The 220,157-nt window shown below is 71.8% G+C and carries 266 protein-coding genes (1 of these 266 running past the window's edge); 170 read left to right on the top strand and 96 right to left on the bottom strand.

Features of this window, described 5'->3' with window-relative positions; all coding sequences use genetic code 11:
* The 3 genes from ASF47_RS18860 to ASF47_RS18850 all read right to left on the bottom strand — a co-directional run.
* Positions 1 to 2,437, bottom strand: partial view of a type IV secretory system conjugative DNA transfer family protein gene (locus ASF47_RS18860; RefSeq protein WP_156698044.1) — the 5' portion only. The gene continues 341 nt to the left of window position 1, outside the view; 2,437 of the gene's 2,778 nt are visible here — the first part of the coding sequence; it begins with the start codon at positions 2,435 to 2,437; the stop codon falls past the left edge of the window.
* 881 nt (positions 2,438 to 3,318) lie between these two features.
* The gene (locus ASF47_RS18855) at positions 3,319 to 3,636 is read right to left on the bottom strand and encodes a hypothetical protein (RefSeq protein ID WP_156698043.1); all 318 of its coding nucleotides are present in this window, start codon (positions 3,634 to 3,636) and stop codon (positions 3,319 to 3,321) included.
* Positions 3,637 to 4,085: 449 nt separating this feature from the next.
* Complete coding sequence (locus ASF47_RS18850; protein WP_056865585.1) at positions 4,086 to 5,162, bottom strand: DUF2510 domain-containing protein; 1,077 nt, start codon at positions 5,160 to 5,162, stop codon at positions 4,086 to 4,088.
* A 388-nt stretch (positions 5,163 to 5,550) separates the two neighbouring features.
* Between ASF47_RS18850 and ASF47_RS18845 the strand changes: the two genes are divergently transcribed.
* The 8 genes from ASF47_RS18845 (at position 5,551) to ASF47_RS21330 (ending at position 10,251) form a co-directional block, all read left to right on the top strand.
* Complete coding sequence (locus ASF47_RS18845) at positions 5,551 to 6,195, top strand: C40 family peptidase (protein ID WP_056865584.1); 645 nt, start codon at positions 5,551 to 5,553, stop codon at positions 6,193 to 6,195.
* A gap of 240 nt (positions 6,196 to 6,435) precedes the next feature.
* A complete protein-coding gene (locus ASF47_RS18840) occupies positions 6,436 to 6,870 on the top strand; it encodes a hypothetical protein (RefSeq protein ID WP_056865583.1) in 435 nt (144 codons plus the stop codon).
* A gap of 51 nt (positions 6,871 to 6,921) precedes the next feature.
* Positions 6,922 to 7,314 (top strand): hypothetical protein, encoded by a 393-nt coding sequence (locus ASF47_RS18835; protein WP_056865582.1) that lies wholly within the window; start codon positions 6,922 to 6,924, stop codon positions 7,312 to 7,314.
* Positions 7,315 to 7,507: 193 nt separating this feature from the next.
* Positions 7,508 to 7,912, top strand: coding sequence for a hypothetical protein (locus ASF47_RS18830; RefSeq protein ID WP_156698042.1), 405 nt, complete (start codon positions 7,508 to 7,510; stop codon positions 7,910 to 7,912).
* Positions 7,913 to 8,023: 111 nt separating this feature from the next.
* Positions 8,024 to 8,410, top strand: a complete 387-nt coding sequence (locus ASF47_RS18825; RefSeq protein ID WP_056865580.1) for a hypothetical protein — start codon at positions 8,024 to 8,026, stop codon at positions 8,408 to 8,410.
* Positions 8,411 to 8,579: 169 nt separating this feature from the next.
* Complete coding sequence (locus ASF47_RS18820) at positions 8,580 to 9,410, top strand: hypothetical protein (RefSeq protein WP_056865579.1); 831 nt, start codon at positions 8,580 to 8,582, stop codon at positions 9,408 to 9,410.
* The gene (locus ASF47_RS18815) at positions 9,407 to 9,805 is read left to right on the top strand and encodes a hypothetical protein (protein ID WP_056865578.1); all 399 of its coding nucleotides are present in this window, start codon (positions 9,407 to 9,409) and stop codon (positions 9,803 to 9,805) included. The genes ASF47_RS18820 and ASF47_RS18815 overlap by 4 nt, the downstream gene beginning before the upstream one ends.
* Before the next feature lie 251 nt (positions 9,806 to 10,056).
* A complete protein-coding gene (locus ASF47_RS21330) occupies positions 10,057 to 10,251 on the top strand; it encodes a hypothetical protein (protein ID WP_156698041.1) in 195 nt (64 codons plus the stop codon).
* A gap of 19 nt (positions 10,252 to 10,270) precedes the next feature.
* Here the strand turns inward: ASF47_RS21330 and ASF47_RS18805 are convergent, their stop codons facing one another.
* The 3 genes from ASF47_RS18805 to ASF47_RS18795 form a co-directional block, all read right to left on the bottom strand.
* Positions 10,271 to 11,146, bottom strand: a complete 876-nt coding sequence (locus ASF47_RS18805) for a hypothetical protein (protein WP_056865701.1) — start codon at positions 11,144 to 11,146, stop codon at positions 10,271 to 10,273.
* A 4-nt stretch (positions 11,147 to 11,150) separates the two neighbouring features.
* A complete protein-coding gene (locus ASF47_RS18800) occupies positions 11,151 to 11,885 on the bottom strand; it encodes a type IV toxin-antitoxin system AbiEi family antitoxin domain-containing protein (RefSeq protein ID WP_056865576.1) in 735 nt (244 codons plus the stop codon).
* 311 nt (positions 11,886 to 12,196) lie between these two features.
* On the bottom strand, positions 12,197 to 15,511 hold the full coding sequence (locus ASF47_RS18795; RefSeq protein WP_056865575.1) for a hypothetical protein: 3,315 nt from the start codon (positions 15,509 to 15,511) through the stop codon (positions 12,197 to 12,199).
* A 1,566-nt stretch (positions 15,512 to 17,077) separates the two neighbouring features.
* On the opposite strand from ASF47_RS18795, the gene ASF47_RS21500 reads away from it, so the two are divergent.
* The 32 genes from ASF47_RS21500 to ASF47_RS18635 all read left to right on the top strand — a co-directional run bounded on the left by ASF47_RS21500 (position 17,078) and on the right by ASF47_RS18635 (position 35,349).
* Positions 17,078 to 17,884, top strand: a complete 807-nt coding sequence (locus tag ASF47_RS21500) for a hypothetical protein (protein WP_162242295.1) — start codon at positions 17,078 to 17,080, stop codon at positions 17,882 to 17,884.
* Positions 17,885 to 18,116: 232 nt separating this feature from the next.
* Complete coding sequence (locus ASF47_RS18785) at positions 18,117 to 18,881, top strand: hypothetical protein (RefSeq protein WP_156698039.1); 765 nt, start codon at positions 18,117 to 18,119, stop codon at positions 18,879 to 18,881.
* A gap of 54 nt (positions 18,882 to 18,935) precedes the next feature.
* Complete coding sequence (locus tag ASF47_RS18780) at positions 18,936 to 19,403, top strand: hypothetical protein (protein WP_056865572.1); 468 nt, start codon at positions 18,936 to 18,938, stop codon at positions 19,401 to 19,403.
* Positions 19,404 to 19,452: 49 nt separating this feature from the next.
* Entirely contained in the window at positions 19,453 to 22,782 is a 3,330-nt protein-coding gene (locus tag ASF47_RS18775; protein WP_156698038.1) for a hypothetical protein, read from the top strand.
* 115 nt (positions 22,783 to 22,897) lie between these two features.
* Positions 22,898 to 23,248: a hypothetical protein gene (locus ASF47_RS18770; protein WP_056865570.1), complete on the top strand. Its 351-nt coding sequence runs from the start codon at positions 22,898 to 22,900 to the stop codon at positions 23,246 to 23,248.
* Entirely contained in the window at positions 23,245 to 23,544 is a 300-nt protein-coding gene (locus ASF47_RS21320) for a hypothetical protein (RefSeq protein WP_056865569.1), read from the top strand. Before ASF47_RS18770 ends, ASF47_RS21320 begins: the two co-directional genes overlap by 4 nt.
* Before the next feature lie 41 nt (positions 23,545 to 23,585).
* The gene (locus tag ASF47_RS18760) at positions 23,586 to 23,870 is read left to right on the top strand and encodes a hypothetical protein (protein ID WP_156698037.1); all 285 of its coding nucleotides are present in this window, start codon (positions 23,586 to 23,588) and stop codon (positions 23,868 to 23,870) included.
* 58 nt (positions 23,871 to 23,928) lie between these two features.
* A complete protein-coding gene (locus ASF47_RS18755; protein WP_056865567.1) occupies positions 23,929 to 24,318 on the top strand; it encodes a hypothetical protein in 390 nt (129 codons plus the stop codon).
* A gap of 105 nt (positions 24,319 to 24,423) precedes the next feature.
* Positions 24,424 to 24,855: a DUF1653 domain-containing protein gene (locus ASF47_RS18750; protein WP_056865566.1), complete on the top strand. Its 432-nt coding sequence runs from the start codon at positions 24,424 to 24,426 to the stop codon at positions 24,853 to 24,855.
* Complete coding sequence (locus tag ASF47_RS18745) at positions 24,852 to 25,184, top strand: hypothetical protein (RefSeq protein WP_056865565.1); 333 nt, start codon at positions 24,852 to 24,854, stop codon at positions 25,182 to 25,184. The genes ASF47_RS18750 and ASF47_RS18745 overlap by 4 nt, the downstream gene beginning before the upstream one ends.
* A 30-nt stretch (positions 25,185 to 25,214) precedes the next feature.
* Entirely contained in the window at positions 25,215 to 25,865 is a 651-nt protein-coding gene (locus ASF47_RS18740; RefSeq protein ID WP_056865564.1) for an NUDIX domain-containing protein, read from the top strand.
* Positions 25,866 to 25,972: 107 nt separating this feature from the next.
* A complete protein-coding gene (locus ASF47_RS18735; protein ID WP_056865563.1) occupies positions 25,973 to 26,257 on the top strand; it encodes a hypothetical protein in 285 nt (94 codons plus the stop codon).
* A gap of 116 nt (positions 26,258 to 26,373) precedes the next feature.
* Positions 26,374 to 26,643 (top strand): hypothetical protein, encoded by a 270-nt coding sequence (locus ASF47_RS18730; protein ID WP_056865562.1) that lies wholly within the window; start codon positions 26,374 to 26,376, stop codon positions 26,641 to 26,643.
* Between the two features lie 217 nt (positions 26,644 to 26,860).
* A complete protein-coding gene (locus tag ASF47_RS18725; protein WP_056865561.1) occupies positions 26,861 to 27,235 on the top strand; it encodes a hypothetical protein in 375 nt (124 codons plus the stop codon).
* 31 nt (positions 27,236 to 27,266) lie between these two features.
* Complete coding sequence (locus tag ASF47_RS18720) at positions 27,267 to 27,671, top strand: hypothetical protein (RefSeq protein WP_156698036.1); 405 nt, start codon at positions 27,267 to 27,269, stop codon at positions 27,669 to 27,671.
* Complete coding sequence (locus ASF47_RS18715) at positions 27,668 to 27,943, top strand: hypothetical protein (RefSeq protein WP_056865559.1); 276 nt, start codon at positions 27,668 to 27,670, stop codon at positions 27,941 to 27,943. The genes ASF47_RS18720 and ASF47_RS18715 overlap by 4 nt, the downstream gene beginning before the upstream one ends.
* A gap of 320 nt (positions 27,944 to 28,263) precedes the next feature.
* A complete protein-coding gene (locus ASF47_RS18705; RefSeq protein ID WP_056865557.1) occupies positions 28,264 to 28,665 on the top strand; it encodes a hypothetical protein in 402 nt (133 codons plus the stop codon).
* 71 nt (positions 28,666 to 28,736) lie between these two features.
* Positions 28,737 to 29,051 carry a hypothetical protein gene (locus ASF47_RS18700; protein WP_156698035.1) on the top strand — a complete coding sequence of 105 codons (315 nt, stop codon included), beginning with the start codon at positions 28,737 to 28,739 and terminating at the stop codon, positions 29,049 to 29,051.
* Positions 29,044 to 29,181, top strand: coding sequence for a hypothetical protein (locus ASF47_RS21315; protein ID WP_156698034.1), 138 nt, complete (start codon positions 29,044 to 29,046; stop codon positions 29,179 to 29,181). The genes ASF47_RS18700 and ASF47_RS21315 overlap by 8 nt, the downstream gene beginning before the upstream one ends.
* A gap of 79 nt (positions 29,182 to 29,260) precedes the next feature.
* Complete coding sequence (locus tag ASF47_RS18695; RefSeq protein ID WP_156698033.1) at positions 29,261 to 29,605, top strand: hypothetical protein; 345 nt, start codon at positions 29,261 to 29,263, stop codon at positions 29,603 to 29,605.
* Between the two features lie 121 nt (positions 29,606 to 29,726).
* Positions 29,727 to 30,071, top strand: a complete 345-nt coding sequence (locus ASF47_RS18690) for a hypothetical protein (RefSeq protein WP_056865554.1) — start codon at positions 29,727 to 29,729, stop codon at positions 30,069 to 30,071.
* A gap of 34 nt (positions 30,072 to 30,105) precedes the next feature.
* Positions 30,106 to 30,387, top strand: a complete 282-nt coding sequence (locus ASF47_RS18685; protein ID WP_056865553.1) for a hypothetical protein — start codon at positions 30,106 to 30,108, stop codon at positions 30,385 to 30,387.
* Positions 30,384 to 30,614 carry a hypothetical protein gene (locus ASF47_RS18680; protein WP_056865552.1) on the top strand — a complete coding sequence of 77 codons (231 nt, stop codon included), beginning with the start codon at positions 30,384 to 30,386 and terminating at the stop codon, positions 30,612 to 30,614. The genes ASF47_RS18685 and ASF47_RS18680 overlap by 4 nt, the downstream gene beginning before the upstream one ends.
* Positions 30,607 to 30,987 carry a hypothetical protein gene (locus ASF47_RS21310; RefSeq protein WP_056865551.1) on the top strand — a complete coding sequence of 127 codons (381 nt, stop codon included), beginning with the start codon at positions 30,607 to 30,609 and terminating at the stop codon, positions 30,985 to 30,987. The genes ASF47_RS18680 and ASF47_RS21310 overlap by 8 nt, the downstream gene beginning before the upstream one ends.
* Positions 30,988 to 31,261: 274 nt before the next feature.
* Positions 31,262 to 31,543: a hypothetical protein gene (locus ASF47_RS21305; protein WP_056865550.1), complete on the top strand. Its 282-nt coding sequence runs from the start codon at positions 31,262 to 31,264 to the stop codon at positions 31,541 to 31,543.
* Positions 31,544 to 31,665: 122 nt separating this feature from the next.
* Complete coding sequence (locus ASF47_RS18665; RefSeq protein ID WP_056865549.1) at positions 31,666 to 32,043, top strand: hypothetical protein; 378 nt, start codon at positions 31,666 to 31,668, stop codon at positions 32,041 to 32,043.
* Between the two features lie 91 nt (positions 32,044 to 32,134).
* Positions 32,135 to 32,536, top strand: coding sequence for a hypothetical protein (locus tag ASF47_RS18660; protein WP_156698032.1), 402 nt, complete (start codon positions 32,135 to 32,137; stop codon positions 32,534 to 32,536).
* Positions 32,537 to 32,570: 34 nt separating this feature from the next.
* Positions 32,571 to 32,921 (top strand): hypothetical protein, encoded by a 351-nt coding sequence (locus tag ASF47_RS18655; RefSeq protein ID WP_056865547.1) that lies wholly within the window; start codon positions 32,571 to 32,573, stop codon positions 32,919 to 32,921.
* A gap of 106 nt (positions 32,922 to 33,027) precedes the next feature.
* Complete coding sequence (locus ASF47_RS18650; RefSeq protein ID WP_056865546.1) at positions 33,028 to 33,717, top strand: TetR/AcrR family transcriptional regulator; 690 nt, start codon at positions 33,028 to 33,030, stop codon at positions 33,715 to 33,717.
* A gap of 61 nt (positions 33,718 to 33,778) precedes the next feature.
* The gene (locus ASF47_RS18645; RefSeq protein ID WP_056865545.1) at positions 33,779 to 34,024 is read left to right on the top strand and encodes a hypothetical protein; all 246 of its coding nucleotides are present in this window, start codon (positions 33,779 to 33,781) and stop codon (positions 34,022 to 34,024) included.
* A 250-nt stretch (positions 34,025 to 34,274) separates the two neighbouring features.
* A complete protein-coding gene (locus tag ASF47_RS18640) occupies positions 34,275 to 34,625 on the top strand; it encodes a hypothetical protein (protein ID WP_056865544.1) in 351 nt (116 codons plus the stop codon).
* Positions 34,626 to 34,680: 55 nt separating this feature from the next.
* Positions 34,681 to 35,349 (top strand): restriction endonuclease, encoded by a 669-nt coding sequence (locus ASF47_RS18635; protein WP_056865543.1) that lies wholly within the window; start codon positions 34,681 to 34,683, stop codon positions 35,347 to 35,349.
* A 226-nt stretch (positions 35,350 to 35,575) separates the two neighbouring features.
* Here ASF47_RS18635 and ASF47_RS18630 read toward each other — a convergent pair whose 3' ends face one another.
* Positions 35,576 to 36,586, bottom strand: coding sequence for a ParB/RepB/Spo0J family partition protein (locus tag ASF47_RS18630; RefSeq protein WP_162242294.1), 1,011 nt, complete (start codon positions 36,584 to 36,586; stop codon positions 35,576 to 35,578).
* Positions 36,587 to 36,833: 247 nt separating this feature from the next.
* On the opposite strand from ASF47_RS18630, the gene ASF47_RS21740 reads away from it, so the two are divergent.
* The 43 genes from ASF47_RS21740 (at position 36,834) to ASF47_RS18420 (ending at position 69,175) form a co-directional block, all read left to right on the top strand.
* Entirely contained in the window at positions 36,834 to 37,751 is a 918-nt protein-coding gene (locus tag ASF47_RS21740) for a ribonuclease H family protein (RefSeq protein WP_235558810.1), read from the top strand.
* Positions 37,751 to 38,047, top strand: a complete 297-nt coding sequence (locus tag ASF47_RS18620) for a hypothetical protein (protein ID WP_056865541.1) — start codon at positions 37,751 to 37,753, stop codon at positions 38,045 to 38,047. Before ASF47_RS21740 ends, ASF47_RS18620 begins: the two co-directional genes overlap by 1 nt.
* On the top strand, positions 38,044 to 38,304 hold the full coding sequence (locus ASF47_RS18615; protein ID WP_156698031.1) for a hypothetical protein: 261 nt from the start codon (positions 38,044 to 38,046) through the stop codon (positions 38,302 to 38,304). Before ASF47_RS18620 ends, ASF47_RS18615 begins: the two co-directional genes overlap by 4 nt.
* Positions 38,301 to 38,726, top strand: a complete 426-nt coding sequence (locus tag ASF47_RS18610) for a hypothetical protein (RefSeq protein ID WP_056865539.1) — start codon at positions 38,301 to 38,303, stop codon at positions 38,724 to 38,726. Before ASF47_RS18615 ends, ASF47_RS18610 begins: the two co-directional genes overlap by 4 nt.
* Before the next feature lie 296 nt (positions 38,727 to 39,022).
* On the top strand, positions 39,023 to 39,610 hold the full coding sequence (locus ASF47_RS18605) for a hypothetical protein (RefSeq protein WP_056865538.1): 588 nt from the start codon (positions 39,023 to 39,025) through the stop codon (positions 39,608 to 39,610).
* A 105-nt stretch (positions 39,611 to 39,715) separates the two neighbouring features.
* Entirely contained in the window at positions 39,716 to 39,880 is a 165-nt protein-coding gene (locus tag ASF47_RS21295) for a hypothetical protein (protein WP_156698030.1), read from the top strand.
* Positions 39,881 to 39,996: 116 nt separating this feature from the next.
* The gene (locus tag ASF47_RS18600) at positions 39,997 to 40,803 is read left to right on the top strand and encodes a hypothetical protein (RefSeq protein WP_056865537.1); all 807 of its coding nucleotides are present in this window, start codon (positions 39,997 to 39,999) and stop codon (positions 40,801 to 40,803) included.
* A 43-nt stretch (positions 40,804 to 40,846) separates the two neighbouring features.
* Positions 40,847 to 41,356: a hypothetical protein gene (locus ASF47_RS18595; protein WP_056865536.1), complete on the top strand. Its 510-nt coding sequence runs from the start codon at positions 40,847 to 40,849 to the stop codon at positions 41,354 to 41,356.
* Positions 41,357 to 41,411: 55 nt separating this feature from the next.
* Positions 41,412 to 41,888: a hypothetical protein gene (locus ASF47_RS18590; protein ID WP_056865535.1), complete on the top strand. Its 477-nt coding sequence runs from the start codon at positions 41,412 to 41,414 to the stop codon at positions 41,886 to 41,888.
* 126 nt (positions 41,889 to 42,014) lie between these two features.
* Positions 42,015 to 43,424: a hypothetical protein gene (locus tag ASF47_RS18585; protein WP_156698029.1), complete on the top strand. Its 1,410-nt coding sequence runs from the start codon at positions 42,015 to 42,017 to the stop codon at positions 43,422 to 43,424.
* Positions 43,425 to 43,481: 57 nt separating this feature from the next.
* Positions 43,482 to 44,882 carry a hypothetical protein gene (locus ASF47_RS18580; protein ID WP_056865533.1) on the top strand — a complete coding sequence of 467 codons (1,401 nt, stop codon included), beginning with the start codon at positions 43,482 to 43,484 and terminating at the stop codon, positions 44,880 to 44,882.
* Between the two features lie 99 nt (positions 44,883 to 44,981).
* Positions 44,982 to 45,386 (top strand): hypothetical protein, encoded by a 405-nt coding sequence (locus ASF47_RS18575; RefSeq protein WP_056865532.1) that lies wholly within the window; start codon positions 44,982 to 44,984, stop codon positions 45,384 to 45,386.
* A gap of 145 nt (positions 45,387 to 45,531) precedes the next feature.
* Complete coding sequence (locus ASF47_RS18570; protein WP_056865531.1) at positions 45,532 to 45,945, top strand: hypothetical protein; 414 nt, start codon at positions 45,532 to 45,534, stop codon at positions 45,943 to 45,945.
* A 120-nt stretch (positions 45,946 to 46,065) separates the two neighbouring features.
* The gene (locus tag ASF47_RS18565; protein ID WP_156698028.1) at positions 46,066 to 48,303 is read left to right on the top strand and encodes an AAA family ATPase; all 2,238 of its coding nucleotides are present in this window, start codon (positions 46,066 to 46,068) and stop codon (positions 48,301 to 48,303) included.
* Positions 48,300 to 49,409, top strand: a complete 1,110-nt coding sequence (locus ASF47_RS18560; protein WP_056865529.1) for a hypothetical protein — start codon at positions 48,300 to 48,302, stop codon at positions 49,407 to 49,409. Before ASF47_RS18565 ends, ASF47_RS18560 begins: the two co-directional genes overlap by 4 nt.
* Positions 49,410 to 49,755: 346 nt before the next feature.
* Entirely contained in the window at positions 49,756 to 50,211 is a 456-nt protein-coding gene (locus ASF47_RS18555; protein WP_056865528.1) for a hypothetical protein, read from the top strand.
* A gap of 106 nt (positions 50,212 to 50,317) precedes the next feature.
* Positions 50,318 to 51,307: a hypothetical protein gene (locus ASF47_RS18550; RefSeq protein WP_056865527.1), complete on the top strand. Its 990-nt coding sequence runs from the start codon at positions 50,318 to 50,320 to the stop codon at positions 51,305 to 51,307.
* A 334-nt stretch (positions 51,308 to 51,641) separates the two neighbouring features.
* Entirely contained in the window at positions 51,642 to 53,369 is a 1,728-nt protein-coding gene (locus ASF47_RS22145) for a RecB family exonuclease (RefSeq protein ID WP_056865526.1), read from the top strand.
* Between the two features lie 96 nt (positions 53,370 to 53,465).
* Positions 53,466 to 54,053, top strand: a complete 588-nt coding sequence (locus ASF47_RS18540) for a hypothetical protein (protein ID WP_056865525.1) — start codon at positions 53,466 to 53,468, stop codon at positions 54,051 to 54,053.
* A gap of 110 nt (positions 54,054 to 54,163) precedes the next feature.
* Entirely contained in the window at positions 54,164 to 54,601 is a 438-nt protein-coding gene (locus ASF47_RS18535) for a hypothetical protein (RefSeq protein WP_056865524.1), read from the top strand.
* 177 nt (positions 54,602 to 54,778) lie between these two features.
* Positions 54,779 to 55,363 (top strand): hypothetical protein, encoded by a 585-nt coding sequence (locus tag ASF47_RS18530; RefSeq protein WP_056865523.1) that lies wholly within the window; start codon positions 54,779 to 54,781, stop codon positions 55,361 to 55,363.
* A 55-nt stretch (positions 55,364 to 55,418) separates the two neighbouring features.
* On the top strand, positions 55,419 to 56,555 hold the full coding sequence (locus ASF47_RS18525; RefSeq protein ID WP_056865522.1) for a hypothetical protein: 1,137 nt from the start codon (positions 55,419 to 55,421) through the stop codon (positions 56,553 to 56,555).
* The gene (locus tag ASF47_RS21290; RefSeq protein WP_156698027.1) at positions 56,552 to 56,728 is read left to right on the top strand and encodes a hypothetical protein; all 177 of its coding nucleotides are present in this window, start codon (positions 56,552 to 56,554) and stop codon (positions 56,726 to 56,728) included. Before ASF47_RS18525 ends, ASF47_RS21290 begins: the two co-directional genes overlap by 4 nt.
* Positions 56,725 to 59,229, top strand: coding sequence for an ATP-binding protein (locus ASF47_RS18520; protein WP_056865521.1), 2,505 nt, complete (start codon positions 56,725 to 56,727; stop codon positions 59,227 to 59,229). The genes ASF47_RS21290 and ASF47_RS18520 overlap by 4 nt, the downstream gene beginning before the upstream one ends.
* A gap of 123 nt (positions 59,230 to 59,352) precedes the next feature.
* Positions 59,353 to 60,579, top strand: a complete 1,227-nt coding sequence (locus ASF47_RS18515; protein ID WP_056865520.1) for a hypothetical protein — start codon at positions 59,353 to 59,355, stop codon at positions 60,577 to 60,579.
* A gap of 170 nt (positions 60,580 to 60,749) precedes the next feature.
* Positions 60,750 to 61,073, top strand: coding sequence for a hypothetical protein (locus tag ASF47_RS18510; protein ID WP_056865519.1), 324 nt, complete (start codon positions 60,750 to 60,752; stop codon positions 61,071 to 61,073).
* Between the two features lie 115 nt (positions 61,074 to 61,188).
* Positions 61,189 to 61,569 carry a hypothetical protein gene (locus tag ASF47_RS18505; RefSeq protein ID WP_156698026.1) on the top strand — a complete coding sequence of 127 codons (381 nt, stop codon included), beginning with the start codon at positions 61,189 to 61,191 and terminating at the stop codon, positions 61,567 to 61,569.
* Positions 61,566 to 62,051, top strand: a complete 486-nt coding sequence (locus ASF47_RS18500) for a hypothetical protein (RefSeq protein ID WP_056865517.1) — start codon at positions 61,566 to 61,568, stop codon at positions 62,049 to 62,051. The genes ASF47_RS18505 and ASF47_RS18500 overlap by 4 nt, the downstream gene beginning before the upstream one ends.
* On the top strand, positions 62,048 to 62,566 hold the full coding sequence (locus tag ASF47_RS18495; RefSeq protein WP_056865516.1) for a hypothetical protein: 519 nt from the start codon (positions 62,048 to 62,050) through the stop codon (positions 62,564 to 62,566). The genes ASF47_RS18500 and ASF47_RS18495 overlap by 4 nt, the downstream gene beginning before the upstream one ends.
* A gap of 60 nt (positions 62,567 to 62,626) precedes the next feature.
* Positions 62,627 to 63,118 carry a hypothetical protein gene (locus tag ASF47_RS18490; protein ID WP_156698025.1) on the top strand — a complete coding sequence of 164 codons (492 nt, stop codon included), beginning with the start codon at positions 62,627 to 62,629 and terminating at the stop codon, positions 63,116 to 63,118.
* A 199-nt stretch (positions 63,119 to 63,317) separates the two neighbouring features.
* Positions 63,318 to 63,929: a hypothetical protein gene (locus ASF47_RS18485; protein WP_056865514.1), complete on the top strand. Its 612-nt coding sequence runs from the start codon at positions 63,318 to 63,320 to the stop codon at positions 63,927 to 63,929.
* Positions 63,930 to 63,966: 37 nt separating this feature from the next.
* Entirely contained in the window at positions 63,967 to 64,266 is a 300-nt protein-coding gene (locus ASF47_RS18480; protein WP_056865513.1) for a hypothetical protein, read from the top strand.
* A gap of 48 nt (positions 64,267 to 64,314) precedes the next feature.
* Positions 64,315 to 64,644, top strand: coding sequence for a DUF7446 family protein (locus ASF47_RS18475; RefSeq protein WP_056865512.1), 330 nt, complete (start codon positions 64,315 to 64,317; stop codon positions 64,642 to 64,644).
* A gap of 8 nt (positions 64,645 to 64,652) precedes the next feature.
* On the top strand, positions 64,653 to 64,979 hold the full coding sequence (locus tag ASF47_RS18470; protein ID WP_156698024.1) for a hypothetical protein: 327 nt from the start codon (positions 64,653 to 64,655) through the stop codon (positions 64,977 to 64,979).
* Complete coding sequence (locus ASF47_RS18465; protein WP_056865510.1) at positions 64,972 to 65,223, top strand: hypothetical protein; 252 nt, start codon at positions 64,972 to 64,974, stop codon at positions 65,221 to 65,223. Before ASF47_RS18470 ends, ASF47_RS18465 begins: the two co-directional genes overlap by 8 nt.
* A 96-nt stretch (positions 65,224 to 65,319) precedes the next feature.
* The gene (locus tag ASF47_RS21285) at positions 65,320 to 65,499 is read left to right on the top strand and encodes a hypothetical protein (protein WP_056865509.1); all 180 of its coding nucleotides are present in this window, start codon (positions 65,320 to 65,322) and stop codon (positions 65,497 to 65,499) included.
* Positions 65,500 to 65,513: 14 nt separating this feature from the next.
* Complete coding sequence (locus ASF47_RS18455) at positions 65,514 to 65,822, top strand: hypothetical protein (RefSeq protein WP_056865508.1); 309 nt, start codon at positions 65,514 to 65,516, stop codon at positions 65,820 to 65,822.
* Between the two features lie 314 nt (positions 65,823 to 66,136).
* Positions 66,137 to 66,553, top strand: coding sequence for a hypothetical protein (locus tag ASF47_RS18445; protein ID WP_056865506.1), 417 nt, complete (start codon positions 66,137 to 66,139; stop codon positions 66,551 to 66,553).
* Positions 66,554 to 66,995: 442 nt separating this feature from the next.
* On the top strand, positions 66,996 to 67,325 hold the full coding sequence (locus ASF47_RS21280) for a hypothetical protein (protein ID WP_056865504.1): 330 nt from the start codon (positions 66,996 to 66,998) through the stop codon (positions 67,323 to 67,325).
* Positions 67,322 to 67,531 carry a hypothetical protein gene (locus ASF47_RS21275; RefSeq protein WP_056865503.1) on the top strand — a complete coding sequence of 70 codons (210 nt, stop codon included), beginning with the start codon at positions 67,322 to 67,324 and terminating at the stop codon, positions 67,529 to 67,531. The genes ASF47_RS21280 and ASF47_RS21275 overlap by 4 nt, the downstream gene beginning before the upstream one ends.
* Before the next feature lie 143 nt (positions 67,532 to 67,674).
* On the top strand, positions 67,675 to 67,983 hold the full coding sequence (locus tag ASF47_RS18425) for a hypothetical protein (RefSeq protein ID WP_056865502.1): 309 nt from the start codon (positions 67,675 to 67,677) through the stop codon (positions 67,981 to 67,983).
* Between the two features lie 59 nt (positions 67,984 to 68,042).
* Positions 68,043 to 68,207, top strand: a complete 165-nt coding sequence (locus ASF47_RS21270) for a hypothetical protein (protein WP_156698023.1) — start codon at positions 68,043 to 68,045, stop codon at positions 68,205 to 68,207.
* Between the two features lie 176 nt (positions 68,208 to 68,383).
* Positions 68,384 to 69,175, top strand: a complete 792-nt coding sequence (locus tag ASF47_RS18420; protein WP_056865501.1) for a hypothetical protein — start codon at positions 68,384 to 68,386, stop codon at positions 69,173 to 69,175.
* Between the two features lie 94 nt (positions 69,176 to 69,269).
* Here ASF47_RS18420 and ASF47_RS20815 read toward each other — a convergent pair whose 3' ends face one another.
* Complete coding sequence (locus ASF47_RS20815; protein ID WP_200919250.1) at positions 69,270 to 69,989, bottom strand: DUF4145 domain-containing protein; 720 nt, start codon at positions 69,987 to 69,989, stop codon at positions 69,270 to 69,272.
* Between the two features lie 143 nt (positions 69,990 to 70,132).
* Here ASF47_RS20815 and ASF47_RS18410 point away from each other — a divergent pair, with 143 nt between their 5' ends.
* From ASF47_RS18410 to ASF47_RS18365, 10 genes are all read left to right on the top strand, one after another.
* Positions 70,133 to 70,561 carry a hypothetical protein gene (locus ASF47_RS18410; RefSeq protein ID WP_056865500.1) on the top strand — a complete coding sequence of 143 codons (429 nt, stop codon included), beginning with the start codon at positions 70,133 to 70,135 and terminating at the stop codon, positions 70,559 to 70,561.
* A gap of 51 nt (positions 70,562 to 70,612) precedes the next feature.
* Entirely contained in the window at positions 70,613 to 71,299 is a 687-nt protein-coding gene (locus tag ASF47_RS18405; RefSeq protein ID WP_056865499.1) for a hypothetical protein, read from the top strand.
* The gene (locus tag ASF47_RS18400) at positions 71,296 to 71,703 is read left to right on the top strand and encodes a hypothetical protein (RefSeq protein ID WP_056865498.1); all 408 of its coding nucleotides are present in this window, start codon (positions 71,296 to 71,298) and stop codon (positions 71,701 to 71,703) included. Before ASF47_RS18405 ends, ASF47_RS18400 begins: the two co-directional genes overlap by 4 nt.
* The gene (locus tag ASF47_RS18395; RefSeq protein WP_056865497.1) at positions 71,700 to 72,017 is read left to right on the top strand and encodes a hypothetical protein; all 318 of its coding nucleotides are present in this window, start codon (positions 71,700 to 71,702) and stop codon (positions 72,015 to 72,017) included. Before ASF47_RS18400 ends, ASF47_RS18395 begins: the two co-directional genes overlap by 4 nt.
* A complete protein-coding gene (locus ASF47_RS18390; RefSeq protein ID WP_056865496.1) occupies positions 72,014 to 72,307 on the top strand; it encodes a hypothetical protein in 294 nt (97 codons plus the stop codon). The genes ASF47_RS18395 and ASF47_RS18390 overlap by 4 nt, the downstream gene beginning before the upstream one ends.
* Positions 72,308 to 72,311: 4 nt before the next feature.
* The gene (locus ASF47_RS18385) at positions 72,312 to 72,959 is read left to right on the top strand and encodes a hypothetical protein (RefSeq protein ID WP_056865495.1); all 648 of its coding nucleotides are present in this window, start codon (positions 72,312 to 72,314) and stop codon (positions 72,957 to 72,959) included.
* 689 nt (positions 72,960 to 73,648) lie between these two features.
* Positions 73,649 to 74,005, top strand: a complete 357-nt coding sequence (locus ASF47_RS18380; protein ID WP_056865494.1) for a hypothetical protein — start codon at positions 73,649 to 73,651, stop codon at positions 74,003 to 74,005.
* 62 nt (positions 74,006 to 74,067) lie between these two features.
* Positions 74,068 to 74,532: a hypothetical protein gene (locus tag ASF47_RS18375; RefSeq protein ID WP_056865493.1), complete on the top strand. Its 465-nt coding sequence runs from the start codon at positions 74,068 to 74,070 to the stop codon at positions 74,530 to 74,532.
* A gap of 42 nt (positions 74,533 to 74,574) precedes the next feature.
* Positions 74,575 to 75,234, top strand: a complete 660-nt coding sequence (locus tag ASF47_RS18370) for a hypothetical protein (protein ID WP_056865492.1) — start codon at positions 74,575 to 74,577, stop codon at positions 75,232 to 75,234.
* The gene (locus ASF47_RS18365) at positions 75,231 to 75,851 is read left to right on the top strand and encodes a hypothetical protein (protein WP_056865491.1); all 621 of its coding nucleotides are present in this window, start codon (positions 75,231 to 75,233) and stop codon (positions 75,849 to 75,851) included. Before ASF47_RS18370 ends, ASF47_RS18365 begins: the two co-directional genes overlap by 4 nt.
* 29 nt (positions 75,852 to 75,880) lie before the next feature.
* On the opposite strand, the gene ASF47_RS18360 is transcribed toward ASF47_RS18365, so the two are convergent.
* The gene (locus ASF47_RS18360) at positions 75,881 to 76,447 is read right to left on the bottom strand and encodes a hypothetical protein (RefSeq protein ID WP_056865490.1); all 567 of its coding nucleotides are present in this window, start codon (positions 76,445 to 76,447) and stop codon (positions 75,881 to 75,883) included.
* Positions 76,448 to 76,877: 430 nt separating this feature from the next.
* Here ASF47_RS18360 and ASF47_RS18355 point away from each other — a divergent pair, with 430 nt between their 5' ends.
* Positions 76,878 to 77,345 (top strand): hypothetical protein, encoded by a 468-nt coding sequence (locus tag ASF47_RS18355; RefSeq protein ID WP_056865489.1) that lies wholly within the window; start codon positions 76,878 to 76,880, stop codon positions 77,343 to 77,345.
* A gap of 67 nt (positions 77,346 to 77,412) precedes the next feature.
* On the opposite strand, the gene ASF47_RS18350 is transcribed toward ASF47_RS18355, so the two are convergent.
* The 6 genes from ASF47_RS18350 to ASF47_RS18325 all read right to left on the bottom strand — a co-directional run bounded on the left by ASF47_RS18350 (position 77,413) and on the right by ASF47_RS18325 (position 81,785).
* On the bottom strand, positions 77,413 to 77,676 hold the full coding sequence (locus ASF47_RS18350; protein ID WP_056865488.1) for a hypothetical protein: 264 nt from the start codon (positions 77,674 to 77,676) through the stop codon (positions 77,413 to 77,415).
* Positions 77,677 to 77,746: 70 nt separating this feature from the next.
* Entirely contained in the window at positions 77,747 to 78,808 is a 1,062-nt protein-coding gene (locus ASF47_RS18345) for a hypothetical protein (RefSeq protein WP_156698022.1), read from the bottom strand.
* Positions 78,809 to 79,065: 257 nt separating this feature from the next.
* Complete coding sequence (locus ASF47_RS18340) at positions 79,066 to 79,989, bottom strand: hypothetical protein (RefSeq protein WP_156698021.1); 924 nt, start codon at positions 79,987 to 79,989, stop codon at positions 79,066 to 79,068.
* Positions 79,986 to 80,270: a hypothetical protein gene (locus tag ASF47_RS18335; RefSeq protein WP_056865485.1), complete on the bottom strand. Its 285-nt coding sequence runs from the start codon at positions 80,268 to 80,270 to the stop codon at positions 79,986 to 79,988. The genes ASF47_RS18340 and ASF47_RS18335 overlap by 4 nt, the downstream gene beginning before the upstream one ends.
* Before the next feature lie 4 nt (positions 80,271 to 80,274).
* Positions 80,275 to 80,745 carry a hypothetical protein gene (locus ASF47_RS18330; RefSeq protein ID WP_156698020.1) on the bottom strand — a complete coding sequence of 157 codons (471 nt, stop codon included), beginning with the start codon at positions 80,743 to 80,745 and terminating at the stop codon, positions 80,275 to 80,277.
* Positions 80,742 to 81,785 carry a hypothetical protein gene (locus ASF47_RS18325; RefSeq protein ID WP_056865483.1) on the bottom strand — a complete coding sequence of 348 codons (1,044 nt, stop codon included), beginning with the start codon at positions 81,783 to 81,785 and terminating at the stop codon, positions 80,742 to 80,744. The genes ASF47_RS18330 and ASF47_RS18325 overlap by 4 nt, the downstream gene beginning before the upstream one ends.
* A 789-nt stretch (positions 81,786 to 82,574) precedes the next feature.
* On the opposite strand from ASF47_RS18325, the gene ASF47_RS18310 reads away from it, so the two are divergent.
* The gene (locus tag ASF47_RS18310; RefSeq protein ID WP_056865480.1) at positions 82,575 to 83,714 is read left to right on the top strand and encodes a tyrosine-type recombinase/integrase; all 1,140 of its coding nucleotides are present in this window, start codon (positions 82,575 to 82,577) and stop codon (positions 83,712 to 83,714) included.
* Positions 83,715 to 83,743: 29 nt separating this feature from the next.
* On the opposite strand, the gene ASF47_RS18305 is transcribed toward ASF47_RS18310, so the two are convergent.
* Complete coding sequence (locus tag ASF47_RS18305) at positions 83,744 to 84,211, bottom strand: hypothetical protein (protein WP_056865479.1); 468 nt, start codon at positions 84,209 to 84,211, stop codon at positions 83,744 to 83,746.
* A gap of 408 nt (positions 84,212 to 84,619) precedes the next feature.
* On the opposite strand from ASF47_RS18305, the gene ASF47_RS18300 reads away from it, so the two are divergent.
* The 15 genes from ASF47_RS18300 (at position 84,620) to ASF47_RS18235 (ending at position 99,704) form a co-directional block, all read left to right on the top strand.
* Positions 84,620 to 85,357, top strand: a complete 738-nt coding sequence (locus ASF47_RS18300; RefSeq protein WP_056865478.1) for a GNAT family N-acetyltransferase — start codon at positions 84,620 to 84,622, stop codon at positions 85,355 to 85,357.
* A gap of 385 nt (positions 85,358 to 85,742) precedes the next feature.
* A complete protein-coding gene (locus tag ASF47_RS21265; RefSeq protein ID WP_156698019.1) occupies positions 85,743 to 86,459 on the top strand; it encodes a hypothetical protein in 717 nt (238 codons plus the stop codon).
* Positions 86,460 to 86,658: 199 nt separating this feature from the next.
* A complete protein-coding gene (locus ASF47_RS18290; protein WP_056865476.1) occupies positions 86,659 to 86,883 on the top strand; it encodes a hypothetical protein in 225 nt (74 codons plus the stop codon).
* A complete protein-coding gene (locus tag ASF47_RS21260; RefSeq protein ID WP_156698018.1) occupies positions 86,880 to 87,041 on the top strand; it encodes a hypothetical protein in 162 nt (53 codons plus the stop codon). Before ASF47_RS18290 ends, ASF47_RS21260 begins: the two co-directional genes overlap by 4 nt.
* 181 nt (positions 87,042 to 87,222) lie before the next feature.
* Entirely contained in the window at positions 87,223 to 88,464 is a 1,242-nt protein-coding gene (locus ASF47_RS18285) for a hypothetical protein (RefSeq protein ID WP_056865475.1), read from the top strand.
* Between the two features lie 33 nt (positions 88,465 to 88,497).
* A complete protein-coding gene (locus ASF47_RS18280) occupies positions 88,498 to 89,595 on the top strand; it encodes an FAD-dependent thymidylate synthase (protein WP_056865474.1) in 1,098 nt (365 codons plus the stop codon).
* Positions 89,596 to 89,841: 246 nt separating this feature from the next.
* Positions 89,842 to 90,516 carry an HU family DNA-binding protein gene (locus ASF47_RS18275; RefSeq protein WP_056865473.1) on the top strand — a complete coding sequence of 225 codons (675 nt, stop codon included), beginning with the start codon at positions 89,842 to 89,844 and terminating at the stop codon, positions 90,514 to 90,516.
* A gap of 200 nt (positions 90,517 to 90,716) precedes the next feature.
* A complete protein-coding gene (locus ASF47_RS18270; protein WP_056865472.1) occupies positions 90,717 to 91,280 on the top strand; it encodes a hypothetical protein in 564 nt (187 codons plus the stop codon).
* A 97-nt stretch (positions 91,281 to 91,377) separates the two neighbouring features.
* Positions 91,378 to 91,647 (top strand): hypothetical protein, encoded by a 270-nt coding sequence (locus ASF47_RS18265; RefSeq protein WP_056865471.1) that lies wholly within the window; start codon positions 91,378 to 91,380, stop codon positions 91,645 to 91,647.
* On the top strand, positions 91,644 to 91,931 hold the full coding sequence (locus ASF47_RS18260; protein ID WP_056865470.1) for a hypothetical protein: 288 nt from the start codon (positions 91,644 to 91,646) through the stop codon (positions 91,929 to 91,931). The genes ASF47_RS18265 and ASF47_RS18260 overlap by 4 nt, the downstream gene beginning before the upstream one ends.
* An 84-nt stretch (positions 91,932 to 92,015) precedes the next feature.
* On the top strand, positions 92,016 to 93,713 hold the full coding sequence (locus tag ASF47_RS18255; RefSeq protein ID WP_082500518.1) for a CTP synthase: 1,698 nt from the start codon (positions 92,016 to 92,018) through the stop codon (positions 93,711 to 93,713).
* Positions 93,714 to 94,158: 445 nt separating this feature from the next.
* A complete protein-coding gene (locus tag ASF47_RS18250; RefSeq protein WP_156698017.1) occupies positions 94,159 to 94,521 on the top strand; it encodes a hypothetical protein in 363 nt (120 codons plus the stop codon).
* Entirely contained in the window at positions 94,518 to 96,368 is a 1,851-nt protein-coding gene (locus ASF47_RS18245) for a DUF853 family protein (protein ID WP_056865468.1), read from the top strand. Before ASF47_RS18250 ends, ASF47_RS18245 begins: the two co-directional genes overlap by 4 nt.
* Before the next feature lie 380 nt (positions 96,369 to 96,748).
* Positions 96,749 to 97,978: an AAA family ATPase gene (locus ASF47_RS18240; RefSeq protein ID WP_056865467.1), complete on the top strand. Its 1,230-nt coding sequence runs from the start codon at positions 96,749 to 96,751 to the stop codon at positions 97,976 to 97,978.
* A 139-nt stretch (positions 97,979 to 98,117) separates the two neighbouring features.
* On the top strand, positions 98,118 to 99,704 hold the full coding sequence (locus tag ASF47_RS18235) for an RNA-guided endonuclease InsQ/TnpB family protein (RefSeq protein ID WP_056865466.1): 1,587 nt from the start codon (positions 98,118 to 98,120) through the stop codon (positions 99,702 to 99,704).
* 113 nt (positions 99,705 to 99,817) lie between these two features.
* On the opposite strand, the gene ASF47_RS18230 is transcribed toward ASF47_RS18235, so the two are convergent.
* Positions 99,818 to 100,663 carry a zeta toxin family protein gene (locus tag ASF47_RS18230; RefSeq protein WP_268778337.1) on the bottom strand — a complete coding sequence of 282 codons (846 nt, stop codon included), beginning with the start codon at positions 100,661 to 100,663 and terminating at the stop codon, positions 99,818 to 99,820.
* Between the two features lie 91 nt (positions 100,664 to 100,754).
* Positions 100,755 to 101,717 (bottom strand): hypothetical protein, encoded by a 963-nt coding sequence (locus ASF47_RS18225; RefSeq protein ID WP_056865464.1) that lies wholly within the window; start codon positions 101,715 to 101,717, stop codon positions 100,755 to 100,757.
* 358 nt (positions 101,718 to 102,075) lie between these two features.
* Between ASF47_RS18225 and ASF47_RS18220 the strand changes: the two genes are divergently transcribed.
* The 13 genes from ASF47_RS18220 (at position 102,076) to ASF47_RS18165 (ending at position 109,509) form a co-directional block, all read left to right on the top strand.
* Positions 102,076 to 102,510, top strand: a complete 435-nt coding sequence (locus ASF47_RS18220) for a hypothetical protein (RefSeq protein WP_056865463.1) — start codon at positions 102,076 to 102,078, stop codon at positions 102,508 to 102,510.
* A complete protein-coding gene (locus tag ASF47_RS21255) occupies positions 102,507 to 103,118 on the top strand; it encodes a hypothetical protein (RefSeq protein ID WP_056865462.1) in 612 nt (203 codons plus the stop codon). Before ASF47_RS18220 ends, ASF47_RS21255 begins: the two co-directional genes overlap by 4 nt.
* Positions 103,115 to 103,675 (top strand): hypothetical protein, encoded by a 561-nt coding sequence (locus tag ASF47_RS21250; RefSeq protein ID WP_056865461.1) that lies wholly within the window; start codon positions 103,115 to 103,117, stop codon positions 103,673 to 103,675. The genes ASF47_RS21255 and ASF47_RS21250 overlap by 4 nt, the downstream gene beginning before the upstream one ends.
* Positions 103,672 to 104,142, top strand: coding sequence for a hypothetical protein (locus tag ASF47_RS18205; protein ID WP_056865460.1), 471 nt, complete (start codon positions 103,672 to 103,674; stop codon positions 104,140 to 104,142). The genes ASF47_RS21250 and ASF47_RS18205 overlap by 4 nt, the downstream gene beginning before the upstream one ends.
* Positions 104,143 to 104,313: 171 nt before the next feature.
* Positions 104,314 to 104,718, top strand: coding sequence for a hypothetical protein (locus ASF47_RS18200; protein ID WP_056865459.1), 405 nt, complete (start codon positions 104,314 to 104,316; stop codon positions 104,716 to 104,718).
* On the top strand, positions 104,715 to 105,719 hold the full coding sequence (locus ASF47_RS18195) for a dATP/dGTP diphosphohydrolase domain-containing protein (RefSeq protein WP_056865458.1): 1,005 nt from the start codon (positions 104,715 to 104,717) through the stop codon (positions 105,717 to 105,719). Before ASF47_RS18200 ends, ASF47_RS18195 begins: the two co-directional genes overlap by 4 nt.
* Positions 105,716 to 105,934, top strand: a complete 219-nt coding sequence (locus tag ASF47_RS18190) for a hypothetical protein (RefSeq protein ID WP_056865457.1) — start codon at positions 105,716 to 105,718, stop codon at positions 105,932 to 105,934. Before ASF47_RS18195 ends, ASF47_RS18190 begins: the two co-directional genes overlap by 4 nt.
* A gap of 104 nt (positions 105,935 to 106,038) precedes the next feature.
* Positions 106,039 to 106,422, top strand: a complete 384-nt coding sequence (locus ASF47_RS18185; protein WP_156698015.1) for a hypothetical protein — start codon at positions 106,039 to 106,041, stop codon at positions 106,420 to 106,422.
* 93 nt (positions 106,423 to 106,515) lie between these two features.
* Entirely contained in the window at positions 106,516 to 107,019 is a 504-nt protein-coding gene (locus ASF47_RS18180; RefSeq protein WP_056865455.1) for a hypothetical protein, read from the top strand.
* Positions 107,016 to 108,137: a BRCT domain-containing protein gene (locus ASF47_RS18175; RefSeq protein WP_056865454.1), complete on the top strand. Its 1,122-nt coding sequence runs from the start codon at positions 107,016 to 107,018 to the stop codon at positions 108,135 to 108,137. Before ASF47_RS18180 ends, ASF47_RS18175 begins: the two co-directional genes overlap by 4 nt.
* Before the next feature lie 40 nt (positions 108,138 to 108,177).
* A complete protein-coding gene (locus ASF47_RS21245) occupies positions 108,178 to 108,342 on the top strand; it encodes a hypothetical protein (RefSeq protein ID WP_156698013.1) in 165 nt (54 codons plus the stop codon).
* An 88-nt stretch (positions 108,343 to 108,430) separates the two neighbouring features.
* On the top strand, positions 108,431 to 109,117 hold the full coding sequence (locus ASF47_RS18170; protein WP_056865453.1) for a hypothetical protein: 687 nt from the start codon (positions 108,431 to 108,433) through the stop codon (positions 109,115 to 109,117).
* 47 nt (positions 109,118 to 109,164) lie between these two features.
* Positions 109,165 to 109,509 carry a hypothetical protein gene (locus ASF47_RS18165; protein WP_056865452.1) on the top strand — a complete coding sequence of 115 codons (345 nt, stop codon included), beginning with the start codon at positions 109,165 to 109,167 and terminating at the stop codon, positions 109,507 to 109,509.
* A gap of 15 nt (positions 109,510 to 109,524) precedes the next feature.
* Here ASF47_RS18165 and ASF47_RS18160 read toward each other — a convergent pair whose 3' ends face one another.
* The 26 genes from ASF47_RS18160 to ASF47_RS18035 form a co-directional block, all read right to left on the bottom strand.
* A complete protein-coding gene (locus tag ASF47_RS18160; protein ID WP_056865451.1) occupies positions 109,525 to 110,106 on the bottom strand; it encodes a hypothetical protein in 582 nt (193 codons plus the stop codon).
* Entirely contained in the window at positions 110,103 to 110,534 is a 432-nt protein-coding gene (locus ASF47_RS18155) for a hypothetical protein (RefSeq protein WP_056865450.1), read from the bottom strand. The genes ASF47_RS18160 and ASF47_RS18155 overlap by 4 nt, the downstream gene beginning before the upstream one ends.
* Complete coding sequence (locus ASF47_RS18150; RefSeq protein ID WP_056865449.1) at positions 110,524 to 110,865, bottom strand: hypothetical protein; 342 nt, start codon at positions 110,863 to 110,865, stop codon at positions 110,524 to 110,526. Before ASF47_RS18150 ends, ASF47_RS18155 begins: the two co-directional genes overlap by 11 nt.
* A 75-nt stretch (positions 110,866 to 110,940) precedes the next feature.
* A complete protein-coding gene (locus tag ASF47_RS18145; RefSeq protein WP_056865448.1) occupies positions 110,941 to 111,351 on the bottom strand; it encodes a hypothetical protein in 411 nt (136 codons plus the stop codon).
* A 58-nt stretch (positions 111,352 to 111,409) separates the two neighbouring features.
* Positions 111,410 to 112,504 carry a cellulase family glycosylhydrolase gene (locus ASF47_RS18140; RefSeq protein WP_156698012.1) on the bottom strand — a complete coding sequence of 365 codons (1,095 nt, stop codon included), beginning with the start codon at positions 112,502 to 112,504 and terminating at the stop codon, positions 111,410 to 111,412.
* Positions 112,505 to 112,711: 207 nt separating this feature from the next.
* Positions 112,712 to 114,067: a hypothetical protein gene (locus tag ASF47_RS18135; protein WP_156698011.1), complete on the bottom strand. Its 1,356-nt coding sequence runs from the start codon at positions 114,065 to 114,067 to the stop codon at positions 112,712 to 112,714.
* Positions 114,068 to 114,174: 107 nt separating this feature from the next.
* Entirely contained in the window at positions 114,175 to 114,489 is a 315-nt protein-coding gene (locus ASF47_RS18130) for a hypothetical protein (RefSeq protein ID WP_056865445.1), read from the bottom strand.
* A gap of 62 nt (positions 114,490 to 114,551) precedes the next feature.
* Positions 114,552 to 115,175 (bottom strand): hypothetical protein, encoded by a 624-nt coding sequence (locus ASF47_RS18125; RefSeq protein WP_056865444.1) that lies wholly within the window; start codon positions 115,173 to 115,175, stop codon positions 114,552 to 114,554.
* Between the two features lie 41 nt (positions 115,176 to 115,216).
* Positions 115,217 to 115,471 carry a hypothetical protein gene (locus ASF47_RS18120; protein WP_056865443.1) on the bottom strand — a complete coding sequence of 85 codons (255 nt, stop codon included), beginning with the start codon at positions 115,469 to 115,471 and terminating at the stop codon, positions 115,217 to 115,219.
* A 50-nt stretch (positions 115,472 to 115,521) separates the two neighbouring features.
* Positions 115,522 to 115,896, bottom strand: coding sequence for a hypothetical protein (locus ASF47_RS18115; RefSeq protein ID WP_056865442.1), 375 nt, complete (start codon positions 115,894 to 115,896; stop codon positions 115,522 to 115,524).
* Positions 115,897 to 116,101: 205 nt separating this feature from the next.
* Positions 116,102 to 116,611 carry a hypothetical protein gene (locus ASF47_RS18110; protein WP_056865441.1) on the bottom strand — a complete coding sequence of 170 codons (510 nt, stop codon included), beginning with the start codon at positions 116,609 to 116,611 and terminating at the stop codon, positions 116,102 to 116,104.
* Positions 116,608 to 116,979, bottom strand: a complete 372-nt coding sequence (locus tag ASF47_RS18105) for a hypothetical protein (protein ID WP_056865440.1) — start codon at positions 116,977 to 116,979, stop codon at positions 116,608 to 116,610. Before ASF47_RS18105 ends, ASF47_RS18110 begins: the two co-directional genes overlap by 4 nt.
* A 67-nt stretch (positions 116,980 to 117,046) precedes the next feature.
* On the bottom strand, positions 117,047 to 117,835 hold the full coding sequence (locus ASF47_RS18100; protein WP_056865439.1) for a hypothetical protein: 789 nt from the start codon (positions 117,833 to 117,835) through the stop codon (positions 117,047 to 117,049).
* An 80-nt stretch (positions 117,836 to 117,915) separates the two neighbouring features.
* The gene (locus ASF47_RS18095; protein WP_156698010.1) at positions 117,916 to 118,266 is read right to left on the bottom strand and encodes a hypothetical protein; all 351 of its coding nucleotides are present in this window, start codon (positions 118,264 to 118,266) and stop codon (positions 117,916 to 117,918) included.
* A gap of 71 nt (positions 118,267 to 118,337) precedes the next feature.
* Positions 118,338 to 119,237 carry a hypothetical protein gene (locus ASF47_RS18090; RefSeq protein WP_056865437.1) on the bottom strand — a complete coding sequence of 300 codons (900 nt, stop codon included), beginning with the start codon at positions 119,235 to 119,237 and terminating at the stop codon, positions 118,338 to 118,340.
* Positions 119,238 to 119,614: 377 nt separating this feature from the next.
* Positions 119,615 to 120,157, bottom strand: a complete 543-nt coding sequence (locus ASF47_RS18085) for a hypothetical protein (protein ID WP_056865436.1) — start codon at positions 120,155 to 120,157, stop codon at positions 119,615 to 119,617.
* Positions 120,158 to 120,276: 119 nt separating this feature from the next.
* The gene (locus ASF47_RS18080; RefSeq protein WP_162242293.1) at positions 120,277 to 121,323 is read right to left on the bottom strand and encodes a hypothetical protein; all 1,047 of its coding nucleotides are present in this window, start codon (positions 121,321 to 121,323) and stop codon (positions 120,277 to 120,279) included.
* On the bottom strand, positions 121,320 to 122,105 hold the full coding sequence (locus ASF47_RS18075; protein WP_056865434.1) for a hypothetical protein: 786 nt from the start codon (positions 122,103 to 122,105) through the stop codon (positions 121,320 to 121,322). Before ASF47_RS18075 ends, ASF47_RS18080 begins: the two co-directional genes overlap by 4 nt.
* Positions 122,102 to 122,989 carry a hypothetical protein gene (locus tag ASF47_RS18070; protein WP_056865433.1) on the bottom strand — a complete coding sequence of 296 codons (888 nt, stop codon included), beginning with the start codon at positions 122,987 to 122,989 and terminating at the stop codon, positions 122,102 to 122,104. Before ASF47_RS18070 ends, ASF47_RS18075 begins: the two co-directional genes overlap by 4 nt.
* Positions 122,986 to 123,426: a hypothetical protein gene (locus ASF47_RS18065; protein WP_056865432.1), complete on the bottom strand. Its 441-nt coding sequence runs from the start codon at positions 123,424 to 123,426 to the stop codon at positions 122,986 to 122,988. The genes ASF47_RS18070 and ASF47_RS18065 overlap by 4 nt, the downstream gene beginning before the upstream one ends.
* Positions 123,423 to 124,151, bottom strand: a complete 729-nt coding sequence (locus ASF47_RS18060) for a hypothetical protein (RefSeq protein WP_056865431.1) — start codon at positions 124,149 to 124,151, stop codon at positions 123,423 to 123,425. The genes ASF47_RS18065 and ASF47_RS18060 overlap by 4 nt, the downstream gene beginning before the upstream one ends.
* A gap of 521 nt (positions 124,152 to 124,672) precedes the next feature.
* Positions 124,673 to 125,158 (bottom strand): DUF6283 family protein, encoded by a 486-nt coding sequence (locus ASF47_RS18055; protein WP_200919248.1) that lies wholly within the window; start codon positions 125,156 to 125,158, stop codon positions 124,673 to 124,675.
* 16 nt (positions 125,159 to 125,174) lie between these two features.
* Positions 125,175 to 125,630 carry a hypothetical protein gene (locus tag ASF47_RS18050; protein WP_056865430.1) on the bottom strand — a complete coding sequence of 152 codons (456 nt, stop codon included), beginning with the start codon at positions 125,628 to 125,630 and terminating at the stop codon, positions 125,175 to 125,177.
* A 12-nt stretch (positions 125,631 to 125,642) separates the two neighbouring features.
* Positions 125,643 to 126,059: a hypothetical protein gene (locus ASF47_RS18045; protein ID WP_056865429.1), complete on the bottom strand. Its 417-nt coding sequence runs from the start codon at positions 126,057 to 126,059 to the stop codon at positions 125,643 to 125,645.
* Entirely contained in the window at positions 126,059 to 126,493 is a 435-nt protein-coding gene (locus ASF47_RS18040) for a hypothetical protein (protein WP_056865428.1), read from the bottom strand. Before ASF47_RS18040 ends, ASF47_RS18045 begins: the two co-directional genes overlap by 1 nt.
* 52 nt (positions 126,494 to 126,545) lie before the next feature.
* Positions 126,546 to 126,848, bottom strand: coding sequence for a hypothetical protein (locus ASF47_RS18035; protein ID WP_056865427.1), 303 nt, complete (start codon positions 126,846 to 126,848; stop codon positions 126,546 to 126,548).
* Positions 126,849 to 126,943: 95 nt separating this feature from the next.
* On the opposite strand from ASF47_RS18035, the gene ASF47_RS18030 reads away from it, so the two are divergent.
* The 3 genes from ASF47_RS18030 to ASF47_RS18020 are packed head-to-tail and all read left to right on the top strand — an operon-like array spanning position 126,944 to position 131,346.
* Entirely contained in the window at positions 126,944 to 129,178 is a 2,235-nt protein-coding gene (locus tag ASF47_RS18030; RefSeq protein WP_056865426.1) for an ATP-binding protein, read from the top strand.
* Between the two features lies 1 nt (position 129,179).
* Positions 129,180 to 130,592, top strand: coding sequence for a hypothetical protein (locus ASF47_RS18025; protein ID WP_056865425.1), 1,413 nt, complete (start codon positions 129,180 to 129,182; stop codon positions 130,590 to 130,592).
* 13 nt (positions 130,593 to 130,605) lie between these two features.
* Positions 130,606 to 131,346, top strand: coding sequence for a hypothetical protein (locus tag ASF47_RS18020; protein WP_056865424.1), 741 nt, complete (start codon positions 130,606 to 130,608; stop codon positions 131,344 to 131,346).
* Here the strand turns inward: ASF47_RS18020 and ASF47_RS18015 are convergent.
* Entirely contained in the window at positions 131,319 to 132,281 is a 963-nt protein-coding gene (locus ASF47_RS18015; protein ID WP_156698008.1) for a hypothetical protein, read from the bottom strand. The two genes, ASF47_RS18020 and ASF47_RS18015, sit on opposite strands and share 28 nt — an antisense overlap.
* Positions 132,282 to 132,363: 82 nt before the next feature.
* Here ASF47_RS18015 and ASF47_RS18010 point away from each other — a divergent pair, with 82 nt between their 5' ends.
* The 22 genes from ASF47_RS18010 to ASF47_RS21235 all read left to right on the top strand — a co-directional run bounded on the left by ASF47_RS18010 (position 132,364) and on the right by ASF47_RS21235 (position 153,154).
* Positions 132,364 to 134,805 carry an ATP-dependent DNA helicase gene (locus ASF47_RS18010; protein ID WP_156698007.1) on the top strand — a complete coding sequence of 814 codons (2,442 nt, stop codon included), beginning with the start codon at positions 132,364 to 132,366 and terminating at the stop codon, positions 134,803 to 134,805.
* A gap of 76 nt (positions 134,806 to 134,881) precedes the next feature.
* Positions 134,882 to 135,124 (top strand): hypothetical protein, encoded by a 243-nt coding sequence (locus tag ASF47_RS18005; protein ID WP_056865421.1) that lies wholly within the window; start codon positions 134,882 to 134,884, stop codon positions 135,122 to 135,124.
* Between the two features lie 174 nt (positions 135,125 to 135,298).
* Entirely contained in the window at positions 135,299 to 136,522 is a 1,224-nt protein-coding gene (locus ASF47_RS18000) for a hypothetical protein (protein ID WP_056865420.1), read from the top strand.
* Between the two features lie 57 nt (positions 136,523 to 136,579).
* Positions 136,580 to 139,090, top strand: a complete 2,511-nt coding sequence (locus tag ASF47_RS17995; RefSeq protein WP_056865419.1) for a helicase-related protein — start codon at positions 136,580 to 136,582, stop codon at positions 139,088 to 139,090.
* A 20-nt stretch (positions 139,091 to 139,110) separates the two neighbouring features.
* Entirely contained in the window at positions 139,111 to 139,776 is a 666-nt protein-coding gene (locus ASF47_RS17990) for an NUDIX hydrolase (protein ID WP_056865418.1), read from the top strand.
* A 352-nt stretch (positions 139,777 to 140,128) separates the two neighbouring features.
* Entirely contained in the window at positions 140,129 to 140,581 is a 453-nt protein-coding gene (locus tag ASF47_RS17985) for a protein-tyrosine phosphatase family protein (protein WP_162242292.1), read from the top strand.
* 52 nt (positions 140,582 to 140,633) lie between these two features.
* Positions 140,634 to 141,707: a DUF6573 family protein gene (locus ASF47_RS21735; protein WP_056865416.1), complete on the top strand. Its 1,074-nt coding sequence runs from the start codon at positions 140,634 to 140,636 to the stop codon at positions 141,705 to 141,707.
* A 61-nt stretch (positions 141,708 to 141,768) separates the two neighbouring features.
* On the top strand, positions 141,769 to 142,704 hold the full coding sequence (locus ASF47_RS17975; RefSeq protein ID WP_056865415.1) for a hypothetical protein: 936 nt from the start codon (positions 141,769 to 141,771) through the stop codon (positions 142,702 to 142,704).
* Positions 142,701 to 143,177 carry a hypothetical protein gene (locus ASF47_RS17970; protein ID WP_156698006.1) on the top strand — a complete coding sequence of 159 codons (477 nt, stop codon included), beginning with the start codon at positions 142,701 to 142,703 and terminating at the stop codon, positions 143,175 to 143,177. Before ASF47_RS17975 ends, ASF47_RS17970 begins: the two co-directional genes overlap by 4 nt.
* A 147-nt stretch (positions 143,178 to 143,324) precedes the next feature.
* On the top strand, positions 143,325 to 144,257 hold the full coding sequence (locus ASF47_RS17965; RefSeq protein WP_082500515.1) for a DUF262 domain-containing protein: 933 nt from the start codon (positions 143,325 to 143,327) through the stop codon (positions 144,255 to 144,257).
* A 77-nt stretch (positions 144,258 to 144,334) separates the two neighbouring features.
* Positions 144,335 to 145,132: a hypothetical protein gene (locus tag ASF47_RS17960; RefSeq protein ID WP_156698005.1), complete on the top strand. Its 798-nt coding sequence runs from the start codon at positions 144,335 to 144,337 to the stop codon at positions 145,130 to 145,132.
* Positions 145,133 to 145,203: 71 nt separating this feature from the next.
* Positions 145,204 to 145,674 carry a hypothetical protein gene (locus tag ASF47_RS21495; RefSeq protein WP_056865411.1) on the top strand — a complete coding sequence of 157 codons (471 nt, stop codon included), beginning with the start codon at positions 145,204 to 145,206 and terminating at the stop codon, positions 145,672 to 145,674.
* A gap of 62 nt (positions 145,675 to 145,736) precedes the next feature.
* Complete coding sequence (locus ASF47_RS17950; RefSeq protein ID WP_056865410.1) at positions 145,737 to 146,747, top strand: DUF262 domain-containing protein; 1,011 nt, start codon at positions 145,737 to 145,739, stop codon at positions 146,745 to 146,747.
* 45 nt (positions 146,748 to 146,792) lie between these two features.
* Positions 146,793 to 147,395, top strand: coding sequence for a hypothetical protein (locus ASF47_RS17945; protein WP_156698004.1), 603 nt, complete (start codon positions 146,793 to 146,795; stop codon positions 147,393 to 147,395).
* 55 nt (positions 147,396 to 147,450) lie between these two features.
* Positions 147,451 to 147,858, top strand: a complete 408-nt coding sequence (locus ASF47_RS17940; RefSeq protein WP_056865408.1) for a hypothetical protein — start codon at positions 147,451 to 147,453, stop codon at positions 147,856 to 147,858.
* 24 nt (positions 147,859 to 147,882) lie between these two features.
* Entirely contained in the window at positions 147,883 to 148,335 is a 453-nt protein-coding gene (locus ASF47_RS17935; protein ID WP_056865407.1) for a hypothetical protein, read from the top strand.
* Between the two features lie 59 nt (positions 148,336 to 148,394).
* Positions 148,395 to 149,183, top strand: coding sequence for a hypothetical protein (locus ASF47_RS17930; RefSeq protein WP_056865406.1), 789 nt, complete (start codon positions 148,395 to 148,397; stop codon positions 149,181 to 149,183).
* 121 nt (positions 149,184 to 149,304) lie between these two features.
* The gene (locus ASF47_RS17925) at positions 149,305 to 149,634 is read left to right on the top strand and encodes a hypothetical protein (protein ID WP_056865405.1); all 330 of its coding nucleotides are present in this window, start codon (positions 149,305 to 149,307) and stop codon (positions 149,632 to 149,634) included.
* A gap of 81 nt (positions 149,635 to 149,715) precedes the next feature.
* Positions 149,716 to 151,002 (top strand): hypothetical protein, encoded by a 1,287-nt coding sequence (locus ASF47_RS17920; RefSeq protein WP_156698003.1) that lies wholly within the window; start codon positions 149,716 to 149,718, stop codon positions 151,000 to 151,002.
* Positions 151,003 to 151,071: 69 nt separating this feature from the next.
* Complete coding sequence (locus tag ASF47_RS17915; RefSeq protein WP_056865403.1) at positions 151,072 to 151,446, top strand: hypothetical protein; 375 nt, start codon at positions 151,072 to 151,074, stop codon at positions 151,444 to 151,446.
* A 125-nt stretch (positions 151,447 to 151,571) separates the two neighbouring features.
* Positions 151,572 to 151,853, top strand: coding sequence for a hypothetical protein (locus tag ASF47_RS17910; RefSeq protein ID WP_056865402.1), 282 nt, complete (start codon positions 151,572 to 151,574; stop codon positions 151,851 to 151,853).
* Between the two features lie 227 nt (positions 151,854 to 152,080).
* Positions 152,081 to 153,154, top strand: coding sequence for a hypothetical protein (locus tag ASF47_RS21235; protein WP_056865401.1), 1,074 nt, complete (start codon positions 152,081 to 152,083; stop codon positions 153,152 to 153,154).
* A gap of 10 nt (positions 153,155 to 153,164) precedes the next feature.
* Here the strand turns inward: ASF47_RS21235 and ASF47_RS17900 are convergent, their stop codons facing one another.
* Entirely contained in the window at positions 153,165 to 153,347 is a 183-nt protein-coding gene (locus tag ASF47_RS17900; RefSeq protein WP_056865400.1) for a hypothetical protein, read from the bottom strand.
* A 70-nt stretch (positions 153,348 to 153,417) separates the two neighbouring features.
* On the opposite strand from ASF47_RS17900, the gene ASF47_RS17895 reads away from it, so the two are divergent.
* The 13 genes from ASF47_RS17895 to ASF47_RS17835 all read left to right on the top strand — a co-directional run bounded on the left by ASF47_RS17895 (position 153,418) and on the right by ASF47_RS17835 (position 167,536).
* The gene (locus ASF47_RS17895) at positions 153,418 to 154,284 is read left to right on the top strand and encodes a hypothetical protein (protein WP_156698002.1); all 867 of its coding nucleotides are present in this window, start codon (positions 153,418 to 153,420) and stop codon (positions 154,282 to 154,284) included.
* A gap of 58 nt (positions 154,285 to 154,342) precedes the next feature.
* Positions 154,343 to 154,594 (top strand): hypothetical protein, encoded by a 252-nt coding sequence (locus ASF47_RS17890; RefSeq protein WP_056865398.1) that lies wholly within the window; start codon positions 154,343 to 154,345, stop codon positions 154,592 to 154,594.
* 34 nt (positions 154,595 to 154,628) lie between these two features.
* Positions 154,629 to 155,849, top strand: a complete 1,221-nt coding sequence (locus ASF47_RS17885) for a hypothetical protein (protein ID WP_056865397.1) — start codon at positions 154,629 to 154,631, stop codon at positions 155,847 to 155,849.
* 79 nt (positions 155,850 to 155,928) lie between these two features.
* The gene (locus ASF47_RS17880) at positions 155,929 to 156,633 is read left to right on the top strand and encodes a hypothetical protein (RefSeq protein WP_056865396.1); all 705 of its coding nucleotides are present in this window, start codon (positions 155,929 to 155,931) and stop codon (positions 156,631 to 156,633) included.
* 55 nt (positions 156,634 to 156,688) lie between these two features.
* Positions 156,689 to 157,633: a hypothetical protein gene (locus ASF47_RS17875; RefSeq protein WP_156698001.1), complete on the top strand. Its 945-nt coding sequence runs from the start codon at positions 156,689 to 156,691 to the stop codon at positions 157,631 to 157,633.
* Between the two features lie 98 nt (positions 157,634 to 157,731).
* Entirely contained in the window at positions 157,732 to 159,195 is a 1,464-nt protein-coding gene (locus ASF47_RS17870; protein WP_056865394.1) for a DUF7007 domain-containing protein, read from the top strand.
* Positions 159,196 to 159,282: 87 nt separating this feature from the next.
* Positions 159,283 to 160,305 (top strand): HNH endonuclease family protein, encoded by a 1,023-nt coding sequence (locus tag ASF47_RS17865; RefSeq protein WP_156698000.1) that lies wholly within the window; start codon positions 159,283 to 159,285, stop codon positions 160,303 to 160,305.
* A 61-nt stretch (positions 160,306 to 160,366) separates the two neighbouring features.
* On the top strand, positions 160,367 to 161,236 hold the full coding sequence (locus ASF47_RS17860; protein ID WP_056865393.1) for a hypothetical protein: 870 nt from the start codon (positions 160,367 to 160,369) through the stop codon (positions 161,234 to 161,236).
* A 150-nt stretch (positions 161,237 to 161,386) separates the two neighbouring features.
* Entirely contained in the window at positions 161,387 to 162,379 is a 993-nt protein-coding gene (locus ASF47_RS17855; protein ID WP_056865392.1) for a sigma factor, read from the top strand.
* 232 nt (positions 162,380 to 162,611) lie between these two features.
* Positions 162,612 to 163,010 carry a hypothetical protein gene (locus ASF47_RS17850; RefSeq protein ID WP_056865391.1) on the top strand — a complete coding sequence of 133 codons (399 nt, stop codon included), beginning with the start codon at positions 162,612 to 162,614 and terminating at the stop codon, positions 163,008 to 163,010.
* Between the two features lie 147 nt (positions 163,011 to 163,157).
* Positions 163,158 to 163,739, top strand: a complete 582-nt coding sequence (locus tag ASF47_RS17845) for a hypothetical protein (RefSeq protein ID WP_056865390.1) — start codon at positions 163,158 to 163,160, stop codon at positions 163,737 to 163,739.
* An 8-nt stretch (positions 163,740 to 163,747) separates the two neighbouring features.
* The gene (locus tag ASF47_RS17840) at positions 163,748 to 166,528 is read left to right on the top strand and encodes a hypothetical protein (RefSeq protein WP_056865389.1); all 2,781 of its coding nucleotides are present in this window, start codon (positions 163,748 to 163,750) and stop codon (positions 166,526 to 166,528) included.
* 156 nt (positions 166,529 to 166,684) lie between these two features.
* On the top strand, positions 166,685 to 167,536 hold the full coding sequence (locus tag ASF47_RS17835) for a hypothetical protein (protein ID WP_056865388.1): 852 nt from the start codon (positions 166,685 to 166,687) through the stop codon (positions 167,534 to 167,536).
* Positions 167,537 to 167,571: 35 nt separating this feature from the next.
* Here the strand turns inward: ASF47_RS17835 and ASF47_RS17830 are convergent, their stop codons facing one another.
* The 10 genes from ASF47_RS17830 to ASF47_RS17785 all read right to left on the bottom strand — a co-directional run bounded on the left by ASF47_RS17830 (position 167,572) and on the right by ASF47_RS17785 (position 180,703).
* A complete protein-coding gene (locus ASF47_RS17830; protein ID WP_056865387.1) occupies positions 167,572 to 168,123 on the bottom strand; it encodes a hypothetical protein in 552 nt (183 codons plus the stop codon).
* 259 nt (positions 168,124 to 168,382) lie between these two features.
* A complete protein-coding gene (locus ASF47_RS17825; RefSeq protein WP_056865386.1) occupies positions 168,383 to 171,316 on the bottom strand; it encodes a peptidoglycan DD-metalloendopeptidase family protein in 2,934 nt (977 codons plus the stop codon).
* 111 nt (positions 171,317 to 171,427) lie between these two features.
* The gene (locus ASF47_RS17820) at positions 171,428 to 172,000 is read right to left on the bottom strand and encodes an HNH endonuclease (protein WP_056865385.1); all 573 of its coding nucleotides are present in this window, start codon (positions 171,998 to 172,000) and stop codon (positions 171,428 to 171,430) included.
* A 123-nt stretch (positions 172,001 to 172,123) separates the two neighbouring features.
* Positions 172,124 to 172,723, bottom strand: coding sequence for a single-stranded DNA-binding protein (locus ASF47_RS17815; protein WP_056865384.1), 600 nt, complete (start codon positions 172,721 to 172,723; stop codon positions 172,124 to 172,126).
* Between the two features lie 191 nt (positions 172,724 to 172,914).
* Positions 172,915 to 173,235, bottom strand: coding sequence for a hypothetical protein (locus ASF47_RS17810; RefSeq protein ID WP_056865383.1), 321 nt, complete (start codon positions 173,233 to 173,235; stop codon positions 172,915 to 172,917).
* 177 nt (positions 173,236 to 173,412) lie between these two features.
* Positions 173,413 to 173,676 carry a DUF7455 domain-containing protein gene (locus ASF47_RS17805; RefSeq protein WP_056865382.1) on the bottom strand — a complete coding sequence of 88 codons (264 nt, stop codon included), beginning with the start codon at positions 173,674 to 173,676 and terminating at the stop codon, positions 173,413 to 173,415.
* A 57-nt stretch (positions 173,677 to 173,733) separates the two neighbouring features.
* Positions 173,734 to 174,360, bottom strand: coding sequence for an exonuclease domain-containing protein (locus tag ASF47_RS17800; protein ID WP_162242291.1), 627 nt, complete (start codon positions 174,358 to 174,360; stop codon positions 173,734 to 173,736).
* A gap of 88 nt (positions 174,361 to 174,448) precedes the next feature.
* Positions 174,449 to 179,152: a DNA polymerase III subunit alpha gene (gene dnaE / locus ASF47_RS17795; protein ID WP_056865380.1), complete on the bottom strand. Its 4,704-nt coding sequence runs from the start codon at positions 179,150 to 179,152 to the stop codon at positions 174,449 to 174,451.
* Between the two features lie 166 nt (positions 179,153 to 179,318).
* Positions 179,319 to 179,738, bottom strand: a complete 420-nt coding sequence (locus tag ASF47_RS17790) for a hypothetical protein (protein WP_056865379.1) — start codon at positions 179,736 to 179,738, stop codon at positions 179,319 to 179,321.
* The gene (locus ASF47_RS17785; protein WP_056865378.1) at positions 179,738 to 180,703 is read right to left on the bottom strand and encodes a hypothetical protein; all 966 of its coding nucleotides are present in this window, start codon (positions 180,701 to 180,703) and stop codon (positions 179,738 to 179,740) included. Before ASF47_RS17785 ends, ASF47_RS17790 begins: the two co-directional genes overlap by 1 nt.
* Before the next feature lie 139 nt (positions 180,704 to 180,842).
* On the opposite strand from ASF47_RS17785, the gene ASF47_RS17780 reads away from it, so the two are divergent.
* Positions 180,843 to 181,514, top strand: coding sequence for a hypothetical protein (locus ASF47_RS17780; RefSeq protein WP_156697999.1), 672 nt, complete (start codon positions 180,843 to 180,845; stop codon positions 181,512 to 181,514).
* Between the two features lie 51 nt (positions 181,515 to 181,565).
* Here ASF47_RS17780 and ASF47_RS21230 read toward each other — a convergent pair whose 3' ends face one another.
* From ASF47_RS21230 to ASF47_RS21485, 3 genes are read right to left on the bottom strand one after another with little or no spacing between them, the layout of a single operon-like run.
* Complete coding sequence (locus tag ASF47_RS21230) at positions 181,566 to 181,712, bottom strand: hypothetical protein (protein WP_156697998.1); 147 nt, start codon at positions 181,710 to 181,712, stop codon at positions 181,566 to 181,568.
* Complete coding sequence (locus tag ASF47_RS17775) at positions 181,709 to 182,395, bottom strand: hypothetical protein (protein ID WP_156697997.1); 687 nt, start codon at positions 182,393 to 182,395, stop codon at positions 181,709 to 181,711. The genes ASF47_RS21230 and ASF47_RS17775 overlap by 4 nt, the downstream gene beginning before the upstream one ends.
* Positions 182,396 to 182,411: 16 nt before the next feature.
* On the bottom strand, positions 182,412 to 183,653 hold the full coding sequence (locus ASF47_RS21485) for a lamin tail domain-containing protein (RefSeq protein ID WP_162242290.1): 1,242 nt from the start codon (positions 183,651 to 183,653) through the stop codon (positions 182,412 to 182,414).
* 96 nt (positions 183,654 to 183,749) lie between these two features.
* Here ASF47_RS21485 and ASF47_RS17765 point away from each other — a divergent pair, with 96 nt between their 5' ends.
* The gene (locus tag ASF47_RS17765) at positions 183,750 to 184,307 is read left to right on the top strand and encodes a hypothetical protein (RefSeq protein ID WP_056865374.1); all 558 of its coding nucleotides are present in this window, start codon (positions 183,750 to 183,752) and stop codon (positions 184,305 to 184,307) included.
* 12 nt (positions 184,308 to 184,319) lie between these two features.
* On the opposite strand, the gene ASF47_RS17760 is transcribed toward ASF47_RS17765, so the two are convergent.
* Both ASF47_RS17760 and ASF47_RS17755 read right to left on the bottom strand, forming a co-directional pair.
* Positions 184,320 to 184,628 carry a hypothetical protein gene (locus ASF47_RS17760; RefSeq protein WP_056865373.1) on the bottom strand — a complete coding sequence of 103 codons (309 nt, stop codon included), beginning with the start codon at positions 184,626 to 184,628 and terminating at the stop codon, positions 184,320 to 184,322.
* Positions 184,629 to 184,672: 44 nt separating this feature from the next.
* Entirely contained in the window at positions 184,673 to 186,412 is a 1,740-nt protein-coding gene (locus tag ASF47_RS17755; RefSeq protein ID WP_156697996.1) for a hypothetical protein, read from the bottom strand.
* A gap of 487 nt (positions 186,413 to 186,899) precedes the next feature.
* Here ASF47_RS17755 and ASF47_RS17750 point away from each other — a divergent pair, with 487 nt between their 5' ends.
* On the top strand, positions 186,900 to 189,062 hold the full coding sequence (locus tag ASF47_RS17750) for a transglycosylase domain-containing protein (protein WP_162242289.1): 2,163 nt from the start codon (positions 186,900 to 186,902) through the stop codon (positions 189,060 to 189,062).
* On the opposite strand, the gene ASF47_RS22230 is transcribed toward ASF47_RS17750, so the two are convergent.
* From ASF47_RS22230 to ASF47_RS17610, 29 genes are all read right to left on the bottom strand, one after another.
* Positions 189,016 to 189,549, bottom strand: a complete 534-nt coding sequence (locus tag ASF47_RS22230; protein WP_442937586.1) for a DUF6884 domain-containing protein — start codon at positions 189,547 to 189,549, stop codon at positions 189,016 to 189,018. The two genes, ASF47_RS17750 and ASF47_RS22230, sit on opposite strands and share 47 nt — an antisense overlap.
* Positions 189,550 to 189,601: 52 nt before the next feature.
* Complete coding sequence (locus ASF47_RS17745; protein WP_056865370.1) at positions 189,602 to 190,255, bottom strand: hypothetical protein; 654 nt, start codon at positions 190,253 to 190,255, stop codon at positions 189,602 to 189,604.
* Positions 190,256 to 190,284: 29 nt separating this feature from the next.
* Positions 190,285 to 190,608 (bottom strand): hypothetical protein, encoded by a 324-nt coding sequence (locus tag ASF47_RS17740; protein ID WP_056865369.1) that lies wholly within the window; start codon positions 190,606 to 190,608, stop codon positions 190,285 to 190,287.
* A 64-nt stretch (positions 190,609 to 190,672) separates the two neighbouring features.
* Positions 190,673 to 191,020: a hypothetical protein gene (locus ASF47_RS17735; protein ID WP_056865368.1), complete on the bottom strand. Its 348-nt coding sequence runs from the start codon at positions 191,018 to 191,020 to the stop codon at positions 190,673 to 190,675.
* Between the two features lie 59 nt (positions 191,021 to 191,079).
* On the bottom strand, positions 191,080 to 191,568 hold the full coding sequence (locus ASF47_RS17730) for a hypothetical protein (protein WP_056865367.1): 489 nt from the start codon (positions 191,566 to 191,568) through the stop codon (positions 191,080 to 191,082).
* The gene (locus ASF47_RS17725) at positions 191,565 to 192,338 is read right to left on the bottom strand and encodes a hypothetical protein (RefSeq protein ID WP_056865366.1); all 774 of its coding nucleotides are present in this window, start codon (positions 192,336 to 192,338) and stop codon (positions 191,565 to 191,567) included. Before ASF47_RS17725 ends, ASF47_RS17730 begins: the two co-directional genes overlap by 4 nt.
* On the bottom strand, positions 192,335 to 192,634 hold the full coding sequence (locus ASF47_RS17720; RefSeq protein WP_056865365.1) for a hypothetical protein: 300 nt from the start codon (positions 192,632 to 192,634) through the stop codon (positions 192,335 to 192,337). Before ASF47_RS17720 ends, ASF47_RS17725 begins: the two co-directional genes overlap by 4 nt.
* A gap of 8 nt (positions 192,635 to 192,642) precedes the next feature.
* The gene (locus tag ASF47_RS17715; RefSeq protein WP_056865364.1) at positions 192,643 to 193,167 is read right to left on the bottom strand and encodes a hypothetical protein; all 525 of its coding nucleotides are present in this window, start codon (positions 193,165 to 193,167) and stop codon (positions 192,643 to 192,645) included.
* Between the two features lie 2 nt (positions 193,168 to 193,169).
* A complete protein-coding gene (locus ASF47_RS17710) occupies positions 193,170 to 193,604 on the bottom strand; it encodes a hypothetical protein (protein WP_056865363.1) in 435 nt (144 codons plus the stop codon).
* A complete protein-coding gene (locus ASF47_RS17705; protein WP_056865362.1) occupies positions 193,601 to 194,131 on the bottom strand; it encodes a hypothetical protein in 531 nt (176 codons plus the stop codon). Before ASF47_RS17705 ends, ASF47_RS17710 begins: the two co-directional genes overlap by 4 nt.
* Positions 194,132 to 194,169: 38 nt before the next feature.
* Positions 194,170 to 194,655: a hypothetical protein gene (locus tag ASF47_RS17700; RefSeq protein WP_156697995.1), complete on the bottom strand. Its 486-nt coding sequence runs from the start codon at positions 194,653 to 194,655 to the stop codon at positions 194,170 to 194,172.
* A 44-nt stretch (positions 194,656 to 194,699) separates the two neighbouring features.
* The gene (locus tag ASF47_RS17695) at positions 194,700 to 195,191 is read right to left on the bottom strand and encodes a hypothetical protein (protein ID WP_056865360.1); all 492 of its coding nucleotides are present in this window, start codon (positions 195,189 to 195,191) and stop codon (positions 194,700 to 194,702) included.
* Positions 195,188 to 196,039: a hypothetical protein gene (locus ASF47_RS17690; RefSeq protein WP_056865359.1), complete on the bottom strand. Its 852-nt coding sequence runs from the start codon at positions 196,037 to 196,039 to the stop codon at positions 195,188 to 195,190. Before ASF47_RS17690 ends, ASF47_RS17695 begins: the two co-directional genes overlap by 4 nt.
* Positions 196,036 to 196,539 carry a hypothetical protein gene (locus ASF47_RS17685; protein WP_056865358.1) on the bottom strand — a complete coding sequence of 168 codons (504 nt, stop codon included), beginning with the start codon at positions 196,537 to 196,539 and terminating at the stop codon, positions 196,036 to 196,038. Before ASF47_RS17685 ends, ASF47_RS17690 begins: the two co-directional genes overlap by 4 nt.
* The gene (locus ASF47_RS17680; RefSeq protein WP_156697994.1) at positions 196,536 to 196,895 is read right to left on the bottom strand and encodes a hypothetical protein; all 360 of its coding nucleotides are present in this window, start codon (positions 196,893 to 196,895) and stop codon (positions 196,536 to 196,538) included. The genes ASF47_RS17685 and ASF47_RS17680 overlap by 4 nt, the downstream gene beginning before the upstream one ends.
* A 188-nt stretch (positions 196,896 to 197,083) precedes the next feature.
* Positions 197,084 to 197,665, bottom strand: a complete 582-nt coding sequence (locus tag ASF47_RS17675; RefSeq protein WP_056865356.1) for a hypothetical protein — start codon at positions 197,663 to 197,665, stop codon at positions 197,084 to 197,086.
* Between the two features lie 361 nt (positions 197,666 to 198,026).
* Positions 198,027 to 198,551, bottom strand: a complete 525-nt coding sequence (locus ASF47_RS21220) for a hypothetical protein (RefSeq protein ID WP_056865355.1) — start codon at positions 198,549 to 198,551, stop codon at positions 198,027 to 198,029.
* Positions 198,548 to 199,210 (bottom strand): hypothetical protein, encoded by a 663-nt coding sequence (locus tag ASF47_RS17665; protein WP_156697993.1) that lies wholly within the window; start codon positions 199,208 to 199,210, stop codon positions 198,548 to 198,550. Before ASF47_RS17665 ends, ASF47_RS21220 begins: the two co-directional genes overlap by 4 nt.
* Before the next feature lie 76 nt (positions 199,211 to 199,286).
* The gene (locus ASF47_RS17660) at positions 199,287 to 199,907 is read right to left on the bottom strand and encodes a hypothetical protein (RefSeq protein ID WP_056865353.1); all 621 of its coding nucleotides are present in this window, start codon (positions 199,905 to 199,907) and stop codon (positions 199,287 to 199,289) included.
* A 73-nt stretch (positions 199,908 to 199,980) separates the two neighbouring features.
* A complete protein-coding gene (locus tag ASF47_RS17655) occupies positions 199,981 to 200,385 on the bottom strand; it encodes a hypothetical protein (protein ID WP_162242288.1) in 405 nt (134 codons plus the stop codon).
* 17 nt (positions 200,386 to 200,402) lie between these two features.
* Positions 200,403 to 200,741, bottom strand: coding sequence for a hypothetical protein (locus ASF47_RS17650; protein WP_056865351.1), 339 nt, complete (start codon positions 200,739 to 200,741; stop codon positions 200,403 to 200,405).
* Positions 200,738 to 201,319, bottom strand: a complete 582-nt coding sequence (locus tag ASF47_RS17645; RefSeq protein ID WP_056865350.1) for a hypothetical protein — start codon at positions 201,317 to 201,319, stop codon at positions 200,738 to 200,740. Before ASF47_RS17645 ends, ASF47_RS17650 begins: the two co-directional genes overlap by 4 nt.
* Before the next feature lie 81 nt (positions 201,320 to 201,400).
* Positions 201,401 to 201,796: a hypothetical protein gene (locus tag ASF47_RS17640; RefSeq protein ID WP_056865349.1), complete on the bottom strand. Its 396-nt coding sequence runs from the start codon at positions 201,794 to 201,796 to the stop codon at positions 201,401 to 201,403.
* 205 nt (positions 201,797 to 202,001) lie between these two features.
* Positions 202,002 to 202,556: a hypothetical protein gene (locus ASF47_RS17635; RefSeq protein WP_056865348.1), complete on the bottom strand. Its 555-nt coding sequence runs from the start codon at positions 202,554 to 202,556 to the stop codon at positions 202,002 to 202,004.
* Positions 202,557 to 202,558: 2 nt separating this feature from the next.
* Complete coding sequence (locus ASF47_RS17630; RefSeq protein WP_056865347.1) at positions 202,559 to 203,281, bottom strand: hypothetical protein; 723 nt, start codon at positions 203,279 to 203,281, stop codon at positions 202,559 to 202,561.
* A complete protein-coding gene (locus ASF47_RS17625) occupies positions 203,278 to 203,472 on the bottom strand; it encodes a hypothetical protein (RefSeq protein WP_056865346.1) in 195 nt (64 codons plus the stop codon). The genes ASF47_RS17630 and ASF47_RS17625 overlap by 4 nt, the downstream gene beginning before the upstream one ends.
* A gap of 31 nt (positions 203,473 to 203,503) precedes the next feature.
* Positions 203,504 to 203,722, bottom strand: coding sequence for a hypothetical protein (locus ASF47_RS17620; RefSeq protein ID WP_056865345.1), 219 nt, complete (start codon positions 203,720 to 203,722; stop codon positions 203,504 to 203,506).
* A 99-nt stretch (positions 203,723 to 203,821) separates the two neighbouring features.
* Positions 203,822 to 205,762 carry a putative Ig domain-containing protein gene (locus tag ASF47_RS17615; RefSeq protein WP_056865344.1) on the bottom strand — a complete coding sequence of 647 codons (1,941 nt, stop codon included), beginning with the start codon at positions 205,760 to 205,762 and terminating at the stop codon, positions 203,822 to 203,824.
* A 428-nt stretch (positions 205,763 to 206,190) separates the two neighbouring features.
* Complete coding sequence (locus ASF47_RS17610; RefSeq protein WP_056865343.1) at positions 206,191 to 206,805, bottom strand: hypothetical protein; 615 nt, start codon at positions 206,803 to 206,805, stop codon at positions 206,191 to 206,193.
* 526 nt (positions 206,806 to 207,331) lie between these two features.
* Here ASF47_RS17610 and ASF47_RS17605 point away from each other — a divergent pair.
* Together ASF47_RS17605 and ASF47_RS17600 are read left to right on the top strand one after the other, a co-directional pair.
* On the top strand, positions 207,332 to 208,087 hold the full coding sequence (locus tag ASF47_RS17605) for a hypothetical protein (protein WP_156697992.1): 756 nt from the start codon (positions 207,332 to 207,334) through the stop codon (positions 208,085 to 208,087).
* Positions 208,088 to 208,148: 61 nt separating this feature from the next.
* A complete protein-coding gene (locus ASF47_RS17600) occupies positions 208,149 to 208,430 on the top strand; it encodes a hypothetical protein (RefSeq protein ID WP_056865341.1) in 282 nt (93 codons plus the stop codon).
* Between the two features lie 21 nt (positions 208,431 to 208,451).
* On the opposite strand, the gene ASF47_RS17595 is transcribed toward ASF47_RS17600, so the two are convergent.
* The 6 genes from ASF47_RS17595 to ASF47_RS17570 all read right to left on the bottom strand — a co-directional run bounded on the left by ASF47_RS17595 (position 208,452) and on the right by ASF47_RS17570 (position 213,437).
* The gene (locus ASF47_RS17595; RefSeq protein ID WP_056865340.1) at positions 208,452 to 208,787 is read right to left on the bottom strand and encodes a hypothetical protein; all 336 of its coding nucleotides are present in this window, start codon (positions 208,785 to 208,787) and stop codon (positions 208,452 to 208,454) included.
* 67 nt (positions 208,788 to 208,854) lie between these two features.
* Positions 208,855 to 209,394: a hypothetical protein gene (locus ASF47_RS17590; RefSeq protein WP_056865339.1), complete on the bottom strand. Its 540-nt coding sequence runs from the start codon at positions 209,392 to 209,394 to the stop codon at positions 208,855 to 208,857.
* A 22-nt stretch (positions 209,395 to 209,416) separates the two neighbouring features.
* Complete coding sequence (locus ASF47_RS17585) at positions 209,417 to 209,773, bottom strand: hypothetical protein (RefSeq protein WP_056865338.1); 357 nt, start codon at positions 209,771 to 209,773, stop codon at positions 209,417 to 209,419.
* A 62-nt stretch (positions 209,774 to 209,835) separates the two neighbouring features.
* Positions 209,836 to 211,173 carry an AAA family ATPase gene (locus ASF47_RS17580; protein WP_056865337.1) on the bottom strand — a complete coding sequence of 446 codons (1,338 nt, stop codon included), beginning with the start codon at positions 211,171 to 211,173 and terminating at the stop codon, positions 209,836 to 209,838.
* A gap of 78 nt (positions 211,174 to 211,251) precedes the next feature.
* A complete protein-coding gene (locus tag ASF47_RS17575) occupies positions 211,252 to 211,887 on the bottom strand; it encodes a hypothetical protein (RefSeq protein ID WP_056865336.1) in 636 nt (211 codons plus the stop codon).
* 11 nt (positions 211,888 to 211,898) lie between these two features.
* Entirely contained in the window at positions 211,899 to 213,437 is a 1,539-nt protein-coding gene (locus ASF47_RS17570; protein ID WP_056865335.1) for a hypothetical protein, read from the bottom strand.
* Between the two features lie 561 nt (positions 213,438 to 213,998).
* On the opposite strand from ASF47_RS17570, the gene ASF47_RS17565 reads away from it, so the two are divergent.
* From ASF47_RS17565 to ASF47_RS21215, 4 genes are all read left to right on the top strand, one after another.
* Complete coding sequence (locus ASF47_RS17565) at positions 213,999 to 216,332, top strand: DUF2201 family putative metallopeptidase (RefSeq protein WP_056865334.1); 2,334 nt, start codon at positions 213,999 to 214,001, stop codon at positions 216,330 to 216,332.
* 95 nt (positions 216,333 to 216,427) lie between these two features.
* Positions 216,428 to 217,072, top strand: coding sequence for a hypothetical protein (locus ASF47_RS17560; protein WP_056865333.1), 645 nt, complete (start codon positions 216,428 to 216,430; stop codon positions 217,070 to 217,072).
* Between the two features lie 185 nt (positions 217,073 to 217,257).
* Positions 217,258 to 218,493, top strand: coding sequence for a hypothetical protein (locus tag ASF47_RS17555; protein ID WP_056865332.1), 1,236 nt, complete (start codon positions 217,258 to 217,260; stop codon positions 218,491 to 218,493).
* A 225-nt stretch (positions 218,494 to 218,718) separates the two neighbouring features.
* Entirely contained in the window at positions 218,719 to 220,035 is a 1,317-nt protein-coding gene (locus ASF47_RS21215) for an LppM family (lipo)protein (protein WP_056865331.1), read from the top strand.
* Positions 220,036 to 220,157 lie beyond the last annotated feature (122 nt).

The following is a 220,157-nucleotide window of genomic DNA, read 5'->3' as shown; positions in this document are numbered from 1 at the left end:
CGGCCACGTCGGAGAAGCCCTGGATGATCGCGGCGGCGCGGCGGTCGCTCTCGAAGTTGTAGGCGTTGACGGTGAAGGGCTGCTGGCGCTCACCGTCGGCGTAGGCGCGCACCATCGCGTGGAACTGCGAGAGGTGCATGATCTCGTCGGCGGTCACCTCGCCTCCGGAACTGGACAACTGCGCCGCCACCTCGTTGGCGGTGGTGATGTCCTCCTGGTTGAAGCAGACCAGGGTGCCGAAGTTGAGGAAGACCTCCTTGACGGCGCGGGGCAGTTGGGAGGGCCGCTGGGTCGCGAAGACGGGGCGCACGCCGAAGGCACGGCCCTGGTCCTTCAACCACGTGATGACCTCCGGGCCCGAGCCGGAGAGCAGCGCCAACTCGTCGGCGAAGATCGACACCGAGCGCTGGTTGTCCCACCACTCCGCGCAGGTGTGCTCGATGGCCACCCGCAGCGACTGCATCATCAGCGAGGACATGATGCTGCTGAGCCGGTCTGCGACCTGGTGCCCGCGCAGCGAGGAGCCGGTGTTGATCAGGACCGCACGGTGCTTGTCACCGGCGGTCGAGAGGATCTGGGTCCACGAGACCTTGGGTCGGCTCGGCGACCACCACGCCTCCAGCGAGTGCAACTGGCGCACCTTGTTCGCGCTGGACTCGAACAGCGCGCGGCGACTGGAGGGGGTGGCGTTGACGAAGAAGGTCGCCAGCGCCTCGGCTGCGGCGCGCACCGCGACGGTCGCGGTTTCGACCTTCTTGGCCCGAGAGGCGATCTCGGCGGCCAGGGCCACGGCGAGGTCGTCGCCGAGGTTGCCGACCAGGACGTGGGCGTAGTAGTTGAACGAGCCCGTCGGCGAGATGCCCAGGGCGGTCCCGATCATGTCGGGCTCGGACTCGATGGCCAGGCCCGCGGTGTAGATGGCGGTCAGCGAGGTGAAGGCCCGGTCCTTGATCGAGCCGTCCTCGAAGGCGTAGGCCAGCCCGTTGACGAAGGCCTCCGCGCGCTGGGCGAAGGTCCCCCGCGTGGCGACGAGGTCGAGGGCGAAGGTGGTGGGGTCGGCCAGGTCGACCAGGAGCATCGCGGTCTTGGTCGTCTCGGCCCACCGCTGGTACTCCACGACACCCTGGCCCTTGTTCTCGAAGGCGATGAGGGTGGAGCGGGGACCGGTCGATCCGGGGATCCCCGAGGGCGAGGTGCGGTCCAGGCAGGCCCACCCGAAGATCGAGCGGACCGAGACCGACTTGCCCGAGCCAGCGCGGCCCATCATGCCGATGCCGGAGTAGGCGTCGGCGATGGACAGGTAGGCGGCGATGTCGCCGTCGAAGCCGAACAGCGGGCCGGTGCGCTGCGTCATCCGCGGCGGGATGTTGCGGCGGCGCGAGCCAGCCGAGGAGGCGTTCGCCGAGGAGTAGGGGGCGATGAAGCCGACGAAGATCAGCGGCGCCATGAGGAAGGCCGAGCGGTGCAGCGGGTAGTCGCCCGGCTCGGCCTTGACCTTCTTGCCCGACTTGGGGTTCGTGAAGGACTCGCGCGGCGCCCGCGGACGGCGGCGGCGCATGGCCGGGGTGGGGAGGACGCCGAGGGGCAGACCTGCACGGACCCGATGCGCCAGGGTCGGCACGACGCCGGTCGCGCGCAGTACGGCCAGTGCAGCCAGGACCAGGGCGACGACACCGACAGCGCCTCCCAGCGGGAGGGAGGAGTCGAGACCGGCGAGGCCCGGCAGCAGGTTGGCCACCAGTGCCACCGCGATGACGCCCGTGCAGAGTCCGGCCAGGGCCAGGCCCAGCGCGCCGCGCGCCACGGTGACCGGCTCGGACCGGGTGCGCAGGTCGAAGCCGTGCAGCGCGGAGCGGGTGGAGTCGATGAGTCGGCTTGCGGCGCGGTGGTCGCTGGAGCCTGCGTAGATCGAGACCACGGTGGCGTCGGGCTGGCGCGACTGGTGGGCCAGGCCGCCGGAGGAGCCGAGGCGGAAGTCGACCCAGTCCTCGTTGCGCGAGTCCTCGCGGTTGGTGGGGTTGCGCAGCGTGAGCGCGACCCAGTCGCCCGGGTTGAGTGCGACCTCCATGCGGCGGCTGATCTCGGTGGGGTCGGCGCCCAGCACGCCCTCGCGGGCCACCGCCGATCCGTCCTGGTAGACCATGCGGGCCACCGCGGGTGCGTCGTCGCCGAGGGTGGCGGGCAAGTCGGCTCGCTCGGCTCGCGCACCGACGGCCTGCGCGATGGAGATCGCCGCCTTCTCCGCGGAGTCCGCGGGCCCGACCAGGGTGAGGTAGCCGTGCAGACCGTCCTCGTCGAGGTGCACCAGGAGCGTCGCGGAGTCGCACTCGCGGATCTGGGAGACGAAGCCGTTGGCGCGGGTCGCCAGCGTCGCGGGGTTCGTCTCGATGCCGGGGGTGCGCACCAGCGTGAAGACGATCGGTTCGAAGCGGCTCATGCGGTGGACCATGCGCCAAAGCGCGAGGGCGGCACCTCGGAGCGCAGCCCCACCCGCTGCGCGGAGCCTCCCCCGATCCGGCCGATTTCGATGCGGGATTCGCGGGCGGGTTTTCGCCCTGGCGCAAGGCTTTTTCGATGCGCAAATCCCGCAGTCGCGGCCCACTTGATCCCGGGGGGTCTTCCGCGCTCCGCGCGGTACGTCCCCATTACGACCCGAGGTTGCCTTCGGACAGTGCCCATAACGTCGACAAGCCACAAGCCGAAAAGCGAAAAGCCAACGGACCGGTCACACATGCAGTTCCCGAAACGCCAACGCCTCGCACAACGCCCCGACACCGACAAGCAGACCGCATCGCCGAGCCGAGCGAAGCGAGGCCTACTTACATGGGCTCGGGCTGACGCCTGCCTCGCGCTGTCGCGCTCGGTGCAGGGACGGAGTCCCGGAGGCGAAGCCGCGCGGGTGGGTCGGGCATGGGTCGCGTGGGGATCCGGGCGGCGTGGCGCCGGAGACCTCAGGGGGCTGACCGGTTGGTGGGCGGGGGGAGCGCGATGCGCTCGCAGCAGACGAGCGGAGCATCGGAGCGAGCCCGCGTCTGCGGGTCGAGCCGCTCGACGAGGTGAGGGGTCGGGCGTGGTGCTGCGGTGCACGGAGGGGTGCCGGACGGACAGGCCGGGTGGTCGGCGCGGTGCGGCGGGCCGAGGTGCGGGCGCGGGGTCGTTGCCGTGGGTGGGTCGCACTGCCCGCGGGAGCGGCGCGGCCGAGGCGCGGTGTCGCTAGGCGACGGGTCGCGGCGAGCCGGAGCGGGGCTGGGTGGTGCAGCGGCGGTCGGGCGCGGTGGGCCGGGCCGCCGAGACGTCAGGCGGCCGGGTCCTGTCCGATCAGGCGTGGGCGGCGACCAGGCCGGGGCAGAAGGGGCGGCTGAAGTCGTGGGCGGCGACGAGGGCGGCGAGGTCGGCGATCTCGAAGTCGTGCGCGGCGATGGGCGTGGACTCGATGACGGCGGGGTCTGTGTCGGTGACCAGGATGCGCTGCTGGGTCGGGGCGGGCTGCGCGGGGGCGACCGGCGTGGGGCGCGGGGTGCTGGTGAGGTCGCCGTGGGCCAGGCCGGTGAACCCGATCGGGACGATCGCCGCCTCCAGCGTCTCGGCCGGGCCGAGCAGCGTGCGCGAGGTGCGGCAGGAGAGGGGGAGAGGCATCTGGGTGGGGCTGGGGGCGGGGCGAACCGAGAGGTGGATCATGGGACCGACTTTCGTGCGAGACCGGTTGGGTACCGGCCGTTCCGAGGAGTGTTGGGGGAAGCGCCTCTCGGGTCGGATGACTCGTGGGGCGGGCGGCTCGTCGGCGACCTCTCCCGAGTCGTCGGCTGAACGAGAGCGATCCTGACACGGGTTCGGATTCGTCGTGAAGAAGTTGAACAAGAAACCGGCGAGTTGACTAGACACCTGGTCCGGAAGTGACTAGGTGGCCCAGTCCGACAGGCCCATGGGTTACCGGGCGCCGGGGGTCGTCAGGTAAAGCAGAGGCGCCGCGGTCGCTGCGATCGCGGCGAGCGTGGAGCCGCGGGGCGGGCGGACAGCACTGCGCCCCCGCCTCGAACGACAGGCGGGGGCGCGGCCCGAGGGCTCGGGCATCAGGCTCGGAGCGGTCAGCGCACGAGGGCGACCAGTGCATCGAGCCAGGTCAGCGGGGCGAACCAGGTCACCATCATCGCGAGCGACCCGAGGGTGCACACCGCCAGTCCGAGGGAGCGGCAGCACCAGCACCGCACCAGCACGAGCAGCGGCGGGACCAGCCACAGCCACGGCGCGACGCGCTGGTTCTCCTCGTGTGCGCGACGCACGTCGACCCAGGCCAGACCGAGCGAACCGGAGATGGCCAGGGCCCAGGCCAGCACGGTGGCGTGGGGACGGACCGGGACCGGCAACAGCGACGTCCCGCCGAGGAAGTCCGCGGCGAGCAGCAGGCCGACGAGTCCGAGACCGCCGAGGGCGAGGAGGTAGGCAGCCCACGAGGGCGAGGCGCCCGCACCCAGGCGACGGGTGTAGCCGACGTCGCGGGCCAGTGCCTCCCGGACGATGTCGTCGGTGGAGGCGGACCGGCTGCCCCTGCCGGAGTCGCGCCCGATCGGCGGGACCGTGGCGTAGGTGGGGAGGTCGGCGTACGGGTCGAGGGCTCGGGACCGTTCGGCGTCAGTGGGCAGGAAGGCGACGGCGAAGGGGTCGAAGGCATCGACGTCCGTCTCGACGCCAGCCGCGAGGTCGACGTCGATGGCCCCAGCATCCGTGGCGTCGATGAGGCGGTGGCCCGGGTCGGGCCCGTTCGCGGGAGCGCCGAGTGTGGGCTGGGCGTTCCACGAGGACGAAGGAGAGGGGGGCGAGGGAGAAGGGGAGGAGGACTCGGGGAGCGCTGCGTGCCGCGGCGAGCCGACGACGCTGACCTGACCTTGGGTCTGGAGCGGGCTGGCCGTGACCGGGCTCGGCTGGGGGCCGTCGGCGACGACCGGCGAGAACGCCTCGGTCAGGTCGAGGCGGAGACCACGCTCGCGAGCCTGCGACCAGGTCGCACCATCCCAGTAGCGTTCGTGGCCCCCTTCGGCGGTCGGGTACCACCCGGCCGGAGGGGAGAGCGGTGCGGTCGGCGCCGAGAGGGGCCCGGCGTCGGGGGAGGGGAGACGGGGGCCTGCGTCGAGCGGCTCGCCTGCGGGCGTGGGGTCGGGATGCACGGCTCACCTGTGCCGCTCCGCGGGTCGCGGCGGAGCACGCGCGAGGTGTGCACGGCGCGCGGGAGTCTCGGGGGTAAGTGCCCCTCGTGGTTGCTGGTGAGCCGGGGGACCGGGGGAGGCACAGCAGCAGGGAGTCCGGCACCGAACGTCGGGCTCCGCCCGGGGCGCGCCGAAGTCCGTCACGACCCCGGGGTGACACGAGACATCGTGATGACGGACGCGGGAACGACCAGCACGACGATCGCCACCACAGCAGCAGCAGCAGCAGGTGTCGGTCTTGGGGTGAACGACCCGACTCCGAGCCACACAGGCTCGGGCGTCGGCCAGGGCAACGGCAGCCCGAACCCGACAGGTCGCATCTCGGAGGCGTCGCCGCCTAGGACCAGCCATGCACGCCCATCACAACAGCAGCACCCGTCACCGCCGCGGCCCCCTCCTCGGAGCCCTCGCCGCAGCGACAGCCACCCTGGCCCTGGTGGCCGGGACGCTCACCTCGGCCTCGGCCACACCCGTCGCGCAACCGGCGACCAGAACCGCGAAGCACACGTGCGAGCACCGGCCCCCGGTCGCGATCGCCGCCACCGACGAGACCGACCGCGAGCAGCGCATCCGCGAGCGCGAGGACCGCCGCACGGCGCGCGCGGAGAAGAAGTGGCACCGGGCCCACTGCCAGCCCAAGCCCACCGAGACCAGCAAGGTGCTCTCGGTCGCAGCCAGCAAGGCCGGGGCGCCCTACCGCTACGGCGCCGCGGGCCCGACGGCCTTCGACTGCTCCGGCTACACCCAGTGGGTCTTCCGCCACGTCGGGGAGGCGCTCCCGCACTCCTCGAAGGCCCAGGTGGCGCGCACCACCCGGATCGCGGCCAAGGACCGACGGGCTGGGGACCTGGTCTTCTTCCACAACGCAGGAGGGGTCTACCACGTCGGGATCTACGCAGGCAGCGGCACCGTGTGGCACGCCCCGCGGCCCGGGGAGGCGGTGCACCGCGCGAAGATCTGGACCGGCAGCGTCTTCTACGGCCGCGTGAAGTAGCCGACGCGGACCACAGCGGGACCTGAACGGTCCCACCCGCAGCGCCCCTCTGCCGTCGTGCAGTCGGGCGCTGCGCTGTTCACGGAGCCTTCACGGCGGTCGGGCACCCTCACTACGGGCAGGTCGCCGACCCGGTCCGGGGGGAGTGCGGGGAGGCGACCTGGCTGCTCGCGGCACCCGGGTCGTGCTGGAGCAGCCTCGCGGGTGCGCCGCCGCCTTCATGCCGGACACGGACCGGCCATGCAGTTCACCGAGCACGAGATGACCATCGGTCTCCAGGGCCTCGCCAAGGCCACCCTCCACCCCGATCCCGCCATCCGGGAGAAGGCCTGGGTCGACCTCGGTGCGCACGGCCGCTGGCAGCGCCTCGACGCGCTGGGCGACATCGTGCTGCCCATGCTGGTGGCTCTGCCGCAGGTCGAGATCGAGCCGGGCGCGCGCGCCGAGTACGCCGCCGAGCAGTACCGCACCGTGGCCGAGGCCCGACTGCGGCAGGAGACCGCCGCCGCCGGGCGAGCCGAGATGCCCGAGATCGGCGAGGTGGAGCGAGAGAGGTTGGTCTTCGAGCGCGCCTTCATGCTGTGCCTGGTGGTGGAGTCGATGCCGCTGCGCCAGGACGCCGCCGGTGTGCTCGCCGCCTTCGAGGTCCCCGACCACCTGCCTGACGACCTCTAGGCTCCACGCGCCCCGACAGCCCACACACGACAGCCCCCGCAGGAGACGCCGATGGATCCCCAGACCCTGCTCATGCACTCCTACTTCGACCTGGTCGAGCACTGGCGGTGGCTGAACGCCGAGGGGGCAGACGGGGGCATCTTCGACAAGACCACCGGCCTGCGCCGCTTCGGCGAGGGGCTCGACCTGGTCGAGGTGGCCGGGTTCGGCGTGGACCGACGCGGGACGATCACGCTGCGCACCCCTCACGGTTCTCGCAAGGCCCTGCACATCGGCATCGACAGCGACGGCGGCCTGCCGACCTGGCTGGACACCGGCGCAGGGATCCCCGACCCGCTGCAGTTCGTCTTGGACCTCGGGGCTCTGCCCGACGGCGAGCACACCCTCGACATCGTCCGAGACCGCTACGCCAGGCGCTGGCTCGATCTTTCCGGAGCGCAGTGAGGTCCCTCAACCGCGGCCGCTGACACTCCGGCTGCTGGCTCGCGCGGAGCGCGCGGGGACGCCTGACGGTCAGGCAGGACCAGTCACCCAACCAGCCCTGCGATCCAGCCACGGTGCGGGTCGCGAGCGGGCACCATGGTCCTCGCCCGCCCGGACCCCGGCCGTGGGTCGAGCGAGGAGGCCAGGAGTGCGCGTGCTGAGCCCTGGCGCCTCCATCCTCGTCGGGCTCGGCGCGGTGCTCCAGCCGCGCGAGGGCACGCCCGCGCAGGCGGCCTGGGTTGCCGCCACGCTCGGTGGGCTGCCGCGTTCGACTCGCGAGCACTTCACCGTGACCGCCAACGCGGAGGGTCCCGCGCTCCTCGCACAGTGCGAGCACGGTGAGGCGACCGTGCTGCAGTGCGCGCTGCCCGGCATGAGGGTGGGGCGGCGATCGCCGCGATGCACGACGTCGTGGGTCGCCTTCGACTCCGTCGAGGACTGGGCACAGGCGTTGCGGAGTCGGACCGCCTACGACACGGTCCTGCGCTCGGCCGGGATGGCCGACTTCGAGCACGGCTGGCGGTGCCTGGACCGGGCAGCCGGTCGGCAGGTGACCTGAGCCGGGCCGGGCCGGTGCGGGCCGGGGACCCCGACCATGCACCCGCACACTTCTAGGCTGACCGTGGCCGCGGTCGGACCTGAGTCACTCAACCACCCGAGGGAGAAGCGGATGGACCAGCAGACCCTGCTCAGGGGCGCCCACTTCGATCTGGCCATGCACTACCGGGAACTTGGCAGGAGCGGAAAGAACGGAGGGCACTTCGACGAGAGCGCCGGAGTGCGCCGGTTCGGTGAGGGGAGCGACCTGGTCGAGATGCCCGGGTTCGGGGTAGATCGACGGGGCGCCATCACGTTCCGCACCCCGCACGGAATCCGCAAGGCGCTACACATCGTCGTGGACGGAAGTCGGCTGCCGCGGTGGCTAGACGATGGCACGGGGACTCCGAATGGGTTTGAGTTGGTCCTTGATCTCCAAGCGCTACCTGACGGCGTGGAGACTCTCGACGTCGTCCAACGTCTCTATGCCAAACGCGGGCTTCGGCTGCACGGAGCGTAGTGAGGTTCGTCGACCACATGCGCTGTCACCTCGGCCATTGGCCCGCGTCTAGCGGGTGGACGTCAGTCGGTTCTGCGCTCACGCACTGTGGAGCCGGGCCGGTGCGAGCCGGGGAGCGGGCTGGGTCGGATGCCGGACACGACTCAGGCGACCACTACGAGGAGGCCCCATGCCCGACCCCGCCGAGCCCGCCGTCGAGCCCGCCGTCGTGACGGGCGACCCCATCAGCGACCTGCGCTGGGTCAGCGGTCACGTCGACGCGTTCGTGGCTCTGGACAACTTCGCCGCCCTCACCGCAGCGGTGCTGGGCATCATCGGCGAGGACCGGGTCATGAACCTGACCTCTACCTACATCCACGACCAGGTCGACGACCTCAGCGACCTGCGCCACTCCACCGGGCTACGCAAGGGCGGCCACCGCGGCTACCCGCTGGGGCACCTCATCACGCGCGACGACGACGCTGCCTCGCTGACCGTCTGGCTCACCCGGCGACACCGCCCCGGAGCCGCCGACCACCTCGCCTTCGGTGCCGAGGCGTACGACGCTGCGACCGAGCAGGAGGTCTCCACGCGCTACCTCGTCGGCTCGTCCCGTCGGCGGGACCTGACCCGCGTGCGCCTGTGGGGACACCCCGGCCAGCCCGCCAGCAGCGACCGTGTCGAGGCCCAGCACTGGAACCACCGCGGAGTGCAGGAGCACACCATCCTCACCTTCGTCGAACCCGACTACGCCGACCTGGGCCGCACCACCCAGACCCAGGTCCTGGTGGTGGGCCAGACCCGCGAGCAGCACTCGGTCGCCACCCACGAGCGCGAGGAGACCGTGTTCGCGACCCTGCCCGGCCCCGTCGAGGAGCAGGCAGCCCAGGCGGCCCTGGCCGAGGTGATCGCCCGCGACGACGTCGCGACGGCGTGGCTGGTCGAGGAGACGGTGACGCGGGAGCGGCGCTCCGTCGGTGCAGGCCTCACGGTGATCCCCTCGTCGAGGAGCGCCCGATGAACGAGCAGGCGCCGACCCCAGACCTCACCCAGCCGCAGCAGCAGCAGCAGTACGCCATCGAGCACGGCTACCTCGTCGAGGTCACCGGTCAGTGCACCGGCGGCGCATGCGGCATGGGGTACGGCCACGAGCCGACGTGCGGCCTGCAGCCCCTGGCACCGATCGAGGACCTCCTCGCGGACGCCGCGCTCGGTGCGCGGATGCGGCACCTGTTCGCAGCGCGGCCCGACACCCCGTGCCGGACCACTCGCCCCGACGGCCCGGACGGACCCGAGTGCGTCGAGGTGGCCATGGCCGACCTGCGCGAGGCCTTCGAGCCGGGCTCGACCCTGCCCGACGACTTGCCGACCGGCGACGGGTCCGGCGACGGGTCCGGTGACCTCGTGGACTTCTAGTGACGGGCCGGGCCGCACCGGTAGCCGGACAGCAACCGGGTGGGGTGCCGGGGCCGTCAACCCTCGTTGACGACTAGCCTCGACGGGGTCGAGATCGCCTCCGCCGCACCCCGGGAGAACCCATGGGCAACCGTCGCAAGAGCAAGCACGAGCGAGACCAGCGCCGTCTCGGGGACAGCCCCGGCGGCCCCGGCGGCTTCGGGCCACTGGGAGGGCTGGGTGCTCCGGGCGGGCTGGCAGGCTTCAACCAGATGGCGCGTACCTCCTGCTCGGAGTGCGGGGCAGGCATCGAGTGGCTCACCGGGGCCGAGGCGACGCAGCGCGGCATCGACCTCGACGGCGCGCTGGAGTTCATGGGCGTCAGCGAGGTGACCGGCCGCGACGTGTGGGTGTGCACCCGGTGCGACAACTTCGGCGTGATGGGGCCGCCCGAGTTCGGGTTCTGAGGCGGCGCGGCTCCCGGCCCTAGGGCTGGGCCAGGAGCACGTCGAGGGTCGCCTGCGCGTCGTCGCGAGCCTCACCCAACTGCCTCCACGCCAAGTGGGACTCCGGCAGGGCCTGCTGCAGCCGCAGGAGACGCTTACGGTCGGACCCGGCGAAGCCCTCGCGCTCGACGAAGGGGTCCTCGACGCAGGCCAGGAGCGCCGCTGCGTCGAAGAGGTGCCGTTCGCGGTCGCGGGAGTCGGCCAGGTACGCGGCCGCCTTCAAGACCACCGCGGCGAAGGGCCTGGGCACCGAGATCACCGTGTCGGTGCCGGGAGCGATCTCGATGCGCGCGTTTACGGTGCGGCGCAGCGCCTGGGTGCCGCCGTCGATGGCGACCATCGTGCGCCCACGCATGGACTCGATGATGGCCGGGCCGGGATGGTCTGAGCGAAGGACGTCGACGGTGCCCGCAGCAGGTGGCCTCGCCCCTGCCTCCGTGGCCTCACCGGCGCCGTCCTCGGGGCCGTCCTCTGGGCCGTCCTCTGGGCCGTCGGGCTCGTCGGCGTTCGCGACCACGTCGACGCTGCTGTCGCCCCGCACGAAGCGGTGCGCGGTGTTCTGGCGCGGGTCGACGGTGTCCATGAGGCTGTAGCCGATCGACTCCAGCGCGCTCGCCGTCGCTGCGGGCACGCCTCGGCTTGTCTCGATGTGCAGGACGATGTCGACGTCGTTGGTCGGGCGTACGACGCCCAGTCCTCGGCGCACGGTGTGCAACTGGGTCATCAGGCCGCCGACGAGGGTCCACTTGTCGGCCGGAAGCACCGAGGCGAGTTCGGCGACGTTGGGCCACGGGGCGGGCCACCCACCGACGACCGTGGGGACTTCGATGGTCGGGCGGTGGGTGGCCTCACTCACCGGCTCACTCACCGGCCCGGCCCCGGCGCTCCTTCAGCACGCTGTCCAGCGCGAGCAGTCCCATCCCGCGCTCGCGAGGGTCGAGCGCGGTGGCCGCGTCGAGGGCGGTGAGCACGGGGGTCTTGCACTGGGCCAGCGTGCGGACGGTCTCGATGTCGAAGTCGGTCGTGCGCAGCGTGAGGTTGCCGGTGGGGTCCGGGCGCAGAGCCAGGCGCCGGACGAACGTCTCGAAGTCGCTGGCGCGAAGGTAGCCGTCGGCCCGGTTCGCCAGATCTCGCTCACGGAGGCCGCTGAAGGGCACGCCGTTGACGCCGACGCCCTCGACCAGCCCCAGGCTGAGCGAGTCGGTCCACACCAGGTCGACGCGGGCCCGGTCGAGGGCGGAGGAGTGGGCTCGCATCGTGTGGACCGTGGCGCGGTCGCGTGTGCGTCGCACGAGGTCCATCACGGAGATCTCGCGCAGGGCGCCGCGCAGGCGCGAGGTCTGGACCGAGCCGAGCCAGTCCGGGCGGATGCCGCTGAGCAGGGCGATGGCGCCCCAGGCGGTGTGCTCGGCCCAGACCCGGGTGCGGTGACCAGCGGCCGACTGCTGGTGGCGCTCGACGGAGGTGGCGTCGAGCAGGCCTCGTGCCACGCGGGTCAGATCGCCGTGGTCGGCGAGCCTGCGGACGTGGGTGGCGCTGACCCCGAGAAGGTTGGCGGCCTGCTCGGTGGTCAGGAAGTCACGACTGGAGGACATAACAGAAAGGGTCTCATTCCGAACATAATGTGTAAACGCTCGTGCTGCGGGGCTCCTCGGTTGTGGATGCCCGCCCAGTGGGCGCCGAGGCCGGTCGCAGGGGTCGCGCGCCGCCCGAGGCGGCGGTAGGAGTCACCTCCGCGCGCCGCCGCCATCAGGCCCTCCTGGGGCCTCCTGGCGGCGGCTGGGGGCTGCTGGGGGCTGCTGGGGGCTGCTGGGGGCCCTGGGAATGCCGCAGGGGCCACCGCGGGCCGGGCGGGGCCTGCGGTGACCCCTGGTGGGCCGCTGCGGGTTGTAGCGGGTTGTGGCGGTCAGCCGTCGCTGTCGAGCGACATCGCGTCCTCCTCGTCGAGGCCGCCGCGCAGGACCCGGTCCAGGTCGATGGGGTAGCCCGAGCGGGTGACGTTCTTCGACATGACCCGTGCGCGGTTGAGCAACTTCTCCCCGTCCTTGCGCAGCATGTCCTTGCGGCCCAGGCCCTCGCCGGTCACCGCGGCCCACGAGGAGCGCTCCTGCTGGCCGTGGGGGATCAGGCCGGGGTAGTGGGTCTGCGCCAGGGAGAAGGCGGTCTTGGCGTCGAAGATGATGACCGGCTGCTGCTGGCGGTCGTAGACGAGCCAGCCGATCGGCTCCGAGGACGACGGCGGACGCCAGGTCTGCCCGTCGGGGGAGCGGACCCAGCCCAGCGAGGAGCAGATCTGGGCGTCGGCGGTCATCGGCGGGGTGGAAGGGTTGTCGGAGAGCACGATGTGGGCCCGTCCGCGGCGCAGGGTCGCCGAGAGCGCCTCGACGAGCGCGCGGCCCGGGGAGGTCTCGTTGTTCTGGCGCTGACCCTCCGAGATCAGGTCGACGACGTCGAACTGCAGCGAGTCGTCCCCGCCGAGCAGGTCGAGGACCCAGTCCTCGCAGTGGACCTCGGTGGCCACGCGCAGCAGCAGCATCAGCGAGACCATCAGGTCGGCGGAGGTGTCGATGTGGCGCTTGGTGCCTCCGGTGCGCTCCATGCGCTGGGTGGCCATGTCGGTCACCTCGGCCATGCAGTTGGCGACCATGTCGTAGGTCGCGGCCCACGAGGAGCGGCTGGCCTCCCAGCGCAGGTACTTCACCAGCGCCTGGGCGCAGCGCGCGGGCGCCTGGGAGTCGGGGTGGGTGGTGGTCTTCACCATCTGGTCCAGCAGTCGCGTGGGCTCGCGGGAGACCGACAGGGCGCCGTAGCCGATGTCGCACAGCACGACACGGTCGCGCTCGGAGGAGACGGTCGGCTCGTTCTCGGCGGTGATCATGAGCATGGCGCGGGGCAGGTTCTTCTTCCGGTTGCCCATGTTGGCGTTGGAGCGGCCGCGGGCGGTGCGGTTGAAGTAGTTGCGGATCAGGTTGCCGATCTTGTCCTTCTCGTCCTCGCTCTGGCGACGCGACGAGGCGGGGGCCAGGTCGTCGATGCACCAGATGACCGAGCGCGAGATCGACAACTCCATGTGGGCGGCGGTGTCCTTGGCCGAGCCGGGGATCGGGATCAGCGAGCCCGGCTCGGCCTGCCAGAACGCCATCGCGGCCTCGGCCGAGAAGGTCTTGCCGGTGCCGCGGGCGCCGACGAAGTAGGGCAGGGCGCGCATGTGCAGCGGCAGGGCCGGGCGCAGGCCCGCGGCCACGACGACCGCGGCGTTGCGCCGGTCGCGCCACACGCCGTTGGTGACGTAGACGCCGAGCATCGCCTCGATGGCCCGCTTGACCTCAGCGCGGTACTCCGGGTCGTCGTAGGTGCTGCCGTAGTCGGTGCCCATCCCGAAGGCGTGGGCGCGGTCGAGGTGCTCGCTGGTGACCCCGGCGATGACTTCGGAGTGGGCGTCCTCGTCGCCGCCGATGACGTGCTCGCCTGCGATGAAGGCCGGGACGGCACCGGGCACCGGGATCCAGCCCATCGAGGCCCAGCGCACGCGCTGGATGACCTGCTCGGGCTCGTTGCTCTTGATGGCCTTCAGCCAGGCCTCGCCCTCCTTGGCCCGCGGGGGCCACTCGGGGTGGACCAGGACGGGGGCGGGGATGTCGGCGCCCTTGGCCTCCCACTGGTCGGGCAGGTAGTTCAGGATCTTCGCCGGGCCGGTGATGACGTGGGACTCGATGGAGTCCTCGGCCGGGGACTTGAACTTGATCTCGATCTCGACCTCCCACTCGGTCTGCGACTCGTCGACGCCCTTGCCGAACTCGCCGGTGCGGGTCTCGGCCTCGGAGGGGATGCGCTCGGCGAGGGTGGCGATGATGCGGCCACCCAGGGGCACGACCTTCTCCCAGCGGCCCAGGATCGGCTGGCCGGTGGCGTCGCTCTCGACGACCTTCCAGCGCTCGGTCCACACGTTGCCGCTGGCCTGGTGGATGCGGACGTCGCCCTCGCTCGCGTGGCCGTCAGCGGGACGCGGAGGCATCGTGGGGGCCAGCACCTGCAGCAACTGGTCCCAGGTGCCGTGCTCGGCGAGGTAGTCGTCGATGCCGATCTTCTCGTCGGTGGTGCCGTCGGCGGACTCGGTGGGGATCTGCGGGGAGAGCATCGAGACGGTGGCCCGCTTCTTCTGCTCCAGGAACTCCTTGAAGGCAGCCGCGGCCTTCCAGACGTAGGGGTTGGTGGCGACGTCGCCGTCGATGCCCAGCCACACGTCGCGACCGGTGAAGGCGAGCATCTTCCACTCGGGGTTCTGCTGCCAGTTGTAGACACCGGCGATGGAGCAGATCGCCAGGCCCTCGTCGGCCGGGATGGTCTCCATCATCGCGGTCAGGCGCATGCGGGCGTCGAAGGTCCCGTCGTAGCCCAACTGCTCGCGCGAGACACCCTTGCTCAGCAGCCATCCGGTCAGGGCTGCGTCCGCCTTCAGCAGGCCCTCGGCGATCAGGGTCACCGGGGCGGTGTCGAGCCAGTGGCCGGGGATGGCGGGGTGCATCGAGATGGGGGTGCCGGAGTTCTGGACGAACTCGTACTTGCGCTGGCGCTCGCCGTCCTCCTCGCCTTGGGGAAAGGCTGAGGGCCGGAACTGGATGGCTGAGGCGGTGAGCGCCTCGGATCGTGCCGCGGAGCGGTACACCTCGTCGACGGCGTACCAGGGCATCAGCAGCGCGTCCTTCAGCAGGATGGCGTTGATCAGGCGACGGGCCTGGTTCGAGCGCTTGTCGCCGAGGCGGAAGTCCTTGAACGGGTCGGCGTCGGTGTCGCGGCTGTAGGTGCGGTACCCGCGCGCTGCAGCCACCAGCGGGGCGACGAAGGACTCGCTCAACTTGCGAGCGGCGCCCCCGAAGTTGCCCGAGTGGAAGTACTCCGCCACCGACCACACCGGCTCCTTGGCCAGCAGCGCGCTGATGCCCTGGGTGATGTCGTCCCCGGCGCCGAGCAGCGCGTCTTCAGCGCCGATCGCCGCAGCGCCCGCCGAGGGGGTGACCGCAGCGGGGCCGGGCGACGCGGAGCCGGGCGACGGGGCCTGGGGCTCCTCGGAGTCGAACGCGGCCAGCGGCAGGTCGTAGTCCTCGTCGAGGGGGGCCAGCAGGTTCGGGACGGCCGCGGCCTGAGCGGCGGGCCCGGCGGTCGACTCCTGGGCGATCTCGGGGGAGTCGTCGGGCTGGGTGTTGCTGATCTCGTCGGTCACGCCTGTGCTGTGCCGCTCAGGCCATGACAGGCGACGGGCTTGCCAGTCGCCGGGAGGACAACTGGCGAGAAACAGGCCCTGATCGGGGTCCCAGACCCCAGATTCACCGCCTTTTCGCCAGCGGGGTCAGAAACTGGCGAGGACCTGGCGAGTAGCGTTTCCGCAGGTCAGAGGGCTAGTAGTAGTAGAAGTAGAGATCTCTTTAACCACTTTAGATAGATAGATAGAGACTCACATATGGATCAGTGTTTATTCGATGACACCATGACGTCCTCTATAGGCCCTCTACCCCTGCAGGCAAACGCGCTTTCCTGGCTAAAGTGCCCCTGACCTGCACAAACGGTGCCGCGGGTGCTGGAGAGCGCTCTGGCGGTGTCGGTGAGCGGTGCCGCAGAACTGGTCAAGAGTGACCTCAGGAGCCTCGAAGACATGGCCTTGGCGCAACTGGATCCCATTCGGTGCCAGCAGACACCGGTTGCGTGCGCTACCCGTCGCACTCGTGCGTTTGCATGCGTTTGCGTCTGTTTGCGTATCGGGACCCGCCCGGCGCGGTGAGCGGCCCACGGCCGTGACAGCCCATCTCCGCCACCGGTCCAGGGCGACCGAATGGCGCCGCACGCAATCGCTCCGGCTCCAGTACCGAGCCAGCCCCATCCGTTCGCCCCATCCGTTCGAGGCGCCCATCCGGCTGTCGCGGCTCGTCCGGGTTTGTCCGGGCTCGACCGCGCACCCCTCACCCTTCCGGGGCGTCCGGGACGAGCACAGCAACGTAGGCGCGGGCTGTTTCGTCCCTGTCACGCCCAACCTGGCAGCGTCCGTTCGCTGCGTAAGCCACACGCAGCGAACGGTTCGGGCCCGAGCGGGCCGAGTTCCCCTATGCTCGCGACACACCACCAAGCAATGGCTGAACGGTCGGACTTCAAGCAGCGGAGTCCGGCTGGCCGGTCGTCCGCCTCACAGTCCCCGAACCCGGCCCAGGTCGCGATCGGGTGCAAGGAACACTCCATGACCAAGCCCCCGCCCGGGGGCGGCGACCAGGATCGGAACCGCGCTTCGACACCCCCAGATGAGTCTGTCGAGGCACACGACCGCACCCTGCCGCCGCACCTAGAGCACACCGCCGACGATCCCTCCCGCGCGGACGACGCAGTGGTCGACGAGCCGGACGAGAAGCCAGCACGCACAGGACAGGAGTCGGAACCGGACGCCAGTACAGCCGAGCCGTCGGCGTTTGCCGAGGACGGCTCCGGGAACGGTCCCGAGCGCCACGAAACGCAAGGTTCGCCCAAGGAACGCGCAAACGATGCACGCGCTCTTTCCGATGGGGGACACCATGGGACATCCCAGGGATCGGGCCCTGAGTCCGTAACAGGCTCCAGCGACGATCACCAGGAAGGCCCCACCAGCATGAACCGTCAGGCAGGAACCGGTGACGTCACGCGCATAGGGCGTGCGGCCACCGAGAACCTCGAAGGCGTCACGGGGTCCTCTAGTCCCGAGCCTCTGAACCTCGTCACCGAGCCGATCAAGACTCCCGACGCGGACCCCGCCACCTCGACGCTGGCCGTGGCTCCGGGACCCGGCGCCCCAGCCGACCGTCGCCACGAAGTCGCCCGCTGGATCGTGTCGTGGTCCGAGCCGCTGCTCGACGAGACGGCCCGCGTCAAGATCGCCACCGACATGGGGCACTTCATCGACCGCAACTCCGAGTGGTCGGTCGCCTTCCTCGCCGGAGTCCTGACCGACCTGGCCCAGTCGCTGCCGACCAACGACCCGTGGCGTCACATGGCCGGTCTCATCGACCTGCGCCAGGTAGCCACCGGGATCCCGGCCGAGGACAAGAACATGCGCCTGGCTCGCCGGTCCGAGCGCGCGCCGCTGCCGGGCCTGACCGGAGCCATCACCGTCGAGGGACGGCCCTTCGGCACCCGTCGTGACGCCGCTGACCTGATCGCCCCGGGAGCCTCCGACGTCTCCACTGACCTCAGCATGGCCGCGGTCGCCGTCAACCTCTCGCCACTGGCCGCGGCGCTGGTCGCCTTCGCCTCCCACGACCCCAAGACCGTCCAGGTCGTTCTCGGCCAGACCCTGCACCACCTGTGGATGGCCAACGTCGGCTCGGTGATGCCGCAGACCGCCGGACAAGCCATGTTCGAGGCCGCCTCCTCGGCCATCCGCTGGCTGATCCACCGCCGCCGGGCCTACACCGGCATCGACGACACCTTCCCCAACATCGTGGGGCTGTCCTGGATCGCCAAGGCCGACCGGGTCAACGCCGGGGGCAACATCGCCGTCGAAGGGGGCCTCGGCCGCCAGGGAGCCATCGACCCGGCCGAGTACCGCTTCCTCTCGGGCGCCGACGACGACTTCTGAGCCGCGAGCGGGACGTTCGGTCCTGCCCGGGTGATGCACCCCATATGAGTGTCGGGCCTGGAGAACCCTCTCCGGTGACGCGACGTGGGGTGGGCAGGCATACGCTCCAGCCGCCCACCTCACGATCTCGGACTGAACGATGCCTCCTGCCCTCACTGTCTTCTCGACCCCCGACCCCACGCGGCCCCGACGGGTCACCATCTGGGAGGCTGCTGGGCGGCTGAGCCCCAGGGTGACCCACAGCCAGCACCTCGTGCGCCTCTTCCAGCGGCGCTGCGCCGACGTCCGCGTGATCCCAGCCGGGCAGTGGAGCACCCACGTCGGCACCCTCGCCGAGGACCGCTCCGATCTGCACGTCCTGACCTCAGGTGCGCCCCTGCTCGCGCCCCTGCACACCCCGGCGGCCCAACTGCGCCTGTCCGCGATCGCTGCGCTCGTGGCCCACGCCGACGCCCGCAGCGCCCTGCTCGGTCTCGGCACCGGCGCCCTCGCCATCGCTGAGATCGTGGCCCCCGGCGCGGTGCGCCCCCTCCCCACGCCCCACGCGGGCCTCGTCGTCGTTGAGCCCGCAGCGACCGGGCCGGTCGGAGCCTTCGCGGCCGCCGCCCTGCGCCATGAGCACCTCGATGCCTCCTTCGCTGCCGTCGCCAGGGTCGGCGTCTTGTCACGGAGCCACCCGATCGCGGCCGCGCCCACCCAGCCTCAGCCGGAGCCCCACATCGAGGCCTACCGGTTCGGCTCGCGGATCGTGGCAGCGCGCTACTCCCCGGAGTTGCCCGTGGACGCTGTCGCCGCCGCCCTGGTCGCCCACCGTCGCCCCCTGGAACGCGAGGGTGTCGACGTCCGAGCAGCACTCGACGACCTCGCCACACAGCGCCCCCTCGCCAACGGTTCCCTCGTCGACGACCTCCTCGCGCACTTCGCTGACGAGCAGCCGCCGTCGCTCTCCTCGTCCCTTGGCTCACCTCGCGAGCGAGGCCTCGCCGCGCCTGCCTGACCCCGGCCCCGCCCCCTGAGTCACCGCGCCTCGCTCACCGGCACAGCCAGGGCCATGGGACCCACCGACTCCACCCCCTCGCCCCGCTGTAGCCGCTGCCTGGACCACGGCGCCCTCATCGACGGCCCGAGCACCGAGCGCTACCCCTACGCCTGCGTCTGTCCGGCCGGAACCGCCTCCACGCTGGGTGCCGTCGCCGACCAGGCCCCGCGCCCCGGCGAGAGGCCCTTCTACGAGAGCCTGCAGCAGGCCGTCGAGCGTGCCATCGCCGACGGCAGGGCCGAGGAACTGCTGCGCGAAGCCATGGCCGCCATGGATCGCGTCAGCGCCACGCGCTTCGCCGCCGACGCCCCCGGGGCCGGTCCCCGTCTTCGCACGCGTGGCCCCCACTCCTACTACGGCGGCGTCGTGCGAGCCGTCGCAGCCTTCGCCGACGCCATCGACCCCCGGATGATCGAGCGCCGCCAGCACGGTGACCGGCCCCGTGCACAGGTCGACGAGACGCCGCTGACCAGCCGCTGACCGGCCTCAGCGGTGCGCGTTCCGGCTCTAGCCGTACACGTCTGCGATCGTGAGCGCAGCCATGAACACCCAGGACCCCGACCGCCAGCCTGGCCCCGACGCCCCCGGCGCCCAGGTCGAGCCCACGCCGTCGACTGGTTCAGCCCTCGGCGAGGCCCCCGCCCTCCAGCAGCGTCGCGCCCTGGCCGAGGCTCGCGCCGAAGCGATGCGCAAGACCCAGGAGATCGAGGCCATGCGCGCCACGGTCAAGGCCGACATCGAGGCCAAGAAGCGGGCCCTGGAAGCCGACCTGGCTGAGCAGTTGGCCGCGATGCGCGCGCAGATGGAGCCGTTGGAGGAGCAGATCCGCCAACTCAGCGAGGCCTCGTGGACCATCAACCTCTACCTGGGCCGTGACGAGCAGATCGTCGCGCTGCGCGACAACCAGAACCTCCAGCCCGCAGGGGCCGACGCCCCTCTCACGCTGCGCCAGGCCGTGCTGTCCATGGATGAGGAGACCGCCGCCTACGCCGAGCAGGGCGGCATCGACGCCCGCCACCTCGAAGCCTTCGATGCGTGGATCGCCGAGCCCGCCAACCTCGACCGTGTCCTGCCCGAGCAGCGTGGCGTCGTGGCCCTGGTCCCGCGCGCCAAGGGCCGCGACTACCAGGACCCGTGGATGAACGAGGCCATGCGCAAGGAGAACGCCTGGACCTACTTCCTGCTGCGCAACGGCGAGCGGGTCTGGCGGATGAAGACCGACTTCGTCGTCGGCAAGCGCCTCATCCCGGCCACCGACGAGTTCACCGGCCTGTTCACCAACACCCGATGGGACCCCGTCGCCCGTGAGCACCGCACCGAGCCGCTGACGCCCGGCACCCCCGAGTGGGACGCCGCTGACAAGAGGCAAGGCGCCCGCGAGCGGCACTTCATGCGGATGGCCCTGATCCTGCAGGGTCTCGTCGACCGCACCACCTGCTTCGCGCCCCTGCCGCCTCACGGGCTGAACCTGCTCGACCAGCGCACCTACGACGACGGGCACGCCGTCCTGGTACGCGACGCCGAGGCGGTCCTGACCGACGGACGCCCCGACTTCTACACCTGGCTGGCCAGCAAGACCGCCGACCTGCGCGTCGGCATGCGCGTCCTGGGCGCCTTCAACACCGACACCTTCCGCACCAGCGGCGGCGAGTACCGCCACAACGACCGCGAGTGGTCCCCTCACGACCGCATCACCCCGCGGCCGCGGTCCTACTGGGCCACCGCCGAGAAGCCGACCAGCGGCGTCCTGTACCGCCTGGAGTCGAAGAAGACCGACCGCGGCGTGACCGGCTTCGTCTTCAAGTTCGAGCAGTCCAAGCGGTGGATCGATGACAACCTCGGCCGAGGGGAGTACCGGACCCCCAAGACCCGCGCCACCTGCCTGGTCGCCCCCGGCGACCGCTTCATCCTGCCCTTCGACCTCGTCACCGTCGAGGAGTGCCGCTACTACCTCGACGCCCGCTCCCAGCGCGCTGCCTACGAGGAGATGTTCCCCCTGCTGAGGGCGACCATCGCCGCCAAGGAGGCCGAGGTCGCCCAGGAGGCGCCGTTCCGTCGCCTGCTCGCCACCGCGCTGTCCCAGGCCGACCCGACCATCGACGCCACCGACCCCGACCTCGCCCAGGCCCACCGGGTCCTCGACCCGCTCGTGGACTGGTGGAAGTTCACCAACAAGCACCACCGGGCCCTGACCGGACAGCCCGAGCACGAGGCCAAGGCCATCCGCGACATCGTCGCCGAGCACCGTCGCCGCACCGCCACCGCTGCCACCCAGTCCGGTGACGCCGCGGCCGAGGCCGCCATGGTCGCCCGCCTCCTCGACCCCGCCCAGGGCGGCGACCCTGCGATGCTGGTCATCGCCCGCAAGCGAGACGGCTCCTACCTGGCCTTCGCCCCGCAGCCGCGCACCTACCCCGCAGGCACCGTCGGTCACCCGGCCACCAACCGGCCCCAGCCCGCGAGCCCCACCGACGCCGAGCGGGCCGCCAACGCTGCCCTGCACCCCGTACGCCGCCGCGACGCCGACGACCTCGACAACCTGCGCATGATCCCCGCCGCGGTCGCCGACAACGTCTACGCCGTGGAGTACACCGCCACCAAGACCGGCCGGTCCGTCAAGTCGCGCACCTGGGTCCAGCCCGGCAGCCGCCTCGACAACGCCCGCATCCTGCACACCAGCGACGACTGGGAGCGCTTCGACCTCCACGCCGACCCCAACGAGCACCTCACCGACCCCGAGATCGACGCTGTGCTCGCCGAGATCGTGCCCGAGGTCGAGCACAATGCCCGATCGGGCTGGCCCTCCAAGCACCGCGTCAACGGCTCCGACGAGGACCCCTTCGAGCCCCTCATCCTCGGCGTGTGCCTGCGCACCGAGCCCGGCGACTACGGCCAGGGGCCCCACTTCCAGGTCCACCTGATCGACGCCGCCGAGCCGCAGGCCCTGGCCACCGCCCCCTCAGCCCTCGCCGACAACAGCGCCTCCACGCCCCTCATGCGAGTCGACGTCTACTTCACCAAGACCCGCCGGGGCCTGACCCTGCATCGCAGCGAGCACTCCGGCACCTTCGCCCTCACTGTCCGCCCCGAGGGCTCGACCTACTCCACCGCGACCGCCGACCGGCCGTGGCACTACTACTGGTCCAAGCGGGCCCGTCACGCCATCGCCCTGGTCGAGTACCCCGACAACGGCGCCGTCGCCGCTCAGCGCCAGCGGCGCGTCGAGCGCCACAACGCCCGTGTGCGCTACCTGCGCTCCCTGGCCACCGACCCCCTCGTCCACGCCAAGCGCGCCGCCGACGCGGCAGTCGAGGCCGTCGCCTACGCCCGTTTCCTCGAAGACTTCGCCGACCCCGCGCTGTGGGAGGGCCACCGCAAGAGCCTGCGGGCCAGCGACCTGGAGGCCTCCTGGCACTACCAGGGCCGCCGATTGCCCGAGCAGATCTACCGGGTCCTCTACATGGCCGCCGACGCCGACATGATCACGCCGGTCACTTTCCGTGACCCCACCTGGGACACCCCGCGGTCCGGACACCAGATCGCCGGACACACCGTCGCCTCGCTCATGGGCACCCTCGGCCTGGCCGACCCCAGCGACCCCAGCGATGTCGAGGCGCTCACTCCCTTCCTCGACCTGCCGCTGCACCCGCGCCCCGAAGACGTCGTGACCCCGGAGGAAATCGCCGCCGCGGCCGCCGAGCCGGAGCACGCCGCGACCCCGGAGCCCGATCCCGCCTCGGATCCCACGGGCGAGACGGACCGCGAGGCCGGGCCCGTGGTCCTCGATGACGGCACCATCGTCATGAGCGCCACCGTCGTCAGCGACGAGCCCCTCACTGAGCCCGACGACCAGTCCTGATCCGTCGCCCGGTGCGGCCACTACCGGGTGCCGCACACGATGCATGCGTTGGACCCGACCACCGCCGATGCCCCCGGCCGTCGTTCTCGCCGCCGCCCCGCCCCAGGAGCCACCCATGACCCAACGCTGCACCCCCACCCGAGTAGGCCTGGCCGCGGACGTCGCCGCCCTCATCCGCGAGCACGCCGCCGAGCCCCCGAGCACCAGCCAGGCCATCTTCGAGGGCCACGCCGACGAGGCCCCGACCCACTTCGCGATCGGCACGACCTACGTCGTGTCCTTCACCGCCTTCAACAACGCTCTCCCGATGGTCGGGCACTACGCCACCTGGGAAGGTGCAGCCAGTCGTGTCGACCTGTGCCGTCGCCTGGGCCAGCGGGTGCAGAAGGTCGAGGCGGTCACGCTCACCAGCACCACCAGGGCCATCCCCGTCCCGCTCGACGCGGCAGCCGAGGCCCGCTCGTGAGTCAGCCCCCTGCGCCCACCGGCCCCACCGGCCCCGGCCCGGAGCGCCCGACGTGGCGCTACGCCCTTGCCCGCTCCGACGACGGTGCTGGAGGCCACCACTACGACATCCGCGAGGTCTACACCGCCCCCGACGGCGCCCTGTCGTGGACCGCGGGACCGGTGGGACCCAGCGGCGACACCGTCGCGGAGATCCTCACCGACCTGGACCGGATGACACGCGCCACCACCGACGCCCTGCTCGACCTCACCCTGGACCCGCCCGCCCTCGTCGACTCGCCGCGAGACCCACGATGATCCAGCCCGCCGCGGCTCAGCCCGCCGCGACCTTGCGGATCGTGGAGGCAGACCACACCGCCGACGCCTTCTGGACCCTGGGCGAGGTCGTCCACGAGGTGCCCGCCCGACGGCTCTTCGAGGCACTGCCCGAGCGCCCCTGCGGCAACCCCGCCACGCACTCGGGCTCCTGCTTCATCGTCGACCTGCTCGACGTCGACGGCGAGGTGGTCGACGACTGCGAGATCACCGAGCAGGTCGCACAGGCGCTGCTCGACGAGCCCATCCCCGTGTTGCGCGAGCGGTTCCGCACCTGGCTCTTCGAGACCTACGGCGCGACCGGCTGAAGGCAGGCTCCGGAGCACCTCGGAGCGTCCAGCCTCGTCCGCCGGACACGTTGCGAGCATGGACGACATCACCCAGACCAGCGCTACTGCCAGCCTCACCGTCTTCACCGCTTCGGTGGAGGCCGACCACGCCGACGATCTGCGCGCCGAGCGCGACCGCAGCGACGCCGACATCCGCCGCGAGTTCTTCCAGCCCCTCGACGCCCAGGACCTCAGTGAGCAGCGAGCCCACGCCGCCGTGACGCGCCTGACGTGGACCCGTGACGCTGTCGACCGCGCTGTCGCCCGGGCACTCACCGCCGCGGCCGACACGCTGCGCTTCGACTACCTCGACGAGTGCGGCGAGCCCGCTGAGATGCCCGACGTCGACCTCGAAGGCGCCACCATCACCGTCACGGTCAGCGACCTCACCGCCACCGCGACGCTCACCCTGGCCGCCCGGGACTGACGGACGGCCTGGGCCCGGGATCGACCCCCCGGGCGACCTCGCGCCCAGCCGTCACCCCACCCCGTCCCACCCCGTCGACGACGACCAGAAGCAGGTGCCAGCCCCGTGAGCGCCAGCGGTGCCGCCCCCGTACCCGACCCGCAGCCCAGCCCCTGCGCGGGTGAGAGCAGGCCCGACCTGCCCGATCTGCGCCCAGGCATCTACCGCCACTACAAGGGTCCGCTCTACCAGGCCCTGGGGTACGGGCACGACGCCAACAACGAAGATCGCGTCGTGGTGATCTACGTGCCGTTGCAACTCGACGGTGCCCACGAGGGGCCTCGCCTCGCGGTCCGCTCAGCCCAGGGACCCGGTGACTGCTGGCACGACCTCGTCCACCCCGACACCGGTGCACGTTGCGAGCCGCACCAGTGCGACACCGCCTGCGTGGGTGCCGTGCCGCGCTTCACGTGGCTGGGCTACGAGTTCACGCGCCCCATGCTCGACCCGTCCCAGGGGAGCGGTTCGGCCCAGTCGCCGGACACGGTCACGCAATGAACGCCCCCGCCAGCACCAGCCCGCAGCCGGACCCCCGCGACGACGCCGCTGCGCGGGCCCGCCTCGCGGCCGCGATGGCCAGCACCAACCTGGCCGTCTCTGACCTGCAGGTCGAGGCGACCTGGTCCACTGTCCAAGCCATCGTCGAGGAGCGTCTCGCGCACGAGCGCGCCGCCACAGCAGCGCGGATCCGGACCCTGGCCGACCTCTGGCATTCCGAGGCCGACACCGCGGCCCGGCGCTCATCCGGCGACCGCAACGCCTACCTGCGCATGACCATCTACGAGCGGGCCGAGCGCGAGACCCGTCGCCTCCTCGGGCCCGCCTGAGCCGGAACGCCCACCCCGAGAGAGATCCCGATGAACCACCCCGCCCACCCCGCCCACCCCGAGGCAACCACGCCTGCCACCGCCTCGCCTGCCGCACCCGAGTCCAGCACGGGCCGCATCGACTACGTCGGCGGGTTCCTCTTCGACCCTCTCGACCGCGTCGCCCTCATCCACAAGACTCGCGGCGCCCAGGCCGGACACCTCAACGGGGTCGGTGGCCACGTCGAGCCCGGCGAGTCAGCCCTGGCGGCCATGGTCCGCGAGTTCCACGAGGAGACCGGCCTGACAACGGGCGAGGGCGAGTGGGACCACTTCGCCACCCTCACCGGACCGGCCTACCGCGTGTGGTGGTACCGCGCCACCCGGTCCACCCGCGACCTCCTGGAGATCGCGGGCTTCACCACCGACGAGGGCCGCATCGAGATCCACGACGCCCACCAAGCCCAGGCCGAGGCGCGCGTCATGCCGTCCCTGCAGGTGCTCCTGCCGCTCGCGGCCTACCGCCAGGACCGCTACGAGCCGGTCCTGCTCAACGAGATCGCTCCCGGCGCAACCCCCGACGCTGCGCGCCCGAGCGGCTGCTCCCACCTGTTCCCCGACGGGACCCGCTGCACCCTGAGCGAGGCGACCCACCGCGACGTGCCCGGCCTCGCAGCGGTGCACGGGACAGGCCGGTCCTGACCCGGGGGTGCGTCCTGCCTGCGGCGCCGGACACGTTCACGTCACGACCTCGCACCCCCCGAGAGGGCCACCAGCCCGACGCCACCAGCCCGACAGCAGGAGACCCCATGACCTCGCACCACGACCCGCAGGCCACCGAACCCACCACCGACCAGCGGCCGCAGCAGCGCAGCAGCCCGGGATGGGAGTGGCGACCCGCATCGGGCCACGAGAGCCAGCCGCTCGCGGAGTGGTGGGTGGAGCAGGCCGTCGTCAAGGTCGTGGCGGTCATCGCGCGGCGAGCCCACCGACGCGGCGACACCCGCACCTTCCAGCGCATGCTCGCCGTCAGCCTCGCCGGTGCCGACGCCGAGAAGGCCGCGGCCCGGTCCGACCAAGACGACCACGCCTGAGTGATCCCCCAGGGCAAGGAGCGGTCCCGGCAGCACGTCGCTGACCACCCGCTGACCACCCGCTGACCACCCGCTGCGCTTCGCCCCGCACCGACGATCCACGAGAGGAGACATCCATGTGGAGGCACCGCGTCGCGGCTCTGATGGACTCGGTCCGACACGTCAACGCGGTGAACAACGCCTACGCCGACGTCACGAACGAACTCGCCGCCCGCCTCAGCGACGAGAGGGCCACCATCGAGGCGGATTACCTGGCCCACGGCGACCCAGCGCGCCGCGCCAGGGAGGTTGACCAGGCGTTGAGCAAGGCTCGCTCCGCCCACGAGCGGCACCTGATCGCTCGGGACGGCTTCCTGGCCGCGACAGCGGAGAACACCCGTGACTGACCAGCAACAACAGGCGGGCGATGAAGTGCCCTGCGCGCCCCGAACGATCTCGCTGCTCAACAGTGGCCGTCCGGGCTACCTCCGGACGACGGCCCGGTCCGGCCAAGACGACCACGTCTGAGGACGTCACCATCCCGGCCGACACCGGCCCGGGTGCGTCCCGCCTGCGCTGCCGGACACGGTGAGCGCAGACCGAGACCGACCCCCGAGGACCGTGATGACTGACCAGACGACGCAGGCCGACGTGAAGGCGCACCTGGCGTGGATGCACGTGGCAGACCGCGAAGGCCGCGCCGCGGTCATCCCCGGCCGAGGCCACTCCCTCGCGCAGATCGAGGCGGCCGCCGAGCCCCTCCTCGGGCCGGGCCCCTACGAGGTCCACGAGACCTTCCTGCAGTACACGCCCCGAGTCATGTGGTGCGAGCGCATCGACGGCTTCGGCTGCGACAGCAACGGCGACTGGCACGGCCACTGGTCCGCGGTCAAGCAGAACCCCTTCCACCCCGATGCCAACGCCCAGACCATCGTGTTCCAGGCCGAGCCGAGCAACGAGCCGACCAACGAGCAGTCCGGCGAGCAGTCCGATGACTGAGCGCCGAGAGTCGACCGACGAGACGGCGGTCGTGGTCGCCGCGCTCCGCTCCGCAGTGGCCCAGCGATGCACCACCTGCGGGCGACCTCGTGCCAACGACGAGCAGTGGGAGACGACCTCTGGCGGCGAGCGCACCGACCTGTGCTGGGAGATCACGTCCGAGTCCTGCCCGTGGGTCGGCATGGTCGATCTCGACGAGGTGCGCGCGGCCGCGGTGCTCGGTGCCCTCCGACTCGAAGAGGAGCAGGGTGGCGCGGGCCAGGAAGAGCGCCCGGGCGAGGTGAGGGACCGGGCGGAGGTGGCCTGGTCGACCTATCGCGACCAGCGAGCAGCCGAGATTCCCGGGCGCGACCAGCGCAGGCTCGGTCGGCAGATGCGCAAGCGCGACTTCGTCGCTGGCTACCTGGCTGCGGCCCGGGGAGGGGCAGTCCGATGACCGAACAGCGAGAGCAGTCGGACGAGAAAGGCGCGCCTGTCGCCCACGTCGTCACTGAATACGCGCTTGCCCACGACGTGGGTCATGGGCTGATCCTCGCCACTGGCCCGAATCGAAATCCCCGGTGGAACGAGACGATCACGCTCGAAGAAGCCGCCGAGCGGTGGTTTCCCGGAGCGATCGTCGTCACGCGCACCGTGACCACGTTCGAGCCCGTGGTGACCGACTGGAGTCGAGTCACTCGGCCCGGAAGGGAGCAGTCGGATGGCTGATCGCAACACGCGGCTTGACGGGACCGCCTCGCCTGACGCGGGTCCGTTCTACGCCTTCGACAACCCCACCATCGAGCGCGCCGACCTGCACGGATGCCTGGACGAGGACGTGGAGACGGGTGCTCCGATCGTGTGCGTGTCGTGTGCATCCCGGACCGCGACGGGGCGGTCCGATGGCTGACCAGCGAGACCGGAAGGTGGTCGCCATGCGACCTGCCATGCGACCCGGCATGGTGGGGCGAGCACGCCTGCACCGGGCCGGGAGTCTGGCCGGGAGTCGCCTTCGTCAGCAGGGCCGACGAGACACCCTTGGAGTCGCCGTGCAGCGGGCACAGGGCCCGTTGCGGGCCGCCCTCCTGACCGCCGCCCTCACCGCCGCCCTCACCGCGTGCAGCGTCTCCACCCCCGCCGCCGACGGAGAGGTGATCGAACTGCGCACGACCGGCGCCACCACCGCTCGCGTCTGCGACACCGTGAGCGCCGTGCCGTTCGTGGAGGACTGCCGCCGGGTCCGTAAGCCCGGGAAGTGCTACGTCTGGGTCGAGACCCCCGACAACGGGATCGTGCGCGCTGAGGTCTACTGCGACGCCTACCGCGGCTACGAGGTGGGGGACCGGTTCACTGACGGCACCGACGTCATCGACGCGGTGTGCGCCAAGGTCGACGAGCATGGCCGATGGAGGTACGTCGGCGGCGACTGCAGCCAGGATGGCGATCGGTAGCCACCACGCTGCCGCGCCACGTCCTCGCGGGCGCGGTGCACCGTCACCTCGCTGCCGGACACGGTCCATGCATGACCGCCCCCGCTTCCGCAGCAGCGCCCGACGACTCGGGATGCCAGCCCCGGATCGCGCTCACGTGCCCGTACTGCGGAGCCGGTCTGATGATCAACACGGAGACCGCCGGGCCCGCCTACCTCACCTACGAGCGTCCCGAGTCCATCGAGTGCGACGCCTACTCCGACGTGCACTGTGGAGCCACCTGGGAGCCCAACGGGACGCCCCGCGACGCTCCCGGCTGGGTCCGGTGGCCCGACCTGTACCCCGCTCCCGAGCGAACCCCTCTGCACGGTCCGTCCGGGGCCGGGAAGGACCAGAACGATGAATGACGAGAAGCCAATCTGCCGCTGTCAGCAGATGCAGGCCAGGTTGGATGAGCGGCTGGCGCTGCTTGCCCGCGTCGAGGCGCTGGAGTCCGCCGCGGCCACGCCGCCCGCAGGAGAGCAGTCCGATGGCTGACCCGCGAGAGCAGCCGGACCAGAGCGCGCGGCTCCGGCTCGTCCAGGAGCCGACTCTCAACGGCCGGGAGTGGATGGCCGTGGCCACGCTCGACGACGGCAGCGAGATCCGCATGAGGAACCTCGGCGACCGCGTCGAGATCCGCACGTGGGACCCCACGAGGTCCTGCCGCCCCCCGATGCTCGACGTCGACCACCTCGCCGGGAGGCACGTCATCGACGTTCGCCCCGCCCGGCCCGCCGAGGTCGCGGGCCGGGGCGAGCCGGTCGAGGCGGCCCTTGCGCGCGATCTCTGCGGCCATTGCGGCCAGGGCCTGCCTCACGCGGGCACCTCGTGGCGCGAGGCGGGTGCCTGCCGGGAAGCCGACGCCGCAGTGGATCCGTCCGGGGTGCCGTGCGCGTCCCGTCCCCCGCGAGCGGAGTAGAACCGGATCCGCGCCCTCACGACGGGTCGCCGGTGCAGTCTGGTCACCGCGCCGGACACGCTCGCTGTGTCCGCACGCAACACCCCGCCTTAGCAACACCCCGCCCCGGCAGGAGACCGCCATGTCCAGCCCGCACGTCACCGCGCCCACCCAGATCCTCGACCACGCCTTCGACGCCGGGTGGAGCGGCATGGGCGAGCAGTGCAACGCCCTGGTGATGCGCGAGGGCGCGGCCGACGACTGCAACCTGCCACGCGGCCAGCACAGCCAGGTCCCGAGCCAGGCCCTGTCTCTGGCCGCTGCGCCCGATGTCCAGGGCCTGGACCTGTTCGAGGTCTACGAGGAGGACGGCTCCCTGCTGCTCGTCACCTCCGACATCAGCCAGCACACCCCCGCCCCCGGGGACCGCATCTACCGACGCCTCTGGGCCACGGCCGCACCGGCGAGCCCAACCCGTCGGGCGTGACCAGCACCAGCATCCGCACCTTCAGGAGAGACCCGTGACCGCACCCGAGGACCGAGACCGGACGAGCGAGCCCGCACCCGCTGCGGACCGCGAGCACCGAGACGGAGACGAGCCGACGCTGTACGGCTTGGAGGTCTACAACCGCGCCACCCAGGAGTGGGAGCGAGCGCGGTGGGTCGACCCTCGACGCTCGAAGGTCGACGCCTACGACGACCGCCGCGAGCAGGTGATGCGCGGGCTCATGATCTACGGAGACTCACGGGTCGCGCCGGTCCTCGACCCGACCAGCGGGCCCCACGCAGAGGACACCCAGTGACCATCGAGCAGACCGACTACCGCATCGAGTTCTCCATCCAGCGTCGCCTACCGGGCGAGGAGGACTTCACCGAGATCGGCTTCGGATCCTCCGGCGAGGGCCGCGACCTAGACGCCTGCACCCACTCCATCGACTCCGGCATCACCAACGGCGAGTGGGAGACCACCGGTGGCATGCCCGCGCCCGAGGACGTCATGGCTGACATCTCGCGAGCGCGCCATGGCTGACACCCACCCCGGGACCGCGTCGGTGACCCGTCCGGGGGCGCGCCAGAGGCCCTACCTCGTGACCCGTGCAGGCGGCATCGTCGAGCGCAGCACCGGCGAGGAGGTCGGTCACGTCCACCGCACCGACTACGGGTGGGACGCCCGCCTCGACGTGCCCGAGACCCGCTCCTTCATGCACGCCACCCGAGTCGAGGCGTGCGACGCAGTCTGGTCCAGGCGAGGGGCCGACCCCGACCAGCCCGACCCCGACCAGCCCGCGCCCGCCGAGCCCGGGACGGACTGCTGGTGCGGAGCCGACGGGGGAGAGGGCTGCTGGTGCTGCACCGAGGACTGCCCCGAGGACTGCACGGCCGACCACAAGGGCGAGCAGTGAGACCCACCAGCCCGACCCGGTCTGCGCACCGCGGGCGAGCCGGGTGCGGCCCAGCCCAGGCGCCGGACACGATGAAGCCATGAGCAATCCACAGACCCCGGGCGAGGGCTCTGACCAGCCCGCCGTCCCGAGGCGTCCCATGACGCCCCTCCCGGGCGCCTGCTCGGACTGCAGGCGTCGCAGCCGTCCCGTCTTCGCCATCTCTAAGCAGGGCGGAGGCTCCTACAGGCGCGCGCAGCGCTCCTACGCCTCCCACATCTGCGGCGAGTGCGCGATGGACGCACTGCCCAGCGCCTACCGTTCCACCCACGCGATGTCGACCCACCGCGGCTACGACACCACGACCCTCATCGACATCGCCGAGAACCTCATCGCCGTCGAGGGCGACCGCGACCTCCAGGTGACCACCAACGACTTCCACCCCGACCGGCCCCGGGAACGCGTCGTCGAGACCCGCTCCGCGTCAGCCCTCGTCGCCGAGTACCGGCGGGTGGTCGACGAGCGGCTCGCCGCCTACCGGTCCGCCCGCCTCAACGCGCCGGGGGACACCCAGTGACCTCTCGGCCGCTGATCAGCGAGTAGGCCACCAGCCTCCGGTGTCACCGAGGAGCGCACCTTCCGCGGCGCGCACTACTGACCCGGGTGCGCAAGGGTCGCCGGGCCGGACACGATGTCTGCATGAGCGCACTCCACACCGTGGTCTCGACCGAGACCACCCACACCGTCGTCGTCACCGCGCCGCAGGACGAGCCCTTCGTGATCGAGAAGGACGACACGACAGTCTCGACCTCACGCGTCGAGTTCAAGGTGATCGTCGACGGGACTAACACCCTGCGCCGCGTCGGCGTCCAGTGGATCGCTCGGGGGCTCGCCATCAAGGCCGACGGCACCGTCGGCAAGCAGTCGCGCCTGCTGAGCGGCACCAACCCCATCCGGCTGCCGCTCGTCGTGCGACTGGCCGCACAAGAGGCCCTGCGCGAGACCGTCGGCACCCTGCACGACCCCGACGACCAGATGAACGGCTGGACCGGCAGGCTGCCGGGCCAGCAGGCCTGACCCCTGCCCTGACCCCTGCCCTGACCCCTGCTCGACCCTGGGCACCCGCCGCGGGGTGCAGGTGCAGCCCGCCGCCGCACACGGTCGCGACATGGATCCTCACGCGACCACCGAGACGCCCGAGCAGACCTCGTCGCTCTTCGATCACTTCGGCGGGCACTACGCGGCCCTCATCGACGGCGTCGAGGTGGCACGCTTCGCTCCCTCGGACTACTGGAGCGACTACGCCGCGCAGATGAGGCAGGTTCCCGGCTTCTCCATCCGCTGGGTACCCGAGCCCGAGGTGGAGCGCGAGTACCGCGTCAGCCGATCCCCCTCCGGCCTCACCACCGACCGCCCCGCCGCCGACCGAGGGCCCATGACGCTGGACCAGGCCCGCGGGTGGCTCCGCACCGATCAGGCGGCAGGGCACGCCCCGCACGCCCACATCGAGTACCGCGAGCGAGCAGTGGTCGACTGGTCACCGTGGACCGACCTCGACGCAGGCCGCTGACCCACCGATCCGCCTACCAGGAGCCCCCACCACCATGACCGACGCCGACTTCGCCCACGTCGACTTCCCCTACACTCCCCCAACCCGGGGTGCAGGTCTGGCCAACGCCGAGGCCGAACGCATCTACGCCGTCCTGGCCGACCTCAGCGAGGCGACCCTCGACCCCTGGGTCTGCGCGGACCTGGCCAACTTCGTCAGCGCGTTCGTGCGCGGGGACGCCACCCCCGAGACCGAGTACGACCGCATGAGGCGCACCGTGTCGGCCTACTGGCCCGAAGCGGGCGGGCAGGCCTCGATGGCGCTGTTCCGCAAGGCGCAGGAGCGCTGCGTCAACGACCTCATGTCTCCGATCGCGCGCCTCGGGGGCGGGGTCCAAGGGCGCTAGCCCCGTCGAGAGGCCACTGTCCGACACAGCCCCGCGTGCAGGACTGCTCTTTACTCGGCCCAGCGAAACCGCGCCCGGCGACCCTCCCTGGCCCTAACCTGACGCTGTGACGCGCGATTCCGACCACCAGTCGGCATCGGAGGCAGGTGACGAGGTCACCCCGACCTCCGATGCCCTGCGTCACGCCCCTCAACAGGCGCGCAGCCGTCGCCGCGTCGAGCAGATCCTCCTCGCGGCAGAAGCCCTCGTCGCCCAAGGCGGCCTGGAAGCGCTCAACACCCGCAGCGTCGCCGATGCCGCCCGCACCTCGCCCGCGACGCTGTACCAGTACTTCGCCGACCGCGACGCCATCATCGTCGCCCTGGCCGAGCGCGGCATCCAGCAGCGAGACCGTCAGGCCTTTGACGATGTCGTCGAACTGCTGCACGGGGCCGAAGGTGGCCCTGAACGCGGCCGCGCCGATCTCGCCGAGATGATCTCGGTGTCGCTGCGCTCGTGCCTTCGCTTCTACGTCGACAACCCCGCCTTCGTCAGGCTCTACCTCCACGACCGTTCCTCGCCCGCCCTGATCGCCTTCGTGCGCGAGCGCAACCGCGCCCTCGCCGTCGGCATGCGCGAGATGGCCATCAACGCCGGAGTCCTGCCCGGCTCAGCCCCCGACATGGCCGCCGACATGATCATCGGCATCGGCGACTACATCTTCCAGTACGTCTTCGAGACCGGCACCGAGCCCAACCTCGACGCCTTCGAGGAGGGCGTGCGCATCATCCATGCCTACATGCACCTCGGCTCCTGAGGACGCCACGCGCCCCGCGCGCCGGGTGCGCCCAGTCCCCGGCGCCGGACACGATGGGGCCATGAGCAACAAGACCGCGGCCAAGACCACCACCCCACCGGTCCTGCTCGGGCCGGACCGGTGGGTGTCCTGCTCGGCACGTGAGTTCGGCGACCACGTCGGCTCCACCCGTCACATCGCACGCCCAGGCGCACTCACGACCGTCTGCGGCTGCACGGCGACCTACCCGGAGATCTGGCGCGCCGACAGCCGCAAGCCTTACTGCCCGTCGTGCGTGCGCCTCTACGGACGCCGCGAGAACCGGTGACCGCACGCCGGGGCGCTTCAGCACCGTCACCTGCTCGCGCTGTGACCGCAGCAGCGAGGGGCTGACCGGGCACCTCGCCTGCAACCTCGGCCTCGACGTCGCCTGCAACCTCGGCGGGGCCGAGGGCCACCTGGGCTGAGCCGTCGGGGCCCTCGCTCGGCTCGCGGCGGTGCGCGCTGACCACCGTGCCGGACACGGTCGTGGTGTCCCCACCGCACCCGCACGCAGCGGGCCCGTCCCTGGAGCCGACATGACCGTCACCCACACCACCCACGCCGACACCGCGATGCCTGGTCCGGCGCCGACGGCCCCTCAGGCGCAGACCGGGATGGTCGTGTGGACCCTGCAGATCTCCGACGCGGGAGGCATCGACCGCGCCTTCGCCAGCCTCCACGACGCCAAGGCCGCCGCCGCTGACGTCCTCGTCAACCACCTCGGCAACCCCACCATCGTCGCGGAGTGGGCCGAGCAGTCCAGCGACCCCGAGCGCTCGATGCTCGTGCGCTACTACCTCGCCCACCGCTACTACCGCGGGCAGATGCACGAGGTGAACGCGACCCAGACCATCAACCGCGTCGTCCTCTCGGGACCGACCTGGTAGTCCGCCTGCCCACCCACGCCCACCCGCCGCCAACATCGTGGGAGACGATGACGTCGTGCGCACCAACCCTCCCGCCCCGCAGCCGCAGCGCATCGACTCCTGGCGCACCGCGGAGACCAATGCCGCGGCATGGATGCGCCACTGGGGCTACCTCGATGCCCATGTCACCCCGGAGGGCAACGACGGCGGAGTCGACGTCAGGTCGGCCACTGCGATCGCGCAGGTCAAGCGGGAGGCCACCGACATCGGTGTCGAGGCACTTCAGCGACTCGTGGGCGCGCGGCTGCTGCAGGACCATCTCGGTCTGCTCTTCTTCTCCGGCAGCGGGTACACCCGCAAGGCCCAGGCCTACGCCGAGGCCGTGGGCATGATGCTCTTCGTCTACGAGGTCGACGGGACAATGCTCGCTGCCTCCTCGCATGCGCGCGATCTCGTCGAGGCGGCGCGAGACCAGGGGGCGGCGCCCCCGCCGGATGCGACACGACGACGGCCCGAGACCCGCGCGCCCTCCCGCTCCTTGCGACCGTCGCCAGCCACCGCCCTCACGCGCCCGGTCACCGAGTTCCCCGAGGTGGTCCGCCTCATCCGCGCAGGGAAGCGGGACTTGGCCGTCGACGCGTACGCGGCCGCCGCCGACGTGAAGCAGCGACAGGCCAACGCGATCGTCTCGGCGGCGTGGGCGGCGGTGACGATGATGCCGCCCGGCAGACGCGGCCGCCCCTGACCGGCGCCCGGTGCGATCAGGCCTGGGCTCCGGACACGCTGGAGACGTGGATGAGGAGGAGTACGAGCGCCTGCCGATGCTGGGTTGCTGCTGCACCTGCGGGTCGCCTATGTGGCTCTCGCCATGGGGCCCGGTCGGCCTGGGCGTGTGTCGCGACGACTGGAACCCCAACAACGACGACGAGGGCCAGCACGTCGCACTGGTGGGCTCGCTTCAGGCGGCACTGTTAGCCGATGGCCCCGTCGAGGTCCATGCCGGAGGTCGGCCTCGGGGACGCTGAGGAGGCCGGGATCGCTGGGGCGATGTCGAGCCGCTGGCGGATGCGGAGGACGGTCCGAGCCGAGGCGTTGATCTTCGTGGCGATCTGAGGGTCCGACAGGCCACGCGCCGCCAGCATCCGCACCGCCTCCTGCCGCTCGCCGATCCCCAGACTCGCCGTCTCGGGGCCACCGTTGACCACGCGCTCGACCAGGGCCTGGTCAACCTCGCGTCCCTCGGGTCGAGGCGCCGTGCGGACCGTAGGTGGCTGGAGCACACTGACGTTGTCAAGGTGACCGAGAGCGTCGGCGCGGATGGTCTCCTCCCAGCACTGGCCGCAGCCGGGACCCATCAACCGCCGGTCGCTGTCACGGTGAGTGCACCGAGCCTTCACGTGCCCGGCCAGGCGGTGGGTCTCCTTGAAGTGCGACACCGACCGACGACCCGCGCCGATGCGGGCCTTGCCGGAGCCGGTCTTCTTCAGCGACTGCACCATCTGAGCGGCGTCGCCGAGGGAGAGCCGCTGGTCGCTGACCATCTCCTGAGCCTCAGGCGGCAGCAGCAGTAACCCGATGCGCGCGTTGATCGTGGCCGCGGAGAACCCCGTCATGGCTGCGATCTGAGCCACCGTGTGACGCTCGCGCAGGTCGGAGAAGGCGCGGGCTACGTCGATCGGGTCGAGGCCCTCGCGCTGCAGGTTGGCGATCGCCATCAGGCCGATTTCGTCGGTGGCGTTCTCGTGGCGGACCATGCACGGCACATGGGTCTTGCCCGCCATGACGCTGGCGGCGCGTCGGCGGTGCCCCTCGATGATGCGGAACTTGCCTCTCGGGGCCGGTACCACCAACAGCGTCTGCAGCACCCCAACCGAGCGGATCGAGGCCGCCAGCGGGCCGAGGTTGGTCAGGCGGGGGCGCACGTTGTGCGGCGAGGCGAGCAGGTCATCGAGCGCGATCACGGCAGCGGTGGTGCGAGACATCGCGACCTCCAGCGGGGGGAGTGGCGCCGCGGCGAGGGCCATGAGCCCAGGCCCGTGTGCGGCGTTGCCGGGACCTCCGGCACGGGGGACGACCTACCTGTGCCGCCGCGCCCGGCTCAGGCGAAGCGTCGACTTGCACCGTTACGGCCACGCTGCAAGCGAACCGGCCCTCGGCTTGCAGCGTCACGGCCACGCTGCAAGCGCACCGGCCCTGTCGCCGGGCCGGACCAGACGGCACAGGAGTCTCGTGAGCCAGCACCCCTACCGCGGTCAGAAGAAGTCCTCGCGCGTCCAGGCCCCCATCGACCACAGCGGCCTGGCGGTGTGGACCGACGGCGCCTGCTCCGGCAACCCCGGCCCTGGCGGCTTCGGCTGGCTGGAGGTGCGCGATGGCGTCCCCACCGGCCTGACCGCGTCCGACGGCGAGTCCCGCACCACCAACCAGCGCATGGAGGTCGCGGCGGTCCTCGACGCCCTGCGCACCGTCACCGAGCGCCCCCTGGTCGTCTACTCCGACTCCACCTACGTCGTCGACTGCTTCACCAAGTTCTGGTGGCGCGGATGGCTCAGCCGCGGCTGGACCAACAGCCAGGGCAAGCCGGTGGCCAATCGCGACCTGTGGGAGCCCCTCGTGGCCCTCGTCCAGGAGCAGGGCGCAGGCCTGGCCTTCCGCTGGGTGAAAGGTCACGCCGACGTCGAGTTCAACGAGGCCGCCGACAAGATCGCCTGCGGCGCTCGCGACGCACAGTCAGGCCGCTCCTCGCGCCCCGCCGCCACGTCCGGGCACGCTGCTGTCCCCGCTCCCGTGCCCGCTCCCGTGCCCACCGAGGGGCCTGCGGCGGTCCCGGATCCCAGCGACCAGGCCTCGCACGACCCGACCGCCCAGCAGCAGGCCGCCGTGACGCCGGACCTGCGCGCCTGGGCGCGCACCTACCGGCCTCAGGACGGCTGGGGAGCGTCCGCGCAGGCCTGGATGGACCTGATCACGCTCATTGACGGCGCCCGTGCCGACGCTCGCGGCGAGGCCGTGGCCCAGGAACGCGGTCGGCTCGCCGACCTCCTCACGCCCCGCTCCGCCGACAACTGCGCCGACGACGTCTTGGCCCGCGTCCACGCCTACCTCTCCGACCCGTCAGTCCACGCCGCCGACCCCCAGGAGTCCTGATGTCTCGCACTCGCCCCCACCACCCTGACGCGAAGCGACGCGTCGACGGTGCCAGCCTGCTGCTGGCCCTCGTCGGCCTCGGGTGCCTGGTCCTGGTCCTCACGACCGCCTTTCAGGACAGCGAGCAGTGGTGGCGCTGGTTGATGCCGGTCCCGTCCCTGCTGGCTATCGGGGTCGGCCTGAGCCACCTCACCAAGTGGGAGGCCCCGCGCGACCTGGCCCGGCCCGAAGAGACGCCGGTGAATGCGCCGGAGCGGTGCGGGTCGTCAGAAGTGCCGGACACGATGGGTTCATGAGCGCACCGGCCAGCCCCATGCACCGAACGACCAACGGCGTCACCGTCCGGGCCACGGCCCGCGAGGCCCGGACGCTGTCGGCGCTCGTCTCGCCCACCCGCTCGTTCGTCGCCACGCCGGTGCGCGGGGAGTACTTCATGCCCGCCCCGTCCGCTTCCCTCGCGGTCCGTGACGCCGCCTTCCTGGCCGAGAACGGTGTCGAGGTCGTCGCCGTCCACGAGGCCGCCCCGCAGACCCACCCGGAGACGCCTCGATGACCGCCCCCGACGACGGCCCGGCTGCGCCCCAGACTGGCGTGGTGCCGCCCTGCAGTGCGTGCGGCCGCCCCGCGGGTCTCTACTACGCCGAGTGCCCGCTGTGCCTGTCCTACGCCCAGGGCGCTTCCTTCACCCTCGCCGACTACCCACCCGGTGCCCCCGAGGACCCCCTCATCGACGGTGTCGAGATGCTCCTGGCAGCCCCTCTGACCGGCGGCGGCACCGAGCACGACCTGGAGCGCGCGCACGACGGAGACGGCTGGAACGAGCCCTACTCCGCCCACTACACCTGCATCTGCGGGGAGTGGTCGCTGTCATGGGTGCAGACCGACCCCGAGCAGACCGGGCGCCCCGCAGGCCGCGATGTGCTGCTGTCGTGGCGCGCGCACTACGAGGAGTTCATCTCCCGCGGCAGCGACTGACACCGGACCTGACGCCGGTCTCACACCCCGCTACGAGCCGCCGCATCAGACTCGACCACCTGGCCTCCCTCTTGCGCAGTGCCTACGTGGAGGGGTGGGCCGACGAGCGCGACGGCGTTCAGCGAGACGCCGTGCACCTGGCGGAACAGGCGGTCTCCGACGCCGAGACAGACTGAGGCAACGGCGCGTGCGCGCGCCGCGCACCCGTTCACGCCGGGGGAGTCCTTCGGCGTTGACCGGCGCTGGTGCCTGGACACGCGGTGCGCTCACCTGCTCTCGCCGGACACGATCAGGCCATGACCCGCGGCCAGAACACCTACACCGACACCCGGACCGGCGAGGAGTACTCCTACGCCGACTACACCGACCTCGACACCCAGACCCAGGGCACCGCGCCCCCGTTCCAGCCCTGGGAGAGCGACAGCACCGCTCTCGTCCACGTCTTCTGGAGCCTGCGCAGCGACGGTCTGATCGCCGAGCGTCCCCAGCGAGACGAGCCGCTGCGGCGCGCCCTCTTCGACCGACTCTTCGGGTCGCGAGCCGCCGGTCACCACTACTCCGAGGGCCTCATCGAGGACCTGCGCTCCATCCTCGACGCCCACGACCCTCAGGTGGCCGCGGGCGCTGCCGGAGCCCGCAGACTGGAGCGCGCCGAAGTCGACGCTCTCCCCTCCGAGCCCAGCCCGCGTCAGGGAGGGAACGCCTTCGACCTCGCCGCCTCGGTGATCCTGCGCTCCCGCTTCATGAAGGCTGCCCTCGCCGCGGCCACCGCCCGCGCGCTGCGCGAAGCCGCCGACGAGGAGGCAGCCGCCCAGGGCGGCCCCATGGTCTCCTCCGTCGAGCGACTCCTGCGCCGCGCCCACACCCATGACGGGCAGGGCTGAGGCATGACCGTGGCGGGCGGGACTCCTGGTTCGTCGACGCCCTGCTGCTCTGACATCCACGCGCGGCGAGGGGAGACGCCGCCGTCAGCCACACACCGCGGTGTCATGGACCTCTCGGAAGTCAACGGCACGCCGCCGCAGCCCGGCGTCGCCTACTGCACCCGATGCGCGACCGCGCTGGCCGACGTCGGATGGTTCGCCCCCAACCCCGGCCAGCAGCCGCTGCCCGACCTGACCTCCCTCATGGACCCCGCAGAGCCCCCAGCCTGAGCGTCTCCGGCCTGAGCGTCTCCGGCCTGAGCGTCTCCTGCCTGAGTGCCGAGGGCCGCTGCGGTTCCTTTACCGTTCAGGCATCCCGCGCCACCCCCGATCCTCTCGGAGACCTCATGACCCTCGCCATCACCCGCACCCGTCGCCTCCTCGGCGCCCTCGCCGTGACCGGGGCCCTGTGCCTGACCGGATGCGGTGGTTCCGACTCTGGGTCCGGCTCGGACTCAGCGGGTGGCTCCGGCTCGGGTGAGCGGTCCACCGACGACGCCGTCGAGGCGCTGCAGGACTGGATCAGCGCCACCCAGGACGGTGACGACGACGCCTGCGACCTGGAGACCGACGCCTACGCCGAGGCCGCCAACGCCCAGATGTCCGACTCCGGCCAGGAGACGCTCTCGTGCCCGGACCGCGTCGCTGCGGTCGCGGAGTTGATGACCGCCTTCGGTGAGGGCACCGACTACACCGACGCCGACTTCGTCGTCACCGACGAGACCCCAGACACGGTGACCATCGAGGCCACCTACTCCGACGGGATCGTGGAGTCCTACGGCCTCGTCTACGAGGACGGCGACTGGCTGGTCAACTCCGAGGGCGGGACCGGCGGCGACGCCAGCGGAGGAGCCAGCGAGGAGGAGATCGCCGCCCAGACCGCGCAGTGGGTCGAGAACTGGTGCGACGTCCAGCCCGGCCAGACCCGCGAGGAGGCCATCGAGATCATGGGGGAGCCGACCGGCGAGTTCACTGCCGCCGACGACGCCACGCCCCAGATCAACTACGAGATGGGCCCCTACTCCTTCACCGTCTTCCTCGACACCGACGCCGTCGTGGACGGCTTCTACGCCAACTACGACAGCCTGGGCGACTCCGACCTGGCCAAGATGCCGTGCGTCACCGACGGCCCCTCCGGGCTCGACCGCGAGTGACCCCATGGGGCATCCAGGATGACGGGCCGCACACGGGCTCCGCATGAACCCTGATCTCGGGACGCCCCTGCCCCGCTCCACCGCCCTGGCCCTGTCGCTCGTGGTGGGGGCGGTGGTGCTGGCCGTGCCCACCACGGTCGTGCTGCTGCGTGCCCTCGACGGCTCGGTGGGATCGGCCGTGCTGGGCCTCGGCATGGTCCTCGTCCTCGTCAAGGGCCCCCTGCTGCTGGCCCGTGGACTGCTGCGGGTCCGCGTCCACGTCGGTCCCGACGCGATCACCCGCACCCTCGGCGGCCGGGTGGCCCACCGGATCGCCTACGCCGACGTCACCCGGGTGCGGGTCAAGCGCGAGCCCTACGCCCTGACGATCACGCTGTGGGGCACCGACCCGGAGGGACGCGAGGTGGTCTTCCCGGTCTCGCGGTCCTACGTCGGCGACCTCGCACCGCTCGCCCGGCGCCTCGACTCCGAGGTTGAGCACCGCGGCAACGGCCTGTTCGTCGACGAGCACGAGCGGCGCTGGTGGCAGGAGTTCCGCGCCGGGACGTTCTAGGACCGCGGCTAGGACCGTGGAGCGCGCCGGTGGCCGCGCCGGACACGACCCGAGCATGACGCAGAACGCCTCCACCACCTCGCGCTACGTCGCTGCTGCAGCCATCAGCAAGGCTGGGGACACCCATGCCCGCCTCAGCGCCGAACACACCGAGGTCCCCGACGCGACTGCTGACACGGGTGCCGACGGAGCCCCGAGCACCCCCTCGGTCTGCTCCTCGTGCGCGCAGGCCTGGCCCTGTGACACCGCCCATGCTCTCGACATCACCCGAACGCTCCGCGCCGAGATCCATCACCTGCTGAACCCCGCCATCGGGATCCTGCGCCTTTCGGCCCACCAGGCCGAGACCTCCTTCGACCCGCTCGCGGTAGACATCGCCGCTGCGCCCCACACCGCGGTGAACCTGTCCGCTCGCCGTCTCATCGCCACGACGCGAGCCCTCCAGTCGGCCACCGATGCGGCTGACTTCGCTCTGGGCGAGACCACCCTGCGCGAGGCCATCGCCACGGTGCGCGCAGGCCTCTCGTCCTGACCCGGCCACCACTGACCTGGCCACCACCGACTGGCCCGCCACGCCCGTACGTCGCCGTGCGCGAGCGCCTCTGCGAGCCCCCGGACACCTCTCCGACAAACCCGTCGCCACCCGGAAGGCCGACCCGTGCCCAAGACCTCACGAGCACCGCTGTTGCTGCTTGCCCTCGCCAGTGCCGTCACCGCCACGGTGACCAGCCTCGGCGGCGCGGCCTCCGCGACCGCCTCCACCACAGTCGACGCCCCGGCCCCGGCCACGGCTGACCTCTCCGCGCGCCCCAGCACGCGCACCACGGGCTTCCAGAACCCCGACCCCTACCTCGCCTGGCCGGACGCAGCCGACGGTGTCTTCGGAGACCTCGCCTTCCACCCCGCCTCCCACGTGCACGAGTACCCGTGGAACTTCGGGGTCACTGCGATCAGCGACCTCTACGACACCGCAGAGCCCGACGACGCCCGTCCCTTGAAGGGGCACCCGGGAGCGGCCGCGATCACCGACGCCGTCGAGATCGACACCGGCGTCAGCGCCTGGGCCCGCGTCAGCCCGCACGGCGACTCCGAGACCTTCCTGTCGACCCGGGCTCGCCTGGTCAACGCCTACGGGGCGACCTCCTTCGCCACGCTGTCCCACACCCGCGTCACCTACTGGTTCACCTACCTCGACACCAACAAGCAGCCCCAGCGCGTCGAGTTCCGCGTCGACCGCCGCAACGCGCCGTACCTGCCGACCACCGACACGTCGACCTCGTCGGGGTCTGCTCCCAGCGAGCGGTGGAGCGTGCTGCGCAACGGCCGCCGCGTGGCCTGCCCCGACTGGACCGCCCCCGGGGTGCGTACCGCGCACCTGTGGGCGGACGCGGCCAGCGACGGCGCCCCCACCAACGTCCAGCACCTCACCCACCAGGTCCCCCTCGGCTGCGTCGGGTCCTCGACCTACCGGGCCGGGATGAGCCTGACCGCCTGGCGCAAGGACCCCGCATCGGCCCCGGCCAAGAAGAACCCGGCAGCCATCGACGGCGTGCAGTTCCTCGCAGACCAGCAGCGCGGAGTCATCAGCATCGACCTGGACGACCTGGTCGTCGTGGGTGCGCGCCGCACCGAGCGCAGCGACAGCGACTACACCCCCGACGACGCTGCCGACTACGACTCGATCGCAGGGTGGGCGCGCGAGCAGAACATGATCACCGCGGGACGCAACTGGGACCCCTACGCCAGCGATGGTGCGGCTGGCGCTCGTCCCACCGGCCCGGCCGGACGGCGTCCGTTTGTCTTCGTCGACCCCCAGGCCACCTCTGGTCGGGCGTCGCGCTACGTGGTGACCCTCACCCCCACCGACGGACAGCAGGCCACCATCGACGCCACCGTCGACGGTGCGCCGTGGCGCTGCGCGAACCGGCAGGGAGTGGCCCTGGCCGATCGCACGCGCTTGGTGGTGAGCATCCCTCGCCCCTGCCTGCCCCCGCTGAACCGGATGTTGGTGATGACCAGCGAGCGCAACCACGAGTCCCCGCCGTTCCTGACCACCCAGGCGCGCTGAGGCGCCACCCCAGCACGCCCCGCTGCCCACCCGACGCCGCTGATCGAAAGGCATCCCGTGTTCCCCACCCGCCAGTCCCTGCGACAGTCCGCGCTGCTGCGCAGGCTGACCCCTGCAACCCTGCTCGCCGCGACCCTCCTGGTCACCAGCGCCACCACTGCCGCTCTCGCTGAGGCGGAGCCTGCCTCGACGGAGCGCGCCACGGTCGGCAACCCCTCCCCATACGCTCCGTGGCCCACCGCCCCGGCGCCCTCGCTGCTGGGGGACCTGGCGGCCCACGACCACCTCGACATGCTCGACTACCCCTGGTGGTCCTACGGCTTCACCCTGCGTGGCTCGGTGGGCGACCCTTCCGAGATCGACGACGGCGCCTCCCTGCCCCACCACCCCACCCCGGCCCGCAGCCTCCTCGACGACGTCGACATCGACGCCGCCAACTACTACGCCCGGGTCCGACCGGACGCGGCCAGCGAGCGCTACTTCGCCACGCGCCTGCGCTTCGCCAGTCCCCAAGACGACAAGGTCGGCTTCGGGCACCGCCCCCACACGCGCGTGACCTACTGGTTCACCTACCTCGACGCCGAGAAGAAGCGTCAGCGCACCGAGTTCCGCGTCGACCGTCGCAACGCGCCCTACCTGGCGACCGAACCCGGCGAGGGCACGGGGGAGCCGAGCGAGACCTGGCGAGTGGTGCGCAACGGTGCCAGCGTGACGTGCCGCGACTGGACCAACCCGGGGACCCGCACCGCGCACGCCTGGATCGAGACCCCGAGCGGCGACAGCGGCGAGGTCGCCACCGGGGGAGTGCTGCGGGCCCTGACCCACCAGATCCCCGTCTCCTGCATCGGCTCGCGTGCCTGGCGCAGCGGCGTCACGGTGACCACCTGGGCCAAGGACCCGGCCAAGACGAAGGCCTCGCGCAACCCGGCCACCAGCGACTCCATGATCCTGATGACCCGCAACAGCGACACTCAGATCGACCTGCCCCCGGGGGAGTTCGGAACGGTCTCGGCCCGCCTGGACACCAGCGCCCAGCAGCAGGACCCCGCGGCCTACCAGTCGCTCGGGGCGTGGGACCCCAGCCAGAACGTCATCACCCTGAGCCGAGACTGGGACCCCTTCGGCACCGGGGCGACCCGCCCCGCCACGAAGGACGGCCTTCGACCGTTCGTCCTGGTCGACCCTCAGGGTGCCGCCCAGGGACGAACCTCGCGCTACGTCTTCACCCTCACCCCCACCACCGCCGGTCAGGCCACGGTGACTGCTACCGCCGACGGCGAGCGCTTCCGCTGCGCCTCGCGGCTGGGGCTGGGGCAGGCAACGGGGACCGCGCTGTCGGTCTCCTTCCCGCGCAAGTGCCTGCCTCCGCGTGCGCGCATGCTGCGCTGGACCAGCGAGCGCAAGAGCGCCTCGCCTGCCTTCCTCATCACCGACACGCCCCGCCCGACCAGCCGCTGACCGGCCGCTGACACAGAGCGCACACCGGCCGCCACGACACCTTTCGTGGCGGCCGGTGGCGTGTGCTGGCCGTCGCCCCCACCGCGGCACAGGGGAGGTGTGAGCGCCCTCCTGCATGCCCCCGCCGTCGAGACCCTCGTGCCCGACACCTGCCGAGGCGGCTGCATCTGCACACACCTCTACCCGCCGCCCCACCCGGTGCTCACCGTGACCGTGGCGCACCGAGCCGACGACGAGTTCTACGAACTCGGCACCGTGGCTCACGCAGCAGAGCCCGCTGCGCTCTTCGCCTCCCTGGTCGCCCTGGATGCCGCGTCGTCATCGTTGGACCAGGACGCCTCGATGCGGGTGATGGTCGACTACTGGCACGGCGGAACGCTCTCCGACGACCAGGTGATCTCCGCCGACACCGCCGCCGTGCTGCTCGGCCTCGACCGGGACGGCTTCGACCTCCGCCTGGAACAGGCTCGCGCCGACCTCCGCGCCTACCGCGCGCTGTCCTGACACGAACCCTGACCACGCACGATGGCCAGGACCTGCCAGCGTCATCTTCGGGTCACCTCGGCACCTCACACTGCGGCACGCCCAGCCGATGAGCCCAGGGCCCACTCGACGCCCTCAGGCGCGCCCCACTTCCCCGAGGGACACCATGAGCCTGCTCTCCCCAGACCACGCCACACCCGACCGCTGCGCGCCCACGCAGACCAGCGGTGACACCGGCATCGGTTTCCGACGACCTGGCGCTGGCCTGGCATTCTCGCCCGCGGTCCGCTTCGACCAGTTCGCGACCAGCCCTCAGGACGCCCTGGTCTGCTGGATGGAGCCCGAGGGAGGGGCAGGCATGTCCATGGTCGCCTTCGCGGCCCTGACCGAGCGCGCGCAGGGGACCATCACCAGGGTGTTCAACACCCCCGGCCCCTCGACGTGTGACGGCGTTCAGCACGGCCAGCGATGCCAGCGGCCTGTGGGCTGGGGCGCAGACCATGAGCGGCTCGCCACGATGACCTTCTTCATCACCCCGGCCGGGCGCGCGCTCTGCGCGGGCTGCATCCGCGCCCTGTGAGGTCCTCTCCCACGGGCTGAGAGCCAGCCCCGACCCCGTCCGCGGATCGTTCAGGACCGTCGACGAACCCCACCCCGACTGCGCGTTACCCGTGCAAAATCCGGCGGCACAGTCGGGGGCGTGAACCCTTCTGCTCCCCTCATCGGCGTCGTCGAGTTGCCCGCCCTGGCCCAGGCTCTGAGCCAGGCCGGTTACCAGGTCGTCACCGACGGGGCCCCTCGCGAGGCCGCCACCACCATCCGTGGAGCGCTCGAACGGAACGGCGCCTTCCCCGTCCTGGTCTCTGACACGCCCTGGCCCGGTCTGCGAACCTGGACCAAGCGCACCGCGCAGGCCACCACGGTCGTCGTGCTGCACGGCCCCGACGGCGTCGGGACCGTCTTCGAGGGGGTCATCTCGATCCCGCTGCCCGCGCCCCTGGTCGAGATCGCCAGCCAGTGCGGCTTCTCGCTGCCCCCGGAGGCCGCCGACCTGCAGGTGATGCTCGACGGGTCCGTCGTGGACTCGCAGACCGCCGCCGCCGAGCCGCTGGCATCCAGCATCGTCGAGATGGTCCCGGTCGCGGGCCAGGCCGCGAGCGCCGCCGTGGTCCACGACGTCGTCGCGATCGAGGTAGCCGACCCCGAGCCCAGCGCCACCCAGGTGTCCGCTGCGCCGATGCCCGCCACATCCAGCGTCGTCACCACGCCCCAGGCCGAGGCGAGCCCCCCGCGCGACCCCTGGGCCGAGCAGGAGGCCATGTACGCCGCCCAGAGCGCAGCCGAGGAGCACCAGCCCACCCTCGACCCTCCGTTCCCCGCCCCGTCGCCTGCTCCCAGGGCCCCCGTTCACGAGCAGCCCGCCTTCGCCGACCCCGCCTTCGCCGTGCCGAGCCCGACCCCGGTCGCCCCGGCCCCCGTCGTCGAGCCCGAGGTCACCCACGAGGCGCCCGCCTTCACCGCTCCCGCCTTCACCGCTCCCGTCTTCACCGCGCCCGCGGTCCCCGTCGACGAGCCCGAGATCACCCACGAGGCGCCCGCCTTCACCGCTCCCGTCTTCACCGCGCCCGCGGTCCAGCAGCCCCCGGCCCCGGTCGTCCCGGCTCCTGTCGACGAGCCCGTCGCCCACGAGGCGCCCGTCTTCACCGCTCCCGTCTTCACCGCGCCCGCGGTCCCCGTCGACGAGCCCGAGATCACCCACGAGGCACCCGCCTTCACCGCTCCCGTCTTCACCGCGCCCGCAGTCCAGCAGCCCCCGGCCCCGGTCGTCCCGGCTCCTGTTGACGAGCCCGAGGTCGCCCACGAGGCGCCCGCCTCGGACGTCCCGGTCTTCGCCGCACCCGCGGTCGCCCCGGCTTCGGTCCTGACCCCCTCCGACGCCCCCATGCCGTTCCCCGGACAGCCGGTCGTCGAGCAGCCCCTCATGACGCAGCCCCAGGCCACCCCGGGAACCCTCGTGCGCACCGACGAGCCCCAGGTGTTCAACGGCATCAGCCTCGCCCCTGTGACAGGGGACGGCCACGCTGAGGTCGTCGTCGTGTACGCAGGCAAGGGCGGCGTCGGCAAGACCAGCACATCCATCGGTCTGGCCGAGGCGGCCTCCAGCGCCGGACTGCGCGTCATCCTCATCGACGGCAACATGGGACAGGGCGACATCCGGATCTTCCTGCGCATCGGCATGGCCGCCCTGCCGTCGATCTACAACTACGCCGTCGCAGGCGACCTGCGGCAGACCCTGATCGACCCCGCCACCCTCAACGACGCGCGCGACGTCAAGCAGGACCCCCTGCGGTTCGCGCTCATCCAGGCGCCGCCGCCCCACCTGACCGACCCCTCCGTGGTGACCCCCGAGGTCTATCTGCGACTGGTCCAGGAGGCCCGGCAGCACTGCGACCTGGTCATCGTCGACACCCAGATCATCGAGCCCCGAGCCAAGGAAGACCCGATGGTCACCGGGTTCGTCAACCCGCTGCTGCGCGCCGGGGCCTGGTCGGTGGGCATCTCGGACCTCTCCACCCCGGGCATCTCCAACCTGCGCTCCCGGCTGAAGAAGACCACCGCGATGCAGGTGCCGGTCGAGCGGCGCATGACGATGATGAACCGGGTCGACCCGAGCACCCCCTTCAACGCCGACGGGCTCGCCTCGGCCCTCGGGGAGCACTCGCTCTACCTCGGTGTCGTCTACGACGACGCCGAGATCTCGGAGTCGATGAACCAGGGCCGGAGCCCGGGTTCCTTCCCGGCCATCTCCGCGATGCTCAACGCCATCCTCGGCACCGTGCAGCCGGAGTGGGCTCCTGCGCTCGAAGCCCGCCGCGCCAGCGCCCCCAAGGCGAAGGCGCCCGCCAAGCGTGGCCTGTTCGGACGGCGACGCCGGTGACCCAACTCGCCGAGTGGGACGAGGCCGGGCTGGAGCGAAGCGGGCCCGACGTGCTCGACGTGCTCTCCACCAACGGGCGGCACGCCTCCCTGGCCGTCATGTGCGGCCTGCTCCACAGCGTCATCGTCGGTCGCGCGGCCGAGTCCTTGCTGGCTGAAGGGCCCGAGGCTCTGCCGGAGATGGGCGGCCTGTGGATCGCCCCGTCGTTCGGCTGGCTGGTTCCGCGCATCGACGTGGGTCGCAAGGACCGCGGCCCCCGCGGTACCCGTCTGCGCCTGCCCGTCCGCCTGCAGTGGCCCCACGTCATCGAGACCGTTCCGATCTCCGCCACGCGCCGCCCGGCAACGTTCGGCTGGGTCACCACGTCCATGGGCCACCACGGCATCGGCGAGACCCAGATCCACCTGTCCTACGGGCTCGACACATGGGAGGTCGCTGAGTCTGAGGCGGGGATCCCGGTGCAGGCCTACGGCCCGGTCATGACGCGCGAGCAGATGTGGGCACACCTCCTGCGGGTCTACGACGAGGGGGTCACCGCGGAGTTCGAGTTCATCATGGGCCTGGAGAAGAGGGTCTCCACCGCCCTCGCCCGAGCACACTCCTCCCTGGCCCGCGAGGTGGCCGACTACACCGGCATCCAGGCGCCGCTGCTCGACAGCACCAAGATCGAGAAGGTCCGCGACCAGATGCTCCTGGGCCTCGACGGCCAGAACGCCAAGGTTCGCCAGATGCTCAACCGCCTCATCGACCCCATCACGCTGAACAAGGTCGACCCGTGGAAGTACATCGAGGTGGCGCTGCGTCGCGACGCCAAGGAGGAACTGCGCCGCGAGATCGGCGACCCCCGCGTGGGCGCCAAGGTCCGCGAGGTGCACAAGTCGCTGGGGTACCCCGATCTCGATCACCTGGTCAGCGTCTTCCGCGAGATGTACCCGAAGGCCCACCTGTCCCATGACCGCGCCCGGGCCGCGCTCGACGTGCGCTCAGACCCGATGGCTGAGTGGTGCGCCATCCTGGTCAACGACGAGGCCGAGGACGACGAGGAGCACATCTTCGGTCTCGGGCTCTTCGACCCCGAAGCCGACGAGGACCCCGTCGAGGCCTAGGTCAACCGACTACCGTCGCCGTCGAGTGCGGTCGGCTCCTGGCGCGCGGTCGACGAGGGCTTTCCCGCGGTGGCAGCAACTGGCCTAGTGCTGACACGTCACTAACAGGCCACGGGGGGCGCTCAGCCGCCCCCTGTCGATGCCGATGGGCGGCCCTGGAACCAGACGTCTCGTCTTGGGTCGCCGTCTCGCGCTCACAGCATCGAGACCCCTCTCGGGCTTGCGGCAGCACTCACGCCGTGTTGTGCGCATGGTCCCGAGCAAGGACGACCGTCGGTCCCGAGGCAGCGCACACGGCTGTTGCCCGGCCCTCCGGATCGTCGAGAAGCCGCGCCAGAGAGAAGCCATGACGAGCAGCCTGAGGAACGCCAGCGACCCGGCCCGGGCGCGCGCATCCCTCCAGGCCGCACGCCTGCAGCGCTCGGAGTACCTGATCTCCCTGGCCGAGGGTCTCCTCACGCCCCTGGATCTCATCACCGCGGCCTGCGAGCCCAGCGGGCGGCCGCTGCGGCGCATCACTCTGCGTCAACTGGTCCTCGCCCAGCCGCGCGTGGGCAAGACCCGCGCCGACGCCTACCTCGCCGCCCTCGCCGAACGGCTCAGCATCAGCGAGAACCTCGCGAGCCGCAACGTCGCGTGGCTCATCGACCCCCGATCCGGCGGCCGACGCATCCAGGCATGGCTCGACGTCGCCCACCCTCGCGAGATCCCCTGGCCCGGCTTCCCCCTCGCGCCGCGCCCACTGTCGGTGCCCAGTAGCACCCTAGGCACTACCCGAAGCAAGGCCGTCGCCCATGGCTGAGCCCCCCGCCCACCTTCACGCGGACCCGTCGCGGACCTTCCCGGCTGGCCACCTCGTCACCAGCACCGCCCCCAGCCAGCCTCACCACCCCCAGCAGGAGCACGACATGGCAGCACCGGCTCTGATCTTCGATGTTCACGAGGACCGACCCACCACGGCGGTCTCCTGGGTCACCCTCATCCGCGACACCGCGGCGGCTCAGCGCTCGACCCTCATCGACGACTTCCACCGCTGGGCGCAGCCCACCGTGCGGCGCATCACCGCGGGCATCCTGCGCGAGATGCGCCTGGACCGGAACACCTGGTTCGACGACATCGAGTCCAGCACCGCCGAGGCCATGTTCCTGCTCGTCATCGAGGTCGTCGAGGACCGCACCTCGATCGACGAACTGGTCTCCTTCGAGGCGCTGCTGACCTACCGGGCCCGCTCCAAGGCCCGCGAGTTCCTCGACTCCTCCGGCGGCTTGAACCAGGCCTCCGGCCAGGTCGGCCTCAAGCGCCGGGTCAAGGAGATGCGCTGGACCCTCAACCACCTCACCCAGACCACCGGACGCGTGCCCAGCGCCCAGGAGGTCGTCGAGGCCACCAACGCCCGCATGGAGGAGAAGCGCAAGGACTTCCGTCGCCAGGGCATGGAGTGCTCCCTGGAGGACTACGCCTACCTGGAGATGGGCCCCGCAGCCTCCCTGGAGAACACCCCAGAGCCGTCGGTCGCTGACCCCAACGAGAACCCCGCGCCGCTGCACGCCGCCGAGCGTCTCGACTTCATCGCCATGATCATCGCCAGGTGCGCCCAGCACTCCGAGATCCTGGCCCAGGTCGCGGAGGTCTGGCTGGACCCGGCCACCCAGTCGGCCTACGACGGCCACCCCTCGGCCTCCGACGTCGCCCCCTTGGTCGGTCTCGCGCCGCAGACGTGCCGCACCAAGATCGCCTTGGTGCGCGAGTACGCGCGTCAGGTGCTGAAGGACTTCTACGGCATCACCGGGGTCGAGGAGACCTCCGAGGGGCCCTTCGCCCCGAACCCGGAGCCCACCATCAGCAACGGCCGCGTCAGCGGGTTCCGGCCGAGGGCGGTCACCGACCCCGTGCTCTGACCGAGCGTGCGATCACCCCGAGCACGGGGGTAGCCTCCTCCGCCCAACCCGAGGAGCCCCGTGCCTGCCGCCAACCCCGTCCCTCGTCCCGTACGGATCGTCGAGGTGCCCTCCATCCCGCTCGACCCGCAGCCCGACCCGCAGCCCGGCGGGCGCCCACGTCGCCCCCGCTACCGCTACCCGGCGGACCGCCCCAGCGGGCTTCCCGCAGCGGTGGGCCGCGCCGCCTGACCCACGCACCGCACCGCCAGAGCGGTGCCAGCCCCTTCCGCGCACACCTGGCCTGGACCCCTTCGCTCTGTCGCCGACCACGCCGCGGGGGCACAGGCACTAGGTGAGTTCTCCCGAGTCGCCGCACCCCGCCAAGGCCATCGACGCAGGCGCGTCCCTGACCGCCACCGTGCCTGCCGACTCCTCGATCGCCCCCTCTCGCGCCGACCGCAAGACCTTCGTCCTGAGCGAGATCTTCGCCTGGGACGGCGACCAGTTGACCGTGACCTCCGACGAGGCCATGGCGGTCCTCACCCGACCCGCGCTCTCACCGTCCACGTCGAAGGCCATGCACGGCTGCGTGGCCCGCTGGGCCGTCGAGCGAGTCATCTCCGAGCCCCCGAACCCGTTCAGCGCTAGCGAGGTGGGCACCTCCGGTCACGCCATCCTGGAGGACCTGTTCGCCCTGCCCGCCTTCGGGCGCACCCGCGCTGCGGCCAACAAGATCCTCGAAGCCCACAAGATCCAGGCCTGGCCTGGCCACGACGAGGCGACCGCCTCGAAGCGATCCGACTGGCACACCGCAGTCCACAACGCCATCAGCGGATTGTGGTCCATCGAGGACCCGCGCAAGGTCGAGGTCGCCGGGCTGGAGCAGGGCTTCGAGGACACCTACGTCTGCGACATCCCCTTCGTCGGCTACATCGACCGCCTCGACTGGGTCACCGACCCCGAGACCGGCCAGAAGGTCATCCGCGTGGTCGACTACAAGACCGGCAAGGTGCCCAAGGACATCGGCCGATTCGGCGACGACCACGGCGACCAGATGCGCCTGTACCGCGAGGCGCTGCGGTCCAAGACCGGTGTGGCGCCCCTGAAGGCCACCCTGCTCTACACCCAGCACGGCAAGTTCCGCGACGTCCCACTGTCGAAGCCCGCGATGTCGAAGACGCTGCGCGCCTTCCGCCAGTCCTGGGACGACCTGAACACCTACACCGAGCGGGCTGCCTACCCGACCCAGGACGGACCCCTGTGCGGCTGGTGCCCGGCGGTGAACTCCTGCCCCGTGGCCGCCTCCAACGAGCGCGTCGACCGCACCGGCCTAGCCCGGAGCGCCGAGTTCCTCGGCATCCCCGTCGTGCGCAGCCTGCCCCCGCGCCCCGAGCCCGACGAGCGCGCCGCCCGCTACGCCACGCCCACCGAGCACCCCTACGAGCCCACCGACGACTTCGGGTCCGCGGCCATGGCTCCCGCCCCCATCCCGGTCGGCTACGACCCCGCCGCCGCCTCGGTGCACTCCGCGCCCGGTGCCGCACACGTCCTGATCGACCCCGCACACCCCGAAGGGAACAACCCCATGACCGCCGCCGCCCCCCGCTTCTCCGAGGACAAGTCCTGGTTCGAGGAGTCCAACGGTGTGCTCAACGCCAACTCCTACAGCGCCCGTGCCGTGTTCGCCACGACCTCCATGGCCTACGAGGAGATGAACAAGGCGGGCGTCGCGATGACCAAGGACGGCATCGACGCCCTCGCACGGACGCTGCTGTTCGTCGTGGCGACCGTGCACAGCGAGTACTCCGCGACCACCCCGTCCCTGATGGACGGCCTGCGCACCCGACTGCAGGGCCTCCTGCACTCCTACATGGACAGCCACCCGCTGCCGTGGGGCGGCGACAAGGCCGCGTGGGACGCCTGGGTCGGCCTCGGTGTCAAGCACGTGCGGTCGATGACCGCCGCCGCCCAGCGCCTCTACATCGAAGGTCCGGGTGTCGAGCCGTGGAACGCCCTCGCCGTCACCGCCGCCCCCCTGCAGACGGCCCCGCAGACGGCCCCTCAGATGGCCACCGCCTGACCCGAGCGCCGCAGAACCAGCGCCCCAGCACCAGCCCCAGCACCAGCCCTAGCAACACCCCAGCCACAGCCCACCCCAGCACCCCAGGAGCAACCGATGGACGACGCCAGCCGCCTCAACCTCACCACCGCCGCGGTCCTCGCGACGGGCCCCGCCACCGCGTACACGACGCAGGTGAAGAACGAGCAGCCCGACGGTAGTTTCGTCGAGGCGACCGTCCCGGACCCCCAGGCATGGCGAGCCGCGGTCCACACCAACGCCATCGACATCTACCTGATGGCCGAGGCCGACGGCCTGGTCGGCAAGGCCCTGCGCGGCATCGTCCCGCAGGACAAGGTCACCAAGCGCTTCGCGGGCACCGTCGTCGGCGTGCGCAAGGAGCCCTCCTCCACCCGCGGCATCGTCACGATCTACACCGGCACCGACCGGGAGAACAAGGACGCCATCAGCAAGCAGCCGCTGCCCGCGGGCTGCGAGCAGGTGCGCACCGAGCGCACCGACGACGCCATCGGGCGCGCGGTGGCTCGGCGCATGACCACCCTCCTGGGCCACCGCGTCCTGCTCTTCATCGAGATGGAGGCCATGAGCGGCAACGCCAACGGCCACAGCGTCCGCGTGGTCCGCCACGCGGAGAGCCTCGGGGTGGACGCCAAGGCGGCGGAGCGCGGTCTCGGCCTGCTCTGACCCCGTCAGCACCCCACCGCACGGCCCCTCCCACCGGAGCGGGCCGTGCGGTCGTTCCCGGGGGTGCTCACCTGGAGCGCCCCGGAACAGGTGCCGCACACCGGTAGTGCATGCCTCCCACGCCCACGAACCGCCCCCACCTGCGACTGGCCTGCTCTACCCGCGACACGGTCACGAGCAGCGGCTCTCGCCCCAGCCGGTGTCAGCAGGTCGACCACCCAGCGCGCCACACCTCCGCGCCCGAGCAGGCCACCGTCACCCCGATCGCCGCCGCGCCCTCCCACGATGGCTCGACCCACGCCCCCTGCTGGGTCACCTTCTCGGTGGACTGCCACTCTGCGGCCCTGGCCGAGCAGTTCCAGGGGTACCTGCGCAAGCGCAACCTCCTGGCCAGCGTCGGAGGCCAGACGGTCTCGGTCCGCTTCGACCGGACCCAGCCCGGCACCGACAACCTGGCCTCCCAGATCGCCTTCGCCGCGGTCTCCCGCGACTACGCCGACGCCGACAAGGTCATCGAAGCGGTCCTGGTCGGCGGCAGCCCGGCCTGAGCCCGTCCCAACCAGGACCCGGTCAGGCACCGACCAGGACCCGCGCCGCCAACGGCGCGCAGGCCGTCCCCGCCCGTGCGGCACAGGAGCAGACATCGCCCGACGCAGGCAGCGCCTCGCAGCCGAGCGACCCCGCCCGAGCCCCCGCAGGCCACCACCCATCAGGAGCCCCGCCGCATGTCCTCTCTCGCACCCGCCGACTTCGACCACGCGCCCGTCGAGGACAACCTCGCGGGGATCGACGACCTCGGTGAGATCGACCTCGACGCCCCCATCCACCCCGACGAGCCCGAGGACCCCACGGCCACCGACACCGAGGCCCTCGGCAAGTCCGCCCAGGCCCGCCCCAACAACCGAGCGCTGATCCGCCGCGTGGCCAACAAGGCGCAGGAGATCCTCGACACCGACACCGTCGTGCGCTCCATGACCGCGGGGATGCTGGGGGTCACCGACAACGTCGGCGACCTGACGCTGGCGATCATGACCGCCGATCGCACCTGCGCCCAGCCGATCGACGACCTGTACCGCATCGCGGAGGCCGACTCCTTCGAGGCCGCAACCGTCACCGGCGCCCTGGGCCGCGAGCGCATGAAGGCGGTGTGGGCGCTGCTGGACGCCTTCGACGCCGCTCCCAGCGCCACCGTCCCCGCCTCGAACCCGAAGGCCGCGCTCGCGCTGGCCAAGCACGTGCTCACCAAGATCGACATGGCCGAACTGCGCACCGACCTCGACCGCGTCCTGGCCCTGCTGCGCAAGAACTGACCCGACCCGCAGCACCTCGCGCAGTACCGACCCGCAGCCCTCAGGAGCCCCGACCGTGGCCCGGAACCCGAACCCCAAGCAGCCGAAGGCGCGCAAGCGCGGCGCGAAGGAGCCCACCGAGTGGTGGAACCAGAGCGTCGAAGCGCCCCGCGCCGATCTGCCCGATGCCGACCGCCTGAGCCGCCGCGCGCGCCGGTACCGCCGCTGGGTCCTGGCCTCGGTGGTGATCGCCCCGATCTCGCTGTTCACCAACTTCGCCTTCTACGCCAACATGGGCTCAGAGGCCGCTGCTCCCGTCGTCTCCTCCGACCGGTACTCCCAGACCCGCTCGGTGGCCCTCATCGAGGTCCGCAAGTGGCTGGCCTCGGATCCCTCCCCGCTGCCCGGCGGCGTCCTGGTCGGCTGGGAGCGCGCCACCACGCAGCGCTTCGACCCGGAGTCGACATCCGCGGGGGAGCCCTACACCGTCGAGACGCACTACATGACGCTGGCGACCCCCAACGGGACCACCTTCACCACCACGGTCCCGATCGCAGTCGACGACGTCCACGGCCCCGTCGCGCTGGCGCTGCCGTCGCTGATCCCGGTGCCGCCCTCCGACCTGTCCTGGGACGCCAGCACCTACCCCAACACCGCGACCGCGTCGCTCTCGGAGGAGGCCCTCGTCGCGGTCCAGACCTGGGCTGAGAACTACACCTCCGGAGACCCGGCACGGTTCCGATCGGGCATCCAGGACCCCAACCCCAACCACGCCTACGTCCCCCTCAACGGCGCCCGCCTCATCGACGTCACCGTCACCGACTCCTGGGTGTCACCCGAGTCCTCCTCGCAGGCCGCAGACGCCGCCGACGCGGTCTTCGCCGAGGTCACCATGCGCATCGAGTGGGCCTTCGACCCTCTCGATGGCGACCAGAGCGCCCCGGAGATCGCCTTCACCGTCCTGCTCGACGACGCCAACACCGGCGCGGCTCGCGTCGTGGCCTGGGGCGGGCCGGGCACCGGCCTGGACCTCACCGCCTACGAGAACGCCCTGACTGGACGCGAGGTCCTCGCAGCCGACGAGGACTCCCTGGTCAACACCGGCGGCGAGCCAGCCATCACCGACCCCGACGCCTTCGGTGACGCTCCCAGCAACGGCGGCAACGGCGGCAACGGATCGACCCCCTCGCGCGACGGGGGCGAGCGACAGTGAGCGCCGCCCCCTCGCCCGGCCCCCGCCTGCCCACCTGCGTCTCCGCCCTGGAGGCGCTCCGCGCCACCGGCAGTCACCGCATCGACCCTCGCCTGGCCCACCTGGTCGCCGCGCGAGCGAGCGTCATGTCGGACCACCCCTCCGCCACCTCGCCCCAGGAGAGCGCCCGATGATCGAACCCGGCAACGAGCCCGCCTGGCCCACCACCCTGCGTGGCCGCCTGCGCGACGGGCGCCTGCAGGGCGTCGACGGCTCCCTGTGGCTCTACCGCGCGGTCCCGCTGTCGCCGGTCGTGGACGCCAAGAGCCCGGCCGAGTCGCTGGAGGCCGCCGAGCCGATCCTGGCGATGTTCGAGGAACTGGCCGACTCGGTCAACGTGACGGTCAAGCGACGCGCAGTGGCCAAGGGCGGGTACCGCCAGATCCACATGCTGCTGGTCAACGTGCCGCAGCGCTTCGAGCCGGGCCGCGAGCACGTCCTGTCCGAGCACCTGCGCCAGCAGTTCCCCGCCACCGCCACCGATCGTCGCCTGCTGCTCTTCGGTGTCCGCCTGGTCGACAAGATCGCCTCCGGCGGGTTCCGGCAGGCCATCGACTCGGTCGTGGAGACCCTCGTGGCCGGGCAGACGCCGCTGTCGGACTACGACGAGGACACCCGCAAGATGGCGGCGGCCATGGACCGCTCCGGCCTCATCCCGATCAGCGAGAACGACGTCCGCCTGGCCAACTCCTGGTGGAACCACGGCGACTTCCCCGACACCCCCTTCCTGTTCCACCCCGACCATCTGCACGTCATGCCGACGGTGGAGTCGATGAAGATGGCCGAGAGTGCCGGACTCGACCAGTGCGCCACGTGGACCCCCCGCACCGTCCCGGGCACCCACGCCATCACCTTCGCCTCGGTGCAGAACCTCGACCTCAACTTCGTCGAGCCCACCGACCCCGTCGCCAACTGGGTCAGCCGCCTGATCGACAACGACGCCCTGTGCGTCTCGGTGCGCGGCAGCGTCGAGCCTGGCGTCGTCACTCGCGACGAACTGCGTCGCCAGCGCAAGCGGTTCATCGACGACATCCACGAGCGCTACCGGCAGAACAAGATGCAGCGCTCGGAGCAGGAGGAGATGCTCGGCCTGCTCGAAGAGGTCGAGGGCCTCTACGCCTCCGCGGGCGGCAACCCGCCGCCCACCGTGGCCTCTGCATCCATCGTGGTCGGCTTCAACGGTCAGTACCGCGACGTCTCGCAGATCGTGCCCGCGGGCACCCCCGCCAAGTTGTCGCTGATGGCCCACCGCCAGAACGGCGCCATGGCCGAGACGTGGCTGTGCAGCCACCTGCGCGCCAATCCCAACCTCCACGACCTGCCCGTGCAGACCCTCGCCTGCTCCGGCATGCCCTCCCTGTCCTTCGTGGGCGATCGCGACGGCGCCCTGATCGGCTTCACCGAGCGCGACCGTCAGCCCGCCTGGGTCAGCCCCTCGGCGGCGTCGGCGACCGACGCGTCCCCGATCTTCATCTGCCCCGGGCAGACCGGATCCGGCAAGACCGTCGCCATGCTCTCGCTGGCCGACCAGTTCTCCCTGGCTGGCCGTCCGGTGGTCATCTTCGACCCCAAGCAGGACTCCGACCACTCCGGCGTCGTCCTGGCTCGCGGTGGGCAGGTCTACTCCCTGGACCGCCTGCTGACCGCAGACGGCGTCTTCGACCCCATCAGGTTCTCCGCCACTCCCGAGGTCGGCGTCGAACTGGCCTCCTCGATGCTCATGAGCATCAACCCCTGGGGGACCGAGAAGGAGAACATGGAGGTACCCCTCGCGAACGCGCTGGCCTACGGGGTCAGCCGCGGGGCCTCCTGCATCGGCGAAGCCCTCGCCGTGGCCCGACGCGACATCGGAACGACCCTGCCCGCCGACCTGGTGGAACGCGTGGAGCAGTTGGCCTCATCCTCGGCGCAGTTCCGCGCCATCGTCGGTGTGTCCCCGGCCGGGCAGTCCCTCAGCGCCGCGCAGGGCATCACCCTGATCAAGGTCGGCTCGGCCTACCTCGACCTGCCCGAGGCCGGTGCAGCACCCTCCTCTCTGCAGCAGCGCATCGCCCTGGCGCTGGTCCGCATGGTCGTCTTCGGCTCCGCCATGTCGGTGGCGGGCCGCGACGGAGTGGTGATGTTCGACGAGTCCTGGATCATCCTGGGCGCCGGGCGCGCCGAGGTCGAGCGCCTGGGCCGCCTGGCCCGCTCCCAGCAGGTGCTGCCGATGCTGTTCACCCAGCGCGTCACCGACGCTCTCAACGCGGGCCTGGCTGGCTACATCTCGCGCGGCCTGATCCTGCCGATGGAGGACCCCGAGGAGGCAGCAGCGGCCTGTCGACTGTTCAAGTTGGAGCCGACCCCGGAGCGGATGAGCCGCCTCACCGCGAAGGCCACGAAGGGCGGCACCTCCGCCGACGCGGTCGCGCCCAACTGGCACTCGATGCGCGCCCTGCGCGATCCCCGCACCGGCAAGGTGCTGCGAGGGGCGATCGCCATCTACGCCGACCTGTCCGGTCGCGCCATCCCGGTCGAGGTCACCCTGTCGCCCGACTTCCTGCGATTGGCCTCCACCAACCCCGAGGACATCCGCCGCCGCCTGGCCGAGGAGGCCGCGCAGCGGGCTCTCCTCGCAGGAGCACCGGCCACCTGAACCCGGCCTGCTCGCCCCGCCCAGCGACCCGAGAGCCGCCGGGCGGGGCGGTACCTGACACCACTTCGGATCTGACTAGACCACTCGGAGCGCTTGGGGGTGGGCGCCGCACACCAGGTAGGTATGGCTCCCAGCATCTCGGTAAACACGTCCCTGCCCATCGACGCCGTCATCGTGGAGATGACGTCGCAGACGCTCACCAACGACACCCTCGACATCGTCGTGCGTGACCTCATCACCGCCCACCACGAGGGGCTCTACACCGAGACCGAGGTCCGCAACGCGGTCCTGGCGCTCATGTGGAAGCAGGACATCCACGTCCAGGCCGTCAACCAGTACGGCGTCCCGGCCTCGGAGAGGGAAGAGATCATCGGCCAGGTCACCTTCGACATGGCCCGCCTCTTCAAGGCCGAGGACGGATCCGGCTTCGACCTCAGCCGCGCCCTGGACCACTCCACCTGTGCCTTCGTGCGCGCCCGTGCCCGCAACACCGCGATGTCGAAGATGCGCGACGCCCGCCGCGCCGAGGCCCGCGACGGCACCCCCACCGACACCACCTCCATCGCCTTCTCCGCGGCCGCGGCCTACGAGGTCGACATGTTCGCCTCCACCGTCGAGATCGACCGGCAGTACCAGGCCGTCGAGGACTTCTCCACCATCGCCCAGAACGTCCGCGGCCTGTCCCGGGTCCGGGTCGGCGCCCAGCACGCCTACGACATGTACGGCGTGGCGCTGGCTGTGCGTCCGTTCGCGACCACCGAGCGCGACGCGGTCTACGCGCTGATCAGCGCCGACACCGGTCTGGCCTACCGCTCGCTGCGGGCCTTCTACACGATCGTCGTGGACTCCGAGTCCCCCTCGGGCCCCGCCATCCCTGACAGCGTCCTGCGCCTGTGGGACGACATGGACGTGCAGATGCTGGAGACGCTCCTCGACGTCAACCCGGCCTTCGCCCACGCCATCGCCGTCGACGCCGTCGGCCCCTGGGCCCGGCCCTCGCAGCGCAACATCCAGCGCTTCCGCGCCCACCTGGCCTCGCTGCGCAAGGGCGACCTGGAGTGGCGCTCCCTGACCGCTGCCCTGACCGCTGCCTTCATCGACCACGAGTTCCAGGCTGTCTCCGACTTCGTCACCGTCACCGAGGAGAAGCGCGAGGCGCTGCGCAAGGGCCACACCATCAGCCGCTCGCGCTTCGAGAACCTGCTCGGTCGTGTCGCGGCCTACCGTGACCACCCGCTGGGCACCACGAGCATCGAGGTGCACCGCGCGCTGCTCGCCCACGCCGCCGAGAACCTCGGATCGGTCGAACTGACCCGCTTCGCCGGTCAGTGCGCCGACCAGGTCGCCTGACCCACCATCATCCTGGCCAGCCGTCCCCGAGGCGGTGGCACAGGCAGCGCGAGGAACACCTCGAACCGAAGGCCTAGGCACCGGGAGCCATACCCCGCCTGGGCCTTCGGCCATTCCCGGGACTCAGTGCGACTCGGCGCCCGCGCCGTCCCCGACGGCACAGACCCGATGTGACTCCCGCCCACGACGGACCCGGCTCGCCCCGCCACCACGACGCTCTCGACCAGCCCCCGGCGACCTGCGAGCCGCTGGCGCTGCTCGGCACCCCGGACCCGGACGTCATCATGAGGCGGCTCCCGCTGTTCCTGCTCGCGCTGCTGCTGACCCTGTGCCTGGTGCCGCACGCGCTGCCACGGTTCGGAGGGGCCGTGGTGCTGCTGACCTTCGCGCCCCTGGCCTTGGCCGTCTTCGGGCCCCACGTGCCCCATCACCGCTGGCCGAGCGTCCACGCGGTCGCGCTGGGCTTCCTGGTGCTCTTCGTGTGGGGGCAGTGACGTGGGAAGCGACCGACCCCAGGCGCCCGGGGAGTCTGCGGTGGGCGCCGTCGAGAGTCGGACCCGCCACCTGTTCGCCTCTCACGGCAGCATCCAGCACGGCTACGGGCCCTCCATGGACCCTCACCGCTGCGGAGACCCCGCCGAGCCCTGCATCACACTGACCGAGCAGCGATCGGTGGGGGAGTGGCAGACCACCAACGCCACCGTGCACGGGTCGGACCCGAGCGACTTCGGCCTGAACACCGACCCGAACTCCGGCGCCGAATGGTTCATCGAGATCGACTTGAACGTCCGCACTCACGGCAACCGCACCTTCACCTACCTGCCCCCCGCGGCCGCGTCTGCGCTCGTCGTCGGTTCAGCGCTGGTCGTCGGCGAGAGCGAGTCGGGCCTGCGCTTCCCCGCCCGAGTGCACGCGACCCGTCCTGACGGCTACGCCGAGTTCGAGGTCGCCTGGGACCAGGGAGCCCCGGCACCCGGCGCACACCCGTGACCGACCCGGCAGCGCCGCGCCCCGGCACCTGGTTCACCTTCCGGCTCAGCGCCCCGGCAGAGGTCCGTTGCGGCCCCGTCGATCTTCGCGAGTTCTTCCCCAACCTGCTGCCACCCGAGCAGGCGCTGCGCTACCCGCCGACCACCGAGGAGGTGATGGCGAAGCGGATCGCCACAGCCACAGCGCTGCAGGGCCGCACGGTGATCCTGCATCCGACACGCAGCCGCTTCGAGCCGCTCCGTCTCACCCTGGTCGGCCACCTGTGCGTGATCGCACCTCGCTATGGCTGGCCCGACGGCGTCGGGGACCTCCACGAGGCCCAGCAGGCCACCGACCGTCTCGCCGCGTGGACCCTCGCGAGGGTCTACCGGTGCCGCGAGATCAGCGACCGCACCGAGGTCGCCCTGCACAGCCTGAGCCTGCGCCGACTCACCGCCAGACCAGCCGCCGTCCACCCACCCCGAGAGAGCGAGCCATCGTGAGCACCCAGGACACCCCGAGCACCGGCGCAGGGACCAACATCGTCGACGTCATCGCCCGCGGGGTCCGGTGGCCGCGCCCCGCAGCGCAACGCTTGGCTGACGCCCTGCTCGACGCCCTCGCCGAGACCGTCCGGGTCCGCGTGGCCGAAGCCACCCAGGCCACTCCCGAGTCCGGGTCCGAGTCCGCGGTGACCTGCGAGATAGTCCAGGAAGCGCCCTACGACTTCGCCTACTGCGAGACCCACGACTCCACGTTCCCCCTCGGCGGGCGATGCAAGTTCTACGGCCGCACCCCCGAGGACGTCTACTACGACGAGGCCCAAGAGCAGCGGGGACGAGCGGTCGTGGCCGAGATGGCGCGCGACGAGGCGCTGCAGTGGCTCGAACTGCTCCTCGACCAGGAACCGTGCGCGTTCGAGGCCGGGACCTGCACCACCCACGGCCCCGTCGCCGTGCTGCCCAAAGGCGTCTGCCACGTGGGGCAAGCCCGCGACCTCATCACCCGGCAGCACTAGCCCACCAGCCACCAACCCGGGGCCGGGTACGCCGCGGCCCGCTGATCAGCAAGGAGACCCATGAGCACCACCTCTCCGACCAGCGCTCGCGCGCCCAAGCGCCTACCGAGCAGGCCGACCGAGGCCGAACTGACCGACGACACCGTGTGCCCGCGCTGCTGGGGGTGCGGCACCGTGGTGCCCGCCGAGAAGAACCGCCGCACCTGCTTCCCCGTCGGCGTCGACACCTCCCAGCCCGGCTACGCCTACCTCGACGGCCAGTGGGGCTACTGCTACACCCTGGGTCGCCACGTGTCCTTCGACGAGCCTCGCTGGCTGGAGCGATTCCAGGCCCCCACCCACCCCGATCCCGACCCCGACGAGGCCGACCCCGCCGACCCGGGCATGGCAGCGATCGACCTGGCCAAGCGGGTACGTGACGCCACCCAGGCAGCGGTCGACTCCGCCCTCGGAACCGACCCGCGCCACGGCTTGCTGGCCCGGGCCGTGGCCAACAAGGTCGCCCACGACATCCCGATCCCGTGGAGCCTGAGCAGGCACTTCCGCGCCTGAGGTGCGCCACCGACCTGGTGCCGGACACGTTGTCGTCACTACCGCTGGCGCACAGCCCTGCGCGCTGCCCGACACCCCCTACGAGGACCCAGTGACGCACCCTCAGAGCCCCATCCGAGCCACCATCGCGCACTACCCGCTCGACCAGGCTCAGCAGGCTGCCGCTCACGCTGACGAACTTGGCGGACGTGTCGTCGACGTGCCCCGTGACCCCCTGGGTCTGGGCGGCGGCTACCTGGCCGTGGTCCACGACGACGCCGAGGGTCTGGCGGTCTCGCGCTGGAACGGCCTCGGTTGCCCGGGCGCCGTCCTGGTCCGCCGCGGCGACCTGCGCGTCGGTGACACCGTCTGGTCCTCCCACCACGGTCGCAGAGCCGTGGCCCAGGTCTCCACCCTCGGATCCGAGGGACCCGGCACGACCTACCTGCTCCTGGAGGGCACCAGAAGCCCCGAGGCCTACCCCGCCGACTCCCTCATCCCTCGGCTGCCGACCACGACCACGACCGCGACCGCCTCCGCCCTGCGCGAGGCCCTGGCCACCGCCATCTACCGCGATGGGGAGGACCCCGGCTGGCTGCGCACCGCCGACAGCACCCCCAATGCGGCCTCCTACGACCTCGCCGATCGCGCCCTGACTGCCCTGGCCCCGCTCATCCTCGACGCCCTCGACCAGGCCACGCGCCGCGTCATGTCCGTGCGACTGGCCGAGGCCAGCGAGGCCGACACCGCGGCCGCGGGGACCGCCTCGGGGATCCGTCTCGCGCTTCGCGACCTCCTCGCGCCCCACCAGTCCCCGGGCACGGTCTCGTGACCCCGCCGCCCCGTCCACTCCCCATCGGAGCCCGACCATGACCCAGACCGACCCCTTCATCGTCACGCGCTGCGCCTTCGGGCACTGCACCAACCTGGTCGACCCCGCCTCCGGGCGCATCCACTCCGGCTTCGGCCCGATGGCCTGCCCGTGCGACCACGTCCCCGGCTGGCGCTCGCCCTACCCCGCGGGTCAGGCCAAGCCCCACGTCCCGGTCAAGGCGACCGGGCGACACGGGTCCAGACGCCAGCGGGCCGCTCGTCGCACCCACCGAGCCTCCGACTACGGCGACCTGTTCACCTACTACCCGCCGGTCTCGCGCGCGCCGAGCGCCTGACCCGCGAGCCCAGTCAGCCCCGCACCCGCACTCACGCCGAGGAGACCCATGACCACCGAGATGACCGCTGACACCGACACCGCGCGGCCGACCCGCCATCCCACTCCGGCAAGCGTGCGCAGCGTCCCGAGGTTCGCGGTCCAGGCCGCGGCCTTCTCCGAGGCCATCCACATCGGGCGTCTGACCCGCACCGGCGTCGGATTCGCCGACAAGGAGGAGGCCACCGACATGACCCTGGCCGCCGTCGCCCAGTACGTCGAACGCAACTTCGGCGGAGGGATGGACTGCGACTTCCCGGGACTCGGAGTGAGGCTCTCGGTCAAGGTCGAGCCGCTGAGCCCCACCCAGGACAGCCCCAGGGGAGACGGACCTCGATGAGCGCTGCCGTGCCCCTGCCTCTCGCGACGTGTTCGGACCCGCTCATCCACCGCGCCCACGACTGGCAGACATCGGAGCAGGTCGACCCCGACGGCGACCTCGGCATCGGAACCGACGCCCACCGGTTCATCGAGGCGTGGTGCGAAGGCAACGACGACCAGGACGACCCCCTGTTCCGCTTCGAGTGCTGCTCGCACTGCGCCTCGACGCAGTGCCCGCGACGCGACGGACACGCCTCGGCGTGCAGCGAAGGCTGCCCGACCGGCACCAACCGCCTCGGTGAACCTGCCCCTGCGCCCTCGACAGCCGCATCGGACTGCGCCGAGCATGAGTGAGCGCCGCTACAGCGCACGGGCCGACGTCGCCGCGGACCTGCAGGCGCTCCTCGATCTGCTGGCCTCCGAGGCCGGGACCGAACCGGACCCCGGCCAGATCGCCGACCAGATCGCTGACCTGGTGGACCGGGCCCACTCGGCCGGGCGCCGCGAGGCGCGGCGGCGCTGCGGCTGCGCCTGGTGCTGCGCCGGGGTCCCGACCCAGAACCGCGGCGCCACCCACCAGCGCACTTGCTCATCCTGAGCCAGGGGCGACCGCGACGCTCGGCCCCCCCCTGGAGGTGCAGCGCGGGTCGAGCGCCGGACACGATGGCTGCGACCCCACCTCGCAGGAGCCCTCATGCCGATCATCCCCGCGGCCGTCGCCTCGATGAACGATCCCCGCGGCGACACCATCGAGCAGCACCTCGGCCATCGACACACCCTGTCCCCGGCGCCGCGCCGCCGCGCCGACGGGGCGATCGAGCAGGTCGCCCGCTGCTACTGCGGGTACGTCGCGCTCCGTGCCGCTGACCGATGAGGAGCAGTGGCACGATGACGCAGGTGCGGCCAGACACGAAGCAGGCCCTGGATGGGGCCCCTACCGCGTTCGACCTGCGTGCCGCGTGCGCACGCCTGGCCCTGCGCCCCGAAGCCGGTGACGGCTGGCTCAGCGCCAACGCACGAGACATGATCCGCATCGCCGCCTTCGCGGGCTTCGATCCCGACGAGGTGTTGCGTCGGGTCGCGATGAGGGCCCACCCCGAGCGCGACGTCAACGTGCGCACCGTCGAGGCGGTCCTCGACGAGATGGACGGCGAGATCGAATCCCGGATCCGGGCTCAGGCCGGTCACGCACGTTGACGCCCCGCTCCGGTGCGCCCAGCCTCGATGGCCGGACACGTCTCCACCATGACCCACGAGAAGCCCCGCACCCCGGCCGCCAGCGAGGTCGGCGCGACCGATGTCACCACGATGCGGCTACGGGCCCCCGGGCATGCCCTGTCCATGAGTTGGTCAGGGGAGTACGGCGAGGAGTCGTCCTCGACCGGGACCTGCACCTGCGGCCTGTGGGAGGAGAGCGGGTCCTCGCAGGCGGTCGTCCGTGAGGAGTACCGTCTTCACCTGCGCACAGTCCTGGGCCACCGCTGGCTCCCGGTAACGCGCCGGTGGGTCCGGTGAGCGCGGCGCTTCCCTTCGAGGTCAACGTCGACTTCTGGTGGGGCGTGGCCACCCCCTTCATCCTCGTGGCCGTGGCGGCGGCCCTGACCCTGGTCGTGATCGCGACCATCGCGACCCTGGCCCGACTCGGGCTCTTCGTCGTCCTCGGCCACCCGCCGCGGGGCCGTGAGGTCAGTCCGTGGTCGCGCCGGGTGGTGCGAGGGCGTGCCGGTCTCCTCGTCGGCGCCTACGCCAGCACCGACGGGTGGGGCTCACGCTGGTTCGCGGTAGGTCCCCTGACGCTAGGTCTGAAGCGGGAGGCCTGGGCCTTGACCGAGAGGCCCCCGATCACCGAACGCACCCGTCCCGGACCTCACGAGCACTGGCGCTGGGCAGGGAACGCCGCGCCGCAGGACCAGGCGGGACCATCGTGACCGCACCCGACCCGGTGCCAGCCGCCGCGGCGGCTCGAAAGCACCGCAGCGACGCGGACGCGCTCCCGTTGCTCCTCGACACCATGCGAGCAGCGGGGTACCACGACGCCGACTCGTGCCTGAGCCTGCTGAGCCAGGTGGAGACCCTCCTCGGTGCCCGGCGACACAAGGCCAAGCCGGACGTCCACAAGGCCAAGGAGCGGGCCGTGGCGGGGGACTTCCCCGCCGTCTGGCGCTACTGCTGGGCCGCGACCACCGGTCTGACCTGGGCCTTCCCGCCTGATCCGGGCACCTGCCCGCCGGTGCCCGGAGCGACCCCGTTCGGTAGCGGCTGCGCCGACACCTGTCGTTGTGGCGCCACCCCGCCACCCTCGGCGCGCTTCTGCCCCGCGTGCGGCACAGCCGTCCCCCGCCCCGACCGCGCCACCCCACCGGAGACCCCATGAGTGCCGCCGAGATCCTCCACGCCTCCTACGATCCCGTCGACGCTCCCCACGACCTGCCGGAAAGCCACTGGGGTGCATGGAACCGCGGCCGCTTCGTACAGCACCAGCGCGCCGTGGCGGCCCTGCGACAGGCCGAGCACGCGAGCCCCTCGGGCCTCGACGCTCGAAGCGCCGACCTGAGCGACCAGGAGAAGGACGCGATCCGCCAGGCCGTGCTGCACGACGCTCTCGCAGGTGGCGGCCATCAGCGCCTCTTCGACGCCATCGACGCCATCATCACCGTGGGAGGCGCCGCCCCCGCCTCGGGGGCACAGGACCCCTCGTGACCACCACCACCGCCCTCTCCGCCGACCCGGCCCTGCCCTCGACCGTCGAGCCCTTCACCGTCGAGCCTGCCGCCACCTGGGACACCGCCGCCTACCGAGGGGTGTGTGGCGAGTGCGGCGACCGCACCTCCAAGAAGGGGTCCGAGCGCAAGGCTGCCGCAGCCATCGTCGACCACCTGCGCAACGCCCACGGGTACCGGCCCTGAGCCGCTCGCTGACCGCACTCGCCGCGTCGCTTCTCGCTGGCGCAGCGGGACAGGAGCGTCAGAGCACGAGCATCGGAGGCTCCATGCGTCAGACGACACCTACCCGTCGCCAGGAGCATCAGCGGTCCGCCCATCCGGACCTGATGGCCGACCACGACGCGCGCTCGTGGCGGTTCGTCCACACCGGGCTGCACCAGCAGTGGGTCATCGAGACACCGCGCGACGGCTCGGGTGCGCCTCGGTGGGCCACCCGGGTACGCACCTCCCGCGGCGCCCTCGGGCAAGCCCTCGACTGCGGCTTCGTCGGCGATCCCGCTCGCTACGGCGACTGGCAGACCGAGGGGGACTTCGCCGACTTCTGCGCCCGCATGGCGCACCTGCCCTCGGCCCCGCCCAAGGTCCCCGCCCAGGTTTCCTGCCCCGGGCCCTTCGAGCAGCAGGGCGCCCGGTGACGGCCGCGCCCATGCCGCACCCGACCCCGCCGGGCGGTGCGGCGAAGCGGTCGCGGCCCATGACCAGCGTGCTCAACGACATCGACGCCGCTCTGCGCGACCATGCCTCGACCCGCTCTGCCGCCGTCGCCCTGCTCGACGCCGACGTGCTCGATGAGGCCCGTGCCCTGACAGCCGCACAGGCAGCCGTACGTCGGGCTTCGCGCAGCACGTCTCGGACCTAGGCCGCCAGCACGGGACCCGGCATCGACCTGCCGCGCGGTGTGCTGACTCCGCGACACGGACTCTTTGCTTTCCGCCGTGAACCCCTGACGCTCCGAGCGCGGAACTGAGAGGGTGCGCACACACCACCACGCACCGCCTCGGGTCGATCCTGAGGCCTCCGCACGAGGACCAGCCGATGACCGAGAACGACGAGACCAGCCCCGACCGCCCCGGCGCAGGCGCCGATGGGGGCCCGGCGGCCGAGAGCAGCACCCCGCGGTACCGCTTCGACCCGATGACCGGCCAGCCCCTCGACGACTCGTTCCGCGACGTGCCACAGGCTCGCTTCGACCCAGTGACCGGCCAGCCCCTCACGCCTCCGCCCCCGGGCTCCGCCGAAGACCCGTCCGCGCCCCGGCCGCCGAAGAGCCCGAAGCGCACCCGGGTGCTGATCCTCGCAGCCGTCGTCCTCATCCTGGGCGTCGTGGGCGCAGGCATCGCCGCGGCGACCCTGATCGGGCCCTCTGCCGAAGAGGAGGCCGAGGCCGCGCTGAAGAGCGACCAGCAGTCCTGCCGGGAGGCCGCCGGGGACTACTTCGACGCCCTCGACGACCTGGACTCCCGCCTCGATGTCGGCCTGACCCAGTCGGTCTACAGCAGCCTGGTCGGGGACATCGCGGTCGAGCGCAACAGCGTCGACGAGGCCGCCGCCAACGACCTCGACTTCTGCGCCTCCGCGCTCGAAGCAGCAGACGCGGTGGCCTTCGCCTACTCCTTCGACGCCCAGGCCTGGAACAACTGCATCTTCAAGGACGGTTGCGACCCCGACACCGACCTGGACCTGTCCTCGGGCTGGACCCTGAACTCCGACGCCCTCGCCGCCATGCGCACCGCGATCGAGGACGGCGAGCCCATCGACCCCGACTCCGAAGTCGGAGAGCGCGTCGCGCTCATCGGCGAGGCCAACGACATCCTCGACGGGGCCTGAGCCGGGAGCCCACGCGAGACGTTGGTGACCTGGGGCCTGCCCCACGCGGCCCCGCCCCGGCCGCTCACGCAGGGAGGGCGCCCCGGGGCTTGCGCTAGCGGCCGAGGCGAGCCCGCTGCACCCTCGCGGGGTGGATGAAGAGGTAGTCGATGAGCGCGTGCACCAGACGGCTCAGGTCGTCAGCCTCCTCGGAGGTGACCGGCTCCAGTTCGTTGGGGTGGGCTCCCGCGTTCCCTAGGACGCGGACATGATCTGCCCAGTCGGCCAGGTTGGCGTCGAGGGCCCCGTCGGCGGCCATCTGCTTCAACTGCGCCGCCAGACTCCTTTTGTCCCTAGCGGCCACACTCCCCTTGGCAGTCACGATCTCCGCGAGCGCTCCTCGGAACATGACCGCGGCGGCCCGGGGGCTGTTCACGCTCCGACAGCGCTCCGCCTCAGCGACACTGCTCGCCACCGCTGAAGGGACGTCCGGGTCGTCTGTTCGCGCTCCCGGCGTCGGCCACCAGTGGATCCCTCGCCACTCCTCGACACCCGACCGCCCTCCGTCTCGGGCCCGGCGCCCGCCCACGTACTGCTCCTCGATGACGATCGTGTTCTGGGTGCAGCCCTGGCACTGCAGGATCGCCATCTGCTCGTCGTGCAGGCGTTGTCCGGTGCCGCCGCCGGGCAAAGCGATGTACTGATCGGTGTAGGACACCGGCGCCGTCCCGACGACCTTGAAGTTGCTGGCGCGCTGACACCGCGGGCACGGACCGTAGGGGGCGGACGAGTCGGGTGGGACATGCTCGGGCTTGCGGGGCAGGGCGTTGGCCATGACGTCGACGGTAGCCTCACGGATCAGTCCAGGGCTGCGGTGCGGCCAGCAGGTCGAGCCGGACACGGACCCGCCATGACCACCCCGCACCGCGCCACCGCTGTCCCGAGCCTCGCCGTCAACAGCGCCGAGACGACGCGCTGATGCCGAACCGCGACCGCGTCGTCGACGCCATGACCGAGCGAGCCGTGGGATCCCACTCATGGCGCAACGGGCCCGGGCCCCGCCAGCACATCTGCGGCACGACAGGCTCGGACGGCTGCGGCCTGCCTCGCGACGCTGACGAGGCCGCGCAGGCCATCAACCAGCAGCGGGCCGCCGCTGACGCCGTCTACGTCGAGGTCATCGAAGGCGTCGACTGGAACCGCGTCATCATGATCGCGCAGAGTCGCCATCTCGGCGCTCTGGACCACGACACCGACCACGTGTCCACCGAGCCCCTCTACGGCGCGGAACTGCCCTGCGGGGACTGCCTCACCGAGGCAGCCCTGTCCCTCGACTTCGGCTCCTCGTCCTGGGGCGGCGACCCGACCGACGTCTCCCCTCGCGCCCGCGCCGCCGAGGAGTTCTAAGCCCATGCCCACCTGGTGCGCCTCCGCGGCTACGCCGTACACGTTCTGAGCATGAGCGACCAGACCACCCCCGCCGAGGGCGACACCGGCGCCCTCACCACCCCCGTGACCGAGCCGCGACCGACCAGCCACCCTCGCGTCGTCACCGACCGCCACGTCACGGTCCCCGCAGGGGCCTACTACCTCGGTGACCCCTGCTACGTCTTCCACAACGACGAGCGAGGATCCGAGCAGTGGTCCGCGCTCCTCGACGACTCCGACTACTTCGGCGCGGGTGGGACCCCTGAGGGCGGGCCGCTGGGCTTCGTCGAGGTGCCGGTCGACCCGGCCCACCCCGAGGACTCCGCCCTCACCCGGCTGCCCGTGGTCGCCTTCCGCACCGCCTACGGGGACGGAGGCTACGAGGACCGCGAGGGCCACTCATACAGCGTCGACGCCGGGATGATCGGTCTCGTCCCGGCCTGGTGGGCAGTAGCCAACGCACTGACCGCCGAGTCCGGCCCGGCGGACGGCCTGCGCTACCTCACCACCAACGCTCGCTTCGTCGTCTTCACCACCGAGGTGCAGTGCACCAAGGGCGGCCCCGACGAGGGCCTGCTGACCTTCGGCCCCGTCGAGATCCCGACCCACCACGAGCCCGATCCCTGCTACGTCTGCGGCCGCGACACCGACGCCGCCGGGTACTGCGGGTGGGGTTGCCAGGAGGACGACGAGGACGACGAGGACGAGCAGCAGTGAGCACCGCGACCCGTCTGGTCACCGTCGGCTGGACCCAGCCCGACCGGGCCACCGGCTACTCCAACTACGACGGCTACCGCCCCGGAGCGAGCCAGCACACCGAGACCTTCGCCGTCGAGGTCCCGCGCGACTTCGACGACGAACGGCTCTGCTGGCTGCTGCTGGAGGCGACCAACAGCCCCACCGTCCGTCCCGCAGACGCCACGCCCGCCGGAGACGCCCTCGGAGCCATCGTCGCGACCGGCTACACCGGTGCTCAGGCCCACTGGTCGCTCTCACGCGGCGACACCGTGACCATCCACCACACCGAGGCCGGTCCCCACGGTCCCTCCACGACCTACGCCTTCACCGGCTACGCGGTGGTCGCTCTCGACGGCCCCGAGCGCCGGGAGGGCTCCTCGTGAGCGCCGAGCACCAGGCCCGCATCAACGCCCTGACTGCAGAGACCGCCGACCTGCTCGCCCTCGTCGAGGCCGAGCGCGAGGCCTGCCCCCAGGACGTCATCGAGGCGGCTGACGAGGCCGGAGACGTCCTGGCCGACCGGGACACCAACCCGGCGCTGTCCGAGAACGGACTGCGGGTGGGCATCTCGAACCTCGAATCCGCGCTGCGCTGGCTCCTGGACCGCATCACCGCGCGCCACGAGACCACGCCCGAGAGCATCGCCGAAGGTGCACGCGAGACTGCGCTGACCATGTTCGGAGAGGAGCAGGAGTGACGAACCCCGACGAGAGTGGCACCCCCGATGACGGGCCCGGCCAGCCCGGCAGCGTCCCCGCCTCGCAGGAGGTCGACCGTGCCCGGGCTGACTCCGGGCGCGAGCCCTACCGGTTCGCGCCTCGCCTCGGGGCTGACCCGGACCCGGAGTCCGGAGGCGTCTACGTCGAGGTCGACATCCCCGACGGACCCGATGGGCGCCCCAGCGACGACGACCTCATAGCAGCGATGATGGAGGCCATCGACCTGATCTTCCCCGACTTCGCCCAGCCGCCGTCCGAGGAGCCGTGAGCCCATGAACCGTTACCGCGCCGAGGCCAGCCGCGACTTCTGGAACGCCGTGGCCGCCGTGCCTCCGGACAGCGTCGAGTCGATCGCCGAATCGCTGCTCAGTACCGGCGCCCACCCCGTCTTCGACACCCTCACGGCCCGACTGCGCCGCGTCGACGACCGGCTGCTGCTCACGCTCGGCGCAGCAGCGACACTGCGCCCCCACCTGGTGATCTCGGCTGGCGGCGACCGCCGTGCCTTCCCGGTCGTCTTCGCGCTCGTCGAGGCCGCCCCTCCGGCCGTGCGTGAAGCGTTCGAGGTCCTCGCCCTGCGTCCCCGCCACCCCCAGCCGGAGACGCTGGCCCTGGCCGCCGGAGAGGCCGAGGTCCACGCCGACCAGGTCACCTGGACCGCACGCCAGCACGAAGCAGACCCCCGCATCGTCGACCTGATGCTCTACGTGCCCGGCTGGAACCCCCGCGAGCACCCCGACCGCGGTGCCAACGCCGACCTGGCCACGGTGTGCTTCGCGCTTCTCGACCATGCCGTGGGGGAGTACGCCGCCGAGACCCAGATCGCCGGGATCGACTTCGAGGCCCGTGACGCAGCACCCGACGAGGCCGAGCCGTTCCGCTCGCTCCCGCCGTACCTCGACCAGATCACCGACGCCTAAGCGCACCGATAGGAGCAGCATGAGCCACCCCGCCGCGCCCAGCGCCACCGGTCCTGGCAAGGGTCCTGTAGGTCGTCACGTCGACGTGTGGCTGACCCTGACGCGCGTGGGGCGCGGCCCTGGCTCTCCTCCCGCCTTCCTCGTCGCCGATGCCTACGCCCCCGGCGGCGGGTGGACCTCCTGCCGCTTGCCGCGCCACGCTGCCGCGCTCCCCACGCGCGCAGAAGTCCGCGCAGAAGTCCGCGGGGGCGCCGAGGGCCCGCCCGGCGTCGTCGCTCTCGACTGCGCCTGCGATGTCGTCTGTCCCCGGTGCCGGGCGGGGGTCGGCACCAACTGCACGACGCTCGACGGCGGGGGATCTTCCGGCGGTGGGTACCCGACCCGCACCCACGCGGTCCGGGTCCGGGCCTCCGGGCGGTGCCAGGCGCTGCGCGACGGGTCGATGAGCCCGTGCGACCTCGGCGCCCACCGGTGGCAGGCGCACCCGTCAGCCGACCACGACCCGAGCGCCGCGCGCTGCGTGCTCTGCAACCGGGTCGAACCCATCCGGACCACCCGCGCGCCCCTCTTCTCCAGCAACCACTGGCTGCGCTAGCCCCAACGCTCGGTGTCGGCATCTCGGCGGCGGGGCCGCAGGGGTCCGCGTCCGCTGGGAGCGCGCCGGGCCCGTAGCCGGACACGGTGCAGGCATGACGAAGACGACGTACGACAAGGGTCAGGACCCCCGCAACATGACTCGCTCGACCCTCGTGCGGCACCTGCGCGCTCACGTCAGCGGGACCAAGGAGTCCACGACTCTGAGGCGGCGCGTCTTCGATGACACCACCGAGGGCTGGAAGGTCAACTGGACCAACTCCGCCTACGCCGAGACCTACGTGGAGTGGAAGAACGGGACCCTCGCGGCGCAGCGCAGTCGCCCTGTCAGCGAGCGCACGGCCCTGCGCGACGCTGCCCTGGACGAGATCGAGGCCGCCTTGAAGGGGCTCGGCTACGTCACCAAGCGCGAGACCAACGTCGTCCTGGTCCTGCGCCGCATGGGCGCTTAAGGCGCCTAAGGCGCCCCACAACGCGGGAGCGGTCCCAGGAGAGCGCCGGACACGTTCTAGCCATGAGCGAGACCACCACCACCACCGTCGCCCCGGTCCCCGGCTCGCCCGTCGTGGCGATGGACCCCGCGAAGGTCGCCAAGTACGCCGCCATCCGGCGCGCCGTTGCCGCCAACCAGGCCGTCGCCCGGGCAGCACGCGAGGCGAGCCGACCGCGGACCCTCACCATCGGTGGCTTCGTGCTCACCCCGCACCTGATTGCTCAGGCCAAGGCCAAGGGCATCACCCCCTCCCAGATCCGCGAGGCGCTGGAGCGGCCCTACAAGGTCACCGACGTCACCCGCTACCCCGGCCAGGAGCGGTACTGCGGCCACGGCATCAACCAGCGCCCCGGCGTCGCCGTGGTCGTCGACGCCCAGCGCCGTCAGGCCATCACCGTCTACCTCGACGGCGTGGTCACCGAGATCCGCGAGGACCAGAAGCACGACGCCGCCGCCCTCGCCTCGCGCCGCCTGGCCCACGCCTGAGCCCGAGCACCAGACCCCGAAGCGAACCCCGAGGATGACCCCGTGACCGCAGCCACTTCCGAGTCCGCCCCTACGCCCGCCGAGCACTCCATGCGCAAGGCGCTGAGCATCCTCGTCGCCAACGCCGGTGGGCGCTGCGAGAACACCGTGTTCCGAGACGGCCAAGGCGCGCCCCTCGGCAACTGCTTCACCCACGACACCCGCACCGCAGACGCCCGCTACACCTGCGATCGCGCCTGCACGGCATGCATCGCCCACGCCGGACTGACGGGCGCCGCGATGGTCACCGGGGTCGGTCCCGAAGCGGAGGCCGAGCAGACCAGGGCCGCCATGCGGACCCCGACCGTGGGGGCGACTGTCACAACCTCCGACGGCGCGTTCGACGTCGACGTCGACGTCACCGCCGCCATGGCCGCCCTCGTCGAGAGCGACGTCCTGGACCTGCGGGAGTCTCGATGGCAGGCGACCTCGCCCGACCCGAGGGGGACGCAACTGCTCAGGGGGTGCCTGGACCTGTCGCACCCGATCGGTCTCGCTGATGTCGCTGCGCGCTACGTCGCCGCTGTCTGCAAGGACCCCCAGTGCCCAGACATCGCCCTGGGCGTCGCTGTCGATCCCACGCAGGCCGAGGCGTGGCTGGCCCACCACCGCCCCTCCTGGGCTGAGCCGAACCCGAGCCGAGCCCCGAGGATGACACCGTGACCGCGCCGCTGACGTTGGACGATGCCCGCATCCTCGCGGTGCAGGCCCACGACGGACAGGTCGACGGTCAGCAGCGGCCCTACTTCGAGGCTCACCTGACGCCGATCGCTGCCGCGCTGGCTCCCTTCGGCCCGCTGGCCGAGATGGGCGGCCTGCTCCACGACGTCATCGAGGACACCGAGGAGAGCGCTGTCTCCCTGCACCGTCGCGGCGTACCGGCGCCGGTCGTCCTCGACGTCGCTGCTGTCTCACGTCGCATCGTGCCCGGCACCTGCAAGCCCGAGCCGTACCTGGACGGGCTCATCGCGCGCGCCTGCCGCCGCCCGAACGCGGCACGGCTGAAGTTAGTCGACAACCTGTGGAACGTCGCCAACAACGCTGCTCTGGCAGACCTCGACCCGGGCAAGGCGTCGAGCCTGCTGCATGGTCGCTACCTGCCCGCGCAACGTGCCCTGATCCCGGCGAGCATGCTCTCGGAGGAGCAGATCGAGCAGATCCTCTGGACCTTGGACGGTTTCGTGCATGCTCTCGCCGGTGCCCGCTCTGGCCCCGCCGAAGCGCACCGGGAACTGGAGCGTGCTCGCCGACTGCAGAGCGCTCACGGCTCGACCGGCTGACCTACGTCCGGACGCAGGTTGGGCCCCGGTCAGGAGGCTCGCGAGTCGGCCGCCTGTGGGCGCAGCCAGGAGGCGAGGGCTGCTGTCACCAGCGCCGAGCGACTGTTGGCCCCGGCCTCGTGGACCAGGCCGTCGAGGATGTCGACGTTGGCGCTCAGCATCCGCAGCGGGACCGCCACGAAAGGCTCCTCCGGCTTGGGCTCGACGCGTTGCACGAACACGCCGTCGGGGGAGGGGCCCACGCTGGGTCGCTGCTGACGCTGGTGCTCGCGGACCAGATCGGGCAGCAGTGCGCGCTGCTGCGCCACGGCGGTGAGCATCACGTCGACGTGGTTCGCTCCGTCGCGCCGTGCACGGTCCTTCCAGGCCGCGGCGATCGAAGCCGGGACCGAGACCGACGTCGCCGAGATCGGCATCCCGGACTTCTTGCCGCGGCTCTCGATGCCCCGCTTAGTCTTCGGCGTCGCCTTCGCGCTCGCCGGGGCCGCCGGGAAGCCAGGCAGGGGCACGTCTCCGCCGTCGAGCGACCCCGCGGGCGCCCCCTGCTGCGCCGGATCTCCCGCGCGTTGCTCCATCTGCTGCTCGGTGCTCTCCACCAGCCATCCCTTCGCTCAGCGACCCCGTGGCTCGGTCCCCGAGATGCTGCCCGTCGGCTCCGACATCCCGGTGTCAGGCCGCCCATCGGCCGCCTATCTCGCCGTCTCGATCATCCCACGCTGCGGCGCTACCGGGGTCCGCCGCGCCCGGTCTTTTGCTGCCGTTTGCGCAGGTCAGCGGTGGTTTGCCGACCCTGAACGTGCAGTAGTGCACCCCACTACCGCAGCCGCGCCAGGTCCCGCTCTAGTGCGTTCCGCGAAACGGTCACGTCACCGGCGGGCGCTAGTGCGGCGGCGGCCCGCGGCGGCGCTAGCGCAGTGCACTACTGCATGTTCGAGGCGGGCGGGGTGGGCGAGTGAAGGGGCGGCCCGGCGGCCCGGCGGCGGCACAGGCACCTAGCCCTCTCCCACACCACGCAGGAGGCTGACCATGAAGCGATCCGCTGCGCTAGCGGTTGCGGCCACTCTCGCCGTGGGCGGAGCCGTGGTCGGCTGCGCCACGACCGGCGATCCCGCCACGGGTGCTCGCACACCGGCCCAGGCGTACTCCGACTTCGCGAGCACGGCTCTGCCGGACCTCTTGCCGCAGACGCAGAGTGCTCTCGCCGCGACGGGCTACGCCTGCCTCGACGGCACCGAGCAGTGGGCAGTCGTGAGCGGGAACGACCCATCGACGCTGAAGGTCTCCTTCGGGGACGGCTCCTGCCGCTTCGTGGCCGAGCCCGATGCCGACGGCTCGGTCGCTGGCTCCCGCGCAGCCGTCGTGGTCCAGGCCGACGCCGCAGGTGACTACCGACCGACAAGCAGCGCCCCGCGTCGCTTGGCCGGTCTCGCCGACGCCGTGGCCTGGGCCTTCAACGAGGCCATCGACAGGGCCGCTGGACCACGCCGCTCCTGAGACCGGCCGGTCGAGCGATCAGGCTCGACCGCCCCGACCCCCGAGCCCGCCGGTGCTCAATAGAGGATCAGTCGAGGCGGTCCTCGCCCGCCTGCTCCATCAGCCTGGCGAACTTGACCCCGAACTCGCCTGCCGCCATCTGCCCGAAGTGATCAGCGGGGTCCCAGCCGTGGTCGCCGTGGTGACGGTCGGGCAACTCGGTGTAGACGCGCCGAAACACCGGCACACCGCCCAGGGCGATGGTGGCGGTGTGCTCGTCGAGGGCGGCGCCAGAGTCGTGCGCGTACTCGGACTCGACGTCGACGGTGATGGTGATTGGCGAGTTGGGCATGCCTGGATTGTGTACGGCGATCGGCCCGGCTCGCACCGAGCCACTCACGGCGCCCGCGAGACCCCGCTTCTTACGGAGTGGCTGAGGGTGTCGCCGCCGGGCTGGCCGACACGCTCGGGGTCGCGCTCGGGGTCGGGGTCGGGGTCGGCGAGACGACCGGCGGCCTGGTCGGACTCGGGCTCGTGGTGGGCGTCTTGGACGGCTTCGGCGGGGCCGGGCTCTTGGTCGGGTCCTTGGTGGGGCTGGGCTGGTGCGTGGGCGTGCGCGTGGGGCTCGCGCTGGCGGACGGCGTCGCCGAGGGGCTGGCGCTGGGGGAGGCCGTGGGGCTCGCTGACGGGCTCGCCTCGCCCGAGGGCAGCATCCGCACGCTCATGGTGCCCGCGGAGGGCGCCAGGCTCTCGGAGGTCTGCTCGTAGGCGTCCGAGGCCGCCGCGGCGGCCTCGACGAACCGACGGCTGTCGTGAACGTGGCGCAGGGCGTCTCGGGCCTCCTGGGGCTTGGCCAGGTCCTCATCGCCGGAGCAGAGCAGTACCGCGACGGCCAGGGCCGCGTCGTCGAGGTCCTGTGGGTCGCGCACGCCGTCGTCGTCGGCGTCGACGCCGACCGCGGCCCACGTCGTCGGCAGGACACGGAACACGCCGAGACGCCGGTCCCAGCGGCGGTCTCCGTCGAGACTCCCGGTGTCGGTGTCGGCCACCTGTCCACGGCCTCCGCGTCCGTCAAGCGGAGGGCTGACGTAGGGCTCGCTCAGGGCCCCATCGGCGGTGACCTCGCGCCGTACGGTGGCTCCGTGGTCGGTCTCGGCGTGAGCCACCCCTGCGAGGAGCGTCCACGGCAGGTTGCAGGTCGTGTCGGCCGCGGACATGACCTGGCTGGCGCGCTGGTAGGCAGCCAGGGCCCCCTCGGGGATGTCGGCGGCGTCGAGCCCGTCGGAGGGCGGGACGAACCCGAGCGCGGCGTCGGCTTCGACCGTGACGGGCTCGGCCACCTGCACGGCTGGCGCGATCAGCGCGGCCTCGTCGAGGCCCGCCGCAGCAGCGCTCACCGACTGCTGAGCCACGACCGTCGGGTCCTCGGGGCCAAGCGTCCGGTAGCCCACGACGGTGGCCAGGGCCGCGACGGTCACAGCCATCACCGACAGCGTGGCTGTCATCGCGTGCGTCCGCGGGCTGGCGACGGCCCGGTGCTGGGCCTCGACCCGGCCTCGCGTCTGGTGCGCGTCGAGAGATCCCCCGGAGAGCCGGGGACCGCGGTGGGACCCGCGGGCACGAGGGGCTGGCGAGGTCGGGGGAGTGGCGTCGCGACGCGGCAGGTGCAGCATGAGCGGTCTGTGCCGCCGCGCGGCCGACGGGACGCCCCGCTGGCCCGCTGGTCGGGTGGGCCAGCGGGTCAGCGTGGGTGGATCATGGTGATGTCGGCGTAGGTGCTCGGCCACCAGCCGCCTTCGGGGTCGGCGTCCGCGACCGTCTGGTGGTGCACGACCAGGTAGGTGCCACGCGGCAGGTCGACGACCCGCATGCGCTCACCGCGCTCTGCGAGCACCTCGTGGGGGTCCAGGCCCTGCTCGATCGCCCGCGCGGCCCAGTTGTCGTAGTCGGTGATCGCATAGGCCCACACCTGAGTGCTGATCGAGGCCAGGACGGCTCCACCGTTCGAGGCCAGGTCCAGGTGGCCCTCCTCGCCGGGCTCGGCCTCGTCGTCGAACTTTCCCAGCACGTAGCGCGCCCCGTCCGAGGCGGCGTACTCCGCAGGCCCGAGCCTGGCCAGGGTGGCCCCGCTGGACCCGACAGCGCCGCGGACTACACCGAGGGCCGACATGCGCGCCGAGTAGACGATCTGTCCGGCCGCGCTGGAGTAGCCGGGCGTCTCGGGCAGATCGGCGTCGATGACGGGGCTCAGGCTGTCTGCGAGGACGACGCGGCCGCTGGAGACCTCCAAGACGGAGACGGTCGGTGCGCCCTGGGGCAGCAGGCAGTCGGTCTTGGCCCTCAGTGCGATGTCCGGTCGGTTGCCTACCGGCCCGACGAACTCCCCGACGACGTCTCCTGCGAGCGTCGCGGGGGCGATGCGGGTGGTGGGCTCCACCAGGTCGAAGCCGGGGTGGGCCCCGCAGGTGGCGCACGCGAAGACGCCGTGGGCGATGATCGCCGCGCCGCTGCTCAGCGGCTCGTCGCCGAGGGTGTAGACCACGACGTCGGCGCGTGCCCCGGTCAGGCGGCCGGGGCTCTCGGGGTCGTAGAGGAACCGGTGCCCCCGTGTGTCGGCCGGAACGTCGAGCACTTCGGTGCGCCGCGGCTTGCCGGAGCGGCTCATCTCTGGCCCGACGCGAAGTCGATGCGCACCCGGTAGGTGCCCTTGCTCGGGTCGTGCTGGCCTTCGCTGGTGGCGATCGTGCGGTGGCGGCCCTCGTCGTCGAAGTTGTGGATCAGGTAGGTCAGCGCTCGACGCTCGGCCTCGTCGTCGGAGGTGGCCTTGATCGAGACGGTGATGCCGTAGGTGGAGCCCCCATCGGGGGCGCCGAAGTGGCTGATCGGCTCGAAGTCCCAGTCGTGGGACCAGGGCTGGCCGGACAGTGGGGCTGCGTGGGTAGGCATGTGGTCAGTCCTCGCTCTTCGTGGTTGCCGCGTCGGCCGGGTACTCGTCGAGGTCTTCGTCGTACTCGTCGGCCGGGTCGTCGTCGTCGTACTCGTCGTCGTCGTAGCGGCGCTGTCGGGCAAGCAGGGCCTGCTCGATGCGGGCGGTGTCGGCTGCGACGGCGTCCTTCACCTCGCGCGGCCACAGGGCCCGGCACAGGTGACAGTCGATGTCGGCGTGGTTGCCACCCCAGGTGAAGACGGGCGCGCCGCACAGGGCGAAGTGCTCGGAGATCGACAGCACCGAGTGGACCGCCATGGCGCCCTCAGCGGCCATCGGGCCGATGCGCGCCCCGGGGTCCTCGACGTGCTGGGCGACCTGGGCACGCAGGTCGGCGCGGGCCTGCCGCACGTGTCGCACGGTCCAGTGCGGCGTCGCGATCTGGATGCCGCGCATCACCGCGGTCGAGGCTGCTCTGCCGGTCCATTGCGTCATCGATCTGCTCCATCGTGGTCGGGTTCGGGGTGCGCGGTCACGAACGCTCGTGCAGCCTCACGAGCGCGGGTCGGGTCGGTGTGCGGTGGAGCCTGCGGACCGCTCTGGGCGCCCGGCGTCGCAGGGCGGTCCTGACAGGTGGTGGCGATGGCCCACTGCGCGGCGTCGGGGTCGAGCGTGGCGCGGACGGCGTCGAGGAGCGCGGTGCGCAGAGCGATCCGCTCGGGGCGGTGGCGCTGCAGGGACTGCGAGGTCAGGTGCTCGCGGTAGAGGCGGACCGCGCCGATCAGGTCGCGGGCCGTGGCCGTGGTGGCGTCCTGGTCGTCCTGGCGCAGGTGCTCGTGCACGCACAGGTCGAGGGCCCGGGTCTGGACCCTGTCGACGAACGACGGCGCGGCCCGCATCAGCCTCTTCCTGCGGGCGTCCTCGCGAGCGGGGTCGGGGTCGCGCATGACCATCGACAGCATCCCGGTGTCGTGGACCGAGGAGCGCAGCGCGAAGGTCAGGCAGGTCTCGGTGGCCGGTGCCCCGGGGCTGGTGGTGCGGGCGTAGGCATCACGTCGCTCGCACCACTCGGTCTCGGTCAGGGCGCCCGGGCGGTCACTGTGGTCCCAGTACGGCCAGGCCTCGACCTCATCGAGCGCCTCCCATGCCTGCAGGAGTGCGCTTTCGCTGGTGTAGACCCGCGCCAGAAGCGCGCCGGTGCCGGTCACCTCGCCCGTCGCCTCGGGGCTGTCGAGAGCGAAGGCGACCTCGAACTGGTGGGGGTCGAAGGCGTAGGAGAGGGACGCCTGACGGTAGCCCTTGGCGTTCTCGCGGTCCTGGGCGTCGTCGAAGGCGTGCATGGCGTCCAGGAGCGGCAGCGGCTCTCGTGGGGTCCCGTCGCGGTCGGACAGGTCGATGGCCGCGACGGCGTGACGCATGAGCCAGCGCGCGTCGAGGTCGTCGCGTACCGGGTTCAGCGCGGCGCGTACGCGGTGGCAGAACGCGAAGATGTCGCGGGTCTGCACCCGGTAGCCGCGCTCGATGCGTGTGCTCACCCTTCCGCCGTGTCCGGCACGCTCCCCGGCCCGCACCCGCCGCGGCGCCGAGAGAGATGGCGGGCAATCCCGGACGAGCCTTAACTGGCACTGGGGCGTGATGCCTTAGGTAGGCATGAGACCCACCGACCAGCACACCGACCAGCACACCGACCAGCACACCGGACTGGGGTCCCCAGCGGGCCCCGAATCGTGGGTGGCGCAGGCTGTCGCCCAGCAAGAGGAGCACCTGCGCCGCCAGCGGCCGTGCGAGGTGACCTCCGGCCCGCACTCATGGGACTACTTCGCCCGGCGCCCGAAGGTGAGGATCCGGGCCTGCTGGCGTTGCGGCGTCACCGCTACCGACGAGGACTACCAACGGGGCCTGCCTGCCCACCCGTGAGCACCCACCGGCGCGCGCGCTGTCAGAGCAGCGCACGCAGAGAGGTGAGGCGCTGAGACCGCGCTGCCCCAACCTTCTGGAGGACTCCTGTGGACGCACCGACTACATCCCCGGCTCCATCACCGCGCCCGGCCGCGCCGCCCGACTCCGTCGACCCCAAGGACGACCGCTTCTCCGATGAGGAGTTGGCCCTGCTGCTGCGCGCGGTCCTGACGGCCGTTCGCCGCGACCGGCCGCTCGACCTAGCGGACCGCGATGGCCTCGACGAGCAGGTCGCGGTCGCCCTGCGGCGTCGCGCGGCCCGTCACGGTCCGGCCCAGCCCGGCAGCACGGTCGCTTCCACCCCCTCAGAGATCGGTCGTGAGTAGGCTCTTACCCCCAGCAAAGTTCCGCAGGAGGCGATCTGCGTGGCCGCACCTGACCGGCCCCCGGCGCTGGCCCAGCAGGGCCCGGGCGCCGCCCTGCCGCGCGAGCAGGCCCTGGCGGAACTCCTGGCCCTGGCCGAGGCGGCCTCCGAGCACCGGGAGCGGCGCGTCTCCGAGGCCACCCGGCGCTACAACGAGGCCGACTGGCGCCAGTACGCCGCGTGGTGCGACCGACTCGGCGTCAAGGCGCTGCCCGTCGAGCCCGGCACCGTGGCGCTCTACCTGACCGACCTGGCCCGGCAGATGCGCCCCGACGGGGCCCCGCGCTACCGAGCCTCCACTCTGCAGCGCCACGTCGCCTCCCTGGCGCGCAAGCAGTTCGAGACCGGCGGGGGCCGTGGCCTGGGGCAGCACGAAGCCATCGCCGACGTCCTGGGAGGCATCCGTCGCCTGCGCCAGGAGCGCACCCGCGGCAAGGAGGCGCTGCTGCGAGACGACGTGGTCCGTCTGGTGGGCGACATGGACCACGGCACCTGGCCGCGGGGGATCACCGCCGCGCGCGACACCCTGGCCCTCTTGCTCGGCTTCGCCACCGCGCTGCGCCGCTCGGAGTTGGCCGCGCTCACCAACGGCCAGGTGCGCCTGGACCGCACCGACGGCCTCCTGATCCGACTCGGCCGCTCCAAGACCGACCAGGAGGGACGAGGTGCGCTCCTGGCCGTCCCCTTCGGCGTCCACCCGACCTCCTGCGTGCCCTGCGCGTGGATGCGGTGGCGCCGCCTGCTGGCCGCCGAGACACGGTCGGCGCGGATGCGGCTCGTGCTCTCCACCGACGTCCCCGACAGGTGGGCCCACCTCTGCCACGGCTTCGCCCCGGGCGTCGCCGACGACTCCGCGCTGCTGCGGGCGGTGAACAAGGCTGGCGAGATCGCCGACGGCCACCTGGCCGGGGAGAGCATCAACGCCCTGCTGAAGCGACGACTCGACGCCTCCGGCTACCGCTCCGACCTCTACGGCGCCCACTCACTGCGCGCAGGGTTCGTCACTCAGGCCCGCCGCAACGGCGCCGACGTCCGCGCCGTGCGCAAGCAGACCCGACACGCCTCGGACTCCTCCGTCGAGACCTACGACCGCGATCACAACCCGCTGGAGGGCAACGCCGTCACACGGCTGGGCCTGTAGGTAGATCCGTAGTCGTGAAGCAGGTGGCGTCAGATCGCGCCGCCAGCCAGGCGCGCGATGCCCATGACGCCGATGCTCCGCAGGAGGGCGGGGGACACCTTCTGGGCGGGGTCGTCGGGGTCGAAGGCCGGGCCGGAGGGGCACCGCCCTGCCGCCCGGTCGGAGGCCCCGGAGAGGTCGCGCACCGAACGGGTGCCGCCGACACGGTTGGCCAGCGACAGGCCGTCCTCCCGTGCGTAGCGGACGGCTCCGGCGAAGTCGATGGGGCGGTGCTCCACGTGCTCACGCCCCTGCTCGTCGAGCAGGATCGCCGCGTCGACCATCTCGTAGCCGTTGCTGACCGTCGTGGTGCGGCCCGCGTCGCGCAGGCGGCTGATCTGGCAGTAGGCCACCTGGTGCTCCTCGCCGTAGTCGCACGTCTCGGTGCGGGTGGAGACGTGGAGGTAGGCCAGCACCATGCGGGGCTCGGCGGAGCGGTCGCTCGATCCGGTGGTCATGGCCGAAGCGTGTGCGGCGCCACCCGCGGAGCGCCCCGGTCGGGCGAGAGCCGCTCCCGGCGAACCAGGCGGGCCGTGTTCTGCTCGATCGCCCGCGGCGCCCGCCCGCGGCGCCTAGGCTCCTGCCCGGCGCGGTCAACATGCCGTGCGGCCTCGTCTCCACACGCCGCCGCGTCCGTGGTGTCGCGGGCTGGAGGCCACCCCACAGGCCCCAGCCCGCGCCGCCGCGCTCACCGGGATGCTGCACGTCGAGCAGGCCCGCGTGGGCCTCGGCGGCGGCACCCCGCGGCGTGCTCGGGCGCTCTAGGCTGTCACCGGCACGACCACTGCTCCACCGCCCGTCCCGCACCACGAGCCCGCCAGCGGCGGGTGAGGAACCAGCACCCCTGGCCCAGGAAGGAAGACCCCATGAACGAGCGCCGGTCCGCTCTCCCCGGCTGCGACCACGTGGAGGTCCGCCTGGCCCTCACCGACACCCTCACGCGCCAGGCTCGGGCGCTGACCGAGGACTACATGCGGCTGTGGTACTTCGAGGAGGAGCCGCTCGACCCCGGCGACCAGCAGGTCCTCGACGACTTCGGCTCCTGCTACCACCACCCGGCTGCACCCCACGAGGACCTCGACCCCCACACCGCATCCCTCGGGTCTGCCGCCGGTGCATCGCCGACCGCGCCACCGTTGGGCCTGGCCTGGGTCGCCTCCGACACCCACGGTCCCGTCGGCTCGGTCCTGCTCGATCGCGACGGGTCCTACATGAAGATGTCGCGCCTGTTCGTGAAGCGGACCTCCCGGCGCCAGGGGATCGGCACCGCCCTGCTCGCCGCCGTGGCTCGGCACTGCGACCTGACCGGCTCCATCATCCGCGCAGCAGTACCCCAGCAGCGCACGGACGCTGTGGCCCTGCTGGGCTCCATGGGCTTCATCGAGACCGGCGTCGTGATCAACCACTGCGTGGAGATGCAGCGCCCGCCGCGAGGGATCTTCCGCCGCGGGGCCGACGGCGACGCGTTGGTCGACGCCTTCCACGTCGAGGCGCTCGTGGCACAGGCCGAGCGACTCCTGGAAGTAGCCGCAGAGAGCACCGAGGCCGACCATGACCGACCCGACCCGGCCGGACCCCCGTCCGGTCACGACGACGAGCGCTGAGCAAGCCCCCTCCGCCCGGCGCGCCCCGGGCGAGGAAGACCTGCGTGGCCACCGGTGCTCCACAGCCTCCTCGCGCGCCGACTGGGCGCTGTTCACGGACTGGTGTGAGGCCACCGACCGACGCCTCGACAACCTCTCCACCCTCGACCTGGTCGAGTTCGCAGCCCAAGTCCCGTGCCGACCCGGCACGCTCACCAGCCGCCTGCGATCAGTCGCCATCGGGCTGGGATGGGCCCCACCCACCGACCCGCAGAGCCGGACCGCGGCTGCGCGCGGTGACTCCCCGGCCTGGCCTCACGGCGCCCGGCTCTCGCAGGCACTGCCAGCGTGCCCCTACGTCGGCTTCCCTGCGGGCTTCCGCGGCCGCCGCGACGCGTTCCTGCTCGTGACGCTCGCACCACCGGCCGAGGGCGGGCTGGGCCTGACCCGCGACGAGGCGCGATCGCTGCGCCCCACCGACTTCCGCCTCGCCCCCGGGAGCATCACCTGCACGGCCTTCAGCCGTCGCCGTGCGGTCGGCACCGTCGCCGACCCCGATGCGTGCCCGGCCTGCGCCACCGTGCGATGGCTGCACGTCGCCGCCCTCGACTACCGCTGGAGCGCGAGGGTGGTCAACGAGTACCTCCGCCGCGCGCGCCAGCGCCGCATCCACGACTGCGGCGCCGACGACCCGGAGCCCCCTGTCGCGGCCGAGCCCGGCTCCCTGCCCGACCTGGACCCGACCTGGCGCGAGACCCCCGTGCTCGCTCCCGCCATCGACCGCTACGGGTGGACGGCCAACTGGCGCCCCCTGACCGCGCGCTCCCTGAGCAGCATCGTCGCCCTGCGCCTCAGTCACCGACCCGACGGCACCTCAGCCGACGACGCGCCAACAGGCCGCGCACCGGCCGACCGCGAGGCCGAGGGTGCCTGGCCCATCGAGTCGAGCAGCATCCCGACCCGGTCGCGGGCGCATCTGGACATCGACGGGCTCTTCGCGGCCCTCGACGAGGTCGCAGCCTCCGCCGATGCCGTCAACGCGCGTATCTCCTCGCTCCTCGACGACGCCGACGCGTTCGTGTCCACCATCGCTGGTCGGGCGCCGCGGGAGCGCTTGGAGTGACCTGCCGCACACCTCTCCACCAGACGGTCGTTACGCCACCCAGAGACGGGGCGGAACCCCTCGGTCTTCGCACCAGAGTCCAAGGGGTTCCAGGTCTCACAGGGCGCGCAGCGACCGTCCTTCCATTCCGCAGCGCCCGCTCCTGGCGCAGTGGCACAGGGCAGGCGCCACCCACGACCTCACCGCTCAGGAGCACCCCATGCCTCGCACCCCGCAGGACCCGCTGATCGCACTGGCCATCAACATGGCCGGGCAGGCGCGCACCGTCGGCGCCTCGCCCGAGGAGACCGCAGGCGTCCTGCTGTCGCTGGGGCTGGAGGAGTGCCCCGTGGTGCGTCGAGTGCTCACCCGCCACGGACACCTCACCGCCGCGGAGGTCCCCGCCGCCGACGCGGCCCTGGCCGGGCAGGGGGCCAGCGCGTGAACGCCTTCCTCGTGGTCGCGGCCGCCGGTGCCGCCAATGCCCTCATCGACTCTTCCCCGCGGCGACTGCTGAGCGCCTCGGGGTCGCACCCCACCCACGACGCCCCGACCGCCATCGCGGGCAAGCGCAGCAGCGCCTCGCGGGGAGCGAGCATCTAGCCCCTGCATGGTGCCGTCGGCGGAGTGCGGCAGACTCCCACCCTGCCGAGGTCGCCGAGTGCGACCCCACTCGCCAACCGACCGAGAGGTGACCGTGAACGCTCACGACGACGCCGCCGGGGCGCAGGACGAACCCCGCACCGAACGGCCAGTCACCTCCTCTGGCGCCCCCGTGGAGGACGTGACCTTCGAGCCCAGCCACACCTCTCCCGCCAAGATCGTCGACGCCCAGATCGACCTGCACAGCCGCTTCGCCGACAAGGACTTCCAGGCGTCCTTCCTCGGGCTCGTCTCCTGGACCATGGTGGCCCCCGACCTGCCCGACGAGCAGGTCTCCGCCACCATCGCCGAGGTCATGTACGGACGCTCCGGTGAACGTCTGGTGGCGAGCCTGACCAGCGCACTCGACCAGGCTCCGGCCTACCGCATCAGTCCCGACATGGTCGCGCTGGCGCTGCACACCTCCGACACCCTCGACGAGAGCGACATCGTCGACCTCGACATGGCGCCCTCCGAGAGCGGCTTCGTGCGCCTGGAGGTGCCGTTGCCCTCGGTGCGCGAGGACGGGCGCGTCACCCCGGTCACCTGGCTGGTGTGGCACCCCACCGAGGACCCCGACTTCGGGCGCGCGACGACCTGCTTCATGTTCCACGACCTCTTCGAGCACGACCTGCCGTGGCTGCGCGAGGAGGAGATGGGGCCGCAGACCTACGACCAGTGGCGCGCCAAGGTCGGCCGCTGGCACCCCGAGTGGCGCACCGGCCTGCGCCACGGCGACACCGTCGGCCCTGCCCGCTACTCCTACACCGCCCGCGACCTGGCTCCCGACCCGATCCGCCACATCTCGCCCGGACTCATCTCCGTGCTCATCGGCGACGCAGCCTCCTACGCCGACCTCAACCCCGCTCGGTTCCTCTACGGACTCTGGATGCTGATGGCCCAGCCGGTCACCTCAGTCGAGCCGGAAGTCGCCGACCGACCCGCCCGTCGACGTGCCAGCCGCTCCGACCTCACCGGCCCCACCAGCGAGGGCGCTGTCCGCCTCATCGCGCTGCGCCGTGAGAAGGTCAAGCGCGCAGCGACCGGCCCCGACCCCGTCGATGACGACCAGGACTGGGACGACACCGACGAGGGCCGACGCAGCAAGGTCCGCTGGATCACCCGCCAGCACTGGCGGTGGCAGCCCTACGGGCCGCGCAAGGGCGTCGAGCACGAGCACCAGTTCTCCGATGCGCGCGCCTCAGAGGGCATCATGACCTCGCGCTGCGTCCTGCCCGCGGACCCCGACGTCGTCGCCGCTGGCCGCGATGACGGCACCGGCCGATGCGCCGCGACCGTCAAACGAATCCTCATCGACGCGTACGTTAAGGGGCCCCAAGGGGCGCCCCTTCGATTCAGCAAGAAGGTGTACGACGTCACCTGAGCCCGCCCCGACAGCGGCGGCACAGAAGGGCTCGTGACCACCACCGCGCAGCCCGCCCATCAGCACTCCGCCATGCACGGCGGGCCCGGCGCCGAGCAGGGGCTCCGCGACCCCGGCGCCTCCTACGCCCCCGACGGCTTCGAGCCGACCGCGGCCGACGACTTCGTCTACGCCAAGGTCATCGCCCACTCCGTCAGCCCCGAAGGCGTCGAGATCGTCACCTTCGAGAAGCGCCACCACCGCTGGGTGCTCTCCGAGGACAACACCCACGCCACCCCGGCCAAGAACTCCGCCTCCAGCCGCGCCCGGCCCATCGCGAAGGTCATCGACGACATCCGCGCCCACCCGGCCGTGCCCGTGGTGTGGGCCAGCGAGCAGAAGGGCATGCAGGGCGGCGAAGCCGTCTCGGCCGAGGCCCAGGCCGTCGCTCGTCGCAAGTGGGACCTGCACCGCGAGGCCACCATCAAACTCGGCTTCGAGTTGCGCGAACTCGGCGTCCACAAGTCGATCACCAACCGACTCCTGGAGCCCCACTCCATGCACACCTCGGTGTGGACCGGCACCGCCTTCGAGAACTACTTCGCCCAGCGCTGCCACCCCGACGCCCAGCCCGAGATCCGGGTCGTGGCGGAGCGCATGCGTTCCGCGCTCGCGGACTCGACCCCGACCCCCGTGGCCCGCGGTGAGTTCCACCTGCCCTACATCGACGCCGAGGACCGTGACCGGGCCCGTCACGCCGCCGCCCGCAAGGTCGCCACCGACCCCGTCGCGGAGGCCGTCGCCACCCACGGCATCGAGCAGACCCTCGCCCGCGTCTCCGCGGCCCGCGTGGCCCGCACCTCCTACATGACCCAGGACGGCGTCCGCGCCCTCGACGTGGACCTCGGCCTCTACGCCCGCCTGGCCGACGAGCGCCTCGACAGCGGGCAGCCCCCGCACTGGTCCCCGCTGGAGCAGATCGCCATCCCCTGCCCCGAGAACCGCCAGGCCGTCCCGCTCCTGGCGATGGGGCCCGACGGCAAGACGCTGTCCTACCCCACTGACCACCTGCCCCGCGTCGGCAAGTTCACCGCCTGGCTCTCGATGCGTCACATCGTGGAGGCCCAGCGGAACATGACCACCTACCGCTGAGCGCGGCACGGCCCTTCACCGAGAACCCTTGCCCCGCAACACCTTCCGGGCGACCCCTGCCTCAGGCGTGGATTCGAGCACAGCACCCCCCGCGCTGTACCTCGGCGTTTGCGTCCGTTTGCTGTTGTTTGCCCTTGCTGGCCAAGGGCAGACTGGGTGGCTCCCCGCCCGCCCGAGAGCATCCGACATGCCTCGATCGTCGTCTCGGAGACGAGCAGAGCAGCGGCACGGGGCGCAGGAGGATTCGTGAACAAGACCGAACTCATCGACGTGCTGGCCGAGCGTCTGGGGGACAGGAAGGTCGCGGCGAAGGCGCTGGACGAGACCATCGACATCATCAGCCGCCGCGTCGCCAAGGGTGAGCGAGTCGGCATCACCGGCTTCGGGTCCTTCGAGAAGGTCGTGCGCCCGGCGCGCACGGGTCGCAACCCGCGCACCGGGGAGAGCGTCAAGATCCGCAAGACCAGCGTCCCGAAGTTCCGCCCCGGGACCTTGTTCAAGGACACCACCTCGGGTAAGGCCAAGATGGGTCGCGAGCCCCGTCCCGAGCCGGTCCTGCCCGTCGGCGTGACCGGGATGCGTGCCGTCAAGGAGGCCCTCGGGTCCAAGGCCAGCACCGCCAAGGCCAGCACCGCCAAGGCCTCCACCGCCAAGGTCGTCGAGGCGCCCAAGACCGGGACCACCAAGGCCGGGACCTCGAAGACCGGCGCCACCAAGACCAGCAGGTCGTCGGCAGCCACCAAGACCGCCCCCGCGAAGGCGGCCACCAAGACCCCCGAGAAGAAGGCCAGCACCAACAAGGCCGCCTCGACGAGCGCCCCGAAGGCGGCGAAGAAGGCGACGACCAAGTCCGCCCCGAGCGCGAAGGCGGCGGCGAAGAAGGCGGCTCCCCGCCGGGCCGCGAGCGCCGCGACCAAGTAGGTCCACCAGGCACCCGAGATGGCTCGGGGAAACCACGAGGCGGCGCCGGGGGACCGCCGCCTCGTGGGACCTGCCGGGAACGGCGGCACAGTCCAAGGAGTCGACCAAGTCGTGGGGTCTGCCCACGAGAACGGTCCGGCTCTGACAGGATCGGCCCGCCGCCTCGGGGACCGGTCCCCGTGCTACCTGGAGGACCCCCGATGACCTTGACCAAGCCCGTCATGGCCCTGCTGGGCGCCCTCGCCGCCATGGCGTTGGTGGTCGCGGTACTGGCCACCATGCTGCTCACCGGCGGACCCGAGCAGGGCGCCGAGGACCGCGCGCCCAGTACGTTCCCCGACACCTCAGGTGATCCGCTGGTAGATGACAGCGACACGACGGCCACCACCGCACAAGGCGACGACCCCGCCCAGGATGTGATCGACGGCGTCGAGGCAGCCGAAGAGGACGCGGCGGCATCTGACGACGTGACGATCGAGGAACTCCAGAACGTCGACCCCGACATGCTGCCGAGCGCCCAGACTGCCTGCGACCAGATGGCCCGGCAGGCGCTGCGGGTGGACCGCGACATCATCAAGGTCCGCACCCCCGTCATGGTGCGCGACAACCGCGCCGACTTCGAGGTCCCCACCGGGAGCCGCGAGAGCGTCCTGATGGTCTGCCAAGGGCTGGCCGTGACCAAGAGCCGCGGCGACTACCGCGTGCGCATGGTGGGCTCGATCGACGCCGATGCCGACTACTTCGTCTTCGTCGGTCCCCTGTGAGCCCGACCCTCCGCTCCTAGCCTCCGCTCCCGCCGAGCCCGCCGCACCGCCACCAGCGGGCGCGGGCCGACGCCCCCGTCGCGGCACAGCACCGGTCGTGACCCTCTCCCTCAACCGCCCCGACGCCTCGGCCCCCTGCGGCCCCGGGACGCCCCTCACGCTGCCCAGTGCCCGACTCGGGGACCTCGACGTCGAAGTCCCCGTCGTGACCCTGGACCGACTTGCCCGCGACCACTACGTCTGGGCAGCCCCCGGCCTCGGCGCACGCATCGCCGACGCGCTGCTCCTCGCGGGCCTCATGGAGCCGACGCGGTGTGGGTTCGTGGCGACGAACCGCCTGCGCCACGTCATGGCCTCGCGCCGATGAAGGCGCAGATGAAGGTGCGGTTGAAGGTGCCGGTGGAGGAGCCGACGACGGCTGCGCCACGAGAGCCCCACGTCGAGTCGGCCCTCGCACAGGTCGCCTGGCAGGTCACCATCTGCCTCGCCGCGCTGGTCTGCGGGGCAGGCATCACGCTCGCCCTCGACGGTGGGCCCAAGGTGCCCGGCATGGCCTTGGCGGTGACCGGCATCCTCCTGCTCCCGGCCGGGGCCGCCCTCTGCGAGCGACTCACGCCCCGCAAGGAGTCTGTCCGCGACGACCCCCGCTGACCGAGCACCGAGCGCCGCCGACCACCCGGCGGCACAGCACGGACGACCACTCGCCGCGACCCGCCCGCACTGGAAGAGACCCCGATGCCCGCCAAGCACATCTTCGTCACCGGGGGCGTTGCCTCCTCGCTGGGCAAGGGGCTCACCGCCTCCTCTCTCGGCATGCTCCTGACCGCGCGCGACCTCAACGTCGTGATGCAGAAACTCGACCCGTACCTCAACGTCGACCCGGGGACGATGAACCCCTTCCAGCACGGCGAGGTCTTCGTCACCGAGGACGGCACCGAGGCCGACCTCGACGTCGGCCACTACGAGCGCTTCCTGGGCCGCGACCTGAGCGCCATCGCCAACGTCACCACCGGCCAGGTCTACTCCGACGTCATCGCCAAGGAGCGCCGCGGCGACTACCTGGGCCAGACCGTCCAGGTCATCCCGCACATCACCGACGAGATCAAGGCGCGCATCCTGGCCATGGGCGGGACCGGCACGCCAGGCCGCCCAGTCGACGTCGTCATCACCGAGATCGGCGGCACCGTCGGCGACATCGAGTCGCTGCCCTTCCTGGAAGCCGCGCGTCAGGTCCGCCACGACCTGGGCCGCGACAACTGCCTGTTCGTCCACGTCTCCCTGCTGCCCTACATGGGACCGGCCGCAGAGTTGAAGACCAAGCCCACCCAGCACTCGGTCGCCGCCCTGCGCGGCTACGGCATCCTTCCCGACGCCATCGTGCTGCGATGCGACCGCGAGGTCCCCGAGGTCATCAAGGACAAGATCGCCCTGACCTGCGACGTCGACCGCGGCGGTGTCGTCGTCGCCTCCGATGCCCCCTCCATCTACGACATCCCGAAGGTGCTCCACGCCGAGGGGCTCGACGTCTTCGCCGTACGCCGCCTCGCCCTGCGTTTCCGCGACGTCGACTGGACCCAGTGGGGAGCGCTGCTGGACCGAGTCCACCAGCCCGAGCACGACGTCGAGGTCGCGCTCGTCGGCAAGTACATCGACCTGCCCGACGCCTACCTGTCGGTCACCGAGGCCTTGCGCGCCGGGGGCTTCGCCAACAACGCACGCGTGAGGATCCGCTGGGTCGCAGCCGACGACTGCGCCACCCGCGACGGCGCCAAGGAGGCCCTCGCGGGCGTCGACGCGATCTGCGTGCCCGGCGGCTTCGGCATCCGCGGCATCGACGGGAAGGTCGGCGCACTCACCCACGCCCGCGAGCAGAAGATCCCGACCCTCGGGCTGTGCCTGGGCATGCAGTCCATGGTCATCGAGTACGCCCGCAGCGTCCTGGGGCTCGCTGCTGCCACGTCCACCGAGTTCGAGCCCGCCACTTCCGAGCCGGTCATCGCCACCATGGCCGAGCAGACCAGCCACCTCAACGGCGGCGACCTCGGCGGGACCATGCGCCTGGGCGCCTACGACGCCCTGATCGCGCCCGGCACGGTCACCGCCCGTGCCTACGCGCTCCCCGAGGGCGGCATCGTCTCCGAGCGACACCGCCACCGCTACGAGGTCAGCAACGCCTACCGCCAACGGCTGAGCGAGCACGGCCTCGTCATCTGCGGCACCAGCCCCGACGACGCCCTGGTCGAGTTCGTCGAACTCCCCGCCGAGGTCCACCCCTTCTACGTCGGGACCCAGGCCCACCCCGAGTACAAGAGTCGACCGGCCGCAGCGCACCCGCTCTTCAGCGCCCTCGTCGCAGCCGCCCTCGGTGGGGCCGGGCACAACGCGGTGACCGGCGCGGTGACCGGCGCGGTGACCGGCGCGAGCCGCCGGTGAGTCGCGCCTCCGGCAGGCGGTCCGGGACCGGGCGCCCTGACCCGGTGCAGGCTGGTGCGGTGATCACCTGCTCAGACCCCCACTGTGACGCCACCGTCAAGAAGCACCGCTGGGGCATCATCAAGGGCGGGGCGGAGTGACTCTTCACCCGCGACGGGTCGGGCGCCTACTGCCCCGACCACGTGCCCGACTGGGTTCCGGCCTGGCGCGAGAAGCAGCGACGAGGCTCGAAGGGAAAGCAGTGAGCCGCCACCCGTCTACGGCGCCGCGGGGGCGCACGCGGCACAGAACCTCGGTGCACCCCTCCACCAGCGACCCGCTGCGCCCCGCCGCCGCTGCTACCGCGTCGGACCCGGATAACGTGGGCGCTCGCCTGCGTGCGCCCATCCGCCCCGGCGACGCGTGGGCACCCTCGCGGCTGCACTGGGCGTTCGCCTCACCTGCCATGCGTGCCTTCTGGTCGGCGCCCTCCTACGCGTTGCTGCGTTCCGACGTCGACGAGGAGCACACCCCGGCCCTGGCCCACGGGACGTTCCGCGACCGCGACGAGGCCGAGCAGGCCAAGGAGGAGATCACCTCAGGCGACCCCTCTGTCGAGGTCGTCGTGCTGGCCCTGCTCACCCCCGAGGCCATCGCGGAGCACGGAGTGGTGCTCGATGAACGCACCGCCCCCGCCGAGGGCATGCCGATCTACATCAACGGCCAGGGCGAGACAGCCCAGGCCATCGTCGCCTTCCACCGCCGCTTCAGCGCTCGGGTCGGGCTCCGGTTCGGCATCGTCCCGCCCGACGGGTGGAAGCGCGCATGAGCACCCGCCAGACCGGCACCGGCAGCGGGCCCGGCGGTAGGGCCGGACGCAAGGGCGCCAGGCCCGCGGCGCTGCTCGACATTGCCCCCGGGCTGGCCCTGCCGCTGCAGGCGGTCACCGACACCTTCGCTGTCCTGGCCAAGCGCCGAGCAGGCAAGAGCAACGCCGCGGTCGTGATGGCCGAGGAGATGTACGACCACGGGCTGCCCTGGGTGGCCATCGACCCCAAGGGTGACTGGTGGGGCGTGCGGTCCTCCGGTGACGGCGACGCCCCCGGCCTCGCGGTCACTGTCTTCGGCGGCCGCCACGGCGACCTGCCCCTGGAGCCCTCGGCCGGGACGCTGCTGGCCGACCTGGTCGTCGAGGAGCGCATGACGTGCGTCCTGGACGTCTCGGAGATGGACGACCCCGACCGGCTGCGGTTCCTGCTCGACTTCGCCCGGCGCCTCTACTCCCGCAACACCGAGCCCCTGCACGTCTTCTGCGAGGAGGCCGACGACTACCTGCCCCAGGGGGCATCGAAGGACGAACTGCCGGTCGTGCGGGCCTTCACACGCCTGGTCAAGCAGGGCGGGCAGCGGGGCATCGGCGTCACCCTGATCACCCAGCGCTCCGCGATGCTGCACAAGAACGCGCTGAGCCAGACCGAGTGCATGATCGCGCTGCGCACGACCGCGCCCACCGACCGCAAGGTCATCGCCGAATGGGTCTCCGGCACCGTGGACCGGGCCGAGGTCGCCTCCGACCTGCCCGCCCTCGGCAACGGGGAGGCCTGGATCATCGCGCCGCACCTGGTGGGGGAGCCGACCAAGATCCAGTTCCGCCGCCGCCGCACCTTCGACTCCGGCGCGACCCCCGTCGTCGGGGCCGCCCCGGTCACGCCTCGCCGCCTGGCCGACGTCGACCTGGACCGGATCAAGGCTGGGATGACCCAGACCATCGAGCGCGCCGAAGCCGACGACCCCGGCCTGCTGCGTCGTCGCATCACGGCCCTGGAGAGCGACCTGCGCTCGGCCCAGGCCGCCCGCAGGTCCCAGGCCAGCCCCGAGCCCGTCGAGCGCGTCGTAGAGCAGGTCGTCGAGGTGCCCGTGCTGAGCCCGGAGGATGTCGCTGCCCTGACCGCTGCCGCTGACGACGTCCAGGAGTACGCCCGCAACTGCCTGCACCGCATCGAAGTCGCCGCCGAGCAGATGCGCACCCTCGTCGACGAGGTCAGCGCCCGGCTGCGCGAGCCCGTCGAGATCTTGCGCGCCCCTCGACCCGCGACCGGTGCCCCGGGGTCGGCCGGGCGCACCCCCACACCAGTCCGGCCCACGCCAGCCCGAAGCGCGGCACCTGCAAAGTCCGCCCATGCGGCGCCCGCCGCCGCCCCGGTCGCCGGTGGGGGAGCGGGGCTGGGCAAGGCGGAGCGGTTGATCCTGACCGTGCTGGCCCAGCACGGTGCGCTGGACGTCGCCCAGGTCGCGCTGGCGACCTCCTACTCCGCCAAGGGTGGCGGTTTCCGCAACGCCCTCTCCGCGCTACGGACCGCCGGGCGCATCACCGGCTCGGGGACCATCGAGATCACCGAGGTCGGCCGAGCAGACCTCGGGCCCGTCGAGGCGCTGCCTACCGGCGCCGCACTGCTGCAGTGGTGGAAGCAGCACCCGAAGATCGGTCGCGCCGAAGCACTCATCCTCGACGTCCTCGCCGCGGACTACCCTCGCGCTGTGCCGACCGACGAGATCGCCGAGCGCACCGACTACTCCCCGGCCGGTGGCGGGTTCCGCAACGCTCTGTCACGACTGCGGACCCTGGGACTGGCGTCGGGGCGCGGCGAACTTGTGCTCGCCGACTCCCTGGCCTGATGACGCGAGACCCCCGCGACCCGGCCAGCGAGGCCAGCAACGTCATCAACGCTGCCGCCCGCTTCGCTGCCCGCGGCCGAGGCACGGTCAGGCCAGCCACGAAGGCGCAGGTCGACGTGCAGCGTCGAGCACGTGCCTCGGCAGAGGCCGAAGAGAAGCGGCACGCCGAGGATCCTGTCTACGACGCACCGTGCCCGTTCTGTGAGGCTCCGCCGCGACGCTCGTGCCGGACCGCTCGGGGCTACCCCACCAGGGCCCACAAGGCTCGCCGAGACCTGTCGAGGGGCCCGGTCTGAGGACCGCCCTGCGAGCGGGAACCGACCGATGAGGTGCTTGCTAACGTTAGCGAACAGATGTTGCTCGTTGCTAACATTAGCGACATGAGGAACCCGCTGGACAACCCCTTCACCCCCGGCGCGGACGCCGTGCCCCGCGTGTGGGCCGGACGCGTGCAGCAGTTGCAGGACTACGAGCGCATCCTGCGCCCTCGCCGCATCGCCGGTCTCTCTGAACGCGGGCGCACCATCCTCGGCGAGGCCGGGCTCGGGAAGTCGACCCTCGTACGCCGCATCGCCGACATCGCACGCGAGGCGGGGGACTGGGTCACCCCGCAGTTGCGCGTCCCGGTCGGCTCGGACCCCCTGAAGACCCTCGCGGCCGCCATGCTCGACCTCGCGGCCTCGGCCGGGCTTCCCGCGCGCCGAGAGGAGCGCATCGGCCAGACACTCGCACGCGTGCGCACCGTCGCTGTCAGCGGAGTCTCCCTGAGTCTGGAACGTGGCGACGGGCCCGAGCCCTACACCGCGCTGACCGACCTGCTCGTCGAGATCGGGCTGGCCGCCATCGAGCGCGACTGCGCCGTGCTCATCCACGTCGACGAGATCCAGAACATCACCAGCGAAGCCGCCCTGTCCCAACTGCTCGTGTGCCTGGGCGACGCCCTGGCCTTCGAGACCATCGTCACCGCGCCGGGCGACCAGCGGATCAAGCGGGTCCTGCCGATCGCGGTCTACCTCACCGGCCTGCCCGAGTTCGCCGACATGGCCGGTGCCCGCAAGGGCGCCACGTTCGCGCGACGCTTTGCCACGACCCGCCTGGCTCCCATCGACGACGACGACCTGCGCCTGGCGCTGCACGAGTTCATCGACCCCGGCTTCGCCGTGCCCGACGAGCAGGGCGGGACCACACGGGTCACCATGGAGCAGGCGGCCATCGAGGAGATCGTCGCGGTGTGCTGCGGCGAGCCGTTCCTGTTCCAACTCGCAGGCGAACGCGCCTGGTACGAGGGCGAGGGACCCCTCATCACCGCCGCTGAGGTCCGCGCCGGATGGGTCCGGGCCCGCGACGAGGCCGAGTCCCACGTCGAGCGCATCCTGGCCCGATTGCCCGCGCGCGAGCGACAGTTCCTCGACGCCATGGCCGAACTGGAGCCTGCCGAGCGGACCGCCACCAAGATCGCCAAGGCCGCCGGGCACCCCACCGCAGCAGCCGCGGGCCCCTACGCCCAGCGTCTCGACACCATTCGAGGCATCATCGACCGCGGGTCGCCCTACACCTTCCGCCACCGCGCCATCGAGGCCTACCTGACCACCGACTGGCCGCGCACCTGATGGTCGGCCCGCGCCGCCGCGACGGTGAGGACGATTCGGCAGCGATCGATCGTCCTTGCCAGGCATGATGCTCCCCGGCTCCACTGGACGGAGCGCGCGACCGGCGTCGCGGTGAGCACGGGGCGGGAGGGCGACAGCGATGAAGGAGGTCCGCGCCAAGGCTGCCCCGGCCCCTCGCGTCACCGTCGTGCGGACCTTCAAGTTCCGCCTCGATCCCACCCCCTCACAGGAGGAGCGGTTCGCACAGCACGCGGGCGCGGCCCGGGTGGCCTTCAACTTCGCCGTCACGATGATGGACCTGGCCACGGACCGGTGGCACGCCCTACGGGCTGGCCTTATGGAGCAGGGCATGACCCGCGAGGAAGCCACGGAGGCCTTGCGGGGCAGGTCGCCGGTCCCCAGGAAGGGCGACGTGCAGAGGGCATTCAACCGCTGCAAGGGGAGCATGAAACCCGGCTCCGAGAGGGCAGGGGAGTTCCCCTGGTGGGATCAGCCAGGCCGCGAGGTCGGCACCTACGCCTTTCAGGACGCCTTCGCCAACGCGGAGCGGGCCTACGCCAACTACATCGCCTCGATGTCGGGTCGCCGCCGGGGCTCCGGCATGCGCAGGCCGCGCCTGAAGAAGAAGGGCCGCAGCGTCGACTCCTTCGGCGCCCGTGGACAGGTCTCGCTCGTGGGCTACCGGGCCGTGAAGATCCCCGTCATCGGGCCGGTGCGCACCCTCGACCCGCGACTGGCCAAGAAGATGACTCGTCTCATGGCCCGCGGCAGCGGGCGCATCAGCGGGGCGACCATCTCCCGCGGCGGCAAGCACTGGTATGTCGCCCTGACCGTCCCCCTCGACCCCGCCGCCGTCCCGGTCCCCGGGCCGACCCGGGCCGCCTCGCAGCGCGGCTCAGCAGGAGCAGTCGGGGTCGACCTGGGCGTCTCCCTGCTCGCCGCCACCTCCGACGACCGAGACCCGCAGCAGACATTCGATCGCCTCGCCCCCGCCCGCGCCAGCCACACCAGAATGCTCCGAGCCCAGCGGTCCCTCGCGCGCACCAAGACGGGCTCGCGGCGGCGACGGAAGGCAGCACGTCGCGTCGGCGCGCTTCACCACACGATCTCGCTGCAGCGTGCCACCGCGCAGCACGCCCTGACCGCCCACCTCACCTCCTCCTATGCCCTGATCGGGATCGAGGACCTGAGGGTGGCCAACATGACCCGACGAGTCGCGCCCACTCCTGACCCGAACGACCCGGGGCGGTTCCTGAAGAACGGCCAGAGGTCCAAGTCCGGTCTCAACCGCTCCATCCTCGACGTCGGTTGGGGCGAGATCCGCCGCCAGTTGACCTACAAGGCAGAGCGACGCGGGATCACCCTCGTCGCCGTCCCCGCCATGAACACCTCGCGGCGCTGCAACGAGTGCGGCCACGTCGCCGCGGAGAACCGCAAGAGCCAAGCGGTCTTCGCATGCGTCGCCTGTGGCCACACCCGCAATGCGGACGTCAACGCCGCCCACAACATCCTGACCGCAGCGCTCGCGATCCGCGCACCGCTCGGCCACGGTGGCCCACCGCCCCTGACAGAGGGGAACGGGGACACGCGCGACCACCGCAACGCGGCCATGCGCATGTCCGAACACGCTGAAGGAGGCGCGCCCGAGCCCGGGAAACCAGGCCGTGGCGACCTCCTGCTGACGCGTGAAGCGTGCGAACCACTGCACGCAACCGTGCGGGAGTGATCCCGCCGCAGTCGCAGTCGGCTCCCTTGTGAGCACGCTGAGACTGGTCGTCGTGGCAGTAGTCTTCAGTCTTTCTGCCCCTCCCGCTCAGGCGCCTCGTGGGAGGGGCTCGGTCAGGCGCTCGCTCCGACGCAGTTCGGCCCGTAGCCGAGCACGACCGACTCGACCCCGGTCAGCGGCTGACCGCACCCCAAGCACGGCACGCCGAAGGTCGACGCTCCCACCGCCCCCGTGCCGGGCGACGCCTCGAACGCCGTGGCGTCGCTGCCTTGGATCCGGGCCCCGTACTGGCTTCCGCTCTTGGTGCGGCTGATGACGACGAGGTCCGTCACGATGCCCGCGTCGCTGGCCCGTGCGCTCAGGTCGCGAGCAGTGACAGCGCACCCTGCGACCGGCTGGGCGTCGTAGAAGCGGGCTACCGCCTCGTCGCTCATGAAGCGACCGCCGAGCGGGTCGGTGCCGGTGCGGTAGTCCCACCAGCGGTGACGGGCCTGCTGGACGGCCACCTCCAGGGGGACCTCGACGTCGAGGACGGTGAGCCTCTCGTAGTCGTTGAGCCCGAGTTGTGAGGTGTAGGTCTCGGCCAGCGGCCGCCACTGCAGAGTGCCCTCCACCACGACGTTCTCGCCTCGCGACAACGACAGAGCCCGCACGTCGTCCGCGATGTCGGTGGAGACGTGGTGGACCCACCACGACACCTCGCGCAACGAGACCGGTCGGCCGTCAGGCAGTGTGATGCTGCCGAGCAGGTCCAGCAGCCCCTCGGCGGCAGCCCGGCCCAGGAGCAGGTCCTTGATCTCGTCGGGGTCGATGCGCCGGTAGTCCTCGATCCCGTCGAGCGCTGCCAGAGCCGTCGACTTGCCCGCACCAGGCGGCCCGGCCGTCACGATCACGGCTCGCCCATCGCTCGGCGCGTTGGGCCGCCGGGCGCGGTACTCGGTGGCGACTTCGAGGCGCACGGCCTCGGTGAAGAACGGCGCCAGATCGGGCGGAGGGTCCGCGAGAGCGCCACCGGGGGAGTGCAGGGCGCTCAGTTCGGCGTGGACGCGGTCACGGAGACGGTGGTCGGACGCGCTCGCGGACACGCTTGTACTCCTCCTCGCTGAGCAGTCCGGCCATCCACGCCTGCCGAACCTCGTCCCACGAGCCGGAGATCGCACCGTCGAACGGTTCGGGTGCGTGCTGCCGGAACGTGTAATCCCGCTGGGCCAGGTGCTCGATCAGATCGGCACGGGAGCCCCCGTTGACCGCGGCGAGCAGGATCGTCTCCTCGGGGGACACCGCCCGAGGGTCGCGGCCCTCCATGGCCTTCAGCATGCGGTGCACGCGAGGCTGCGTCGTCTGCAGGATCTCCGCGATCTCACGCTGGCTCTTGTTCGCATCAGCCAGTTGGCGGGCCTCACGCATCTCCTCGATGCGGTTGAGCCGCTCCTGGGCCCGACGCAGTTCGGCGCGCCGTTGGATGTCGGCCACGCCCGACGCGCGCTCCTGCTGCTGGCGCCTGCTGTTCGGTGCCGCGTCGACGGGTTGGATGTCGTTCACGGCCCGAGCGGCTTGGAGCACGACGTACACCACTTCAGGCGCGTCGAGCCAGTCAGCCTTACGCAGCACGGGATCGTCGACCGCCTGGATGTCGTTCACGCCCAGAGCGTCCTTGACCACGGCGTACACCACTCCGGACGGCATCGGCAGATCAGCCTTACGCAGCACGGGATCGTCGACCTGCTGGATGTCGTTCACGCCCAGAGCGTCCTTGACCACGGCGTACACCACTCCGGACGGCATCGGCAGATCAGCCTTGCGCAGCATGGGAGTGGAGACGTGGCCGTCCCGCTGCCCGCGGGACGTCTTGCGTTCCGTGGTGAGCCCCGAGGCGAGCGACCCACGGATCGTGGTCGTGTTGGCATCGTGCGAGGCGCTCCTGGAGCCTGTGGCCCCCGCGGTCTTCTTCGCGGTCCGGCTCTTGCCTGCAGCCCCCTGACCGGCCGCCTTCGCCGCCTTGCTCGTCGCCATCAGGGCGGACCGCGAGAGAGCCCGGGACGAGCGAGTCCGCGACGGCGAGGCCGTCGTCTTGGAAGCGGTCGTCTCGGACTCGCTGGCCGTCTTCTCACTCGCGGATCCCGGCGTGAGCCGGGTGCGCTCTTGATCTTGCGGTCGCGCCTTGCCCGACGCTGGCGCGGCTGACGCAGCACTTCGATCCGTGTTCGCGGCCATGGGAGCCTCCTAGGCCAACATCGTACGTCGCCGATACGTCGCGTATCAAAGGATGGCCGCTGACCTGGTGGCCTCGTGGGTCAACGCAGCGCGTCACCGCTCACGAGCACGCAGACCGCGACCGGTGCCGTGCCTCAGTACGCGGCACAGGACCAACGTGAAGACCTCCGCCGCAGCCAGCAACACGGTGCCCGCCGCGATCGGCGTACTGACAGCCCTGATGGCCATCTCCTGGGGTGCCCATGCTGGCCTGCCCCACTCGGCCGCCCGCCTGGTCGGGCTCAGCGCTGCGACCCTCCTGCTGGTCGTCGCGGTGCGTCACGCCTCGGCCCGCCGAGTCCACCGGGACAGCCTCGCCTCATCCGCCTTGACCGGAGCGTTCTGGCTCGCCACCCTCACCGCCGCGGTGGCCTCAGCCTCTGGCGCCACCCTTCTGGCACGCGGGCCCAGTGCTCTCGGCGCCCCGGCCCTCACCGTTGCCGTGGTCCTCGCGATCGCCTTCGTCGCCGTCCTCGCCCGGGCCACCCCCGGCATCACGCGACGGACGCCGCAGCCCACGGAGATCGCCTTCCTGGCAGGAGCCCTGCGATGACCGCCGACGCCTCCCGACGCCCAGCCGACCACGGCAACGCCGCCGACCTCCGGTCCACCCGCGGCCCTCTGACCGAGACCGCCATGGACCGCCTCGCCGACGCCTCGGTGCTGCACGGACACACCGAGGCGCAGCCCGGTAGCGCGGCTCGGCACCGAGGACCCAGTCACGCCTGCCTCGACGCCGTGGAGAGTTTCCTCGCCCACCTCAACGCCACAGAGCAGGACCGCTGGTGGATCCGGACCGACCTCGACGGCGGCCTGAGGCTGGCCCGCGACGACGCCGACGAGTCCATCTCGCAAGCAGGCGAACCCCCAGAGCCGTCACCGGGCGCGCACGAGCGGACCCTCACCGGGCCCCTGCACTTCCTCGACGTCACCCGTAGCGGCGCTGCGCTCTACACCTACTTCGACGTCGTCGCCCGAGCACAGCGGGTCGCCTGTTCGCTCCCCTCGGGCATGCACACCCTCGCGGCGGTCCACCGGGCCGCGGTCGAGCACGCCCAGCACGACCTGGACGCCATCACGGCCGCCGAGAGGGTCGTCACCGCAGCCTTCAGCGAGTGCCGATCGCCTCGCCACGACCCCCACCAGCCGGAGGAACGATGAGCCTGGACCCCGCGCGGCAGCCGCACTGGGCGGCCGACCTGCCGCCGCTCGACCTCAGCGGGGCCTCGCGGCTGCGCCTGCGGTTCACCGAGCGTCTGGAGTCCTTCTCCACGCCCGGCGTCACCCTGAACCTGCTGGACCAGCCCATCGCCGCCGCCGCGACCCCGCCCCTGCGATTGCGCACTGCCCTGGCCGTGCTGGGAGGCCTCGACGACCAGGCCCTCGCGCTGGCCTCGGTCTTCCGCACCAGCGAGGGTTCCATCTGTGTGGAGACGCTCGCGCCGCACCGTGGAGCCATCGGCATGGTCCTGGTCCACCGAGAGGACCAGGTCGCAGCATGGCGACTCGTTCCCCACCAAGGGGCGCCCCGCGTCGCCACTGCCGAGCCCACTTGCGACGACCGCCGCTCGCGCACCTCCGCCCTGCACGACTGGCGGCCCGACACCGCCTGCGACACCGCGATCGCGCCCACGACTCGTGCCGCTGCAGTCCAAGCGCGCCCCACCCCACACCAGGTCGCCGCCCTGCTCAACGCCGTCGCCCAGGAGAGCCGATGACCACCACCCCAGACCCGGCAGCCGTCGCGAGCGCCGTCGCCGCGGGGCCCGCGCACGTGCTACTGGGCAAGGGTCACCTCGCCCCGCGGTCCTGGAAGTGCTCGTGCGGCGGTTTCGACGCCCGCGCCAGCACGGGGGAGGAACGGCACGTAGACGACACGACGGCGGTGCTGCGCCTGCACGCCCGCCACACCCAGGACGCACTGCTTGACTCGTTCCTCCAGGCCCGGCCGGGCTTCCCTGGCCAGCGAGGCCACAGCCGCCACGAACTCGCGTTGCACGCCGAACGTCACAAGGTCGAGAACCTGCTGGCCGAGCACCTCGGCTACCAGCCCTACCCGCCGGGCTCGCCCGGCTACAGCGACCTGCAGGTGAACTACGTGGTCGGTGACCACGACATCGTCACCCTCGTGAAGCAGGTTCTAGGGTCTCGGCCTGAGGCGGCACCCACCGAGGGTCACCACTAGGCGGTGGTGACTCAGCGGGGTGCCCGCCCGCGCGACTTACTGCGGCACAGGCACCCCGTGAGCACCGTGAAGAGCGACCGCACGAAGGTCGGACCGACCCCCTCCCGCCGCAGGGCGCCCAGTCCCGCCGAGGCGACCCCGTCCAGCCCACTGCCAGGCAGCCCAGCATCTTTGGGCTACACCCCCGAGCGCGGACGCCTGATCGTGCACTGGCTCGCCGCGTTCACCCTGGCCCTCGCTCACGCGGTCTCCCTGGGCGCTGTGGCTATGGCGCTGAGCGACCCCATGCTCACCCTGGCCTGGACGATGCTGCCCGCCTGGCTCACCATCGCCCTCCTGCCCGGCGCCCGAGCCACCGGCTACCACCGCTGGCTGGTCGTCCTGGTCCTCTCGGTCGTGGTGAGCAACCCGGTCCTGGGCATCCTCACCGTGACCGCGGGCCACACCTGGATCCTCCACCGCTTCTGGTTCGTGGAGTACCCCCGCACCTCGCTGCTGCACTCCGCCTTCGCGCGTGTGCGCTCTCGCCGCGGGTCCGGCGCCCGTGCATCCCGCGGCGGCACAGAACGCGCATGACCGCCGACACCCTCGCCCGCGCCGACACCGGCCCGCAGAAGGCCCAGGGCCCCACTCCGCGTCCCGCGTCGAACCCCGCGCCGATGAAGCACGACGATGTCCACGCCGTCTACCTCGCCGGACCGATGACGGGCATCCCCGCCTTCAACTACCCGGCCTTCATGAACGCAGCCGCAGCGCTCGAAGGCGTCGGGTACGCCGTCTTCAACCCCGCCACACACACCGGCCTCGACACTCGGGGCCTGACCGGCAACGAAGCGGCCGACCACCCCTCGCTGCGCGGCCTCGACAGGAGGGTCGCCTTCCTGGCCTACACCCAGTTCATCCTCGCCGAGGCCGACGCCGTCGCGGTCCTCCCCGGGTGGGAGACCAGCAAGGGCGCCCGCGCCGAGGTGGCGCTGGCGTTGGCCGCAGGCCTGCTGATCATCGACGCCATGACCGGGGAGAGGACCGAGGTCGACCTCCGGGCGGCCGAACCGCAGACGCCCCGGTGCGCGTCGCAGCGGCCGGTCGCGCTGGTCCCCGCCATCACCGCGGCGCGACGCAGCGAGAGCGGCGAGGTTCGCATCACCAGCGCGACCGGCGGCCAGAAGGGGCAGAAGGAGGCCGCCTTCGACCTCATCCCCGCTGGTGTGCTCCGCGAACTCGCCGTGCTCTTCGGTCGCGGCAACCTGAAGTACCCGCCGGGCCCCGACGGGACGCCGAACTGGAAGGCGGGCTACCCCTGGTCGCTGACCAAGGCGGCCCTCGACCGGCACATCAACACGTTCTGGTCCCGCGAGGAGGACTACGACGCCGAGATGGGCGTCAAGCACGTCGTCAACGCCATCTGGCACCTCATCGTGCTGGCCTGGTTCATGGAGAACCGCCCCGAGTTCGACGACCGTCCTCGCGCAGAGACCTACGTCGGCGCCCTCCCGACACCGCAGTGGCTCCTCGACAAGGCCGCCGCCGATGCCGCCCAGCCGCTGATCCAGGACACCAGCAGGGGTCCCGCATGAGCAGCCTCGCCCCTGCCGCGCCCGCGACAGCCCGCGGCGTCACCGAGCACTCAGAGGCCATCGCGGGCCTCAACGCCTACGAGGCGCGCAAGGCCACCCGGTGGCTCACAGGGCTGGGACACCTGAGCCCCGCGTCGGTCGTCAGCGTCGCCGCCCTCACCCGCGCTGCCGTCCACGACCCGCGTCAGCCGGACGCCCAGCCGGTGCGGCCGTGAGCGACGCGGGGGCGCCCGCGGTGACTCGCGGCCACGAGAACCGCCTGCGCGAGATCGCCCACCGCACCACACCGGCGCCCGCGGGAACGGGGGAGTGGGGGCCCGTGGTCGACGAGCGCGCGTTCTCCGCGGCCCGCTCGTTCCTGGCTGCTGCTCGGCAACTCCAAGCGCTCGCGGACCACCCGTGGGGCATCTCGCCGGATCCGGTCCTCGACCAGGCCAGCCCTGAGGGTGCGGCCCCCGGCGAGACGGGACAGGGACTGGTGCTCTCCCACGTCGAGGCCACCGGGCCGTGCCCGCTGGCCATCAGCGTCAGCATCGAGCCGGACGGGGGTCTGCACTGCCTCGTCCTCGCCCCGGAGCGGATCGACGAGCGCACCCAGGAGATGGCTCGACTCCACCACAGCAGCCACGACGCCGAAGCCGCCGCACGCTTCGTCCTCAGCGTCATCGAGCGCCTGCACGCAGGTAGCCAGGTAGCCAGGTAGCCAGGTAGTCGCTGGCCGCACGCTTCGGCCGCCGCCTCGACAGCGGCACAGGCCAGACATGACGACCACACAGCCCGCCGCGCGAGGACCGCGATGAGCGCCCAGGTCTGGGAGTTCGGGCCCCCGCGGCCAGCCCTGCGTCTGATCACCAGCGACACCACCCCCGACCCGCAGCCCGGCGAGCCCGCCGCGGGATCCGGGTCCTCGGACGACCCGTCCACGCAGCGACGCCGTCGACAGGCCGCGATCCTGGCTCACCGGGCCAGCCTGCCGACCCTCACCGCCGAGCAAGCCGCGGAGGCCGGGTTGGCCACGATCGACCAGATCGCCGCGCAGTGCGGGCTGCACCGCCGCTCCATGAGCGCTCGCCTGCTCGACCTCGACATGCAGCCGGTCGCCCTACTGCAGAGGACCGCCAAGGGCCGCCGACAGGTGCTCTTCTCCGTCTCCGCCGTCGCTCGCGCGCACGCCGCCCACGTGGCCAACAGCACCGGCGAGCCGGTGCGACGAGTCGGCACCACCACCCCGCACTCCGGCCGGACCCTCTACCGATGGCGAGACCAGACCCCCGAGACCCCCGAGACCCCCGCGCCATGAGCATCGCCACCACCCCAGTCACGAGCCTGCCGATGGAGGGCCTGACGGTCCTGGTGACCGGGAACATCACCGGGATGTCACGACAGTCGGCCACCGCTGCCGTCGTCGCGCTCGGCGGCAAGTCGGTCTCAGCCGTCTCCGGCAAGGTCGACCTCGTGGTCGCCGGAGACGGCGCCGGGGTCTCGAAGATGGACAAGGCACGCATCCACGGGTGCTTGGTCATGCCCGGCCAGCGTTTCGCCGACCTCGCGGCGGAGCCCTGGGACTGGGACGGCGTCGCTCTCGGGGTGCCCCACGCCGAGTGGGAGAGCGGCATCAGTGCCGAAGACGGGTCCGAGGACGACGCCGAGCCGCCCGCGCCGCGCCCTGGGGATCCCGACTACGTCCCGTTCGCGATGAGGCACCTGATCGCCACCGCCACCGACCACCGCATCGTCGAGGGTCAGTGGCGCAGCCAGTACCGACTCGCCTGCCAGTGTGGGCACCGGTGGGCCGAGCCCCTGCAGTACCTGCGGACCCCGACGTGCCCGGTGGAAGCCGGGATCGTCGACGAACCGACCCTCCACGCACCGTGGGCCGACGAGCCCTCGTACACGGGCCCCGGCATCAAGCGACGTCCCGACGCCCCGGCCCCTCGCCGACGCCCCGCCGCGACCCACGCGCTCGTCCCCGACGAGCCCCCGAGGAGCGCGCAGACCACCACCGTCGACCACCCGACCGTCCAGCAGCCGGTTCCACCCGCGGCTGTCGTCCACGAGCCCGTCCTGGCCGCTGATGCGGACCTGGCCTACCTCGACACGCTCACCCACGACCCCTGGAAGTCCACCTGGGAGACCCCGCCTCCCGTTCGCGAGCCGGTGCCCTTCGACCTGATCGACCCCGCGCAAGGGCTCGACGACCTCGACAGCGACCCCTGGGCCGAGCAGCCGGACGCGCCGCTCATCCCGGCGCCGCTCATCCCGGCGTCTCCCGCTGCGGCGCCGGTGGCCGTCCCGGGTTCGGTCCTGGCGCCCATCCCCGAGCCCATCCCCGAGCCCATCCCCGAGCCCGAGGACTGGTCGGTCCCGCCCGTCCAGATGCGCAGGCCCCTCCTCGTGGGAGCCGACCACTTCGACTAGCCGCCCCACCCCGCCCACTGCTGCACCCGAAGGAGCCACGATGCGCGAGAGCGCCGACGGCCACGTCCTCATCCAAGGGGCCCGCTGGCACTACCCACGCCAGGGCGACCCCACCGCGTGCGCGGTCACCGGCTGCGGTCGCATCCTGGGCCAGCAGGGCTCCTCAGACACCGAGGACGCGCCCGACGAGGAAGCAAGCACCTGAGCCAGAACCCAGAGCGCGGGTGCATCTCCGCGCCGCCGCCGCACACGGACGCCCCAGCACATCTTTGACCCTCCACGAAGGACCGCACATGCCCGCCAAGCCGAAGAAGCCGACCGTGCCGACCGAGGCCGAAGCCGAAGTCGCTGACCGGATCTGGACCGCCATGACCGGCATGGACAGCGGTGTCATGGAGGGAGTCTCCAGCCAGATCGCCTCGACGCTCCGCTCGCTCAACGACGTCGGAGCCACGGTCCACCTGATCCGCACCGAGCACCCCAGGCTGCTGGAGGCGTACGCGACCGACCTCATCTCCGTGGTCCAGCGCAGCCTGCCGGTTGACGAGGACGAGGCAGCGATGTTGGTGATGAGCCTGCTCGGCTCGACCACGCTGGCTCGCATGCTCGCCGACGCCGCCAACGGCAACATCGCCCCCGTCGTGTCCACGCCGCGCAAGCGCGCTCCGCGACGGGAGAGCGACAAGGACGACTCAGACAGCAGCACCGCCGAGGTCCGCGGCAACGACAGCGAGAACGATGACTTCGCGGATGACGACTACGGTGACGACTACGGTGACGCCGTCGTCCCGGGTGACTTCGACGAGCCCGCCGCCGCAGCGACTCCCCCGGACGCCCCCGCCGCCTCGGCTCAGGCAACCGTGACCACCCCGGTGCCGGAGCCCGCGGCCGCCGCGGCGACCGTACCGGTGGTGCCTGTCCCCGAGACGGTCCCGGTCGGGCCGAAGGCGACGATCCCGGTCGGGGAGGACGACTTCTAGGAGCCGGGACGTGAGCGAGCGGGGCTCGACCCGCACACCTGAGAGGCATGGACACGATGACGCTCCCCGCTGACCTCGCGCCGCTGTCGGCGAGCGCGATCCCTGGGGAGCGGGTGACCTTGCCCGGCCTGGACGTCACCGTGCAGGTGGCCCCGATCTCGCTCGCGCACGCATTGGCCGCCGCCGACGCCGACGGGGTCTACCGCAGCCATCTCGCGGTCCCGCTGCACGCCTTCCTGGCCGGGCAGTCCAACGCCACCGCCATGCGCCGCTACCTGTCCCGGGCGCTGCTCGACGACCCGGGGGTCTGCGACATCGACGCCCGACCGGTCGGCATCGAACCCTCCACCGGAGAGGTGTACCTGCAGGTGAGTCTCGACCTGCGCGGGTAGGCCTGCCCTGTCGGGTCAGGCTTCGAGCGGAGGCAGGCGCAGCAGGGCGTGGCTGACCTGGGCGACCTCGGCACTCATCTCGTTGAGCCTGTCTGCCCCCACGGTTGTCGCCAGGGCGTCGAGCACGTCGAGGACTTCCTCCCACGTGTGGATCTGCCACCGCTCACCCCCTGTGGTCCAGGCGGGGTCCAGCCAGTCCTCGATGTAGGCACGTCGTCTCGCGGGCACGATCACGTGAAGCGAGCACGGCTCGGGGCCGTTGGTGCCGTAGGTCGTGAACTGGGTGTCGTGCGGGGGCTTGTTGGCCGCGTTGACCTGCGAGCGGACCTTCACCTCGACCTGGACCTGGATCGCCCTCTCGTGCGCGTCCCACCCGACCACATCGGCGAAGCCACGCTTCCCGGGCAGCCACCGCTCACCAGGCACGCTGGAGGCTGCAGGGCCCAGCAGGCGCTCGACCAGGTCGGGACTGCGCTGCAGCGCGAAGAGCAGGAGACGCTCCAGCGCGCGCTCGTCGACGGATCCATAGAAGCGCGGGTGCGCGATGGCAGACCGCAGGCATTGCAGGGCCAGCACCCCGGAGTCGGTGGTGCTCACTGGAGGCCCCCGGTGGGCTCGTCCAGCCTCGGGCCGGAGACGACCAGGTAGGGGCGTCCGGGGCGTCCGGCCCGGCGCTGGCTCACCGCTTGCTCGACGTGCAGCCCGTTGTCCTCCAGCACGCTGGCGTAGGCGCCGAGGCGGGACTCGACGTCGCGTGCCGGGTCCAGCGGATCGTGGGCAGACGTTCCGAGGGTCTCGTGGTGCACCGTGACCCGGCCGCCGTCCTCGACGTCGAGGAACCCTTCCTCGAAGGAGGCGGTAGAGCCGATGACCCGGTAGCCCGGGCAGTAGCGGTGGTACCCGCGCACCGAGGTGGTCTCGGAGACGAAGCGCGTGAGCCCGGCGCGTGCAAGCAGGCGCGAGACGTGGGAGGCGAAGATCGGCCTGCGAGCGGTCCGGTCGGCCGCGGAGGTCTCAGTAGTCATCGTTCCAGCGCTCCCCGGCGTAGGTGGGGTCGAACCACGCCGGAGCGGTGTCGGAGTCGGGGTAGCGGTCCCGCACGGCTGCGATCTTGGCCTGCGTGCGGGTGTGGCACGCCTCGCACTTCAAGAACCGCGAGCCGCCGGAGGAGATTCGCATCCAGACCTCCCCGCCACACCGCTCGCCGGGCTCGGCCTGGTCCTGGAAGGCGAAGTTCAGGCACTCGGTCAGCGGCGCAGGCTCGCTGTAGCCGTCACCGGCCACCACGGCGTCGGCGTGCACTGTGGTGGGAGCGACGGCGCGCGGGGCGCCTCCGGCGGGGGTGTCGGTGGGCATGCCCTCATTGTGTACGGCATGTCGCCGGGTGCGCACCGTTCCGCTCGCGTCCGCGCCTCAGTTCATGTGCCGGACTCAGGGCAGGACGTCGACCTGCGCCACCTCGATCATCTGCCAGCCAGCCTGGTCACCGAAGGCGCCGGTGAAGTCGTGCCAGGTCAGGTCGCGCTTCCAGGCGCAGGCGTTGCCGTGGGGTCCGCGGGGTCCGCCGATGCCGTGCTGCTCCATCTGCCCGTGCACGGTGAGGAAGTCGCGGCGCGTGCCCTCGACGCGACGATCAGCGGCCATCTCGGCCATGGCGTAGGAGGAGTAGGGGCCGTCGGTGACGGTGCTGAACCACTTGGTCGCCTCGGCTTCACCGATCGCCATCGGGTCGGCGGGTGAGAACGTCCAGTCTGCGGTGGTGACCATGTAGGCGAGCGCGCCGGAAGCGACGGTCGGGTAGGTGCCCTCGGGCTCAGGTGTCGAGGGGCTCGCGGGTGTCATGACGACATCGTGTCCGGCCCCGACCGGCCGCTGCACCCTGGGGCTTCGCGCCGACCTGTCAGCCGCGCCGGGCCGTGGTCTCGGTAAGCGTGCGCTTCAGCGCGCGGTAGATCGGCTTGGCGCTGAGGTCGTTGCGCAGGATGCCGAACCCGGCTTGGTGGGGGCCTTCGCCGACCTTCTCGCGCTCGTTGTAGACGAACGCCTTGGTCACGAACGGGTAGCGATCACGCAGGGTGCGCAGTGCCTGGAGGGTGTGGTCGGCCTGCTGGGCCTCGCTCACGCCTCGCTCCCAGTTCGCCTCGCGGCCGGTGTTGGGGTGGGAGGACCAGCCGAACTCGGTGACCCACACCGGTGTGCTCACCGAGTAGCGGGTCATGAGCGCCTTCACGGCGCCGAGGTGGGTGAAGTCCCAGACCTGTGCGCCGTCTCCGTCGAGGGGACCCCGGTCGGCGGGGGCCTGGTAGGGGTGGGTGGCCATCACGTCGAAGCATCCGGCCGCACCGGCGCGGTAGGTGTGCTCGATCCACGGGGTGTCGTTGTGCATCGTGCCGCCGTAGACGATCTGGACGGCAGGACGGGGGCTGATCGAGGCGACGGAGCGGTAGGCCGAGCAGAGCAGGCCGGTGTAGACCGCGGGGTCTGCGCCGACGAGGAAGTCGGCTGAGTTCGGCTCGTTCCAGACCTCCCAGGCCGCCACCTTGCCCTGCCAGCGTTCGGCTGCCCAGGCGAACGCCCGGCCGTAGTCGGCGGGATCGGTGGGCGCCACGCGCTCCCCAGCGCCCCCGTTGGCCCAAGCCGGGGTGAGCCACAGGGTGCCCAGGACTTTCAGACCGGCAGCGCGCGCCATCGAGATGACCCTGTCGACGTTGGCTGGACCCCATGCTGCGGCGTCGATCGGGCCGCGCTGCGGCTGCAGCATCGCCCAGGAGATGTCCAGGCGGATCCAGGTGGCCCCCATCTCCTTCAGCCGCTGCAGCACCTGCTTGCGCTCGGTGTCGGTGTAGGAGGACCACATGCCGTGGAACTGGACGCCCACCGCGGGCAGCGCGGCCGCAGCAGCGACACGGCGCGGTCTGGTCGCTGCGCGGCCGGAGGAGCGAGGAACCTTCGGTCCGTCGGCGGCGTCTTGTGGCGCGAGGTGGCTGTGGTCCACTCCGACAGTCTGCGCGACCGTCGGGTCCGTGCCCTCGGCCCGACTGGGGGCGCTGAGGGTCGTACTGAAGGTGGTGCCGACGAGGAACGCGGCGAACGTGGCCGCGACCAGACGCCGAGCGGGGCGATGACGAGGGCGGGTACGCACGGCGCGGACCATGCGCAACCCAGGCGGGCAGCGCCCCCGGGAGCACCCGCGGGGGCGGGGTCAGATCTTGTCGTCGACGACGTCGGGCCGCGTGGGGATGCCGGTCAGGGTCGGCAAGTGCCTGCGCGCCTCAGCGACGGCACGACGCAGGGTGTCGGGATCCGTCATGGCGGCGTTCTGGGCGCTGTTGCTCAGGTGCAGCAGCGCGCCCTTGTCGCGGTGCCACGACGACAGCCCGATCTGTAGGTCGAGGCTTGCTGCGGCCTCGGTGTGCACGAACTCGTTGCGCCGGGTGCTCACCGAGTCCCACCCGGCGACCCGGTGAGCGACGTCCCAGGCCTCGTCCTCGTCGTCGGATGCGGCGGGCGGGTGCTCGGCGCGCGCCGCAGCGAGAGCGTCGGCGGCCCGCTCGAACTCGCCCAGGGCGCTCTCGGCCTTCTCGGGGTCGTCGAAGACGCCGAGGTAGGTCACCATGCCGCCGATGGAGCCGGTGTGGTTGCGCTGGCCGAGCATCAGCGCGACGACCGGCAGCGTGCCCCCGGATCGCGAGGCGGAGCCGACGATCACCTCGATGCCGTTGCTGGGGGCGGAGACCGCAGACATCTTGGGGTCGAAGGTCTCGTTGAACCGGGCCCCGCCGAAGTCGTCGGCGTTCAGTCGTCGCCCGTTCGGGCCGCGGTCCTCGGTGGGGTACTCAGCCACGGTGGCTGCGACCGGGACCTTCGCGTCGGCACGACGCACGACGGTGCGCAGACCGTGGGAGTACGTCTTCATCACCACGATGGGACCTTCAGGGGTTTCGACGTGGCGGACGCTGAGGACCTCGGCGTCGCGGCTGGCCCAGCGACTGGTGTCGTCGGGGTCGATCAGGACCACGCCGGGTTCGACGGTGGCAGCGGTTCCCTCGGCGGCGTTGGCGCGCTTGGCGGCCAGGCGGGCCGCAGCCTCGGAGGCGGCGCGCTCGTCGGCCTTGGCCTTCTCTGCTGCGTCGCGCACCTTCTTGGCGGGGCCGTCGGCGTCGTAGTCCTCGACGCGGACGGTCCGTCCGTCGTGGTCAACGACGACGAGGACGGGCGTGGCCTCCACCGGCTCCTGGCAGTGAGGGCACCCGGGCTCCTCGGAGCGGGCCATGAACTTGTGGCACTGCTCGCAGCGCCGCTCGGTGCTGACCGCACCACAGGTCCCGCACTCGTAGAGACGCTCGGCGTCGTCGACAGTGAAGGCCTCCTCACACGCCTCGCACCACAGGGCCTCGCTCGTCTCCACGGGGCCCATCGCGAGGTTCGGCGCGGGTGTCGTGGCGGTCTCCAGGGTGACGTCGGCGGCCTCGGCCGACTGCTTCACCGCGAACCGGCCACTACTGCCGCGCGGGTGCTTGGCCTCGTCGTAGCGGTGGGTGGGACTCACGGGACTCATGATCTCAGGGTGTGCGGCAACGTGAGGCGGCGCTCGCTCGCCGCGCTGCCGCACAGTCCCACCTCGACCTCTCAGGCGCGCCTGCCGCACAGTCCCACCTCGACCTCTCAGGCGCGCCTGCCGGGAGCGGAGACCCCGCACCCGGGGCCGTCGAGCGCCAGCCCGCACACGATGTGGGGCACCGCGACGGCACTGAACTTCATCTGCGCGCCAGCCAGCGAGTAGTCCCCGATGGGGCGGGCGGTCAGGCGCTCCTCGATACGGAAGCCGACGTTGCCGCATTGCGGGCAGGTCTGGGCTGCGGCCCACTCGGCCAGGGCGTCCTGGGGGACGGTGGCCTTGATCTTGTCGGGGGTGCTGGCGTCGACGAGCCTGTCGTCGTCAAGGGTCCCGCCGGTGTACTTCTTGGGGGTGCTGGGCATGGTGGGTCTCCTGCGCGGATCTCGGGCGGTGCCTTCTGGGTCAGGGTAGGTGGCCGCAGTACTCATCGGGGGCGTGAGGTGACGCGGGTGGTGAAGTCGTCGGGCACCTCGTGGGCGGGCACGTGCACCACCTCGTGAGCGCGAACGAACACCGGCGAGGACTCGTTGTGCCACACCACGTCGTAGCCGTTGGCCGCGAGCGCGGTGACCAGTCCGAAGTAGCCGACCTCGGTGCCTGCGGTGCCGTCGAGGTCGTACTCCTCGGCGGAGATGACGTGGGAGCCGACAGCGATCTCAGACACGTCGGCTCCGGTCCCGCCGGAGCCGGGGGCGGAGTCGGTGGGGGTGGCACTGGCCGGGGCACCGGCCGGGGCACTTCGTGCGAGTCGGTCGCGCAGCAGCGCAGTGTCGGCCTGGGCCGCAACATGGACCACCGCGGACAGGCCCAGGTTCGGTAGCGCCGACATCACCTCGCGGGTCAGGCGGGCGGCCACGTCGCCGAAGCCCGGGTCGGCCTGGTGGGGCGAGGGCGCCCTCATGGCCTCGATGCGATCGGCCAGAGCCCGCAGGTCGGAGACGACGGATCCGACGATGTCCTCGAAGCGCTCGGCGGCGAACCGGTACTTGAACTCGGAGTCGAGGTCCGTCTGCTCGGTGGGGTTGTCGCTGGCGGGTGTGGTGTCCATGCACCGACCGTGTCCGGCGGGCGTGCGCCCGCGCACCGGGGTTAGACGATGGTGGCGGGCAGGGGGCGCCGCGTCGGGTGCAGGGCGTCGAGGATGGCTTCGGTGTCGACCTCGACGGCGATCTCGGCCCAGGCGGCGGCCTCGTCGCCGATCTGTGCTTTCTGCTGGGCGACCTCCTGATGCCAGTAGGTCGGGTTCTCCTCGATGAGGAACTCGTCGGCGGCGGCCATGACGCTGGGCGCGTGCTCGCCGGGGTAGGCCTCCTGGTAGTGGCACACGAGCAGGTGGATCTTCATGGCGTGGTGTCTTCCTCGCGGTAGGCCCGGCCGGAGAGGCGGCGTGGGGGTCAGTGTGTGGGAGCGAGTCGGGGGTCGTCGTGGGTGACGAGGTCCGCGCAGTAGAGGGCGAACTTGTGCGCGTAGTCGTAGTGGCCAGCGGCCCGGGACTCCGCGTCGGCGACCTCGGCTGCGTCAGCGGGGCCCAGGCCGCGGGTGGCGCGTAGGCGGTTGATCTCGGTGTGCATGGCCGACCGCTCGTGGACGAGCCAGGCGATCTCGGTGGTGTCGTACCCACGAGGGTCCTGGACCGTGACGAAGTCGCGGCGCTTGGCCCGCTCGGCGCTCGTGGCGAGCGAGGCGTGGAAGGCGCGCAGGTGGTCGAACACCTCGCACCACAGCCGGTGCTGGGGGCCGGTGAGGGTTCCGGCGGCGATGCGGGTCATGGCTCCATGCTCCTCTGCGGCGGCACCGCTGGGCCAGCGGTCTTGGCGACGGAGTCAGATGTCCCGAGGGCCGGTCTGCTGGCCTCGATGCGGGCGAGGTGGGTGTCGGTGACGCGACCGGACCGGGAGCGGCACGGGGCATGCAGGTCCGCGCCGCAGGTGGTGCAGCCCGTCGGGTAGGCCGCGGAGATCGCCGTGCTGGACCTCACGACCCGGCCTTCCCGGACTGCAGCCAGGCCAGCAGGGTGTCGTCGTCGGTGACGTCGAGGTTGCTGGTGCGGGGGTCGAAGCGGGCCACGGTGAGCAGAGCGGTGCCCGCCACGCTCGCCCGGGCGATCGTGGGGTAGGCGGTGACCAGGCGGCTGGCGGCGTGCAGTACCCCGGCGCCCCATCCTTCGATGGTGGTGATGTCGTGCTGACCGAAGGTCCAGCCCTCGAAGTAGACCTCGGGGTCGTCGGCCACCCCGACGATGGCGCTGCCGGGCGCGAGGGTTCGGCGCAGTCGCTGGCCACGCTCGTTCTCGCTGGGGACGTAGACGTTGAGGGTGAAGCCGTGAGGAAGGTAGGAGGGCCGCTCGTGATAGGCGGGTGCGGCGGCGCAGTCGCGGCACTGGGGCCACCCGAGAGTCTCCCGAACGCCGACGCGGTGCCTCGCGTCGCGCCAGCAGACCCAGCCAGCAGCGTCGGCGGGCCCGGTCGTGGGCTGTCGGCTCACTGCTTCACCACCAGGGCGTCCAGCGTGAGCGCCTGCCGCGGGTCGTCGGTGGCGATGAGGAAGCGGCGCACCGCTGTCGCCGCGGTGCGCACACCCTTGTCGCCGATGATGGCGTAGGCCAGCCCGTCGGCGTAGCGGGCTGCGAAGGCGTCGGGGGCCGCCATGCGCGCCCGGTGCGCCAGGTCGCGGGCCGCGAGCCTCTGACCGGCGCAGTAGGCGGCCAGCCCGCGCAGCGCGAGGTCACCGGCGGGCTTCTCGGTCATGGCGCCGCCCAGCATGCCGCGGTAGGCCTCGACGGACCCGGCCTCGGGGGTGGGCAGGTGGGGGATCGGCTCGTAGGTCGACCAGTCGGTGGTGGGGGCGCTCATGAGGGGACCGTGTCCGGCGCCTGCGCCGGGGCGCACCCGGCTGTGTTGTCCACGGCGTGGTCCATCGTCAGTAACCGTCCTCCTCGGAGGCCGCGCGGACCTCGCGGACCTGGTGGAACAGCGCTGCGAGCACCTCGATGAGGGTGCCGGTCGCCACGACGCCGTCGGCGCCGTAGCGCCAGCCCTTGCGCCGGTCCAGCAGGACGGCGCGGTCGCCATCGGCGGAGTGGGCTAGCACGAACGACCGGGTGGCGCCCAGGTCGTCCTCGCTGATGGCCACCGGGTGCAGGCCGTTGGCGTGCTGGTGCCACTGCCAGTCGATGTCGAGGTTGCGGCGGCCGTCGTTGACGTCGATCTCGAAGGTCAGTCCCGCCTCGGGGGCCAGCAAGGAAGCCGCCGAGGCGAGGGCTGCGGCCAAGGAGGGGATTTGGGCGGGGTCGTTGTCGTCGCCGTAGAGCGACAGCCCCGCAGCGCAGACCATCGGCCCGTCTTGCGTCCCGTAGCGCGCGACGTCGCGGATGTAGGGGTGCATCTCGCGCAGGACCGCGGCTAGGTCGCGCTCACCGCGGCCCGTGGTGCGGTAGGTCAAGGCGACCTCCTCGGGGGTCACGTCGCGTAGAGCCGCACGGTCCAGGATCTTCTTCATCGCCTTGCGGTGCGCGGTGCGTTCGGTGACGAGGGCTTCGATGCGCGCGTCGAGCGCGGCCTCGGCAGCCTGCGAACTCGCGAACTCGCGGACCTCGTCGACCGTCAGCGTCGGAAACATGGCAGCGGTGGCGTCCAGGGCGTCCAGCGACAGAGCGTCGACCTCAGGGGAGCCGGTGCTGGCCTGGACGGTGCTGGTGGGCTCGGTCATGCACTCATCGTGTCCGGACAGAGCCTCACGGCGCACCGGCATTGCGCGGGCCGGGCTGACTGACTGGGCCGCCTGACTGGTCAACGCCGCCACGGGCGCGGGGTGTCGGTCGCGGCAGCGCGCAAGCACGTGTCGCAGACCTTGACCTCGGCGCCCTCGGCCGTGGTCGGCAGCACAGAGGCGGAGGCGGTGTGGCGGGTGCGGCGCCGGAAGTAGCGGTCCAGGCGGGCGCCACACCATCCCTGCGACAGCGACGTGTCGCGGATGAGGTGGAAGGGCCCCACGAGGTCGCGACCGGCGTCGGCCCCGATCCCCGATCGGTCCCGGGTCAGCCGCGCCTGCCACGTCACGGCTCCGGCGGCGTCGAGGTCGACCAGTCGCGCATGCCGGAGATCGGCGACGGCGCTAGAAGAAGGCTCAGGGCTGCTCATGCGCGGATCGTGTGCGGCCGCGGCACCGCATTGCACGCCAGGAGCACCGCACGTCAGGAGCGCGGGCCTGGTCAGGGGGTCTGGCCGAGGAAGGTTCGTGCGGCCTCCAGCACGGTGCGGTGGTTGCGTTCCAGCCACTCGGCGCTCTGCTGCTCGCGGGGCATGAAGGGGTCCGCGGTCGCGATCCGGTCGGCGGTCTCTTCGATGAGGTCGGCCATCCGCGACCACCGCACGTCGTCGTGTTCTCGGGCGTGCCGCTCCATCGCTCGGCTCGCTCGGACGAGCACGGTGCACACCTCGACCAGCGGCGGGTACGGGGCGAGGTCCTCAGCGAGGATGGCGTCCCAGGGGAACCCGAACTCCCCGTCATCGACGACCGTGGCCGTCTCGCTGCCGTCGGCGCGGCCCGCGTCCTCAGCGGCACTGGGGACGGAGGTGCTGGGGACGGAGGTGATCGACAAGCGCACGACACGACCGCGGCCAGCATCGACCATGGCCTGGGGGCTGTCGGGGAAGCACGCGACGAACGGCCGGTGGGCGCTGATCATCGACGGGGCCGGGTCGCCCGAGTCACCGGCGTCGCCCGGCGTCGCGGAGTCCATCCATCCCCAGTAGACCCCCGCGGGGTCGAGGGCGACCTTGACGCGCACGGGTGCCTCGTGGCCGTGGGCCATCGGGTGGCGGGGGTCGGGATGCGGGGCGTCGAAGTGCAGGGGGCCGCCGTCTCCGGTGTCGCCCGCCCACATCCACCACGGTCCGCAGCCGTCCTCCAGGGCGGCGTGGGTGCCCCGTTGGCCGAGTGTGGCCAGGGCGGGGGAGTGCCCGAGCCCGCGGGCCAGGAGAGCGGCTCGCTCCTGGTCGTCGAGGCCGTCGCAGCCCACGCCCTCGCACGGGCTCTTGCCGTGCTGCTCGCAGTTGGGGTGCGTGCACGGGTATCCGTCGTCGGGTACGAATGTCGTCGGGTGGGTCATCGAGACGCGCTTCCTGTGGCGGGCTGGCGGGCGTGGTCGAGTAGGGCGTCGGCGGCGCGCTGGCGGGTGGCGAACCAGGTGGTGTCGGTGCTCCACTGGCCGGGTTCGCCAGTGGGGGCTGTCTGTCGGCACCAGTGGGCTCGGCCCGTGCGTCGCCCCGTACGGGCTGCTCGTCGGCGCATCACACGCCCCACCACGGTCTGGTCGAGGAGGACCTCGTAGACCGCGTGGGTGCGCAGGGTGGCATCGGTGAGGTCGGTTGGCACCTTGCGGAAACGCACGGTCTCAGGGGCAGAGGAGGACACGACTGTCGCCGTGTGCGGCGCGGGCCTCGGTGCGCACCGGTAGGCGTGGAGTCGCGCCGCGGGGCCGGTTCCCTAGCCCCAGTGGACGTCGCGGCCGTTGGCTGCGGCCCACGTGGCCACCTCGTGCAGGTGGCTGAGGACCCGCTGGTCGTAGCCGGGCTCGCGCCCGCAGTTGATCCAGGTCGCCCCGGGTCCGCCGACGGCGTGAGCGGGGACGCCAGCGTCGGACGGCTGGATGGCCATCGCCATCAGGACCCGACCCAGGAACTGCTCGGCGCTCATGGCCCCCACCAGCCCGGCCGAGCAGTGGGTGAAGTCGCGCTCGATGCCCAGGACGTCGTCGATGAGGTGGCCCGCGTTGAGCGAGGAGACGTTGATCTCGGGGATCTCGACGCCGTTGATGGTCATGATGAACCCCGAGCCGTCGGCGGCTCGGTCCGCGTCGCAGTACTCGTCGCCGCAGCGGACGGTCATGGATGCCTCGCCGCCACGCAGGGCCTCGCACGCGGGGTAGGTGGCAGCCAGCACGCCGGTGTTGGCGGCGCCGCAGGCGCAGAAGAAGCCGAACCCGGCGACGTCGCTCTCACGGAAGGCGGGGGCGAAGGTGACAGACATGGCGGGCTCCTCGGGGACGATGCTGGGCGGGACAGCCAGAACGTGACCGGCAGTCGCATCAACCTGCACCGACCCACCTCCCGTCATCTGCTGGTGCCTGGGTTGCCGCACGGCGTGGTTCAGGAGCGCTTCTTGCCCTGAGCCAGGAAGACCCGCTCGCCGCCTTGGATGGCCCCGGTCTCGGGGCCTCGCCAGTGCGGCTCGATCCACTGCTGCCGGTGGCTCTTGGTCGAGGGCAGGTACTGGTTGCGCCAGAACCCGCGCACCGCGAACCGGACGCTGACCTTGCGCCCGGTGCCCTCGGTGCGCTGCGCCGCGCCGTCGGCGACGTCGCGGGCGCTGCGGCGCAACGAGATCACGTGCACCGGGGCATCGGGGCGCGCGACTCCGAGGCGGGCGGCCTTCTTGCGTGCAGGTCTGTCTCCGGCGGGCTGGTCGGCCGAGGAAGAGAGCGGCTGACGCGCGAGGGTCCAGAACGCGGCCAGGCACCGCTGGTAGAACCCGGGGGCGTACTGCTCCGAGGGCGGCGCCTGGCCGTACGCGCTGCCGATCAGCGACCCCATGGTCCACGCGGTCGAGGAGGTCGGGAACAGGCCGGGGAAGCCCCGCAGTCGGGGGTCGTCCGCGCCCGGGAACCCTGGCGCATCTCGCATCCGGGCGTAGGAGTGGATGAGCACCACGGGATGCTCGCCGTCGCCGCGTTCTTCGAGCAGCGGATGGTCAGGCGGCAGAAGCGACCACGACAGGGCTGCCACCGGCATGGTCGGAGGCTGGCCGCTGCGGTCGGGAAGCGGCTCGGGGAACCAGAGGAACCCGTCGGGGCTCAGCAGATCGGTCTCGGCCAGGTGCTGATCGGGCATGGTGGGTGCGGCGGTGTCGATCAGGGTCGTCATCTCGGGGTCGGCCACGTAGAGGGTCGCCGCCCGTAACCCGGCCGCGTTCGTGGCCGAGACCTGCGCTGCGCGCAGATCGACCTCGGGGGAGACGGTCACCTTGCGCCCCAGCATCTCGGGGCCGACCGGGTGGCCCATCAGCGTCAGGGCGTAGCCGGGCCCGAAGTCGCCGTCCCACAGGTTGACCAGCACGCGTCGTGCGTTCGCGCACCCGGCGGCAGCCGTGGCAGCGCTGAACGGCGCCTCCGCGCGGGGGTTCGCGACCGCGCTCATCGAGCACTCGCCTCCCGTGAGGCGTCCCGGCTTGCCGCGCGGACGGAGGTGTCGATGTCAGCGACGATGCCGGTCACGACATCGCGCACCTCCGGGTCGTCGGACTCCATGACCGACGTCCAGGCCGGGGAGGTGCGCCAGCGACGGGTCTCGGGGTCTGCTGGTGGGGTGGGCCAGTACTCGACGATGGTCGGGTTGGCTGACGCGGAGCCAGACTGCTCCGGGGACGCTCCCCGGTGTGTGATAGCCGACATCGGGTCTCGCGGGGTCCACGCCGACTCGCGGGGGATGTCCATGAAGACCGGCCCGTGCACGTGCAGGTCGCGTTGTGGACGATCGAACTGGTCGGCTGTCAGGTCGATGAGGGTTCGCCCGCCGCCGGGTCGGCGCAGGATCAAGACGAGGTGGCCATCCCAGCCGCCGGTGCGGGCATCGAGGCTGACGTCGGTGGCGCGCATTCCGGGGCGCACCCCGATGCTCCAGGCGTCGTCGGGCCACTGGGAAGGATGGACGCCCTGCTCGCGCAGCCTGAACCCCTTGCCGTTGATGGCGCTGACCCACACGCTGGTGGGGCGAGCGGTGATGCCGTAGTGCTCCAGCACGCGCACGCCGATCGCGGTGGTCGCTACGCAGGTGTTCGTCTCCTCGAAGAGGAGGCGCGTAGCCGCGCGAGTGCACAGGGCCATCAGGCGCAGCCAGTCGCGTGAGCCGACCGCAGGCTGGGCCCGGTCGGGGGTCGGGGCGGAGGTCTGGTCGGGTCGGGGGTCCGGGGTGGTGCTCATGGGGTCTCCTCGGCGCCGGTAGCCAGCACGACGTCACGGCCAAGGCGCAGGCCTTCGGTGTCGATGACGTACTCGTCCTCGCCACGGCCGGTGAAGCGAGCGAAGATCCGATCGGGGGCGACGACGGTGGTGTAGACCTCGCCGTTGCCTCGGCCCATGCCGGACCAGCGTCGGGCGAACCACTGGGCGGTCTCACGCGACCCCGACCAGGCCATCCCTACCGCCCGTTCCGGCACTGCGCCGCGGTACAGCCGCACAGGACCGGTGGGGATGAGCCGCGCCCGCTCGTCCTCGACGGACTCGTCCTCGTCGTCGTCGTCTTCGGGGTCGTGGCCGAGGGGGTCCTCGTCGGCGTCGAGGGCCTCGTCGAAGACCGGCTCGCCGATCATCTTGAACACGAAGCGCCAGCCGTCGGTGTCGAAGTTGGCCTCGGGGAACTCGCAATGCGTCCAGGCCCATCGGGCCAGCCGTCGGACCTCCGCGTCGGTCAGCGCGAAGTGGGAGATCAGCCGGTAGACGATCCAGGGGGCGTCGCGGTCGTGGACGGGGCCACCGGCGACGGCGCGGTCCCACAGGACCGCTCGCGCGTTGTCGCAGGTCCGCTGGCCCCCGTGCTCGGCGACGATGTGAGCGACTGCGCGCTCGGCGGACTGCTCCGCGATCGCCTTCGACTCCTCGACGCTCAGCGGCACCGCGCGGTCGACGCCGTAGGCGGTCAGGTTCCAGGCGCGCACCGTCGCGGTGGCGGGGTCGGCCTGCATCGGAGCCAGAGCGACCGCCTCGTGGGTGCGACCCTCGCGCATCGCTGCCTCGAACTCCTCGCTCTGCTGGGTCGCGGCGGCGGCGCCTTCCGGCTGGCCTTCGGACTGGGGGTCGGGGATCACTGGTCACGCTCCGGCGCCGGGACGTCGGCGCGGGGGCCGGGGCGGCTGACGGTGGTGCCGTCAGGGGTGACCTCGTCGACCATCTGCAACGCGTCACCCAGGTTGTGCTGCGCGCTGCGGGTGGGGTCCCACATCAAGACGTGACAGTCGTCGTCTGTGCACATGCCGCGGGGGTGAATGCCTGCGATGAAGGGGAAGCCGTTGCTGGATCCGCAGGAGGGGCAGCGGGGGCAGCGCAGGGTGAGGTCGGCGAAGGGCCAGTAGAACCCGTCGGGGGTGTAGGAGGAGCCGTCGAGGCCGACCAGGGGCGCGAAGATCGAGGCGAGCAGACCGGGGTTCGCGGCCAGGGCCTCGGCCTGGGCTGCGGTGTCCGCACCGTCCTCGGTCTCGCCGGGCCCGTTGGTGGGCCCGTTGCTGGGGTTGCGCGGTTCGCTCATCGGCCCACCACCACGGTCGTGTCGGTCTCGGTCACGGTGATGCCGCCTGGGCGGGCCAGGTAGCGGGTCTCGGCGGCCAGGATGTTGTAGGCCAGCGGGCGTCCCGTGGCGACGTCGTGGACGTCGACGCGACGGTCCTCGACGGACTGGGTCAGGCACTTGACGTGGGATCCGAGCGCGTCCCCGAACTCACGGCGAAGGGCCCGCTCGGCGCGCTCGGCCAAGGCGACCGGGTCGATGTCGGCGACGACGCCGGAGAAGGTGAGCATCGCTCCGAAGACCGGGGTGAGGGGCACGGGCTCGGCCTGGGGGTCGGCGACGTAGATGACGCGACGCCCGGCCCCTGGATCGGTGTGCCTGCCCAGGAGTCCGGCGCTGCGCTCGGCGGCCTCGGTGGTGAAGAGCCCGCTGATGCCCAGGTGGGTCCCGAAGTCGTCGACGACGTCGACCTTGACGAAGTGCCCGACCGGGCCCTGGGAGGCGTCGCTGCGGTACATGGTGCGTCCCTGGCGTGCCGATGAGGCGTCGTCGACGACGGCGGCGAAGAAGGCGGAGGAGTCGCTGGGTCGCGTGGTGGCCGTGAGCCGAGCGGGGGTGAGCGTGTCGCTTGCGGTCATGGCGAAGACGGACTGAGGCTCTGAGGAGTCGACTAGGAACTGGACCTCGGCGTACGCGATCGGTCGCGCGCGCACTGCTCCGTGCATGTCGGGGGAGTCGGCGGGCATGCGGGGATCCTCCTGTTGTTGTGCCTGGGGCTGCCCCGGGGGCGAATCCTGGGCCCCGGTAGGTGCGATGGCCTGGTCGGGGGCGTCGCGGTAGGTGCCGTTCTCCTCGGCATGGCAGGCCAGGCACCGATCGCGGTAGCGCTGGCGGCCCGCCCTCAGGCCGACCTTGTGCTTTGCGTGGGTGGTCTCCCCGTGCAGGGGGCAGGTGGCGATGAAGTGCTGCACGTCGGTCGACAGTGGTCGCCCGTCCTTCGACGAGGGTCGGGGGCCCGCTGTGGTGGTCGCTGCCGGGCTTGGCGTGGCGGTCTGCTGGCTGGGGAACTGGGGCTGGGGCATCGGGGTCTCGCTTGTCCTCGTGTCGGGGGTTTCTCCGACGGGTGGCCTCGATGGGGTTTCTCATCAAGGCGTCTCGGGCAGCACCGGTCGACGGCGCAGACGCTGAGCCGACCCTAGCGCTGGTGCAGCAGGGGTGGGGACGCTGTCCTCGACTGTGCCGCCCGCGAGGGCACGGCGCACCGGCCTCAGTGGGTGGAGTCTGAGTCCTGTTCGCGCTGCAGCCGCGCCTGCCGCTTGCGGGTCAGGTTGTCGATGGCCTTGCGGGCCGGGTCGGGCGGTTCCTCGACGCCGCTCATGCCGTGGCGTGCAGCCTCCTCGCCGGAGGCGAAGAGGGGCACGGGAGAGACGTAGTCCAGGACCGCCTCGATGACGTCCTCGGCCACGCCGGTCAACGCAGCCACGCGCACGCCGAGACTCTCCTCCATGTCGTGGCATCCGGCCCAGCCCGCGCAGACACGTTGGTCCTGCTGGTGGCAAAGGAACAGTCCCGGGGGCTGGGAGGCGGTGTCGCGATCGAAGGGCGGCAGTTTCGCGTACTCCTCGGGGTGCCAGACCCCGGCGGGGACGTCGGTTCGGTACGGGCATGTGCCGCAGGGGTTCTTGGCGGGCGCGCGCACGTCATGCGTGCTCGGCGCCGGGGCCGCTCCCGGGGTTGGGTCGGTGTCGCTCATCGAGGGGTCCTTCGTCTCATCCGGAGGCGCTGACGCCAGACCCGTGTACGGCGGTCTGTTCGTCGCGCTCCTGTGGGCCCAGGGGGCGCCACCGCTGACGCCATGCTGCGAGCGGCTGGGTCAGCGGGCATGGGGCCACAGGGTCGAACTGTCGTGCGGTGAAGTCCCAGACCCAGGCGGCCTGGCTCTCCTGGCGGCCGCGGTCCAGCATCACCAGGGTCGCCGCGTGGGCGTTGAGAACGATGTCGACCTCGGGGAACCAGGCGACCCTTCCGAACTCGGCGCCGGTGACTGCGTGCGCGGTGATGCCGTCACCCTGCAGCCGGGCCGCGAAGGCCTCGGCCACCTCGATGCAGGTGTCGCGGCACAGGTCGGGATCGGTCAGCCGGACGCCCCGTTCAGCCAGGAACGTCTGCGCCACCGCCTCGACGCGGGCTCGGGTGGCCGGTGCGGTGCTCACCGCGGGTTCCATGGGGTCACCCTCTCAGGTGCTCGCTGGGCTCTGACCGAAGAGGTCGCGATCGTCGAAGCCAGCACCGTACTGCGGGGGAAGGTCGACGGGGTCGAAGTCGGCGTCCAACAGGGGCAGGTCGGGCACCGGGAGGCCCCAGTACTCGCACAAGCCCGGCGTGACCTTGACCCGCGACCAGTAGCCGCCGGAACCGGCCCAGACGATCTGGGGCAGGATGACCAGCCCGCTGCGCCCGTCACGTCGGCAGTCGCCCCACAGGTCGATCCAGCCCTGGCTGACGCTGGCGACGCGCACCGTCTGCGCTCGCCGCAGGACCAGGCGGTTACGAGAGGGGTTCATCGAGCGCACGGGTGTCCCGGCGGGCAGGGGCACTCGCTGTCCGGCGTCGACGGGGCACACGATCCGGTTGGCCCCGGCCAGGCGCGGCATCAGCGGTTACGGATCGTGAGGACGTCAAGGCTGGGGGCATCGACGTCGAAGCCGAAGCCGCGCTGGTACTCCAGCGCGAGGGCCAGCCCTGTGGCCCGGGCGGCCTGCGAGGTCGCCAGAGCGTCCCGGTAGGCCTCGAAGAGCGCTGTGGTCAGGGACCGCCACGCCCAGATGACCCACTCGGGGTCTCCGGCCTCCGCGCCCGTCTCGGGGTCGGCGGCCAGCCGGTCGCGGATCGTGGCCGCCTCGCTCAGGCCAGCGACCTTGGACCGGATGCGCTCATCGGCGCCCAGGTCGAGCAGTCGGGTCCGGCCACGCTCGATGCGCTCGCCCAGGTCGGCCCAGGCCGCCTCGTGCCGGGCGATCACCTCAGCGCGATGACCGGTGGCCGCGTCGCCTTCGGGGGTCGCCGTGGCCGCAGATGTCGTCGTCATGACTGGAGCGTGTCCGGCGCGGACACCAGAGCGCTCCTGGGTCCGGGCAGTGTCACGACAGGCTCGCCCGCACCTGAGGGTCGGCGTAGACCGAGTCGGCGTAGCCGCACCGCGGGCAGTCCCACACCAACAGGGTGCCGGTGGCATCCACCTCGGCCTCTGCGCGGACCTCGTGAGCAGCCTGGTGGCCCCTGCCGCGCACCCCGTTGGCGGGGACCGCCATCGTCACGGTCGCAGAGCGCAGCGTGTCGACCACCGAAGCCCCGCCCTCGCCAGCGCTGAGCACGAGCATCTCGAACGGTTCCATGCACCCCGAGCACGGCAGCGAGACGCGCTGCTCCGTCGTTCCCGCCATGAGCCCAGGGTGTCACAGGCCAGCGCCCCGAGCGGGAGAGTCAGGCGGGGAGGTCGAGCCGGGCGCCGCCTCGCCGGGGGTGGCACAGGAGACTCGTGACGACCACCCAGAACCCCTACTCGACCCCGGTCCAGGCGCCCGCCACGCCGTCCATCCAGGCCCCTGGCGGCGCTGCGAAGCGCCCGTTCCTGGAGCGCTTCCTGACCAACTGCCTGCCCGTGGGGGGCATCTTCCGCCTCGACTACGACACCGCGCTGGTCTCCACCGACGACCTGCGCAAGCGCGAGGTCGGTGGCCTGCCCCGGGGTTCGCTCCTGCTCGCGGCCGCGGTCACGCGAGGCGCCGACCAGACGCTGAGCCTGGATGAGCAGGAGGTCATCCTGCTGCGGGTGCGCGGCATCGGCGAACTGCCCAACGAGCGCGCCCTCATGGAGAGCCGCGAGTCGGTGGTCAGCGAGGGGTACAACCGCGGCCACGCCTACGGCGACGTCACCGACCCGATGACCCAGGCCATGCACCAGCGCGGCGCCATCGACTGCGACGTCCTGGGCACCTTCTACGCCGACCCGCTCTCCGGCGGGGCCACCCGCTTCGGCGCCGACGTCGACAACGTCTACTCCTCCACGCTCTACGAGGTCTTCCGGCCCTCCGAGAAGGCGCTGTCCTGGATCGCCTCCTACACCCCCGACGCCGACGCTCAGCGTCTGCCGCTGGGCACCGTCCGCTACGCCTCCACGCGCCGCAAGCAGGTCGAGTCCGGCCTGTCCCAGGCGATGGTCAACGTCAACGTCTCCGACTTCGTGGGTCGCAAGACCGCGGTCTTCGGCATGACCCGCACCGGCAAGTCCAACACCATCAAGACCCTGGTCACCGCCGTGCACCGCTACGCCTCGGAGACCCACCAGAAGATCGGCCAGGTCATCTTCGACCCGCAGGGGGAGTACGCCAAGATCAACGCCCAGGACGGCACCGGCCTGCGCCTGCTCGGCGACGCCGACGGCGTGTCGATCTACACCACCCAGCCCACCGCGGGCGATGCCCAGGAGAAGGCGCTGCGCCTGAACTTCTACGACGTCGACCTCTTCCCCGTCATCTGGGACATGGCCTGCGACACGATGCGTAACCAGGAGACCTCCTACACCAAGCGCTTCATGGCCGCCGACATGGAAGACCCCGACCCGGGCGACTTCAGCGCGCTGACCCACTGGAACCGCGGCCGTCTCGCCTTCTACGGCCTGCTGGCCAAGGCCGGGTACAAGGGCGGCTTCTACTCCGCCGACGGCACCCCCACCTCGCTGCCGTTCTCCCTGAAGGACGACACCGCCTCGAAGTTCACGGCCGAGACGAACGTGACGCTGCAGGGCGGCAGCGGGAAGTACGCCGTCAGCAGCCCCCAGGAAGCCGCCGCGGTGACCGAGTTCATCGGCAAACTGCTCGGGCGCCTGGAGAAGGCGCGCAAGGGCAGCAAGGACGAGGACCGCGAGGAGGCCCAGGAACTCGAAAACCTCGTCGGCAAGTGGGAGGAGTCCGAGCAGTTCGCGGCCGTCAACGAGGTCTTCCACCACGTGCGCGGGCGCGGCCTGGCCGGGCTGCGCGAACTGCGCGAGTTCCACGACCCCAACGGCACCGGTGACCTGGCCGTCATGGTCTGGGACGACATGATGGCCGGTCGCCTGGCCGTCATCGACCTCTCCGTCGGCTCGGAGGTGGTCATCAAGACCATGAGCGAGCGCCTGGTCACCGCCCTGGTCAACAAGGCCTCCGACCGGTTCCGCTCCGGCGCCGCCCCGGTGCCCTTCCAGATCGTGGTGGAGGAGGCTCACAACCTCTTCGAGCGCGGTCGCACCGTGGCCGCCGACCCCTGGGTGCGGATGAGCAAGGAGGCAGCCAAGTACAAGATCGGCCTGGTCTACGCCACCCAGGAGGTCACCGGCGTCGACCGGCAGATCCTGTCCAACACCAGCAACTGGGTCGTGGCCCACCTCAACTCCGGCAATGAGACCCACGAGTTGGGCCGCTACTACGACTTCTCCTCCTTCGCCGACCGCCTGCGCAAGACCGAGGACGTCGGGTCGGTGGTGCTGAAGACCTACTCCTCGCCCTACCTGGTGCCGATGCAGGTGGCGAAGTTCGACCACGACATGATCAACGACGCCCGCGAGGCCGCCGGTCTGCAGCCGGTCGACTCCACCGGCCGTGTCGCCGAACGTGTCGCCCCGGGACACATCCACGCCGCCAGCCCCACCGCCCCGCGGGCCCCCGAGGCGGTGGCTGCGCCCGCCGCCGACTGGATCGGCAACGGCCCCGCCATCCCGGACAGCGACTTCTGAGGTGCCCCTCGACAACGAGCGGGCCCACCGCCTCGCCCACGTCTCGATGGCGCGCCAGGACCACATCCGCGAGCAGGTTCAGCGCTGGCAGACCGTCGCCACCACCGAGCGCTACGCCGACAAGATCGCGGCCCTCGTACGCCCCGTTGAGGACCTCGGCCCCGGCGACCGGGCGATGACCCACTGCCTGGCCATCGACGGGTCACTGGACGAGATCCTGCTGCCGGACGACTCCATGGTCGGCTTCGTGGTGGCCGCAGCCGCCCTGACCGACATCGCTGCCTTCAACGGCTCACGCCGGGGTCGCCTCGTCGACACCCGGGCCCTGGCCGCGGCCACCACCCGCTTCTCGGTGGAGACCGTCGTGCCCTCGGCCTTCAAGGCCGCTTCCGGGCTCAGCGGCATCGACTCGTGGCGCGTCGCCGTCGACGACATGCTCGCCCTGCCTGTCCACGATCACGCCACCGCCTCCTTCACCCTCGGCTCCGCGCTGCGCTTGCTCTACGGATCGACCACCGCCGCCGTCCCTCTGCGCGGCTGCGCCGACTGCGGCTACCAGCCCGCCATCGACCCGGCCGCAGCGTTCGCCGCGAACGGCCCGCTCACGACCGGGTCGACGCTGTGGGTCACCGACCCAGCCACCACCGGCCCCTCGACGTGCCCGGCGTGCGGGGTGCTGCTGCGCCTGGGCGACGCGCTGCACACCCACCCCGAGTTCAACGAGGAGGGCGAGAACGGCAAGGCCATGAGTCGTCTCATGCTCATCGCCGAACGCCTGATGATGGTCGGCCACATCGAGGCGACGATGGCTCTGGACCCCACGCTGTTGCGTGACCTGCTGTGCGTCACCGACGGCCCGCTGGCCATCTTCGGGTCTCGTTCGGGCTCCCTGGCGCCCAAGTTCGGCGCCTACCTGTCCTGGGTCAACGCCCGGCTGAGCGCCCAGGGCCTGCCGCCGCTGCAGTACGTCGGCATCGAGAAGCACGGCGCGTTCGCCGAGCACGCCCACCTGATCCGCGACCACATCGCGCCGGGGCATCTGATGCTGCCCGACGGGCCCTACATCCAGCGTCACATCGTCAAGCGCGTCGACGACCACAACATCTACGGCGCCCACGAGTTCTACGGCCGCCGGTTCTTCTACCGCACCCGAGCCGGGGACATGCTGGTGCTCACCGTCCCGCCCGTGCCTGGGGTCGCGGCGTACTCCCGGGAGGAAGCCAGCCACCAGTGGGAGTCCTACCCGACCGTCGCCTCCATCGCCCGCCACCTCGACTCGATGCGCAGCCGCCTGTACGAGAACGCGGTGCTGCCCCTGATGACCGCCCACGCCAGCGCCTCGCTGCCCCAGGGCACCGGCCGCTCGGTCCTCACCGCGCTGGCTCACGGCGCCCGGCGCGACCCGGGGGTCTGAGCCCGATGTCCTCATGAAGCGCGCCAAGCACCGGCGGACAGCCTCCGACGCAGCCGCGCCCGAGCCGACCCGGGGCGCCGCCAGCGAGCAGCGTCTCGGGGTGCCGCTGCGGCCGACCGCATCGTTCGGCTCGGTGCTGTGGCGCGACACCGCGCGCGGGGAGTCCTGGCCTGCCTACGTGGAGCGCTACGGCGACTGGAAGCGAGCCAACGGTCGCTACCGGATGGCCCACGGCGTGTGGCGCTACCAGCAGTTGGCGCTGCTGACCGGCGCGCTGCTGGGTGCCCTGCTGATGGTTCCCGCGCTCGACACCGCCCCCGGACCGGCACCCGACGGCGGCGTCGGGCAGGCCCTCGACCTGCCCTACCTGCCCGCCTACCGCCAGCAGTTCCCCGACTGTCGTCCCCTGCCACCGCCTGACCCGCGACCTGACCCGCGACCGGACCCGCAGCGCGTGGTGCCCCAGGACGCAGCCCGTGCGCGCGAGGAGGCCAGCCCGGTCACCGCAGCCGTCCTCGCCGCGCGCAGCCTGCTAGTGCTCGACGTGGAGGGCCAGCCTCGGCGCATGGGCGGCGAGGAGTTCGCCGAGCGCAAGCGTGCAGCCGACAGGTCGCTGGCCCAGGTGTGGGTGGTCGGGGTCTGCACCGCCCGCCCGCCGGGCTTCGAGTCGGGCTCGATCGCGCCACTGAGGCTCACCGAGGACACCTCCCAGCCAGCCCAGCCCCGTCAGACCACTGTGCCGCCCAGCCGCTGAACGGTCTCGCGTGCCGTCTTGGTGTGGACGCCCGAGAGACCCCGGGCCTCCAGGGTGGCGAACAAGGTTCGGTTGTCCGCCCCGACCAGGGGTGTGCGTCGCGCGAAGACCTCGCCGCGTTCGGAGCGCAGCAGGAAGTTCGTGGTCAGGACCGTGGCGCCGTGCGCGGCCAGGTACTCCAGCATCCATCCCAGCCACCCTGCGTCGCGGCTCAGACGCGACAGCGCGGGGACAGCCAGTGTGGTGCCGTGCAGAGCAGCCTGCTCCAGGAGGTCGACCAGCCCCTCCTCGGGACCGTCCAGACCCGAACGGGTCACGGCGCCCTCCACCGTGCTGGACACGCCGCTGGACACGCCCCGCGCCGCCTCTCGTGCCGTGGCAAGGTCCGGCACCTCGGCCCGCTCCTCGCCGATGCGATCGGCTCCCTTCGCGATCGGTGCCCGCCCGCCCCGATCCGAGGCCATCGCCATCGCCGCCAGGACAGCCCTCGCACGCGGGTAGCGGGCCAGGGCAGCGAACGGCCCCGCGGAGGGCTCCTCGAAGGATCCGTCCTCGCTGTTGTGCTCGCGCAGCCACGCGTTCAAGGGGGCGCATCCGGCGTAGGTCAGCCGCACCAGGGCCTCGTCGCTGAACCGACCGGCAGCGTGGTGGGCCTCCACGGCCCCGTTGCGCAGCACCACCGCCGCCTCCGCGCGCACCCCGATGGGCGCCTCGGCGGGCTCGAACGCGGCGACGTCGTCGAGACAGGCCGCTCGCAGCAGCCGCCGGTTCGCCGAGCCCACCGCCGCGTACGCCGCCGCGCGAGCCCGCACATCGTCCGCGACCTCCTCGGTGGTCTCCCTGCTCACCCCGACCGGAGCGAGCAGGCCCGGCAGCGCCGAGCAGAAGCGATCCCAGGACTCAGCCGGGGCCGACACGACGGGGGAGGGGCGCATGCGCCGAAGCCTAGGAGCACCCTCGGGCCCTGACCCAAGAACCGCCCTGGCGCCGTCGGTGGTGGGGCGGCACAGGAGCCCCGTGACTTCCTCGACGATCGGCCATGCCCTCGACCCGGTCCCTGCACTCGGCGCGACGACCCCGTCCCGGTCCGCGATCGCCGCAGCCACCGGCCGCGGGAGCAGCACCGGGGCCAACGCCGCCCCGGCCGCCTCGCTCGGTCTGGCGGCCGCAGCCGTGAAGATCCTCGATCGCGCGGTCGAGGACTCCGTCGCCCCGGGCGCCAAGCCGCGACCCGGGCAGGCCATGATGCTGAAGGACCTGGTCGAGGCCATGCTCGACGACGGGCACGGCCAGGCCCAGGCCGAGGGCCCTACTGGCGTCGGCAAGTCCTTCGTGTACCTCACGGTGGCCGCCGCTGCGATGGCCGCACGCTCGGAGCGCTCGGTGGTCTCGACCGAGTCGCTGGCTCTGCAGGCCCAGATCGTCGACAAGGACGCCCCCGTCATCGCGGCCGCCTGCGAGGCGGTCACCGGCTTCCGGCCCCAGTTCGCGGTCCTGAAGGGGTGGAGCAACTACGTGTGCACCCAAGCCACGGTCGACTCCGCCAACGACATGCTCGACCGGCTCGGGCGCACGGGCGACGCCGAACCCAAGGCGCTGAGCCGGAAGTTCGACAAGGCCGTCGCCGACAAGGGCAAGATGCTGTTCGGGGAGCAGAAGGAGCGCGCCGACGTGCTCGCCTGGGCGCTGCGCCAGGCCGTCGGAGCCGGTGACCCCCGCGTGACCGGCGACAAGAACGCCTACCCGGGCAACATGAACGACTCGATGACCTGGGACTCGGTGTCGGTCTCCTCGGCTGACTGCATCGGGGCCGACCGGTGTGTCTTCGCCGACGAGTGCCTGCCGAGGGCTGCGAAGGCGCGCGCCGCCGAGGCCGACGTCGTGGTCACCAACCACCACCTGCTGGCCGTTCAGGCCGCCAACGACGTACCCGTGGTCATCGGGTCCAAGACCCTGGGGGAGTTCCACCACGTCTTCGTCGACGAGGGCCACGGGCTGCCCCAGATCGTGCGATCCCAGGGAGCCGTCGAGATCTCATCTCGCGCCGTGCTGTCGTTGGCGCGCGCCGTCGGCAAGGTGTTGGACGACCGCGAGACCAGCGTCAAGAACTGGATGGATGCCGGTGCCGGGGTCGCCCAGTACGTCAACGAGGACCTGAAGGAGAAGGCCCAGCGCATCGGAGGCCGCGACACCGTGCTGCGTCTCGGCGAGGGCCAGGAGCCGCTGGAGTCGTCCTTCGCCGTCGTCGACCGCTGGCTCACCGAGGCCGTGGAGATGCTGAAGCGGGCCGCGAAGTCCAACTCCGCACCTGCCGCCGAGATCGGCCTGAAGCGTGCACGTGGTCGCGTCGAGGGCATGAAGAGCGCCCTCGACCTGGTCTCCGAGCACAAGCCCGGCGCCGCCCGCTGGGTCGAGGTCGTCACGCCGCACCCTCGTGCCACCGACCAGACCAAGTACCCCGTGGTGCGCTACACCCCCGTCGACGTCGCCGGGATGATCCGCCGCTCCCTGTGGACGCGCGAGATGACCGAGGAGGAACTCGAAGCCGTCGGCTGGTCCGAGCAGAGCGCCCCGGTCGAAGAGGAGTCCAGCGCCCCTGAGGGTCCGAAGCCGCGGGTGCCCCTGACCAGCGCGGTGCTCTCCGCCACGATGCCTCCCGGCTTCGGGCGTCAGGTCGGCATCCGCGCCCCGCTGCGCAAGTACCCCTCGCCGTTCGACTCCGCCTACGGGTCCTCGGTGCTGTTCGTGCCCCGGGCCGTCGACCAGGCCGACCTGCAGGCCCTCGGCTCCAGCGCCTACGGCAAGTTCAAGTTCGACACCGCCAAGCACCGCGCCTGGGCGCTGCGCCACATGATCGACCTCGTCGAGGCCAACGGCGGCTCCGCGCTGATCCTGGCCGCCACCGCCAGCAGCGGCAAGGAGTACGCCGCCGCGTTGAAGAGCGCCGCCCGCGGCCGCTGGGACGTGCTCTCGCAGTGGGACGGCGTCGCGCTGCGCAAGCAGGTCGCGGCCTGGAAGGCCGACCGGGCCTCGGTGATGGTCGGCACCCGCTCCCTGATGACCGGCGTCGACGCCGCCGGAGACACCTGCACCCTCGTGGTCGTCGACCGTCCCGCCCGGGCGGCCTCGAACCCCGTCGACGACGCACGTGTCGAGGCCCTCGTGGCCAACGCCGACATGGACAAGTGGGCCGCCGACCGGTTCTGCTACGTCAGCGACGCCTCCCTGCTGCTGGAGCAGTCGGCCGGACGACTGATCCGCAAGGTCAGCGACTCCGGGATGCTCGCGGTCCTCGACCCGCGGCTGCTGAAGGCGGGGCCGTTCTCCTACCCCGAGCCGACCCGACGGATGTACCTTGACACCCTGCACCGGTTCGAGACCAAGATCAGCGTCCCCGAAGCGGCCCACCAGTGGCTGCGCAACCAGCAGGCGCGGCACGCAGGAGCGCAGGCGTCCTGACCCTCCTCGCAGCCGGTCGGCCGCAGTCGTGACGTGTCCGGTGCGCTGGGCGGTCCGCGCCGGACACGAGGGATGCATGAGCACCCTCGCCCCCGTCGCCGCCCAGCCCGCCGCCGCCCTGGCCGAGACCCCCGCCCAGCGCCGCTCGCGCCGCCTCGCCCAGAGCGCCACCGACGACGCCCAGCGCATCTTCTTCGAGCAGGGCGTCACCGCCGCGCACGAGCACCTGGCCTACGTCGAGACCGGCCCGGCGCCGCTGACCTACCGCCGCGCCTTCGCTGAGCAGATGGAGGCCCTGCTCGGCGCGTTCACCGAGTGAGGCGCGGGTAGACGCCGACGGGTGCGGGCGGCGCGCAGTTCTGCGCATGGTCCGTCCCAACAGGCGCCGACCCACCTCGGCAGATCCGCCAGGCCAGGGAGCGCCACCGGCCCCTGAGGATCCCCGATGCGTCACTCCCGCCCTGTCACATCCGCGTCGCTTCGCTCCCGCCCGTTGCGTTTCCTGGCAGCCGCGGCCATCGCCTCCGTCGCGCTCGGCGCGGTCACCGCGACCGCCGGCCAGGCCGCAGCCAGCCAGGGCGACAGCGCCCAGGTGGGAGGGCAGGCGAGGAACCAGGCAGCCGCGGCTCCCACTCCGGAGCAGTCCACCTCCTCCCGGCCGCGCCCCGTGGTCAAGGACCGCGACCGCGACGGCCTCAGCGACGCCCGCGAAGCCGCCCTCGGGACGAATCCGCGCAAGGCCGACACCGACCGCGACAGGCTGAAGGACGGCGTCGAGGTCAACCGACTCGGGACCGACCCCACGAGGAGGGACACCGACCGCGACGGCATCGCTGACGGCGTGGAGGTCAAGCGGGGCACCGACCCGCTGGTCAAGGAGGACCCCGACGCCGACGGTGACGGCCTCACGACCTCGGAGGAGCGGGCCCTGGGCACCGACCCGAAGCGCGCCGACACCGACCGAGACGGCCTCTTCGACGGCGACGAGGTCAACCAGTTCGCCACCGACCCCCTCAGCGACGACACCGACGCCGACGGCCTCGAAGACGGACCCGAGGTCGACCAGTACCTGACCGACCCCCTCGACGCCGACACCGATGGTGACGGAGTGCTCGACGGCGACGAGATCAAGGTCCACCGCACCGACCCCCTGCAGGCCGACACCGACGGTGACGACCTGAGCGACGGTGACGAGGTCGACCTGCACCTGTCCGACCCGCTCGACACCGACACCGACGACGACACCCTGCTCGACGGGGCCGAGGTCAACGTCCACGCCACCGACCCGGCCAAGGCCGACACCGACGACGACGGGCTACGCGACGACGCCGAGATCGCGCAGGCGAGCGACCCGACCAACCCTGACACCGACGGCGACGGCCTCACCGACGGCGACGAGGTCAACCTCTACTCCACCAACCCCCTGGACAGGGACACTGACAACGACGGACTGCCCGACAACCGCGAGGTGGAGGTCGGATCCGACCCGACCGTGAAGGACACCGACGGCGACGGCATCGGTGATGGCCCCGAGGTGAAGACCCACCTGACCGACCCCACCAAGAAGGACACCGACGGCGACGACCTGGACGACAACGAGGAGGTCTTCAAGCACAAGACCGACCCCAACGCCAAGGACACCGACGGCGACGGCTTCAACGACGGCCGCGAGGTCAAGGCAGGCACCGACCCGCTGAAGAAGTCCGACCACCCCTGATCCAAGAGGTGCCGCGGCCGGGTGGCGCCGTCTCCCCGGCCGCGGCACAGGGAGGACGTGCAGCCGACCGCCTACCTCTCCGGAACCGTCCGGAGCCCGGAGGTGCGCCTCTACTTCGACCCCGCAGCGACACACCTCGTCCACGGGACGCTGCTCATCGACTGGGTCAAACTCGCCCCCAGCCGACACTTCGACGGCCAGCGACGCTGCTGGGTCATCACCGCGTTCGGCGTCGACAAGAACCCCGACGCGATGCTGCGCAAGGCCGGGTTCGCCCTCGACCTCGTCAACGGCCCGCCGGGCCAACCTCTCGACCCGTCCCTCGATGGCGTCCTGAGCCTGTGCGACCTCATGGCGCCGCTGGTGCGAGCCTCCGCCATCAAGCCCTCGATGGCCCTGTGCCGACCGCGATTCGTGGGTTGGCACGGCGCGAGAGACCTGCTCGGTCGCGGATCGGTCTGGGACAAGGCCAACGGCCGCTTCGAGGTGCCGCTCACGAACGTTCTGCTCCATGGCCAGCCGCGCCCCGGCCTCGAAGTGGAACCCGCCACCGTCGCTGCAGCCCAGGCGCTGCTGAGGGCTGAGGAGTCCTTCGGCCACGCCCGGTTCAGCGACGCCGCCATCTCAGCCGACCTGTCCACCGCCGCCGCCTCCTCGGGCCTGGACCTGACCGGGGCCGACCAGGCCGCCATCGACCGGCTCGTCGAGGTCACCGGCGACATCCCCGGATGGTTCGGCATGTCGCCCTACCCGTACCAGCGCCTCGGCGCGATGGCCATCTCGGCGGGTCGTTCGCTGCTGTGCGACCCGACTGGCCTCGGCAAGACCCTGCAGGTGATCGGCGCCTTCGCGCTGCGCGACGTCCAGCGTGGCGTCATCGTCGTCCCGCCGGTCGTGGTGACCAACTGGGCGCGCGAGATCGAGCGATGCGGACTCGCCGCGGTGCCGCCCAAGCCGCCGACCAAGGCAGAACTCAAGCGACGCGAGCGAGCCGCGAAGAAGGCTGCCACCGCGGCCGCCAAGCAGGCTGCCCGCGATGGCGCGAGCCCCTTGGCCGCCGCGCGCGCTGCGGCCCAGGGCACGGCGAACGACGAGAGGGCCACGGCAGCCGCTACGACCGTCGCCACCCCCTCGTCGACGCTGCCGGGCCCGGCGGGGAGCCCGCTCGCACCACCAAGCAACTCCGCCGCCTCACTCGGGACCGGCGCCTCCAGTGTCCCCGACGACAGGGCGATCAACCTCACCGAGACAGCACCTCAACGGACCCTGGTTGTCTTCCGTGCAGGGCGCAAAGAGCCCGACCTGCCCGAGACCGGGATCGTGGTCGTCCCCGACTCGCTGCTCTCGGCGCGACCCGCTCTAGCGGAGAAGATCGCGCGTTGGGACCCCGACGGCTACGCCTACGACGAGGCGCACCGGGCACGCACCTGGCTGGGCAAGCGATCGACCGTCGCCCGCGACCTGGTCGCCCGGATGCGGCCCGGGACGTTGACGATCGCTGCCACCGCGACACCGCTGTTCTCCAACCCCGCCGAACTGGCCCCCCTGCTGGCCATCTCCGGGCACCTGGACCGCGTCTTCGGCGGCTACGAGGCCTTCATGGCCCGCTACACCAAGAAGGACTTCTTCAACAAGGACGTCCCACGCCTGGAGGCCCTGCCCGAACTGCGAGCAATCCTCACCGAGAAGGTCTGGGTGCGACGGGTCAAGGAGGAGGTCCTGCGCGACCTGCCGCCCAAGACGCGCCGTGGCCTCATCCTCGACGTCGACCTCGCCGGGTTCCGGGCCGCCCACGACGAAGTCGTCGCCAAGATCTGCTCCTGGATCGACTCCTTCTGCACGGCCGAGGGCCGCTACCCCGAGGACGAGGAGGCGCAGGCGTGGGGCAAGACCCAGATCGGTCTCATCTCGCCGCTGCGCAAGGCGGCAGGGGTAGCCAAGGTCCCCGCGGCCCTGGATCGCATCGCTGAATGGATCAGCCAGGAGGCCAGCATCAACATCGACGGCACCGTCACCTGCGAGCGGCCCTTGATCGTGTGGGCCCACCACCAGGAGGTCATCCAGGCCCTGCGCGCCGCGGCGCCCGCGCACCTGAAGGACCACCACCTGCCGTTGGTCAAGGTCATCGACGGATCCACCTCCTCGGTCGAGCGCGGCCGCATCGTCGATGAGTTCCAAGCCGGTCGCATCCCGGTCCTGGTCGCCTCCATCACCGCGGCCGGAGTCGGGATCACCCTGACCAAGTCCTCCGATCTGTGGTTCCTGGAGTCGGACTGGAGCGTGCCCCACCAGTCCCAAGCCGAGGACCGCGCCTGGCGCATCGGCCAGGAGAACCACGTCTCGGTCACCACCCTGCTGGCCGCGGGCACTCTCGATGGGCGGATCCAGGACATCCTGGTGCGCAAGGCCGACCTGATCTCGAAGGTCCTCGGTGAGGGATCCGACGCCGAGATGGACCTGGTCGAAGGCGACCTCGACGTCGCCGCGGCCCCAGCGGAGATCATCGCCTCCCTCGTCGAGGTCGCGGTGGCCCGTCACGCCCAGACTCGCGCCAAGCAGGCAGCGTGAGCCCCGCACACCTGGACACCATGAGCGCGCAGACCCTGAACGAGCCCCTGAACGAGCCCCTGAACGAGCCCCTGAACGAGCCCCTGAACGAGCCCCTGACCCAGCCCGGGTCCTCGGCCGACCTCGGGACCGGGTTGGCAGGCTCATCCGCGCTCGCCCCCATCGAGCGGCTGGAGGAGGACCGGGTCTACGCCAACCCCTGGGTCAGCGTCTTCTTCGACCGTGTCGCCCTGCCCGGCGGGGCCATCGCACGCTGGAACCGCATCCAGGTCGGCCAGCACGACGGCGTCGCTGTGCTCCCGGTCCGTGCGCAGCGCATCGGGCTGGTCGCGCAGTACCGCTACGCGATCTCCGCGGTCAGCATGGAGATCCCCCGCGGCTTCGGCGACACCGACGACCACCGCAGCGAGGCGCTGCGCGAACTGGCCGAGGAGACCGGGAGTCGCCCCGGCGAGGTGATCGCCCTGGGCGGTGTCCACCCCGACAACGGGATCCTCGACTCGCTGGTCCACCTGTTCCTCGTCGAAGTCGACGAGGACGCCCCGCTCGCGCCCGTCGAGGCGCACGAGCCGCCGACGTTCTGGTTGCCCATCGACGACGTCGTCGCCCAGGTCGCCAGCGGGAGCATCACCGACGCCTTCACCGTCGCGGCGGTCGGCCGGGCCCGCCTGCGCGGGCTGATCTGACCCAGCGCCGACCACGCCCAGTCGCCGCCACCAGGAGGTAACCATCATCAAGCGACGCGCCACCACTGCAGCAAGCACGCCGGGTTCCTTCGCGCCCACCGCGCGCACCGAAGCAGACCTCACCCTCGACGCTCCTGCTCACTCGATGGCTCACCTCGGCATCGTCACGCGCCTACTGCCCGACGGGACCCTCGTGGCGGAGAACACCACTGGTGGCTCCGTGCCCTGTCCTCACTGCCGCACCACGGACGGGCAGAGGCAGGACCTGGCCAAGCAGGCGACCTGCGAGCCATGCGCGGGACGAGGGGTCATCACGCAGATCCCCTTCTGCGACAGGCAGTGGGACCAGGTCATGGCCCATCCCTCCGGAGGTGGGCTGTGGCTCGGGGGACACGACTGCCAGCCCGGCGGCGGTGACGCCAAACCTCGCGATCGCTTCGACGTCGTCATCTCGCTGTTCACTCGCGAGGGCCACGAGCCCGCCCCGGGCGTCGAGCACCACACTCACACCATGGTCGACGGACCCCTGGACCCTGCAGATCACGCCCGTCTCGACACACTTGCAGAGACGACCCGGCAGCGGGTCGAGCAGGGGCAGGACGTGATGGTGCGCTGCCAGGCCGGGATGAACCGGTCAGGGCTGGTCGCTGGCATGGCCATGATCAAGATGGGGTGGCGCACCGACGACGTCCTGGCTCGCATGCGAGCCGCCCGGGGCCCCTGGGTCCTGTTCAACACCGCCTTCGTCGACCACCTGCGCACGATCGAGGACGACCTGCAGCGGCGTGAGACCCCTCGGGCGTGAGACAGGGCAGGCCCGGCGAGCGGCGCCCGGCGACGCCGCACACCTCCCGGGCATGACCCACTCCAGCCTCAGCGCGACCCAGGCGCGAGAAGCGTCCCGCCACGCCAACGGACGGTTCGGGACGCAGGTCCGCACCGAAGGCGACCTCGGCCCCGGCGGCATCGACCTGCTCGACCCGATGGCGGGCGACCTCAGTCGCGACGAGGCGGTCCGATCCTGGGAGATCGAGCGGCACCTGGCCCAACTCGACGACCCCGGCGGCCGGATCGGGCTGCCCAACGGCTTCGTGGCCCGCGTCGAGGCCGACGCCAGCAACGACCCCGACCTCGGCATCATCGAGGTCGGCCAGTACATCGCCACGCAGTACGACGCCCACGGCAACGAGACCGGCGCCTTCCTCAGCCTCGGGTTCGACGACCTGGCCCAGCGACGCGACCAGTCCGCCGCGCTGGCCTCCTTCGCCGTGCGGCAGGCACGAGCAGGTGAAGGCCCCCCGCCGGTGGAGACCGCCGAGGTGAGCGGCGCCCCCTCGGCGGGTGGCGACTTCGACCCCTGGGAGGACCCCACGGCCGCTACGAACGACCCGCCCGCCGCCCCCGAGCCGGAGCCGGAGCCCGAGCCCGAGCCGGAGAGCCCCTTCCCGCCCGGATCGGTCTCCAAGAACGGCATCGCCACCGCGCCGGACGGCACCCGCTACGTCGACGACCCCGACTCCTTCTGGCACGGCACCGAGTACATCTCCACCTACACCCGCGCCCAGGCGATCGGCGACGGTGCGCTCGTGGACCACTCCGCGATGGCGCGCGAGGCGGGCATCTCCTGGCCCGTCGCCCTGACCCGCGGCGCACACGGCGACGCGGTGCGCTGGGAGGAGGCCAACAGCGGTCTGCAGGACGAAGCCGGTCGCGCCTGGGACGTCCTCAACCTCACCCGCGTGGCCCTCCAGGCGCACGCCCGCAAGACCGACAACCAGGTCCGCCTCGGCGAGCGAGTCCCCTTCCAGGTGATGCGGATCCCCAACACCCCGCGCGCCACCCGTCCGGTGCGCACGACCCTGCACGCCGTCATCACCAGCGACGACGACGGCAGCCCGTGCATCACCGTCATGACGCCCGACGAGGACTGAGCCTCCCGCTCGCGCCTTCCGCCGTCCCGCCCCAGCCTGCCCGAGAGAAGACCTGACACCCGTGACCGACCGCTTCGATGAACGACTCCACCCCCGCACGCCCATCGGGCGCTTCGCCGCGAAGGTCCACCGCGAGGCGCCCGGCGTCGACCTGGTCGAGCGGGGAGTCGGCGCCCGCGGTCCCCGCGTCGGGTTCGTGCTCTACGACTACCTCGGCAACGACCCCGCCGACGACTTCATGGGCACCCCGGTGCACCTGACCTCCGCCATCCCGCCCGGCGCCTCCGCACACGTCGCGCTGGGGCCTGGCCGACGGTGGGCCGCCACGTGCGAGCAGGACGACCCGCAGACCGGACAGCCGTGCGGCGCGCTGCTGCTGGCCGAGGACCTGGGACCCCTGGCCAGTGCCCGCGCCCGCCACGCGTTCCTCGACCACCGAGCCACGCGCCCCGACACCCTCCACGCTCGCCCCGGGAACCACGTGGAGGCCTACGACGAGGTCGCGCTGGAGGTGGGCGAGTGGGTCGTCGACGAGCGTCACGGCGTGCGGGTGCGTCTCAGCGACCGGGGCGAGGGACGCAACGGCTCCTACGCCCCCGACAACCCCGCCGACGCGCGGCTCCTGCGCGTCGACGTCCAGGTCCGTCCCGAGCACCCCGACGCTTCGGGCGCCCCCGTGGCAGAGAGCAGTGGGCCCTGGGCCAGCGCTCGGGCGACGGCGCTCACCCGCGTCCGGGCCGACCACGTCACCGGGGAGCAGCGCCGCCGCCTGGTACGCCGCGTCCTGTCCGAGGCAGTCGACCACACCGCTCATGGGGTCCCCATCCGCGATGCGGTCGAGACCTGCGCCCACCTCAGCGACACCGACATCCCCCGCTACGCCTCGGACGACCCGACAGCCGACGAGCGCGTCACGGCGGCCCTCCGGGAGCACCTCACCGCGCGGAGCGCGTCGCGGGAGCGCGTTCCCGCCCTGCCGCACACCCCATCTTCATGACCGCCAGTCCGATGCCCAGCACCGCACGGTCCCGCGAGGACGCACGTCGTGCCGATGGCCGATTCGGCCCCCAGAGCCGACACGAGGCACGGGCCGTCACGCTCATCCCCGGCGCCGTAGCGCCGCCCGCCCCGGCCCCCTACGACATCGAGGGCATCACCTGGGTCGGCACCGGCTGGGGCCCCTACGTGCCGGTGCGACGCCTGCGCACCTTCGCAGGCGTCGAGACCGGCGACCTCATCGCCGAGCAGGTGCCCCACTTCCGCACCCGTCGCCTGATCCGACTGCACCGCGTCGTGCCCGAGAAGGGCATGGTGCTGGGCCACTACGTCGACCCCGCCGACCCCCACACCCGCCAGCCGCACGCCAACACCATCGACCTGTGGACCTTCGACCTGCCCCGCAACGAGCGCGAGGGCCTGAGCGCGTTCCGAGAACTCTTCGCCACCGACCGCATCGACGCGCGTGGCTGAGGCCCCACGGGTCGAGCCCCCCTTGCCTGCCGCGCCCCACCCGTCGCCCACAACACTCGGGGAGGGGCACGACCCCACCACGATACGGCGAGCCGCGACAGCCTCACGCGGTGAGCGGCTGAGCCGGACCCCGCACACCGACAGGACATGACACACCCCGCAGCAGCCCGCGAGGCGGCCCGCCGCGCCAGTGGCCAGTTCGGAACCCAGAACCGCGACGAAGCCGAGGTCTGCCTCGCGGCGAACTCCGGCGCGTCGCGCCGCGTCACCTTCACCGGTTCCAGCAGCCAGCGCCAGTCCGTAGGGCTGCCGGGTCACTGCGACGACTGCGCTGCTCGTGGCCACCTCGAAGCCCACCCCGACCTCGGGTGCCCCGACGTCGGCTGCCACTCCGTACACCCCGAGGAAGCCGAGGAGAGCGTGAGCCAGAGCACCGGGACCCTCCTGCGGGACGACCGACCCCTGAAGCGACTGCCCCTGCACGCCACCTCCGGCACAGCGCGAGGTCTCGCCAACGAGGTCAGCGACGGCGACATCGACCTCGACCCGCCCTACCAGCGAGGATCGGCGTGGAGCCAGGCACAGCGGGTCAACCTGATCCGCAGCCTGCGGCTCGGGGTGCCCGTGCCCGCGGTCGTCCTCAACGACCGCCACGCCCCGGCCTGGTATGCAGCCAACCCCGGGCACGACCGATCCAACCCGTCCCGTTCGACCTACGCCGTCATCGACGGCAAGCAGCGCCTGGAGACGCTCCGCGACTGGTTCGAGGGCTCCCTGCCGGTGCCCGCGTCCTGGTTCGAGCCCGAGGAGATCGCCACCACGATCCCCACACCCGAGGGCCCCCACGTCACCTGGCACGGACTGACGCCCACCGCGCGGGCCGTCATGGGCACCGAGGCCACCATGCCGCGCATCTACGCCGCCCTGCCCACCGTGCAGGCCGAAGCCGAGATGTACCTGCTGCTCAACACTGGTGGCACAGAACAGCGCGCCGCCGACCTCGCGAACGCCGCCGAGGTCGCCCGACGCGGCACCTCGTCCACTTCGCCCCAGAACAACCCATCGGAGGACCCGCGATGACCCGCCATTTCGAGCCCGCATCCCACCCTCGCGACCACGGGGGCCGGTTCGCCCAGACGCACCGCGCCGAGGCCACCGTGAGAGTCGATCCGGCCGAAGTGCCCGGCCACGTGCCCTACATCGAGCAGTGCCTCAGCGCCCTGCGAGCCGACTACCCCGGCCTGCGCTTCGAGGCCCCCACCGGCGCCCACGCACCCGGCGTCCTGTTGACGGCACACGACGCCGAAGGCCACACACTGACCGTCCGCAACGATGCCAGGCTCTCGGTCTCCGCGACCTGGGCGCGGCCCGTCGCGGGTGTCGACCCGGCCATGGCCGCTTACGCCACACGCAGCCTGCAGATCGACGAGCCGCCCTTCGGCTTCCGCGATGTCACCGCCGAGGACTGCCGTGCCGTGGTCGGCGACGCCGTCGAGCAGGCCCACCTCTACCGCGCCTTCGACGAGCGCATGCAGACCCTCATCTCGCGCCCGGGGGCCCGCGCTCGGCGAGCGTTGAGCACGGTGACCTTCGGTCCCGACCTCGACGCGGGTGAGCACGTCACCTACTCACGCTTCTACGTGGCACCGCACCAAGCCCAGACGTCGAGCGGGCTGCTCCCAGGGACGCGCAGCCGGGCGGCCGTCCTCGACGTGACCCTCGTCGACCCCGCGACCGGGACCCGCGACCGGTACCGCATCGCCGAGGGCACCGACGGCCACCCCTCGATGTTCGCCGTCCGTGACTACGACGACGACCGCGTGCCAGCCCCGTACTGGCGACGCGCCGCAGCGCTGCGCGAGATCAACCGCCGGGGTGCGCCGGATCCCGTCACGCTCATGATCGACGTCGCCTACGCCGCCGACCAGCGCTCACGTGACTACCGCGGCACCTGAGCCCACACCCACAAGGCCTCCACCAATCCAGCCGCCAGGCGCACCAGCCCGGCCAGAACAAGGAACCCGCCATGTCCATCGACAGCCACGCCAGCACCAACCCCCCTGCGGGCTCACCCGGGCACAGCCCCGCAGTCCAGACCACAGAGGCCCGCGCCCACGACATCCGCACCCGCTACTCGCAGCGAGAGCGCGCCGAGGCTGCGGCCCGCTTCGCCGACCTAACGGCGTCTGGGAAGTGCCTGGAGCCGGAGATCGAGATACTCGTCGACTCCCTCATTCGCCTGCTTCTGGCCCGCCACGACGACGACGGATGGGAAGCCATCGGTCGCCTCTCCTCCGATGTCACCGCCGTGCACAACAGGGCCACCGAGGCGGTCAAGGTACTGCGTTCCGACGCCGTCGACTCGCTGCACCTGGAGGGGCGCACCTGGGAGGCGCTGGAGCCGATCTTCGGCGTCAAGAAGGCCCGCCTCGACCAGATCAGGAAGGGCGTCTCGGGCGGGCGGTACCAGCGTCAGAAGCACGCCGACCGCCGCTGAACCGTCCGCCCCGGCACCCCACCCTCGGAGCGTCGACCGACGCCGCCGCATACCGTGCAGACATGGCCACCCAGCAGAACATCGCCGCCCGTGAGAAGCGCCGTCGCAGCAACGGCGAGTTCGGCACCCAACCGCTCGATGAGGCCAGCATCGGCCCCGACGGCGTCGACCTGCGCGCCACTCGCGATCGAGCGATCGAGCAGATCGACGGCAGCGACATCGCCGCTGGCGACCTGCTCATGGTCGACGGAGAGGATCGCGTCGTCGACCGCGCCTACCCGATCTCCAGCCCCGAGGACGGTCGGCACGGGGGAGAGTGGATCGTGGAGTTCGAGTCCTACGACCGCGAACCCGACGGATCTCCGAGCGCCTACCTCTCGCGCTCCTTCGAGCGCGACCACACCTTCACCCGCGTCCGCGACACCCGACCGGCCTACGAGCGACTGGACTACGCGCCCGCCGACGGCGAGTCGTCGCTGCAGAGCCACGAGCCGCTGGGACGCCTCACGATCGCCCAGACCCTCAACCGGTCGGCCCACGAAGTCGCACGCGAAGCCACCTCAGGCCTCTACGACCTCAACCCGCCCTACCAGCGCGGCTCCGTCTGGGACCTGCGCCAGCGCCAGCGGCTCATCGAATCGTTCTGCCGCGGCATCCCGGTGCCCGCCGTCACCGTCAACGACCGCACGACCTCGCTGTGGCGATGCTCCGGCGGCTCCGACCCGCTGAGCACCGGGCTGGGGATGCGGGCGGTCATCGACGGCAAGCAGCGCATCGAGACCTGCCAGCAGTGGTTCAACGACGAGTTCGCCGTCCCGGCCTCCTGGTTCGACCCCGAGCGCGTCGAGCGGACCTTCGAGACCTCCGACGGGCCCTACGTCGCCTTCTCCGGGCTGTCCCAGGGCGAACGCAACCGCTGGTCGCTCACGAAGGCCCACCTGGTGGTCAACGAGGCGCAGGTCGCCACGGTCGAGGACGAGGCCCGGCTCTACCTGCTGCTCAACGGTGGCGGCACCGACCAGAGCGGCGACGACATGAAGCGCGCCGCTGAGGTGGCCGCCCGCGCGGAGTGAGCGCAGGTCATCCGCCCGAGGCTCGCAACACCTAGGCTGCGCCCCATGCAGCGCACCGACCCAGCCGAACTCCACGTCTGCCGCGGCGGCGATGTCCCCGCCATGGGGTGGCTGTCTGCGGTCGACTTCGAGGCGGCCAAGATCAAGCCCGTCCGCAACCGCTGGGCCCTCAACGGGCGACCCGAGGGCGGGATCGCGGTCTCGCCGCTCGTCAACGACCCACGCGAGGCGCCGGAGACGACGTGGTCGCAGTGGGTCACGGAGGAGACGCCGGGCACCCGCGACCCCGACCGCGACGGTCGCGTCCAAGTCGTCACGCTCGCCGACGACGCGCGTGTGCTGGTCATCGACTCCTACGCCGACCTGCTGGCCACGGCCGCCGCCTTCCCGCCGCCGCCGGGGCTGCTGGAGGCAGACCTCGGGGTGGACGCCACGCAGGACCCGGGCGCCTCCCTGGTGGCTGCCTTCCTCTCGCGGACCGCTGACCAGGGCTTCGACTACGAGGCTATGTCGACACGATTCGATGCGCTCTGGGTCACGCCCGCCGCGCTGGCCGAGACCCGCCACTCCGAGCCCAGCCTCAACACCTGGGACGTGGAGACCGTCCTGCTGCTGGGCCCCAGCGCCGTTGGGTCAGCCACCACCTGACAATCCCCGCGGACCGCGGGAGCAGGCGGACACAGCGGCCGCACACGCTTCGTGCATGACCGAGACGCACGACTCGCCCCGAACCGGATCCCTGGACTGCTCACGCCCCAGCAAGGGCATCGACGTCGACACCCTGCCTCCCGAGGCGCCGTTGACGACGTGGCTCTTCGACACCGCGCGCATCGCTCGCCTCGACTTCGACAGCCCCACCGGCCCGGTGCAGACCCATGAGGCGCCGGTCGGGATGTTCCACAACGCCCACTTCAGCCATCTCGACGCCAGCCTCATGGTCACCACGCCGGTGGAGGGCAAGGCCAAGCAGCGCCCGCTGCTGCACCTGACCCGTGCCCGCCTGGTGCACCTCGACGGACGGCGAGTCAGCCTCGAAGGCATCGAGCACCGCCCCGGCGGGCTCGCCCTGACCACGGTGAGCCTGAGCCGCGAGCGCGCCTGCAACTCCTGAGCACACGCGACGAGAGGACCAGCGATGTGTGAGTGCCTGCGCGATCCCGACCCCGGGACCTGCGTGCTGGCGTGCCCGGGGACCGCCGGTCAGCACTGCGACTGCATCCATGCCCCCACCGGCCCCCACCGGATGTCGCGCCTCGGCGAGGACCGAGTCCTGCGCGAAGCCCAGGTACGCGACGTCCTCGCGCGCGCGCTGATCCCGCACCTCGACGACCCCCGGTCCGCCGCAGCCGACGCGTACGCAGCCCTCACCGATCTCGACCTCGGCACACCGGCGCAACGAGCGCAGGCGCACCGTGCGCTGCACGCGCGTCTCCTGCCCCACTGGCTGAACTCTGGCAGCCTGCAGGCCCAGGTAGAGGCAGCGCTGGAGTCCCACGCCCAGGCCCATCTGGCTGCCCACGATGTGCTCCTTGCCGTGCGCGACCTCGACCGTCTCAACGTCGCCGCCACTCAGCCTGGCCCGACCTGAGCACCCGGCTTGCGCGGGAACGGGAGCACGTCCGGGTCAGCGCCGCACACGATCGCGCCATGCAGCCAGCCCAGACCAGCCCGGCCACTCCCGAGACGATGTCAGACCCGGCGACGCGCATCGAGGTCCTGCGGGTCGTGCCCACCGGCCCGGCGCTGATCGCCGCTCACGCGGCCATGTTCGACGAGGACATCGCAGCCGAGGACCACCAGGCGTTCAGCGCCTGGTTCAGCGCGAGCCGTGACAAGGCCCCCACCCGGCCGATCGACGCGCTGGAGGTACCCCTGCCGCAGGTCATGGACCTCATCACCGAGTGCCCTCGCGACCTCGTCGGACAGGCCTGGGCACACGCCCTGCGCGGCTGCGCACACCTGACCATGGAGGACACTCACCGGCCCTTCGACCAGGCCCGCATCCGCAACGACCACCCCCACGTCGTCGCCTGGGAGAACTACGTCGACTCCCTGCGAGCCGCATCTCCGCTGCTCGCCCCCGTCGCCGACGCACTCGACCAGCAGTGCCCCGTCGGCTGGTTCCGCCTCGGGTCACTCACCGCTCTGCGTGCCCTGATCCGCGACGACGGCCTCGTCGTGGCCCACCTGGAGGCCCCCGAGGACCGCAGCGTTCACGTCACCGACACCGGCTACGGCGACGCGGCACTCTGCGCGTTGGTGACCTGGACCGAGATCGACCTCCTCCGCGGAGCCGCAGCCATGCGCACCGGCCCCGCTGCCCGCCTCAGCACCCGCACCGAGATCACTACGCTGCTGGCCGCCCTCGACTCGACCATCCCCACCATCGGCCCGGACGACCACGGCGTGGCCCGCGGCGTCGAGGCGAGGCGCTGACCCGCAACATCCGGCCCGCCCGCACCCCCTTCCCTCATGCCGTTCCTCTCACGCCCGCACTCGCCCCGGCCCTGACCCATCCCTGACCCGGCCCTGACCGATCAGCCCACGGAGCCACCTCGTGACCACCGACCAGAACGACCTCAGCACCAACCGCCCCGGCCACGCCCCCGGAGCCGACGCACACGCCCCGCAGGGTCAGGCATCGGTCCAGTCCTTCCGTGACTTCGTCGCGGAGTACCGCGAAGCACGCGAGGTCCTCGACATCGCCCGCGAGGGATCGGCGACCTGGCAGCGCGCGACGCTGACCGTCAGCGACCTCGCCCACCGCACCTTCACGCTCACCCTGCCCTGCATGTTGGGTTGCGGCGACACCCTGACCCACGACATCACGATCGCCGACTACGCCGACCTGACCTACCCGCCTCGCGGCATCTGCGGTCACCACTGACCCGACCGCGACCCCGACCCCTGGCGCCGGGGTCCACTACTGCCTCCGTCGCCGCCCACCCGCCCTGGGCACAGGTCAAGCGTGAGCAGCCACCCGACCGACCTTCCAGATGCCTCCACTGACGTCGAGGAGGTCGTCTGGCACGCCGAAGACGATCGCGCTGCTGGGGCGACGTTCGTGCTGGCCCACGCCACGCTCGCTGACGAGAACGGTGAGCCCGCCTGGTGGTCTGCAACCCACGTCGTGCGCCTGCCCTCAGCCATCACCTTCCTGCAGGCACTGACCACCCCCGGCCCCGTCGAGGCCACCATCGTCTACGACGTCGACCCCGTCGAGTCCGGCCTCGACGAGTTCCACGGTCGATACGCGGCTGAGTGGTGTCCGCGGAAGCCAGAGTCGGTGCTGCTGCAAGCCGAAGACCTCCTACGCACCGTGGACGACAGCCTCCACCCCTCCTTCCGGCTGGCGCGCGACCGCCACCGCATCGCTCACGCCCTGCCCCGCCACGTCGTACGCTCCGACACCTTCGACACGACCACCCAGGCCCGGCGGCCCCTCCACGCGCTGCGCCACCCCTGGCCCGCAGGAACCCTGACCCAGGGCGGCAGAGCCCATCGCAGCGCCGTGGCGACACCGGAGCAGGTCGCCGACCCCGACCAGCACACCACCTGGTGGGCCTCCGACGAGCGGCACCACATCCTGCTCGACGCAGGAGCCTTCATCGAGACTTTTCCGCCCTCCACCGACGACAACCCCAGCGGCGGCTACCTGCGAGGCGAAGGCTCGACCTTCGCCGACGCCGAGGACGCCGCGTGGGCCAAGTGGACCGCCAAGACCACCTGTCCCACCCTGCTGGCCGAGGGCTCCCACGCCTGGGAGACCCGCGGCTACAAGAACGGCGCCGGGTTCTGCGCCACCTGCGGCATCTTCGGCTCCGGCGTCTTCGACGTCGCCGAGGTCGGCGACCCCTGCGTGGTCTGCGGGGTCCGGTGCTGGTGGTCCCACGTCGGGACCATCGGCGGCGAGACAGGCACCGAGACAGGCGCCGAGGGTGGCAGCAGTCGTCACCGGCAGACCCGCACCGTGTGTCGCGACCACTGCCCGCCGCACGCCTGGGACGTCCAGGACGCCATCGACGAGCGACGCTCAGCGGTCGAAGCCGCGAGCGCCACAGGCCGCATCAATCTCGACTGGATCACACGGTTCCTGCCAGCAGGGTGCTCCCCGTTCGACGCCGACCCGCGCACCCTCGGCGACGCGGTCTACGACGGCCGCGCATGGCTGGTCGACGAGATGACCGCGGGTCGTCTCGCTGTCGCGCAGCGGGCCGGGACCGGTGACGCCTGGAGAGCGCTCGCCGAGGCGTGATCCACGCCGGGGCGGGGCCTGGGCGGGTGCCGGGTGCGCTGGGGGACTGTGGCCGCACACGTGCTGACCATGAACGCCTGGGCCACCCGAGACACCAGCATGCTCGACCTGGACCTCGACCTGGACGCGCCGCCGATGTCGACGCGTCAGGGAGAGTGTGCGGCCACAGCGCTGCTGCACTGCCTGCGGCGCGCGGTCCTCGACTGCACCGTCGCCCCCGGCGACTTCGCCACCATGCGCGCCGTTCGTCTCGCGCGCGTCGCAGCACGCCACCCCGAGATCACCTGGCCCGCCTCGCGCCGCTGGCTCGCCCAATCCCTGCACCCGACCCTGCTCGACGCCTGCGCCCAGGACCCTGCGTGGCGGTTGCTGGCTCGTGAGACCGGCCAGGCCGCATTCGGTCGCGCCGTACCCGCTCGCGTCCAGACCGAGGAGGCCGTCTGAAGGCCGTGCTGACCTCGCAGCCAATGGACGCAAACGTGTTCAAACACAAGCATCCTGGGTAACATGATGCGCGAAGGCGTCCGACCACCCGGCAGGTCGCCAGCCCAGCGCACAGGAGGCGCGCCATGACCGCAGCAACGCTCCAGCACCGTCCGGCTCAGGCTCGCCGCGGCACCGGCGTCGGCGGCGGCCAGTTCAAGGCCCACGCGCGCGCCGAGACCAACCTCGACCTGATGGGCTCCGCGGCCACCTGCCGACTGTGTCCCTCGTGCCGCGAGGCGCAGGACCCCGACCTGTCCTTCGAGGAGCGCAGCACGCTCAGCGAGACCTGCGCGCGCAGCACCGGTCGAGGCCCCTGTGCCCTCAACCCCCAGGACTGCGGCTGCCCTCCGGGGGCCAGCCACTGACCCGAGCGCCTCACGGCCTCCTTCGCCGCCACGACGAACGCCGATCCACGCTGGCCCCCTCAGGTAGGTCCTGAGCGGGACACGGTCCGGATCCGCACGCCCGTCACGCGGCTCACCGAACGCTCCTCGTCCTGCGGACCGAGGGGCGTTCGCCCTTTCAGGCGCACCAGGCGCCATCCGGGTGGGGGTGGTGGCAGCCGTCGCACGAGCAGCGGCACAGACGGCGCGTGACCACCAGCCGCAGCAGTCAGCCCCACGCCACGACGCCACGCGTCCTGGCCCTGCTCGCCGTGCTGGTCATGGCCCTCGTCGTCATCGGCGTCGGCGCCGCGGCACGCACCAACGCCGACCCCGCAGCCCCGGTCGCCCCGGTCGCTCCGGTCGCTCCGGTCGCCGCCGCGTCGCTGCCGGACGGAGTGCCGACCCCGGCAGACACACCTCCCGCCCCCCAGCCCACAACGGCGCCGAGTGCTCCTGCCGCTGCCCCCGACCCGACGAGGTCGGCGTTCACCGAGACCGGTCTGCTGCCCTCGGCGGCCGGGCTGCCCGACTACGACCCCTCCGGCACCGCGACCGCAACACCACGACCCGACCCGACGATCCCCGTCCCTGACCCCGAAGCCCAGCGCATCGAGGCCCGCACGATCATCTACAACGTCGGGCCGGGCAGGTCCAGCAGCGTCGTCCAGCGCGAACTGCGCGCCATGGGGCGAGAGGGCTACCAGATCATCGGCCTGGTCGAGGCCATCCGGTACGACATCCCGCCGATGCCCGGCTACCGGTTGATGCGCGACAGTTCACGACCGGGCAGGGAGAACCTCGCCGCCTACGTCGACCGCGGTCTCGGCGCCGTGAAGGACATCGTCTGGACCGACCTGCGCGCGACGTGGTCCCGCCCGAAGGGGTCGGGTCGTCACCCGGCTCGATCAGTGCTCCAGTTCGAGGTGGCCGGGGCCCGCATCGTGGTGGCCCACCAGCCGCCCCGCTACACCGACAACGTCGTGGCCGCCCAGCAGGAGGGCATCGATGCCCTGACGCGCATCATGGACCCGTTCGTCGGACCGACGGCTGTGCTGTGGGACGCGAACCGACGCGGCAGCGAAGCGGGCCCGGGCCCGGGCATGCTGGCACAGCGACTGGGCGGCGAGGTGGTCGGCGACGGAATCGACGGCGCCGTCATCCGATCCATGAAGGCCGCTCGCATCGAGTACCGCCGCTCGATCAACGGCGTGCGCCTGGGTACCGACCACGTCCGCGGAGCCGCAACGACCACCCTGGCGTGGCGATCTCCTGCCGCGTGAGCCGGGCGGGTCACTGATCAGGCAGGCCAGTGCGCACGAAGATCTTGCGCCACCCCTCGGGGATCAACTTCGTGGCCTCGGCAACACCCTCCTCGTAGGAGGCTGCCTCGACCGTGACCTCGTCGGAGGCCAGTTCGTAACCGCCGCGGTGGTCGGGAGGAACCTCCTGGATGCCGAGCGTGATCGTGAGCATGGCCCGAGCCTAGAGCGGGCCGCCGACCACGCCGGGAGCGGGCGCCGAGGCCGCCGCACACCGGCCCACCATGAGCAGCCGAGCCCCCACCGAGGCCTCCCGTGAGGCTGCTCGGACCCGGACCGGACGCTTCGGGGTCCAGCCACGCCCCGAGAGCGCTGTCGTGCTCACCGACCCCGCTGCCAGCAATGTCCCATCGGGGGATCAAGAGGACCGCGAGGACCAAGCCGCGCTGGACGCCGAGGAGGCGCTGGGCTACCTGCGCTCGTTGCTCCACGAACGCGCCGCCACAGCGATCTCGACGTCGACTCCCGTCGTGGAAGGCGCTCAGATGCCGCCGCTCACCTTCAGCCACCCCCAACCCGTCGACGTGGCCAAGGTTCAGCCCATGAGGGCCGAGCGCTCGCCCAAGCCGCTCGATGGCCTCTGGCTCACCGTGGGCTCCAGCAGCGACCCCGCCCCCACGCCGTGGGAGGCGTTCCTGGCCGCTGAGGACATGCGTGGCGGTGGGCGCGACAACGTCCGCAGCACGGTCGTCCTGCACGCGCAGGCGCGCGTAGCCCGTCTCGACTCTGCCGCCGATGCGCGCGCACTGGCGGCTGAATGTCCCAACGACCCCGACTTCGCTTGCGACGGATGGGGCTCAGCGCGCGTCATCGACTGGGACAAGGTTGCCTGCGCCTACGACGCGGTGTGGGTGACCGCCTCCGGCATCGCCGACTGCCGTCGCGACGACTTCGAGATCGGGGACTGGGCGTTCGAGTCGGTCGTCGTCACCCACGCCGGGGCCATCGAGCGCACCGAGCACGACCAGGGGTCACCCATGCGCACCACCAACCGGGCCGGTGGCTACACCCAGGGCACCCGGCTGATCGAGGGCTTCGACGACCCCGACCTCCGCTTCGACCTCTACGCCGACGACACGGCCCTCGCCTGACGGCGAACCCGGCAGGACCCGGGTGCACCGACGCATCCGGCCCGGACACGATCCGTGCATGCCCACCACCACCAGCCCTGCTGCCAGCCCCGCCACGAGCCCCGCCACGAGGACAAGGCCCACTCCCACGCGCAAGCACGCCCAGGGCATGCTTGCGGGCATCCAGGCCCAGCGCGCCGCCGAGGGTCACCCCGCAGAGCCGGTCAGCCTCCTGGACCTCGACTCCGCAAGCGACCGGCGCATCATCTCCAGCCTCTACGCGATGATGGCCCGTCCGGCCGCCGAGCAGATGGCACAGCGCTCGCGCTGAAGCGGCGCATCTCCTCCCCGCACACCCAGCAGGCATGACCAACCCCGCCGCTGAGTCCGCCCGCGAGAACGCCCGCCGCCCCGACGGAAGGTTCGGCACCTTCAGCCTCGCCGAGGCCATCGACGTCGACCTCGACCTCGACGAGGACCTCGACGAGGACATGGAGCCCGACGAGTACGCCGACGCCTACGACATCCCTGACGGCGACCTGGTCGGCGAGGCCTTTCAAGTGCCCGGGTCGTCGTCGATCTGGGAGGTCCGCGCCACCGAGACCGACCACGACCGCTACCCCCTCGATCACGACCTGTACCGCGACGGCGTCAACGTCGGCGAGATCTACTGTGCGGTCGGTGCCCCCGATGACGAGGTCCTGGCCGAGGCTCGTCACAGGGCCGTCGAGATGCTCGGTGACGCAGCCCGCCCGGCCACCACGACCGAGGCCTTCGCTCGCATCACCAACCCCGAATGGCGCGAAGCCTGCGAGCAATACGCCACGCGCTACGCCGCAGGCCCCGACGTCGTCGGGTTCGAGCCTGACTGGGACCGCGCCGAGCAGGTGTCCGCGCGCCACCTGCAGGTCGGGCAGCGGCTGCACCCGACCCAGCGCGCGCTGCCCGAGTACCAGCAGGCCGTCCACGGCTCGGTCATCACCCGGATCGACTCCAGTCGCGCGGGAGTCGTCGCGATCTACTGCGACGGCACGAACGAGCGCCCCTCCGCGCTGCTCAACCACGGCGACCCCGTCACCGTCCACGCCGACCGTGTCGACCTCTCCGATCCCGACTGGTTCGAGGCCGAGGCAGCGAGGGTCCTGTCCGAGCGCATCACCGCCCACGCCTACACCGGAGGGGGAGTGCTCGGTGACGACACGATCGAGCAGATGAACCGCCACGTGCGCTACGGGCTCTACCGCTCCTTCTCGACCACCGACATCTCCCCGCTGCACCCCGACGGCCCCCGCTACGACAAGCGCATCGCCAACGGACGCGCCAAGGTCGGCGACGACGTCATGACCGACTCACCCATGTACGGCTCCACGTCCTACCGGGTGTTGGGCAAGAAGCCCGCCCGCGTCATCCTCGGCGCCGACGACGACGGGGTCCAGTGGGGCGAGAACGGCGAGGTCGAGTACATCCTGGAGCAGACCACCACCGGTCACCAGACCACCTCAAACCTGCGCGGCCACACGTGGAAGCGCGTGCCCGCGCCCGGCGACACCGGCCCCGGCGCCCAGGCCCAGCGCCTCGACCGCTGAGCCCGTCACTGGGCCGGTCGCGGGCCGGGGCCGACCCGGCCACGAAGCGCTGACGTCGGGAACCGCACACCTAGAGGACATGAGCGCTCCTGGTCGGTTCGACGAGTCCCAGCACCCGCGTGCAGGCGACGGCACCTTCGCCACGCAGCACCGACCCGAGGCGCCCCTCGACCTCAGCGGCCCCCAACCGTCGGGCACCGACCCGCGGGTGCTGGCAGCCATCGCTGAAGCCAAGGCCACCGGCTCGCCCGTGCTCATCGACAACGCGGCCACCACCGGTGACTACGACCCCGACGCCGAGGGCGTCGGCGTCGGCGTAGGAGGCGACTGCTCGCTGGGCGCCGAGCCCTCCAACCGGCTGACCTGGGCAATCCCCGATGACGAGCGTCCCTTCGTCTCCATCACCCAGACCGCCTTCATCGTCGGCCGCCGCGACAGCGACCTGTACGACCTGGACTACAGCGACTGGCAGGAAGCGACCAAGGCCTTCGAGGAGTGGTGCGCCAAGCCCGAGCACGAGCGGCGCGCCATCGAGGAACTCGACGAGGGTGACTCCATCCCGCTGCCGGTGCGCTACGCGGTAGAGGACCTCACCGAGGTGGTCACCCACACCGACATCGCCGACCCCGGAGGCACCGAGGTCGACTACACCCATGAACGAGGCTCCGGCTCGGGCCTGACCTACGACAGCCTCGCCGCAGCCGAAGCCGTCGCCCGGGGGCGGATGCGGTCGATGAACCCCGCGCACTTCAACCCGGGGTACGCCACCAGCCTGCAGAGGTGAGTCGCGCTGCCGACGGGCCCGAGCGCTGCGCCTGGCGCCCGCACACCCCTCAGGCATGAGCCACCCGATGTCGCCTGCCCAGGCCGCCCAGCAGACCAACCGGACCGGCGACGGCAAGTACGCCACCGTGCCCCGCATCGAGGGCAGTGTCGACCTCGGCCTGGACCCCGGCCCGGACGCGGTCGAGCAGGCCGTCGCCCGCATCGTGGAGAACCCCGTCCGGCGGGCCGCGGTCGACGCCATCAACGACAGCGACCTGACCGGCCTGGCTGCCTACGACCTCAGCACCGAGACCGTCACCTACCTCAGTGAGACCGGGGCCCGGTTCACCGTGCACCCCTCCGCCGACGGCGAGACCGTCTCGGTGTGGGCAGTCGACACCTCTGCCCACGCCGAGACCCTGAGCGCCTACCTCGGCTCGCAGCCGCAGGACGAGGCTGCGCGCGCTGCCCGCGCTGCTGCACGGATCGTGAACGCCGTGCGCGCCACCGAACGAGCCGACGCCGACATCAAGGACTTCAGCCACGCCGTCGTCACCGTCTGGCGCTCAGCCGCGGTGGTCAACCCCACCGGCAAGTCGCGGGTCACCCTGGACCCCTCTGAGGGCACGTTCACCATCGAGGGAGCCGAGCGCTCCATGAGAGGGGAACAGCAGAAGGTCATCCTCTCCGGCCTCGACAGCGCCGACGAGGACCACGACGGCAGCCCCTCCCTCAGCGTCGTCCTCCTCGACCACGACATTGACGACCGCCCCGGCGAACCGCAGCGCTTCCGTCTCGTGCGCGAGCCTTCCCGCGTGCCCGGCATCCACTCGGACCTCTACTACCGCGAGGACACCGGCAAGCGCCTGGAGTCGTGGGAAGCGCGCGGCCTGGAGGCCGAGATCGACCAGCGCGCCGGGCTGCAGGACGCCAGCGGCCACCTCCCGCGTGTCCTCATGGAGCACACCGCCCTCCGCCGGGCGCAGCGGGCGCAGCGGACCGCGGGCAGCGAAGACTGAAGCCACCCGAGAGCAGCCGCGTGCGGCTCGCGGCTGGCCCTGCGGGATCGGGAGCGCCTGCAGGCCGCCCCGCACACCTGATGTGCATGGCAACCCAGATGAGCGCAGCCCAGTCCGCCCAGCAGCAGAACCGTCACGGCGACGGCACCTACGCCACCAAGACACGTGGCGAGGCCGACCTCAACGGCATCAACCTCACCGGGGCGCCCATCGACCCGTGGGCCGACCCGGCCGCCGACCTGGAAGCGGACCTGGGAGCGGAGATCGCCGCGGAGATCGCCGTCCACGCCGCCACCGAGGCGCGCCTCGACGAGGAGTTCGCCGAGCAGCAGCGCCGCGACGCCGAGGAGCGCCAGTGGGGCCAGACCGGGGTGGGCACCGACTCGCGCACCCCTTGGGGCAACGCTGACGTCGCCACCCAGGTCGCTGCGGGCATCACCGTGGTGCACACGCCGGGCCACGGCGGCATCAAGGTCAGCCGCGAGCGCAACCTGGCCATCCCGACCGCCCTGCGCAACGCCTCGGGCTGGTACGAGGAGGACTGCGAGTCCAACATCGTCGGGATGTATCACCCCGAGGCCTTCCCGCACTACAAGAACGGCGAGCACGACGCGATCCGCGAAGCGTGCGCGGCCAGCGTCAAGAACTGGTACCCCGACGCCTACACCAAGGCCACCGGCATCGAGGTCGGCATCGAGGAGTCCATGACCCTGCGCGACCGCGCCAAGCAGTCCGACAAGGACGCCTTCCGCGCCGCGCACGCCGAGGAGTTCGTGACCCTCGGCAACGGCGACACCCACGCCCCCTGGATCCCGCCGGGCTACGCCGCCTGCCGCGCCCGCATGGACGCCACCGGTGAGGAGCGCACCTTCCTCATGTCCCGCGACGAGGTCATCCACGGCGGCTCCTACGGCAAGCACGCCCTGGTCGACCCCCAGCGCCACATCGACGTCACCGACGTCGTCAACACCCAGCCTGACCGTCCCTGGGAGTGGGCGCAGGCCGAGAACCCGCCGCAGCGCGGCGACGACCTGTGCATCGACACCAACGGACTCACCGTCTCCCAGGGCGCCCGCGCCCGCGCCGAACTGGGCCGTCAGTGGCGCTTCACCAACGACGACGGCACCCAGACCGTCGAGACGCTCGGTGAGCACATGAAGCGTGTCGGTGTCGTCGGCAAGAGCCCCCAGGTCGACGGTGACAAGGTCGTCTACCGCGTCCACTACGAAGGCTCCAGGAACACCCCGGTCTCCAAGGCCACCTACGACGCGCTCACCAGCGTCGTCGACACCTCCGACGAGACCCAGCGGGCCTACATCGCCAAGGAGCGCGCCCGGGTGCGCTACGAGAAGGCGAAGGCAGCCACCTTCGGGGGCCGCGACACCGCGGGCATCGCCAAGCGCGACCAGGCAGCCGCCGACTACGAGGCCGCCGTGGCCGTCCACCGAGACATGTCGTCCGCCAAGGACCAGCGCGCCCGGGCCTGGCAGGCCGAGCGAGACCAGATGCGTCAGGACGCCATGGCCAAGATCCTCACCAGCCGCGGCATCGTCCTGGAGTGAGCCGGGCGGCAGTGAGCATCCAGGCGACGGGCACGGGACCCTGACCGCCGGGAGCGGTGCGCCGAGGGTGCCGCACACCTGAACATCATGAGTCGAGCCCTGAAGTTGTTCATCGCCCTGCCCGTGCTGACCCTCGTGTGGGGCTACGCCAACTCGATCGGGGCCACCCAGACCCTCAGCCAGTTGACGGGCCTGCCCAACATGGCCACCTGGACGATCCCGGGCATCGAACGGGTCATGGAGGCGCGCGGCGCGGTCGACGAGGTCCGCAACGAGGCTCAGCGCAAGGCTCGACAGGCCGCGGTCCGCGCTGCCCGAGCGGAGGTCGAGCGGCGATACGGCCCCGAGGCCGCCGCCCTCGTGCCGCGTGACCTGACCCTGGCCGAGGCTCGCCACTTCGACTTCACCGCCTTCGAGCGACTCATGACCCGCGAGGGTCTTCACGTCCCGGCCCGCCCCGACGAGCAGGGCGACGGAGCCAGCGGCCAGAAGGGCACCCCCATCCCCTTCATGACCACCGAGGCTTACACCAAGGCCCGAGCCGCCCTCTCCGACCTCGACGTCAAGGGCAAGGCCGCCATGACCGGCTACAGCCGCGACGAGTACGGCTCGGAATGGTCGGACGCGGCGGGGGACTTCGCCTGGACCGGCAACGGCTGCGACACCCGCAACGACGTCCTGGCCCGCGACCTCGTCGCGATCGTCTTCGAGGACGGCTCGGACTGCGAGGTCGCCTCGGGGGTGGTGCGCTACGAGCGCTACACCGGCACCGCCGACTACGTCTTCGACGCCAACGACGACGAGTACGCCACCGACCTCGACATCGAGCACGTCGTCGCCCTGGGCAACGTGTGGGTCACTGGCGGGCAGTACTGGAGCGAGTCCAAGCGCGCCGCCGTCGCCAACGACCCCATGAACCTGTTCGCCGCCGACCCCAGCAGCAACCGTCAGAAGGGCGACGCCGACGCCGCGACCTGGCTGCCGTCGAACAAGTCCTTCCGCTGCGCCTACATCTCCCAGCAGATCGCGGTGAAGGCCAAGTACGACCTGTGGGTGACCGGCCCGGAGAAGGACGCCATGGGTCGCGTACTGGCCTCGTGCCCGTCGTGAGGGCGCCCGCCGAGCCGGGTCGTGGCCGTCGCCGACCCGGGCTGAGCGGCACAGGGACCCCGTGACCACCCGCACCGAGGCCTCCGTCGGCGACTTCGACGACTTCGGCGACACAGCCTCGTCATGGGGCGACTACGACGGGCCACCCGAGCAGTTCGACTTCGACGACTACGCGCCCGCAGCCGCTGTGCCCCTGGTCATCGCGACTCCCTCGCACCCGCATCCCGCCAGCGGCTTCGAGGCAGGGGACGGCGACGCCCTCGACAGCGCCGCCGCCGCGGCGCCCGTGGACTCGGGCGTGGACTCGGGCGTGGACTCGGGCGTGGACTCGGGCGTGGTGCAGGAGGCGGCCAAGGCGGCCAAGGCGGTCTCTCGTGGCGCCGCCGCTCGGATCAAGGAGGTGCGGTTCCGTGACGTCGAGGGCCAGCCCCTGGCGCGAGCCGTCGGTCTGGCCCTGGGGATCATGAAGCACCTGCGCTGCGCGTCCTGGGCCGAGATCGACCAGCGGTGCACAGAGTCCATCGAGCGCGAGGCCAACGACCTGGAGTGGTTCCGCAAGGCCCTTGCCGGGATCGTGCTCAGCGAAGAGCAGGAAGCACTGCTGGACCGCTACGAGGCCTTCCTCCCGTTCTTGCGCCTCACCCCGACCGTCACGATCGCGATCTGCCCCTCCTGCTTCCACGTCGTCGACGCTCCGGTCACCGAACCGGGCACCGCTGAACACGCGACTGCGGAGGCGCCCGAGCAGCAGGGGGTGGCCCCCGCCCCGGTCGCCCCGGACGGGGACGACGAGACGCTGCCGCGGGCCATCAGCCCGGCGCAGGCCCACGGATGGTCAGTCGTGGCGGGCACCGTCCCGACCAAGTGCCGTCTCACGCCCGGGTGCACCGCGAAGCCGGTCAAGGTGGCCGCCACCGCCAAGGTCTCCTAGGCCCCGGCGGTGGCCAGACCGAGCCCGTGATCCTCAGCGCTGGCTCGACGCTGGCGCAACGTGTGCGGCACGCGCCTCTGGCTGCACCCGCCGAAAGTAAAACTTGCCCGGGGCCGAGCGGCAGCCGAGATCCCCGCACACCCACCTGGCATGAGCCGCCAGACCATCTCCTCCTCAGCCGCCACCGCGCGCGAGAACGCGCGTCACGCCACCGGTGAGTTCGGTGTCCAGCCGCGAGCCGAGGCCGACGGTGTCGCGCTGCTCGACTACGACTGGTCGGACGTCGACGCGAACGCCCGGATGTTCGAGGTGGCCCAGAAGGCCGCTCGACGAGTCGTTCGGTCCACCGGCTCCGCCGACCGCGGTTACTCCGCAGACGACGTGGCCCAGGACGCCTTGGTCGCCGTCCTGGAGCGGCGTGCCCGCGGCGGACGTGTCGACAACGTCCACGCCTACATCAACACCTCCGCATCCAACCTGGCTGCTCGCGCAGGGCGTGCTTCGGTGCGGGCCGAGGACTTCGCGGCCTACCGGGCGCTGGCGGGCCGCATCGCCGAGAAGCAGTCGCAGGGCCAGGAACCGACCACGGAGGAGATCCGGGAGATGGCGCACGACATCCGCGAGAACTGGCACGACGCGCGTCACCGGCCCAGCCCGGAGTTCGTGCAGAACGTCCGCGGTTGGGAGGTCGCCGACAGCGACCGCGTCCTGGACGACCACTCCTATTTCGACCGGGCCTCCCTCGGGGGTGTCTCCCACAACGACGTCGCCCCCGGCTCCTGGCTCGACCGGGCGCTCGACGGCGTGGAGGGCGAGGAGCGCAACCTGCGTGAGGCACGCAAGATGCTGTGGAACGCGGTGGCCGAGCGACAGGGGGCCCCGCTCATCGAGACCCCCCACCTGGGCCACCGCAACGTCACCGCGGCCCGCCGGTCGATCACCCCCGACACCGACGTCCAGGCCCTCGTCGCGCGCTGGGAGGACGAGACCCTCGACGTCGAGACCGAGAACGCCCTGTTCGCACCGTGGCCCGGTGAGGACATCCGCGACCGCGCCGCGGTGGCCAACCTGCTCTCGGCCAACCCCGACTACTCCTACGGCATGTGGGACTCGGCGCTGCGCGCGGCCACCAAGCCCCGCTGAGCCCCAGTCACCCACCGAGACCAGACCCGAAGCCCATCACCGGCGCAGGGTGAACCACCACGACAACACGAGACGGGCCCGCACCTAGCAGGCCCGTCTCGTCACGTCCGGCCGCACCTGGCCCATCTCTCGCACGTCACCGCGTCACCGACCACCGCGTGTTGTGCGCATGGTCCACACCAGAAGCCCCGGAGCCAACAACCGGCCCGGTACACGAAGGAGCGAGCACCCCATGAACACCACCCTGATGACCGCCATGGTCAACGGCGCGTCGACCACGACCGCCACCGGCGGTGGCCCCATCACCGCGATGGCCGGAAAGGGGCCGGTCCAGTTGGAGTCGGCCTTCAGCGACTTCTGGGACACCCTGGTCGGGGCCACCGGGTTCGGCGCCATCGAGAAGTTGATGAGCATCGTCGGTGTCTGCCTGGTCGTCCTGGCCGTGCTGAAGTGGGCGTGGGACCGGCGCCGTGGCGGCGGCATGGGGCAGTCCGGTGCCGTGTGGGGCGCGCTGCTGGTCGGCGCCATCCTCTCCGCGCCCGCGGTCCTGTTCCCCGTCTTCCTCTTCATCCTCGACACCGTCGCCAACGGGGTCATCTCCATCTGGAACGACGCGAAGAACGAGGCCTGAGCCTCCTCGCCTACTAGGCCGCTCCCCGCGCCCCGACGCTCCTCGTGGCGGCCGGGGAGCGGCCTAGGGCACAGGCTCACCACTGAGACGCCACCCCGGCTTCTCGCGACGCGCCCTGGCGCACCAGCGCCGAGAGGACACCCCGTCATGAACCCGCTCTACGTGCTCACCGAGATGACCGGCAGGGAAGCCGCTGAGCAGCGCACCGTGGTCATCGGCAGCGTGGAGTTGAACTGGCGGCTCTGGCTTGTCCTGCTCGGCTCCTTCGTCGCGGCGCTCCCGCTGACCTTCCTCGCCTTCGCCTTCGTCGGCCAACTCGGCCTCGTCACACTGCCTGTGGTCCTCGGCCTGGGGGCACTGCTGTTCTACCGCCGCTCCACTCAGGGTCTGCAGTTGCGGACCTACCGAGCGCTGCTCGACACCCGCAAGGCCCGCGCTGCTGACCAGTTCTACCTCTGCGGTCTGCCCATCGACACCAGCGACTCGCAGGTCAAGCGACTCATGACCACAGCAGCGGCCTACACCACGCCGAGCGACGTCCCGCGATCACAGCCGCTCGGCAACGCACCCACGAAACGGCGCGCCCCGAAGCGAGCCGCCCACCTGCCCGAGATCAACACCGAGCGTCCCACGCATGCAGCCGTTGGTGCGACCACCGACGACCTGTCCGAGGACCTCGCGGCAGCCCTCTTCGCCCCGTCCGGCGCCCCCGACCGAGAGATCCGATGATGCCCAACATGAGCCTGGTGCGCCGGGGGATGCTGACCCTCGTCGTCTTCGTCGCCATCGTCTTCGGCCTGGGCATGAACTCCTTCGCGGCCGCCAGCCCGCAGTCCGGGCTCAGCGGCCCCACCACCGGCACCGGCGCCGACCCCGGCACCTCGGCCTCGCAGCGGCCCGTCGCCATCAACGCCGCCGCGGTCGCTCCCGGTGGTACCGGGCGCGGCATCTGTGGCGGGGGTCCGGCCAACGGCGGTACGGCAGCAGACCTGCTTCCGGTCATGCGCTGGGGCGACGCGATGACCTTCCACACTCGACTGGGAACCCTCGCCATCACCGACTCGATCATGCGCGAAGGCATCCTGTCGCTCGGCATGTCGGCGGGTAACACCTTCTGGTCGCTGTCGACCGGCGTCGTGCAGTACGCCGTCGCCTTCTGCCCCCTGGAGCAGGCCGGTGGCCTCGCCGACGAGACGTTCGCGAAACTCGGCACCGCGGTACTGAAGTCGACCCTGCTGACCGCGCTGATGGTCTTCGCGCTCTTCGTCTACATGATCGCCCTGATCCGATCCTCGTCCTCCGGCGGCAGCATCGGCTCGATGATGGGCGGCCAGGGCTCCATCGTGGGCAAGTTGTTCACCAAGGGCCTGATCATCGGGCTGCTGGTGATCATGGTCAACGGAGCCAACCAGTCCACCGGCGGTGGCGCGGATGAGTCTGGCGCCATGTACCGACCCGGCACCGGGTCGCCGGGATGGTTCGTCAAGAGCGTCGACAGCGTCGTGACCGAGATGACCGGCTCCATGGTCGAGAAGTTCTCCAACGTGACCGCCCCCGAGGCGACCGAGAGCGCCGGGGGCGCCCCCAACTACTCCACCGAGAGCCCCTACTCGTGCGAGCGCTACATGAACTCGCTGCGGCGCGCCTACCGCGACAACTTCCGGATCTCCGCCGACCGCAACTACCAGGCCGCCAGCGCGATGCCCCTGGCCCTGAACCGGTTCTGGGAGCAGTCCGGGCTGGAGGCATGGAAGAACGCCCAGTTCGGCACCAACAACAACTACGGCGACATCATGTTCTGCCGCGTGCTGGAGGAGAACGCCGACATCCCCGTGGGCACCAACGACGACGTCCCTCAGGACGCCACCATCGCCGGGATCATGCGAGGCACCGGCGTCGACTCCATCGACACCGACGCCTGGGCCTGGGACCTTCCCAGCGACTCCACCTACAAGGACCGCACCTACGTGGCCTGGGCCGCCTGCTCCCACGAGTCCGGCGCCTCCAACACCGGCTGGTCGATCCCGCGAGACCGCATGGGCCTGTGGCCCGACAACAACGGCGCCGAGTCGACCACCGACGAGTGCCGGGGCGCCTTCGACAGCGAGACCGCCGAGGACCGCGACAACCTCAACGCCTTCGACTGGGAGGACGGCGGCAACAAGGTCGACGAGGGCGGCAACGGCGAGGACGACGAGCGCGACATGAGCGCCGCCGACACCGACTTCCTGAAGAACCTCCACGGCACCGAGGACAGCAAGGGCATCGTCATCGTCGGGGTCTACATCCTCAGCGCCTTCCTGCTCATGGTCGTCTTCGGCCTGTTCGCGCTGGCCATCATCTTCGCCAAGATCCTGGCCCTGGTGATGATCGTCGGGGTGCTCGTCGCACTCCTGGCGGCGCTGCTGCCCAACGCCGACTTCAGCCGAGTCGCGCAGTACGCCAAGCAGTACGTCGGTATCTCGTTCTTCGCCTACGGCGCGAGCATCCTGCTGGCGCTGCTGACCCTCTTCACCTCCATCCTGGTCGAGGTCGGCAACAAGACGCTGCCCACCGGACTCGGTGGGGTCATGCCGGTGATGTGGACCGGCGTCGCCCCCGCGGTCGCTGCGTACGCCATCCACTACATGTTCAAGAAGGCCAACGTCCCCTCACCCATGAACCCCGCTGCGGCTGGTGCGTGGGGCAAGGCGGCCGCCGGAGGTGCGGTCGGCGGAGCGATCGGGGCAGGCACCACCAACCTCATCGCTCAGCGCATGGGCGGTCGGGTCAAGTCGGCCGCCAAGAGCAGCGGACAGTCGGCCATGGCGGGTCTGAAGTCGAAGAAGAGCCTCGACGGCACCCGCACCGAGAGCAACGGCCAGGCCAAGATGACCCCCGGCACCTCCACCGAGACCAAGCCCGGCACCGGCACCGGTGGTGACGGCGAGACCCCGGCGACCGCCCTGGAGCGGCGCGCTGCGGAGCGCGAGCGCAAGGCCACCGAGGCGGGCGCCCGCAAGGAGTGGGCGGCCAGCGAGGAAGGCCAGGCAGCCATCGCCGCCCAGCGAGCGAAGGCCAAGGAGGCGGGCTCGTTGAAGACCCGGGCAGGCAACGCGGTCGCGGGGGCGGCAGAGAAGGTCAAGAGCGACCCGCTGGGGGCCATGTCCAGCGCCGGGAAGCACGCACTGAACACCGGCGCCAAGGTCGGGGCCGTCGGGGCTCTCACCGTCGCCACCGGCGGCGTGGGCGGAGTCGGGGTGGCCACCCTCGCGGTGCTGCGCAGCCAGGCCCGCAAGGGAAGCCTGGTGCGGACCCGCCTCTCGGCAGACCAGGCCGCCGAGACCGAGGCCTACGCCAAGCACAAGATCGAGGAGAAGCGCGCCCAGGACGAGGCCAGGGCCAAGGCTGCTCGCGAGGCCAGGCCGGGCGCCGCTCGCCCCTCCCAGCCCAGCACCGCCCCGACCGGCCAGGCCGGAGCCAAGGCCCCCGACGCCGGGCCCGCGCAGCCGCAGCGCTCGGTGACCGAACGCGTCTAGTCATGCGCCTGGTCAGGGTGACGACACGAGCGAGGAGAGGAACGACCGCACACCATGACCGTGAGAAGATCCCGCCCGGAACGCATCGGCGCCGCACCGCAGCGGTCGGCGACCGTGACGCTCCAGCGCAGCCATCGTCGCGATCTCGGAGGACCCATGACCGATCAGCCCGTCTGGGCCACAGAGCCGCGGCACGTCGCACGACGCGAAGCCGCCCGCCAGAGCAACGGTGAGTTCGGGGTCCAGCCCCGCAGCGAGGCCAGCGTCGACCTCTTCGGGTCCGCCCACCCTGTCGCCGGGGCAGCCTCGACGCTGCCTCAGGGCTCCTACCTCTTCCCTCCGATCTTCCGCGACGTGGAGCAGATCGTGGCGTTCGCTGAGCAGGTCGAGGTGCCCGACGACGTGCTCTCGCGCATCCGTGAGGCCTACGTGGAGACCTTCGACGAGGCCATCGAGACGGTCCACGAGATCTGGGACCGCGTGCCTCGTGAGCGCTGGGAGGCGGTCTACCCCGCTCCGGCCGACCCGTCCGGCCCGGCTCGCGCCGCGTGGGAGCAGCAGCGCGCGGAGGCTCGCCGGGCCTTCATCTCTCACATGCAGGACCGGCTACGGCAGCGCCCCACGGTCATGCACCGCCTCGACACCCGGGCGGTGGCCAAGGCGACCTTCATCGTGCGCGCGGCCCACTACCTCTCCGGCGACCCGGCCCTGAGCGGCTCCGAGAGCGCGCGCACGATGCTCGTGGCCCAGGAGCACCTCGTGGAGACCGAAGAGGGCGTGCGCTCCTGCTGGGACGTCTACGTCGAGAACGGGGTCCGCTGCTACGGCCACGAGGTGACCAACCCGGACAACTACAGCGAGCGGGCGCGCGCGGAGCGACAGGCCGCGTTGATCCGCGGTGACCTGGCTGATCTCCACGACCGGCTCGACCAGCGCATCAAGGCGGCCCAGGACGACGTCAACGACACGGTGATCCAGACGGGTCAGGTCGTCATCGCTTCAGGGTGATGCGCCACGCATCCGTCCGGCTGTCGCCGCGAGGGCTACTCGCCCTCGCCGCCTTCGTCCTCGGGCAGGTTGAAGGCCTGGACCCGCCACTGGTCGCGTTCGGGGATCACTGAGACGGTGTAGGTCTGCTCGAAGACAGTGTCGGGCGAGCCGTCACGACGCACCGTGGAGGTCGCCGCCAGGTCGAACAGCACCAGGCGGGAGGAGATGACGTCGAGGCGGACTCGCTCGACGTCGGCACCCACCGTCAGGCGATCACGGCGGGCCGCATCGGCTGCTGAACCGCTCGGGGTCAGCACGGTCAGGTCGACGGTGTGCACGCGCGCCAGGAACGGCGTGACCGCCTCCACGCGGCGGCTGGCAGCCGGGCTGGCGTAGTCGACGTCGAGGTAGGCGTCGGCGAAGTTCACGGCTGTCTGGGCTGCTGCCTCGACCTCGACCTCAGAGAACGGCATCGTCAGGTCGAAACGCGGGTCGCTGGCGGTCGCCCGGATCGGGCTGCGGTCGGAGGAACCGGAGCCCGTCGCGGCGCTGGTCTCGTCGGGGCCGCCGTCCTGCTCCTGGTCGGAGGTCTCCGGGTCCGACACGCCTCCCAGCGGCGCCGACCCGGTCGCTGCCGGAGCGGCAGGCTGGTCCTGAGGTTCCGGGGACGAGCAGGCAGCGGTCCCGAGAGCCACCGCGGCGAGCGTCGACGCGCACGCCAGGCGAGCACGGCGCGGACGGGGGAGAGAGGTCATCAGAGACTCCGTGGGCAGAAGGTCGACGGGGGTTCTGTGCCGCAGACGGAGGTGCGGCGGCGCACGTCGGCAGCCAGAGCGGTGGCCTGGGGCTCGGCGGGTTCGGGGATCACTCGACGACCGCGAACTGCCAGTGCCAGGGCTCCTCGCGCCCGCCGCCGCGCACCGCCCAAGACGGGAAGAGCCAGCCGTACTCGCCTGCATTGGCCTGCATCCAGTCGTTGGCCGGGGTCCCGAAGATGTTGATCCCCCCGTTGCCGTTGCAGTTGCCCGACAGGTCCACTGCCAGTCCCCACCCGTGGTTCGAGGTTCCCGGGGTCGCGGCCAGGCCGGGCTTCTGGGCGTAGAGGGCGACCTGCTCCTCGTAGGAGCGGTACCCGCCGACGGGGCCGATGTCGCAGCCGAACTCGGCCTTGTACTCGGTGTTCAGCGCCTCCAGCGCCGCCGCGGCGTCGGGCCGCAGCAGGGCGGGGGAGAACGACAACTGCTGCAGCGCAGAGGCCGGAATCTTGCCGTTGGAGAACCCGCCCCAGGCGCCATCGGGACCGGTCTCGAAGTTCTGGTCGCCGGAGGTGGGCACGCAGTCCTCGCCCGCGGTTGCCTGGGGCACACCGGCGTTGGCCAGGAAGGTCTCGGGGTCGACGAAGTTCGGGTCGCCGTTGGCGAGCGGGGGCCCCACGGTGATCTCCAGGTGCAGGTGAGGCCCGGTGGAGTTGCCCTCGGAGCCGACCTCGCCGATCAACTGCCCCGAGTCGACGGTGTCGCCCTGGGAGACCAGGGCGGTCTGCATGTGGGCGTAGCGGGAGACGATCTGCTTTCCGTCGACGGTGCCGTGGGTGATCTCCATGTAGTTGCTGCCGTAGGACCCGCCGTCGCCGAGCCTGGTGACGGTGCCCGCGTTGACCGCGAAGACCTGCGTCCCAGCGGGGGCGGCGTAGTCCAGGCCGGAGTGGCCGACCGCGAACGAGGTCCAGTAGGACGACTTCTCGCCGAAGCGCGCCGTGAGCGTGTAGGTGCCGGGCTGCAGGGGCTGGGTCCAGCCGCCGTTGGCCGAGTCGGAGTCGTCACCAGAGTCGTCACCGGCTCCCTGCTGCCCCCCGGCGGCCGCATCGGCCGTGGGCGCGGGGGCGTTCGCGCTGGCGGGCTGTGCGGAGGCGCCACTGGTCGGCGCCGCGGGCGCGGCCTTGTACTCCTCGGCCTTCTCCAGCACGGCAGCCACGTAGGCGTCGGAGTGGTTGTAGGCACGGATGGCGCCGCTGATGTCCTTCGCGGCGCCGCTGGCGTTGAGGTACTGGGCGGCGGCGAGGGCGGTGTCCCAGATGTTGTGGGGGTCGCTCTCGCCGTCGAGGTTCCCGTCGGCGCTCATCGTGGCCCACGTCGACGGGATGAACTGCATCGGGCCGACGGCCCGGTCGTAGGAGGTGTCGCCGTCCAGGGCACCGTTGTCGGTGTCGCGGATGACGGCCGTGTTGTTGGATCCGTCGAGGCGGATGCCGATGATCTTCGGCACGACGTTGCCCTCGGTGTCCGGCGCGGACCCCGCGTAGGTTCCGTGCTGGGTCTCCACGAACCCGATCCCGGCCAGGTAGTACCACGCGACGCCGGTCTTCTCGGCCGCCGAGACGTAGGCGTCGAGCGCGACCTGGGGGATGCCTGCGACGGAGGACGGGGCCGATGCGGCGCTCGCGCCGGTGTCGCACTCGTCGCGCCCACCGAGGTGCCACGTCAGGGCGATGTCGTAGACGACCGGGGCGAGCGTCTCGGCCTCTGCGAAGGGCAGGCTGGACAAGGCGTCGGTGAAGTGCTCCTTGGCATCCTCGGCCTCCTCCTTATCGGCGTCACTGGTGCCCAGTTCGATGTCGTAGGCCGCGATGTCCTCACGGTCTGCGGTCGAGACGGTTCCTGCGTCGAGGGTCACGTCGCTGGCGTCGCGCCCGGTCATCTCGTTGCTCAACGCCCGCGCCACCCAGGTCATCGAGGTGACCGGGTTGGTCATCCCCTCGAAGTCGATGGGCGTGGTCCCGGTGCTGTCGACGTAGTCCTGCGTGGGGTCGAAGGCCAGACCCATGGCGCCCACGGGCTCGTCACCCTCGATGGCCTTGGACCGGGCGGCCGTGGTGAACGACTGCGCGGGTCCGGTGGGGTCGACGTCGAGGTGGAACGGGACGGCGGCGAGGATCTCCCAGGGCACGTTGTAGACCGCGGCGATGTTCATGGCCATGGCGGTCTGATCCTGGGTCAGCCCGTCCTCGGTGGCCGCGGCGACGCCGACGGCGGCACTGGACTGCTGGTTGCCTGCGAAGCCCCCGCCGATGGCCGCCACGACGATGACGAGGACCAGTGTGATCGCGGCCGCGACACCGAGCGGCCCGGTGAGCAGCCCGAGCGCGAGCAGGACCCGACCGCGCTTGGACCCAGCCATGCCGACGACGCCACCGATGGCGGCACCTACAGCGGTACCAGCGGGGCCCCCGACCTTGGTGCCGATGCTGGCGCCCTGCTTGGCGGCCTCCGCGGTGCGCGCGACGTCGTCCTTGACGGTGGCCTTGCCGTCTTCACCCGATCCCCGCGCGCCGCCGAGGCGGAACGCTCCGCTGAAGGGCGAGGCGTCCTTGGTCTGCTGCCGCGCGCCCTGGGGTGTCGCCTCCTGCGCGTGAGCCGCTCGGGCCCGAGCCGCCGCGCTCGCGGCCCCGAAGGCAGGCTTGCCCGCGCTGCCCGTGCCGGGCGCATCAGACCCAGCAGCAGACCCAGCAGCAGACCCTTGGCCGGATCCTGCGCTGGCCGCGGCGGCGCCGGTTGCGAGGGCCTTGTCGAAGGCGTTGGCGAAGCGGCCCGGCTGCGATGCGTCTCGGCGGCCGCCCGGGTTGCGGGGCTTGTCGGTGGTGAAGGCGTGAGCGAACCCCTTCGACGACGACCCGCCGGTCTCGGTCTCAGCCGGGGCCTCGAAGCGCCCCGAGAAGGGCGTCCGTGGCTGGTTCGCCGGGGCGCCCTGGTTGGGGCGCGCGGGGGACGGTTCGCCGGAGGCGGGGTCGGCGTTCGGCATCGAGGTGGTCCTGTCGTTGGGCACGGTGCTCGCCAGGGACCATGCGCACCGGAGCGTCGGGACCGCACCGTGCCGGGGCGGGGTGGGGCGGTGGGCGCGGCCGAGAGGGGGTCAGGCGCGGACGCGGTCCCCGGGGCGCAGGCTGGCATCGGGCGGGAAGTAGCGGCGGCGGCGCATCTCCAGCCGGGCGGTCTGCCAGAAGGTAGGGATCCGGGCGCCCTTGGAGGAGTTGCACGAGGTGCAGGCCCACACCTGGTTGTCCATCGTGGTGGCCCCGCCCAGGGACCACGGGTACCAGTGGTCACCGGCCGCACCGAGGCGGCGGCAGCGAGTGAAGAAGATGGTCTCCATCTCGCATCGCCCGCCTGCTCGCGAGGAGGCGATGCTTCGCTGCTGGTTGGTGAACAGTCGCTGAGGGTCGGTGTGGATGCGGCGCGGGAGCAGCGTGGACAGCGAGGACAGGGCCATCGGCAGGCACACGACGGCCACAGCGGTGATCGCGTAGAGCGGGTAGGTCAGGACGAAGTCGACCACCCACCACACTCCCTCGAAGCAGGCGCGCAACGCGGGGTGTGCCTCCGCAGGGAGGTCGGGGGCGCTCCGGGGCGGCTCGGTCACGGTGGAGACGGCGAGGCCGATGAGGGCCAGCACGAACGCGAACAGCGATCCTCGGATCAGTCGCATGGGGCCTCCTGGTCTGCTGGGCGCCCTTGCGGGCGTGGTGTGTGTGGCACGGCGAAGGCGCCCTGCCCGGCGTGGGCAAGGCGCCTTCGCGCGAGATGGCCGCGATGGTCAGCGGGACACGACTCAGAAGTCGTCCACGCCGCCGCCGGAGTACGCCGGGGCGACCTGGGGCTGCGCGACCTGCGGGGCCTGCTGGACCTGCTGGACCTGGGGCTGCGCGACCTGGGGCTGCGCGACCTGGGGCTGGGCGACCTGGGGCTGGGCGACCTGGGGCTGGGCGACCTGGGGCTGGGCGACCTGCTGCGGGGCGGCGTAGCCGCCGTTCTGGCCGCCCTGGGTGTTGTCCTGGCGCGGGTTGGCGGTGATCTGGGCGCTGGCCCAGCGCAGGTCCGGGCCGACGGCGGAGGCGATGAACGAGAGGCGCTTGATCTTGACGGGGACGACCTGGGCCTCGTTGTTCGGGTCCTTGCGGAACAGGTCCTGCTCGTACTGGTCGAAGCGACCGATGACCAGGAGGCGCTGCCCCCGCTTGGCCGAGGCCACCAGGTTCTCGCCCAGCGTGCCGAACGCGGTGACGTCGACGAAGGTGGTCTTCTCGCTGTCGGTGCCGCGCTCGCCCTCGTTGACGGCGATGGTGAAGGTCGCGCGGTTCTTCCCGGACTGCTGGCCGGTGCGCAGGATGGGGTCCGCGACGAGGTTGCCGACGAAGGAGGTGTTGTTCATGGGCTTGCGCCCCTTCTGCTCATGCCACGAGGGCTCTGGATGAGGGCCGGACCAGGGTGGTCGGGCCCCGACGAAGGGGCAGCGTTCCCGCTGCTTGCCTTCGAGGTATCTGTGCCGCCGCGCGGATCACGGGCGACGAGAGGGGTCGCGCCGGGACTGCATGGCTAGTCCACCGGCGGTCCCCGGGGTGCTCAGCCCTGCGCGGCCTGGTCGTGCAGGACCTGGCGACGGAAGGCGCCGATGAGGTCGCCAGCGGTGTGGACCGAGTGGGCCGAGAACGCCTCGACCAGCAGGTCGGTGGCGAAGAGCACCGAGTTCAGGGCGGTACCCGGCGTCTGACCGGACAGCAAGGCACGCACGGCCTCGGTGTCGTTGCTGGCGTGCGCCTCGAAGAGCGCCAGTCCGGAGAGGATCGCGTCGTACTTCTCTGCCGCGGTGTCAGGCACGAGCACCTCGACGGGGTAGGTGGTCGACTCGATGGCGGACTGCGCGGCGGGGCTGGGGGTGGTCACGGGTTTCCTTCCGTCCCGGAGGCACCGGGCGGTTCAGGGGCGATCGCCTGAGGCGATCGTCGTGGGAGGTGGGGGAGTGCTGGTGGTGCTGGTGCTGGTGCTGGTGCTGGTGCTGGTGCTGGTGCTGGTGCTGGTGCTGGTGCTGGTGCTGGTGCTGGTGCTGGTGCTGGTGCTGGTTCAGGCGTGGACGGGGCCCTGCTGCCGGTTCGTCGGGGCCAACTTCGAGGTCTCGTCGACGGTGATGGCCGACTCGATCTTGTCGCGGTGCTCTCGTCCGTGGTGGGCGCAGAAGAGGAGTTCGCTGGCGGTGAACTCGGCAGCGATGAAGGCCTGGGCGCCGCAGCGGTCGCAGCGGTCGGCAGCCGTCAGGGAGCGGCGGGGCGTTGCATTCGGCGACTCCGCGGTCGTGAGGCCGGGGGCGGTCTGCGTGGTGGCGGTCATGCCAAGAAGGTGTGCGGCACGAAGACCGGAGCGCACCCGGGGCGCGACGGCGGCGACTCAGGCCGTGGCAGGTGCGTCAGCGCCGCCATCGGTACGACGCTGCGCGTGGTCGAGGTACAGGTCGCGGAAGCGCCGGATCTCCTCGATGTGGCAGCCCACATCGTCCATGGCTCGATGCGACTTGGACTCGTTGACGTCGGTCAGCATCGAGCCGGTGCTGACCAGGTAGTGACGTCGGGCGGCGCCGATGTCGAGCGGGGAGTGGTACAGCCTGGCGGCGAGGGCTGGCATCTGGACGCGGATCATCGGCAGGTCCAGCCGCCCGACACCCGACCCGGCGAGGGTGACACCGCCTGTCGGGGCATCGTGGGCATCGAGCAGGTCGACGAGATCCCGCTCGACGGCCCGAAGGGTCGGCAGCCCGGGCTGAGCGAGGTCGTCCAGCAGGCCAGAGCCACGGTGCATGGCGTGGACGAACTCGTCCGCCTCGATCCGACGCCGACCGTAGGCGTTGAGCCGCACCAGGGAGCGGAAGGTGAAGACCTGCTCCAGGTCGGCGGTCAGAGCCACGGCAGCGATCTCGACGATACGGTCACGCGACAGGTCGACCCCGGTGGTCTCCAGGTCGGTGACCAGGAACTGGATCTGTCCCGCCGGGGCGCAGAACCGTGCACGGGCGCTCATGCTTCGCATCGTGTCCGGCGCCACCGACAGCGCGCACGTGGCCGGGTCGGAGTCCGCCCGGGGCCGGGTCTGATCGGGCACGGTCGTCTCAGTGGGCGTGGGCCAGGACTCGCTGTTGGTCACCCTGAGCCTGGAGCAGCGGCTCGGGCGTGCGCGGGAGGGCGGGGCTCGGGACGTGCCCTGCCGCGGGTGAATCAGCCTCGGCCAGGATCGCGGCCTGCGCCTTGGAGTCGAAGAGTCGGACGCGGGTGCGGGCAACCAGCGACCTCGGCTCAGCGTCGGAGACCGAGGGGAGCCGAATGGCGGGCTCGAAGTTGAGGTGTTCGGCCTTGTGGTTGCGCAGGATGAGGCTGGCGCACTGCTCGGTCTTCGCCTTGACGATGAACAGGTGGCTCTTCGCGCACCCCAGGCAGTCCTTGACCACCTCTCGACCCAGTCGCGAGTCGAAGGTCTCCTCGGCCGGGAAGCAGACGCAGCGGGACTCGATGCAGAAGATGGCCCACATGTGGGGACCGGCCCAGCCGCGCAGACGGGTGATGTTGGAGCGGGACCCCACGACCGTCGCGTCGCCGCCGTACTGCGCCATGTAGGTCGACACCACGTGGTCGTCGTCCATCGCGAAGCCGGTCAGGGGGCTGGACCCGCCACGGAACCACAGGGCCTTGCTGGCCGGGGACGACGCGGGGGCCTGAGCGGGAAGCGGGGAGGAGGAGACGACCAGAGGGGCGGCCGGGGTGGGCGCCGGGTCCCTCGGGGCCGTCTTCGCGGGCGTCTTGCTGGTGGTCTTGGGCGTGGTCTTGGGCTCGGTCTTGGGCTTGGCGGCCGTCTTGGTGGGGGTCTTGGTGGGGGTCTTGGGCTGTGTGATGCCGCCCGCCTCGATCTGGCGCTTCGCGTTGAAGACGTGGCGCATGAAGGACCCTCCGGCACTTCGTCGGCGCGAGGTCGGCTGGTAGTTCAGGGCGTGGTGGGGGGCGTTGTCCACGTCGACGGGGACGACCTGGGAGGCGATCAACTCGGTCTTCTCGATGTCGCGCTCCTGCTCGACGGTCTCGATGTCACCGTCGGCGTTCTCGACCTGCACCTCCTTGGTCACCGTGATCACCGAGCGGCGGACGTCGCCGCAGATAGTGACGATGTCGCCGACGTTGAGCGTGATCCCGGCCCTCATCCAGCCCTCGTAGGTGGAGGGGAAGACGATTCCATCGATCGTCTCGGTGATGCCCTGGAGGGCGAACCTGGCCATCATGTCCCCGCGCCTGGTGGCCTTGGGGGTCCACTCGACGAGCAGGCCAGTGACGTTCTCGCCCTCAGCGGCGTTGCTGGAGACGATGTCGTCGACCAGGCGGTGCGCCTTGGAGTAGGACTCCCCGGTCTCGCTGTCGACGGTCAGTGCCACGTCGTGGGCGGCGAGCACGTCGCGGTAGATCTCCAGGGGCGAGGCGCCCGTGGTGACACCGAGGCGGATCCGCTCGCGGTTGGCGCGCTCCAGGTGACCCCACTCGGCCTCGGGTACCGGCAGCGCGCCGCCGTCGGCGACCGCCCGCGCGATCATCATGTGACCCAGGCGCGGACCGAAGCAGTCGAACGCGCCAGCCTCGATGAGCCCCTCGACGGCCAGGGCGCCCAGCCGCGACAGGGTGGGCTTGCCGTCCTTGTCCTGGCCCGGCACCCGCACGCGGGCGATGACGTCGGCCATGGAGGTGTAAGGGCCGTTGGCTTCGCGCTCGGTGACGATGTGGGCGGCGTTGCTGCCGACGTCGCGGATCTCGGCGAGCCCGAGGCGCACGACGAGGTCTCGGGTGGGGTCGGGCGAGGTGTGCAGGCGCGAGAGGTTGATGTCGGGGGCGTCGACGGTGATGCCGTCCTGGCCCAGGGCCTTCAGCGCGGGCAGGCGCTTCTTGGCGTCCTTGGTGGTCGACAGGATCGCCGCACCGTACTGGGTGGGCCAGGCCGCCTTCAGGTAGGAGGTGACGTAGGACAGTTGTCCGTAGGCGACGGTGTGGGACTTGTTGAACAGGTAGGCCGCGGCGGCGTTGAAGGTGATCCAGACGGTGTCGAGGGTGCGTGTCTGGAAGGCGACCTTGGGGGTGCCGTCGGAGCGCTGGGTGGAGGTGCCCTTGGCCATGAAGATGACCTTCAGGGCGTCGATCTCCTTCTGCTTCTTCTTCGACACGGCCTTGCGCAACTTGTTGCGCTCTGCGGCGTCGAAGTCGGCGATGGCGTACGACAGCGCCATCATCTGCTCCTGGTAGACGATGGTGCCGAAGGTGTCGCCGAGGACCGAGGCGATGACGCCGCGTTCGGCCTCGTCGTTGGTGTAGATCGAGTAGTCGACATCGGCGCGGTTGTTCTTGCGGTCGGCGTACATGAGGTGCATGTCGGCGCCCATGGGGCCGGGCCGGTACAGCGCGAGGGTGGCGGAGAGGTCGGAGAACTCGGTGGGGGCCACGGACTTGATGAGGTCGGTGATGCCGTCGGACTCCAACTGGAAGATGCCCTGGGTGCGCCCCTCGCGCAGTAGGGCGTAGGAGTCAGCGACACGGCGCTGGCTCATGTCGTTGGGGTGCGGGAGGGCGTCGGGGTCGACGATCTCCCCGGTGGTGGTGGCGATGTGCTCGACGGCGGCCGCGACAACGTCGAGGTTGCGCAGGCTCAGGGCGTCCAACTTCAGCATGCCGAAGTCGTCGATGTCGGCGCCGTCCCACAGCGCGACGGGGACTCCGACGACCTCCCCGTCCTTGCGCAGGTAGCGCATGGGGATCAGGGAGGTCAGGGGCTCGTTGGAGATGATGACGCCCGCGGCGTGGATGCCGACTCCGGCCGAGACGTCCTCGAAGGAGCGGGCCAGGGATACGACCTTGGCCACGTCGGCTGCGGAGGCGACGCGGGGGATGCCGTTCTGGACCGCGGCGCGGAAGGGGCCAGCCTCGGGGTTGGCGACCGGCAGGCCGGTCGTCTCGTCGCGAACCTCCTCGAAGAGCATGGCGAAGGTGTGCGGGGTGCCCTGCTTGACGGGGACCAACTTGGCCAGGGCATCGGCCAAGGCGACGGGCAGTCCCAGGGCGCGCGCGGCGTCCTTGATGGCCCGCTTGGTCTTGGCGTTCTGGAAGGCGCCGATGCGGGCGACGTACTCCGTGCCGTAGCGGGCTGCGGCGTAGAGGTAGACCTCGTCGCGGCGCGCGGACTCGAAGTCGACGTCGATGTCGGGCATGCCGACGCGCTCGACGTCGAGGAACCGCTCGAACAGCAGCGCGTTCTCCAGCGGATCGACGTTCACGATGCCCAGGCAGTAGGAGTAGGCCGACCCCGCGGCCGAGCCTCGACCGGGACCGACGCGGATGGGCTTCTTGGCGCCGGGCTCGCCGAGGGGGAACTCGGCGTTGGGGTAGCCGCGGTCGGAGCGGCACCACTCGATGACGTCGTCGACGATGAGGAAGTAGTCCTCCAGCCCCATGCCGGTGATGACGCCTTCCTCGAAGGCCAGGCGCTCCTTGATCTCGGGGGTGATGGTCCCGTAGCGCCTCTTGGCGCCTGCGAGGACCCGCTCGTGGGCGTAGAAGGCGGAGGCGGTCTTGAACCGGCGCTGCTCGGCGTCGGGGCCGGACAGTTCCCATCGCTCGACGGCATCCTGGGGCACCGGGAAGGTCGGCAGCCGCAGGGCCTGGAAGGGGATCACGCCGTAGGGGTGGTCCTCGTCGATGCCCTGGATGCGCTCGGCGATCACGACGGTGTTGTCGATGGCGCGCTGCCAGGTGGGGGCGTTGGGGTAGATGGCGCGCATCTCGGCCTCGGTGCGCATCCAGTAGCCCGAGCCGTTGAAGCGCCAGCGGTCCTCGGTGTCGACGGTGATCTTGTTGCCGCGCTGCTGCTCGCCGACCACGAGCCAGGCGTCCTGGGCGTGGCAGTCGCAGGAGTCGATGAAGTGGGAGTCGTTGGTGGCCACGACCTCGACGCCCGCCTCGGCGGCCAGGGTGGCGAGCATCTTGATGTGCTCGCGGCCCTCGCTGGCCAGGCCGTGCTCCATGATCTCGACGTAGACGTTCTCGCGTCCGGCGCACTCGATGAGGCGGCGCAGGTTCTCGCGTGCCGCTTCCAGCCGGGCCTGGTCCCAGCGGACCTCGACGACCGCGCCGGTCTCGTCGCGGATGTCGGTGCGGGCCATGGCCACGTGGGAGGCGACGGGGCCGCCGAGGCAGCCCGAGAGGACGATGAGACCCTCGCTGTGCTGCTTCAGCAGGGCGTAGTCGATGAGGGGCTTGTAGTAGAAGGAGTCCTCGGCGGCGTTGGTGATGCGGCACAGGTTGCGCCAACCGGTCTCGTTGCCCACCAGGATCGTGAGGTGGTTGTTGGTGTTGCGCTTCTTCTTGCCCGACTCGGCGTCCATGCCCTCCTTGGCGAAGCGCGCGAAGCGGACCCGGGGGTCGTCCCACTCCATGACTCCGACGCCCGGGTCCTCGTCGGTGCGGTCGGAGCCGTCGGGCACCAGGGCCAGGTAGGCCTCGTAGCCCAGGATCGGCTTGATGCCGCCGTCCTTGCACTCCTTCACGAACTTCCAGGCGCCCGCGGTGGTGCCGTGGTCGGTCATGGAGCAGGCGCTCTGGCCGTCGGCGACGACGGTGGCCACGAGGTCGCCCAGGCGGCTGATGGCGTCCTGGGGAGAGAACTCGGTGTGGGTGTGCAGTGACACGTAGCCGCGGGTGGCGCGCTGGCCGGTCGAGACGTCGTGACCCACGGCCCCGTGCGGGGCGCCGTGCGGGTCGTTGGTGCTGACGGGGTGCTCGGGGTGGGTCACGGATCTCCTGTGCCGCCGCCGCGCGGGCAGCGGCGGGATGACCCGGGATGCCTGGGGATGCCTGGGGGCGGGCGTGGTCCGGGCAGGGTCGTGGCGCCGGTGGGTCAGCGCGGGCAGGCTCGACGGGGCGTCCGTGCAGCACGCCACCGGGGCGTCCAGGGAGGGGTCAGCGCCGCCCGAAGAGCCCTCGGCGACGGGTGGCCTCCGTGGGCCGGGTCTGGTCTGGGGTGGCTTGGGCCGGGTCGAGGATGTAGCGCTCGACCCACTGGCTGGAGGTGATCTGCTCGTTGCTGTTCGTGGCCAGGCTGCGGGTCAGGGCTGCCGGGGGCCGCGATGAAGCAGATCGCGGGGCGGGAGCGGCGGAGTAGGAGACCTGCCCCGCGGTGTCGATGGTCATGTGCTGGTGTCCGGAGCCGCTGGAGACCTTCACGACGAGGACGACCTGCGTGTTCATGGCGTACTCGCACAACGCGTAGACCGCGTCTGCGAGATCGGGGCGCTCTCCCACGACCATGCCCTCGATCTCCACGACGAGCGCCGAGCGAAGGCCGCGGGAGATCGTCGCGGTCTTGGTCGGGGCGGGCATCAGGAGGTGACCTCCTGAGGCGGGGCCGCGTGGAGGCTCTCCAGGACCGGCCAGTAGGCCTCGCGCATCGTGTAGCAGCGGTCAGCGAGGGCTTCGAGGACCTGGTCGTGAAACGTGGCGTCGGATCCGTTGTCGAGCAGCGCGCTGTAGGCGCGCATGAAGAACGCTCCGTGCCCCTCTGCGGTAGGAGAGGTCGAGACGCCGGAGTCGGTGGACATCGGCACCTCGCCGAGGAGCGCGACCGAGGTGGCGCACAACGCGGTGGCCAGGGCGTGCACGTCGGTGAGCGCGAGCGGGAGGTTGGTGGCCGGGTCGGGCTGTCGCAGACGACTGGCCTCGCTGAAGATCTCATCGGCCGTCAACGCCCAGGACGACTCGCGCACCGGTTCGAGCAGGGTCAGGGCGTCAGCCAGCGCCCAGTCGTGGGGCTGAGCGGGGTCGAGGGGGTTCAGGAAGTGCGGCGACAGGTCGATCCCGTCGAGGGCCGTGTCGGGGGACCCGTCGAGCCACTCCTCGATACGGCCGAGGTCGAAGTCGTTGGTGATGTCGATGCCAACCTCGGAGAGCACGTCGAGCCAGGTCGCGCTCTCGGCGTCGTAGAGGCCGCTGGCTTCGAGTTCGAGTGCGACCCGGATGATCCAGACCTCGTCGCTCTCTCGCACCGGCTCGCCGGTGATGTCGTCGGGGTAGGTGTAGCGACCGGCGACACGGTTGGGCAGCCACATGAGGGGGTGCCACATCATCTCGGGTCGCGTCCCGGGCCAGCGTCGCGAGCCGGGGTTGAGCGAGGCGAAGTTGTAGATCGGCAGCGGCGTCGGGCACAGGGGGCTGATGAGCAGGGAGTCGCTGGAGATGCCGGAGTCGGCCGCGAAGCGCGAGAGGCGCTGGGGGGCGAGGAGGGAGGTGTCGGCAAGCAGCAGCGCTGTGCCGGGGCCGAGCAGGTGCGGGCGACGGGTGATGCTCATGGGAGGGGATCCTTTCCGGCGACCGGTCGGCAGGAGGTGGCGGGGACCGCGTCTCGTCGGACCATGCGCACAACCCTCCCACCGACCACGGGGTGCTCCGGCTGGGCCTCGCGCGCGGGTCTTGCGCATGGTCCTGGGCATGGCGAACAAGGCGAAGAACAAGGGTGACGCGGCGGAACGCGAGGCCGTCGAGGTGCTGCGGCAGATGTGCCCGGACCTGGTGCGCCCCTCTGCGATGCGGATGCTGGGCGCGGGCCGCAAGGACGACATCGGCGACCTGCGCGTCTTCGACGACGTCTCGGTCCAGGTGAAGTGCTTCGCTCCCGCCTACATGGCCAACGGGCTGCGCGAGGCCGCCAAGGGCGCCTCGGTCCAGCGCGGCAACGCGATCGCGCAGGGCTTCGACGTGCCGTTCGCCCTCGGCATGATCCCCATCCCGCGCCAGCCGACCAGCGGCGCGGTGCGGTGGCTGGCCGCTGTCGAGAAGTGGCCGGTCGACCTTCCCTGCACACCGATCCGGTTCACCGTGGCGGCGAAGTTGCTGACCTGGGTCAAGGACGACATCGGGCCCATCGGCTACCTGGCCCACCCCCGCGAGCGCCGCATCGCCACCCACGGGCTGTCGCTGACCGACACCGTGCTCGTCGCGCCCGTCGAGGCGTGGATCGCGGCCTACCGCGAGGCGACCCGGCGGCCCGCACCTGAGGGCGACCTCGGGCTCGCGGACGCTGCCTCTGGGCCGCTGCTGTCGGTAGTCGGGGGCGAGCGGGTAGACGAGGGCGTCATCGCGCAGTCCGTCGCGCTCGGCTGAGAGGTGCACCTCGGCCCCGCCCTGCGCCCCTAGGGGACCAGGGCGGGGCTCTCAGTCCAGCACTAGGTGCAGCAGGCACCAGGCCAGCACGGTCAGCGCTCCCAGGGCCAGCGCCAGTTCGCCGAGCGTGTCGACTGAGACCGGCACCCCCAGCGTGGCCAGGGAGCCGTTGAGCGTCGCGTAGAGCCGCTCCATCATCGGTAGTCGCCCAGCAGCCCCGTAAGGACCAGCGCCTCCTCGGAGGCGTCCCACCGTGCCTGCGACCCCCCGGAGGAGTCGGGGTGGGAGACCTTGCGGGCCCGGCGCAGCAGTCGGCGCCGGTCGCTGTCCTCCTCGGGCCAAGCCAGCGTCCCTGTGGCCGCGAGGAGGAAGGCTCGCGCCTGGGCGACCTGGGGTTCGAGGGCCGCGGGCGGCGTCGCAAGGTGCTCGCGGAGACCGTCTGCAGCCTCGGCGCCCTCCGTAGCCCGAACGCCCCGATCAGGCTGGTCGATCCGGTCGGGCTCAGACGTCCCCGCTGGCAGGACGGGACCGCGGCGGTGCCTGCCTCGCTCGACGGTCGGAGGGGCCACGGATCGGGGCGGGACGGAGGAGTCGGCCGAGGCGCGTGCGGGGCCCGGCGACGGCGCCTTGACGGGGGCGACGGTGACGACGGGCAGTTCCTCGATGGCGGGTCGTGGCCGTTCGATGGTGATCAGGCCACGGCGCTCCTTCGCCGCGGGCGCGGGAGGTGTCGTGGGGTCGAGTGAAGGGTTGGTGCCGCTGGCGTCGGCGAAGGGGTCCCACGTGCCCGCCATCACCATGCCCGGGTCGGTCGCAGTGACCGCGTCCTTGCTGTTGCGTGCTCCCGCCATGCGGCGCGAGCGGTACGAGCCCAGTGCCATGATCCGCTCGCTCCCCTCAGTAGTCGACGCGGCCCGAGCCGCCGCCGGGGTAGGAGACGGAGTCCGCGATGCTGCCACCGGACCGGGTCAGGGTGACGGTGTCGCCGGAGTTGTTCCAGACGTGCCCGTAGGAGGCGAACAGGTCGGTGTCGGTGGCCTTGCCCGAGCCGGAGTGGATGCGCACCACGCTCCCCGCGGCGAGCGTGAAGGTCGGGAAGGTGAAGGTGTGGTCGGCGGCATCGCTGAGGATCCAGCCGCCCATCTTCACTGCCGCGCTGGAGGGGTTGCGAAGCGCCACGACCTCGGCGTTGAGGTTGGACTCGTCGTCGGAGCCGGGCGGGTCGTAGACCACCGAGGCGACCTTGACCGCGCCGCTTGCGTTACCACCGGCCGTCCCGCCCCCGGTTCCGCCGCCCGTTCCCGCGGCGTCCTTGACGATCCGCGCGCGTCGCACGGTGATCTTCTTGTCGGGGCAGGAGGTCAGCGAGTCGCGCAGGAAGGCCCGCTCTGCGCGGTCCACGCTGAGCGACCAGCGGACCTTCACCGTGACCCAGTCGCGCAGGTAGCGGCACTGCTGGTGCTCGGGCATCCACTCGGAGGGGTCCTGGTCGGACTTGCTGCGGTTCGACGAGGCGCTGACGGCGATGAGGGAGCGGGGCTCACCCAGGTCGTTGGCGAACCTTTCGCGGGTCTGGTCGTCCCAGGCCCGAGCGCCGGAGTCCCAGGACTCGGCCAGGGCGACGGTGTGGTCGATGTCCAGGTCGGAGGAGTCTGTGAAGGTCTGGTCGTCGTAGTAGGAGTGCCAGGTGGCTCCGGTGACGTCGCAGCCCGGCCCGGCGCTCGCCGTGGAGCCGCCGAGCGACTCCGCCGCCAGGACCTCCTCGCGGGTGTCGCAGCCATCGGAGTCGGCGTCGACCCAGTGGGTGAACTCCTCGCGCTCGTAGCCGTCGCGGACCTCGGCGCCTCGACGCAGGGCAGAGACCGCCTCGCTGTAGCGGCCGGTGAACTTGGCTGCGCGCGCGAGCGGCTCGACGTCGGGCCGGGCCGGGCCTGCGGCGGGCCGGGCTCCGGCCTGGTCGGCGCTGACGGTTGCGCTGACGGTCGTTGCGCTCCCGATCTCCCCGGGACCCTGCTGCGTCGTGGCGGCGCAACCTGCGAGCGGGAGGAGGGTGGCCATGGCCGCGGGCAGTGCCACTGCGACGGTGGCGAGGCGGCGGCGAGAGCCGAGGGCCGGGAAGGAGCCGAGAGGGGCGGTCACGCCGGGGACCATGCGCAACCCGAGGGATCCGGCCGCTCCCGGCGTGGCCTCGGGGTGCTGGGAGCGCGTTGACCCGTTGCCGCACACCTGTTCTTCATGACGACGCAGCCTACGGACTTCGAGCAGCCCCGCGATCGAGGCGGACGGTTCGCCACCTTCCGCTCTGCCGAGGCGGCGATCTCCCTGGTGCCGCCGCTGCCGCAGTCGATCGAGCCTGCCCCCGTGCGGTCGGTCTCGGAGGCCGAGGTGTCCGCGGCCTACGAGGTGGCGAACATGCTGGTGGCCTTCCGAACCGGCGACGGATCCTTCTGCGAGCCCGCTTCCCAAGACGACGTGAGCGAGATGCTGCGAGCGCGGTTCGGCGCCCTCTCGGACCGTGACTTCGATCGCCACATGGCCACGATCGGCGCTGCTGCGGAGGTGTGCAGCGTGATGGAACGCGCCTGCATCGAGCCTCACGAGACCGAGGCATGGCGCGAGATCGCCGAGGGCCTCGGGGTCGAGGAGACCGACTACCCCACCCCTGTCGAGGAGTGGGCTCCGGGCGACCCCTACACCGACTGGGCGGACTACTGCGAGGCAGTCAACGCCGAGGCTGGCCTGCGCCTCTACGAGGCGGTCAGGTCCCTGGCGCACGCCGACGCCGAGGGCTGATCCCGTGACGGCTCAGTCGAGCCACTGGACCGGGCGGTGCCCGCGGCTCCTGTCGCTGTCCGTCTCGGTCTCTTCCTGGGCCAGGGCCTCAGCCTCGTCCAGGGCGCGCGCGGAGGCGACCTCGTGCGACATCTGCAACGTCCGCAACGAGGTGCGGTAGCGGCGCCACACCCACGCCAGGTAGCCCGCGCCCGCCAGCATGAGCAGCGTCCACACCAGGTAGGCGACCGTCACGGCGGTCACGCTCACCGCGAGGGGAGCGAGGCCGTCGAGCGACCCGATGGCGTCGGAGGCGAGTTGGGAGGCAGCGGGGGGAGTCACGACCCTGCTGTGCCAGCGGACCCACGACGGCGCCGGGGCGCGGCCTAGGGCAGTTGAGCCGCAGGCTCGGGCGTGGGGCGCGCGGGAACGGCCGGAGGCTGCTCGTCGAGGATCCCCGGGCGGGTCGGCGGGCACAGGAGGGTCGGCTGCGGCGCCGTGGGACCGGACGGACCACTCTCGGTGTCAGGCTCGTCGGGTGCGGGCGGCTGCTCTGCGGGGTCGGTGGGGCTGCTCGGGTCCACCGAGGGGTCCTGCGGCGGATCAGGGGTCGGAGGATCGACCGGCTCATGCGGCTCGGTGCGGCATGCCTCTCGCTCGGCACGGTAGGTCATGCGCGCTGTGTCCCGTTCGTCGAGGAACGCCACACGCGCGGCCACGGCGGTCTCCCAGTCGGCGTAGGCGGCGTAGTAGCGGGAGCGGGCCTGTTCGACCACTGCCCAGGCGGCTCGCACCTCCGCGACCTGCTCGACGTAGCGCACCCACGGGCCCACGAGATCGAGGTAGTCGGCCCAGGCTGCGTAGAAGACGGTCTTGGACCGCTGCCACGCCGCCCACCGTCGGTTCAGAGTCTGGGTGGTCTGGGCGACCGACGCGTTGAATGCTGTGTCGGCGCGCTGCTGGTCGAAGGTGGGGGCGGACTGGCCGGTGAAGGCCCACCCGCAGCCAGGGCCGCTCGGGTCCTGGACCTGGCGGCCGACGTCGGCGACAAGGGTGGGCGCGACCGGCGCAACCGGCGCAACCGGCTGGGGGATCGGAGCGGGCAGGAAGGCAGGGGCCCGTGTCGGTGCGGGGAGCGGCGCCGACGGCAGGTCGCCTACCGCGGGCAGGGCGACTGGCGCAGAGTCGAGCGGAACGACGGCGCCGAGGTAGGTGGCCTCTGCGCTACGCGCGCGCGGCGTCCTGGCTCGCACCGGCACCTCGGTGAACAGGCCCCGGTAGGCGTCCCGGTCGAGGTAGGGGGAGCGTCGGGCGGCCTCGACAGGTGCGTCGGGGTCGAAGCAGGTGGTTGCGAGGGCCTCCGCCAAGACCTGGTCCAGGGTCGTGATGGCCGAGGCGTACTCCCCGGGATCCCCTGGGGTCCCGGACTCCTCGACCGCGACCGTCATCACGACGTCTCCTCGGCGCCACGTCAACGTGGCGGTGCGCGACGAATCGATGTCCACCGCGTCCACGCCGACTGGGACCGAGGCGGCCGAGACGGCGGCTCCCTCACAGGCGAGCGCTGCGGCCGAGAGTGCGGCAACGGCCGAGGCGCCGCCCCCGGCGGAGTAGGCGCGGGCGGTGAAGGTCACTGCGAGCGCCTCGGGCTCCGCGGTCACGAAGGCCCGAGACGAGGCCACCACCGGCGCCAGGCCGTTCTTCGGATCGCACCCGAACGCCAGCGACGGACTGCTCAGCGTCGAGGACGTGCGCTCATCGAAGCCCGCGAACGCGGGCAGGTCGACGTCCATCAGCGCCTGTACCACCTGCTCTGCTGGCACCGCTCGTTCGCCACTGACGAGACGGGGCGCAACCGGCCCGGGACCCGCGGCGACGGTCGCGGCCTGCTCGTCTCCTCCGAGAGAGATCCAGGGGACGACGCTGGCGACGAAGACGAACAGTGCGGTCGCTGCCGCCAGCGCCCCCACCAGCAGTGCGCAGATCGAGGCGGTCGTCCGCCTGCCTGCCCGGTGCGCCGAGTCGGAGACCGTGCGGCGCTGTGTCACGGCGACGTAGGCAGCCGTGTCATCGCTCGCTTCGTCGGAGGCGGAGGAGCGACGGTGGGATGGGTCGGCGGGGCTCACGAGGCCTCTGTGCCACGGCCACGGCAGCGGTCGATGCGCTGGCCTGCGCTGGCCTGCGCCGCCTCGGGCCACGCGGCACAGGAGCGGTGTCTCGCGCGCGGACGGTCTGCGGCGCGCCCCCTTCACGTTGGAGCACCCCATGGCAAGCACCATCCGCACCTCTGGCCGACTGAGCGGCCGCGCCGACGGCAGGCTGATCAGCACGCGATCGGCGCTGGCCCCGACGGGAAGGCGCGCAGGACGTCGCCGCGCCGTGCGGGGGCAGGCCGAGGGCCAGGGGGAGGCGGCGAGCGCCCGGAGCAGGCGGGAGCGTCGTCGCGAAGAGAGGGCCGCCTCGCTCACCGACCTGGACACGCTCCTCGGCTTCGCGGCCCCGGCCGAGCCCCTCGCGCCTCCCTCGCGGCGACGTGCCCTGGCGCTGGGCGTCCTCGGATGTCTTGTCGCCGCGGGTGTCGTAGCGACCACGATCGCGCCGCCGGTGGCGACGATGGCGCTGAGCGCACAGGCCGCCGTCGACTACTACGAGTCGCTGCCGAGCACACTGCCCGAGCAGCCGCTGCCGACCCGGTCGGTGATGCTGGCCGCCGACGGGACACGGATCGCGCAGTTCTACTCCGAGAACCGGGTCCCGGTGCGCCTGGAGGAGGTGCCGCGAGCGATGCGCGAGGCCGTCATCGCCATCGAGGACGCACGCTTCTACGAGCACCAGGGTGTCGATGTGAGGGGCACCGGGCGGGCCCTCGTCAACAACCTGCTCGGGGGGTCGACGCAAGGCGGCTCGACCCTGACCCAGCAGTACGTCAAGAACGTCCTGCTCAACGCCGCCGATGACGATGCGACCAGGGCCGAGGTCACCTCCCAGACCTCCTACCTGCGCAAGTTGAGGGAGGCGAAGTTGGCTCTGGAACTGGAGAAGAGCAGCACCAAGGACGACATCCTGGAGGGCTACCTCAACATCGCCTATTTCGGCGACGGGGCCTACGGCGTCGGCACGGCCGCGCAGCGCTACTTCTCCAAGGACATCGCCGAGGTGAGCGTGGCTGAGGCCGCACTGCTGGCCGGGCTGGTGAAGAACCCCACCGGCTACGACCCCACCGACCACCCGGCGGCCGCCCGCGCTCGCCGCGACGTCGTGCTGGGCCGGATGCTGGCTCTGGGGTCCATCGACAGACGCCAGTACCGCCGCGCCGTCGACGCACCGGTACGCCTCGATGTCTCCGAACCCACGAACGGCTGCACCGACTCTCGCTACCCCTTCTTCTGCCAGTGGGTGAAGCAGCAACTGGAGAGCGACCCGGTCTTCGGCCGTACTCAGGCCCAGCGCAACGAGCGGCTCTACCGCGGTGGCATGACCATCGAGACGTCGCTGGACCCCCGCGCCCAGGACATCGCGCAGGCCGCGGTCGACGGCGCGCTGGGCCGCGACAACCGAGTCGCGGCCGCGGCGGTCACCATCGAGCCCGGCACTGGTCGAGTCCAGGCGATGGCCCTCAACCGCACCTTCGGAGTTCCCCGTCCGGGCCGCTTCGACAAGACCGAGGTGCTGCTGCCGGTCATGCCGTCCTTCCAGCCCGGCTCGAACTTCAAGCCCTTCACCCTCGCGGCCGCGCTGGAGCGTGGCTTCGACCCGGCGACGAAGATCTACGCTCCGCCGACCTACTCGCCCCCGGGCCTGTCTGCGCCCGAAGGCGGATTCGCCAACTTCGGGTCGGCGGCCACCGGCAACCTCGATGCCCGACAGGCGGTGGCCCGCTCCTCCAACACCTGGTTCGTGCGTCTGGAGGAGCAGACCGGCGTGCTCAATGTGGCCTCGATGGCCGAGCGGCTGGGCATCACCAGTCTCCCGCGCACCGGGGAGCGCGCCATCACCGCCGCAGACGCCGCCCTCACCCTCGGCGTCTACGAGGTCTCCCCGATGGAGATGGCCGGTGCCTACGCCACGTTCGCAGCCAGCGGAGTGCACTGCACCCCGCTGCCGATCGACGCCATCACCGGTCCCGACGGAGGCGGGGTGCAGGTCCCGGACCGCGACTGCCACCAGGTCATTCCCGCATCGGTGGCCGACACGGTCGCCAGCATCATGACCGAGACCATCGACGGGACAGATCCCTCACGGACCGGCGCCGAGCAGTCGATCGGTCGGCCCGTAGCGGGCAAGACCGGCACGACGCAGGACAACGCCGCGGTCTGGTTCTCGGGCTACACCCCGCAGTTCGCCACCAGCGTGTGGGTGGGCGACCCCCGCGGCGGGTTCGCCTACCCCCTGCAGAACTTCTACGCCTACGGCTCCTTCGTCCCGCGGGCCTACGGCGGCCTGGTCGCGGGTCCGATCTGGGAGGAGATCATGCGCGGGGTCCACGAGGGGCTGCCTGTGCAGCAGTTCCCCACCCCGTCCCAGACGGTCACGATGGGCAACGTGGCCCCAGACGTGCGGGGCATGAGCCTCGACGCTGCGTTCCGCTCGCTGAGCGAGGCCGGTTACCAGGTGCGCCTGGCCCCCGCCAACGCGGAGCGAGACGAGGTACTGCCCGCCGACGTGGTGGCAGTCCAGGTGCCTGCGGGAGGGTCGTACCTGGGGCTGGACTCGACGGTCACCCTGACCCTCAGCGCGGGATCGGACCGTGAGGTGCGACTGCCGCAGGAGCGCTAGACCGTCCGGTCCGGGCCGTGGCGGCCGTGGCGGCGTTGAGCCAGGCCAACTGTCGACCGATGCCCAAGCCCTGCATCGGTGCCTCGTGGGTCCACGCAGGAGGTAGGCGCACGGTGACCGTGCGGTAGGTGGCGCCCGCCAGCAGGACCAGGTGTAGCGGTGCGGCTGCGTCGAAGCGAGAGATGAGCGAGGCCACGACTCGGTCCACCCACTCCCAGATGGGCGGGCCGGTCCGGCGGTCTCCGAGGCGTGTGTCGTAGGGCGCCACGACGGTGTCGGGGTGCAGCAGGGCGTGCTCGGCCGACAGGACCAGCCACTGGTCGCATGTGGCCTCCGCGAAGGTCACCGACTTGCGAAACAGGGCCCCGGTGTAGAGGTCGCGCGCCGAGCACGGCACCGCTCTCTTCGCCGAGCCGCATCCGATCAGGGCGACCCGGGCAGGAGCAGCAGGCGCCGCTGGTGGACCGGGGTCCCCGCGATCGAGCATGAGGCGAGTGAAGCAGAGCGCGCCGACAGGGCAGCACCGGCAGGACGCACCCTTAGGGGCGTGCGTCTCGCCGTTCGGCGAGGAACCGGCGGGCCTGCTCCAGCGAGGGGTAGGAGCGCAGCGACCCGATCTGCCCGGCCCGGTCACCGGTACTCATCCGCATCGGGGCCACCTGGGCCTTGGCCCACTCGTAGACGGCCACGAAGTCCTCGGTGAGGAAGGGGCGGTGAGGGGAGGTGGGGTCGCTGAGCACATCCAGGAGCGCGGCCCTCGCCACCCTCGTCGCGCCGCGGTCGCCCCACTGCTCGGCGGAACGCACCTCACCGCGGGCGCGCGGGGAGGTGGGGTCCTCATCGGTGTAGCGGAACGGGTCCGGCTCGGGGGTCTGGTCGGCGATCACCAGCCGCGGGTCGCTGTGGCTGGTGGGCAGGTTGCCGCTACCGGCGGTCAGCGGGTGACCGGGGCGCCACCATCGGGGCTCACGCGCAGGCGTCGGGCCCTCAGCGGAGGCGGGGTGCTCGCTGAGCAGGGAGGGATCCTGGTGGGACTCCACGACGGCGTGGGAGTCGACGAGGTCGGCCCACAACTCCTTCTGCCTCGTCGTGCACGGCTTGATGGTGTGCGCGCCGATGTGGAGATTCACGTAGGCGACCATCTCGGCGATCTCGGCCAGCAGCGGGTCGGTGGCCAGACGGGCCGGGTTCACGTCGGGCTGGTCAGCGGGGCGAAGCGGCATCACAGGCCGCCATCGGTGAGCAGCGCCCAGGCCTGGTATTGGGTGAGCCAGCGCTGGCGCTTGGCGGCATCGGCGGTGGGGTCGATGAGCGCTACGCGCACGCCCGTGCGGGAGAGGCCGGATTGGTACAGGCACAGGGACCGGCTGCCCGGGCCTGCGCCGATGCGTTCGATGACCAGGGTGCGGGGGTCGCCCTCCAGAGCGCTCCAGCGACACGACTTGCGCACCGCGAACGTCGCGAAGCGCCACTGGCTGGTGTTGAAGTCGGTGCCGCTCTGGTCGGCCCCGTCGCGCGTGGATGTCGCGGGGGTGTCGTTGCTCATGGCTGCACCGTGTGCGGCGCAAGGTCTCGACTGCACCGCGATGGCGGGCCCGTCGCGGTGCCGGTCAGGGGTGGACGGCCGCAAGACCGGCGACCAGTGCGCCGATCGTGAGCAGGTCTCGACCCGTGGCCTGCCGTGCGCCCGCGGCATCGAGCAGGGTGCTGACGTGCGTGGCGACCTCGTCGAAGCCGCTGGCGCGATAGCGACGGTGACGGCGGGGCAACGTCTCGTTCTCGGCCGCCTCCCACTCGGCCGCGACCTCCAGGGCGTCACGGATGGCCGCGCGGAGCGAGGCGTCGAGCGGGGTGTGGTCGGGCCAGGCGTCGAGGACGGCGAAGACGGCGGCGTTGGCTGCGTCTCGGCCCTCGGCGCGGGCGCGGCGGCGCTGGTGGAGGCGGTCGGTGAGTGGCATGGGTCCTTCGGGCTATCGGCGGCAGGTCACGCTAGCGGCTCCCGGGCGGAGGCTGGCGGCTACGTGCCGAGCCGGGGCGGTGAGCCCAGAAGATCACCCCAGGGGGTCTGGTCGCGGATCAGGTCGAGCAGCCAGGTAGGCGCGCCGGGTGCGCGGCTGCGCCCCAGGAGCGCGTCGAGAGAGTGCCATTCGGCGGAGATGGCGTGGGCGAGCCCGCGCCGTTGCGGTGTCTCGGGTGAGTCGAACGGCAGCCCGCCGACGTGGACGCGCAGGTCGCTCCAGACCACGGTCTCGACGATGCCGTCTGCGGTCTGCAGGTCAGCGGGGCGGCCGGTGGCCAGGACGATGACGAAGTCGGGCAGGAACTGGCCCCATCCGGGCAGGTGCCCGTCGAGCAGCAGGTGGCGCTGCTCCTGCGTCGACAGGTCGTAGACACCGCCGGTGCGGGTGCGCCAGTCGGCGAGTTCGAGCCTGATCTCGCGCGAGACAGCGTCGCGACGCACCGAGACGACGCCCGGTGGGGCTGCGGCGGGACCGGGGTTGCTCACGAACGGTCCTGTGCCTCTCGGGACCGCGCGGTCGCACGGTCGCTGGCGGCCGCGTCCCGGCGCCCGACGAGGCGGCTCAGCAGGCGGCGTCGGGCTGCTCGGCGGTCCTCGCGTCGGTTCTGCCGGTCTCGACGCTCCTGGTCTCGGTGGCGGGCTCGCTCGGCTTGCAGGTGCTCGTCGTGGGACGCATCGAGGATGTCGCGGAAGGGGGCCCCGTGGCGCGCTTCGAGGATTTCGATCCAGTCGTATTCGGTGTAGTGCCCGCGGGCGGTGCCGAAGGTGAAGGGGCCTTCGGTGCGTATCCGGGCACCCAGGTCGGGGTCGGTGCCGTGGACCCAGCAGGTGCCGGAGGCCCACGAGGTCCGCCACCACGATGGAGCGGTGGTGGGGCCGCCGTCTCCCGCGTCCAGACCAGGCTGAGACCCGTCCTGCTCCTTCACGGCCAGGGAGGTCTCGTCGTGCTCCCAGTAACCGGTGATGCTGCGGCAATCGGTGAGCGCACCCCGGGGGTCCAGGGTGTGGCGGGTGACGCGGACCAGGTCGCCGGGCTCTGGCTCGGTGGTGGCGTAGACGGGGAGGTCGCGCAGGTGGCGGTCGACCAGGCTCCCGTCGACCAGCCGGGAGTCGAAGAGAGCCTGGGTCAGACGCTCGGCAGTGGCCGGGTCGAGGTCGGGCTGCTCACGCCTCAGGAGCGCGGCCACGAGGGCTGCGACGCTGAGATCGGTGGCGTGGGGGACAGGCGTGGCGCGGGGCCACTCGCCGCGGCTCACGAGGCGACACCTCCGCGTCCCTCCGGGCCTCCGGGCGTGGTGGGTCCGGCGGGGCCCGTGGGCTCGGGGCCCGCGGCGGCCGCGACGATCGCGGTCAGTTCCTCCGAGCGCAGCACCGCCTCGGCCTTGGCGTAGGCGTGACGGCGAGCCTTGTCGCTGGCCCGGTCCCAGCGCCAGTCGCGACCGCCGTTGGAGCCCCCGAGGGCCCAGTCGCCCTCGTGGATGACCTTGGCCAGCGACTCCACGGCAGCGTCGTAGGCGGCGCGGTTCTCAGGTCCGCACAGGTGGGTGAGCATGGGGCTCCTCAGGTGGTGGTGGAGGGGTCGGGGCGGCAGGAGAGCAGGTAGTCGACTTCCATCGACTCGTACGTGGAGGCCTCGTCCCCTTCGCGTAGGGCCTGCAGGTAGGCCATGACGCGGTCGCGGGGCTCAGGCTGCGGGTAGCGGGACGACGGTGCGTCGTTGACGGCACCGATGACGTAGGAGGTGGAGTACCGCTCCTCGAACTCCATCGCTGCTCGTGGACCCCACCGGTGGTGGATGTGGCTGAGGACGCAGTGCCGGATGGGGCGGCCCGGTTCGGCGGGGGAGCGGAAGGTGGGACCTGCCCACCAGGCCTCGACGTCGGTGGCGGCGAGGTAGTCGAGGATCTCGGCCAGCGGCGGCAGATGTGCGCCGGGCTCGGTGACCGAGAGGCCCTCGGCCGCCGGTGCGGTGGTCCGCCAGGCCAGCCATGCCCTGGTCTCGGTGTCGGTGAGTCCGTAGCGCTCGCCCAGCGACCTGGCCAGGCGAGACGTGCGGGCCTCGTCGGTCTGGTGGGGGGAGCCCACGTTCAGTCCTCGCCCACGGCCCGAGTCGGCTCCGGCACGGTGCCGCCGCATCCGGGGGTCCTGCAGGTCTTGAAGAAGGTGGGGAACTGGGTCACGCCGCACACGGGGCAAGTGGCCTGGCCGCGGCCGTCGGCGTACTCGCGCAGGTCCAGCCAGCCGACCAGGTAGTAGCCCTCGGGGGTACGACGGCGGTCGATGAGGCGGACCGTCGCGCGGGTGACCGCGCCGCCCTCGTGCAGCAGCCACTCGAACGAGGAGACGTAGCCGGGGTCACCCTGGGTGCCCTTGCCGCGGGCTGCGGCGATGGCCTCCTCGACAGTGGTGAAGGAGCCGATCTCGTAGGTGCCGCCACGGCCTTCGGACTGGTCACTCTCGCCGTAGGCGACGAACCCCGTGGTGATGACGGTGGTTGCCCCGGTCGCGGTGATGGCGCTCATCGGTCCCCCGTCTCGGTGTCCAGGGCGTCGAGGGCGCGGGCGGTGTCGTGGTGCTCGCCGAACACCTCGACGTAGCCGGTGGCCCCGTGGGGACGCAGGCTCGGCGGTCGGCCATCAGCGCTGGCGCGTGTGCGCAGGTCCGTCAGGGAAGGGCCCGGACGTACCGGCGCGCTCCCCAAGGGGGCGATCGGGGAGCCGTCGAGGGCGCGGGCGTGCGGGCTGTCGGGGATCGTCCGCCAGACCGTGTCGCGATCAGCGAAGGAGCAGGCTCTCTCGCGTGTGCGACTGCCGTCGATCTTGATGAAGCGGACCTCCTCGGCCCGGACGCCGAACCGCCGGAAGCGCACGCGACCCGAGCCCGTGTTCATGGCTTCGCGCGAAGTGCGGTCCTCGAAGAGCGTTTCCCAGTCGCTATGGCCTCCGGTCCGCTGGGGGCCGGTGACGGTGCGCACGTCGTAGTAGCCCACGACGATGGGGTCGCCGGGGCCGGATGCCTCGTGTACCTCGGCAATGAGCCGGTAGAGCACGTGGGACACCTGTGCGGTGCCGCTGGGGGTTGGGTCGTTCACGTGGTTGCCGTGTGCGGCGTCCCGGCGTGGCCGCTCCCAGCATCGGCGGGGGGTTCGACCCAGCGGAGGTGGTACTCGACGTCGTACTCGGTGCCGTAGGGCCCGCTGTGGGTGGTCGAGTTGCGGCGGACCTCGACGTAGCGCACGGTCCCGTCGAGGTGGGTGAGTTGCTGGTCGCTGAGGTGGTCCGGCTCGCCGAAGGGCGCCAGCAGCCGCTCGTCGACGCCGATGGTCTCCAGGAGGTCGGCCAGCGGGCAGGACTCGACGCTGGCGTCGCACGTCTCGGGGTGACCCAGGTCGACGTCGAACTCAGCCTCGTACCAGGACGGGGAGCACCCGGACGGGCCCGGGACGACGTCGCGGTGCAGCACCGACAGCGTGACCGGGTGCGGGTCGGTGTTGTCGGCGCGACCGGGTGGTTCCGGGGCGAGGAAGCCCAGGTCGAGGAGCGTGGCTGGCGGGAGGGTGCGGCTGGTGGGCATGAGGGCGCCGTGTGCGGCGAGCGGGCGCCGTCGCACCGGAGACTTCAGTCGTCCCACGCTGTGAGGTCTCCGTCGATGAGCAGCGCGACGGCCCGGTCCCAGTCGCCTGCGATCTCCACGCCGATGCTCGCATCGTCGCGAAGCCAGGCGGCCAGGACGCGGTGGTTGCCGTCGAGGATGGGCCACGCGGGGACGAAGTCGCCGACCCCGACGTCGATGCAGACCGGGTGGGGATCATCAGCCAGGTCCGGCCAGCCGGTGAGAGCCAGGAACCGGACACGGCGGATCTCGCACGACCGGCACGGCCCGGAGGCATCGGCGCTGCTGCGGTCTGACCCCGTGGGGTCATCGGGTCGGTGGGTACACAGGGCTTCTCCGGAACGCAGGTCGTCGAGGCTGAGTGGGCCGACACCCCACGGGTCGCCGTGGCCGGGATGGCAGACGTCCAGCAGGTGCTCCAGCGGCACCTGCAGGAAGCCCCGGTCCTCGAAGCGGACCCCGATGGCGCCGGTGACGGGGGCGGCGCTGAGGCTCACGTCGCGTCGAGGTCCGGGGCGGGCAGCCCACGCTGTGCTGCGACGTAGGAGGCGACGGCTCTCTCGTGCGCGCTGTTGGGTCCCTCGGCTGCCTCGATCACGGCGTAGGAGTCCTCGAACGATCCGATGGTGGCGTCGGTGATGGCCGCCGTCGTCACCTCATCCCAGCCGGGCACGTCGTAGGCGACGGCGTAGAAGCGCAGCGCCCCGTCGGTGCCAGCGGTCCAGGTCAGGTCGTCGCAGTAGTCGAAGGAGGCACGGGTAAGGGCGCGGCGGACGGTGGCGACGTCCAGCGTCGCGTCGTCGCGTCGGGGATCGTCGGCTGCCGTGCAGGCCGCACGGAGTTCGGCGAACTCACCGGATGCGCGTGACTCCAGTCGAACCTCCTGCTTCGCCGTGGGCCGCGGACGCGGGTTGAAGGTGTCCGTCTTGCGCTCGGGGCCAGCCAGGTCGAAGAGGTCCCACAGCGCCGGGTGCAGGACCGCGTAGGCGGCGCCCTGGGGGCGGGTCCCACGCTTGCGCGCGACCCAGAGCAGGAGCGCGTCCGCCTCGACCCATGCGCTCACCCCCGCGGACACGAGAACGGACCGGGTCTCCTCGACGGTGTCCAGGAGCGTGTGCACGTCGTGGGCGGCGATCTCCTCGACGTCCGCGCAGCCCCACGTGAACAGGTCCGAGCACGGGACGTAGACGGCGAGGTCGCCCGTCCCGAAGGTGTCACCGCGGGTGCGCCACCACACGGATCCCGGGGCGAGGTCGCTGGTGACTGCGAGAAGCGCGACGAGGTCGCTGTCGGACAGGGCGGTCTCGGATGGTGCGGTGTGTGCGTCCTGACCCGTCGCGCTCATCGCTCGCTCCGCGTCCACCCGCGCTGCACCAGCAGGGCCTGCAGGGCCGCGGTCGGGGCGACCCACCCCTCGGGCTTGATGACCTTCCCGTAGCGGTCACGGTTGGCTCGTCCGGTGGCCGGGTCGACCTTGGCTCGGTTGGTGGCGTCGACGATCAGGGTCCCCTCGTCGACGGGCAGGCCGAGAGTGTGCGCGCTCCCCTTCGTCACGACCGTGAGGTCGCAGATGGCGTCGAAGGCCTCCACGAGATCGATGCCTGCGTCGGGGTTGAGGACCACCTCGGTGCTGACCTTCGTGACGTGGCTGTCGGACACCTCGATGTCGCAGCCCATCGCCGCGACGAACTCCAGCGCCTCCTCGAACACGAGCCGGGCGCGGAGGAGCCGCTCGGAGTCGGGGACCTCTGCGGTGGGGGCGTTCCTGACGGGGTGCTCGTAGGCCTCCATGGTGGTGGCGATGGCTTCGGTGTCGGCGAGGGGCTGGAGACGGCGGTGGGTCATGCGACGGCCTCGGTGTCGGTGGCGGTGCGGTCGGTGGCGGCGAGGATCTGGACTGCCTCGATGACGACGTACGAGCCGTGCGAGGCCCGGTAGGCCAGGAACTGGTCCAGGCTCAGCGGTGCCTTCTCCCTGGGCGCCTGGGGAGTGGGGCGCGAGGGGCGCAGGCCAGCCTCCTCGATGGCGCGGTGCTCGGCTACGGCGTGCTGGAAGGCGCGGTTGGCTGCTGCGTTCTCGCGGTGCCGTTGGGCGTTGAACCGGTCGTGCTCGACGTAGAGGTGGACGTTGTGGGAGGCGGCGACCTGTGCGGCCTCGTGCGCGCTGAGGTGGAAGCCCAGGTCGCCGCGCAGTGCGCTCACCGAGGCGGCCTGGCCGTCGGGGTCGCGGAAGTGGCGGCGTTCGCACAGAACCCACACCGTGGATGCAGCAGGCGCCGCCGCCGGGGCCCGCTCTCCGGCTGAGCCTGCGGTAGCAGGGATGGGGGAGAGGGCGGTGGGGGTCACGTCTGGGCTGTGCCTCCGGCGCGGCGACGGCGCGCGAGGGCGGTTCAGCGATCCGAGACCACGATGTCGGCCACTCCCGGCGTCGGGAGTGCGGCGAGGCCCGGGACGGTCTCGGGGGCGAGGCGCTCGGCACGCACCAGGCGCACTCCCGGAGCCCCGCGCGAGGCCAGGAACCACCCGCCCAGGACCAGGCTGTTGGCACCCAGGGCGACGGCGCGACCGAGAACCGCGAACGGGCCGTAGGCGTCGAGGTGGAAGTGCCCGCAGACCAGGTCACCGTGAGCGAGGTCGGCAGCGGGGACCGCGACCCCCGTGGGGAGGGCGGCGAGCGCGGCTCCGGGGTCGCTGATCCTGGTGATGTCCAGCAGGTCGCCCACCGGCTGGGTCGCAGTGGAGACCGGCGACCCGACCAGCAGCAGGCCCGCGTGGGCGGCGTGAATGCTGAGCGGGCCGACGACGCGATGAGTCCCGTAGCGCTTGGAGCGCAGGTAGGCCGAGGCGTGATCCCCGTCGCGCAGCGTCGAGAGGGTCTGCGCGAGGGCCTTGACCTCTCGCCGGGCGGGGGGAGCGAAGGCGGGTAGCGGGGTGCATTCCTCGGTGGCGCCCTCGGGGCTCGTGGTGGTCATGTGCGGGACGTGTGCGGCACACCCTGCGTCCTGCACCGATGATGTCAGGGCCGGGGCGTGGGGCTAGGGATCGCGCGACCCACGGCGACGACCTCGTCGGCGGGCCACCGCACCCACCGAGATGCCCGAGGGTCGTCGTGGGGGCGACTTCTGTCGGGGGCCACGACGTAGCGCAGCCGCGAGCCCGACCGGTCGCGTTCGACGGTGAGGACCGTGGCGGTGCCTTCACGCGCCGCGCAGGGGTGGGTGTGGGAGCGTAGCCGCACTCGGTCGCCGGGGGCGGCTGCGCCGCGCGCCGCGGAGGTGGAGGGCTGATCGACTCGCGCGATGGCCAGGTCGGGGCGGCTGGCCCTGCGGGCGCTCACGAGGGGGCCTCAGCGCGGGGCGGAGTGGGGCTCGCCGGGGTCGGGCCACGCTCGACGGCCACGGCCAGCGCGACGCCACTGGCCCACGTGTCGCAGGCCCCCGTGCCGTCGGCGCAGCCGCAGGCCGAGCACCCCCACGGTTCGGGAGCGGAGCCTCCGCCGTTGGCCTCCGAGCGCTCCGAGAACTCGGGGGTGTGACCGGCGGCGTTGACGAGGACGTCGTAGAGGGCTTCTGTGAGCGGGTTCGTGTCGTCGAGCGACTCGGCCACCGAGACGATCCAGGAGGCGACCGTCTCGACGGCGTGAGGGCCGTCGAGGTCGGCGTACGTCGAGCGGGGGCGCGGCAGCCAGGAGGGGTGCTCCGCGGCGGTGGCCTGGGCCTGGGCGTGCAGGTCGCGCAGCGCGTCGGTGCTCATGGCGCGAGCCTGGTCGGCAGGGGTGCCTCGCACGATGGCCAGGGCGGTCAGGCGCACGTGTTCGGTGTCTGCGGCGCCGGAGATGGGTGCGGGCGTGGTGCTCACTGGTGCTCCTCGGGAGGCTCGGGGTGGGTCCGCTCGGCCTCCTCGGCCATGAACGTGGCGGTGTTGAAGGTGACTTTCGCCCCGATCTGCCGGGCGAAGAGGCGGGCTCCAGGCGTGTAGCGACCCGGGTAGGCCGCCTCCGCCTCGCCGTCCGCGGCCCGGGTGAGGCGTGCGATCTGTGCCTCGACGACGTCACGACGGGAGGCGGGGAGGGTCTTGAACACGAGCACCTCGGGCAGCAGCGCAGCGACCTGGGCGGCCACGCGGCGCAGGGCTGCGATCTCGTCCAAGGCGGCGCGGTAGAGGTCGCGCGAGGCGATCCAGCCCCCGGAGATCTCCTCCTTCGACAGTGGCGTGCCAGCCAGGCGAGAGAGCGCACGTGCTTCCTCCCACGCGGCTGGGTCCAGTGTGGGCCCCGGTCGGTCGAACGCGTCACGTGCGCCGCCCAGGGCCGCGGGGATGAGGAGATCCTCGTCGGCTGCGGTCAAGACCCGCGCGACGGCGCCGGGAACGCGCATGCCCAGGGTGGTCCGGTTGACGGAGACCTCGTAGGAGAAAGCCATGCGCAAGGCGTGGATCTCGTCGAGGGCGCTGGAGAGCAGGGCCAAGGCGACGTACGGGGCGTCCGACGGCTCGTCACTCGGAGGTGTGGTGGTCATGATGGGGAGGTGTGCGGCACCGGAGCCCCGGCGCACCTGGGCGCCCTGCTCTTCTCATGCGCGGAGGGCCAGAGGGTCACGAGGTCTGCGCACGAAGCCGTGCAGGGCGTCGCAGCGGGCGGGCCTCGTCGAGGTGGCGCACGACCTCGATCCGCTCGGGTGGCGAGGAGGCGAGAGCGCGGCGCAGCGTGGTGGCGGTGGGGACCAGGTCGGGTGACTGCTCGCTGAAGTGTCGGGCGGCCTCGATGAGGATGTCGTAGACCTTGTCCTGGGTCTCGCGACGGGCCTGCATGTAGGCGGCGAGCAGGCCGCGCCGTGCCCGGATCGCCGCGGGCACCCCGGGCTGATCGCCGAGGGTGGCGTTGGCCAGGCAGGCCGCCAGCGGGGGCAGCAGCGGGGCATCGGCACCGTAGGGCGCGAGGACGGCGGCTGCAGCCTCGACCACCTGGCGGCGCCCCAGGTCGCTGGCCGTGTGGGTGGCGCGACGGCGCGACCGTAGGGCCGCGTCGGCGGCAGCCGCGAGGGAAGCGGGCCAGATCGTGCAGCGGATCAGTGCCTTGGTCGTGGAGCGGACCGCGGTCAGGACCAGGGGCGCGTCGCGCAGAGCGGTGACGAGCAGGCCGGTCAGGAGCCACAGGACGGTGACGGCGAGGGCGACAGTGGTGGCGTCCAGCGACGCCGGGAGCAGGTGGGGCATGACGGACTCGTCTCTGAGCGGGGCTCGGGGAAGTGGAGCGAGCGGAGGCGGGGTGGGAGGGGTGGGGCAGCAGTCAGCGCAGGCGCCAGCGGACGCGGGTGAGGACACCGCCGTGGTCGGACTCGTCGAAGGGCGAGCCGTGGGGGCGGCCGGTGTAAGGCGAGGTGCCATCGCGCAGGATGCCGACTGGGCTCTGCATGAAGCCGGTGACCTCCAGGACTCCGGCAACACGCCAGTCGATGCTGGAGTCCTGGATCTCGAACCAGTCGGTGCGCACCCATGGCCCCTCGTTTCCCAGGGCTGCGGCACGGTCCGGGTCTTCGACGTCGCGGGTCAGGACCGAGCGGACGCCGCCGCTGACACTGCTGTCGGGGCGCCACCTGCTCAGGCTGATCTCGGCTGCGTGCTCGCCCCGGGTGCGCAGGCTGATCTGCTCAGTGCCCGCGACGCGGTCTCCGCCGAGGTCGATGACGACCATGTCGGCACGGGTGATCCTCATCGGTATCGGCCCTCCTGCTCCGGCTGCTCCGACTGGCGGCGCTGGCGCAGGTGCTCGTTGAAGGCTGCGAGGTCGTCGATGGTGGCGCCGTGGCGCAGGGCGAACTCGACGAGGTCGTCGATGCGGTCACGCAGCCCTTGCTGTTCCTGGTAGCCCCTCTCGCCCCAGGCCTGGACGCGTTGCAGGTGCTCGACCTCGCCTGCGTGCAGCGCCTCGGCAACGCGGGCGCGCTCGCGCAGACGGTTCAGCGAGGCGGCCCTCAGCACGGCGAAGCCGGACTCGGTGAGCAGGTCGACGGCCTCCTGCTGAGCGGGGGTCAGCGCAGCCCTGCTCATGCCGGGACCGGTTCGGCGTCGGACTGCTGCTCCCGGTGGGTCTCCAGGGCGGCGTAGAAGGCCGAGAGCGGTGCCTTCTCCCACACCATCGGGTCGACGTCCTCCAGGTAGCGGTCGTCGATGTGGGAGAGCGAGGAGGTGGCGAAGACCTGGGTCGACCCGTCGGCCATGTCGAAGGAGTGGAAGGTCCAGGCCGAGTTGTAATGCGGGAAGGAGGGCGCACGCCGGGCGGCGTCCTGCTCGGTGCGGTGGCTCGGGCGATGGGGGTAGCCGAAGCCGAAGGAGTGGGGCCCCGGGGCGAGCGCGACGTTCAGTCGGTGGTCGTAGTCCGATTCGCGCACCACGATGGGGTTCTCGACGCTGGGATCCAGCGACATGCTGGTGTGGATCTCGGGCACCGCGGCGCGGTTGCCGTGCGGGAAGAGCGTGATCACGCTCATGAGCCGACCGCGGGCGCCGCACGAGGCGGGATCGCCCAGGAGCATGCCGCGGACGCGCTCGGCGAGAGGGCCGAAGGAGTCGGCGGCGACCCAGACACGGACGGTGTGCTGGTCGAGTCGTTCGCTGGCGGGTCTCACGGTGCTCCTGGTGCCGGAGGTGGGCTGGACGCCCGGGGGTCGCGCCATCCGTGTGCGGCCGCGGCCGCCGGGTGCACCGGATCAGACGGAACGGTGCGTACGCGGCACGATCGGCGCGCCGTCGAGGCGGTAGTGCATCCAGGGGTTGCCACGGAAGTCGGCGATGGTCATGCCGAGACCGTCGCTGTGCAGCAGGTGGCGCTCGGGGCGGTGGTCCATGTCGAAGTCCAGGTGGGTCACCTCCGGCTCGCCGTTGAGCACTGACAGGAAGGCCAGGGTGTAGCCGTCCGCGTCGGGCACGTGAGCCACGATCCGGGCGCAGGTCAGGGTGACGTCCGCGGCGCCGTAGGTCGTCACCGCACCCTCGGTGGCCATGAGCCTGGCGAAGAGCAGGATGCCCTCGCGGGTGGCAGGGGCGGCGTCGACGTCAGCCAGTGGGGCGATCGACAGGTCCGGGGCGAAGGTCGAGGAGTTCACGGAGGGGACGTGTCCGGCAACGGTGTAGGTCTGCACGGTGTTTGGGGGGGGGGGGGGGGGGGGGCTGGCGGCCGAGACGAGTGCTGACCGAGGCCTGGGTGGCAGGGGCGGCGTCTGGCGACAGGGGTGATCGGTGCGCCTGTGCCGCCGGGCGCAGGGCGGGAGCCCCTGGTGCAGACCAGGTTGCGCAGGGCCGGGAAGGCGGCTAGCCCGCGCGCTCGGTGATCGAGCCGGTGGCCCAGTCCAGGCGGTGCTCGGCGATGGCGTCGCGGATGCACTGCCGGGTCTCGGCTGCCTCGCGTTCGGCTTTGGCCACCCGCGGCCCCCAGAGCGGGTCGGCGCGTCCGTCGGCCTCCTGCTCGGACCACGTGACGTTCAGGATGGTCGAGCCGTCGGCGCGGGCAAGGGTGCTGGTGTGGGGCTCGTCGTGGTGGCGGGTGGCGTCGCACTCCCAGCGCATGCCGCCGGTCTTCGGGCCGAGGTAGAAGGACGGGCAACGGGCGCTCAGCGCCGCAGGGGTGTAGTCCTCGCTGATGCCCACGATCTCGCCGAGCGGCGTCAGGGCGATCTTGATGGTCCCTTGAACGCTGCCCGCGTCACTCCACACCAGTCCCTTGGCTGCCAGGGAGGCGGCCGTACGCCGGTGGCGCGACTCGATCAGGTACGGGGTGTCGCCGAGGCGGTGGCGGGCGATGGCCACCTGGAACATGAGGTCCTCGCTGGGCGACAGGCGCGGGCCGTCGACGTCCGGAGCACTCACGTTCAGCGGCCCGTCTCGTCGTCGCCGAACCGTTCCAGGGTCGCGCGGCGCGCCTCCAGGGCTGCGGGGAAGTGCGACGAGGGGCTCTCGGGGTCGGCGGCTGCGGCGCGAGCAGCGTGGTAGGTGGCGTCGTAGAAGGCGCGGCGCTCGGCTGCGTATGCCAGGCGCTGCTCCACCGCGATCCGCAGCGGCTCGGCGGCCTCTCGTTCGGCGGCGCTCGCGTGGACGCAGGGCCAGCAGGCGGGGGCGTTGGGCACCGGGTTGGCCGCGCGGGTGCAGGTGCGGCACACCAGAACCGGCTTCCCCTCCACCTTCGCCTCCACGATCGTGTGGGAGGTGTCTTCGGCCGTCAGGTAGTCGCGAACGGCGCGGCGGTGCAGTCGGGCGCATCGGCGACAGGTCAGCCCGATGAGCGTGCGCGGGGGAGTGTTCTGCACTGCGCCGACCTCGCGCAGGCACAGCGAGACCGGGTGGAAGAGCCCGATGGCGAAGTGGGTGACGAGGACCCCCTCGCCGAACCAGGGCCGTCCGCCTTCCCGGTCGCGGGTCGCGGCGGCGATCATGTCGTGCCTCTCGCGGCGCACGCTGGAGGGCAGGTGCGCCTGCAGGCGCAGCAGCCACAACGGACGGGTCTTGGCCCGGGTCGGCTCCTCCGCTTCCTCTGCGACCAGGTCGAAGGCCTCAAAGTCGTCGAGAATGTCGGGTCCGCGGGGTGACTCGGTCATCGGGTGTGATTCCTCTCGGGGCTCGGGGCGAGCGGAGCGCGCGTCTCGGCGCCGGGGACCGTGCCGGGGGCGGGGTGTGCGGTCGCGGGTCGGGCCAGCACCCAGGCCACCGCGAGGCCCAGCGGCACTGACAGCGCCACCCACATGCCGAGGATGACCAGGGCGGTGGAGACGTCGGGCGGGTGCGGCACGGGGTGTCCTTGGTGTGGGGAGCGGTGGTGCTCAGTAGGTGGAGTCGCGGACCGCGGCGGCGGTGCGTGAGCCACGTGAGCCGATGCGGTTGGTGCGGAACGTCCCCGGTGCGGTGCGTCGAGCGGCTGCGTCGCTGTGGACGCCTGCGGCTCCAGATCGCAGGTGGGCCATGCGCTCGGCGGTGCGCTCGGGGTCCTTGGAGCCCTTCAGGGCACCCAGGGGCGGTGGGGTGGTGGGCTTGCGAGCCACGGGGTCCTCCTTGGGGGCTGGGGCTGCGGGACGGGGCTGGGTGGTGCCTGCCACAGGACTGTGTGCGGCCGATGTCGGGGAGCGCACCTGCTCGTGGAGTCAGCGGGACACGCGCACCTTGAAGGAGCGGGTCGCGACCGTGCCGCGGGCATCGGTCAGCGAGATGGTGAAGGCGTAGCGACCGGGCTTGCGGGGCTTGCCTGAGAGCACGAAGATCCGACGCTGCTTCCCGGCGGCCGAGGCAGAGATGCCCGGGGGCAGGGAGCCCGAGGTGCGGCGCCAGGTCATGGGCGCGGTGCCCGCGGTGGCCTCCAGGGAGGCGCGGAATGCGCGGCCGACACGTGCAGAGGGCAGGCGCCCGGTCATCTTCACCGGGCGGTAGATCTTGGCGCGGGCCTCGACGGTGTAGGAGCCCAGGGATCCGTACGAGGAGTAGGAGCCGGGGCCGTACCCGCTGGCACCGGGGTTGCCCTGTCCGGCGCCCTCGATGACGACGTAGTAGATGCCCGGGCTGTCGAAGGTCAGGTTGGCCAGGCCAGCCCCGGTGCCAGCGACGGTGAAGTCGTCGCGGGCGGTCGTGGTGGGGGCGTTGGTGGCCAGCACCGTGACGCCATCGGTGTCGATGAGGCTGATGCGGGTGTCCAGAGCGCTCGTGGGGTCCGCGGGGGTGGCGATGACGTCGACACGCTCGGTGCGCTCGGAGACGGTGATGGAGAAGAAGTCGCGGTCGGAGCCGTCGTTGATCAGACCGCGCCCCGAACCGCTGGTGGCCTCGAAGTCGAGCAGGGTCGGCGGGACCGACGTGCCCCCGAGCGCGCGGCTGGTGATGTCGTCCTCGATGCGCGTGGCGTGGCGGGCGATGAGGGCGAGGTCGTCCTCGGTGTTGGTGGCCTGGGCGTAGTCGCCGCGTGACCACTGGGTCAGGGGCTGGTAGTAGGAGGCGCCCATGATGGGCGCCCACGGGGCATCGCCGAGGTGGTACTCCTGGCGCTCCCCGTCGCGGCGCACCCCGTCGTGGGCCAGGCCGAAGTTGTGGCCGATCTCGTGGGAGGCAGCGTCGGCCATCAACTTCACGTAGCCCGCGGTGGAGTCGGCGAAGACCCAGGCGGGCTGGGCGCGCCGGTAGTCGGAGCCGTAGAAGTCGAAGACGTCGAGGTAGGCGGTGCCGCCGCAGGAGCAGTTGTTGTCGATGATGTTCTCGGCGGTGAAGACGACCTCGCTGCCGTAGACCTCGTCGCTCTCCGAGGCCCGCAGCAGGGCGGCAGTCCCGGGTCGCTGAGTGGTGACGTCGACGTCGAAGACCGCGTAGTCCTCGGCCACCGCCTGCCAGGTGCGCTGGATCTCGGCGAGTTCGGCCGCGGAGAAGTTGGTGGAGACGTTCGCGTCGGAGGAGTACGGGCGGGCGTTGATGCTCTGGCGCTTGTAGTCGTCGTTCCAGAAGGTGTCGGTGACCTCGGCGCCGAGGAAGTTCAGGTAGATGGTGCGCTGGGAGGTCGGGTTGGAGTGCAGGCTGAAGGTGTCGTCGAGGCTGGTCAGTGGGGTGGAGGTGCCGGGTCCGTGCTCGGCTCCGGCACGGCGGGCATCGACCAGCGCACGGGCGGGGACCTCCTCCTCGACGTAGCGGAAGCGCTCGCACCCGTGCAGACGCAGGCTGGGGTCGCTGAGGTCGGCGGAGTCCAGGTCGTGGCGGCGCGCAGCGGCCAGGACCGTCGCGGCGACGGGCTCGCTTGCTGCTGCGAGGACATCGGAGGGGGCCAGGTCCGCCGCCCGCGGGTCACGGGCGCGCTTCGAGGTCACACCTGCGGCATCGGCAGCCTGCGACACCAGGGTCTGCGGGCTGCACGAGGTGATGCTGGGCGCGAGGTGCTGGTCCATGGTGGCGTCAGCGCTCCCGGTGGCGGCGAACGCGGTGAGCGGGGCCAGCGCGAGGGCGAGGAGTCCGACGCCGGTGCGCGCGCGTCTGCGCGGCTGGGCGCGACGAGCGATGTGCTCGGCGCCGCGAAGGGTGGAGGGCGTGTGGATCAGACCAGGCAGGCGCACGGCGGGTTCCTTCGACAGAGAGGGTGAGGGGACGGTGTGCGGCGCCCCAGGCGAGCGCTCGTGTCGGGCGGTGGTGGCGACGGTGGTGGCGTCAGTGGGTTGCCCCGGAGCGGGCGCGGGGGTCGGGGAGCCCCAGCGCCGCCGAGGCCCGGGGGTCGGAGCCCCAACGCCTCGGCACCTCACGGGAGGCGGCAGCAGCGGCGACCGGTCGGGTCGAGGTGGTGGCCTGGAGTAGGGACCCCGGGCCGCCGCAGCACCAGCAGGTGGTCACGAACGAGTGCCACTGGACTTCGCACGCGTCGCACTCGAAGCGTTGGGGCGGTCGCGGATCGTCGGTTCCGGCGGGTGCCGCGCGGGGCGACGGGCCGGTGCTGGTGGTGGTGCCGGTGGTGGTGATCGTGGTTGTCATGGTGGCTGCGCGCATGGGCTCAGGCGGCGTAGTGCCCGCCGATGGGTGCCCCGTGCCCCAGGGCGAGACGGCGGATGACGCGGGTGCCGTCGTCGAGTCGAGCGGGCCAGATGACGCGCGCCAGGCCAGACCCGGCCAGGTCCAGGGAGCAGTCGTCGCAGGGCGCGTCGGTCACGGCCATGTAGCCGCCGCGTCGCGCCACGGGGTCGGAGAAGAGCAGCCCGTTCTTCTCCGCGTGCAGGGCGTGGCACTTGACCGTGCCTGCGCGGTAGGGCGCGCCGGGCTTGATCTGCTCCTTGGTCATCTGGCCCCGCGGGCAGGCGCCTGCGGTGAGGCAGCCGGGGTAGCCCGACGGCGCGCCGTTGCGCCCGGTGCTCAGGACGCGCCCGTCGATGCTGATGACCGCGCATCCCACCAGACGGCGTGAGCAGTCGGCGGGCAGCGAGGCGGCCTCGGCCAGGAGGATGGCGCCCTCTTCGGAGGTGACCCGGTCGGGCCAGGACTGGGAGCGCAGTTGCTCCAGCGCATCCATGGCTGCCTGGTAGAGCGGGCTGAGCGCCGGGACGGTGTCGACGTAGCCCGAGGATGAGGCGGGGGCCGCCTGGGGCGACGTGGCTGGGAAGAGGGTGGTCACGGCCCCTCTGTGCCACATGCCCGCCAGCAGCAGCAGGGGCTCGCCGTGCCTGCGGCAGGGGCACAGAGCCGACGTCGCTTTCCGGGCCCGGGAGGCGGGCCCGGCACTCGCCACGTAGGAGCACGACATCAACGACCAGCGCTCGACCGACCCCCTCCGCACGTCGAGGCACATCGAGTCCGTCGATGCCGTCGATGCCGTCGAGACGTCGCGACCCGCACCCGTGCGTCCGGTCGTGGTGCGAGGGTCCCGGCCCGGCGCATCGACGTCGCGGCGTCAGGAGCCGGTGGAGGACCTGGCTCCCGCGGTGCTCTTCACCGCACCCGGCCGGAAGTCGCGGCGGTCGTCTGGGGGCCGTGGCCCGGGACGGCTCCAGGGGCACGGGCGCCGAGGCCTGAGTCGCAGCGAGCGCGGCCTGCTGGGGCTGACCGCACTGGCTCTGGCCGCGGGCCCGGCGTACCTGCTCGCCGAGCAGTGGCTGAGGGAGAGCCCCAGCGAGCGGCCCGGGGCGCCCCAGGCGGCCGTGGTGGCACCGGAGGTGGTGCCCAGCGTCGAACCGCTGCCCGAGGTTGCGGCCCCGCCGGTCACCGAGGCCCCCGAGGTGGTCGAGGTGGAGCCGGTGGTGGCGTTCTCGCGGGACTTCTCCTCGGCTTGGCGCGCCCAGACCCGCAACGGTGGTGCCGAGGAGGCCTCGGCGCTGCCGTTCGTGCTGGTAGAGGAGAGCCAGCGTCGTGGTGGCGTCGACTTCAGCGACATCACGCAGGTCGGCTCGCTGCCGTGCCCCGAGCGACGCGTCGATGTGGACCTGCCGCCGGTCCTGGACTGGGCCGAGACGGTCGCGGCCGGGAAGGCCCAGGGGCAGGGGGTGGTGGTGCACGGCCTCGTGCTGCTCTTCGAGAGCCCTCGTGACGCGCGCAGAGCGGAGGAGGAGTGGGCACGCGCCCGTCCCGATCGAGGATGCACCAGTGTCGCCGGGGAGCCGGTCCAAGACGGCCAGTACGTGACGGGTCGGGCGGGTCGGGCGGGGGTCTACGACCTCACCGACAGCGATCAGCCCGGCTCCTCCGTGCTGTTCTTGCGCTACACCCTGCGTCAGGCCGGTCGGACGCTGGTCGTGCTCGACGGCTACCAGGATCTGCGAGGGGGCGATGCGCGCGACCCGGACAGCAGGCCGCTGCAGCGGGCGCTGCAGGTCTTGGACAACCAGTCGTGGCGGGGGATCAAGGCCTCGGGCCTCGTCGACGCAGCCCAGGTCAACCCGTTCGACAAGCCCAAGCGGTAGCGCGACCAGCGGCCCTCTGCTCCCACGAGCGTTCGGCGGAGTAGCCGCGCACCCTCCCGACATGACCTCGCAGCCCCACTTCAACCCCTCAGCCCACCCGCGCGGACAGGCCGGGCGCTTCACGACGAAGCAAGCGGCAGAGGCGGAGGTCGCACTGGGCGTGATGCCCGTGCAGGGCCCGCCGCGGCACGGCAGTGAGCCGTCGGGGTCGGAGCGTGACGTCGAGGCCCAGGACGCCGCTGCGGCTCGCGACGTGGCTGTCGAACAAGCCGCGGAGGACTGGTCGCGCTCCGCGCCGGGGGAGTGGGCCTCGGCCTGGTCGTCCTCCGAGCCGCCGTTCTGAGACCGGCTCCGGCTAACCCCGTCACCGAGTGGTGGGTCGGACCCCCAGACCCACCAGGGCGCAGCCGACCGCGAAGAGCGCGACCGCCACGACGTCGGTCAGCGAGATGAGCCCCGGGATGTGCTGGAAGCCGAGGACCGTGCCCGCAGTGGCGGTGAGCACGCCGATCAGGATGAGACGCGGCAGGTAGAGCGCGTCGGCGAGGACTACCCGGGCGGGGATCAGCCCGCGCTGAGCCGGGCTGCGGGTCGCGACGGAGCCGCCGCCGCTACGTCCGACGAGTCGCAGGCGGGTCGTGGCCGCGGTCGTCGGGGTGGTCGGCAGAGCGGGGCGGGGGAAGGGCGCCTGAGTGTGCATGCCCCAGACGTGTCCGGCGGCGCGGCACGAATGCACCGGCTGCTGGTGACGGGCGCTCGCGGGTCGATCAGCGGAACTCGGGCTCGGCGCCCCGGTGCAGCGCGGTGAGCCAGGCTTGACGGTCCGCCTCGTAGGCAGCGCGATGGGACGGCGAGGGGATCCACGCGTCACGGCGTGCCGGAGGCAGGGAGGACCATGCGGCCAGGGCCGTCAGCGCGGCGCGGCGCTCGCACACCAGCAGGTAGTAGTCGTAGACCACTCCGAGCAGGAGCACACCGAACCGCTCGTCGTGGGCGGGGGGAAGCGGGCCGAGGAGCCGGACGGCGTTGCTGACGACCTCACGGCTCCCCAGCGCCTGCCGCATGAACGATTGGGCCTCCTCTCCCTCCGGGATGCCCGGGAACCGGTCGTGTCCCTCGACTGCGACCGCGATGGCGCCTCGGGCCGCCTGGGACCGGGTGGTGTCGTCGACCTGGTCGCGCCCCATGGGCCAGCACAGCGCGTGCAGCGCGCGCTGCGCCTGGGACGGGCCGCTGTCCGCGGCGGGCCAGGTGGCGCCGTGGAGGGGACGGTGTCGGGTCGCGGCGAGTGAAGGGGCGGTGCTCACGGTGTCTCCTGAGGTGGGACGGTCAGTCCAGGGCGAGGGCCACGTCGTCGTTGCCGAAGCGCTCGTGGCGGCTGGCCAGCGGCACGACGGGGGCGAGCGGGCGCCGACGCTCGGCCTCCGCCAGCAGCGACGGCTCGGGCAGGACGGGCTTGGTGGTGCCGGTGGCGCAGAAGATGCAGGTCGCGTAGGTCTCTTCGCCTGCGGTGGCCTCGCGGCCGTCGCAGGTCGGGCAGACCGACCTGGCCGCGATGGCGGCGGCTCGGCGTGGGGCAAGCCGCTTGCCCGCAGGGTGCCGACGCATCGAGGCGGCGAGAGGGTCGCGGTCCTCGGGCTGGCGGGCCTGCGAGCCTGCGGCGGGCTGGGGCGTGTGGGCGCTCATGCCCTGTAGGTGTGCGGCGGGGGGCCCGTAGCGCCCGGGCGCCTCGGGATCAGCCATGGCCCTCAGGCGCCCTGGCGCTGCAGCGCGGGCTGGTCGGCGGTCAGCGCCCGCCGGACCGCGATGTGCTTGGCGGCCTCGGGGGACTCCTCCAGGTAGCCGCTGAGGACGCGCTCGGCGGTGCCGTCGTGGACCCAGGTCAGCAGGCTCATGTGACGGCTGGCCATGACGCACAGGCGCCCCTCGGACAACTGGTGCCCGGTCAGGGTCGCGTGACCGACGACGGGGTCGAGGGCCACGACCGCGTGCCACTGACCGCCCTGCAGGGAGTCGGCGGTGCCGACCGCGACGTCCTCCATGACCAACGAGTCGAGGATGGCGCGGATGCCGGAGGACTGGTTGTTGTGGGAGACCACGATCGCCACGTCCCTCTGGCGCAGGCGGCGCGTCTCGACGGTGCCGTCGCGCAGGGTCTCGGTGATCTCCATGCCCACGTAGGAGGCGGCGGTCTCGGCGACCGTGAGGAGCATGTCGAGGTCACCGGTGCCGCCGGTCGGGGTGGGGATGAGCCGCGAGGACAGTTCCGGCAGGCGCACGCCGTTGCGGTCGGTGACGAAGCGCTCGGGGCGCTTGGAGGCGAACGGGAACCCGTAGAGCGGCGCGATCGCCTCGACGGTCGGCTGGCCCAGCCGGTAGGTGCAGTCCAGTCGCAGGACGACTGCCCCCTCCCGGTTCGCGAACACCTCGGGGGCGCGGCGGTGCGGGGCGTCACGCTGGTTGTCCCAGGCCCGGGTGTCGACGGTGACGACCGGGCCGATCTGGCCGGGGTCGCCGACCATGAGCACCTGCGCGGCGGCGTCGGAGGCGAAGCCGACGTCGGTGTAGGTGGCCTGGTAGGCCTCGTCGAAGATCATGACGTCGCACTCGGGCGGGTTGCCCGCGCAGGAGGCGATGGTGCGGATGGTGACGTGCCGCTCGCCGATCCCGGCGCTGGCCGAGCAGCCCTCGGGGATCTCGGCGCGGGCGATGCCCATGACGACCTTGGGGCGCCCCTTCTCCTCGGGGTGGGACTCGGCGAGTTGGGCCGCGAGCCGCTCGGCGAGGTCGGTGCCCCCGCGGCGGGTGGGGACCGCGACCACGATGCGCAGGTCGGTGCGCTCGACGAGGTGCTCCAGCAGGTCGACCAGCAGGGTGGTCTTGCCCGCGCCGGGAGGGCTGTCGATGATCGTCACCGGCTCACCGGACCAGGCCGAGTACAGCGATCGGGCCAGGGCAGAGCCGGGCACCAGGCCGAGGCGCTTGGCCTCGGCGACGGGCTGGTGGCCGTTGTCGACGGCCGGGGCGTCGGTCTCGGTGGCGGCGGAGGTGACGGGGGTGAGCCCGAGGTCGGAGAGGTCGATCATGACCTACCCGTGTCCGGCATGGCCTCCGGTCTGCACCCGACGTGGGCCGCGCTGGGCCCGAGGGTGTCGGTGGAGCGCTCAGGTGGCGAGAGGCGACCGGAGCCAGCCCAGGAGGTGCTCGATCTCCAGGCGTTGCTCACGGGCGGCGGCCGCGGTCGCGGCGGCGCGGCGGCGCGCGGAGACGTTGGCGGTGTAGGTGACGGCAGCCTGGATCTGCTCGCGGGTCGGCTCGTGACCCTGGTGATGGGCCACATCGATGAGCAGCATCAAGATGCGCAGCACCGCCGTGTCGTCCTCGGACAGGTCGCGCACCGGATCGTCGGGCCAGGAGGCGTGGGGTCCGCTGGCGGGCATCGTGGAGGGGTCGGGGACGGGCGCCCGTCCGCGGAGGTCCGTCTGCGTGGTGTGGACATCGGGGGCGTAGGCCAGCGCGACGTTGACCGCTGGGGTGCCCAGGCGGGTGCAGGCTCCCCAGATGATGGCGGCGATGGTGGCGTGGTCCATCAGGGCCCGCGCCCGCAGCAGGGTCTGAGCGAAGACCTCGTCCTGGGATGAGGTGACGTCGAGGCTCTGCTGGCTGCGCGCGGCGGGGGCCCGCGCGATTGCGGTCGAGTGATCGGCAGGGGGCGGGGTCGCCGTCTCGTCGCGGCGGAGCCCGAGGTCACCGAGCCCCAGCGGCGAGGCGGGCGAGGTGGGCGAGGTGGTGGGTGCCACAGGAGGCTGGCTCACATGACCTCGGGAGCACCGGCCAGGGCGACGTCCGCGGGGACCTGGCGGCCGACGCGGGTCGGCTGCTCCTGGCCGAGCGCCTCGGACGCCTGCGCCGAGCGCAGCCACCGCCCGGTGATGTTGACCCTCTGCCCGCCGCTGATGAACGGCACCGTGACCGCGTAGAGGGGCCGGTGGTTCGCGGTGGCCTCCTTCACCAGCCACCAGGTCTTGTTGTGACGCTTGCCCTTGGAGAACCGCGCCAGCAGGGCGTCGTCGCCGGGGGTGTAGTCCACAGCGGTGAGGGTCGCTTCGGAGGTCTTGCCGACCTCGGAGTCGACGTCGAACAGGAGCACGTCGCTGCCCGCCTTCATCTTGAAGGGGTCCGAGACGCGCGCGGTGAAGGTCTGCTCCGTGCCCTTGACGATGCGGACCTTGGCGACGTCCCCGGAGAGCATGTTGAACTCGGCCAGCAGCGGGTCGGTGGCCACGATGGCAGCGTGCGCGGTCTGCACGGCGTTGGCGTTGCGGAAGGCCTTGGAGGCCGACAGGGCGCCGCTGTACTGCGACGAGAGCGTGCCGAACTTCTCGCTGTTGAGCAGCGACTTCACGTACTTGACGTTCTGGGGGCCGTCGAGAGTGGCGACCAGCAGCCGCCCGAAGCGCTCGGGCGCCGTGGCCTGCCCGACGCCGAACAGGTCGGCCCACTCCAGCAGCGAGGTGTCGTCGATGGCCGCCGGTGCCCAGAAGCGCTGCGCGAGGGCCTGGGTCAGCACCGGGAGGAACCCCGAGTGCGACAGAGCCGAGCGGTAGGCGAGGGTCTTGGAGATCGCGCGAGTCAGCGCCGCCTCGTTCTTGTCGACCATCGTGCTGGCGCCCCGCGCAGCGGCGTCTGCCATGCGGGTCATCACGGTCAGCGTGGCGCGGTCGGCCAGCACGGCGACGCGATGAGAGTCGTCCGCGCCGGGGATGCCGGTGGGGGACTCGTTGCGCGCGCCGGTACGGCACTCGACCTCGTAGGCATCGCGCACGATCTGCGAGAGGCGGTCGAAGGAGACCGGGCTGGCCGGGCGGCTCGGGGGCAGCGCCAAGGCGCTGTCGCCGAAACCCACGGTGCGCACCTGCCCGGCCGCGACCTGGGCGGGGTCCAGGGAGAAGTCGATCTCCATCAGTCGCCCCGCGTCGCTGAACAGCACGACACCCACCTGACCGGCCAGGTACAGGCCGGGCTGTGCGGTGCGGGGAGTGGCGCGGCCCGCGGCGGTGGCGGCGGCGCGCTGGCGCGCGGCGTAGGCGGCCTTGGCCTGGCCGGGGGTCAGTGCGGCCTGGGCCGGGGTCTGGACGGCGGCGGGCTGCACGGTCGGGGTGGCGGAGGAGATCATGACTTCGGCGTGTACGGCACCGATCGCCGCCTGCACCGTGGGCGGCGTGAGGTCGGGGCAGGTGATGCTGACCGCTAGCGACGCAGAGATCGGGTAGTGCACGACCTGCTGGGTCGGCGGAGGCTCGGGCGGTTCGGCCTCCGAGCGCAGTCCGCGGGCGTACCCGCTGGGCATGTGGCCTCCCGGTTGGACGGTGGGCGGGCAACGGTAGAGGGCAGCACCGACACCGCATCGACCTCCGGGCGACTGCTGCTGCACCAGGCTTGGGCGCCTTCAGGTCGCGCTTCTTGCCACTTGCCCGGGGTCCTACTGGCGAGAATCAGCGACTTTTCGGGCTATCGCGCCGCGTCCTCCCGTTGGTTTCGCCGGGAGGCCCGAAAAGTGGCGAGCCACTGGCAAGCAGCGTTTCCGCAGGTCAGAGAGGTTTTAGTAGTAGAAGTAGAGATCTCTTTAACCACTTTAGATAGATAGATAGAGCCTCGTATGCACTACCCCCATTCATCCCCTCCCATCTATACCCACCTCTCTATATAGAGGTCCACACCTGCTGGCGAGGAGGGCGCAACTGGCTAAACCGCCTCTGACCTGGGCAAACGCGATTGTGGGTCCTGGCTAGGGCCGGGCGATGCCGGTCAGAGCGGCTCGGATTGGCCAGTTCGCGCGGTCGAGCCTTCCCACGTCTGCGGTCCGGCCGGGGTGGTGCAGATCGGAGGAGGTGCCGGACACGAGGGAGTCATGAGCAGCCACCTCACCGCCGACCTCACCCCCGAGCAGGACCTGGCCTTCCAGGCCTGGCGCGCCGACGCCCTCTCGGTGATGCCCTACTTCGCCCGTCCGCTGTTCAGCATGCGCGTGCTCAACGCGCCGGGCCTGGGCACCTTCGCGGTCGACGGTGGCTACCGGCTCTACATCGACTTCGACGCCGTCATGCCGCTGGGTGCGGGCTACTGCTCCGAGGCGCTGCTGCACGAGTGCTCCCACCTGTTCGCGGGGCACGCCGCCTTCGCCGAGGACCTGGGCCTGCGCAGCGCCGAGCAGCGCAAGGTCTGGAACGTGGCGGGCGACTGCGCGATCAACGACGACCTGCAGGACGCCGGGTGCACCCACGTGCCCAACCCGCAGGTTCACATGCTGCCCGAGACCATCGGCGCCGAGCGCAACCAGACCCCGCACCACTACTACGGCGTGCTGCGCGAGATGCAGTCGGCTGCCCAGCGCCGCAAGATCCAGGGCGCGCAGAGCGACGCCCCGACACTGACCCTGACGCCGTCGCGGCTGCCCGAGGGGCGCGTGGCCGGGCAGTTGATCACCCTGACGGCCAGCGCCGGTTTCATCGACCCCGCCGACTTCACGGTGCTGCTCACCGACGCGGAGGGCACCACCCGCCCCGTCACGGTGCAGGGCGCCAACACCACCATCGTCGGCGTCACCCTCGACGCCGACCTGCCGCTGGGCACCTACAGCGTCTCGCTGCTGTCCGGGGGCATCGCGGCCGGTGCGGACCTCCAGGTGACGTCCCGGTCCATCGCAGTCGAGCCGAAGCACGTCGAGTCGACCTGGAGCGCGCCGCTGACCATCAAGGTCACCGGCGACCTGACCCAGTTCACCCCCACCGCCCGGATCACCCTGGCCAGCATCGACTCCGCTGGCTCCACCGGCGGCAGCGGGACCCCCATCGCGGTCGCGAACACCCGCCGCCTCTCGCACACCGAGATCCGCTTCGACCTGACGAGCAAGGTCCCCGACGGGACCTACCTGGTGACCGTGCACGACACCGAGACCCTCCCCGACGGCTCCCGGCTGCCCGTGGAGTGCTCGGCACTGCTGCCCATCGGGCTGCCCCTGCTGAGCATCGAGCCCGCCACCCTGCCCACCGGCTACCCCGCGGGCACCACCATCGACGCGATCGCCTCCGACTTCGGCTTCAACGCCGCCACGACCCTGGTGGTGCTCAACACCGCTGGCGCCACCGAGGCCTGCACTCACCGGGTCATGGGCCTGACCCACGTCGAGATCGACCTCGCCACCTCACTGCCCGAGGGCACCTACCTGGTGCTCGCCAGCAACACCAGCGCCTTCGGCACCATCGAGGCTGCGGGCGCCTTCATCGTCCGCGACCAGCAGCAGCAGGGCCAGCAGGGCGACAAGGGCGAGGACCAGAACCAGCAGGGCGAGGGCGAGGGCGAGGGCGAGGGCGAGGGCCAGCAGGGCGACCAGGGCGAGTTCAAGGGCTGCGGTTCGGGCGCCGGTGGCGAGTCGGCCCCCTGTGAACTCGACCCCACCGACGACCTCAACGGGACCGCCCCGGCAGCCTCCGCGATGGAGCGAGAGAACATCCGCATCGCGACCGCCGCCGCAGTCAAGGACCACGCGGCCAAGAACCCCGGCAGCGTCCCCGGCGGCATGCTCGACACCGCCGACCTGATCCTGGCCCCCTCCAAGACGCCCTGGGAGCGAGTCCTCGGCGGCTTCGTGCGCCGATCGGTCGCCTCGCGCCCCGGAGCCACCGACATCGACCGCAACCGTCGCTCGCGTCGGCGCCACCGCGCCGAACTGCGCTCCGAGGACGGCTCCAGCCGGGGCCGCATCGTCTACCCCGGCAAGTACAGCCCGACCCCCAGCATCCACGTCGTGCGCGACACCTCCGGGTCGATGAGCAAGGAGGACCTGGCGGCCGTCGGGCGGGAGATCGTCGCGATCGCCAAGCGTCTGTCCATCAGCGGCGAGGACCTGCTGGTCACCGACTGCGACGTCGAGGTCCACGACCCGGTCCCGTTCCGCAACCCGGCCTCCATCCGCGAGGTCAAGGGTCGCGGCGGCACCGACATGCGCGTGGGCATCAACTCGGTGCTGGAGGCGAGGGGCAAGAAGCCCGCCGCCATCGTCGTGGCCACCGACGGCTACACCGAGTGGCCCACCGAGCGGCCCCGCATCCCGGTGATCGCGGTCATCATGCCGCAGAAGGGCTGCGACGACGTGCCCCAGGGCGTCATCGACGCCGTGCCCGACTTCATCAAGGTCGTCGTCGTCGTCTCCGGGCAGGACGCCATCCGACGCGCCGCGGCCTGAGGGATCGCCCGCGGCGCAGGCCGTCGTCCATGCGGCGGCACAGCCTGAGCACCTCGTCCCGGCCCGGGACATCCCGCATCGAGAACGGAGACGTCGTGGAAGCCGCCGCCATGGAGCGCCTCGCACAGCCGTTCTGCCTGAGCGCGGAGCCCGGTGCCCTCGGCGACGCCGGTCCGGCTCTCGCCACCTGGGACGCGCTGGCCGCCCACGACTACGACACCCTCGACTGCGTCCTCGACGCCGTCGGCGCCTGGGTCCTGGGGGACTCCCTGCTCGCCCTGGCGCTGCACATGATCGCGCGCGCCGGACACCACCACCCCAGCCAGCACCCCAGCCAGCACCCCAGCCAGCACCGCGACGGGCACATGGACGGCCGCCGCGAGGAGACACGGCCCTCGGACCGCTTCCAGCGGCGCCTGCTGCGCACCATCCCGACCGAGGCGTGCCCGCCCGACGAGGCCGAGTGCCCCTGCTCGACGACGTCGGCGATCCTGTGGTTGAGCAGGATGGTCCCCAGCGACCCCGCTCGCACCGCGCTGCGACACCTCGGCATGCAGATGACGCCCGGGCGTCGGGTGCCGACCCGCGTCAGCATCGACGCAGTGGCACCGATCGACGTCGCCCTGATCGTCCAGGCATGCGCCTCCATCATCGGCTACCGCAGCCGCAGCAACGTCGCGGCCGTGCGCGCCTCCCTGCACCGCCACCTCATCCAGCAGAGCGCAGCAGCGCTCCTCTGACCCGTCCCTGGCGCGCGCCCCCACGCCGGGCACAACGTGGCCCGCCTGGCCCCACGGACCGGTGGCGCTCCGCACCGGCAGCCACCCCGCCCTGCGCCGCGAGGCCAGGGAGGTCCAGGAGGTGGGTGCAGTCCCGTCGAGGTGCCGGACACGGGTAGGTCACCAGCGCACCACAGGACCCGGGAATGACCACCCAGGACCCGCGCACCGTCACCGGGCCGGATCACCGGCAGAGCAAGGAGACCCTCATGTCCAGCACCCGCAACTTCCCCGGCACCCCGACCATGCGAGCCTTCTCCGCCGCCGTGGTCGCCAAGGTCCCGATCTGCTTCGAGTCGCACCCCGGCCAGGGCAAGTCCTCCAAGATCACCGCCACCGGCGAGAAGTCCGGCTACCTCGTCAAGTGCGTCGTCGGCTCGGTGCGCGAGGCCACCGACTTCCTCGGCCTGCCCGTCGAGCAGAGCGACCCCAAGACCGGCCAGGCCCGGGTGTCCAACGTGCCGCCCGACTTCGCCGTCGAACTGCGCGCCGCCGCCAAGCCGCTGCTGTTCCTCGACGAGATCAACACCGCCATGGAGTCCACCCGCAAGGCCATGCTGCGCCTGATCCAGGAGGGCTACGCCGGTGACTTCTACATGGGCCCCGACCTCGCGATCGTGGCCGCTCAGAACCCGCCGGAGACCGCCACCGGCGGGACCGAACTCGACCCGGCCATCGCCAACCGCATGATGCACCTGGCCTGGGCCTTCGACGCCGACGAGTGGCTCCGCGGAATCTCGGTCGGCTTCGAGAACCTCGACCAGCCCGGCATCGACGACCTCGCCAGCGGCGGGACCGAGGCCGACAAGGCTCGCGCCTCCTCCATCGTGGCCGGGTACATCCACCACGCCGGACAGCACCTGGCTCCCACGCCGCCCGAGGACCCGATCGAGGCCGGTAAGGCCTGGCCCTCGCCGCGCTCGTGGCACAACCTGGCCCGCGTCCTGGCCCACGTCGACGCCGCCGACGAGGAGGCCATGACCCTGGTGGTCCAGGGTCTCGTCGGGGAGGGCGTCTCCAAGGACTTCTTCGCCTGGCTGGCCTTGGCCGACCTCCACAACCCCCAGGAGGTCATGGACGACCCCAGCATCGTCGACTGGCGCGGCGAGCGGCCCGACCGCATCTTCGGTCTGCTCTCGGGCATCGAGGCACTCGCGATCTTCCGCGCCGACGCGGCCACCTGGGAGAAGGCCATCAACGTCATGACCGTGTGCGCCGAGAACGGCCGTCCCGACGCGGCCCTGCCCTCGACCAACGGCCTGCTGGGACGCCGCCCCCAGGGCACCCGCCTCACCGAGCGCACCCGCACGGCGTTCGCCGACCTGCTCACCCGCACCCGCCACGGCTACGCCGAGCAGGCTCCGCTGGCCCAGGCCGTCTGAGGACCGTCCTGCCGCACCCCGAACCGGAGGCGGCGCAGCACGGTCCTGGTCCGACCAACGGCCGCCCGTCTCCTCCCGCCACAGCCCCCGGCCGCTCTCCGGGGGCTGTGGCCACTCCCCACGTCATCCCAAGACTGTCCCGTCCCGGGCCCGCGCTTGGCGCATGGTCCGAGGCAGCCCGCCCGGAGCGCCCGTGCCGGTGAGCCCGGCCCCGAGAGGAACCCGATGCGCCGCACCCGCCTGGCCCTCCTGTCGCTCGCCGCGCTATTCACCCTCACCGGGTGCTTCACCGCGAACGCCGACCTGAGCATCAGCCCCGAGACCAGCCGCCCGACCGGCTCCGAGACCAGTGCCCGACCGGGGGCGGCAGTCGCCGGATCCGACACGGTGTCCGGGACGATGCGCATCGCCCTGGACGTCGAGGCGCTCGCCGCCAACAACGCAGGCGAACCCGTCGATGATGCCGCGGTCGCTGCAGTCCTCGGGCTCCCCGAAGGACAGAGCACCAGCACTCTGCGCACTGACGCCTCGCCGCTGCCCGAGGGCGTCAGCGTCGAGCCGTACGCCTCCGACGGCCTCATCGGGCGCACCTTCACCTTCGAGGCCGCCGACCTGGACGCCCTCAACGCAGCCCTGGCCTCCTGGCCCGCTGCGCAGGAGACCACGCACATCGACATCGACCGCGTAGCCACCGCAGAGGGGTATCTCTACCGGCTCGACGGGCTCATCGACCTGACCCGCCAGAGCGGCACCCTGGCCTCGACCCTGCCGGCCAACGCTCCCGAGGCCCTGCAGGCCACCTTCGACTTCACCTTCCCCGGCCAGGTGCTCAACGTCGAGGGAGCGACCTCGCAGGGCGCGACGGTGAGCGTGGCACCCCGTCTCGACGAGCGCACCACCTTCACCGCCCTCGCCTCTCCCGACCCCGCCACCCTGCCCACCCCCGGGTCCGGGCGCCTCGCCCTCCTCCTGCTCGGTGGTGGTGGTGCCGTGGCGCTGGCAGTCCTGGCCGCGGCGCTGCTGCGACGGACGGCCCGGCGACCAGCCCGATCCGGGGTGCACGACACGGCGCAGCGTCCCCGCGGAACACGCAAGGCCCACCGCGCCACCAGGCACGCTGCACCCTCGGTCGCCACCGACCCCTGGGAGGACTTCCAGGCGGACGACGGCAAGGACGACGGCAAGGACGACGGCGACGGCGGCCCGTCGGCGCCCCCGCGCGCGGTCGCGGCGGGGCCTGTCTCGCTCTTCGACCCCTTCGGCACCGCTCAGTCGTCGCCCGCCCCGGCCTCGTCTGCTGTCGCGGCGCCCCCGCGGCCCACCACCCTGCGCGCGCGCATGACTCAGCACTCGCCCGGAGTCACCCTCAGCCCCGACCACCGCCACTTCTGGGACGGCATCGAGTGGCAGCCCACCGAGCCCACCGAGCCCACCGAGCCCATCGAGCCCACCGAGCCCACTGGGGCACGTCCCGCGCACCGCCCCGTGATCGAGGCGCCTCCCGTGTCGTGGGCCGCCGAACGCCGAACGGACCAGCCATGACCACACTCGTGCACCCCCACCGCCGCCCCCAGGAGCACCCCAGCAAGCAGGCTGGCCTGGTCCTGCTCGATGTGCTGCTCGGGCTGTCGATCTTCTCGCTGCTGGCCTTCATCTCCCTCGGG

Origin of the sequence: Nocardioides sp. Leaf285 (assembly GCF_001422955.1) — a bacterium.
Lineage (GTDB): Bacteria > Actinomycetota > Actinomycetes > Propionibacteriales > Nocardioidaceae > Nocardioides > Nocardioides kribbensis.
Note: the sequence above shows the minus strand (reverse complement) of the source record. Positions and strands in the feature narration are given on the sequence as shown.

Coding starts and splice junctions, on each gene's coding strand:
- ASF47_RS18855 (WP_156698043.1), bottom strand. CDS start 3,636: ATGCCTCTCCCCCTCTCCTGCCGCACCTCGCGCACGCTGCTCGGCCCG.
- ASF47_RS17665 (WP_156697993.1), bottom strand. CDS start 199,210: ATGACCACCACACCTCCGAGTGACGAGCCGTCGGACGCCCCGTACGTC.
- ASF47_RS18065 (WP_056865432.1), bottom strand. CDS start 123,426: ATGAGCGAACCGCGCAACCCCAGCAACGGGCCCACCAACGGGCCCGGC.
- ASF47_RS18825 (WP_056865580.1), top strand. CDS start 8,024: ATGGACCAGCAGACCCTGCTCAGGGGCGCCCACTTCGATCTGGCCATG.
- ASF47_RS18170 (WP_056865453.1), top strand. CDS start 108,431: ATGCCCGCCAAGCCGAAGAAGCCGACCGTGCCGACCGAGGCCGAAGCC.
- ASF47_RS17820 (WP_056865385.1), bottom strand. CDS start 172,000: ATGCGACTGATCCGAGGATCGCTGTTCGCGTTCGTGCTGGCCCTCATC.
- ASF47_RS18455 (WP_056865508.1), top strand. CDS start 65,514: ATGACGCAGGTGCGGCCAGACACGAAGCAGGCCCTGGATGGGGCCCCT.
- ASF47_RS21280 (WP_056865504.1), top strand. CDS start 66,996: ATGAGTGCCGCCGAGATCCTCCACGCCTCCTACGATCCCGTCGACGCT.
- ASF47_RS17910 (WP_056865402.1), top strand. CDS start 151,572: ATGACCGCAGCAACGCTCCAGCACCGTCCGGCTCAGGCTCGCCGCGGC.
- ASF47_RS20815 (WP_200919250.1), bottom strand. CDS start 69,989: ATGGCCAACGCCCTGCCCCGCAAGCCCGAGCATGTCCCACCCGACTCG.
- ASF47_RS18340 (WP_156698021.1), bottom strand. CDS start 79,989: ATGAGCCGCTCCGGCAAGCCGCGGCGCACCGAAGTGCTCGACGTTCCG.
- ASF47_RS18015 (WP_156698008.1), bottom strand. CDS start 132,281: ATGCGCCCCTCCCCCGTCGTGTCGGCCCCGGCTGAGTCCTGGGATCGC.
- ASF47_RS18835 (WP_056865582.1), top strand. CDS start 6,922: ATGGATCCCCAGACCCTGCTCATGCACTCCTACTTCGACCTGGTCGAG.
- ASF47_RS17930 (WP_056865406.1), top strand. CDS start 148,395: ATGCAGCCAGCCCAGACCAGCCCGGCCACTCCCGAGACGATGTCAGAC.
- ASF47_RS18570 (WP_056865531.1), top strand. CDS start 45,532: ATGAGCCTGCTCTCCCCAGACCACGCCACACCCGACCGCTGCGCGCCC.
- ASF47_RS18105 (WP_056865440.1), bottom strand. CDS start 116,979: ATGAGCGCCCCCACCACCGACTGGTCGACCTACGAGCCGATCCCCCAC.
- ASF47_RS17890 (WP_056865398.1), top strand. CDS start 154,343: ATGCCCACCACCACCAGCCCTGCTGCCAGCCCCGCCACGAGCCCCGCC.
- ASF47_RS17840 (WP_056865389.1), top strand. CDS start 163,748: ATGAGCCTGGTGCGCCGGGGGATGCTGACCCTCGTCGTCTTCGTCGCC.
- ASF47_RS17785 (WP_056865378.1), bottom strand. CDS start 180,703: ATGAGCATCACCCGTCGCCCGCACCTGCTCGGCCCCGGCACAGCGCTG.
- ASF47_RS18355 (WP_056865489.1), top strand. CDS start 76,878: ATGAAGCGATCCGCTGCGCTAGCGGTTGCGGCCACTCTCGCCGTGGGC.
- ASF47_RS17595 (WP_056865340.1), bottom strand. CDS start 208,787: ATGCACACTCAGGCGCCCTTCCCCCGCCCCGCTCTGCCGACCACCCCG.
- ASF47_RS18530 (WP_056865523.1), top strand. CDS start 54,779: ATGTCCTCTCTCGCACCCGCCGACTTCGACCACGCGCCCGTCGAGGAC.
- ASF47_RS18780 (WP_056865572.1), top strand. CDS start 18,936: ATGGGACCCACCGACTCCACCCCCTCGCCCCGCTGTAGCCGCTGCCTG.
- ASF47_RS18815 (WP_056865578.1), top strand. CDS start 9,407: ATGAACGAGCAGGCGCCGACCCCAGACCTCACCCAGCCGCAGCAGCAG.
- ASF47_RS17845 (WP_056865390.1), top strand. CDS start 163,158: ATGAACCCGCTCTACGTGCTCACCGAGATGACCGGCAGGGAAGCCGCT.
- ASF47_RS18225 (WP_056865464.1), bottom strand. CDS start 101,717: ATGGCGACGAGCAAGGCGGCGAAGGCGGCCGGTCAGGGGGCTGCAGGC.
- ASF47_RS18800 (WP_056865576.1), bottom strand. CDS start 11,885: ATGTCCTCCAGTCGTGACTTCCTGACCACCGAGCAGGCCGCCAACCTT.
- ASF47_RS21285 (WP_056865509.1), top strand. CDS start 65,320: ATGCCGATCATCCCCGCGGCCGTCGCCTCGATGAACGATCCCCGCGGC.
- ASF47_RS21255 (WP_056865462.1), top strand. CDS start 102,507: ATGACCGCCGACGCCTCCCGACGCCCAGCCGACCACGGCAACGCCGCC.
- ASF47_RS21295 (WP_156698030.1), top strand. CDS start 39,716: ATGGACCTCTCGGAAGTCAACGGCACGCCGCCGCAGCCCGGCGTCGCC.
- ASF47_RS18045 (WP_056865429.1), bottom strand. CDS start 126,059: ATGCCGCGCCTGGCCGGGGCCAACCGGATCGTGTGCCCCGTCGACGCC.
- ASF47_RS18715 (WP_056865559.1), top strand. CDS start 27,668: ATGACCGAACAGCGAGAGCAGTCGGACGAGAAAGGCGCGCCTGTCGCC.
- ASF47_RS21330 (WP_156698041.1), top strand. CDS start 10,057: ATGGCGCGTACCTCCTGCTCGGAGTGCGGGGCAGGCATCGAGTGGCTC.
- ASF47_RS18255 (WP_082500518.1), top strand. CDS start 92,016: ATGCCCGCCAAGCACATCTTCGTCACCGGGGGCGTTGCCTCCTCGCTG.
- ASF47_RS17675 (WP_056865356.1), bottom strand. CDS start 197,665: ATGACCACCACGAGCCCCGAGGGCGCCACCGAGGAATGCACCCCGCTA.
- ASF47_RS18755 (WP_056865567.1), top strand. CDS start 23,929: ATGGACGACATCACCCAGACCAGCGCTACTGCCAGCCTCACCGTCTTC.
- ASF47_RS17600 (WP_056865341.1), top strand. CDS start 208,149: ATGACCTCGCAGCCCCACTTCAACCCCTCAGCCCACCCGCGCGGACAG.
- ASF47_RS18665 (WP_056865549.1), top strand. CDS start 31,666: ATGAGCGCACTCCACACCGTGGTCTCGACCGAGACCACCCACACCGTC.
- ASF47_RS18700 (WP_156698035.1), top strand. CDS start 28,737: ATGACCGCCCCCGCTTCCGCAGCAGCGCCCGACGACTCGGGATGCCAG.
- ASF47_RS17855 (WP_056865392.1), top strand. CDS start 161,387: ATGAGCCGCCAGACCATCTCCTCCTCAGCCGCCACCGCGCGCGAGAAC.
- ASF47_RS18060 (WP_056865431.1), bottom strand. CDS start 124,151: ATGCCCGCCGACTCCCCCGACATGCACGGAGCAGTGCGCGCGCGACCG.
- ASF47_RS18190 (WP_056865457.1), top strand. CDS start 105,716: ATGAGCAGCCTCGCCCCTGCCGCGCCCGCGACAGCCCGCGGCGTCACC.
- ASF47_RS17775 (WP_156697997.1), bottom strand. CDS start 182,395: ATGGCACTGGGCTCGTACCGCTCGCGCCGCATGGCGGGAGCACGCAAC.
- ASF47_RS18300 (WP_056865478.1), top strand. CDS start 84,620: ATGAACGAGCGCCGGTCCGCTCTCCCCGGCTGCGACCACGTGGAGGTC.
- ASF47_RS21735 (WP_056865416.1), top strand. CDS start 140,634: ATGACCCACTCCAGCCTCAGCGCGACCCAGGCGCGAGAAGCGTCCCGC.
- ASF47_RS18735 (WP_056865563.1), top strand. CDS start 25,973: ATGACCTCGCACCACGACCCGCAGGCCACCGAACCCACCACCGACCAG.
- ASF47_RS18250 (WP_156698017.1), top strand. CDS start 94,159: ATGCGTGCCTTCTGGTCGGCGCCCTCCTACGCGTTGCTGCGTTCCGAC.
- ASF47_RS18150 (WP_056865449.1), bottom strand. CDS start 110,865: ATGCCCACCGACACCCCCGCCGGAGGCGCCCCGCGCGCCGTCGCTCCC.
- ASF47_RS21245 (WP_156698013.1), top strand. CDS start 108,178: ATGCGCGAGAGCGCCGACGGCCACGTCCTCATCCAAGGGGCCCGCTGG.
- ASF47_RS21270 (WP_156698023.1), top strand. CDS start 68,043: ATGACCAGCGTGCTCAACGACATCGACGCCGCTCTGCGCGACCATGCC.
- ASF47_RS18425 (WP_056865502.1), top strand. CDS start 67,675: ATGGCCGACCACGACGCGCGCTCGTGGCGGTTCGTCCACACCGGGCTG.
- ASF47_RS17870 (WP_056865394.1), top strand. CDS start 157,732: ATGAGCGCAGCCCAGTCCGCCCAGCAGCAGAACCGTCACGGCGACGGC.
- ASF47_RS18175 (WP_056865454.1), top strand. CDS start 107,016: ATGAGCATCGCCACCACCCCAGTCACGAGCCTGCCGATGGAGGGCCTG.
- ASF47_RS18690 (WP_056865554.1), top strand. CDS start 29,727: ATGTCCAGCCCGCACGTCACCGCGCCCACCCAGATCCTCGACCACGCC.
- ASF47_RS17805 (WP_056865382.1), bottom strand. CDS start 173,676: ATGACCGCCACCACGCAGACCGCCCCCGGCCTCACGACCGCGGAGTCG.
- ASF47_RS18640 (WP_056865544.1), top strand. CDS start 34,275: ATGACCGTCACCCACACCACCCACGCCGACACCGCGATGCCTGGTCCG.
- ASF47_RS18465 (WP_056865510.1), top strand. CDS start 64,972: ATGAGTGAGCGCCGCTACAGCGCACGGGCCGACGTCGCCGCGGACCTG.
- ASF47_RS18725 (WP_056865561.1), top strand. CDS start 26,861: ATGACTGACCAGACGACGCAGGCCGACGTGAAGGCGCACCTGGCGTGG.
- ASF47_RS18535 (WP_056865524.1), top strand. CDS start 54,164: ATGCCTCCCACGCCCACGAACCGCCCCCACCTGCGACTGGCCTGCTCT.
- ASF47_RS21495 (WP_056865411.1), top strand. CDS start 145,204: ATGTCCATCGACAGCCACGCCAGCACCAACCCCCCTGCGGGCTCACCC.
- ASF47_RS17790 (WP_056865379.1), bottom strand. CDS start 179,738: ATGCCCGCCCCGACCAAGACCGCGACGATCTCCCGCGGCCTTCGCTCG.
- ASF47_RS18090 (WP_056865437.1), bottom strand. CDS start 119,237: ATGACCCACCCGACGACATTCGTACCCGACGACGGATACCCGTGCACG.
- ASF47_RS17965 (WP_082500515.1), top strand. CDS start 143,325: ATGACACACCCCGCAGCAGCCCGCGAGGCGGCCCGCCGCGCCAGTGGC.
- ASF47_RS18205 (WP_056865460.1), top strand. CDS start 103,672: ATGACCACCACCCCAGACCCGGCAGCCGTCGCGAGCGCCGTCGCCGCG.
- ASF47_RS18515 (WP_056865520.1), top strand. CDS start 59,353: ATGGCTCCCAGCATCTCGGTAAACACGTCCCTGCCCATCGACGCCGTC.
- ASF47_RS18595 (WP_056865536.1), top strand. CDS start 40,847: ATGAACCCTGATCTCGGGACGCCCCTGCCCCGCTCCACCGCCCTGGCC.
- ASF47_RS17865 (WP_156698000.1), top strand. CDS start 159,283: ATGAGTCGAGCCCTGAAGTTGTTCATCGCCCTGCCCGTGCTGACCCTC.
- ASF47_RS17985 (WP_162242292.1), top strand. CDS start 140,129: ATGGCCCATCCCTCCGGAGGTGGGCTGTGGCTCGGGGGACACGACTGC.
- ASF47_RS17940 (WP_056865408.1), top strand. CDS start 147,451: ATGACCGAGACGCACGACTCGCCCCGAACCGGATCCCTGGACTGCTCA.
- ASF47_RS18145 (WP_056865448.1), bottom strand. CDS start 111,351: ATGACACCCGCGAGCCCCTCGACACCTGAGCCCGAGGGCACCTACCCG.
- ASF47_RS17585 (WP_056865338.1), bottom strand. CDS start 209,773: ATGAGCGCCCACACGCCCCAGCCCGCCGCAGGCTCGCAGGCCCGCCAG.
- ASF47_RS18600 (WP_056865537.1), top strand. CDS start 39,997: ATGACCCTCGCCATCACCCGCACCCGTCGCCTCCTCGGCGCCCTCGCC.
- ASF47_RS21215 (WP_056865331.1), top strand. CDS start 218,719: ATGCGCCGCACCCGCCTGGCCCTCCTGTCGCTCGCCGCGCTATTCACC.
- ASF47_RS17765 (WP_056865374.1), top strand. CDS start 183,750: ATGACGACGCAGCCTACGGACTTCGAGCAGCCCCGCGATCGAGGCGGA.
- ASF47_RS18620 (WP_056865541.1), top strand. CDS start 37,751: ATGTCTCGCACTCGCCCCCACCACCCTGACGCGAAGCGACGCGTCGAC.
- ASF47_RS18730 (WP_056865562.1), top strand. CDS start 26,374: ATGTGGAGGCACCGCGTCGCGGCTCTGATGGACTCGGTCCGACACGTC.
- ASF47_RS18385 (WP_056865495.1), top strand. CDS start 72,312: ATGAACCGTTACCGCGCCGAGGCCAGCCGCGACTTCTGGAACGCCGTG.
- ASF47_RS17885 (WP_056865397.1), top strand. CDS start 154,629: ATGACCAACCCCGCCGCTGAGTCCGCCCGCGAGAACGCCCGCCGCCCC.
- ASF47_RS17710 (WP_056865363.1), bottom strand. CDS start 193,604: ATGAGCGCCATCACCGCGACCGGGGCAACCACCGTCATCACCACGGGG.
- ASF47_RS17740 (WP_056865369.1), bottom strand. CDS start 190,608: ATGAGCAACGACACCCCCGCGACATCCACGCGCGACGGGGCCGACCAG.
- ASF47_RS18270 (WP_056865472.1), top strand. CDS start 90,717: ATGACCTTGACCAAGCCCGTCATGGCCCTGCTGGGCGCCCTCGCCGCC.
- ASF47_RS18135 (WP_156698011.1), bottom strand. CDS start 114,067: ATGAGTCCCGTGAGTCCCACCCACCGCTACGACGAGGCCAAGCACCCG.
- ASF47_RS18195 (WP_056865458.1), top strand. CDS start 104,715: ATGACCGCCGACACCCTCGCCCGCGCCGACACCGGCCCGCAGAAGGCC.
- ASF47_RS18035 (WP_056865427.1), bottom strand. CDS start 126,848: ATGGCGGGAACGACGGAGCAGCGCGTCTCGCTGCCGTGCTCGGGGTGC.
- ASF47_RS18615 (WP_156698031.1), top strand. CDS start 38,044: ATGAGCGCACCGGCCAGCCCCATGCACCGAACGACCAACGGCGTCACC.
- ASF47_RS18240 (WP_056865467.1), top strand. CDS start 96,749: ATGAGGAACCCGCTGGACAACCCCTTCACCCCCGGCGCGGACGCCGTG.
- ASF47_RS18290 (WP_056865476.1), top strand. CDS start 86,659: ATGCCTCGCACCCCGCAGGACCCGCTGATCGCACTGGCCATCAACATG.
- ASF47_RS17815 (WP_056865384.1), bottom strand. CDS start 172,723: ATGAACAACACCTCCTTCGTCGGCAACCTCGTCGCGGACCCCATCCTG.
- ASF47_RS17655 (WP_162242288.1), bottom strand. CDS start 200,385: ATGGTCGTCATCGACCTCGGCGGAGACCGCGTCGCGGGCACTGAGCAG.
- ASF47_RS18420 (WP_056865501.1), top strand. CDS start 68,384: ATGACCGAGAACGACGAGACCAGCCCCGACCGCCCCGGCGCAGGCGCC.
- ASF47_RS18020 (WP_056865424.1), top strand. CDS start 130,606: ATGAAGCGCGCCAAGCACCGGCGGACAGCCTCCGACGCAGCCGCGCCC.
- ASF47_RS17750 (WP_162242289.1), top strand. CDS start 186,900: ATGGCGCTGAGCGCACAGGCCGCCGTCGACTACTACGAGTCGCTGCCG.
- ASF47_RS18660 (WP_156698032.1), top strand. CDS start 32,135: ATGGATCCTCACGCGACCACCGAGACGCCCGAGCAGACCTCGTCGCTC.
- ASF47_RS18125 (WP_056865444.1), bottom strand. CDS start 115,175: ATGGACACCACACCCGCCAGCGACAACCCCACCGAGCAGACGGACCTC.
- ASF47_RS18820 (WP_056865579.1), top strand. CDS start 8,580: ATGCCCGACCCCGCCGAGCCCGCCGTCGAGCCCGCCGTCGTGACGGGC.
- ASF47_RS17895 (WP_156698002.1), top strand. CDS start 153,418: ATGAGCAGCCGAGCCCCCACCGAGGCCTCCCGTGAGGCTGCTCGGACC.
- ASF47_RS18840 (WP_056865583.1), top strand. CDS start 6,436: ATGCAGTTCACCGAGCACGAGATGACCATCGGTCTCCAGGGCCTCGCC.
- ASF47_RS17970 (WP_156698006.1), top strand. CDS start 142,701: ATGACCGCCAGTCCGATGCCCAGCACCGCACGGTCCCGCGAGGACGCA.
- ASF47_RS17630 (WP_056865347.1), bottom strand. CDS start 203,281: ATGACCGAGTCACCCCGCGGACCCGACATTCTCGACGACTTTGAGGCC.
- ASF47_RS18165 (WP_056865452.1), top strand. CDS start 109,165: ATGGACACGATGACGCTCCCCGCTGACCTCGCGCCGCTGTCGGCGAGC.
- ASF47_RS18245 (WP_056865468.1), top strand. CDS start 94,518: ATGAGCACCCGCCAGACCGGCACCGGCAGCGGGCCCGGCGGTAGGGCC.
- ASF47_RS18505 (WP_156698026.1), top strand. CDS start 61,189: ATGGACCCTCACCGCTGCGGAGACCCCGCCGAGCCCTGCATCACACTG.
- ASF47_RS18330 (WP_156698020.1), bottom strand. CDS start 80,745: ATGACGCAATGGACCGGCAGAGCAGCCTCGACCGCGGTGATGCGCGGC.
- ASF47_RS18080 (WP_162242293.1), bottom strand. CDS start 121,323: ATGAGCGCGGTCGCGAACCCCCGCGCGGAGGCGCCGTTCAGCGCTGCC.
- ASF47_RS18305 (WP_056865479.1), bottom strand. CDS start 84,211: ATGACCACCGGATCGAGCGACCGCTCCGCCGAGCCCCGCATGGTGCTG.
- ASF47_RS18180 (WP_056865455.1), top strand. CDS start 106,516: ATGAGCGCCCAGGTCTGGGAGTTCGGGCCCCCGCGGCCAGCCCTGCGT.
- ASF47_RS17915 (WP_056865403.1), top strand. CDS start 151,072: ATGAACGCCTGGGCCACCCGAGACACCAGCATGCTCGACCTGGACCTC.
- ASF47_RS18260 (WP_056865470.1), top strand. CDS start 91,644: ATGAAGGCGCAGATGAAGGTGCGGTTGAAGGTGCCGGTGGAGGAGCCG.
- ASF47_RS18335 (WP_056865485.1), bottom strand. CDS start 80,270: ATGCCTACCCACGCAGCCCCACTGTCCGGCCAGCCCTGGTCCCACGAC.
- ASF47_RS18075 (WP_056865434.1), bottom strand. CDS start 122,105: ATGAGCACCACCCCGGACCCCCGACCCGACCAGACCTCCGCCCCGACC.
- ASF47_RS18410 (WP_056865500.1), top strand. CDS start 70,133: ATGCCGAACCGCGACCGCGTCGTCGACGCCATGACCGAGCGAGCCGTG.
- ASF47_RS18345 (WP_156698022.1), bottom strand. CDS start 78,808: ATGGCTGTGACCGTCGCGGCCCTGGCCACCGTCGTGGGCTACCGGACG.
- ASF47_RS18480 (WP_056865513.1), top strand. CDS start 63,967: ATGACCCAGACCGACCCCTTCATCGTCACGCGCTGCGCCTTCGGGCAC.
- ASF47_RS18040 (WP_056865428.1), bottom strand. CDS start 126,493: ATGACGACGACATCTGCGGCCACGGCGACCCCCGAAGGCGACGCGGCC.
- ASF47_RS17880 (WP_056865396.1), top strand. CDS start 155,929: ATGAGCGCTCCTGGTCGGTTCGACGAGTCCCAGCACCCGCGTGCAGGC.
- ASF47_RS18155 (WP_056865450.1), bottom strand. CDS start 110,534: ATGACTACTGAGACCTCCGCGGCCGACCGGACCGCTCGCAGGCCGATC.
- ASF47_RS17835 (WP_056865388.1), top strand. CDS start 166,685: ATGACCGATCAGCCCGTCTGGGCCACAGAGCCGCGGCACGTCGCACGA.
- ASF47_RS17570 (WP_056865335.1), bottom strand. CDS start 213,437: ATGCCCAGCGGGTACGCCCGCGGACTGCGCTCGGAGGCCGAACCGCCC.
- ASF47_RS17650 (WP_056865351.1), bottom strand. CDS start 200,741: ATGAGCAGGGCTGCGCTGACCCCCGCTCAGCAGGAGGCCGTCGACCTG.
- ASF47_RS17900 (WP_056865400.1), bottom strand. CDS start 153,347: ATGCTCACGATCACGCTCGGCATCCAGGAGGTTCCTCCCGACCACCGC.
- ASF47_RS18605 (WP_056865538.1), top strand. CDS start 39,023: ATGACCCGCGGCCAGAACACCTACACCGACACCCGGACCGGCGAGGAG.
- ASF47_RS18050 (WP_056865430.1), bottom strand. CDS start 125,630: ATGGAACCCGCGGTGAGCACCGCACCGGCCACCCGAGCCCGCGTCGAG.
- ASF47_RS18380 (WP_056865494.1), top strand. CDS start 73,649: ATGACGAAGACGACGTACGACAAGGGTCAGGACCCCCGCAACATGACT.
- ASF47_RS18120 (WP_056865443.1), bottom strand. CDS start 115,471: ATGAAGATCCACCTGCTCGTGTGCCACTACCAGGAGGCCTACCCCGGC.
- ASF47_RS17990 (WP_056865418.1), top strand. CDS start 139,111: ATGAGCGCGCAGACCCTGAACGAGCCCCTGAACGAGCCCCTGAACGAG.
- ASF47_RS18085 (WP_056865436.1), bottom strand. CDS start 120,157: ATGTCTGTCACCTTCGCCCCCGCCTTCCGTGAGAGCGACGTCGCCGGG.
- ASF47_RS17580 (WP_056865337.1), bottom strand. CDS start 211,173: ATGATCGACCTCTCCGACCTCGGGCTCACCCCCGTCACCTCCGCCGCC.
- ASF47_RS17800 (WP_162242291.1), bottom strand. CDS start 174,360: ATGAGCGCCCGTGCACGGTTCTGCGCCCCGGCGGGACAGATCCAGTTC.
- ASF47_RS17565 (WP_056865334.1), top strand. CDS start 213,999: ATGAGCAGCCACCTCACCGCCGACCTCACCCCCGAGCAGGACCTGGCC.
- ASF47_RS18845 (WP_056865584.1), top strand. CDS start 5,551: ATGCACGCCCATCACAACAGCAGCACCCGTCACCGCCGCGGCCCCCTC.
- ASF47_RS18490 (WP_156698025.1), top strand. CDS start 62,627: ATGAGCACCACCTCTCCGACCAGCGCTCGCGCGCCCAAGCGCCTACCG.
- ASF47_RS21315 (WP_156698034.1), top strand. CDS start 29,044: ATGAATGACGAGAAGCCAATCTGCCGCTGTCAGCAGATGCAGGCCAGG.
- ASF47_RS18740 (WP_056865564.1), top strand. CDS start 25,215: ATGAACCACCCCGCCCACCCCGCCCACCCCGAGGCAACCACGCCTGCC.
- ASF47_RS18655 (WP_056865547.1), top strand. CDS start 32,571: ATGACCGACGCCGACTTCGCCCACGTCGACTTCCCCTACACTCCCCCA.
- ASF47_RS18610 (WP_056865539.1), top strand. CDS start 38,301: ATGACCGCCCCCGACGACGGCCCGGCTGCGCCCCAGACTGGCGTGGTG.
- ASF47_RS18405 (WP_056865499.1), top strand. CDS start 70,613: ATGAGCGACCAGACCACCCCCGCCGAGGGCGACACCGGCGCCCTCACC.
- ASF47_RS17660 (WP_056865353.1), bottom strand. CDS start 199,907: ATGCCCCACCTGCTCCCGGCGTCGCTGGACGCCACCACTGTCGCCCTC.
- ASF47_RS17555 (WP_056865332.1), top strand. CDS start 217,258: ATGACCACCCAGGACCCGCGCACCGTCACCGGGCCGGATCACCGGCAG.
- ASF47_RS17950 (WP_056865410.1), top strand. CDS start 145,737: ATGGCCACCCAGCAGAACATCGCCGCCCGTGAGAAGCGCCGTCGCAGC.
- ASF47_RS17700 (WP_156697995.1), bottom strand. CDS start 194,655: ATGCCCACCAGCCGCACCCTCCCGCCAGCCACGCTCCTCGACCTGGGC.
- ASF47_RS18645 (WP_056865545.1), top strand. CDS start 33,779: ATGAGCAACAAGACCGCGGCCAAGACCACCACCCCACCGGTCCTGCTC.
- ASF47_RS18550 (WP_056865527.1), top strand. CDS start 50,318: ATGGCAGCACCGGCTCTGATCTTCGATGTTCACGAGGACCGACCCACC.
- ASF47_RS18005 (WP_056865421.1), top strand. CDS start 134,882: ATGAGCACCCTCGCCCCCGTCGCCGCCCAGCCCGCCGCCGCCCTGGCC.
- ASF47_RS17875 (WP_156698001.1), top strand. CDS start 156,689: ATGAGCCACCCGATGTCGCCTGCCCAGGCCGCCCAGCAGACCAACCGG.
- ASF47_RS22230 (WP_442937586.1), bottom strand. CDS start 189,549: ATGCTCGATCGCGGGGACCCCGGTCCACCAGCGGCGCCTGCTGCTCCT.
- ASF47_RS21310 (WP_056865551.1), top strand. CDS start 30,607: ATGGCTGACACCCACCCCGGGACCGCGTCGGTGACCCGTCCGGGGGCG.
- ASF47_RS21250 (WP_056865461.1), top strand. CDS start 103,115: ATGAGCCTGGACCCCGCGCGGCAGCCGCACTGGGCGGCCGACCTGCCG.
- ASF47_RS18520 (WP_056865521.1), top strand. CDS start 56,725: ATGATCGAACCCGGCAACGAGCCCGCCTGGCCCACCACCCTGCGTGGC.
- ASF47_RS18375 (WP_056865493.1), top strand. CDS start 74,068: ATGAGCGAGACCACCACCACCACCGTCGCCCCGGTCCCCGGCTCGCCC.
- ASF47_RS17690 (WP_056865359.1), bottom strand. CDS start 196,039: ATGAGCGCGACGGGTCAGGACGCACACACCGCACCATCCGAGACCGCC.
- ASF47_RS18055 (WP_200919248.1), bottom strand. CDS start 125,158: ATGAGCGACACCGACCCAACCCCGGGAGCGGCCCCGGCGCCGAGCACG.
- ASF47_RS17720 (WP_056865365.1), bottom strand. CDS start 192,634: ATGCTCACCCACCTGTGCGGACCTGAGAACCGCGCCGCCTACGACGCT.
- ASF47_RS18630 (WP_162242294.1), bottom strand. CDS start 36,586: ATGTCTCGCACCACCGCTGCCGTGATCGCGCTCGATGACCTGCTCGCC.
- ASF47_RS18350 (WP_056865488.1), bottom strand. CDS start 77,676: ATGCCCAACTCGCCAATCACCATCACCGTCGACGTCGAGTCCGAGTAC.
- ASF47_RS17825 (WP_056865386.1), bottom strand. CDS start 171,316: ATGCCGAACGCCGACCCCGCCTCCGGCGAACCGTCCCCCGCGCGCCCC.
- ASF47_RS21230 (WP_156697998.1), bottom strand. CDS start 181,712: ATGATGGAGCGGCTCTACGCGACGCTCAACGGCTCCCTGGCCACGCTG.
- ASF47_RS17780 (WP_156697999.1), top strand. CDS start 180,843: ATGGCGAACAAGGCGAAGAACAAGGGTGACGCGGCGGAACGCGAGGCC.
- ASF47_RS17945 (WP_156698004.1), top strand. CDS start 146,793: ATGCAGCGCACCGACCCAGCCGAACTCCACGTCTGCCGCGGCGGCGAT.
- ASF47_RS18115 (WP_056865442.1), bottom strand. CDS start 115,896: ATGACCCGCATCGCCGCCGGAACCCTCACCGGCCCCCAGCACCGGCTG.
- ASF47_RS18555 (WP_056865528.1), top strand. CDS start 49,756: ATGACGAGCAGCCTGAGGAACGCCAGCGACCCGGCCCGGGCGCGCGCA.
- ASF47_RS18235 (WP_056865466.1), top strand. CDS start 98,118: ATGAAGGAGGTCCGCGCCAAGGCTGCCCCGGCCCCTCGCGTCACCGTC.
- ASF47_RS17735 (WP_056865368.1), bottom strand. CDS start 191,020: ATGCCACTCACCGACCGCCTCCACCAGCGCCGCCGCGCCCGCGCCGAG.
- ASF47_RS18745 (WP_056865565.1), top strand. CDS start 24,852: ATGAACGCCCCCGCCAGCACCAGCCCGCAGCCGGACCCCCGCGACGAC.
- ASF47_RS17935 (WP_056865407.1), top strand. CDS start 147,883: ATGTGTGAGTGCCTGCGCGATCCCGACCCCGGGACCTGCGTGCTGGCG.
- ASF47_RS18475 (WP_056865512.1), top strand. CDS start 64,315: ATGACCACCGAGATGACCGCTGACACCGACACCGCGCGGCCGACCCGC.
- ASF47_RS18130 (WP_056865445.1), bottom strand. CDS start 114,489: ATGCCCAGCACCCCCAAGAAGTACACCGGCGGGACCCTTGACGACGAC.
- ASF47_RS18770 (WP_056865570.1), top strand. CDS start 22,898: ATGACCCAACGCTGCACCCCCACCCGAGTAGGCCTGGCCGCGGACGTC.
- ASF47_RS18590 (WP_056865535.1), top strand. CDS start 41,412: ATGACGCAGAACGCCTCCACCACCTCGCGCTACGTCGCTGCTGCAGCC.
- ASF47_RS21305 (WP_056865550.1), top strand. CDS start 31,262: ATGGACGCACTGCCCAGCGCCTACCGTTCCACCCACGCGATGTCGACC.
- ASF47_RS18100 (WP_056865439.1), bottom strand. CDS start 117,835: ATGACCGAGCCCACCAGCACCGTCCAGGCCAGCACCGGCTCCCCTGAG.
- ASF47_RS18540 (WP_056865525.1), top strand. CDS start 53,466: ATGGACGACGCCAGCCGCCTCAACCTCACCACCGCCGCGGTCCTCGCG.
- ASF47_RS17850 (WP_056865391.1), top strand. CDS start 162,612: ATGAACACCACCCTGATGACCGCCATGGTCAACGGCGCGTCGACCACG.
- ASF47_RS17685 (WP_056865358.1), bottom strand. CDS start 196,539: ATGACCCACCGCCGTCTCCAGCCCCTCGCCGACACCGAAGCCATCGCC.
- ASF47_RS18095 (WP_156698010.1), bottom strand. CDS start 118,266: ATGAGCAGCCCTGAGCCTTCTTCTAGCGCCGTCGCCGATCTCCGGCAT.